General features: G+C 65.7%; 198 protein-coding genes, 8 pseudogenes and 1 riboswitch (1 of these 207 cut by a window edge). Of the genes and pseudogenes, 86 read left to right on the forward strand and 120 right to left on the reverse strand.

Annotated elements, in window-relative coordinates:
• Positions 1-472 precede the first annotated feature (472 nt).
• Entirely contained in the window at positions 473-892 is a 420-nt protein-coding gene (locus tag ACLMAJ_RS03620) for an Hsp20/alpha crystallin family protein (RefSeq protein ID WP_412012036.1), read from the reverse strand.
• A gap of 145 nt (positions 893-1037) precedes the next feature.
• Here ACLMAJ_RS03620 and ACLMAJ_RS03625 point away from each other — a divergent pair, with 145 nt between their 5' ends.
• Both ACLMAJ_RS03625 and ACLMAJ_RS03630 read left to right on the forward strand, forming a co-directional pair.
• Positions 1038-1376, forward strand: a complete 339-nt coding sequence (locus tag ACLMAJ_RS03625) for a MerR family transcriptional regulator (protein ID WP_412012037.1) — start codon at positions 1038-1040, stop codon at positions 1374-1376.
• 162 nt (positions 1377-1538) lie between these two features.
• Positions 1539-2315: a recombinase family protein gene (locus ACLMAJ_RS03630; protein WP_412012038.1), complete on the forward strand. Its 777-nt coding sequence runs from the start codon at positions 1539-1541 to the stop codon at positions 2313-2315.
• 73 nt (positions 2316-2388) lie between these two features.
• Here ACLMAJ_RS03630 and ACLMAJ_RS03635 read toward each other — a convergent pair whose 3' ends face one another.
• Entirely contained in the window at positions 2389-2880 is a 492-nt protein-coding gene (locus ACLMAJ_RS03635) for a hypothetical protein (RefSeq protein WP_412012039.1), read from the reverse strand.
• 438 nt (positions 2881-3318) lie between these two features.
• On the opposite strand from ACLMAJ_RS03635, the gene ACLMAJ_RS03640 reads away from it, so the two are divergent.
• Complete coding sequence (locus ACLMAJ_RS03640) at positions 3319-3942, forward strand: IS630 family transposase (protein ID WP_412012040.1); 624 nt, start codon at positions 3319-3321, stop codon at positions 3940-3942.
• Positions 3943-4075: 133 nt separating this feature from the next.
• On the opposite strand, the gene ACLMAJ_RS03645 is transcribed toward ACLMAJ_RS03640, so the two are convergent.
• The 3 genes from ACLMAJ_RS03645 to ACLMAJ_RS03655 are packed head-to-tail and all read right to left on the reverse strand — an operon-like array spanning position 4076 to position 5833.
• Complete coding sequence (locus ACLMAJ_RS03645; protein ID WP_412012041.1) at positions 4076-4489, reverse strand: GlcG/HbpS family heme-binding protein; 414 nt, start codon at positions 4487-4489, stop codon at positions 4076-4078.
• Positions 4486-4665 carry a DJ-1/PfpI family protein gene (locus tag ACLMAJ_RS03650; RefSeq protein WP_412012042.1) on the reverse strand — a complete coding sequence of 60 codons (180 nt, stop codon included), beginning with the start codon at positions 4663-4665 and terminating at the stop codon, positions 4486-4488. The genes ACLMAJ_RS03645 and ACLMAJ_RS03650 overlap by 4 nt, the downstream gene beginning before the upstream one ends.
• A 28-nt stretch (positions 4666-4693) precedes the next feature.
• Positions 4694-5833 carry a glutathione-independent formaldehyde dehydrogenase gene (locus ACLMAJ_RS03655; RefSeq protein ID WP_412012043.1) on the reverse strand — a complete coding sequence of 380 codons (1140 nt, stop codon included), beginning with the start codon at positions 5831-5833 and terminating at the stop codon, positions 4694-4696.
• A 358-nt stretch (positions 5834-6191) separates the two neighbouring features.
• Here ACLMAJ_RS03655 and ACLMAJ_RS03660 point away from each other — a divergent pair, with 358 nt between their 5' ends.
• Entirely contained in the window at positions 6192-6488 is a 297-nt protein-coding gene (locus ACLMAJ_RS03660; protein ID WP_412012044.1) for a putative quinol monooxygenase, read from the forward strand.
• Between the two features lie 191 nt (positions 6489-6679).
• On the opposite strand, the pseudogene ACLMAJ_RS38065 reads toward ACLMAJ_RS03660, so the two are convergent.
• Both ACLMAJ_RS38065 and ACLMAJ_RS03670 read right to left on the reverse strand, forming a co-directional pair.
• A pseudogene (locus ACLMAJ_RS38065) lies at positions 6680-6787 on the reverse strand (helix-turn-helix domain-containing protein); the annotation flags it as partial.
• Between the two features lie 622 nt (positions 6788-7409).
• A complete protein-coding gene (locus ACLMAJ_RS03670; RefSeq protein WP_412012045.1) occupies positions 7410-8024 on the reverse strand; it encodes a TetR/AcrR family transcriptional regulator in 615 nt (204 codons plus the stop codon).
• A 227-nt stretch (positions 8025-8251) separates the two neighbouring features.
• Here ACLMAJ_RS03670 and ACLMAJ_RS03675 point away from each other — a divergent pair.
• Positions 8252-8650 (forward strand): annotated as a pseudogene (locus tag ACLMAJ_RS03675) (MFS transporter); the annotation flags it as partial.
• Between the two features lie 420 nt (positions 8651-9070).
• Here the strand turns inward: ACLMAJ_RS03675 and ACLMAJ_RS03680 are convergent.
• Positions 9071-9463, reverse strand: a complete 393-nt coding sequence (locus ACLMAJ_RS03680; protein WP_412012491.1) for a PPOX class F420-dependent oxidoreductase — start codon at positions 9461-9463, stop codon at positions 9071-9073.
• A gap of 127 nt (positions 9464-9590) precedes the next feature.
• On the reverse strand, positions 9591-9794 hold the full coding sequence (locus ACLMAJ_RS03685; RefSeq protein WP_412012046.1) for a hypothetical protein: 204 nt from the start codon (positions 9792-9794) through the stop codon (positions 9591-9593).
• A 2-nt stretch (positions 9795-9796) separates the two neighbouring features.
• On the opposite strand from ACLMAJ_RS03685, the gene ACLMAJ_RS03690 reads away from it, so the two are divergent.
• Positions 9797-10072: an SDR family oxidoreductase gene (locus ACLMAJ_RS03690; protein WP_412012047.1), complete on the forward strand. Its 276-nt coding sequence runs from the start codon at positions 9797-9799 to the stop codon at positions 10070-10072.
• Between the two features lie 550 nt (positions 10073-10622).
• On the forward strand, positions 10623-11237 hold the full coding sequence (locus tag ACLMAJ_RS03700) for a TetR/AcrR family transcriptional regulator (protein ID WP_412012049.1): 615 nt from the start codon (positions 10623-10625) through the stop codon (positions 11235-11237).
• Here ACLMAJ_RS03700 and ACLMAJ_RS03705 read toward each other — a convergent pair.
• Both ACLMAJ_RS03705 and ACLMAJ_RS03710 read right to left on the reverse strand, forming a co-directional pair.
• Positions 11222-11539 (reverse strand): hypothetical protein, encoded by a 318-nt coding sequence (locus tag ACLMAJ_RS03705; protein ID WP_412012050.1) that lies wholly within the window; start codon positions 11537-11539, stop codon positions 11222-11224. The two genes, ACLMAJ_RS03700 and ACLMAJ_RS03705, sit on opposite strands and share 16 nt — an antisense overlap.
• A gap of 478 nt (positions 11540-12017) precedes the next feature.
• A complete protein-coding gene (locus ACLMAJ_RS03710) occupies positions 12018-12350 on the reverse strand; it encodes a hypothetical protein (protein ID WP_412012051.1) in 333 nt (110 codons plus the stop codon).
• A 238-nt stretch (positions 12351-12588) separates the two neighbouring features.
• On the opposite strand from ACLMAJ_RS03710, the gene ACLMAJ_RS03715 reads away from it, so the two are divergent.
• Positions 12589-12759, forward strand: coding sequence for a hypothetical protein (locus tag ACLMAJ_RS03715; RefSeq protein ID WP_412012052.1), 171 nt, complete (start codon positions 12589-12591; stop codon positions 12757-12759).
• A 7-nt stretch (positions 12760-12766) separates the two neighbouring features.
• Positions 12767-12963: pseudogene (locus ACLMAJ_RS03720) on the forward strand (helix-turn-helix domain-containing protein); the annotation flags it as partial.
• Positions 12964-12986: 23 nt separating this feature from the next.
• On the opposite strand, the gene ACLMAJ_RS03725 reads toward ACLMAJ_RS03720, so the two are convergent.
• The 4 genes and pseudogenes from ACLMAJ_RS03725 to ACLMAJ_RS03740 form a co-directional block, all read right to left on the reverse strand.
• Positions 12987-13394 carry a hypothetical protein gene (locus tag ACLMAJ_RS03725; protein WP_412012528.1) on the reverse strand — a complete coding sequence of 136 codons (408 nt, stop codon included), beginning with the start codon at positions 13392-13394 and terminating at the stop codon, positions 12987-12989.
• Between the two features lie 155 nt (positions 13395-13549).
• Entirely contained in the window at positions 13550-14014 is a 465-nt protein-coding gene (locus tag ACLMAJ_RS03730) for a nuclear transport factor 2 family protein (RefSeq protein WP_412012053.1), read from the reverse strand.
• A gap of 205 nt (positions 14015-14219) precedes the next feature.
• Complete coding sequence (gene mdlC, locus ACLMAJ_RS03735; protein WP_412012054.1) at positions 14220-15830, reverse strand: benzoylformate decarboxylase; 1611 nt, start codon at positions 15828-15830, stop codon at positions 14220-14222.
• Positions 15831-16108: 278 nt separating this feature from the next.
• Positions 16109-16242 (reverse strand): annotated as a pseudogene (locus tag ACLMAJ_RS03740) (IS5/IS1182 family transposase); the annotation flags it as partial.
• Positions 16243-16766: 524 nt separating this feature from the next.
• On the opposite strand from ACLMAJ_RS03740, the gene ACLMAJ_RS03745 reads away from it, so the two are divergent.
• Entirely contained in the window at positions 16767-17039 is a 273-nt protein-coding gene (locus tag ACLMAJ_RS03745) for a hypothetical protein (RefSeq protein WP_412012055.1), read from the forward strand.
• A gap of 657 nt (positions 17040-17696) precedes the next feature.
• On the opposite strand, the gene ACLMAJ_RS03750 is transcribed toward ACLMAJ_RS03745, so the two are convergent.
• From ACLMAJ_RS03750 to ACLMAJ_RS03780, 7 genes and pseudogenes are all read right to left on the reverse strand, one after another.
• Complete coding sequence (locus ACLMAJ_RS03750; protein ID WP_412012056.1) at positions 17697-18476, reverse strand: enoyl-CoA hydratase-related protein; 780 nt, start codon at positions 18474-18476, stop codon at positions 17697-17699.
• Between the two features lie 180 nt (positions 18477-18656).
• The gene (locus ACLMAJ_RS03755) at positions 18657-20063 is read right to left on the reverse strand and encodes a selenium-binding protein SBP56-related protein (protein ID WP_412012057.1); all 1407 of its coding nucleotides are present in this window, start codon (positions 20061-20063) and stop codon (positions 18657-18659) included.
• A 529-nt stretch (positions 20064-20592) separates the two neighbouring features.
• Positions 20593-21051: a VOC family protein gene (locus ACLMAJ_RS03760; protein WP_412012058.1), complete on the reverse strand. Its 459-nt coding sequence runs from the start codon at positions 21049-21051 to the stop codon at positions 20593-20595.
• A complete protein-coding gene (locus ACLMAJ_RS03765) occupies positions 21048-22028 on the reverse strand; it encodes a DUF5996 family protein (protein ID WP_412012059.1) in 981 nt (326 codons plus the stop codon). The genes ACLMAJ_RS03760 and ACLMAJ_RS03765 overlap by 4 nt, the downstream gene beginning before the upstream one ends.
• A 94-nt stretch (positions 22029-22122) precedes the next feature.
• Positions 22123-22290 (reverse strand): annotated as a pseudogene (locus ACLMAJ_RS03770) (alpha/beta fold hydrolase); the annotation flags it as partial.
• A gap of 366 nt (positions 22291-22656) precedes the next feature.
• Entirely contained in the window at positions 22657-23865 is a 1209-nt protein-coding gene (locus ACLMAJ_RS03775; RefSeq protein ID WP_412012060.1) for an FAD-dependent oxidoreductase, read from the reverse strand.
• 359 nt (positions 23866-24224) lie between these two features.
• Positions 24225-24650, reverse strand: a pseudogene (locus ACLMAJ_RS03780) (transposase); the annotation flags it as partial.
• Between ACLMAJ_RS03780 and ACLMAJ_RS03785 the strand changes: the two are divergent.
• Both ACLMAJ_RS03785 and ACLMAJ_RS03790 read left to right on the forward strand, forming a co-directional pair.
• Positions 24636-25553 carry a GntR family transcriptional regulator gene (locus ACLMAJ_RS03785; RefSeq protein ID WP_412012061.1) on the forward strand — a complete coding sequence of 306 codons (918 nt, stop codon included), beginning with the start codon at positions 24636-24638 and terminating at the stop codon, positions 25551-25553. The pseudogene ACLMAJ_RS03780 and the gene ACLMAJ_RS03785 sit on opposite strands and share 15 nt — an antisense overlap.
• The gene (locus tag ACLMAJ_RS03790; protein WP_412012062.1) at positions 25550-26020 is read left to right on the forward strand and encodes a RidA family protein; all 471 of its coding nucleotides are present in this window, start codon (positions 25550-25552) and stop codon (positions 26018-26020) included. Before ACLMAJ_RS03785 ends, ACLMAJ_RS03790 begins: the two co-directional genes overlap by 4 nt.
• Positions 26021-26061: 41 nt before the next feature.
• On the opposite strand, the gene ACLMAJ_RS03795 is transcribed toward ACLMAJ_RS03790, so the two are convergent.
• Positions 26062-26682, reverse strand: a complete 621-nt coding sequence (locus ACLMAJ_RS03795) for an SRPBCC family protein (protein ID WP_412012063.1) — start codon at positions 26680-26682, stop codon at positions 26062-26064.
• A gap of 119 nt (positions 26683-26801) precedes the next feature.
• On the opposite strand from ACLMAJ_RS03795, the gene ACLMAJ_RS03800 reads away from it, so the two are divergent.
• The 8 genes from ACLMAJ_RS03800 to ACLMAJ_RS03835 all read left to right on the forward strand — a co-directional run bounded on the left by ACLMAJ_RS03800 (position 26802) and on the right by ACLMAJ_RS03835 (position 35392).
• Entirely contained in the window at positions 26802-27794 is a 993-nt protein-coding gene (locus ACLMAJ_RS03800; protein WP_412012064.1) for an LLM class flavin-dependent oxidoreductase, read from the forward strand.
• 407 nt (positions 27795-28201) lie between these two features.
• A complete protein-coding gene (locus ACLMAJ_RS03805) occupies positions 28202-29185 on the forward strand; it encodes an ABC transporter substrate-binding protein (protein WP_412012065.1) in 984 nt (327 codons plus the stop codon).
• 48 nt (positions 29186-29233) lie between these two features.
• Positions 29234-30043: an ABC transporter ATP-binding protein gene (locus ACLMAJ_RS03810; RefSeq protein WP_412012066.1), complete on the forward strand. Its 810-nt coding sequence runs from the start codon at positions 29234-29236 to the stop codon at positions 30041-30043.
• Positions 30040-30885: an ABC transporter permease gene (locus ACLMAJ_RS03815; protein WP_412012068.1), complete on the forward strand. Its 846-nt coding sequence runs from the start codon at positions 30040-30042 to the stop codon at positions 30883-30885. The genes ACLMAJ_RS03810 and ACLMAJ_RS03815 overlap by 4 nt, the downstream gene beginning before the upstream one ends.
• Positions 30882-31682, forward strand: a complete 801-nt coding sequence (locus ACLMAJ_RS03820) for an ABC transporter permease (RefSeq protein WP_412012069.1) — start codon at positions 30882-30884, stop codon at positions 31680-31682. Before ACLMAJ_RS03815 ends, ACLMAJ_RS03820 begins: the two co-directional genes overlap by 4 nt.
• Positions 31658-34021, forward strand: a complete 2364-nt coding sequence (locus tag ACLMAJ_RS03825; RefSeq protein WP_412012070.1) for a xanthine dehydrogenase family protein molybdopterin-binding subunit — start codon at positions 31658-31660, stop codon at positions 34019-34021. The genes ACLMAJ_RS03820 and ACLMAJ_RS03825 overlap by 25 nt, the downstream gene beginning before the upstream one ends.
• Positions 34018-34896: an FAD binding domain-containing protein gene (locus ACLMAJ_RS03830; protein WP_412012071.1), complete on the forward strand. Its 879-nt coding sequence runs from the start codon at positions 34018-34020 to the stop codon at positions 34894-34896. Before ACLMAJ_RS03825 ends, ACLMAJ_RS03830 begins: the two co-directional genes overlap by 4 nt.
• Positions 34886-35392, forward strand: coding sequence for a (2Fe-2S)-binding protein (locus tag ACLMAJ_RS03835; protein ID WP_412012072.1), 507 nt, complete (start codon positions 34886-34888; stop codon positions 35390-35392). Before ACLMAJ_RS03830 ends, ACLMAJ_RS03835 begins: the two co-directional genes overlap by 11 nt.
• 87 nt (positions 35393-35479) lie before the next feature.
• On the opposite strand, the gene ACLMAJ_RS03840 is transcribed toward ACLMAJ_RS03835, so the two are convergent.
• Complete coding sequence (locus ACLMAJ_RS03840) at positions 35480-36220, reverse strand: GntR family transcriptional regulator (protein WP_412012073.1); 741 nt, start codon at positions 36218-36220, stop codon at positions 35480-35482.
• Between the two features lie 52 nt (positions 36221-36272).
• Between ACLMAJ_RS03840 and ACLMAJ_RS03845 the strand changes: the two genes are divergently transcribed.
• Positions 36273-39158, forward strand: coding sequence for an FAD-binding and (Fe-S)-binding domain-containing protein (locus ACLMAJ_RS03845; protein ID WP_412012074.1), 2886 nt, complete (start codon positions 36273-36275; stop codon positions 39156-39158).
• Positions 39159-39328: 170 nt separating this feature from the next.
• On the opposite strand, the gene hglS is transcribed toward ACLMAJ_RS03845, so the two are convergent.
• Positions 39329-40741, reverse strand: a complete 1413-nt coding sequence (gene hglS / locus ACLMAJ_RS03850; protein WP_412012075.1) for a 2-oxoadipate dioxygenase/decarboxylase — start codon at positions 40739-40741, stop codon at positions 39329-39331.
• 79 nt (positions 40742-40820) lie between these two features.
• Here hglS and ACLMAJ_RS03855 point away from each other — a divergent pair, with 79 nt between their 5' ends.
• The 5 genes and pseudogenes from ACLMAJ_RS03855 (at position 40821) to ACLMAJ_RS03875 (ending at position 46519) form a co-directional block, all read left to right on the forward strand.
• A complete protein-coding gene (locus tag ACLMAJ_RS03855) occupies positions 40821-42050 on the forward strand; it encodes an amidohydrolase family protein (RefSeq protein WP_412012076.1) in 1230 nt (409 codons plus the stop codon).
• Positions 42050-42253: pseudogene (locus tag ACLMAJ_RS03860) on the forward strand (glucose-6-phosphate dehydrogenase (coenzyme-F420)); the annotation flags it as partial. The gene ACLMAJ_RS03855 and the pseudogene ACLMAJ_RS03860, both read left to right, overlap by 1 nt.
• A 5-nt stretch (positions 42254-42258) precedes the next feature.
• Positions 42259-43401: an XdhC family protein gene (locus ACLMAJ_RS03865; RefSeq protein WP_412012077.1), complete on the forward strand. Its 1143-nt coding sequence runs from the start codon at positions 42259-42261 to the stop codon at positions 43399-43401.
• A gap of 580 nt (positions 43402-43981) precedes the next feature.
• A complete protein-coding gene (locus ACLMAJ_RS03870; RefSeq protein WP_412012078.1) occupies positions 43982-45502 on the forward strand; it encodes a catalase in 1521 nt (506 codons plus the stop codon).
• Positions 45503-45709: 207 nt separating this feature from the next.
• Positions 45710-46519 carry a hypothetical protein gene (locus ACLMAJ_RS03875; protein WP_412012492.1) on the forward strand — a complete coding sequence of 270 codons (810 nt, stop codon included), beginning with the start codon at positions 45710-45712 and terminating at the stop codon, positions 46517-46519.
• Between the two features lies 1 nt (position 46520).
• Here ACLMAJ_RS03875 and ACLMAJ_RS03880 read toward each other — a convergent pair whose 3' ends face one another.
• The 6 genes from ACLMAJ_RS03880 to ACLMAJ_RS03905 form a co-directional block, all read right to left on the reverse strand.
• Positions 46521-48092 (reverse strand): AMP-binding protein, encoded by a 1572-nt coding sequence (locus ACLMAJ_RS03880; RefSeq protein WP_412012079.1) that lies wholly within the window; start codon positions 48090-48092, stop codon positions 46521-46523.
• Complete coding sequence (locus tag ACLMAJ_RS03885) at positions 48085-48687, reverse strand: energy-coupling factor transporter transmembrane component T family protein (protein WP_412012080.1); 603 nt, start codon at positions 48685-48687, stop codon at positions 48085-48087. The genes ACLMAJ_RS03880 and ACLMAJ_RS03885 overlap by 8 nt, the downstream gene beginning before the upstream one ends.
• 112 nt (positions 48688-48799) lie before the next feature.
• Positions 48800-49480 (reverse strand): energy-coupling factor ABC transporter ATP-binding protein, encoded by a 681-nt coding sequence (locus tag ACLMAJ_RS03890; protein WP_412012081.1) that lies wholly within the window; start codon positions 49478-49480, stop codon positions 48800-48802.
• A complete protein-coding gene (locus tag ACLMAJ_RS03895) occupies positions 49477-50601 on the reverse strand; it encodes a thiolase family protein (protein WP_412012082.1) in 1125 nt (374 codons plus the stop codon). The genes ACLMAJ_RS03890 and ACLMAJ_RS03895 overlap by 4 nt, the downstream gene beginning before the upstream one ends.
• Positions 50598-51719: a class I adenylate-forming enzyme family protein gene (locus tag ACLMAJ_RS03900; RefSeq protein WP_412012083.1), complete on the reverse strand. Its 1122-nt coding sequence runs from the start codon at positions 51717-51719 to the stop codon at positions 50598-50600. Before ACLMAJ_RS03900 ends, ACLMAJ_RS03895 begins: the two co-directional genes overlap by 4 nt.
• Complete coding sequence (locus tag ACLMAJ_RS03905) at positions 51712-52296, reverse strand: biotin transporter BioY (RefSeq protein ID WP_412012084.1); 585 nt, start codon at positions 52294-52296, stop codon at positions 51712-51714. Before ACLMAJ_RS03905 ends, ACLMAJ_RS03900 begins: the two co-directional genes overlap by 8 nt.
• A gap of 448 nt (positions 52297-52744) precedes the next feature.
• Here ACLMAJ_RS03905 and ACLMAJ_RS03910 point away from each other — a divergent pair, with 448 nt between their 5' ends.
• Positions 52745-53800, forward strand: a complete 1056-nt coding sequence (locus ACLMAJ_RS03910) for a phage tail tip lysozyme (protein WP_412012085.1) — start codon at positions 52745-52747, stop codon at positions 53798-53800.
• 23 nt (positions 53801-53823) lie between these two features.
• Here the strand turns inward: ACLMAJ_RS03910 and ACLMAJ_RS03915 are convergent, their stop codons facing one another.
• On the reverse strand, positions 53824-54669 hold the full coding sequence (locus tag ACLMAJ_RS03915) for an SMP-30/gluconolactonase/LRE family protein (RefSeq protein WP_412012086.1): 846 nt from the start codon (positions 54667-54669) through the stop codon (positions 53824-53826).
• 229 nt (positions 54670-54898) lie between these two features.
• On the opposite strand from ACLMAJ_RS03915, the gene ACLMAJ_RS03920 reads away from it, so the two are divergent.
• The 4 genes from ACLMAJ_RS03920 (at position 54899) to ACLMAJ_RS03935 (ending at position 58530) form a co-directional block, all read left to right on the forward strand.
• A complete protein-coding gene (locus ACLMAJ_RS03920) occupies positions 54899-55381 on the forward strand; it encodes a cation:proton antiporter regulatory subunit (RefSeq protein ID WP_412012087.1) in 483 nt (160 codons plus the stop codon).
• A 3-nt stretch (positions 55382-55384) separates the two neighbouring features.
• Positions 55385-56587: a cation:proton antiporter gene (locus tag ACLMAJ_RS03925; RefSeq protein WP_412012088.1), complete on the forward strand. Its 1203-nt coding sequence runs from the start codon at positions 55385-55387 to the stop codon at positions 56585-56587.
• Between the two features lie 246 nt (positions 56588-56833).
• Positions 56834-57742: an STAS domain-containing protein gene (locus tag ACLMAJ_RS03930; RefSeq protein WP_412012089.1), complete on the forward strand. Its 909-nt coding sequence runs from the start codon at positions 56834-56836 to the stop codon at positions 57740-57742.
• Between the two features lie 5 nt (positions 57743-57747).
• Complete coding sequence (locus ACLMAJ_RS03935; RefSeq protein WP_412012090.1) at positions 57748-58530, forward strand: M15 family metallopeptidase; 783 nt, start codon at positions 57748-57750, stop codon at positions 58528-58530.
• An 18-nt stretch (positions 58531-58548) separates the two neighbouring features.
• Here the strand turns inward: ACLMAJ_RS03935 and ACLMAJ_RS03940 are convergent, their stop codons facing one another.
• Positions 58549-59058, reverse strand: coding sequence for a hypothetical protein (locus ACLMAJ_RS03940; protein ID WP_412012091.1), 510 nt, complete (start codon positions 59056-59058; stop codon positions 58549-58551).
• Between the two features lie 614 nt (positions 59059-59672).
• Here ACLMAJ_RS03940 and ACLMAJ_RS03945 point away from each other — a divergent pair.
• The 4 genes from ACLMAJ_RS03945 (at position 59673) to ACLMAJ_RS03960 (ending at position 63824) form a co-directional block, all read left to right on the forward strand.
• Positions 59673-60470: an SAM-dependent methyltransferase gene (locus ACLMAJ_RS03945; RefSeq protein ID WP_412012092.1), complete on the forward strand. Its 798-nt coding sequence runs from the start codon at positions 59673-59675 to the stop codon at positions 60468-60470.
• Between the two features lie 138 nt (positions 60471-60608).
• Positions 60609-61031, forward strand: coding sequence for a BlaI/MecI/CopY family transcriptional regulator (locus tag ACLMAJ_RS03950; protein ID WP_412012094.1), 423 nt, complete (start codon positions 60609-60611; stop codon positions 61029-61031).
• Positions 61032-61335: 304 nt separating this feature from the next.
• Positions 61336-62298 carry a M56 family metallopeptidase gene (locus ACLMAJ_RS03955; RefSeq protein ID WP_412012096.1) on the forward strand — a complete coding sequence of 321 codons (963 nt, stop codon included), beginning with the start codon at positions 61336-61338 and terminating at the stop codon, positions 62296-62298.
• Positions 62299-62381: 83 nt separating this feature from the next.
• On the forward strand, positions 62382-63824 hold the full coding sequence (locus ACLMAJ_RS03960) for an alpha/beta fold hydrolase (protein WP_412012097.1): 1443 nt from the start codon (positions 62382-62384) through the stop codon (positions 63822-63824).
• A gap of 8 nt (positions 63825-63832) precedes the next feature.
• On the opposite strand, the gene ACLMAJ_RS03965 is transcribed toward ACLMAJ_RS03960, so the two are convergent.
• The 6 genes from ACLMAJ_RS03965 to ACLMAJ_RS03990 all read right to left on the reverse strand — a co-directional run bounded on the left by ACLMAJ_RS03965 (position 63833) and on the right by ACLMAJ_RS03990 (position 69645).
• Positions 63833-64153, reverse strand: a complete 321-nt coding sequence (locus tag ACLMAJ_RS03965) for a ribbon-helix-helix domain-containing protein (RefSeq protein WP_412012098.1) — start codon at positions 64151-64153, stop codon at positions 63833-63835.
• Positions 64146-64424, reverse strand: a complete 279-nt coding sequence (locus tag ACLMAJ_RS03970) for a hypothetical protein (RefSeq protein ID WP_412012099.1) — start codon at positions 64422-64424, stop codon at positions 64146-64148. Before ACLMAJ_RS03970 ends, ACLMAJ_RS03965 begins: the two co-directional genes overlap by 8 nt.
• A 49-nt stretch (positions 64425-64473) precedes the next feature.
• The gene (locus tag ACLMAJ_RS03975) at positions 64474-66015 is read right to left on the reverse strand and encodes a DUF4153 domain-containing protein (protein WP_412012100.1); all 1542 of its coding nucleotides are present in this window, start codon (positions 66013-66015) and stop codon (positions 64474-64476) included.
• 724 nt (positions 66016-66739) lie between these two features.
• Positions 66740-67672 (reverse strand): HAMP domain-containing sensor histidine kinase, encoded by a 933-nt coding sequence (locus tag ACLMAJ_RS03980; RefSeq protein ID WP_412012493.1) that lies wholly within the window; start codon positions 67670-67672, stop codon positions 66740-66742.
• A gap of 173 nt (positions 67673-67845) precedes the next feature.
• Positions 67846-68550 carry a response regulator gene (locus ACLMAJ_RS03985; protein ID WP_412012101.1) on the reverse strand — a complete coding sequence of 235 codons (705 nt, stop codon included), beginning with the start codon at positions 68548-68550 and terminating at the stop codon, positions 67846-67848.
• 105 nt (positions 68551-68655) lie between these two features.
• Complete coding sequence (locus ACLMAJ_RS03990; protein WP_412012102.1) at positions 68656-69645, reverse strand: RNA polymerase subunit sigma-70; 990 nt, start codon at positions 69643-69645, stop codon at positions 68656-68658.
• A 109-nt stretch (positions 69646-69754) separates the two neighbouring features.
• Here ACLMAJ_RS03990 and ACLMAJ_RS03995 point away from each other — a divergent pair, with 109 nt between their 5' ends.
• Positions 69755-70126, forward strand: coding sequence for a nuclear transport factor 2 family protein (locus ACLMAJ_RS03995; RefSeq protein ID WP_412012103.1), 372 nt, complete (start codon positions 69755-69757; stop codon positions 70124-70126).
• A 101-nt stretch (positions 70127-70227) separates the two neighbouring features.
• Here ACLMAJ_RS03995 and ACLMAJ_RS04000 read toward each other — a convergent pair whose 3' ends face one another.
• Complete coding sequence (locus ACLMAJ_RS04000; protein WP_412012104.1) at positions 70228-71055, reverse strand: SAM-dependent methyltransferase; 828 nt, start codon at positions 71053-71055, stop codon at positions 70228-70230.
• A gap of 618 nt (positions 71056-71673) precedes the next feature.
• Between ACLMAJ_RS04000 and ACLMAJ_RS04005 the strand changes: the two genes are divergently transcribed.
• The 4 genes from ACLMAJ_RS04005 (at position 71674) to ACLMAJ_RS04020 (ending at position 74674) form a co-directional block, all read left to right on the forward strand.
• A complete protein-coding gene (locus ACLMAJ_RS04005; protein ID WP_412012105.1) occupies positions 71674-71871 on the forward strand; it encodes a hypothetical protein in 198 nt (65 codons plus the stop codon).
• 134 nt (positions 71872-72005) lie between these two features.
• Positions 72006-72533 carry a hypothetical protein gene (locus ACLMAJ_RS04010; RefSeq protein WP_412012106.1) on the forward strand — a complete coding sequence of 176 codons (528 nt, stop codon included), beginning with the start codon at positions 72006-72008 and terminating at the stop codon, positions 72531-72533.
• 370 nt (positions 72534-72903) lie between these two features.
• Entirely contained in the window at positions 72904-73470 is a 567-nt protein-coding gene (locus tag ACLMAJ_RS04015; RefSeq protein WP_412012107.1) for a copper chaperone PCu(A)C, read from the forward strand.
• Entirely contained in the window at positions 73463-74674 is a 1212-nt protein-coding gene (locus tag ACLMAJ_RS04020; protein WP_412012109.1) for a Dyp-type peroxidase, read from the forward strand. Before ACLMAJ_RS04015 ends, ACLMAJ_RS04020 begins: the two co-directional genes overlap by 8 nt.
• 124 nt (positions 74675-74798) lie before the next feature.
• Here the strand turns inward: ACLMAJ_RS04020 and ACLMAJ_RS04025 are convergent, their stop codons facing one another.
• Positions 74799-75380: an HdeD family acid-resistance protein gene (locus ACLMAJ_RS04025; RefSeq protein ID WP_412012110.1), complete on the reverse strand. Its 582-nt coding sequence runs from the start codon at positions 75378-75380 to the stop codon at positions 74799-74801.
• 82 nt (positions 75381-75462) lie between these two features.
• The gene (locus ACLMAJ_RS04030) at positions 75463-75879 is read right to left on the reverse strand and encodes a VOC family protein (protein ID WP_412012111.1); all 417 of its coding nucleotides are present in this window, start codon (positions 75877-75879) and stop codon (positions 75463-75465) included.
• A gap of 229 nt (positions 75880-76108) precedes the next feature.
• Between ACLMAJ_RS04030 and ACLMAJ_RS04035 the strand changes: the two genes are divergently transcribed.
• Entirely contained in the window at positions 76109-77095 is a 987-nt protein-coding gene (locus ACLMAJ_RS04035; protein WP_412012112.1) for a glycosyltransferase family 9 protein, read from the forward strand.
• 22 nt (positions 77096-77117) lie between these two features.
• On the opposite strand, the gene ACLMAJ_RS04040 is transcribed toward ACLMAJ_RS04035, so the two are convergent.
• Positions 77118-77441: an ArsR/SmtB family transcription factor gene (locus tag ACLMAJ_RS04040; protein ID WP_412012113.1), complete on the reverse strand. Its 324-nt coding sequence runs from the start codon at positions 77439-77441 to the stop codon at positions 77118-77120.
• 183 nt (positions 77442-77624) lie between these two features.
• Here ACLMAJ_RS04040 and ACLMAJ_RS04045 point away from each other — a divergent pair, with 183 nt between their 5' ends.
• The gene (locus ACLMAJ_RS04045) at positions 77625-78344 is read left to right on the forward strand and encodes a M23 family metallopeptidase (RefSeq protein WP_412012114.1); all 720 of its coding nucleotides are present in this window, start codon (positions 77625-77627) and stop codon (positions 78342-78344) included.
• 132 nt (positions 78345-78476) lie between these two features.
• Positions 78477-79589 (forward strand): hypothetical protein, encoded by a 1113-nt coding sequence (locus ACLMAJ_RS04050; RefSeq protein ID WP_412012115.1) that lies wholly within the window; start codon positions 78477-78479, stop codon positions 79587-79589.
• Between the two features lie 19 nt (positions 79590-79608).
• Here ACLMAJ_RS04050 and ACLMAJ_RS04055 read toward each other — a convergent pair whose 3' ends face one another.
• A complete protein-coding gene (locus ACLMAJ_RS04055; protein WP_412012116.1) occupies positions 79609-79932 on the reverse strand; it encodes a hypothetical protein in 324 nt (107 codons plus the stop codon).
• A gap of 236 nt (positions 79933-80168) precedes the next feature.
• Between ACLMAJ_RS04055 and ACLMAJ_RS04060 the strand changes: the two genes are divergently transcribed.
• Positions 80169-80504, forward strand: a complete 336-nt coding sequence (locus tag ACLMAJ_RS04060; RefSeq protein WP_412012117.1) for an RNA polymerase-binding protein RbpA — start codon at positions 80169-80171, stop codon at positions 80502-80504.
• Between the two features lie 68 nt (positions 80505-80572).
• Entirely contained in the window at positions 80573-80782 is a 210-nt protein-coding gene (locus tag ACLMAJ_RS04065) for a hypothetical protein (RefSeq protein ID WP_412012118.1), read from the forward strand.
• 59 nt (positions 80783-80841) lie between these two features.
• Here the strand turns inward: ACLMAJ_RS04065 and ACLMAJ_RS04070 are convergent, their stop codons facing one another.
• The 9 genes from ACLMAJ_RS04070 to ACLMAJ_RS04110 all read right to left on the reverse strand — a co-directional run bounded on the left by ACLMAJ_RS04070 (position 80842) and on the right by ACLMAJ_RS04110 (position 103009).
• Positions 80842-81648 carry an ABC transporter permease gene (locus ACLMAJ_RS04070; RefSeq protein WP_412012494.1) on the reverse strand — a complete coding sequence of 269 codons (807 nt, stop codon included), beginning with the start codon at positions 81646-81648 and terminating at the stop codon, positions 80842-80844.
• Between the two features lie 109 nt (positions 81649-81757).
• Positions 81758-82753, reverse strand: coding sequence for an ATP-binding cassette domain-containing protein (locus ACLMAJ_RS04075; protein WP_412012119.1), 996 nt, complete (start codon positions 82751-82753; stop codon positions 81758-81760).
• A gap of 64 nt (positions 82754-82817) precedes the next feature.
• The gene (locus ACLMAJ_RS04080; protein ID WP_412012120.1) at positions 82818-96518 is read right to left on the reverse strand and encodes an amino acid adenylation domain-containing protein; all 13701 of its coding nucleotides are present in this window, start codon (positions 96516-96518) and stop codon (positions 82818-82820) included.
• Between the two features lie 474 nt (positions 96519-96992).
• Entirely contained in the window at positions 96993-98618 is a 1626-nt protein-coding gene (gene lnt / locus ACLMAJ_RS04085) for an apolipoprotein N-acyltransferase (RefSeq protein WP_412012121.1), read from the reverse strand.
• On the reverse strand, positions 98608-100206 hold the full coding sequence (locus ACLMAJ_RS04090) for an amidohydrolase (RefSeq protein WP_412012122.1): 1599 nt from the start codon (positions 100204-100206) through the stop codon (positions 98608-98610). Before ACLMAJ_RS04090 ends, lnt begins: the two co-directional genes overlap by 11 nt.
• 28 nt (positions 100207-100234) lie before the next feature.
• Positions 100235-100477, reverse strand: coding sequence for a hypothetical protein (locus ACLMAJ_RS04095; protein WP_412012123.1), 243 nt, complete (start codon positions 100475-100477; stop codon positions 100235-100237).
• A gap of 83 nt (positions 100478-100560) precedes the next feature.
• Positions 100561-101085: an FxsA family protein gene (locus ACLMAJ_RS04100; RefSeq protein WP_412012124.1), complete on the reverse strand. Its 525-nt coding sequence runs from the start codon at positions 101083-101085 to the stop codon at positions 100561-100563.
• A gap of 59 nt (positions 101086-101144) precedes the next feature.
• Entirely contained in the window at positions 101145-101804 is a 660-nt protein-coding gene (locus ACLMAJ_RS04105) for a response regulator (RefSeq protein ID WP_412012125.1), read from the reverse strand.
• A 29-nt stretch (positions 101805-101833) separates the two neighbouring features.
• Positions 101834-103009 carry a sensor histidine kinase gene (locus ACLMAJ_RS04110; RefSeq protein WP_412012126.1) on the reverse strand — a complete coding sequence of 392 codons (1176 nt, stop codon included), beginning with the start codon at positions 103007-103009 and terminating at the stop codon, positions 101834-101836.
• 77 nt (positions 103010-103086) lie between these two features.
• On the opposite strand from ACLMAJ_RS04110, the gene ACLMAJ_RS04115 reads away from it, so the two are divergent.
• Positions 103087-103854 (forward strand): TSUP family transporter, encoded by a 768-nt coding sequence (locus ACLMAJ_RS04115; RefSeq protein WP_412012127.1) that lies wholly within the window; start codon positions 103087-103089, stop codon positions 103852-103854.
• A 5-nt stretch (positions 103855-103859) separates the two neighbouring features.
• On the opposite strand, the gene ACLMAJ_RS04120 is transcribed toward ACLMAJ_RS04115, so the two are convergent.
• Positions 103860-104516, reverse strand: coding sequence for a TetR/AcrR family transcriptional regulator (locus tag ACLMAJ_RS04120; protein WP_412012128.1), 657 nt, complete (start codon positions 104514-104516; stop codon positions 103860-103862).
• A gap of 363 nt (positions 104517-104879) precedes the next feature.
• Between ACLMAJ_RS04120 and ACLMAJ_RS04125 the strand changes: the two genes are divergently transcribed.
• Together ACLMAJ_RS04125 and ACLMAJ_RS04130 are read left to right on the forward strand one after the other, a co-directional pair.
• Positions 104880-106409 carry a TldD/PmbA family protein gene (locus tag ACLMAJ_RS04125; RefSeq protein WP_412012129.1) on the forward strand — a complete coding sequence of 510 codons (1530 nt, stop codon included), beginning with the start codon at positions 104880-104882 and terminating at the stop codon, positions 106407-106409.
• Positions 106410-106429: 20 nt separating this feature from the next.
• Positions 106430-107806, forward strand: coding sequence for a metallopeptidase TldD-related protein (locus tag ACLMAJ_RS04130; RefSeq protein ID WP_412012495.1), 1377 nt, complete (start codon positions 106430-106432; stop codon positions 107804-107806).
• 18 nt (positions 107807-107824) lie between these two features.
• Here ACLMAJ_RS04130 and ACLMAJ_RS04135 read toward each other — a convergent pair whose 3' ends face one another.
• Positions 107825-108208 carry a PPOX class F420-dependent oxidoreductase gene (locus tag ACLMAJ_RS04135; RefSeq protein ID WP_412012130.1) on the reverse strand — a complete coding sequence of 128 codons (384 nt, stop codon included), beginning with the start codon at positions 108206-108208 and terminating at the stop codon, positions 107825-107827.
• A complete protein-coding gene (locus tag ACLMAJ_RS04140) occupies positions 108205-108774 on the reverse strand; it encodes a PadR family transcriptional regulator (RefSeq protein WP_412012131.1) in 570 nt (189 codons plus the stop codon). The genes ACLMAJ_RS04135 and ACLMAJ_RS04140 overlap by 4 nt, the downstream gene beginning before the upstream one ends.
• Before the next feature lie 113 nt (positions 108775-108887).
• Here ACLMAJ_RS04140 and ACLMAJ_RS04145 point away from each other — a divergent pair, with 113 nt between their 5' ends.
• Positions 108888-109607 carry a VOC family protein gene (locus tag ACLMAJ_RS04145; protein ID WP_412012132.1) on the forward strand — a complete coding sequence of 240 codons (720 nt, stop codon included), beginning with the start codon at positions 108888-108890 and terminating at the stop codon, positions 109605-109607.
• Positions 109608-109616: 9 nt separating this feature from the next.
• On the opposite strand, the gene map is transcribed toward ACLMAJ_RS04145, so the two are convergent.
• A complete protein-coding gene (map, locus tag ACLMAJ_RS04150) occupies positions 109617-110384 on the reverse strand; it encodes a type I methionyl aminopeptidase (protein WP_412012133.1) in 768 nt (255 codons plus the stop codon).
• Positions 110385-110482: 98 nt separating this feature from the next.
• Between map and ACLMAJ_RS04155 the strand changes: the two genes are divergently transcribed.
• A complete protein-coding gene (locus ACLMAJ_RS04155; RefSeq protein ID WP_412012134.1) occupies positions 110483-110746 on the forward strand; it encodes a helix-turn-helix transcriptional regulator in 264 nt (87 codons plus the stop codon).
• A gap of 90 nt (positions 110747-110836) precedes the next feature.
• Here ACLMAJ_RS04155 and ACLMAJ_RS04160 read toward each other — a convergent pair whose 3' ends face one another.
• Positions 110837-113410, reverse strand: coding sequence for an MFS transporter (locus ACLMAJ_RS04160; protein WP_412012135.1), 2574 nt, complete (start codon positions 113408-113410; stop codon positions 110837-110839).
• A gap of 336 nt (positions 113411-113746) precedes the next feature.
• Entirely contained in the window at positions 113747-114892 is a 1146-nt protein-coding gene (locus tag ACLMAJ_RS04165) for a helix-turn-helix transcriptional regulator (RefSeq protein WP_412012136.1), read from the reverse strand.
• A 172-nt stretch (positions 114893-115064) separates the two neighbouring features.
• Here ACLMAJ_RS04165 and ACLMAJ_RS04170 point away from each other — a divergent pair, with 172 nt between their 5' ends.
• Together ACLMAJ_RS04170 and ACLMAJ_RS04175 are read left to right on the forward strand one after the other, a co-directional pair.
• Positions 115065-115775, forward strand: a complete 711-nt coding sequence (locus ACLMAJ_RS04170) for an FAD/NAD(P)-binding protein (protein ID WP_412012137.1) — start codon at positions 115065-115067, stop codon at positions 115773-115775.
• Complete coding sequence (locus ACLMAJ_RS04175; protein ID WP_412012138.1) at positions 115733-116527, forward strand: hypothetical protein; 795 nt, start codon at positions 115733-115735, stop codon at positions 116525-116527. The genes ACLMAJ_RS04170 and ACLMAJ_RS04175 overlap by 43 nt, the downstream gene beginning before the upstream one ends.
• 265 nt (positions 116528-116792) lie before the next feature.
• Here ACLMAJ_RS04175 and ACLMAJ_RS04180 read toward each other — a convergent pair whose 3' ends face one another.
• The 4 genes from ACLMAJ_RS04180 to ACLMAJ_RS04195 all read right to left on the reverse strand — a co-directional run bounded on the left by ACLMAJ_RS04180 (position 116793) and on the right by ACLMAJ_RS04195 (position 122399).
• Positions 116793-117332: a DUF8020 domain-containing protein gene (locus ACLMAJ_RS04180; RefSeq protein WP_412012139.1), complete on the reverse strand. Its 540-nt coding sequence runs from the start codon at positions 117330-117332 to the stop codon at positions 116793-116795.
• A 334-nt stretch (positions 117333-117666) separates the two neighbouring features.
• Positions 117667-121239, reverse strand: a complete 3573-nt coding sequence (cobN, locus tag ACLMAJ_RS04185) for a cobaltochelatase subunit CobN (RefSeq protein ID WP_412012140.1) — start codon at positions 121237-121239, stop codon at positions 117667-117669.
• A gap of 32 nt (positions 121240-121271) precedes the next feature.
• A riboswitch (cobalamin riboswitch) is annotated at positions 121272-121371 on the reverse strand.
• An 87-nt stretch (positions 121372-121458) separates the two neighbouring features.
• Positions 121459-121683, reverse strand: a complete 225-nt coding sequence (locus ACLMAJ_RS04190; protein ID WP_412012141.1) for a hypothetical protein — start codon at positions 121681-121683, stop codon at positions 121459-121461.
• Between the two features lie 65 nt (positions 121684-121748).
• A complete protein-coding gene (locus tag ACLMAJ_RS04195; RefSeq protein ID WP_412012142.1) occupies positions 121749-122399 on the reverse strand; it encodes a TetR/AcrR family transcriptional regulator in 651 nt (216 codons plus the stop codon).
• A gap of 103 nt (positions 122400-122502) precedes the next feature.
• Here ACLMAJ_RS04195 and ACLMAJ_RS04200 point away from each other — a divergent pair, with 103 nt between their 5' ends.
• Positions 122503-124074 (forward strand): MFS transporter, encoded by a 1572-nt coding sequence (locus tag ACLMAJ_RS04200; protein WP_412012143.1) that lies wholly within the window; start codon positions 122503-122505, stop codon positions 124072-124074.
• A 13-nt stretch (positions 124075-124087) separates the two neighbouring features.
• Positions 124088-124228, forward strand: a complete 141-nt coding sequence (locus tag ACLMAJ_RS04205) for a RidA family protein (RefSeq protein WP_412012144.1) — start codon at positions 124088-124090, stop codon at positions 124226-124228.
• Here the strand turns inward: ACLMAJ_RS04205 and ACLMAJ_RS04210 are convergent.
• Both ACLMAJ_RS04210 and ACLMAJ_RS04215 read right to left on the reverse strand, forming a co-directional pair.
• Entirely contained in the window at positions 124212-124391 is a 180-nt protein-coding gene (locus ACLMAJ_RS04210) for a hypothetical protein (protein ID WP_412012529.1), read from the reverse strand. The genes ACLMAJ_RS04205 and ACLMAJ_RS04210 overlap by 17 nt on opposite strands.
• Before the next feature lie 180 nt (positions 124392-124571).
• Positions 124572-125012 (reverse strand): nuclear transport factor 2 family protein, encoded by a 441-nt coding sequence (locus ACLMAJ_RS04215; RefSeq protein ID WP_412012145.1) that lies wholly within the window; start codon positions 125010-125012, stop codon positions 124572-124574.
• Between the two features lie 118 nt (positions 125013-125130).
• Between ACLMAJ_RS04215 and cobG the strand changes: the two genes are divergently transcribed.
• Positions 125131-126405 carry a precorrin-3B synthase gene (cobG, locus tag ACLMAJ_RS04220; protein ID WP_412012146.1) on the forward strand — a complete coding sequence of 425 codons (1275 nt, stop codon included), beginning with the start codon at positions 125131-125133 and terminating at the stop codon, positions 126403-126405.
• A gap of 7 nt (positions 126406-126412) precedes the next feature.
• On the opposite strand, the gene ddaH is transcribed toward cobG, so the two are convergent.
• Positions 126413-127315: a dimethylargininase gene (gene ddaH / locus ACLMAJ_RS04225; RefSeq protein WP_412012147.1), complete on the reverse strand. Its 903-nt coding sequence runs from the start codon at positions 127313-127315 to the stop codon at positions 126413-126415.
• Between the two features lie 109 nt (positions 127316-127424).
• Here ddaH and ACLMAJ_RS04230 point away from each other — a divergent pair, with 109 nt between their 5' ends.
• From ACLMAJ_RS04230 to ACLMAJ_RS04245, 4 genes are all read left to right on the forward strand, one after another.
• The gene (locus ACLMAJ_RS04230; protein WP_412012149.1) at positions 127425-127862 is read left to right on the forward strand and encodes an Lrp/AsnC family transcriptional regulator; all 438 of its coding nucleotides are present in this window, start codon (positions 127425-127427) and stop codon (positions 127860-127862) included.
• Between the two features lie 44 nt (positions 127863-127906).
• The gene (locus tag ACLMAJ_RS04235; RefSeq protein ID WP_412012150.1) at positions 127907-128542 is read left to right on the forward strand and encodes a precorrin-8X methylmutase; all 636 of its coding nucleotides are present in this window, start codon (positions 127907-127909) and stop codon (positions 128540-128542) included.
• Positions 128539-130149, forward strand: coding sequence for a precorrin-3B C(17)-methyltransferase (gene cobJ, locus ACLMAJ_RS04240; RefSeq protein ID WP_412012151.1), 1611 nt, complete (start codon positions 128539-128541; stop codon positions 130147-130149). Before ACLMAJ_RS04235 ends, cobJ begins: the two co-directional genes overlap by 4 nt.
• Before the next feature lie 101 nt (positions 130150-130250).
• Complete coding sequence (locus tag ACLMAJ_RS04245) at positions 130251-130781, forward strand: PadR family transcriptional regulator (RefSeq protein ID WP_412012152.1); 531 nt, start codon at positions 130251-130253, stop codon at positions 130779-130781.
• Positions 130782-130877: 96 nt separating this feature from the next.
• Here ACLMAJ_RS04245 and ACLMAJ_RS04250 read toward each other — a convergent pair whose 3' ends face one another.
• From ACLMAJ_RS04250 to dprE2, 4 genes are all read right to left on the reverse strand, one after another.
• Positions 130878-131627: a cobalt-precorrin-6A reductase gene (locus ACLMAJ_RS04250; RefSeq protein ID WP_412012496.1), complete on the reverse strand. Its 750-nt coding sequence runs from the start codon at positions 131625-131627 to the stop codon at positions 130878-130880.
• The gene (locus ACLMAJ_RS04255) at positions 131624-132217 is read right to left on the reverse strand and encodes a DUF8020 domain-containing protein (RefSeq protein ID WP_412012153.1); all 594 of its coding nucleotides are present in this window, start codon (positions 132215-132217) and stop codon (positions 131624-131626) included. Before ACLMAJ_RS04255 ends, ACLMAJ_RS04250 begins: the two co-directional genes overlap by 4 nt.
• A 111-nt stretch (positions 132218-132328) precedes the next feature.
• Positions 132329-133588, reverse strand: coding sequence for a precorrin-6y C5,15-methyltransferase (decarboxylating) subunit CbiE (gene cbiE, locus ACLMAJ_RS04260; RefSeq protein WP_412012497.1), 1260 nt, complete (start codon positions 133586-133588; stop codon positions 132329-132331).
• Between the two features lie 92 nt (positions 133589-133680).
• Positions 133681-134442: a decaprenylphospho-beta-D-erythro-pentofuranosid-2-ulose 2-reductase gene (gene dprE2, locus ACLMAJ_RS04265; RefSeq protein ID WP_412012154.1), complete on the reverse strand. Its 762-nt coding sequence runs from the start codon at positions 134440-134442 to the stop codon at positions 133681-133683.
• A gap of 105 nt (positions 134443-134547) precedes the next feature.
• Between dprE2 and ACLMAJ_RS04270 the strand changes: the two genes are divergently transcribed.
• Complete coding sequence (locus tag ACLMAJ_RS04270; RefSeq protein ID WP_412012155.1) at positions 134548-134955, forward strand: PPOX class F420-dependent oxidoreductase; 408 nt, start codon at positions 134548-134550, stop codon at positions 134953-134955.
• Between the two features lie 42 nt (positions 134956-134997).
• Here the strand turns inward: ACLMAJ_RS04270 and ACLMAJ_RS04275 are convergent, their stop codons facing one another.
• Positions 134998-136125, reverse strand: coding sequence for a M24 family metallopeptidase (locus ACLMAJ_RS04275; RefSeq protein WP_412012156.1), 1128 nt, complete (start codon positions 136123-136125; stop codon positions 134998-135000).
• A gap of 150 nt (positions 136126-136275) precedes the next feature.
• Here ACLMAJ_RS04275 and ACLMAJ_RS04280 point away from each other — a divergent pair, with 150 nt between their 5' ends.
• Positions 136276-137250: a 5'-3' exonuclease gene (locus tag ACLMAJ_RS04280; protein ID WP_412012157.1), complete on the forward strand. Its 975-nt coding sequence runs from the start codon at positions 136276-136278 to the stop codon at positions 137248-137250.
• A gap of 249 nt (positions 137251-137499) precedes the next feature.
• Here the strand turns inward: ACLMAJ_RS04280 and ACLMAJ_RS04285 are convergent, their stop codons facing one another.
• From ACLMAJ_RS04285 to dop, 12 genes are all read right to left on the reverse strand, one after another.
• On the reverse strand, positions 137500-138279 hold the full coding sequence (locus tag ACLMAJ_RS04285; RefSeq protein WP_412012158.1) for a DUF4333 domain-containing protein: 780 nt from the start codon (positions 138277-138279) through the stop codon (positions 137500-137502).
• A 150-nt stretch (positions 138280-138429) separates the two neighbouring features.
• On the reverse strand, positions 138430-141132 hold the full coding sequence (locus ACLMAJ_RS04290) for a DEAD/DEAH box helicase (protein ID WP_412012159.1): 2703 nt from the start codon (positions 141130-141132) through the stop codon (positions 138430-138432).
• A 2-nt stretch (positions 141133-141134) separates the two neighbouring features.
• On the reverse strand, positions 141135-142088 hold the full coding sequence (tatC, locus tag ACLMAJ_RS04295; RefSeq protein ID WP_412012160.1) for a twin-arginine translocase subunit TatC: 954 nt from the start codon (positions 142086-142088) through the stop codon (positions 141135-141137).
• 117 nt (positions 142089-142205) lie between these two features.
• The gene (gene tatA / locus ACLMAJ_RS04300; protein ID WP_412012161.1) at positions 142206-142487 is read right to left on the reverse strand and encodes a Sec-independent protein translocase subunit TatA; all 282 of its coding nucleotides are present in this window, start codon (positions 142485-142487) and stop codon (positions 142206-142208) included.
• A gap of 87 nt (positions 142488-142574) precedes the next feature.
• A complete protein-coding gene (locus ACLMAJ_RS04305) occupies positions 142575-143588 on the reverse strand; it encodes a 2-dehydropantoate 2-reductase (protein ID WP_412012498.1) in 1014 nt (337 codons plus the stop codon).
• A gap of 11 nt (positions 143589-143599) precedes the next feature.
• Entirely contained in the window at positions 143600-144589 is a 990-nt protein-coding gene (locus ACLMAJ_RS04310) for a helix-turn-helix transcriptional regulator (protein WP_412012162.1), read from the reverse strand.
• Entirely contained in the window at positions 144586-145581 is a 996-nt protein-coding gene (locus ACLMAJ_RS04315) for a helix-turn-helix transcriptional regulator (RefSeq protein ID WP_412012163.1), read from the reverse strand. Before ACLMAJ_RS04315 ends, ACLMAJ_RS04310 begins: the two co-directional genes overlap by 4 nt.
• Before the next feature lie 143 nt (positions 145582-145724).
• Entirely contained in the window at positions 145725-147083 is a 1359-nt protein-coding gene (gene pafA / locus ACLMAJ_RS04320; protein ID WP_412012165.1) for a Pup--protein ligase, read from the reverse strand.
• A gap of 183 nt (positions 147084-147266) precedes the next feature.
• The gene (prcA, locus tag ACLMAJ_RS04325) at positions 147267-148052 is read right to left on the reverse strand and encodes a proteasome subunit alpha (RefSeq protein ID WP_412012166.1); all 786 of its coding nucleotides are present in this window, start codon (positions 148050-148052) and stop codon (positions 147267-147269) included.
• The gene (gene prcB, locus ACLMAJ_RS04330) at positions 148049-148846 is read right to left on the reverse strand and encodes a proteasome subunit beta (protein ID WP_412012167.1); all 798 of its coding nucleotides are present in this window, start codon (positions 148844-148846) and stop codon (positions 148049-148051) included. The genes prcA and prcB overlap by 4 nt, the downstream gene beginning before the upstream one ends.
• A 65-nt stretch (positions 148847-148911) precedes the next feature.
• Complete coding sequence (locus tag ACLMAJ_RS04335; RefSeq protein WP_019047503.1) at positions 148912-149106, reverse strand: ubiquitin-like protein Pup; 195 nt, start codon at positions 149104-149106, stop codon at positions 148912-148914.
• A 161-nt stretch (positions 149107-149267) separates the two neighbouring features.
• A complete protein-coding gene (dop, locus tag ACLMAJ_RS04340) occupies positions 149268-150767 on the reverse strand; it encodes a depupylase/deamidase Dop (protein WP_412012168.1) in 1500 nt (499 codons plus the stop codon).
• Positions 150768-150980: 213 nt separating this feature from the next.
• On the opposite strand from dop, the gene ACLMAJ_RS04345 reads away from it, so the two are divergent.
• Together ACLMAJ_RS04345 and ACLMAJ_RS04350 are read left to right on the forward strand one after the other, a co-directional pair.
• Positions 150981-152210 (forward strand): DUF418 domain-containing protein, encoded by a 1230-nt coding sequence (locus ACLMAJ_RS04345; RefSeq protein ID WP_412012169.1) that lies wholly within the window; start codon positions 150981-150983, stop codon positions 152208-152210.
• A gap of 279 nt (positions 152211-152489) precedes the next feature.
• Positions 152490-153017 (forward strand): NUDIX domain-containing protein, encoded by a 528-nt coding sequence (locus tag ACLMAJ_RS04350; protein ID WP_412012170.1) that lies wholly within the window; start codon positions 152490-152492, stop codon positions 153015-153017.
• Between the two features lie 115 nt (positions 153018-153132).
• Here the strand turns inward: ACLMAJ_RS04350 and ACLMAJ_RS04355 are convergent, their stop codons facing one another.
• Positions 153133-154017, reverse strand: coding sequence for an SAM-dependent methyltransferase (locus ACLMAJ_RS04355; protein WP_412012171.1), 885 nt, complete (start codon positions 154015-154017; stop codon positions 153133-153135).
• 478 nt (positions 154018-154495) lie between these two features.
• Here ACLMAJ_RS04355 and ACLMAJ_RS04360 point away from each other — a divergent pair.
• The 3 genes and pseudogenes from ACLMAJ_RS04360 to ACLMAJ_RS04370 all read left to right on the forward strand — a co-directional run bounded on the left by ACLMAJ_RS04360 (position 154496) and on the right by ACLMAJ_RS04370 (position 158963).
• Positions 154496-156305 (forward strand): annotated as a pseudogene (locus ACLMAJ_RS04360) (AMP-dependent synthetase/ligase).
• Positions 156306-156353: 48 nt separating this feature from the next.
• Complete coding sequence (locus tag ACLMAJ_RS04365; RefSeq protein ID WP_412012172.1) at positions 156354-157571, forward strand: PucR family transcriptional regulator; 1218 nt, start codon at positions 156354-156356, stop codon at positions 157569-157571.
• A gap of 579 nt (positions 157572-158150) precedes the next feature.
• Entirely contained in the window at positions 158151-158963 is an 813-nt protein-coding gene (locus ACLMAJ_RS04370; protein ID WP_412012173.1) for a helix-turn-helix domain-containing protein, read from the forward strand.
• A gap of 9 nt (positions 158964-158972) precedes the next feature.
• Here ACLMAJ_RS04370 and ACLMAJ_RS04375 read toward each other — a convergent pair whose 3' ends face one another.
• Entirely contained in the window at positions 158973-159383 is a 411-nt protein-coding gene (locus tag ACLMAJ_RS04375; protein WP_412012174.1) for a hypothetical protein, read from the reverse strand.
• A gap of 197 nt (positions 159384-159580) precedes the next feature.
• Here ACLMAJ_RS04375 and ACLMAJ_RS04380 point away from each other — a divergent pair, with 197 nt between their 5' ends.
• Both ACLMAJ_RS04380 and yidC read left to right on the forward strand, forming a co-directional pair.
• Entirely contained in the window at positions 159581-159880 is a 300-nt protein-coding gene (locus ACLMAJ_RS04380) for a DUF6412 domain-containing protein (RefSeq protein ID WP_412012175.1), read from the forward strand.
• Between the two features lie 94 nt (positions 159881-159974).
• Positions 159975-160865: a membrane protein insertase YidC gene (yidC, locus tag ACLMAJ_RS04385; RefSeq protein WP_412012176.1), complete on the forward strand. Its 891-nt coding sequence runs from the start codon at positions 159975-159977 to the stop codon at positions 160863-160865.
• A gap of 78 nt (positions 160866-160943) precedes the next feature.
• On the opposite strand, the gene ACLMAJ_RS04390 is transcribed toward yidC, so the two are convergent.
• The 3 genes from ACLMAJ_RS04390 to ACLMAJ_RS04400 all read right to left on the reverse strand — a co-directional run bounded on the left by ACLMAJ_RS04390 (position 160944) and on the right by ACLMAJ_RS04400 (position 164219).
• Positions 160944-162587 carry an MFS transporter gene (locus tag ACLMAJ_RS04390; RefSeq protein WP_412012177.1) on the reverse strand — a complete coding sequence of 548 codons (1644 nt, stop codon included), beginning with the start codon at positions 162585-162587 and terminating at the stop codon, positions 160944-160946.
• Positions 162580-163083, reverse strand: a complete 504-nt coding sequence (locus tag ACLMAJ_RS04395; protein ID WP_412012178.1) for a MarR family winged helix-turn-helix transcriptional regulator — start codon at positions 163081-163083, stop codon at positions 162580-162582. The genes ACLMAJ_RS04390 and ACLMAJ_RS04395 overlap by 8 nt, the downstream gene beginning before the upstream one ends.
• 218 nt (positions 163084-163301) lie before the next feature.
• Entirely contained in the window at positions 163302-164219 is a 918-nt protein-coding gene (locus ACLMAJ_RS04400) for an alpha/beta fold hydrolase (protein ID WP_412012499.1), read from the reverse strand.
• Positions 164220-164375: 156 nt separating this feature from the next.
• Here ACLMAJ_RS04400 and ACLMAJ_RS04405 point away from each other — a divergent pair, with 156 nt between their 5' ends.
• On the forward strand, positions 164376-165521 hold the full coding sequence (locus tag ACLMAJ_RS04405; RefSeq protein ID WP_412012179.1) for a peptidogalycan biosysnthesis protein: 1146 nt from the start codon (positions 164376-164378) through the stop codon (positions 165519-165521).
• 23 nt (positions 165522-165544) lie between these two features.
• Positions 165545-166438, forward strand: a complete 894-nt coding sequence (locus ACLMAJ_RS04410; RefSeq protein ID WP_412012180.1) for a hypothetical protein — start codon at positions 165545-165547, stop codon at positions 166436-166438.
• Positions 166439-166492: 54 nt separating this feature from the next.
• On the opposite strand, the gene ACLMAJ_RS04415 is transcribed toward ACLMAJ_RS04410, so the two are convergent.
• On the reverse strand, positions 166493-175567 hold the full coding sequence (locus ACLMAJ_RS04415; RefSeq protein ID WP_412012181.1) for an MFS transporter: 9075 nt from the start codon (positions 175565-175567) through the stop codon (positions 166493-166495).
• An 824-nt stretch (positions 175568-176391) separates the two neighbouring features.
• On the opposite strand from ACLMAJ_RS04415, the gene ACLMAJ_RS04420 reads away from it, so the two are divergent.
• Together ACLMAJ_RS04420 and ACLMAJ_RS04425 are read left to right on the forward strand one after the other, a co-directional pair.
• Positions 176392-176895 carry an MFS transporter gene (locus ACLMAJ_RS04420; RefSeq protein WP_412012182.1) on the forward strand — a complete coding sequence of 168 codons (504 nt, stop codon included), beginning with the start codon at positions 176392-176394 and terminating at the stop codon, positions 176893-176895.
• Between the two features lie 380 nt (positions 176896-177275).
• Complete coding sequence (locus ACLMAJ_RS04425) at positions 177276-177959, forward strand: MspA family porin (protein WP_412012183.1); 684 nt, start codon at positions 177276-177278, stop codon at positions 177957-177959.
• Positions 177960-178195: 236 nt separating this feature from the next.
• On the opposite strand, the gene ACLMAJ_RS04430 is transcribed toward ACLMAJ_RS04425, so the two are convergent.
• Positions 178196-178939, reverse strand: coding sequence for a hypothetical protein (locus ACLMAJ_RS04430; RefSeq protein WP_412012184.1), 744 nt, complete (start codon positions 178937-178939; stop codon positions 178196-178198).
• Positions 178936-179403 (reverse strand): recombinase family protein, encoded by a 468-nt coding sequence (locus ACLMAJ_RS04435; protein WP_412012185.1) that lies wholly within the window; start codon positions 179401-179403, stop codon positions 178936-178938. The genes ACLMAJ_RS04430 and ACLMAJ_RS04435 overlap by 4 nt, the downstream gene beginning before the upstream one ends.
• 199 nt (positions 179404-179602) lie before the next feature.
• Here ACLMAJ_RS04435 and ACLMAJ_RS04440 point away from each other — a divergent pair, with 199 nt between their 5' ends.
• Positions 179603-180529: a LysR family transcriptional regulator gene (locus tag ACLMAJ_RS04440; protein ID WP_412012186.1), complete on the forward strand. Its 927-nt coding sequence runs from the start codon at positions 179603-179605 to the stop codon at positions 180527-180529.
• 149 nt (positions 180530-180678) lie between these two features.
• On the opposite strand, the gene ACLMAJ_RS04445 is transcribed toward ACLMAJ_RS04440, so the two are convergent.
• Complete coding sequence (locus tag ACLMAJ_RS04445) at positions 180679-182157, reverse strand: cytosine permease (protein WP_412012187.1); 1479 nt, start codon at positions 182155-182157, stop codon at positions 180679-180681.
• A gap of 109 nt (positions 182158-182266) precedes the next feature.
• On the opposite strand from ACLMAJ_RS04445, the gene ACLMAJ_RS04450 reads away from it, so the two are divergent.
• Positions 182267-183835, forward strand: a complete 1569-nt coding sequence (locus ACLMAJ_RS04450) for a PucR family transcriptional regulator (RefSeq protein WP_412012188.1) — start codon at positions 182267-182269, stop codon at positions 183833-183835.
• A 75-nt stretch (positions 183836-183910) separates the two neighbouring features.
• On the opposite strand, the gene ACLMAJ_RS04455 is transcribed toward ACLMAJ_RS04450, so the two are convergent.
• Genes ACLMAJ_RS04455 through ACLMAJ_RS04465 form a run of 3 tightly spaced genes read right to left on the reverse strand, consistent with a single transcriptional unit; the run spans position 183911 to position 186550 of the window.
• Complete coding sequence (locus tag ACLMAJ_RS04455) at positions 183911-184777, reverse strand: polysaccharide deacetylase family protein (protein WP_412012189.1); 867 nt, start codon at positions 184775-184777, stop codon at positions 183911-183913.
• 27 nt (positions 184778-184804) lie between these two features.
• Positions 184805-185920: an oxidoreductase gene (locus tag ACLMAJ_RS04460; protein ID WP_412012190.1), complete on the reverse strand. Its 1116-nt coding sequence runs from the start codon at positions 185918-185920 to the stop codon at positions 184805-184807.
• A gap of 12 nt (positions 185921-185932) precedes the next feature.
• A complete protein-coding gene (locus ACLMAJ_RS04465; protein WP_412012191.1) occupies positions 185933-186550 on the reverse strand; it encodes a DUF1989 domain-containing protein in 618 nt (205 codons plus the stop codon).
• A 230-nt stretch (positions 186551-186780) separates the two neighbouring features.
• Between ACLMAJ_RS04465 and ACLMAJ_RS04470 the strand changes: the two genes are divergently transcribed.
• Complete coding sequence (locus ACLMAJ_RS04470) at positions 186781-188160, forward strand: amidase family protein (RefSeq protein WP_412012192.1); 1380 nt, start codon at positions 186781-186783, stop codon at positions 188158-188160.
• A gap of 56 nt (positions 188161-188216) precedes the next feature.
• On the opposite strand, the gene ACLMAJ_RS04475 is transcribed toward ACLMAJ_RS04470, so the two are convergent.
• Entirely contained in the window at positions 188217-188534 is a 318-nt protein-coding gene (locus ACLMAJ_RS04475) for a nitroreductase family deazaflavin-dependent oxidoreductase (protein WP_412012193.1), read from the reverse strand.
• Between the two features lie 136 nt (positions 188535-188670).
• Here ACLMAJ_RS04475 and ACLMAJ_RS04480 point away from each other — a divergent pair, with 136 nt between their 5' ends.
• Positions 188671-189177, forward strand: a complete 507-nt coding sequence (locus ACLMAJ_RS04480; protein WP_412012500.1) for an NUDIX domain-containing protein — start codon at positions 188671-188673, stop codon at positions 189175-189177.
• 261 nt (positions 189178-189438) lie between these two features.
• On the opposite strand, the gene ACLMAJ_RS04485 is transcribed toward ACLMAJ_RS04480, so the two are convergent.
• From ACLMAJ_RS04485 to ACLMAJ_RS04530, 10 genes are all read right to left on the reverse strand, one after another.
• Positions 189439-190119 (reverse strand): TIGR00266 family protein, encoded by a 681-nt coding sequence (locus ACLMAJ_RS04485; protein WP_412012194.1) that lies wholly within the window; start codon positions 190117-190119, stop codon positions 189439-189441.
• Positions 190120-190242: 123 nt separating this feature from the next.
• Positions 190243-190611 carry an arsenate reductase family protein gene (locus ACLMAJ_RS04490; RefSeq protein ID WP_412012195.1) on the reverse strand — a complete coding sequence of 123 codons (369 nt, stop codon included), beginning with the start codon at positions 190609-190611 and terminating at the stop codon, positions 190243-190245.
• Between the two features lie 117 nt (positions 190612-190728).
• Positions 190729-192108, reverse strand: a complete 1380-nt coding sequence (locus tag ACLMAJ_RS04495; RefSeq protein ID WP_412012196.1) for an aspartate aminotransferase family protein — start codon at positions 192106-192108, stop codon at positions 190729-190731.
• Positions 192109-192113: 5 nt separating this feature from the next.
• Positions 192114-193256, reverse strand: coding sequence for an ABC transporter substrate-binding protein (locus tag ACLMAJ_RS04500; protein WP_412012197.1), 1143 nt, complete (start codon positions 193254-193256; stop codon positions 192114-192116).
• Positions 193253-194050 (reverse strand): ABC transporter permease, encoded by a 798-nt coding sequence (locus tag ACLMAJ_RS04505; RefSeq protein WP_412012198.1) that lies wholly within the window; start codon positions 194048-194050, stop codon positions 193253-193255. The genes ACLMAJ_RS04500 and ACLMAJ_RS04505 overlap by 4 nt, the downstream gene beginning before the upstream one ends.
• Positions 194047-194952 (reverse strand): ABC transporter ATP-binding protein, encoded by a 906-nt coding sequence (locus ACLMAJ_RS04510; protein WP_412012199.1) that lies wholly within the window; start codon positions 194950-194952, stop codon positions 194047-194049. The genes ACLMAJ_RS04505 and ACLMAJ_RS04510 overlap by 4 nt, the downstream gene beginning before the upstream one ends.
• Positions 194949-195839 (reverse strand): ABC transporter permease, encoded by an 891-nt coding sequence (locus ACLMAJ_RS04515; protein WP_412012200.1) that lies wholly within the window; start codon positions 195837-195839, stop codon positions 194949-194951. Before ACLMAJ_RS04515 ends, ACLMAJ_RS04510 begins: the two co-directional genes overlap by 4 nt.
• A 120-nt stretch (positions 195840-195959) precedes the next feature.
• Positions 195960-196997, reverse strand: a complete 1038-nt coding sequence (locus ACLMAJ_RS04520) for a TIGR03842 family LLM class F420-dependent oxidoreductase (RefSeq protein ID WP_412012201.1) — start codon at positions 196995-196997, stop codon at positions 195960-195962.
• Positions 196998-197012: 15 nt separating this feature from the next.
• On the reverse strand, positions 197013-198434 hold the full coding sequence (gene hydA / locus ACLMAJ_RS04525) for a dihydropyrimidinase (RefSeq protein WP_412012202.1): 1422 nt from the start codon (positions 198432-198434) through the stop codon (positions 197013-197015).
• Positions 198435-198450: 16 nt separating this feature from the next.
• Positions 198451-199290, reverse strand: a complete 840-nt coding sequence (locus ACLMAJ_RS04530; RefSeq protein ID WP_412012203.1) for a nitrilase-related carbon-nitrogen hydrolase — start codon at positions 199288-199290, stop codon at positions 198451-198453.
• 122 nt (positions 199291-199412) lie between these two features.
• Here ACLMAJ_RS04530 and ACLMAJ_RS04535 point away from each other — a divergent pair, with 122 nt between their 5' ends.
• A complete protein-coding gene (locus ACLMAJ_RS04535) occupies positions 199413-200858 on the forward strand; it encodes an aminotransferase-like domain-containing protein (RefSeq protein ID WP_412012204.1) in 1446 nt (481 codons plus the stop codon).
• Positions 200859-201048: 190 nt separating this feature from the next.
• The gene (locus ACLMAJ_RS04540) at positions 201049-201792 is read left to right on the forward strand and encodes a peptidylprolyl isomerase (protein ID WP_412012205.1); all 744 of its coding nucleotides are present in this window, start codon (positions 201049-201051) and stop codon (positions 201790-201792) included.
• A 76-nt stretch (positions 201793-201868) separates the two neighbouring features.
• Here ACLMAJ_RS04540 and ACLMAJ_RS04545 read toward each other — a convergent pair whose 3' ends face one another.
• Both ACLMAJ_RS04545 and ACLMAJ_RS04550 read right to left on the reverse strand, forming a co-directional pair.
• Positions 201869-203392 carry a glycosyltransferase family 39 protein gene (locus ACLMAJ_RS04545; RefSeq protein WP_412012206.1) on the reverse strand — a complete coding sequence of 508 codons (1524 nt, stop codon included), beginning with the start codon at positions 203390-203392 and terminating at the stop codon, positions 201869-201871.
• On the reverse strand, positions 203385-204020 hold the full coding sequence (locus tag ACLMAJ_RS04550; RefSeq protein ID WP_412012207.1) for a TetR/AcrR family transcriptional regulator: 636 nt from the start codon (positions 204018-204020) through the stop codon (positions 203385-203387). The genes ACLMAJ_RS04545 and ACLMAJ_RS04550 overlap by 8 nt, the downstream gene beginning before the upstream one ends.
• A gap of 118 nt (positions 204021-204138) precedes the next feature.
• On the opposite strand from ACLMAJ_RS04550, the gene ACLMAJ_RS04555 reads away from it, so the two are divergent.
• Positions 204139-205095: an Lrp/AsnC family transcriptional regulator gene (locus tag ACLMAJ_RS04555; protein ID WP_412012208.1), complete on the forward strand. Its 957-nt coding sequence runs from the start codon at positions 204139-204141 to the stop codon at positions 205093-205095.
• 363 nt (positions 205096-205458) lie between these two features.
• On the opposite strand, the gene arc is transcribed toward ACLMAJ_RS04555, so the two are convergent.
• Positions 205459-207219 (reverse strand): proteasome ATPase, encoded by a 1761-nt coding sequence (gene arc, locus ACLMAJ_RS04560; protein WP_412012209.1) that lies wholly within the window; start codon positions 207217-207219, stop codon positions 205459-205461.
• A gap of 212 nt (positions 207220-207431) precedes the next feature.
• Here arc and ACLMAJ_RS04565 point away from each other — a divergent pair, with 212 nt between their 5' ends.
• Complete coding sequence (locus tag ACLMAJ_RS04565) at positions 207432-207914, forward strand: WKL family lipoprotein (protein ID WP_412012210.1); 483 nt, start codon at positions 207432-207434, stop codon at positions 207912-207914.
• Positions 207915-207998: 84 nt separating this feature from the next.
• Here the strand turns inward: ACLMAJ_RS04565 and ACLMAJ_RS04570 are convergent, their stop codons facing one another.
• The gene (locus tag ACLMAJ_RS04570) at positions 207999-208832 is read right to left on the reverse strand and encodes a tRNA (adenine-N1)-methyltransferase (RefSeq protein ID WP_412012211.1); all 834 of its coding nucleotides are present in this window, start codon (positions 208830-208832) and stop codon (positions 207999-208001) included.
• Positions 208833-208903: 71 nt separating this feature from the next.
• Here ACLMAJ_RS04570 and ACLMAJ_RS04575 point away from each other — a divergent pair, with 71 nt between their 5' ends.
• Positions 208904-209815 carry a RecB family exonuclease gene (locus ACLMAJ_RS04575; protein WP_412012212.1) on the forward strand — a complete coding sequence of 304 codons (912 nt, stop codon included), beginning with the start codon at positions 208904-208906 and terminating at the stop codon, positions 209813-209815.
• Positions 209816-209879: 64 nt separating this feature from the next.
• Here the strand turns inward: ACLMAJ_RS04575 and ACLMAJ_RS04580 are convergent, their stop codons facing one another.
• The 10 genes from ACLMAJ_RS04580 to metH form a co-directional block, all read right to left on the reverse strand.
• Complete coding sequence (locus ACLMAJ_RS04580; protein WP_412012213.1) at positions 209880-211124, reverse strand: YeiH family protein; 1245 nt, start codon at positions 211122-211124, stop codon at positions 209880-209882.
• The gene (locus ACLMAJ_RS04585; protein WP_412012214.1) at positions 211124-211258 is read right to left on the reverse strand and encodes a hypothetical protein; all 135 of its coding nucleotides are present in this window, start codon (positions 211256-211258) and stop codon (positions 211124-211126) included. Before ACLMAJ_RS04585 ends, ACLMAJ_RS04580 begins: the two co-directional genes overlap by 1 nt.
• Before the next feature lie 227 nt (positions 211259-211485).
• Entirely contained in the window at positions 211486-212337 is an 852-nt protein-coding gene (gene hisG, locus ACLMAJ_RS04590; protein WP_412012215.1) for an ATP phosphoribosyltransferase, read from the reverse strand.
• A 48-nt stretch (positions 212338-212385) separates the two neighbouring features.
• On the reverse strand, positions 212386-212667 hold the full coding sequence (locus ACLMAJ_RS04595; protein ID WP_412012501.1) for a phosphoribosyl-ATP diphosphatase: 282 nt from the start codon (positions 212665-212667) through the stop codon (positions 212386-212388).
• An 86-nt stretch (positions 212668-212753) separates the two neighbouring features.
• Entirely contained in the window at positions 212754-214568 is a 1815-nt protein-coding gene (locus ACLMAJ_RS04600; RefSeq protein WP_412012216.1) for a choline/carnitine O-acyltransferase, read from the reverse strand.
• Complete coding sequence (locus ACLMAJ_RS04605; RefSeq protein WP_412012217.1) at positions 214565-215398, reverse strand: class I SAM-dependent methyltransferase; 834 nt, start codon at positions 215396-215398, stop codon at positions 214565-214567. Before ACLMAJ_RS04605 ends, ACLMAJ_RS04600 begins: the two co-directional genes overlap by 4 nt.
• A gap of 53 nt (positions 215399-215451) precedes the next feature.
• The gene (locus tag ACLMAJ_RS04610) at positions 215452-216315 is read right to left on the reverse strand and encodes a HalD/BesD family halogenase (protein ID WP_412012218.1); all 864 of its coding nucleotides are present in this window, start codon (positions 216313-216315) and stop codon (positions 215452-215454) included.
• Between the two features lie 227 nt (positions 216316-216542).
• On the reverse strand, positions 216543-217220 hold the full coding sequence (locus ACLMAJ_RS04615) for an HAD family hydrolase (RefSeq protein WP_412012219.1): 678 nt from the start codon (positions 217218-217220) through the stop codon (positions 216543-216545).
• A gap of 27 nt (positions 217221-217247) precedes the next feature.
• Positions 217248-218891: a serine/threonine-protein kinase gene (locus tag ACLMAJ_RS04620; protein WP_412012220.1), complete on the reverse strand. Its 1644-nt coding sequence runs from the start codon at positions 218889-218891 to the stop codon at positions 217248-217250.
• Between the two features lie 427 nt (positions 218892-219318).
• Complete coding sequence (gene metH / locus ACLMAJ_RS04625) at positions 219319-222915, reverse strand: methionine synthase (RefSeq protein ID WP_412012221.1); 3597 nt, start codon at positions 222913-222915, stop codon at positions 219319-219321.
• 244 nt (positions 222916-223159) lie between these two features.
• Here metH and ACLMAJ_RS04630 point away from each other — a divergent pair, with 244 nt between their 5' ends.
• The 5 genes from ACLMAJ_RS04630 to ACLMAJ_RS04650 all read left to right on the forward strand — a co-directional run.
• On the forward strand, positions 223160-224053 hold the full coding sequence (locus tag ACLMAJ_RS04630; protein ID WP_412012222.1) for a PAC2 family protein: 894 nt from the start codon (positions 223160-223162) through the stop codon (positions 224051-224053).
• A gap of 85 nt (positions 224054-224138) precedes the next feature.
• Complete coding sequence (locus ACLMAJ_RS04635; RefSeq protein ID WP_412012223.1) at positions 224139-226709, forward strand: AMP-binding protein; 2571 nt, start codon at positions 224139-224141, stop codon at positions 226707-226709.
• Positions 226710-227363: 654 nt separating this feature from the next.
• Positions 227364-228374: an NsdA family TPR-like regulatory protein gene (locus ACLMAJ_RS04640; protein ID WP_412012224.1), complete on the forward strand. Its 1011-nt coding sequence runs from the start codon at positions 227364-227366 to the stop codon at positions 228372-228374.
• 197 nt (positions 228375-228571) lie between these two features.
• Positions 228572-230128 carry a TIGR02677 family protein gene (locus ACLMAJ_RS04645; protein WP_412012502.1) on the forward strand — a complete coding sequence of 519 codons (1557 nt, stop codon included), beginning with the start codon at positions 228572-228574 and terminating at the stop codon, positions 230126-230128.
• Positions 230128-230686: the beginning of a TIGR02678 family protein gene (locus ACLMAJ_RS04650; RefSeq protein WP_412012503.1), read on the forward strand. The gene runs 854 nt beyond the window's last position; only the first 559 of its 1413 coding nucleotides appear in the window; it begins with the start codon at positions 230128-230130; its stop codon lies beyond the right edge, outside the window. The genes ACLMAJ_RS04645 and ACLMAJ_RS04650 overlap by 1 nt, the downstream gene beginning before the upstream one ends.

Raw genomic sequence — 230686 nt, forward strand, 5'->3', positions numbered from 1 at the left:
GGGTCCAACGCCCACAGGCCCCGGCGCATGTGCGCCGGGGCCTGGGATCTTACGAAGGGGGGATTGATATCAACTTTGCTCACCGGCCGAGCGGGCCGATGTACTACACCGCACCCGACACATCCCGGGACACGGAACTGATAAATGACGACTCAGTGAGCACCACCTCCTGGATTGCTGGTCCTATCCGCGCTACTTCTCGGTCTTGCTTCTTCGTCCCCTCCGACGGGCCGGCCGACTGCACCGGATTCTCGTCTCCGCCGGAGGGGACGGTGGAACCTCATGTTCCAGGCAGTTCACCTGCCTGGCCTCTGGACTTATCAATTCGAACGACAGTGACTGTATACCGACCGTCATGGAATGTCTACACCCGCCACAACAGATTTCTTCTTCCCTTGGCAGCGAGTTACTTCACAAGCATCTGCCGTAGTCATGACGCCGGCCTCCTGAAGAGAAGCGCCGGGCCAGTGGGTCAGGCGTTGATCGCCTCGCGTCGGTCGCTGTGTTCGATCTCGATCTTGCGAGGTTTGGCCTTCTCCGCGACCGGGATCGCCAGGCGCAGCACACCATCGGTGTAGTCGGCGCGAATGTGGTCGGTGTCGAGGCCCTCACCGAGAAATAGCTGGCGGCTGAACATCCCGCGAGAACGTTCCGCGGCGATCATCTCCCGGCCGGAGTCCAGCTCCGGGCGTGCGGCTCGCACGGTCACCACGTTGCGCTCGATGTCCAAGTCCAGAGACTTCGGGTCGATACCGGGCAGGTCGAACTCGACCAGGAACTCATCGCCCTCGCGCCAGGCATCCATCGGCATCACCGTGGGACGGGCTGCCGTGCCGAGCACCTGCTGCGTGAGACGGTCCAGATCACGGAAAGGATCGGTACGCATCAGCATGGTCGCCACCTCCAACACACTCCATTCTTCATCGTAGGACCAGATAACTTATGCCATCTGGCATAGATTTTTTTACCACTCTCGATAGAAGAGTGCAAGCATCTAGAATAGGAAATCTGTCAGGAGTTCAGAGGTAAGGAGAAGGATGCCGCAGGAGCCGCAGCCCGAATCACATCTGCCCGATCCGGGGCGGGCCGTGTATGGCATCTCGGTGACCGCCGATCTGGCCGGGATCGGGGTGCAAACGCTGCGCCTCTACGAACGCCACGGCCTACTCACCCCCGTCCGCAGCGACGGCGGAACCCGCCGCTACAGCAGCGACGACCTCGCCCGCCTGCACCGGATCGCCGCGCTCGCCGCGGCGGGAGTGAACCTGGTCGGCATCGCCCGCATCCTCGACCTCGAAGACGTCAACGCAGACCTGCACGCCGACAACGACCGGCTACGCCGCGACATCAGCACATCGTCGAAATCACCGGATTGACCGGGGTCGGGCGCGGACTGTTCGAGAATCGTTCGGTTCTCGAGCACCGGCCTCGTCGGGTGGAATCGCCAGGACGACCGCGCCAGCATGGTGTTCAACAAACGTGTCGAAAACGGTTGGTGTTCAACAAGTCCTGTCGGCCTTTCTCGTACAGTTCCGGGCGTGGCCAGCCGGACTCGCTCCCTCGACATCGCCGAACCGCTCGCCCTCGACGGAGACGCGCTCGACCCGATCGGCGGCGGCGCCCTCGTCGGCTACGGCCGGGTCTCGACCAAGGGCCAACTGCTCGACCGTCAGATCGCCGCGCTCACCGCGGCCGGATGCCAGCGGATCTTCAGCGACAAGAAGTCCGGCAAGAACGCCGAACGCGAGCAGCTGTGGGCGTGCCTGGACTACCTGCGCCCCGGCGGCAGACTCGTCTTCCACGTGTTCGCTGCGCTCGCCGAGTTCATCCGCGAGCTGATCGTCGACGGCACCAACGAGGGCCTGGCCGCCGCCCGAGCCCGCGGGCAACGCCTCGGCCGGCCACCGGCGATGACCGCCGAGCAGATCAGCTGGAATTACACCCCTTCGTGGGGAGCCTCGGCAGGGAGCAGCTGCTGGAATCCCGCTTCCGTCAAAGGTTGGGTCGCAGGCGGCGCGGACGGCCAATGCGTGCAAATGCGTTTCGACTGGTACCGGAACGGAAACTTGGTCGGTACCAAGTACTCGCCCCCGCCTGCGGCGCCGCCCGCCGCCCGCCGCCCGCCGCCCGCCGCCCGCGGCAGTAGCTGGACGCGCCCGACGGCAAGCGCCGCGTCAGCGAACTGGAACGACTGCGCAAGGGCGTGTTCCGGCCCAGCTCCAAAGGGATGGTCGCCGCGCTCGACCGACTGGCCGACCTCATCGCACTGGGTGGCCAGGCGCTGGATGTGTCGATGGTTCCTCAGCGTCGGGTGATCGGGCTAGCGACCTATGGGTTGTCGAGCAAGGCGCCGCAGCTGCGGGTATTCGGGGTGTACGGGATGGGGCGTTACGCCACGAGGATAAGCGCACTGGTAGCCATCGCCAGAATCGACAGAACCTGCATTGCCGCAGCACCCAGCAGCAGATGAGCCTTGAGGGAGGTGCCTGCCCGGAGCGACTCGACCGTCTCCAGGTTGCAGTACGCCGATATGTACCGGGCGTCCACTTCGCTGTCGGTCCAGTGGTCGACCAGCATCGCCCGCATCGAATCGGTGGACGTGACGCGATACCGCCAGCTGACCCCGGCGAGAACAGCCAGAACGGCGGATCCAAGCAAAGCGAGCATCGCGACGTACAAGGCGACGAGTGCACCACCGGTCAACGTGAAGTCCTTGCCCTTCAGCACCGCGACCACCGCCAACACGACTGTCACCAGCCCGGTCGCACTCGTGACGGCACCCGCCGCACGTGTGTTGATGGTGTCGCGACGGGAGTACTCACGGTTGAGTTGATCATGAATGAAGGCCGCCCACCCCGCGCCCTGCTCAGCCATTGCCACCGGCGGCTACTTCCTCCTGAACAGTTTCTTGAGAAGCCTCTTCAAGAACCCGGTCTCTTCCGGAGATGACGGGTAGGCGGATCGAAACTTGTCCTGGTCGCTGGTCCGCCGTCGCCTGTACCGGACCGTCGACTCTCCGGGCTGCGCAGGTCCGTAGACGTGTTGAAACCGGACCCAGTCTGTTGAAGGCGGATCTTCCTTCTGCGACTCGGCCGATTGTTCCTCGCCGGTGCCGTGCTGATCGTTCATCAATCTTGATTCTTGCAGCTCTCGGTCCGTGACATGTGCAGATCGTTGATCGCGTCGCCAACTGGCGGTTAGTAGCCATATCCGGCGCAACCGGCGCGCGATGCCCCGGTAACCGGGTGTCGGGTTGATCCTGGCCCTGTTGCCGGTGATGCTGCCTGTGGAGGTGGTGTCGGTGGCTCGGAAGTGTTTGTGCGAGTGGTGACCCCGGAGAAGGGTCGTCGGTTGCAGAAGATCACCAAGACGAGCAGACAACCGATCAGGACGCGACGAGCGATCGTGGTGATGGCCACGGCGCAACGGCAGCCTGTTCCGGCGATCGCGAGGTTGATGCAGGTCAGCGAAGCGTATGTGCGGCAAGTGATCGACGAGTTCAACGAACGGGGGTTCGAAGCGCTGGACCCGAAATGGAGCGCGGGCAGGCCGAAGAAGGTCGATCGGGCGACGCGTGAACATATCGCTTGTATCGCTCGGTGCTGCCCGCGGGATCTGGGGTGGCCCTACTCGACGTGGAGTCTGTCGAAACTACGAGAAGTGCTGGCCACCAACGAGATCGCTCTCATCAGCCGTGAGACGCTGCGTAAAATCTTGAAAGCCGAAGGTGTGTCGTGGCAGGCGATCAAGACCTGGAAAGTCGGCACTGATCCCGAGTTCGCTAGCAAGATGAACCGCATCCTCGACCTCTACGACCATCGACCTGCCGACGGGCGGGTGGTCTGTGTCGACGAGTTCGGGCCGTTGAACCTGCAACCCCGCACTGGTCGCGGCTGGTTTCCGCAGCGCAAGCCCAGACGGTTGCGCGCGACCTTTCGATAGTGGATTTTCCCGGTAGCCAGGCCAGAGCGCCGAGCAGGTGTGATCCGGCGACCGGATTACCTACCGAAGGCTTCTTGACGAGGCACTAGCGCAGGGTTATCCGCGACCTCGCGGTGTCGGCGTAGTTCACTGCTCAGATCGCCACCACGGCCGCCTCGGCGACGGTCTTGTCCTGCTCTCCGGTGCCACCGCTGACGCCGACCGCGCCGACGACCTGGCCGTTGCGCCGCAGCGGCACACCGCCGGCGAAGATCATGATGCGCCCCCCGTTGGAGGCGTGTATCCCGTAGAACTGCCCGCCCGGACCCGCGTCGGCCGCGAGGTCCTCGGTCGAGATGTCCAGCGCCCGCGCGGTGAACGCCTTGTTGATCGAGATGTCGATGCTGGCGATCCAGGCACCGTCCATCCGCACGTGGGCCACGAGGTTACCGCCGGCATCGACCACCGCAATGTTCGACGGCGACTCGATCTCGTCGGCTTTGGCCTGTCCGGCGGCGATCACCCGCTGCGCATCGTCGAGGGACACCGAGGTCTGGTTCACTGTCATGACCCGCTCCCTTGGGGCGTCGCGGACTGCTCGACGATGGCCCGACAGAACGCGGGGAGGTCGCCGGGCGAGCGGCTCGAGATCAGGTTCCCGTCGATCGCGACCTCGTCCTCGACGACGTCGGCCCCGGCGGCAACCAGTATCGCGATCCGCTTGCCCTGCAGTGTCGTTGCCATGGTTGCGCTCCTCTCGGTCCGGGACGCCTCACGGATGCATGACGACCTTGGTCCATCCGTCGTCCCGGGCATCGAAATGCTGATAGCCGGACTCGGCCTCGGCCAGCGGAAGCTCGTGAGAGACGATCCAGGACGGTGTCGCCCGGCCCTCGTGGATCAGGTCGCGCAGCTGCCGATTGTAGTGCTTCACGTTGGCCTGTCCGGTGCCGACCTTCTGCCCCTTGAACCAGAATTTGCCCATGTCGAAGGCGATCTTGCCGTGGCGTTCGAGTTCATCGGGGCCGTTTTGGTCCTGGGGCAGGAAGATGCCGACCACGCCGATGTGGCCGGTGAAGCGCACCGAGTCGACGAGCCGGTTCATCGTCATCGCGGCGTCTTCATGACCTTGCGGGTCGTGTGCCTGGTACCCGACACACTCGCAACCCTTGTCGGCGCCGCGCCCGTTGGTCTGATCGAGGACCTGCTCGACCGGGTCGCCGGTGGAGTCGTCGATGGGTATGGCCCCGATCTGCTCGGCGAGCCGCAGCCGGTCGGGGTGACGGTCGACGATCATCACCTTGCTCGCGCCCTGGATCATCGCCGAGTATGCCGCCATCAGACCGACCGGCCCGGCCCCGTAGATCACCATCGAATCGCCGGGCTGCATGTCGGCCAGGCGGGTGCAGTGCCATCCGGTGGGAAAGATGTCGGAGAGCATCACGTAGTCGGTTTCCTTGTCCTGCGCATCCTCGGGCAGCCGCAGACAGTTGAAGTCGCCGAACGGCACCCGCAGATACTCCGCCTGTCCGCCCCAGAACGGTCCCATCCCGGCGAAACCGAATGCGGCGCCGGCCATCTTCGGATCCGGGTGCACCGTCAGGCAGAACGCGGTCAGACCTTCCTCGCAGTTTCGGCAGAAACCGCAGCCGATGTTGAACGGCAGGCACACCCGATCCCCGGCCGAGACCTTGACCACCGCATTGCCCACCTCTGCGACGATCCCCAAATTTTCGTGACCGAGGACCATCCCGGGCTCCAGATCGGTGCGGCCCTCATACATGTGTAGATCCGATCCGCAAATATTGGTGCTGGTGATCTTTACCAGCACATCGGTCGGCTGCTCGATCCTCGCATCGGGCACATCCTTCACATGGACCTCACGTGGCCCGTCGTACACAAGCGCTTTCATCTCGACACTCCCTCACATGCGGCGTTTCCGGTTGATGCCCGGCCCGGCAGCCACAGGCGGCTACATGCGAGCGACCGGCCGAATGAATCGTGCTCCTGGGGCAGACGACGCAACAGCGCACGGAACCGACAACCACACCAAAACATTGGCACACCAGCATGTTTCGCGCCACGGCCGATGAGCAGTGGGTGCTTCCAGGCGTCGCATTCCCTCCACCATGAAGTCTCCTCTTATGGCTGCACGATCGCTAGGGGTTGAGATTGGTTTTGTTGATTCGAGGGCTCAGGCGGCTCCTTCCCATCACAGGTCAATGGTGTGATGCTGGACCATGTCCACCACCTCGAACAGGAGATCCGACATGACCACCAAGGCGCTGCTGGTCCGACTCGAAGCCAAACCCGGCAAGGAAAACGCAGTCGAGGAATTCCTCCGATCGGCGTTGCCACTCGTCGAGCAAGAGCCCGGCACGAAGCCCTGGTTCGCGGTACGGTTCGGCCCCTCGACGTTCGGCATCATCGACGCATTCCCAGATCAGGCCGCCCGTGAAACACATCTCGATGGGCCGGTCGCCAAGGCCCTCGGCGAACGCGCCGACGAGCTCTTCGCTACCCCGCCCGAAATCAGCAAGCTCGACGTGCTCGCCAATAAGCTCTGAAACTCGGCGATCTCGTTGACTCGCAACACTTCTACCAGCTTCGACAGACTCCACACACTGAACGGCCACCCCAGATCCCAGGGGCAGCACCGGGCGATCCGAGTGATCCGATCCCGCGTCGCTCGAGCGGTCTTCGCCGGCCTGCCCCCTTTCCATTTTGGGTCGAGCGCCTCGAATCCATGGGTATTGAAGTCGCGGATCATCTGCCGCGCAGAGGATTCCGAAACCTGCATCAGCTTGGCGATCAACCCGACCGTCTGATGCTGCGCCGACGCCATCACCACTACCGCCCTCCGCATCCGGACCGGCACCTTGCTGCGCCGGGCGATCTGCGCCAGCTTGCGGCCTTCCTGCGGGGTTACCACTCTGACGAACACATCCGGTTTCCGAGCCACCGGCACCACCCCCGTCAGGCAGCATCACCGGTCATGGATCAACCCGCCACCCCGGGCAGTTACCACATCAACCTTCCTGAACACGGCACTAGTACCAAATCGAGAAAACGCCTACTGCCAAGCCAACCGCGTGTCGGACTGCGACACGCCAATCGGATGCAACCATCAGCAACGCACCGGCTATCGCCGCTCTTGCACGCCTCGATGTCACTGGCTGGTATGCGCGAACGAACTTCGCCGCGAGTTCTTGCTCAGCGGGGGAATCGGGTGCCGGAGGTGGTCGTGCCCCCCTGGCGGCAGGTATCCAGGCCAAGTTGTGGCCGATGCGCTGTGGCGGTAGATCAGCATGGTCGTGAGGGCGCGTTCAGCGGTGTCAGCGGCAGATTGAGTGCGGCGAGGGTGTCTGTCCTGCTCGCCGCCGACGAAACGAGGTGCCTACCGACCGGCTCGTCAATGCGACCTGGGTTCTCCAAAGACGTGACAACCTGGCTACCGTGCCCCATTGACAAAAACAGTCGTAGCCGACCTATGACGCGCCGAACGCGCGCAGCAGTAGGTCGGTGAGGGAATCGAGGTAGCCGGGTTCGAGGTGGCCGCGACGGACGGACAGCCGCCAGTAGATGGGAGCGGCGATGACATCGAGCGCGAGTTCCAGGTCGAGGTCGGCGGGCAGTTCGCGGCGGGCGATGGCGCGCTGGAGGATTTCCACGCCGCGCGCCCGCCGCGGAATGCCGATCATGTGCTCGACGACCGCACCGAGCTCGGGGTTGCGCGCCATCTCGGCGGCCAGGTCGGGCAGTATGCGGGAAAAGCGGGGATGGTCGAGCCATTCCAGCAGCGCATCGAGGGTTTCCCGAAGGTCGCCGCGCAGTGATCCGGTGTCCGGGTCGACGGCTCGCGGCACGCTGAACTCGGAGACTACGGCGATCACCATGTCCTGCTTGGACGGCCAGCGTCGGTAGAGAGCGCTCTTGCCGACGCCCGCCCGCTTGGCGACAGCCTCCATCGACAGCCGGCCGTAGCCCTGTTCAGCGAGTTCGTCGAGGACGGCCTCGGTAATCGATTTGGTGGTCTCCGGCACGCCGAAAGAACTCGCCGCGCGATTGGTCGCGTACGGCATCCCCGCGGATTTCGCCGCCATACTCGCCGTTCTCGACGACGACATCCGCGCGGGCACGCAAGACCGTGTCACCGACACCGTGCTGCGTGTCACCGGCCGCGCGCCGCACAGCTTCGTTGATTTATCGGCAAGGAAATGTAATGCGGCAGTTGATGTTCCATGACAACGTCTAGTTCTGGTTCAAGACGCTGCGGCTGATGGCTCTGCGTTTGTTTGCCGACCGGTCGCGTTCGGGGTCCTATGCCACCATGCTCTTCCTCGGCGCCGGCATGTTCGCCACGTTCTACTTCCTCACCCTGTACATGCAGCAGATCCTCGGCTTCAGCCCTGTCAAAACCGGTTTCGCCTACCTCCCATTCAGCTTCGGGATGGGAGTCGCCGCGGCCGCCAGATCCAAACTCGTCGAACGCCTCGCGCCCCGCCAAGTCTCCGGACCCGGCCTACTGATCGGCGCGGTCGGCATGCTGTGGTTCAGCACCCTGCAGCCCGACTCCGACTATTTCACCCACCTGATGCCCGCCATGTTCATCACCGCAGTCGGACTCGGATTGAGTTTTGTCCCTATGACTCTCGGTGCGGTCAGCCACGTCCGAGATGAAGACACTGGAATCGCCTCGGCACTGCTGAACACCGCGCAACAAGTCGGCGGCGCCCTCGGCCTGGCCATCCTCAGTACGATCGCGACATCAGCGGCCGATAACCGACTGCCTGATGCTGCGGCCGCGCTGTACCGCGGATTCGCCACTCACAACGCAGAACTCATCCAGGCTGCGAGTAGTGCGCTGACACACGGCTACACCACCGCATTCCTTGTCGCAGGCGCATTCTTCGTCGCCGCTCTGATCATCACGGTGCTCGCCATCAACACTCGGCCTGATCACCGAGTCACCCGATCCCGAGGGTTGATCTGGTACTTGGGGCGAACCGCTCGGGTGGGCCTTCGCAGCGAAAGCAGGCGGACTTTTCGGGTGGACGTGAAGACAGTCACGACATCACCTTCGGGGAACGAGATCGAGGTTATGGCATTGCGCTGCGGGCCGGGCTTGCCTCTGCCGTTGTTGTGCTTTCTAACGGTGCACCGTTCGGAGTGGCGGAGCGGAGGGGCCATCATGGCTCAACGGTTGCCCGCTCAGATTCCAGCTCCACGAGGTCTCCGGCGTGACACGCAGGTACGGCCGTGCGCCTCCGGCCACCTCCCCCGTTCCGTACACGCGCAGGAATCGGGGTGTCCACGGTTGCGTCGAGACCAGGTCGTCGATGACCAGCGCGACTTTGCGGTTCCCGGCCAGCACGTTGTGGTGTCGTCTGGTCGTGGCGGGCGCGAATCCGCCGATGTTGATGTAGGTCCCGTCGAACTCGAACCCGACCGGAACGACGTCCGGCTGCCCGTCTGCGCCGACGGTCGCGATCCGAGCCAGTGGCTGGGACTGCATATAGGCGATCTCTTCGTCGGTGAACATGTCGAAAGCCTTTCTCGTTCGGAGCTGGTGGTGCCTTCGGATGTGCGGTGTTTTCATCTCACCGAGTCGGGGATCGCCACGGCTGTTAGAGGCGGTGGCGATCCCGTGCTCGATGGGAGGTCGGTACTCAGTCCGTGAGCGCGGGGTAGTCGGTGTAGCCGTGCTCGTCGCCGCCGTAGAACGTGGCGGAGTCGGGTGTGTTGAACGGTCCGCCCGCGGCGAGCCGGGCGGGCAGGTCCGGGTTGGCGAGGAACAGCGCGCCATAGGAGATCATGTCGGCCGTCACCGAGGACGTGAGCAGAATCCTGCCCCCGCAGCTCATCGCCGCCACTGGTGCTCAATCTGGCACCCGAGTTGGCCGAACGGGGAATCGCCATCAACGCCATCGCACCCGGCGGTACAGCCACCGATATGGCCGCTGAGCACACGGCGAGCTACACGCCGCCGGCGCTACGAGACGTACCGCCGGAGCCCGTCATCCAATCAATGAACGCGTTGGGCCGACTGGCCGAACCTGACGAAATCGCCACGGTAACTGCATTTTTGCTGTCATCGGACGCTTCCTATATCACCGGCGCCACCATCGACGCCGCAGGGGGATGGATTTGACGTACATCGATTTTCGATCGCCCGGAGCGGCTTGATGCGGAACAGCGATCCAGCACGACTAACCGAGGCGACCGCCGTTGCAGACTTCTCCCCCAGCCATTCGTCCGTTCGTCATACGCAAGCGATCCGTCCTAGGAAGGATGTCCTACCCATGTCGCCTCAACCGTTCGATCCGACCGAGTTGGGGCTGGTTTCTATAGACGAGGTGGGTCCTGGCTGTAGCCTCCAGTGATGACGGCGTCGCTCTGGCCCAGCGCTTGGGTGCCAATGCCGTCGTCGACGGCCGCAAGGACGACGTGCTGCTCGCAGCATCCAGGTTCGCGCCGAACGGACTTGACGCGGCTCTCATCACTGCAGGCGGCGACACGGCAGAACGCTCTCTACGCGCGATCAAGCGCGCATACCGAGTTGCATCGCCCGGGACGCATGCCGATGAATCGGCATGGTGTCGCCGTCGCATCGCCCCGCCACAACAGGGCGCACGATCGCATCACGCGCATCGTGTAGCACCGGCGTGGGCCGTTCCCGCCACTCGAGGCGCCCAGTACGAATGAACTGCAGCTCAAGCATTCTCGCGCTGCCCCTGCGCGAGGGCGGCCAACTCCTAGCCGGCGCGGCCGACATGATCCGGCGGCGCGGTCTCAACACCACCAGTGTGCGCGAATTGGCCAAGCACGCCCGCGCACCGCTGGGATCGACCTACCACTACTTCCCGGGCGGCAAGACACAGCTCGCCACCGAGGCCGTCACCTTCGCGGGCGATCTGACCGCGGCGCTGCTCGCCCGCGAGCTCGAGAACGGACCGGTCGAGGGGTTACGCGTCTTCCTGAGCATGTGGCGAAAGATAGTGGTGGACACGAACTTCCGGGCCGGCTGCCCGGTGCTGGCGGTCTCGATCGAAGACCTCCCTGAAGCCGAAGCAGCCCCACGCGAAGCGGCTGCCGCCGCTTTCTCCCGATGGACCGCCCTGCTGATCGCATCGCTACGCGAACACGGAGCCGACCAGGCCGACGCCGAACGTACCGCCACGCTGATCATCGCCGCCGTCGAGGGAAGCGTAGCCATGTGCCGCGCCGAGCGCAGCACTCGAGCGCTGGACCGCATCAGCGACCAGCTCGAGATGATCGTCCGGGACACGATCGCGCGGACTCACAACGGGAACTGATCGCTGCGGCGCGCCAGGTATGTGGCAGTGCGCAGGTCAGCCAGCCTGGAAGATCCCGTCACGGGCGAGCCATACCAGGGCCGGGGTGCCCATCTCGTCGAACCAGGCCGGGGTTGCCCGGAGGTGAAGGCCGCGGCCATCGCCTCGAACCAGGCCGCGAACGACGGGAAGTCGGGCACGGCGTCGGCCTGCTCTTCCCACGCACCGTCCGCGAGGTAGCGTGCCGACGGCTCATCTTGATGGTGGTAGTAGACCGGGTACTCGCCGTCTCCGCCCGACTGCGCGACATCGAAACACCACACCGCCTCGTAACCGGCTCCGGCGAACCCGACCAGGTGATTAGTCGACAGGTACCGCCCCGGCTCGCGACTGACCCCTCGGGCATGTGCACCAGCTCGGCGTTCAACCTGACGAGCTCCCCCTCGTCCACGAGAACGAACTCGCGCTCGCGATCGTCCTCCTCCCGATGGCAGCGCAGCCGATTGTGCTCCGCCAGCAGCGTCCGGTAGCTCGGCGGAACCGAACACGGACTACGACAAAATAGGCCAACCTCGATGGCATATCCCGCGAACCGCCTGCCATCGAAGATGGCCCGGCGCGGATCACCGACTCAACGGTGGGCCATCCTCACCGACATCGGACATCTGACGCTGTGATCTCGCCCCGAGGTCGCTTCAGGCTGCGTGCCCGGCGTGCTTCTTCGGGTACCGACAGCAGTGGTCCCGCCCACTCAGGGGCGGGACCGAGTAGTCCATTCAGCTGCGTGGTTGGTTGATGGGGCTAGGACTCTGCGAGACAGGATCGAATGATCTTTCCGGCGATCTGGTCGAGAAGCTCCGTGGAAACAGCGTCGGGGAGCGCTCGGAGCCAGTCATCGCTCGGATTTGACGGCATGACCTCGGCACCGTTCAACAGCGAATCCAGTTTGGTTTGTTCATCAGACGACAGGATCAGCGGCGCGGTCGGCAGCAAAGGGTCTACGACGTTCTTGATCTCCGCCCAGTGCGTCTTGGCGCACCGCAGCGTGCTGTCGCTCTGCCAGTCAACATCTTGCGCGGCAGCTGTCCCCCCGCCACACCACAGCCCCGCGCACACCATCACCGTTACCAACACCCCACCTAGTGCACGACCATGAACTCCCACTACGGGTTTCCTCCTATCGCGACGGCAACGACTACGAACTTTTGGCTGGTAGGCACACTATCCGCTCCACGTCCCTGCTCATGGCACCAACACCACTTGTCAACGCGGCAACCTCACTCGCCTACAAAGGCGGGTAGAGATCCTTTACGGCCAATTCCTCGCCGAAGACGAGCGATTAGGTGACTTCTACGGTCGCCAGGGCTTCATCGTGATGCCACCCGCGACGCCGATGAACTTCTCGCAGTGGCTGGGCGGATTCCCCGGCGGCCCGGCACCACTGGCCAATGAGACCTTCTTCTACCGCATTCCGACCACCGCCTGGTTCGCTGTCGAATCGGACGCCGGCTTGTCGGTCTGGGTGTGGAGGCGATGGGGATGACCACTCTGTGTTCTCCGTGCTGGGCAAGACGCGACTGATCCCGGATTGCGTTCGACAGCAACCACAGCGACCTGTCATTGACGGAACTCGCACGCCGTAAGCGAGGTTTAGACGGCTTCCGTGCACCGACTGGCGGGCGAACTGGTCCAGTGGGGTCTGCTCGAGCGGTCGGGCACGAAGTACCGACTCGGCCGGCGATTGTTCGGCTGTGCGGAATCGGGTGCGCACTACTGCACGGTGAACTTCTTTGCCTGTCCGGAGACCACGGTGCCGTTGCGGTCGACGAGCGCCACCCGCACTTGCGCCTCGGAACCTAAGGTCAGCGGTGGCTGGCTGGGGTCCACCGTCAGCGGGACGGTGGCGCTCCGCGGGGAACCGTTGCAGTCGACGGAGTTCTGGGCGCCCTGGGCGGCGGGACGGTCGGCGTTGGGGCCGCCCATCATCGCCTGAATGCTCACCACCCCGGCGGAGTCGTCGCAGCTGTAGTCGACATGGACCATGGTCGGTCCGGCACCGGTGATGTCGAGAGTCGCGGCGGCGAGCGCGGGAGCGGCAGCCACCACCGAGGCCGCGGCTATGGCGGTGAAGACAGCGGCGATGCTGGCAGGGCGCCGAGAGTTCGGGGTAGTCATCATGGATTTTCGTTCCTCCTGTGTGGCGGACATAGATCGCGGAACACAACGGGACGAGACGCGGTACGGATCGCACCGCCCGCATCTATGGTTCCAACCCTTTGCCCACTGCGGTGGGAAAACCGCTCGAATGGCGCATCGCGGCGGTGTGCAGGGAGCTACAAGCCGAGATCGCTCAGTGTGGGGTGATTGTCTGGGCGGCGTCCCAGCGGCCAGTGGTACTTACGCTCCGACTCCTTGATGGGAAGGTCGTTGATGCACGCGTGCCGCACCGTCATGAGGCCGTTGTCGTCGAACTCCCAGTTCTCGTTGCCGTAGGAACGGAACCAATTGCCCGAGTCGTCGTGCGACTCGTAGGCAAACCGAACCGCGATTCGGTTCCCGTCGAACGCCCAGAGCTCTTTGATAAGGCGGTAGTCGAGCTCTCGCCGCCATTTACGGGTGAGGAAGGAAACGATTTCATCGCGTCCGTTGATGAATTCGACTCGATTGCGCCAGCGAGAGTCCGGAGTGTAGGCCAGGGAGACCTTATCCGGGTTGCGAGAGTTCCATCCATCCTCTGCGGAACGGACCTTTTCTATGGCGCTCTCGTGAGTGAACGGAGGCACGGGAGGATGCGACATATTTTCTCCTTCGGGAATGACCGGGCCGTCGCGAATACTGATCTACCACATTGACTACTCCGAGATCGCCGGCAACCTCATGCAGCGTCCGATCGAATCCGTCGACAGCCACCCGCTGAGACTGACACAAGTTCGCAGTCGGCAGGCGCGGCCCTCATCCTTGGGTCGGGTGGCCCAGAGGTGAGATTCCCCTGGGCCACCAACCTCAGAGCATGGCCCTCTCAGGTTGGGTGGTCACCACGATGACCGTGGTGGTGCCGGATTCCAGCGCGAGCCTGAACTCCTTTTCGAGGTCTCCGGTGGATGTGACATCGACGGCGTGGCAGCCCAACCCCCGTGCGACGGAGGCAATGTCCAGGCCCGGTAGGTCGAGCCCGGGCACACCAGGTGTCTCTTCCAGCGCGGCGAAGGATTTGAGGATCGAGTATTCGTGATTGCGCATCACGACGTACACGATCGGCAAGTTCTGCTGCACGGCCGTCCACAAACCCTGGACCGAGTACTGGAACGACCCGTCCCCGATCAGGCCGATCACCGGACGCGTGATACCGCGGTCCCGGTCGCCGAGGGCGACACCGACGGCGGCCGGTGCGGCCCAGCCGATACCACCACTGGCGGTGGCGAAGAACGAGTCGGGCTCCACGGTGGGCAGCCACTCGGCATGTTGGGCCATGGTCGAGGTGGACTCGTTGACGAAGACGGCGTGCTCCGGACGGACCTCGCTGAGAGCCGCGTAGACCTCGGCCGGGGTCAGCGGACTCGTCGGGTTTTCCGGCAGGGTCCTGGGCCGGGGCATGGGCTTGGGCTGCACACGGCCGCTGCCGTCACCAACCAGCTCGGTGAGCAGTTCGATCGACAGCCGGGCATCGCCGAGGAGGCTGTCACCGACACGGGCCGCCGCGGCGACCGTTGGGTCGTGGGTGATCTGCAGCAGTTCGGTCCCGGCGGGGAGGATGTCGCCGGGCACGTACGGGTAGTAGCGGAAGACCTCGGCCCCGATGACCACTACGAGGTCATGTCCGGCGAGCCGCTCGCCGACAGCCTTGACCGACATGCCGACCGAACCTTGGTACAGAGGGTGGTCCTCAGGGAACGAGGCGCGGTCCGGAAGCGGAGGGGTGAAGACCGCGGCCTTCAATTTCTCGGCCAGCGCGATGCCTGCTTGCCATCCGCCGGCGCGGTCCACGTCGGGCCCCAGGATCAGCGCCGGCCGCTGACTCACGGTGATGCGCTCGGCGAAGCGCCGCAGGCGCTCGGGGTCGGGCGCAAAGGCCTTGCTGACAGTACGCAGCACGGCTGGCCCTTCCAAAGGGCGGTTCCAGTCGTCGAGCGGGATGGACAGGAACACCGGTCCCGCAGGCGGCTGCACGGCCATCGCGTAGGCACGCATGAACGCTTCGGGCACAGCCTCGGCGTGTGCGGGCTCGTAGGACCACTTCACCCACGGCCTTGGCATGTTTACCGCGTCGCGGTTGCTCAGGTACGGATCACCGATCAACAGCTCGCGGTGCTGCTGGCCGGCTGTGACGATAAGCGGAGTGTGCCCGTGGTATGCCGCGACCAGGTTGCCGATGCTGTTGCCGAGCCCTGCGGAAGAGTGCAGGTTCACCAGCGCCGGGCGCCGGACGGTCTGGGCGAAGGCGTCCGCCATGGCGACGACGGATGCTTCTTGAAGACCCAGCACATAGGTGAAGTCATCCGGGAAGTTCTTGAGGAAGGTCTCCTCGGTGGATCCCGGATTTCCGAACACGGTTGTCATGCCCAGCGACCTCAATAAATCGTATGTCACGCTGTGTACGGTCGATTTCGCGGTCATGGTGGTCAGTCAGCTCCCTTCGCCAGCAGGCGCCAGCAGACCGGGCGAGCTTCATCGTGTGCGCATAGGACTCGGCTGATGGCCTTTCGGCCATATGCCACACAGTCCAGTACAGGCTGCCGACGGCGGGTGTAAGCACAATGACGAAGAACGATGCTACCCGGAATCAAGATACTGAGGGATCGAAGTCAGAATCACGGTCGAGAGCCGCTCGCAGGCGAGACCACCGAACCGGTCGACGCTTTCGAGCCCGTCGCCGAGGCACTCGCTGGCCGGCGCAGCGCTTCGGCATCGTTGGTGTCGGCCGCCGAAATGCCTACGGACAAAGGGATTCCCGCGCGATCGGCCAACGCATGAAGCTTCGAACCGGCCAACCTCGATCGACCGGACTCGGCTTTGTCATGGTGCCCTTTTTCCGCCCACACCGACGCCGCGTTTCCGTCGCGAGTCGGCACAGAACAATTTCGGCAGGATCACCGATGCCTTGCCAGCAGCGGGCAGATGCTCGGCCAACCCGGCTTACAATGAACCTCTCGAAAAGCCTTCTGCCGGTACAACGAAGAGGAATGCGGCATGGAACGCGAACCTCAGCACCCGCTGTACACAACAGCCCGCGACCACCAAGTTATCGTGCTGCACAAGACTCCTATCGTCGCCTATCCGTTCGGGCGACTGGAGCCGGAAGCGTCGGCTTCCGACAATGCCGCTACGGATGAAACACCTGCCAAGAATCGTGCCTGGGTGGATGACCCCCGGGTTACGCACGGTCGAATCGGTGTGGCCGCGCCGGTGGTGGCCGTCGCTAGCCGTGAGCAGAACGAGCAGAATACACGGGCCGACTCGCTATCGGCACCCCTCCGAGATAGTGACACAGCGAACTCGACACAAGCTCCAGCCTCGGAAACGGAGCACGATCCAGACCTCGCTGTCGAGCCGATGCCGGAGTCGCTGGCAATTGCGCAGGTGCGCAAGCACATCAACAGCCACGATGCCGGGACGAGCAAAACCTCATCGGGAAGGTCGGCTGCCGAGCGGTTCAGCGTCGGCTGGATGGTGCACACACCCGCGACCGGGCGCCAGCGCGACAATGAGATCTACTTTGTCACCGACGATGGAGAGCTCGAAGAGACGTCGGCGGCGACCGATCCTGCCGCGTACATGAAATCTGTAGAACAGCGATTCTGGCAACGCCGGGCGCTGTTCGGGTAGGCCGCCCGACCGCAGTGTCGTTTGTGCGGGTCTTTGGCCGTGTTTGGGTTGGGTTGCACAATTCGACGCCCCAATCGGCGGCCGCGGCCGCGCGGGGATGGTGCGGTGGGTGCGTCCGGAGTTGATCGGGGACATCGAATATCGCGAGTACACCGGAGAGGCACCCGAGTTGGCGCGGGTTGCGCAACGACAAGGACCTCGACGACATCGACCTACCGGGTTGAGAGTTCGAAAAGCAACCGCCGTGGCGGCAGTGCCGCGGAACGCGCGCCCCCTCACCGTCGCTGCGGGACTTGGCGGCACCGCCGCGAACAACACGAGCTCGACCGCCCCAACACCATCCTGGAACACCGATGGCGACTACGAATACCGCTGCGGCAGAGAACGACCCCGTCCGCAAGCAAATCTTTGCCGCCATGGAATGGACCCTCGACGACAAGAATCGCGCTCCACCGGCCGACCGAGCGTCTCCCTGCTCGCCGTCGAGGCCGAACTCGACCGCTGGCGCCCAACTCACCAGCGCACTGACCTCGAGGAGCTGTTCCAGGCCTGCGCCGATGGCGATCGTCCCACCGGCACCGCCACCATCGCGACAAGCGGCGACAGGGCGCAGCAGCCAACCGGGCACCAGCGCACGAAGGTGCGGCCGTCGCGGCGCTAATCCCGCCAGACGGGTGGGCGCTTCTCCAGGAAAGCCGCCATTCCTTCCCGAGCGCCGGGCAGCTGAGCGGCGCCGGCCATGACTTCCAGGGCGATGGTGTAGGCGTCGGCTTCAGGGCGGTCGAGTTGCGCGTAGAGGGTGCGTTTGCCGAGGGCCTTGCTGGCCCGGCTGCCTCGAGTGGCGCGGGCGAGCAACTCGTCCACGGCGGTATCCAACTCGGCATCGGGCACCGCTCGGTTGATCAGGCCCCACTGTTCCGCGATGCGGGCATCGATCGGGTCGCCGGTCAGGGCCAGTTCCATCAGGCGTTTGCGGCCGACGGCTCGGGCCACCGGCACCGCCGGGGTATGGCAGAACCAGCCGCCCTTGCCGCCCGGGAGAGCGAAGTTGGCTGACTCGGCGGCAACGGCAAGGTCGCACGAGGCCACCAGCTGGCAGCCGGCGGCCGTCGCCAGACCCTGCACCCGCGCGATCACTACCTGCGGCACCGACTCGATGGTCGACATGAGCTCGGTGCACAGCGTGAGCAGTTCCCGCACGCCGAGTAGGTCACGCGCGGAGACGTCGGCGAAATCGTGTCCCGCGGAGAACACCGGCCCGCCCGCCCCGAGCACGATCCCCGTGGCGCCGGTCTCCCCCGCGGCCCGGAACGCGACGAGCAGCTCGGCCAGATGTTCGCCCGACAGCGCATTGCGCCGCTCCGGCCGATTCATGGTGATGCGCACGGTGTCGCCGTCTCGGGCGACCAGCAAATGCCGATACTCCAAGGTGGTCATAACCTCCACGGTAGATCTCCGCGCGCCGCGGGGGCCGCTGATCCTGCGATTGCGCTGTGGCAGCGACGCAACACCGATCACAGCCGATTCCCACTCGTCGCCCCGGGCGGCTGGGAAGCGTACGGCCGCACTATCAGGCGCGTTTCATCGCGGTGGTTGCACGGTTCGAGGGGTGGCTGACTACCGGTAGCAGTAGGAGTCGGAGGAGGCGTCGCCGCCCTGGAGGCGCACCTGGTGCACCCGCCGACCTCGAAAGTCCTCGTCGTGCGGGAAGAACGACTCGTCGATGGTCATTCCGCCAGCGGGATCGGTGTGCATCACGGCCATCCAGGCGCCAACGCCGTCCGGGTAGAACTGGTCGTCCCACGCGCCATAGAGCGAGTTGGTGACGTAGACCCGCCGACCGTTACGGCTGATCTCGACCATCTGGGGGCCGCCGGCAAGCGGCTGTTCCGGCGCGGCCGGGTGGGCGGTGCGGCCCACGATCCCGCCGAGCCGGACCGAACCGGTCTGTTTCGGGTTAGCCGGATCGCGAACCTCGAACTGCTCGAGCTTCCCGGTACCCCAGCACGAGACGTAGAGGTATGCGTCGTCGACCGACAGATCGATGTCGCTGACTAGCGGCGGCACCGCGCCGAACGGTTTCAGTGCCGGCGGCAGCAGGTCGGGATCAGCCGGCTCGGCCGGGATGGTGATCACCTTGTCGACTGCCCACACTCCACCATCGCGGTGCCAACGCCACACGGAGGCCGACAAATCCTCGGTCGAGATCACCACGCCGACGAACCCCCAGGTCGCGTCGGGATCGTGCGAAGGGCGCAGCTCGAGTGGCATCTGGTACTGCTCCCCGAGATCGATCCGCTGCTGGTGCCGACCGGTGGTGAGGTCCCAGAAGTGGATCGCGTGGCCGTACTTGTTGGCCAGCAGCAGCTCTGGCTTCAGCCCGTCCTCGATCATGGACGGGGTGCCCCACTCACTGCTGATCAGCGTGTTCTGGTTGAGATGCCACCAGGCGTCGTACGCGAGGTATTGCGGCCCACGATCGGTCTCCCATTGCCGCAGCACATCGAACGTGCCGTGATCGAGCAGCGCGATCCCGCCCGGCCCGTCCGATCCGTCTGCCCCGCCGAGGCAGGTCATAAACACACCGTCCGGCCCGCAGTGCAGCGTGTGTGGACGGGAGTAGCCGGCCTTGGCCGCGAGTTCGGAGCTGTCCACGATCTTGGACAGGGTGGGCTGGTATGGGTCGGGCTGGGTGTCGAATACGTACAGGCACGACGAGCGCAGACCAGGCACGATCAGGTACCGCCGAGCCAGCCCCCCAATGCGGTGGCCCTCATGCTTCAGTGCGCTGCTGCAGGCGTTCCAGCCGAAATGGTGCAGCTCGTTGCCCAGGTGGGGTACCTCGGTCCAGCCCACCACCCGGCCGTAGGTGTCTGAACCCGGATCCACATCGACTACTGACAGCGCATCTGGCTTCTGTGCCGCACGGTCGAACGCAACGACGTATGCGAGCCGCTCCGATGGCGCGGCAGCCGCCTCCGCTGCGCTCCGATAGAAGGTCGGGTCTATGTCTGAGTGATTCATTTCCAGCCTCCTTCATATCGATGGGCGCAGACCCACGCACTCCGCCCGATCCGGCGTGTTCCGGGGTGGGCGCGACCCGCGTAATCGCATGCCGTAATGGCGCGGGCAGGCAGTAACCAGTCTCGGCCTTTCGATGTAGATCCACCAGCCACCGCCCGCGCGGTGGCAGAGTGCACGGTAGGGCGCAGTCGTTCTCCGGGAAATCCGGAAGAGCGAGTAGGTGACGGGAGTCGAACAGCAAGAGAAGAACGACAAACCGAATTTTTCGGCCGCAGTTGTCCTGCACAACATTTGACTTCGCGACTCGTCGTAAATCGATCAGGTTCGGCAGCGTCCGCCGGCCCGACTACAGAGGGAGCATCAGATGACCGAATCCGACCCCGCTGATCTCGAGACGCGGCATCGCGCAATGTGGGCACTGGGCGACTACCCGGCCGTCGCCACCGAAGTCATCCCTGGGCTGGGCCGGCGTCTCGTCGAGGTCTGCCGCATCGGCCCGGGTCAGCGCGTGCTGGACATTGCGGAGCCTCTAACTTTCTCCGTTTTCAGCGCGCCCCGCAGGCCGGTCAGCGTATATGCCGGTGGCCTGGCCGATCTCGATGAGGTAGCCGTCCGGGTCTCGGAGATAGCACCGGACTTCGGCTTTGCGGTCGATTGGTTCGGTAAGGAATTGTGCCCCTTTGGATTTGGCGTCGGAGTAGAACGCGGCGATGTCGGCGACCCGCACGTTCAAGAATGACGAGATCGGATCACCTGGTTTATGGGGAGCCAGAATGATATCGGGCTTGTCCGGGGTCGGGCCGCCGCCCGGGTTCATGATGATCCAGCTGTTGGCGACCTTGACGATGGCCGGGTTCTCCTCCAGCACGACCCGGCCGCCGAAAATTTCGGCGTAGAAATCTCGAGAGCGAGCCACGTCGCGCACAGTTAAGAAATGTGTCAGGAGCAGTCCCTGTTCGGGAAAAGGTAGGTCGCTCTGATTGGTCACGATTCCCTCCATGGGTTCAGTGTTCGCTGTTTCTGGTCCCACCGGTGCGGATCGCATTCGAGTGCTGCTCGGTCCCACTTGCCGCGTTCGGCGGCCGCTTGATAGGTGGTGTGCAGGAATTCCAGAAGGGTTCGTTCCGGATCTGCGGCGGTGCGTACCGCTTCGTAGGGCAGCAGAAACTGGCCGTTGTCGACACTGTAGAAGGCGTGTCGAGGACCGACCGGATAGTCGGCGAAGCCGTCGGGTTCGGGATAGGCGTAGGCGTAGAAGGCGCCTTCCTCGCTGCCACCCGGCCAGAAACCGCAACTGCTCAACTCGCGGGAGTAGCCCTCCACCATCACCCAATCACCGCAGTTGGGTGCACCACCAGGATGCTTCGGGGCGGTGCGGCCGGAGAACCTGGTGCAGGCCAGATCCATGGCCCCCCAGAAGAAGTGCACCGGGCTCACCTTGCCGGTGAAATACGAGCGAAACTCGCTCATTACTCGATGGGCCGCGACGAGTTGGCGCCAGAACAGATGCACGGCGTCGCGATCATAGGAAGCATGCTCGTAGTCGTCGGCGAACGGGATCGCAGGATCGACCTCGTTGGGCTTCGCCTGAATTTGTACCGCAATGCCGAGCTCGTCGAGCGCACCCATCGTTTCGGCATAGAAATCTCCGACCGGCTTGGGTTCGAGCGCGACCTGACGGGCGTCGCCATCACTGGTTCGTATGTGCAATCGATGCTCGTTGAAGTCGAACTCGATGTCGAACACACCGGCCTCGTAGGGCATCGCGGAGGTGGTCAAACCCCGCGGGCTGACGTAGAGGGTGACCTGCCACCAGTGGTTGATCATCGGCGCTCGAGCGAGTCGAATCTTGCCGATGATCTGGGTCCACATGTGCACCGTGTCGCGGGTAGCGGTCCACTCCTCGACCAGCAACCGCGGCCAGCGTCGCGACGACGCGATCTCTTTTCGAATGGTCTCGGCCATGAGACTTCCTTGATCCGTCCGTCCGTCGGTTTCGGTGCCGGTCGCGTCGCGGATTCTGCAACCATGTCGTGGCTCCGCGAGCGTCGGCCCGGTGTCAGGCATTCAGGAAGGCGAGCAGGTCGGCGTCGACGGTCTCCGCCTGCATGGTTGGCATGCCGTGCGGGAAGCCCTTGTAGGTCTTCAGCGCGCCGTTCTCGAGAAGCTGCGCGGACAACGGGCCGGAGGCCTTGTACGGAACGATCTGGTCGTCCTCGCTATAGATCGGACCAATTGTAGATGTGCCGAGAGTTAGCGGCGGCGTTTTCGGGTGCGCGGCATTCCAGCCCCGTTGGTGCCAACGGCAGCTTGATTCGGCTCGCCGGTGGCCCGGGCAACAGTGCGGGGGGCAGTCACCACTCACCGATGACAGGTTGTTGCTGCCACCGCCTCTGCCACGAACATCCCCTCACCGTTTTCGGCCAAGTTCTTCGCCGCGCTGGCGACTACAGCCTCCTGCGCCCGAATCCTCCTTCGAAGTGGCATCACTGCAGCCGATCAGAATGTCGTCCGGCTGATGATTCCTCACTGCGGTGAAGTTAAGGAGGCGTGGGTTGGCTCTTGGTGGACAGCAAGATCCGCAACAAGGTCGCTAGGCGGTGTGGACGTCAGGAGTACGTACATGCTCAGGGCGGAAGCCCCGTCCGACGACGATCGATGGAACGAACTGCAGCGGGCCCCGACCGACGATCTTCGGGATGGGAATCGGGGACAGGTCACCATTCAAGTTGGGTGCGATCGCCTTGTTCTGAATGAACACCTGACCGGCCTGGATGATCCGGGTGGGCAGCTCTCGCCGACGCTGTACCTTGGCGAGGTCCGCGTTGGTGACTCGACCTTCGCGCAGCGGGGTGCAGAGGATGTTAGCGGCGGCCACCGCATCGGCAACAGCGAGGTTGATGCCGACCCCACCGATCGGTGACATGGCGTGCGCAGCATCGCCAATGCACAGCAGGCCTGTACGCCACCAGGTATTGAGCCGGTCCACCCGCACGTCGAGCTGGCTGGTGTCGTCCCAGGAGTGTAGGTCGTCGACGTGTTCACGCAGTTGCGGTTGCACGGAGACCAAGCGCTGCTTGAACGCCTCCAGCGAGGTGCCCCGGGGGTTCGACCCCTTAGGCACCAAATAGCCGATCTGCCAGTAGTCGCCGCGGTAGATCATGGCCATGAACAGACCCTTACGTGCTACCGCGAACAGCTCCTGAGGATCGCCAGGGCGCCATTTCAGCCGAAACCACAACACGTCCATCGGGGAGTGCGCGCTGGCCGTCTCCAGAACAGCCGCTGCCCGCACCGCGGAGTTGCGCCCGTCCGCACCTACGACCAACTCGGCATGCACCTCCAGTTCCGCCGTGCGCACCCCGGCCACCCGATCGCCATCGAAGATCAGGGCCATGACCTCGGCATTGCGAATCAGGGTGAATTCCTGGTAGCCGGACGCCTTTTCAGCGAGGAAGTCGAGGAAGTCCCATTGGGGTATCAAAGCAATATAGGGCTGCCTGAAGCCAAGCCATTTGAGCGCACTGAAGTTGCCGAAGGTGCGAATCGAGCCGTCGGTGTCGAAGGCGACGTGGTCGATCTTGGTGTGCGGTAGACGCAGGAACTCGTCGATAAACCCCAGCTCGTCCATGATCCGCAGGGTGCTCGGATGCACGGTGTCGCCACGGAAGTCGCGGAGGAAGTCATTGTGCTTCTCTAAGACAACAACCCGAACTCCAGCGCGGGCAAGCAAGACGGCATGAACTAAGCCTGCGGGACCGCCACCGGCAACACAAACCTGGGCGTGCAGAACTCGTGTCATGGCCTAAACGCTACTCCGCGGAATGGCGTGCTCACTGGGGAAATTGCTGCACTCGACCGAGCCCGCACAACCACGACCGCGTAAACCAACGTGGTGAGATACCACAGCTGGACTTTCGCCGAACCCGCCGCGAATTCGGGGGCCACGGATCGAAATGCCATGAGTTCCACATGAAATCGCTTCAGTCCGGCTGGACCCACGGGAACCCGGAATTCCGAAGCTGTCAGGAAGTGCAAAATAACTTCGGCCGCACCCGTGGCCGACGATGACAGGTCCGTTCCTTGCCCCGGTAGACCGCGAGATCAACGCACGTCAAGGAGCAGCATGGCGAAGCCCGCAGGGAATCTCCAATGTTGTTGTCAAGCGGCAGCTTTAGTGGTGCCGGGTGGCGCTTCGATGGTGTAGCAGCGTTGGTCGCGTAGCAGTGCCCACAGCACGTCGACTCGGCGGCGGGCCAGGGCGATGGTTGCTTGGGTATGGGTGCGGCCGTGTGCGCGTTTGGTGAGGTAGTAGTCGCGGTTGGGTCCTGCGCGCATGCTGCTGGTCTGGGCGGCCAGGTAGAACGCGTGGCGCAGTGGTCGGCTGTAGCGGCGAGGACGATGTAGGTTGCCGGTTCGTCGGCCGGAATCGTTGGGCACCGGGACTAGACCGGCCGCGGCGGCAAGGTGGCCGGCGCTGGGGAATGCGCTTAGATCCCCTGCCGTGGCCAGCAGCATCGCTCCGAGTATCGGACCGAAGCCTGGCATCGACTCTATGCTGGCGGCGTCGGGGTGGCGACGGAGTTGCGCGGCGGCGAAGAACACCGCCTCGCTGACCTTCCCGCGCGCATCCGCGGACGCCAGCAGGTCCATCGCCCACATCGCCTGATCCTGCCCACCGCCCCGAGACCTGAATTTCACATGGGACGTATAACGTATACGTATGTGGCCGCGTCAGCGGTCGTGTCGATGCGAGGGGTGAAATCGATGGCTGTTGCAGGACCGGAGGCAAGCCGGCGCCGCCGGAAACAGGCGCCTGTGCCCGCGGAGGACGCGGACTTCGTCCGTCCCAAAACCACTCAGCAGGCGGTTACCGATGCGCTGCGTCAAGAGATCGTGACCGGCGCGCGGCCTCCAGGAAGTCCGATCGTTCAGGAGGCCCTCGCCGAGCGATTCGGGATGAGCCGTATCCCCATCCGCGAAGCACTCAAGACATTGGAGGCCGAGGAGCACGTCACCTACGCGCCGCACGCCGGCTATCGGGTGACGAAATTGAGCATCGAAGAGCTCGAGGAGGTATTTCGCATTCGCGAAATCCTGGAAGAGGAACTGATCCGCGACGCCCTGCCGAGGGTCACCGAAGCGACGGTCGCTGAAATGCGCGAAGCGATGGCGAACATGGACGCAGCCGTCGCCGACAGCGATCTCGTTGCAGTGGGCATCACCAACCGCAAATTTCACAACGCGGTGTTCGAATGGAGCAAGCTCGCTCGCACCAAGCGAATCGTCAACCAGCTGTGGGACACCGCCGACGCCTACCGGCCGCTCTACACCGATCTGATGGATTTGTCGGCTGTGACGGCCGAGCACGAGCAGTTCATAGAAGCGGTCTCCGCCCGGGACGTCGAGCATCTGGTTCGGTTGAACTATGCCCACCGCCGTCATGCCGTCGCGCTCCTGGGCCGGGCGCTGGCCGAACCCACCGAATGAGCCCCTACGAAGCTCTCGCGCGCATCGGAATCAGCTTGCCGCGGCCGCCCGCACCAAAGGGCGCGTATCAATCCGCCCGCCTGGTCGGCAACCAACTGTGGGTCGCAGGACACACCGCGAGGAGCGCCGAGGCGCCCGCTCTGCGTGGCGTGGTCGGAGAGGATGTATCTGTCGACGTTGCGCGTGATCAGGCGCGCGCGGCAGCGATCAACCTTCTGGCCGCGATCGAGGCCGCCGTTGGCCTCGATGCGGTGGAGGCAGTCGCGCACCTGCGCGGATACGTGCGTGCGACCCGCGATTTCATGGATCACCCAGCCGTTATCGACGGAGCGTCGACCTTGCTCGCCCAGGTGTTCCCACCCGATATCGCTGCGCACGCCCGAACAGCGATCGGGGTGATGTCCTTGCCGGGGCAAGCCTGTGTCGAACTCGAACTGGTCGTCATGGTTGCCGAACGAGCATCGTGAGGGCCGCGCGGGCGGTGCCGCATGGAATGCCGGCAGAGCTCTCAGCGCACAGGTGAGTAGATCGCTCGTCCGATCGCCAGCCCCAGCACGATTCCACCTGCCATAGCTATCGCGGTATCGATACCGTCGGCTACTCGCCAGGTCGGCAGTGTCCGGTTCATGCTCGCGGGGATGGTCACCGGTTCGGCGGCCGTGGCGGTGGGGGTGGTGTGCGGATCGGTTCCGGCGATCATGGCGTCGAGTCGGCGTACGAACTGACCGATGATCCGTCGACTCACCTGATTGACGACACCGGCGCCGAACTGAGCGACTCGACCTCCCAGATCGAGTTCGGTGGTGACCGTGACGTCGGTGCGTTGGCCGGCTGCCGAGGCGGTGACAGTGATCAGTGCTTCGACCGAACCCTGCCCTTTGCGGTCCCGAGCGGATCCTCGTACCACCATCAGGTGTTGGTCGACGTCGCATCGCACCAGGTCTGCGGCTCCGTGCAGCGTAAGGCCCACCGCGCCCACCTTGACCGTGACATGCCCGGCGTACGTGTCGCCGTCCTGACCGTCGATGTGCGCACCTGGAATGCACTCGGCGAGGGCTGGAATATCGGTGAGAGCCCGCCATGCGCGGTCCAGATCCGCGGCGACGCTGAATTCGTTGCGTAGTTGCACAGGGATCTCCTCGATGGTTCGTCTTGACAGCCCCCACCCCGTCCCGGAGTGTATACGTTATACATCGTCGGCGCGGAGCGATGTTTTCGAGGAACGTCATCGAGAGGATTGAACAGACGATGTTGACCAAGGGCGTGGGATTGTTCCCGACTGAACCGGTGGGCGCAATGCGCGACTACGTACAGCTCGCCGAGTCTCTCGGATATGCCAACGTATGGTTCGGCGACTCTCAGAACATCTGGCGTGAATCGTCGACGGTGATGGGCGCTGCTGCGGTCGGGACCGAGAGGGTGGTGTTCGGCACTGGTGTGACGAATGCGGTAACCCGACACCCGTCCTTGCTTGCCTCGTCGTGGGCGACACTCGCGGAATACACCGGGGGACGTGTCGCGCTGGGGATCGGAACCGGCGATTCCTCCCTCCGCACCATGGGGCTGAAGCCTCTCAAGCTCGCCGAGCTCGAAGCGGCCATCGCCGATTTGCGTGCGCTTTTCCGCGGGGAAGCGGTGAAGGAGCCCAGCAGTGGTGCGGAGTACCACCTCAACTACCTCGACGGTCCCATCGACATCCCGATCTACATCGCGGCTTCGGCGCCGAAGATCCTGAAGATGTCCGGACGCATCGCCGACGGCGTGATCGTTCTGGTCGGAACCGCGCCGCACTTCATCGAGGCGGCGCTGGCCACCATCGACGAGGGCGCCCGTGAGAGTGGACGAACGCTTGCCGATCTCCACATCGTCCTGTGGACGCCGACCGCCATCGACGACGATCGAACCGAGGCGCGTGACCTCGTTCGCGCTCACGTCTCGCGCGTATGTATCCGCCCGCTTCCGGCAGCGGTCGATCCCCACCTCGAAGAAGCGATCGAGCGTATTCGCCAGAACTACGACTACTACCACCACATGGACACCGAGGCCTCGCACGCCGATCTCGTCCCCGACGAGTTGGTCGACCTGTTCGCACTTGCCGGTACACCCGCGGAATGCGCGAAGCGACTCGAACAAATTCGTGCGCTGGGGGTCGACCAGGTGTCGATCGTGCCGTTCGTCCGCCCCGGGAAAAGTAAGGCGGAGACTATTCGGACGTTCTCCCGTCTCGTCGACGAGCTCTGAGTCCGTGGAGTCATTACCGGACTTCCCAGCTCCTGGGTCGGCGGTCCCTGGAGCACCTCCTCAGCTGCGACGCCGGCTCAACTCGGAGGACGGTCGAATCTCACGAGGTGCGGTCGGCTCTGCTGAAACCGAGGTGCGGCGCGAGCCTCGCTCGCCAGTGGCCGGTCCTGGTCCGGAAAAGCGCATGGCGGTGACGGGGTTCGGATTCCGCTGCGCGAGTTTCGGAGTAGGCATCGCTCTCGGGTTGGAGACAGTACGCGCGCTACGACATCGCAGCGTCCACCATCGCTGATGACTGTCGGCTCCGTAGTCGCTCGCAAGTTGATGCAGCTGTAACGCAGAAACGGCCACAGACGTCACCTACTTTGCATATGCTGTATCCAATATCCAATCCAGAGGAGATGTGCATGGACAAGTGGAAACTCGCACTGACTGCCGGCGCCATGAGCGCCGCGCTTCTCGTCGGCGCCACAGCGTGCGCCGACGAGAATGCCGGCTCCTCTGGGGGTAGTACGCGTTTGAGCATCTCGGCCACCGGCGCCGACAGCTTGCCGTTCATGGCGATCTTGCAGGCAGGCATCGACAAGGGCTGGTTCCAGGAAGCCGGGGTCGACGTGAACCTGTATTCGGGTGGCGGCGGTGGTAACACCCTGCGCGTCGTTACCAGCGGCGACGCCGACATGGCCATTGCCGGCAACACTTCCGTTATACTCGCTGCCCGACAGCCGAACTCCAAGCTGAAGATCGTCGCGCCGTGGTTCCAACTCAACGATTTCTCCTGGATCGCCCCGGCCGCAGCTACTCTCGACGGAGCTACCCTGGGCTTCAGCTCGGCGGGATCATCGACCGAATTGATCGTCAAAGGCCTGGAAGCACGACTCGGTGTCCGGTCCCAGGCGGTCGGCACTATGGGTGACAACTGGACCGCTGCGCGCGCCGGCCGGATCACCGCCGGCTGGGCCATGCAACCGTTCATCGCATCCAAGGTGGCGAACGAGGGTGCGAAAGTTCTCGTCGACTCCCGCAAAATTCTCGGCGACATGCCAGCCGACCTCGTTGCCGTCAATACGACGTATGCCGAGCAGAATCCCGAGAACATCACCAAGTTCTTCAAGGTCGTCACTCGCCTTAACGACTGGGTTGTCGGTGACCCGAAGGCTGCTGCGGAAACCCTCGCACCGCTGGTCGGCGTCAGTGTGGCGGACATGCAGAAGGCATTCGCCGATACTCCGGATCTCGCGAAGGGGTATTCGCTCAAAATCGATCCCAAAAATCTCGACAATCTGTCGTCCCTCATGGTCGGTGCGGGCCAGATCAGCGAACCCGTCGACTGGTCCACCACACTTGATCAGCGCTACCTGCCCGAGGACGACCGCGCGGGCTTCAAATGAACCTACGGCGCCCGATCGAATCCCCCTGAATTGCACGGAGCCTCACCAATGACACATGCGACCCGACCTGGCATCGAACTCGATGACGTCACCGTCTCGTTCACTGCTCCGCACGGCACCGTCACCGCGGTCCAAGGCGTCACCGAACGCGTTCCCGACGCAAGTTTCGTGTCGATCGTCGGCCCGAGCGGCTGCGGCAAGTCCACGCTCCTGGCTGTGATCTCGGGACTGCAGCGAGCCACGCGCGGCGTCGTGTCCGTCGGCGGTAAGCAGGTCGACGGGCCCGACCCCAGTATCGGCGTCGTATTCCAGGAGGATTCGACTCTGCCGTGGCGGGATGTGCTGGAAAATGTCCGGTTCGCGATGCAGATGACCGGCGTGCCGAAGTCGGAGCAGACCGAGCGAGCCCAGCAGGCGATCGATCTGGTCGGGCTCAGTGGATTCGAGAAGAGCTATCCGTCGCAACTGTCCGGCGGGATGCGTCAACGCGTCGCGCTCGCTCGCACCCTCGCGATGCAACCGAAAGTGGTTCTGATGGACGAACCATTCGCCGCCCTCGACCAGCAGACTCGCCTGTTCCTCGGAGCCGAGGTCCGCAGGATCTGGGAGGCCACGAAGCAGACGATCGTCTTTGTCACCCATGACATTTCCGAGGCGATCCTGCTCTCCCAGCAGGTATGGGTCATGTCGTACCGACCCGGCCGAATCATCGACGTGGTCGATGTGGACCTGCCGGGCGAGCGTGACGCGAGCGTGGTGTCCACATCCCGTTTCAACGAACTGCACAACCGGATCTGGGAATCGCTGCAGGCCGAGTCGATGCGCGGTTTCCAGCAGCAGGAAGCGGCGAAGAAGTGACCACCGAGATATTCACCTCCCGAACACCGGAGGCGGCGTCGGCGACCGCACCTCCACCGGGCCCGTCCGCCCCCCGTCGTACGCCCCGGCCCGGACTGTTCAGCGCCCTCAGTACCGTTGTTCTCTTCGTCGCCGGTGTCGCCGTACTCGAGATCGGAGTCCGTGCAGGAGTGTGGAGTTCGGCGGTATTACCCGCGCCGAGTACCATCCTCGCCGCGCTCGGTGATGCGGTCGCGACCGAGCAGTTCTGGTCCGACACTGCGCGCACATCGGTCGAAGTCGTATTGGCAATCGTCTTCGGCTCGCTGATCGGACTGGGCGCGGGTGTCATGTTCTGGAAATTGCCCATTCTCGGGCGGGTATTCGAGCCCTATCTGGTGTCATTTTACGCAGTTCCGCTGGTGCTCTTTTACCCGGTAATGATCGTGCTCGTCGGTATCAACGCCACCTCGGTGGTGATCCTGGCGACGATCATGGCCGCCATTCCGATGGCGCTGAACACCACGGTGGGGCTGGCCGGCATGCGGCCGGTCTATCTGAAATTGGCTCGCTCGCTGCGGGTCTCACCACGGCAATTCCTGATATACGTTGCCATCCCGGCTGCCGGGCCGTTGATCGTAGCGGGGCTTCGCTTGGCCGTGGTGTATGCCCTGATCGGCAGCATCGCCATGGAGTTCACCACCGCGCAGGCCGGCCTGGGCTACCGGATCCGATACCTGTACGAAATCTTCGCTAATGAACAAATGTTCGCGCACATCCTCGCAGTTCTGATCTTCTCCGCGATCCTTACCACACTGCTGACCGTTGTCGAGAAAGCAATTCTTCGTGGGAGGAAGGCATGACCGCTGCGCAACCAAGGACAGGGGCGCCGGACACGTCCGCCGCCCCGCTGCGACCGCGGCGCGCACGTGCGATAGTGCGGAGTCAGGCCTTCGGCTCGGTCGTGCTGCTCGCCGTCGTCATCCTGCTCTGGCAGCTGGTGTCGACGCTGACGTTCGTGATTCCGTCACCGGTGGCTACCCTCACGGCTCTCGGTAAGCAACTCACCAGCCCCGCGTACATCTTCGATGCCCGTGTCACGGCACAAGCCGTCATCGAAGCGTTCGTGATCGGAACGTTGATCGGTGGACTCATCGGACTCGGGCTGGGTCTGTCCGAGCGAGCTCGACTGATGTTCGAGCCGCTTCTGATCATTCTCAACGGTATTCCCAAGATAGTCCTGTACCCAGTTCTGCTGCCCATCTTCTCGTTGTCCGGGTCGAAGGTCGTCATGGGCGTGTTGTTCGCTCTCTTCCCTGTCCTGATCAACGTCTCGACCGGAGTGCAAGAAATCCCGAAGGTGTACTGGAAACTGGCCGCGACGGTGCAGGCCAACCCATGGCAGAAGTTCGCGCACATCATCCTCCCCGCAATTCGGCGGCCCCTGCTGACCGGTATCCGTCTGGCGATCAGCCTGTCGGTCGTCGGTGTCGTGCTGTCGGAGTTCTTCGCGACTCGACGCGGTCTGGGACGAGTGGTCCTTCAGGCCTACAGCCACGGCGACTACCCGGACATGGTCGCCACGATCGTTCTGCTGATCACCGTGTCCTTTGTCATCTCGATCGCACTGTGGCAATGGGAACGGAGACTGCACCAGTGAAGCCGACCTCGTCGTCTGCGTTCGACGCGTCCATACCCACAGTCGGCACATCCGTAGGCCGTCGGGAAGATGCACGACTACTCGAAGGCCGAGGCAGCTTCCTGGCAGATCGTGCCGTAGGAGCTCGGCATGCAGTGTTCGTTCGCTCGACCGAGCCCCACGCCCGGGTGACGCGGATCGAGACGGCGGCCGCCTTGGAGCTTCCCGGTGTAGTCGGGGTGTTCACTGCGGCAGACCTCGGCCTGAGCGGAACGTTCATCGCACCGTTGACCGTGCCCGATGCGCGCTTTGCCGAACGCACCGCTTTTGAGATCGCAGAGCAGCGGCTTCCGGTGCTGGGGTATGAGACCGCGATGTATGTGGGTCAGCCCCTCGCCGTCGTAGTGGCAGATACCCGATACCACGCGGAGGATGCCGCCGAGGCCGTCGCCGTACTCTACGAGCCATTGACGCCGATCGCGTCCGCGGACATTGCGCTCGCCGACGACACCACACCGCTATTCGATCACCTGCCGGACAACGTCGCCGCTTGCATCGCGTACGACTTCGGTAACCCCGACAGTGCCTTCGCCGGCGCCGCACACATCGTCGAAGGTACGTACACGATGGGGCGGCATGGCGCCGTGCCGCTCGAATGCCGCGGCGTCCGAGTCGATCCCGACATCCGCACCGGATGCATCAGAATGACCAGCTCCACCCAGATTCCGCATCTGGTGCGCAAGGCCGTCACCCGCGCGCTCGGGTGGGACGAACTCGACCTCGTCGTGATCGTGCCGGATGTGGGTGGCGGCTTCGGAACCAAGGCCAACGTTTACAGCGAGGAAGTAGTGCTCGCTGCGCTCGCGCGCCACACCGGATGGTCGGTGATCTGGGTCGAGGACAGACAGGAACACCTTGCCTCCGCCGCGCAGGGACGCGATCAGGTGCACCGCACGAAGCTCGGCGTCGACGAGCGAGGACGGATCGTGGCATGGCAGTCGGTGTTCGTCGTCGACATCGGAGCCGGCAGCCTGTGGGTCGCCGGCATCGTCGCCAACACCGCAGTACACCTGATGGGCCCGTACCGAATTCCCCATGGGCGGATCCGGGGAACCGCCGCTTTGACGAACAAAACGATCGTGGCGCAGTATCGGGGTGCCGGACGCCCCGAGGCCTCGTTCGCGCTCGAACGCGCGCTCGACGCCGCCGCACGCGAACTGCACATGGACCCCGTCGAGATCCGGCGGCGTAACCTCCTCGACGCGATGGACCTGCCGTATCCGAGGCCGATCCCATACCGCGATGGCGTTCCCATCGTCTACGACGGCGGCGACTACCGCGCATGCCTGGAACGCGTCATCGATCTGCTTCCCCGCTCCGCTACGGCCGTGTACGAAGAGCGGCATCCGGAGATGCAGATCGGCTACAGCGTGGCCGCATACCTCGAGGCCACTGGTCGTGGCCCGTACGAGGTGGCACGTGTCGTCCTGCTACCCGGCGGGACCTTCGAAGTGACAGCCGGCTCGGCGGCCGCCGGCCAAGGCCACGAGACGACGTTCGCCCAAGTCGCCGCCGATGCGTTGGAAGTGCCGTTCGATCTGGTCCGATACACCGTTTCCGACACCGAGAGGCTGGTCGACGGCACCGGAACCTACGCCAGCCGGTCTGCCGTTGTCGCGGGCTCGGCGATCCATCGAGCGTGCAGGAAGCTGATCGAACTGACCTGTCAGCGGCTGGCGGAGGAACACGGCGGCCAGCCCACCTATCGAGCGGGAATGTTCACCCTCGCCGACTCCCATCTCGAGTGGTCCGAGATCGCGGCGGCGACACGTGCCGGAGGCGCTTTCGAAGAGCACGCCGCAACCGACGTCACGGCGACGTTCCGACCCGAAACGGTCACCTGGACGATGGGGGTTCACGCAGCGGTCGTCGGAGTCGACCGGCGTACCGGTGTCGTCACCGTGCTGCGATATGCGGTCGCCCACGAAGGGGGCATCGAGATCAACCCGCAGATCGTACATGGTCAAATCGTCGGAGGAGTGGCACAGGGAATCGGTGGTGCCCTGTTCGAGAAATGGGGCTACTCCCCGGCGGGCGAACCGATGTCGACGACGTTCGCCGGGTACCACCTCCCTCTAACAACGGACATACCCGACATCGCGGTAGCTCACCTGCACGTCGACACCCCGGCCAACCCGATCGGAGTACGCGGGGCAGGTGAGAGCGGCACCATCGCCGTGTACGCGGCCCTGGCAGGCGCGGTCGACGACGCGCTCGGCGAAAGAGTGCATGTCGACACCACCCCGATCGATCCGGCGACCCTGTGGCGCATGCAGCACGGCGAGGTGATTCACGCGTGAAACCAGCAGTTCTGCACTACATCCGGCCGGAGTCCGTAGCCGAGGCACTCCATGCCATCGCTACCCATGAGAACGCGAAGTTCCTCGCCGGCGGACAGTCACTGGTCACCTTGATGAACCTGAGGCTGTCGCGTCCCGATGTCGTCATCGACATCGGTCACCTGCGCGAACTGGAGCGATTGTTCGACGACGACGGCCAGATGATCATCGGCGCACTGGTCCGCCACCGCACGCTCGAGACCGACCCGCTGATCTCGGCACGCCTGCCGCTGCTATCCGAGGCTGCCCGGCACATCGGGCACATCGGCATCCGCAACCGGGGCACCATCGGAGGATCGCTCGCCCATGCCGATCCCGCTGCCGAACTGCCGCTGGCCGTGACGGTGCTCGATGCGACCGTGCACGTCGAGTCCGCAGCCCGCGGCGCGCGCACGGTACCTGGGGCGGAGCTGTTCGAATCCTTCTACACCAACTCACTCGAGCCCGACGAGATGATCACCTGGATCAGTATGCCGACGCTCGGGGAGGGGCAGAACTGGGGTTTCGTCGAGTACACCCGCCAGCACGGCGACTACGCCCTGTCCGGCGCCGGCGCCGTGGTCACGCTCGACGGCGATGGCCGCGTCGCGTGCGCACGAGTGGCAGTGATGAATGCCGGTGACAAGCCCCGATTGTTCAACGGTGACGACATCGTCGGTGCTGAACCGAGCGACGCGATGTGGTGGCGCTGCGCGACCGACTGGGCTGCATCACTCGAGCCACCCGCGGACGACCCCGAGTACATCCGCCACCTCGCGGCGCACGCCATGGCGGAAGCGCTGTCGGCAGCATCCGATCGAACAACGAAGGAGGAGAAGGATCGACGTGCCCGATGACGACAAGACGAGCGAACCCGCCGTGGTCCTGGACCTGATGGTCAACGACGTTCGATTCATTCGTACGGTACCCGCGCGCACCACGCTGGCGGACCTGGTGCGTGATCACCTAGACCTGACGGGTACGCATCTCGGATGTGAGCACGGGGTCTGCGGGGCCTGCACGGTACTGATCGACGGGCGTAGCGCCAGATCGTGTCTGGTGCTTGCCGCGTCGGTCTCCGGGCACAGCATTACCACCGTCGAGGGACTCGCCGACAATGAAACGGCCGACAACCTACGGCGGACCTTTTCGGAGTCTCACGGCCTGCAATGTGGTTTTTGCACGCCGGGATTCATGATGTCGTCGGTCGAGTTACTGGAGGACCCTGATACCGAGAAGCCGCTGACCGAACAAACGGTTTGTGAAGCGCTGTCGGGCAACATCTGTCGCTGTACGGGATATCGAGGGATCGTGCAGGCGGTCATCGACGCGGCGGCTTCGTCCGCTCGCTGACCTGGCCATCGGTGCGCGACGCCGACGACGGGAGCTCTGGCCACGGAACACCAAGAAGACCACCTACGCGGCCCGATATCTCCGAGGTCATCCCAGCAAGTGAGCGGTTGCGCAGAACCAAATGGAATCGGGATCGGCATCCGCCTGCTGATCGCGGACTGCCTGCGCCACGAGCAACCGCCCGGTCGACACCAGATGATCACGTAGCGCCGCCTCCGCTCGCGGAGCGTCGCGGTCGACGATCGCCGAGACAATCGGTCGGTGTTCGGCGTCGATGTCGAACAGGGACCGGGTTCGGTCGGCGGTGGAGGCTCCCAACAGGCGGGTCGTCTCACGCAATGACGAGATGATGGCGCGCGCACGCGCATTGTCGGCCGCCTCAAGAACTGCGTCGTGCAGAAGTTGGTCGTGATGCGCGAACAGCGATTCGTCACCGCTGTGAGCGGCGGCTCGCAGCGCGGCCATCTCGTCGTCGAGTCGTTTACACAGCCCCGGAGTGGGCTGGGCCGCAACCCGGCGAACCGCCGGAATCTCCAGCGACAGCCGGACAGCGAAGATGTCGGCGATCTCCTTCGGATCGGGCAGCAGGATCCGAAAGCCCTGTCGCTGTTCGAACCGGATCAATCCCACCTGTTCGAGCTGCAGCAGAGCCTCGCGCACGGGCGTTCGGGAGATCCCGAGGGCCTCGGCGAGTTGGTAGACCGAGTACTTGACGCCGGGCGTCATACGACCATCATCGACGGCCGATCGGACGGCCGCGATCGTCTGCTCCATGCGTCGGCCCGCCGCAGGCTCGAGCGGCGGCAAGTCGAGTACTCCATCGGTCACGTCAGCGACTGTACCAAGCTCCCACCTTTGTAGCATGCTACGAGCGTGTAACATGCTACGGGTGATCTCTGGTGCAGACTTGGCCGCGCTCCTCCGTAACGCCGGAATCTCCGACGTCTTCGACGACACGATGACGCGAGCGGCGTATTCGTCCGACGCATCGCTCTACCGGGTGACACCGACGTTGGTAGTGCGTCCCCGCGACATCGACGAGGTATCCGCCGTCCTCGCGGCCAGCCGTGAACACGGGGTCCCGATCACGGCGAGAGGCGGCGGCACCTCGGTCGCCGGCAACGCCGTCGGTACCGGGGTCGTGCTCGACTTCAGCCGCCATATGAACAACGTGCTGTCGATCGATCCGGACGCGCACACAGCGGTCGTCCAGCCGGGTGTCGTCCAGGTGCATCTTCAGGAAGCCGCCGCTGCACACGGGCTGCGATTCGGGCCCGACCCGTCCACCTTCACCCGCTGCACCATCGGTGGCATGATCGGGAACAACGCCTGCGGGTCACGCACGCTGGGCTACGGCCGGACCTCGGACAACGTCCTCGGGTTGCAGGTGCTGACCGGATCCGGTGAGTTCCTACGCCTGACCGCACCGACCGCGCACGGTCACCGGGTTGCCGATCGACAGGATTCTCCGACCCTGACCGCCCTCGCCGACCTGACCCGGGGCGCACTTGCCACGATCCGTACCGAGTTCGCCACTTTCGGCCGGCAGGTATCCGGCTACGCGCTCGAACATCTACTGCCCGAGAACAGGTTCGACGTGGCTCGTTTTCTGGTCGGCAGCGAAGGCACGCTCGGCCTCGTCACCGAGGCAACCGTGCGCCTGGTCACCGACCCAGCCCATCGTGTTCTCGTTGCGCTCGGCTATCCGGACATCGCGGCGGCCGGAGATGCGGCACCGACCGTCCTGCGCTTCGATCCCACCGCGTGCGAGGGAATAGATTCCCGCATCGTCGACGTCGTCCGCGAGCGTCGCGGTGCGCAAGCGGTACCCGCACTTCCCGCCGGCGCTGCGTGGCTGTTCGTCGAGGTGGCCGGCGACGACCTGGATCATGTCCTTGCCATCGCAGGGGACATCTGTCGCGAGTGCGGAGCTGTCGACAGCCTCGTCGTGACCGACCCCGGCCATGCGGCCGAACTCTGGCGTATCCGGGCCGACGGCGCCGGGCTCGCGGGACGCAGCCCTGCCGGGTTGCCCGCCCACGCCGGATGGGAGGATGCCGCAGTGCCGCCGGCGCGTCTCGGTAACTATCTGCGCGACTTCGACGCGCTCATGGACGAGTTCGGCGTCACGGGACTGCCTTACGGGCATTTCGGTGACGGATGTATGCACGTCCGTATCGACCTACCGCTCGACAAACCTGGCGGAGACGGCGTCTTCCGCCAGTTCATCGAAGCCGCGAGCGACCTCGTCGTCAGGTACGGAGGTTCCTTCTCCGGCGAGCACGGTGACGGGCGCGCCCGCAGCGAGCTCCTGCCCCGCATGTACTCGTCGGCGGCTATCCAACTATTCGCCGAGGTCAAGCAGGTCTTCGACCCCGACAACGTGCTCAACCGCGGCGTCCTCGTCGATGCACGTCCGATCGATGCCGACCTGCGCGTCCCCGCGGCTCCCCTGGTACGGCGGAAGCTCGCCCTGGCCTATCACCAGGATGACGGTAACTTCACGCAGGCAGTCCATCGCTGCACCGGGGTCGGGAAGTGCCGCGCCGACAACACCGCCACCGGCGGCGTCATGTGTCCGTCTTACCAAGCCACCCGGGAAGAAAAGGACTCCACCCGGGGCCGGGCACGAGTGCTGCAGGAAATGATCAACGGCACCGAGGTGTCCGGTGGCTGGCGGTCACCCGAGGTTCACGACGCACTGGACCTGTGCCTGTCGTGCAAAGGATGCGCAACCGACTGCCCTACCGGTGTCGACATGGCGGCATACAAGTCCGAAGTACTTCATCAGAGTTACAAGGGTCGGTTACGCCCCGCCGCACACTATTCACTCGGCTGGCTGCCACGCTGGTCCAAGATCGCCAGTAAAGCGCCGCGGCTCGTCAACGGCGCCACCAGAATTCCGGGTGTCGGACAGATGGCGCTCTCCATCGCCGGGGTCGACCGGCGCCGCACCATACCTCCCTACGCCAACGAGACGTTCCGGTCGTGGTTCCGCCGCACCCGAGCCGACCGCACCGCGGCCGGCGATCCCGTCGTGATGTTCGTCGACTCGTTCACGAACTACTTCACACCCGAGGTCGGGATCGCCATGGTCCAGGTCCTCGAGGCTGCCGGATACCGTCCGGAGCTCACCGCGAAGCAGCAATGCTGTGGCCTGACATGGATTTCGACCGGCCAACTCGACGCCGCCAGGAAGATCCTCACCAGAACGGCTTCCGCACTGTCGCCTGCTGCGGCGTCGGGGGTGCCGATCGTGGGCATCGAACCGTCGTGTACCGGCGTGCTCCGATCGGACAGCGTAGAACTGGTCGACAATGTCGACGACGCCGCCGCGGTCGCCTCGGCCACGCGGACGCTCGCCGAGTTGCTCACCGAACGCGGGTGGGAGCCGCCCTCGCTGGCCGGCCGCTCGATCGTCGCTCAACCACACTGTCACCACCACGCCGTGATGGGCTGGAGTCCTGACGCGCAGCTGCTCCAGCGCTCGGGTGCGAATGTGCAGCGGCTCGGGGGATGCTGTGGCCTGGCCGGCAATTTCGGCGTCGAGAAGGGGCACTACGAAGTATCGGTCGCGGTTGCCGGGCAGCAACTTCTCCCGGCGGTGACCTCGGCTCACCCGGACACAGTGGTGTTGGCGGACGGATACTCCTGCCGCACCCAGCTATCCGACCTCACGGAACGGAAGGGGCAACACCTCGCTCAACTGTTCGCCTCCGCGCTATCCAACGCAAACAGCGAGGAGCCGACCGATCATGGAATGTAATCCATTTGTTTGCAGAGCTTTTGCGGCTGCTGATCGCTGATCCCGTGCCTCGGGAGGAACAGGTTGCGAAAATCGGCGGACGCGTCGGTCGCATCCGCGATCTCGGTCCCGATATTCGCGCTGGTGGTGGACAGTTCGGCGCCAGGTCGTTGTGCACCAGGGTGGCACCCTCAACCAGGGGTGGACAATTGTTCCTGGCTCGTCTCGATACCGGAAACGCCGAGTTCTCTGGCGACGGCTGCGAGGGACTGTGCTCGTTGCTGGTGGTAGATCTGGTTGGGGTCCAGAACTTCTCGGCCGAGTACGCCGCTCATCCACTCACGTGAGCGAACCGCCCCTTGGAGCGAATCGTCCTTGGATCCGTCGGCGGTCAGGTTCGACTGGAAAATGCCCGCGGCCGATCGAGGAAGAAAGTCCTCGTAAACTATGGGCCGCGCAGTGATCCAGCCGCCCTTCAGAAGTTCGGCGGCGGTAAGCGCCTCCGGAGTCCCTGATGGGCGGTCCGCGGCAACGGTGAATTCGAAGAATGCCAGGTCTGCCAACGCGAGGCCGCGCTCGTCGGCCGGCCACATCTCGCGCCAGATCGCCGCGGCATCGACTGGCGACCCGGACTGCCGGGTCGCGTGGTCGATACGGATCATGGTCGTGTCATAGAGATAGCGTCCGCGGGGGGTCAGGGCGATGCCGCGAGCTTCGACCTCGCCGAAGCGTACGCGCAGCGAGTCTTGGTAGGTATTGCCGTCAGAGTCCAGAAACCGTCTCGGCTCGGCGAGAGCACGGAAGGAGGTCTGGCGCAGCAAGACATCCGGGCCTTCCCAGCGCGGTGGTCCTTGGATGGCGTCGATCATCGTGATTCCCCGCGACTGCATGCGACGGTAGAGCTCGTCGATGTCCAGCACACGAGGCGTCAGGTGGTTGATGTGGGTCGACCGAACGCCGCCGATGTCCGCCGCGACGGACGAGATGGCTTCGAGGCGGTCGTACCACGCGCGATCGACTGGTTCGGCAGACAACTCCAACGTTGCCGTGGCCAGTTCGATCAGCCGATCCGCCTCAGCGGAGGGGAGAAAGCCTTCGGCTGCCGCGCGGTCTGCGAGGTCGAGCGCCTCCGGCGGGAACAGCGTCCTGGAAGACAAGAAGCTGTCCAATTCGCCCTGCAGATCCGGGTCGAAGAACCGACGATCGTCGGTTACCAGTGAGGAGGTGAATACCCGGAACGGGTTGCGTGCTAGTTCGTTGGTGTCGATGGGCCGGAAGGCTGTGGCCACTACCGGGACAGCGCTGGCGGACGCATCACGTAAATCATAGAATCCGACGGGCAACATACCGAACCCTGCGAACAACCGTGCCACGTCTCGGAGCTCTGCCTCCGTGCCCACGCGAATGGCTCCGTGCCGTTCGGCGCTCACACGATCTACCGAACCGAGGCGCTCGGCGTCGTGACCGTCGCGTGCGAGGACGTGCTGGTTGACCTCCTCAGTCACTTCGACCAGCGTGTTGTATGCCGGAACCTCACGTCCATACATGGTTGCCAACGCCTTCGCGAAACGTGCACGCATCTGCCAGCAGTTCGTGACCGACATCGCATCTCCTCTGGTTGGTTGGGGCTCCCCGAGCGCGTGATTAGTGTATACAGTAGCCAATCATGGAGAAAGGTTCTGGATGACTTCCCTTCTCATCGAAGACATCGGCGTTCTGGTCACCGGTGACGGGGCTCAGACGCCCCTTCGCAATACCACGATGACCATCGAAGACGGGATCGTCACCGGCATCGGCAGCGATCTGACGAGCCCCGATCGCGTTCTGAACGCAGGCGGGCTCACCGTGATCCCCGGCCTGGTGGACGGTCACGTGCATCCCACGTTCGGAGAATGGACGCCCGCTCAGAATGCGAGTGGATGGATCCACAACTACCTGCACGGTGGCACGACTTCGATGGTCTCGGCAGGGGAACTGCACATTCCGGGACTCGCGTTCGACGCGCTGACACCGGAACTCGTGCTGTCGATTGCCATCACGTCCAAACACACCACCGGACGCATGCGACCCTCCGGAGTCAAGGTCGACGCCGGAACGGTCCTGCTCGTACCGGGAATGAGCAGAGAACATTTCGATCGTGCGGCCGCCGAGGGCATTGATCAGCTCAAGTTCATCTTCTACGACTGGAACCGATTGGGCGACGGCGAAGCTCAGCAGTATATGACCTGGGCGCATGAGCGAGGCATGACGGTCAAGATGCACTCCGGCGGCGTCTCGCGCTCGGGCTCGAGTCGCGTGGCCGGCGCGGACGTGGTCGTTGCTGTCAAGCCCGATGTGGTCGGGCACATCTCGGGTGGTCCGATTCCCGCTCCGGACGAGGACATTCGTCGCATCTTGCGAGAACTGCCCGACACCGCAGTGGAGGTCTGCAGTTCGATGAACTACCGCGCGACCATCATCGTCGTCGACGAATTGACCGCGGCCGGGCAGCTCGACCGGCTGACGCTCGGCACCGATACCCCCGGCGGCACCGGCGTCATTCCGCGGGGAATGCTCAGGAACATCTGTTTCCTCGCATCGGTGGCCGGACTCGATCCGGCACGCGCCGTCGCGGCTGCCACGGGCCAGACTGCCCGAGCACACGGTCTCGATACCGGCGTATTGCGCGTCGGCGCACCCGCAGACGCCGTGATCCTCGGTCCGATCACCGGATCCACCGCCTCGAACGCACTCGAGTGCTTCGCCCTCGGCGACCTCCCCGGCATCGCCACGGTTCTCGTCGACGGGGAACCCAGGGTGGCGACTCGCAGTGAACAAACTCCGCCCCCCTCCCGATCTGTCTGCTGGACCGGGACGCCACCGGGATCGACGGTGTCGGCCGTAGCCGAGCCTCGCCGTTCGGGATGTTGCTGATGTCGAAATTTGGATCCAGGGGGTCGGCAGCGCAGTTCGGGCCGCGTGAGCTGGTCGAACTCGCCATGCCAGCGGGTTTGTTGGGCATGGACTCGGCGATGGTGAGCGATCACTTCCAGCCGTGGCGCCACGGCGGTCACGCACTGTTCGCACTGAGGTGGATGACGGCCCCCGGTCGGCGCGCGGACCTCCTACTGAACGGCTGATCGTGACCGAACCTCTCGATGCCCTGCTCCGTGCATGGCAAGACGATGCACATGCCGGTGTGGCGACAGTCGTTCGCACTTTCAGTTCATCGCCGCGGCTGCCGGGTGCCTTCATGGTCGTCGACGAAGCCGGTGCGGTGACCGGGTCGATATCTGGGGGTTGCGTCGAGGGCAGTGTCTACGAGACTGCCCTCGAGGTGCGTGACGGGATATCGGCGCCCGCATTGCAACGCTACGGTGTCTCCGATGACGATGCCTTCGCCGTCGGGCTGACGTGCGGTGGAACGATCGACATCTTCATCCAGTCATTCTGTCGAAGTACGCATCCGGACTTCGAGCAGGTCGTCTACGACGTGAGAGCGCAAAGGCGTGTCGCTGTTGCGACCATTGTCGACCACAGCGACAAGCACTGGGTCGGGCACCATGTAGTGGTCCGGGACCGCCCCGACTGCCCGGACAGCGCACTCACCCGCGCGCACCCGGGTCTCGTCCCCGACGTTCGGGACGCGCTCGAGACGGGCGAGTGTGCGACCGTGCCCGTGACCGGGCCGACTGGATCCGGAACGGCGTTCGTCTTCGTTCACACGCCACCGCCACTGATGCTCATCTGTGGCGCAGTGGACTTCGCGAGGGCGCTGTCGGTCCAGGGCGCTCAGCTCGGCTACCGAGTCGTCGTGTGTGACGCCCGGCCGATCTTTGCAACGCCACAGCGGTTTCCGGCCGCTGACGAGGTCGTCGTACAGTGGCCGCACCGCTACCTGCAGCGCCTCGCCGAGGGCGGGCGAATCGACGGTCGCACGGTTGTCTGCGTCTTGTCCCACGATCCCAAGTTCGACGACGCTGTGCTCGACGCAGTGCTGCGCTTGCCGTCGGTGGGTTACGTCGGTGCGATGGGATCCCGCCGCACCCACGAGCTTCGACTCCAACGCCTGCGTGAGAGGGGCTGGGGCGCAGCCGACCTGCGCCGCCTTCGCGGCCCGATCGGTCTCGATCTGGGTGCCCGCACTCCGGAGGAAACCGCCGTTGCGATCGCCGCCCAGATACTGGCCGACCGGTACGGCAGGACCGCGGCACCACTCGCGGACACCACCGGCCCAATCCACGCCGAACGTACCCTCCGCACGCCGGAAGAAGGTGCTCGATGACCATCCTGCCGCATCCAACGGTGGCGCCGATGCGCCAGGGACACAGGCTGACCCGCTGCAGCGCCTTGAAAAGTGGTTTTGAGCAACGAGTTGACTCTGTTGGGGTTCGCTGCCAGACGACCATTGAGGGTGGCGGTCGCTCGCAAGATCGACCGAGGATCGCAACACCGACGACCGCATAGTGACATGGCCACGCTGCGGCGGATCCGGAGCGGGTCGAGAATCGGGCGCTCTGCCGGGATTCGTCGCTCACGCTGTCGATGCGGTGTCGAACCCAAGGATCAGGGTGCTTCGCAGCCTGTTACGGTTTCGCCGTCGCGGACGAGGTCGACCGCGGCTTGTGCGATGGCGGACCTGCGGCGTCCTGGTGTTTCGGCCCATGAATGCCACTACTTCGCGCTACGTTTGATGGCGCGACACCTGGGAAAGCCGGTCGGTAGAAGCTACGGCAGGGTTTCGCCCTATTGATGGTCGAGGGCTCGTGCAATCGTTGCAGACCTCGTCGGTAGACGACTCGACCATATCTCGACTGCCCGCACCATCAGGCCGTGGCCTGACTGCCACGTAGAAGAGGAGCGCGATGTCAGAGCAGAACTACACCACCGACGACGCCGGTATCCCGCAACCGAGCGACGAACACTCCCTGACGGTCGGCGCGGATGGTCCGATCCTGCTGAACGACGCCTATCTGATCGAGAAGATGGCCGCGTTCAACCGCGAACGTGTGCCCGAGCGTCAGCCACACGCCAAAGGCGGCGGGGCTTTCGGCACGTTCGAAGTCACCCACGATGTCAGCGCCTACACCAAGGCCGACATGTTCCAGCCGGGCAAGAAGACGGAGATGCTCGCCAGGTTCTCCACCGTCGCCGGCGAGCGCGGCAGCCCCGATACCTGGCGTGACCCGCGCGGGTTCGCACTGAAGTTCTATACCGAGCAGGGCAATTTCGACATGGTCGGCAATAACACGCCTGTCTTCTTCGTGCGCGACCCGATGAAGTTCCAGGATTTCATCCGCTCGCAGAAGCGCCGCGCCGACAACAACCTGCGCGATCACGATATGCAGTGGGACTTCTGGACGCTGTCCCCCGAATCCGCGCACCAGGTGACCTGGCTGATGGGCGACCGTGGCATCCCGCGCAGCTGGCGGCATATGAACGGCTACTCCAGCCATACCTATCTGTGGGCCAACGCCGCAGGGGAACGGTTCTGGGTCAAATACCACTTCAAGACCGACCAGGGCATCGAGTTCTTCACCCAGGACGAGGGCGATCAGATGGCCGCGATGGACACCGATTACCACACCCGTGACCTGTTCGAAGCGATCGCAGACGGCAACTATCCGCACTGGACGCTGCACATGCAGATCATGCCGTTCGAGGACGCGAAGACCTACCGGTTCAACCCCTTCGACCTCACCAAGGTCTGGCCGCACGCCGACTATCCGCTCATCGAGGTCGGCAAGATGACCTTGAATCGCAACCCGACGGATTACCACACCGAGATCGAGCAGGCCGCGTTCGAGCCGAGCAACTCGGTGCCGGGCACCGGACCCAGCCCCGACAAGATGCTGCTGGGCCGCTGGTTCTCCTACCCGGACGCCCACCGCCACCGCATCGGCGCCAACTACAAACTGCTGCCCGTCAATTCGCCACACGCGACCACCGTGCGTTCGTATTCGAAGGACGGGGCGATGCGGTATACCAACGTGAGCGACCCCGTCTACGTGCCCAACTCCAAGGGTGGCCCGCACGCCGATCCCGCCGTCTCCGGCCCCTCCATCGGATGGCACAGCGACGGCGAAATGGTGCGCAGCGCTTACGCATTGCGCAAGGACGACGACGATTGGGGCCAGGCGGGCACCATGGTCCGCGACGTCCTCGACGACGCCGCGCGCGCACGGCTGGTCGACAATATCGTCGGGCATCTACTCAACGGGGTCACCGCACCGGTGCTGTCAAGGGCGTTCGAATACTGGCGCAACGTCGACAAGAATCTCGGCGACCGCATCGAGGCGGGCGTGCAAGCCAAACAGGACGAGCTCGACCCGAAGGCCGCGAAACAGGCCAACCCGGCCCGCTCCTCGGCGCAGCAGAAGGCGTAGTACGAGTCCGGCTCCCTGCGCGGGCGGTGCCCGCGTTGGGACCGTTCGTACGCACCGATACCGGGCGGGCAGCGATCATCGCCATCGGTGCCCGCCCTGTTCGAGTCGGCGAGATCACAGCGTGACGGCCGGGACGATCCGCCCAACAGGCGTGTCGTTGCCACAGTGCATCCGCGAGATCCAGCGGATCGAAGGAAAGGGCGTGTGATGTTCAAGGGCATGGTGCGGAAATCAGTCGTTTCACTGCTAGATACCGGATCGCGACTACAAGCGCCGATCGCGGCGAACTATGTCGAGTTCCTGCGGCGCAGGCACCCCGCTCATTCGCCCGACCAGATCGCCGGCCGGCTCGAACAGCAATACCTGATCACCGTGCTCGGCAGCGGTGTCGCGGTCGGGCTCAGCGCCGCGGTCCCCGGCGTCGGCACCCTCATCGGGTTGGCCGCGACCGCCGCCGAGTCCGCGTTCTTCCTCGAGGTCTCCACCGTCTACACCCTGGCCACCACCGCTGCTCACGGCATCGACCCCGCGCAGACTCCGCGTCGCCGTGACCTGGTGCTGGAGGTCGTTCTCGGCGAGGACGGCATGCAGATCATCGAGAAGAATGCCGCACACTCCGCCAAGAACTGGGAAACCGCGCTGGCCGACAAGATTCCCGGCCTGCGCAACATGAAGGATTCCCCGCCAAAGCGTTTCCTGGTGCACTTCATCGCCAAACGCGGTGTGCTCATGTTCGGCAGGGTGCTGCCCGCAGGCATCGGCGCGGTCATCGGCGGGGCCGGAAACCTCGCGCTCGGCAAGGCCGTGATCAGCAATGCCCAGCGCGCGCTTGGTCCCGCGCCACAGACCTGGCCGACCTCGGAATCCCCTGCCGCAGAGAATGCCTCGATGGCTCCCAGCATCGGAGGTCAAGGCGACAAAGGAAGGCAACTTCCCGAGCCGAGCTCGACGCCGATGCACGCCGTTGATCGAACCGTCCAGCCCTTCGGTAAGCCGACCGGCCCTGCACAACGATGAGTCAGTTCCGGCCCTGACGATGAGTGGCGAGCCAGGCAGCGAGGGCGTGACGGTCGAGCTTTCCGCGCGGTGTGCGCGGCAGGCTCTCGACCGTCAGGAGCTGGATCGGCATGCTCGGGCTCGGCAGGTTCGCGCGCAGGTGCCGCCAGATCTCGTCGTTGCTCGGGACGTCGCCGTGCACCACGATCGCCGCCGCGGGCGCCTCGCCCATACGGGCGTCGGGCACTGCGACGCAGGCGGCCTCCGCGATGCCCGGTAGCGCGGTGAGTGCGGCTTCGATGGCGGCGGGTTCTACATTGAGTCCGCCGCGGATCAGGGTGTCGCTGTCGCGGCCGAACAGCTGTAGGTGATTGCCGACGACCTGACCTCGGTCACCCACCGACATCCAACCGTCGACCGGGCCGTCGGTAACACCGGCTGCGGTGAGGTAGCCGTCGAACAGCATGTCGCTGCGCACGAACACCAGGCCGTCCCGAATCTGCGCCTCGACACCGTCGAACAGCTCACCCGCCGAGTTCTCGTCCATGGACCCGAGCCCTCCATCGAAGGACACGAAGCTCAATTCGGAGGCACCGTAGAAGTGCACCAGCGACGCATTCGGCAACACCTCCCGCAACGCTTCCCGTCCCGTGCGCGGCCACCGCGCCGCCGAGGAAAGCACTTCCCGGACGCTCTGCACCGGACCGATCCCCGCCCGCACCACATCCCAAGCGATCGTGGGGACCGAGTACAGGTGTGTCGCTCCGTTGGTCAACGACTGGGCGACCGGCCGAACATCCACCGTCGCACCTCGGGTAAGAGCGTGCAGCGCACCGTAGAGGAAATGAGTGTGGTCCAAGACGCCGGGTATCGAGACGCGATCGCGGCTGCCGATGTCGAAGGTGCTGTCGGAGCGATCGAGGGTGGTGGCCCAAGATCGTTGATTGCGCACGAACAGCTTCGGTTCACCCGTCGTGCCGGAGGTGACGCCGACCAGCAGTTCGGAATCCGGGTGCACACGACCTGCCGGTCCCCCGGATTCCCGTGCGGCGGAGGTCCACTCGACCCCCGCCGACCCGAGGACGGCAACGGTCGGCATGCCCCCGTCAGACCCGAACGCGACACCGGTCCGGACAACCCCTTCGGACCCGAGCACGGCAACGGTCGGCACGTTCCCTTCAGACCCGAGCACGACACCTGTCGGCTCAACCTCCTCGGATTCCAGCGTGACAGCGGTGTGGACGGCCCCCTCGAATCCCAGTCGTCGCAGTCGCCGGTGTTGGGACGGTACGGCGACGACCGCCCCCGGCTTTGCGAGCTCGAGCACTCGAGCCAGCTGATCGGGCAGCAGGTGTCGGTGCAGGAGAACGACACTCACACCGGCGCGCATGGCCGCGACCACGACAACGAGCGATTCGATATCCGAGGTGGGCAACACCGCAATCCGGCGCATACCGTGCAGTCCGGCGGCAGTGCGGCCGACCCGCGACCAGAATTCGCCATAGTCGACGCTTCCGGTTCTATCGACGACAGCGATCGACTCCGGGTGCTGTCCCACCCGTCGGGCAATCCGCTCGGCGAGCAGCTCAGTCATCGTCGACTCCCCTCGCAGCGAGCGCATCGCCCATCGCGTCCGCGGTGCGCAGCGCCCGCACCAATACCGGCGTAACCAGCGCCGTCATCGACCACTGCAAGCCGCGCGCCCGGCGCGCCTCGGCAACGTCGTGCACAATCCCGGTCAGCAGCGGAACGCACCGGATCGCCAGCGCCAGCAGCAGACCGACCCGCTCGGGATCGACCCCCACCCTGCGCAGCGGCCCGAGTGCGCGCGTCACGGCGTCGAGCATGTCGGTGACGCGAGTGGTGAGCGTGACAAGCGCCGCGAGCGCCACCGAGATCAGCAGCACACCGCACACGACGACAGCCCGCGCGGGCGAGGTGATCCACACCTGAAACGCCGCGATGATCAGCAGCATCCACACCATCGGGCGCAGTTGTGCCACAACAACCTTCCACGGAATACCGGCCACCGCGAACAATCCGGCGGCCGCCAGACCGACAATCCCGACCGAGAGCGGAGTGCGCGCGAATACCGTGGCCGCCACGATCGACACGATCAGTAGCGACAGTTTCAACCCGGCGGGCATTCGATGCAGCAGCGAGTCGCCGGGGCGATATACGCCGATCATTCGTCCAACTCCCCGGACGCGGGGACCGCAGCGCCCAGAACACCCTCGAACGCCACACTCTCGTCGAAGTGGACGACGCGCTCCCGCGGCGACATCTGGTGCACAACGCCGATCATTCGACCGAATTCCGGTACGCGGGAACAGCATCGGCTGGGGTCCCGTCGAACGCAACGGCACCGTCGTCGATGACGATGACGCGGTCGAAGCCCTCCAGCAGCGACAGTTGATGAGTCACCACGATCACCTGCTGGTCCACGGAGTCGAGTGCGTCGGCGACCACGCGGGCATTGCGCAGATCCAGCAGGGTGGTCGGCTCGTCGGCAATGATCACCTCCGGCCTGCGGATGAGGACCGCACCAATGGCGAGCAGCTGCTTCTGACCGCCGGAGAGCAGGTGCGCGGGATGATCGGCGTGCTCGGTGAGCCCGAACCGGACCAGCATCTGCTGCACACGCGCACCGACCTCCGGCTTACTCAGACCGGTCCGGCGCAGCGAGAAGGCGAGATCCTCCGAGACCGTCGGCATGACGATCTGGGTGTCGGGGTCGGTGAAGACGAACCCGACTTTGCGGCGCACCTGCGCGCCCTTTCGCGCCGCGTCGACTCCGTCGACCGTGACGATGCCGGAGGTCGGCTTCAGCAACCCGTTGATCATGCGCGCCACCGTCGACTTGCCGGAGCCGTTGGATCCGATGATCCCGACGCGGCGCTCGGTGATGCGTAAGTCGATATCGCGCACCACTTTTCGGTCGCCGAAGTGGTGGCTCACCGAGTCGAAGACGATCTCGCTCACGACACCCGCTCCACAAGCATTGCGATGCCCTGCCCGCCGCCGATGGCACATGCCGCGAGCCCCAGGGCGGGGCCGCCCTCGCGCAGCATCTGGCTTGCCAACCGCACCAGCAAGATAGCTCCGGACGCTCCCCACGGATGGCCCATTGCGATGGCGCCGCCTTCGGGGCAGATGGTGGACTCGTCCAATCCCAATTCGTCCGACACCGCGAGAACTACCGACGCGAAGGCCTCGGTGATCTCGATGATGCCGAGGTCGGCGACATCGACTCCGTTGCGCTGCAACAGTTTACGTATTGCGGGGACCGGGCCGAGGCCGGGGAACGCCGGATCGGTTCCGGCGACCGCTGACCCGAGTATCCGCAGCGCGGGCATCCCCGCGGCCAGCGACTCGGTGGTGACGGCCAGCGCGGCGGCGCCGTCGGAGATGCCACAGCAATTACCGGCGGTAGCGGTTCCGTCGACGCCGAAGCTCGGTCGCAGCCGCGCGAGCCTGGCCTCGGTCATACCCGAGCGGATGCGTTCGTCGCGGTGTACCTCGCCGATCGCGACGATCTCCGAGGAGAAGTCGGCTGCCGCGGCGAGAGTGTGTGAGCGCGCCGCGTACGCATCCTGTCGCTGCCTGCTGATACCGCGAACGCGCGCGAGGTCGTCGGCGGCCACACCCATATCAGGATCCGGAAAGCCGGGCGGCGCAAAAGGAGCACGGGTGTATCGCACGGGATCCGCCGCGGAGACCGGTGGCCAGAATCGCCACGGCGCCGTGCTCGCCGATTCGACGCCGCCGGCCACAATGAGCTCGTCCGCGCCGCCGCGCACCCGCAACGCCGCCTGCATGACCGCATCCAGGCCGGAGCCACACTGACGGTCGACGGTGACACCGGGAACGTGCACACCCAATCCGGCCTGTAATGCCGCGACCCGCGCTGGGTCTCCGCCCGGACCGAGACAGTTACCGAGCACGACATCGTCCACCTCGGCGTCGATACCCAGCTCGCGCAAGCAGGACAACACCTCCCGCAGCACGGGTGCGGCCAGGTCGGTGGTGGTCAGATCGGCGAATCCGTGCCCGGCGTTGCCGATCGGTGTCCGACGCGGCGCGACCAGTACCGGGACATTCATGTCAGCAAGTCTTTCAGCCGACCTCGGGCAAGCTTGCCGCTGGCGGTCCTCGGCAGTGCGGGCAGCGGGACCCAGCGGCGCGGCATGGCTTCCTTTGTCAGAACTCGGCGCGCTCGCGACCGAATCTCATCGATACCAGCGCCGTCGAGTTGCACTGCGGCCGTGACAGTTTCACCGAATACCTCGTGCGGCGATCCGATGACGGCGGCGGCAGTGACACCGTCGAGCATCTCGAGGATGCGCTCCACATCCTCGGCGACCACGGTGGTGCCGCCGACGTTGATAGCGGACTCGCCCCTGCCGAGGACGGTGAGCTCACGGTCCTCGCCCAACTGCGCGAGATCACCGACGCCGAACCAGTCGGGCGCACCGATGACACGGTAGGGGGATCGGACGTAGAGCAGTCCGCCGCGCACCTCGGCCTCGACGTCGTCGAGCAGTCGAAGCGGCGCGGGAACCCGCCGTGCCGCGATAAGGGAGACCTCGGCGGACCCGTAATACTCGATGATCTCGAGGCCCCGCGCCGCCGCGGTCGCGCCGTCATCGAGGGCGATGCCAGCGACGATCGCTGTGCGCAGCTTCGGAGCAGTGCCTATCACCGCACGCAGTACGGCGGGCACCGCGTGCACCACTGTCGCCCGCGACGGATCGTCGGTGACACACGCGCCGCGCCACAGCGCGTGCAGTGCACCGAACAGGTGCATGGTCGCGTGCAGTGGGCCGGTGAGCAGTACGCGGTCGGTCGCGTCGATGCCGGTGATCGTGGTGAACGCGGGGAAGCTGTCGTACCAGGACGCCGCGGTCCTGGCCAGCGACCGTGGGCGGCCGGTCGAGCCCGAGGTTGTGACCAGGAGAAACGCCGACGGCGGAAAACTCGAGCGATCCGGGCGCGCGTCGGGGTTCTCGACAATCACCGGGACCCCGTGACGCGCCGCAGCACAGACACAGATCAACGCGTCCACAACCGCGAGTCTCGACGCGTCGTAGACCGGCGCGTGCGGCCCCTGCTGCTCGATCCACTGCTCGATCGCCGCGTCGAACTGCCCATAGGTGAACGTGCGGCCCTCGACGTCGATAGCGGGCTGATCCTGCGCGCCGCCGAGTTCGGGGCTACGCACCGATCAAACCGGGGTACGCGCGGTGCACTCCCTTGGCGACCACGGTCGCGACGACGACTTTCAGCAGGTCACCCGGAATGAAAGCAAAATTCGTGGTGATCGCGTGCCGCACCCCGAGGTCCGTCCGCAGCAGCAACCCCAAGGTGCCGAAGAGGTAGATGATCCCGATCCCGCCGATCGCGTTGACGAGCAGACCGAGCACTGTCGGGTACTTCGGCAGAATCCGGGCGGTCAGCAGGCCGATGAACAGGGCCGCGGGAATCCAGCCGACGAGATAGCCGGCACTCGGTCCCGCCAGCGCCGTCAAGCCGGTGCGCCCGCCGGAGAGCAGCGGGAGCCCGATCATCGTCAGCGCGAGGAAGACCAGCACCGCGGCCGTGCCTTTGCGCGCGCCGAGTACCGCGCCGGCCAGAATGACACCGAGGGTCTGCACCGTGATGGGCACACCGCTGAATCCGACTGTGATGGCACCCGGCAGGCCCAACGCCGCGATCAGCGCCGCGAACACGGCGATCTGCGCCATGTCCCGCGCGGACATACCGACCCTCGACGCTCGAGGGTTCTCGACACCAGCCACGACGACATCCTCCACTACTTGAACGACGTTCAAGATAGCAGGTGAGCGCAGTACGGGATCGAACGCGGCGAGGTGGACGTTCGGACACGATTCGCCCGCCACGCCGCTGTGGTCGTTGCTATCGCACTGGTCGTTACCCACCCTTAGCGCCTATGTCCGCCGCCTGCCCCTCCTGCTCCTGGTCCTCGCCGATGCACATCTCCTCACACCGCTCCGTCCAGTACCTACGTTGCGTGTGCGGCAAATGGCTTGTCGCACATCGCGGTGGCGTGAACCTCATCGCGGGTACCGGCAAGAAACCGGCGGCCTCCGAACACCTCGAACTGATTCCGCTGCCCGAGGACTGATCATCGGCGCCGCCGCGTTCCCAGGAACGGGAAGGCGGATGGCAATCCACTCACGGAATTCCGGCTACGCTGCCGAACAGGTAGTGGCGGACGGAAGGTGAATGATGGCTCCCCCTGTCCCGATAGACTTGCCACGGCGTACCGACGCCCCCATCCTGAACACATTCGTCGGCCACATCGAAACAGTGTTGCGAAAGTTTCGGGACGATCTCGTCGGCGACGGCACCGCCGAGCAGATGACGCTGCCCGAGATCGAAAAAATGGGGGATCCGCCGCTCAGCGAGGGCGACATGGTATCGAAATACAGCGCCGATAAAGACCAGGTCAACCTCTATAAAACAGATTTGAATTCGTTCGATGTCAACGTAGCCGATATCGCAAAGAATTCGGCCGGAATAGCCAAAGATGTGAACGATAAACTCACAAAACTCGTGAGCGACATCGACGGAATTTTCAATGGCATTCCACAAAAGCCGAGCATACTCGAGCAGTTCAATGCCATTGGCAAGATCGACACGCTCGTTGACGATATGACGAAGGAAGTTTCCGACGCGAATAAGAAATTGCACGAAAACGCCGGAAATGTGAACGACCCCATTCCTCGGCCTAGCTATGGCAATGCAGCACACCCCGGAGGTGGCCACAATTACGCTCCGGGTAGCGGAACTCCCTCGATGGGCAATCTCACAAATGCCGAGGCCATTACCACCGGCCAGAAAGCAGAAGCAAGCAAGATTTACGAGTACCTGATACAAAAAGGGTTCACACCGGCGCAGGCCGCGGGCATCTTGGGCAACATGCAGGTCGAGTCGGGCTTCGACACCGGCGCTTACAACCCCCGTGAAGGCGCCATCGGCCTGTGCCAATGGGAAGGCGGACGCCGAACGGAACTCGAGGCGTTTGCCGCCGGACGAGATCCAGCACTTCCCGGCGGACGAGATATCGGCGACTGGCACACCCAGGTTGATTTCATGATGAGCGAATTGAGCGGCAGCGAATCCGGCGCATTAGGTCATATCAAGTCCGCGCAAACACCTGGCGATGCAGCAGCGGCCTTCGATCAGTTCTATGAACGGAGCTCCGGCGAAGCCAGAGGGCAACGCGTCGCCAACGCGAACAACATTGCCCAGACCCTGGGTGCCAACATCGCCGTGTAGCACCGTCGGCATTCACGTCGGCGCTACGGCCGTCCGGCACGTGGGACGGCGACCTCGACGGTGAGTACACGGCCGGTACGGGTGGAGAACATCTCGCCCATATTCTCGACGCCTCGCCAGTCCGCGAGCATCAGGAACAGTGTTGTGCCATCCGCGCCGCCGAGCATGCAGGCGAAGCAGGCTCCGTCGAGTTCGATCCGGTCGAGTACCTCGCCACCTTCGCGGACGCGCTGGACGATGGGTTGGTCCCCGGCGACATCGGAGGTCCAGATCGCACCGTCCGCGTCCATGGTGATGCCGTCGCCATTCACCTGGGCCCAGATCCTGCGATGGGTCAGACTGCCGTCCGGTTCGATATCGAAGGCGGTGAGCTGCCGCGCCCAGCTCTCCGCGACGATCAGTGTCGAGTTGTCCGGCGTGACAACCATGCCGTTGGGGAACCAGATGTCCTCGGCGACTCGGCGGATGCTGCCGTCGGGGGTGATCATCGCGATCGATCCCGGGCGGAATTCCTCTTCGCCGAAACGGAATCCGACGCTGTTGACGTAGATAGTGCCGCGGCCGTCCACGACAACCTCGTTCAACGCGCTGCCGACTCCGCGCAGGTCCGCGTGGGTGACCAACGCGCCATCGGACTCGAGGCGCAGCAGTTGATCGTCACCGGTCACGAGCATCCGGCCGTCGGGCAGCCAGTCGAGGCAGAACCCGGCAGGCTTGGGGCCGCGCGCGATCACTTCGGTTTTGCCTTCGAGGTCGGCCGCGACGATCTCCTGGGCGCCACCCCAGTTGCCGAACCAGAGCCTGTTGTCGTGCCAGCGCGGTGATTCCCCCACATAAAGGTCGCTGATCAGTGTTTTCGGCGTGAACATGGTTGCTCCTCGTGCGATCGGATTGCTGAAACCAGGGACTGTCTTCGGTAACTACACGAACGGCGCTTCCCCAAATCGACACACGATCGGTCACCGCACGTATATCCGGATCGCCGGGGTCGCAATCGAAACGACGTTTCGCCTGCTACAACCCCGATTCGAGAGAAGGCAAACGGACAAAACGCCCACCCAGTGCATGCGGCGGTGCGGGCGAAGCTAGGCTCGTGGGGTGAATGTTGAGGTGACACCGTTACCAGGAATCGGTGTACGTAAGGACTTTCCGATCAAAAGCGCGCATCGAAGGATCGGTGTCATCGACCGTCGAGACGGCACGATCGACCTGATCCTCAGCAAGGCCGACAACCCGGATGTCACCGATCAACTACATCTGTCGGCCACCGAGGCCGCGGCGCTGGCGAACCTGCTCGGAGCACCACAGTTGGTGGCGCGGCTGCGCGAAGAACATCGGGAACTCGAAGGAGTCAACACGCGACAGTTCCCGATCCTGCGCGGCTCCCCCTTCGACGGACGCATGCTCGGCGAAACCGAGATGCGAACACGGACAACGGCATCCATCGTCGCGGTGATGCGCGCCGGGCAGGTCATCGCTTCGCCGGGCCCCGATTTCACCTTCGCCTCTGGCGATCTACTCGTCATCGTCGGTACCGCGGACGGCCTCGACGCCGCCGCCGATCTCCTAAGCCACGGCTGATCAATGGTGTTCGAAGGAACCGCGCTCTCGCTGATCCAGCTGGGCGCGGTATTTTTTGGCCTCGGCCTGCTCGGCCGCCTCGCCGCCCGCATCGGAATGTCGCCGATCCCCCTCTATCTCATCGGCGGGCTCGTCTTCGGCAACGGCGGATTCATCGCCTTGAGCAATGTCGACGAGTTCATCCACCTCGCCAGCGAGATCGGTGTGGTGTTGCTGTTGCTGCTGCTCGGCCTGGAATACAGTGCGCCGGAGCTGGTTACCGGGATGCGAAGATCCTGGCAGGCCGGACTGCTCGACATCGCACTCAATGCGACGCCCGGCGTCCTGGTCGCCCTCGCTCTGGATTGGGGTCTCACGGGCGCGATCGCGATGGCGGGCGTCACCTATATCTCTTCCTCCGGGATCGTCGCGAAAGTACTCAACGACCTCGGCCGACTCGGAAACCGGGAAACACCGGTGATCCTGTCGATCCTGGTGTTCGAGGATCTCGTGATGGCCGGCTATCTGCCGGTATTGACCGCGGTGCTCGCCGGTGTCGGATTCCTTGCCGGATTGAAGACCCTGGCCATCGCATTGATCGCGGTCACCGTGGTGCTCGTGGTCGCCTTGCGCTACGGCAAATACGTCTCGGCGGTCGTCGCCAGCGAGGATCGTGAGATATTCCTGCTCAAACTGCTCGGCGCCGCGCTGCTGGTCGCCGGATTCGCCTCAGCGGTCCAGGTTTCCGCGGCGGTGGGCGCGTTCCTGCTCGGTATCGCAATCTCCGATTCGACCGCACACAACGCGACGAAGATCCTCGAACCGCTGCGCGACCTGTTCGCGGCGATGTTCTTCGTACTGTTCGGTCTGACCACCGATCCGGCGAGCATCCCACCGGTATTGGGGTGGGCCTGCCTCCTGGCGGTGGTCACCACCGCCACCAAATTGGCCACCGGCTGGTGGGCCGCCCGGCAGGCCGGGGCATCTCGCTACGGTCGGGCCCGTGCCGGCACCGCACTCGTTGCACACGGCGAGTTCTCCATCGTGATCGCGGGTCTGGCCGTCGCGGCGGGCGCGGTCCCCAACGAGTTCGCCGCGATGGCCACGACCTATGTACTGATCATGGCGGTCATCGGCCCGATCGCCGCCCGCGTGGTCGAGCCCATCCTCAATGTGTCGACTCGCCTGCGGTCCACACCCAAACCCGCATCCGAACCACGGGAATGATCGTGGCGGTGTCGGCCGGCCGACGCCATCGGCCCTGTACCGCAACGGCTCAGTGCGGCCCCGCGCTCGGATACGGACGCTCCGCCGGACCTCGACTCAGCGAAATGTGCGGGGGACACAAGCGCACGGTGTTCGACCAGGACTCGGTATAAGATTCCGCGTACCAGTCGGCATTGGTCCACGGACGCCGTGGGCGGGTCGGTTGCTGTCGGGTGTAAGTCACCCGGGTCGGGATCGGAGACAGTGGTGCCCAAGGTGTCGCACGAAGTCGGTAACGCGACGATTCCTACCGGATCGAACGAGGGACTGCTCTCCGAGCTGGTGGAGCACCTGCGCCAGAACCGCACGATACTGCGGGAGGAATGGGCTCGGCGGATCACCGAGGCGCAGCTGCTGACCGCGATGACTCCGGATGAGATGTTCTCCGAGGCGACGTCGGTGTACGACAACTACGTCGCGGTGCTGGAGACCGGTTCGGTGGAGGCGCTGCAGGACTACGCCCGCGACCTGTCCGAACGCATCATTCCGCGTGGCGTGGAAACAGATGAGGTCCTCGGTATCGTGCTGCTGCTGCGTGATGTGCTCGCGCGTTCGCTGTTCGAGAAGTATCAGGGCGACTTCGAACTGCTAAACCAGGTCCTCGACGTCTACGAACCGGCAGCGAACCGCATCGCCAGCACCGTGGCCATCTCGTTCGTGCAGGAGCGCGAACGCATCATCCGCCAACAGCAGGAAGCGATCCGGGAGCTCTCGACGCCCGTGCTCCAGGTGCGCGAGCAGCTGCTGATCCTGCCTATCATCGGCGTGCTCGACGGGCAACGCGCCCGCCAGCTCACCGAACAGCTACTCGGCGCCATTCGCAACAATCGCGCCAAGGTCGTCGTCATCGACATCACCGGTGTGCCGACGATCGACTCCACCGTCGCCAACCATCTCGTGCAGACGGTCGAAGCGTCCGGGTTGATGGGTGCGAGCGTGATCATCACCGGCCTTTCCTCGGAGATCGCCCTGACACTGGTCACGATCGGGTTGGACCTGTCGAAGATGAACGCGGTCGGTGACCTACAGGGCGGCATCGAGGAAGCCGAACGACTACTCGGATACGACGTCACCCGCAGCGGTACCGGCGAATTTCTACACGCAGGCGAGCGTTGAGTCCCATGCCGTTGTCGCGGCGTCTCGGCTCACTGATACTGGCTGGTGTGGTGGCCGTGGCGCTCGCCGCGTGCGACGGCAGCCGTGTCGACGCACCACCGCCGCCGGGTACGGAGTCCTTCGTTTCCATTACCGACGTGGATCCGACGATCATCGTCGAGGCTCGCTATTTCGGGCAGCACAACTTCCTCGGCACGCGGGTCACCGGGTACGAAGCGCCCAAATGCCTGCTGACCGAACAGGCGGCAGCGGCCCTGGCCCAGGTCCAGCAGGAGTTGCGGCCGATGAATCTCGCGCTGAAGACCTACGACTGTTACCGCCCACAGCGTGCGGTCGACCATTTCGTCGCGTGGGCGCGAGATCTCGGTGATGTGAAGATGAAGGCCGAGTTCTACCCCGCAGTGGACAAGGCGAACCTGTTCCGGGACGGCTACATCGCCGAGAAGTCAGGCCACAGTCGGGGCAGCACGCTCGACCTCGCCATCGTCGCGCTGCCCGCGGCCGAACCCGAGCAGTATCGCGAGGGCGATCCGCTGCGCGAGTGCGCCCTGCCCACCGATCAGCGCTTCCACGACAACATCCTCGATTTCGGTACCGGCTACGACTGCTTCGATCCCGCTGCCCACACCGCGAGTCCAGCCGTCGGCGGCACCCAGCGGGCGATGCGCACGCTCTTGGCGAATCTGATGGACGAACACGGGTTCAAGAATCTGCCCGAGGAATGGTGGCACTTCACTTTGAGGGACGAACCCTTCCCGCAGACCTACTTCGACTTCCCCATCCGCTGACTCCGAGACACCCGCGGTCTATCGCAGCGGCGCTGTGGTCGCGTTCGTCCGCTCCACGTATTCATCGTTGATCAAGTGGTAGGCCTGCCCGAGATCGTCGAGTGCCTGTTGCCATCGGGATTCGGCGTCACCGTCGCCAGGGTTGCGGCTCAACGACAGCAGTGCCTCGGTGGCATCGGCCGACCTGGCCGCCGCATCGAGCAGGATCGGCGCGGGGTCGACCGTCGTCTCGGCGGCCAACGCCTCGATTCGGTCACGCAGCCAGCGGGCGTCGAAACCCGCCTGCTCGCTGGCATTCTCGCCATCGATCTGCCGGGTGCTCGGCGCGGCGGAGTGTGCGCCGCCGCCCTCGGTCATGGTGAGTACTCGCCGCAGTTCGCCACTGGCCGCGCGATAGAGCAATCCGACCAGCAGTGAGCGCTCCGAGACCGGCCCGCGAAATCCCGCACCGTGGTCCTGCCCGCCGATCTCCGCGGGATCGATCCGCAGAATCGCCAACACCGCCCGCAACTGCGCGATGGTTACCATCCTGTACCTTCCCTGTCCGTCGCGGCGGCACTGGGCCGCACCGAGGAAGCTGTTGCCACACAACACGGTCAAGACCACATCATCGAACCATTAACCCGCCAGTAGCCATCACGACGGTCTCTCGATACAGGAACTCCGACTCGCAAATCGGCGGTCGACGCGATGACATCGGTTGCCATGCCTTCGCTGAACCCAGGAAACCCTATACAGACTCGCGCACACTGTCTATCAATCAGACACGTTCGGAGCCGATTTTACCCGCGAGTGCACCATAGCCCGATCCCGGCGTGATCTACCACGACTGCAAGTGGCGCGCGAGGGTCGCGGCCATCGGCTGGCCCGTCGCGTCCTCGTACACGATGTGCCGGGCTCGGATTGACTTCGAAACAGAGAATCCGTCCGTCGGGGAAACGTAGGTCGATCCCGGGCAGCTCCGGCCCGAGACCGGCGGCGGCCAGCTCGTGCGGATGCCCCAGCAGCAGTGAGATCGACTGTGGCGCTCGGGACTTCATCGTCAACACCGAATGGCCCGATTGGCCGGCACGAACGAAGTCGCCGTGGTTAGGTTCATCTGAGTTCGATAGCTGTGGCAATGCGGTACAGGAGGATCAACGATGACAGGTTCGAAGTCGGCGGGCGTTGACACGACCAAACCGAGCATCGCGCGCGTTTACGACGCGCTACTCGGCGGGACGGACAACTTCGCCGCCGACAACGCCGTCGTCGAGCATCTCGCCGAGACGCTGCCGGAGATCAGTGAGGTCGCCAGGATCAATCGGGCGATACTCGGGCGCGGCGTCCGCTACCTCGCCGGTACCGCGGGCATCACGCAGTTTCTCGACCTCGGGGCCGGGTTACCGACGATGGAGAACACCCACCAGGTCGCGCGGTCACTACAGCCGGAGGCGAAGGTCGCCTACGTCGACTTCGATCCGATCGCACTGGCCCATGGACGAGCACTGGTAGAGCACAGCGAAGGCACCGTCGTCGTCGCCGCGGACCTGCGTTCCCCCGCCGAGGTGCTGGCGGACCCCGCGGTTGCGCAGACCATCGACTTCTCCCAGCCGGTCGCGGTCATGCTCGTCGGCATCCTGCACCACCTGCACGACGACGAAGACCCCGCGGCCATCGTCGACAGCTACCTCAGCGCCGTCCCCTCGGGCAGCCACCTGTTCATCACCCACTTCTGCGATTCGGGCCCCGAGGCCCGCGCGCTGGAGAAGTCGTTCCTGGAATTCCTTGGTACAGGGCGTTTTCGGACGCACGAGGAAGTGCTCGGTTTGTTCCGAGGTCTCGAACTGGTCGAGCCCGGTCTGGCATACCTGCCCGAATGGCGACCGACCGACGGAGCACCCGGCGAACTGACCATCACCCAACGGTTGATGATCGGCGGGATCGCCCGCAAACCGTGAACGCCCGACAGGGTGCGGCCCATACCGCTGCTTCGTCTCGGCGCGCGAACCGACGCGACTGAAAGTACTATGTACGTACGCAGAAAGTAGTGTGCGACGGGATGCCGGTCCCGCCACCGCCGCTACTGGAGGTGAAGTATGCGCATACCCAGATTCGGTGAGCTCGAAGCGGTCATTATGGACCGGGTATGGGATCGTGACGAACCAACAACTGTCCGTGGGATTCTCGACGAAATTGTCGCCCAACGCGAGATCGCTTACACCACAGTGATGTCCACGATGGACAATTTGCATCGCAAAGGCTGTCTCGAGCGGGAACGCGTCGGTAAGGCCTACGTGTATCAACCCACATTGACGCGCGAGCAGTACAGCGCCGCGCTGATGCGCGAGGCACTGCACGGCGGTGGTCGATCGGACCTCGTGCTGGCGTATTTCGTCGAGCAGATCGACGCAGATGAGTCCGCGGGCCTGCGTGCCGCGCTGCGGCTTCGGCGAAATCAGGCGCACGCGAAGTCTGCCGAGGGCGCGGCCGCGCAGCAGCGAACGCAGCCGACCACGTAGCACTCGCGTCACACCTGGGCACGGCACGTCACAGCGATACCGAGCCCCGCCGCCATACGCACCGCGAATCCACAAGTTCAGCATGGGGATTCGCGGACATCGCGCACTCTATGGACAAGCAGATATTACGTATGTAGATAGTAGGTGTCCGCTAGATTGAGTGCATTCACGGTTTGCCGCCGCGGCCCGACGCCGATCGATAGGAGGAACGCTTGACGCGTTTTCACGCACTAGAGACTTCGAAGCAACGCGGCACCGAGCTATCGGCACCAATCCGGCCGCCGACCACGCTTCGGGCCGCCGGATGAGCGAGGCGGTTTGCCTGCTTCTCTATAGCTTCGCCGTCGCCGTACTCGCGCCGCGCCCGCTCGCGCGACTGACGCACCGTGGTGCCGCAGCCAAGTTCGAGTTGGTCGCGTGGCTCAGCGCGATCGGTTCCGTGGTCGTCTCATGGGTAGCGGTTCCGGTGATCGTCATCGCCTACGTGATCATCGATGTGGCCGAGCCGGGCCGTCCGGTGCTCGACAGCTGCTACACGCAACTGCACGACGCCGCTACCGGCCACTACGGAGTCCTGGCGCAGGGCGGATTTCTCGCACTGACGGGCTTCGCCACCTGCGCGGGTGTAGTGCTGCTCGTGCGGGTCGGCCGATGGTTCCTGTTGGCTCGCAGCACAACTCACGAACACGCGCGGATGGTGCGGATCGCGGGCCGTCATGATGCCGGACTGGACGCCATCGTGCTCGATGTCGCCGAACTCGCCGCATACAGCGTCGCGGGCAAGCAACACACGATCGTCGTCACCAGGGGCGCGATCGCCGCTCTCGACGACGGCCAGTTGCGTGCCGTATTGGAGCACGAACGAGCGCACCTGGCCGGTCGGCACCATCTGTGGCTCGCACTGACTCGCGGACTCGCGGCCAATCTCGCCAGGATCGAACTGTTCACCCTGGGTGCGACCGAGGTCGCGCGGCTACTGGAGATGTGCGCCGACGATGCCGCGGCTCGGGTGCACGGCCGAGCCGCTGTCTTGCGCGCCCTGCTCACCCTCTCCGGCATCCCCGAATCCGCCTCCCCCGCACTCGGCATGAACGGCGTCGACCTCCCCGCACGGGTCGAGCGGCTCATCCCGCCGATCGAGCCGAGACCGGGCGTTCGCGCTCACCTACTACTTGGGGCCGTTGTCGCGATGGTGATCATCGGCCCGCTGACATCGGCGACGTTGGCCGCCATCGGCATCGCTGTCAGCGCGCAATTCCCGGACTGATCGCCCTCCGGATCCCTTTGCCCGGCAAACCTTTCCGATCCCGCAATCTTGCGTATCACGCAACTTTCGGTACCGTAGGTGGCGTGGCATTCGTACTCGGATTGCGCGAACGCAAGAAAATGGCGACACGCGAAGCGCTGGGATTCGCGGCGCTGCGGCTCGCGGTGGAGCTCGGGCTCGAGGACGTGCTGGTCGAGGACATCGCCACGGCGGCAGGCGTTTCCACGCGCACTTTCAACAACTACTTCGCCAGTAAGTACGAGGCCATCTGCGCGATCGCGGTGGATCGGGCACGACGGATCGCCGACGGGCTGCGCGAGCGGCCGAGCACCGAGTCGCTGTGGCCCGCGATCATCCACGCGGTGCTCACCGAGTTCCGCGACGCCGAAACTCCCGACCCCGCCTGGACGAAGGGCGTGCGGCTGATTACCGGCGCACCCGCGCTGCAAGGCGAATACCTCAAGGCGCAGAACGTGATCCAAGAGGCGCTCGCCGAAGCCATCGCCGAGCGGACCGACCGCGATCTCGACGCCGATATGTTCCCGCGGATCATGGCGGGCGCCATCTCGGCGGCGCTGCACGTGGCCATCACCCGCTGGGTCGACGCCGACCCACCGGTCGCGGCCCTACCCGTCATCCGAGAAGCGTTGCAGCAACTGTCACTACTCCCAGGAGCCTTCCCGATGGACATTCCGACCAACCACACTCTCGCCGTTCCCGGCGCGAACCTCTACTACGAAATCCGTGGCGCAGGCCCGCTTTTGCTGCTGATCCCCGGCGGCAACGGGGACGCGAGCATCTTCGACGCGCTCGCCGAGCGGATGGCCGACCGCTACACGGTGGTCTCCTACGATCGACGCGGCTTCTCCCGCAGTCCGATCGACGGGTCACCGGCGAGCCGGGTGGCCAACGACGGCGCCGATGCCGCGGCACTTCTGCGCCATCTGACCGATCGGCCCGCCTACGTCCTCGGTAGCAGCTCAGGGGCGATCGTCGCGCTGGAACTGCTCAGCACCCACCCTGAGCTCACCGACACGGTGATCGCACACGAACCGCCGCTGGCCACCGTGCTACCCGACGGCGACAAGTGGCTCGCCTTCCTCGACGACATCCACGAAAAGAGCAACAGCGAAGGCACTCTCGCCGCGATGGGCGCGTTCGCCGCGGGTGTCGGCCTGCGGATGCCCGAGCGTCCACCGGTCGAAGACCTGCCGCCCGACGCGGCCGCGATGACGGCTCGGATTCAGCAGAATCTGCAATTCTGGATGGAACACGAACTGCGCCAATACCCCCGCTACACACCGGACCTCATGGCATTGCGGGCGGCATCGGCCAAGCTCGTGCTCGCCGTCGGACACGATTCGAAAGACAGCTTCCCTGCGCAGCCGAATGCCGTTCTCGCCCAGCAGCTCGAGCTCGATGTCGTGGAGTTCGCGGGCAACCATGTCGGCTACCTCATCGCTGCCGACGAGTTCGCCGCGCAACTAGCCGCCATGTTGCCCCGTCGTACCGAGGCGACTGCGTGACCGGTCGGCTATGCCGACTGGCGCAGGGGGTGTAAAGCGGCCAGAGCACGCAGTGCGTCGGCGCGCGAGATCGGCTGGTCGTTCTCCAGGGCGGCGAGTTCGAGTTCGATCCAGTCGCGGATCAGTGCCGACATGGTGACGTTGCGGGTCTCCGCGGCCTTCTTCACTCGCTGATGCAGTTCGAACGGGATGCGCAGCGAGGTGGTGACGGTGACCGCATCGTCGCGCAACACGGGCGGCGCTTCGGCCGGACCCACGGGATCGTCACCGAATTCGAGGCCCGCCAGGAAATCCTGGATGTCCCCCGGGTTCGTCGGATAGTCAGTCATCGGCGTGCTCCCAACGCTCGAACTCCGCGACCTGCGTGTCTGTCATAGCGACAGCACCCAGGATGTCCCACTGCCAGTCCTCGGTCCGGCGGAGGGCGACGATCAGCGGCCTGCCCGCGTCGGTTCGGCCCCATACTGTCAGGACCGCCAGCCCGCCTGGACCGCGCGCCCGCCGAGGCCATCGGCGAACACCGGTGAGCACTTGCTGCACCTCGCGGGGGTCGATCCCGATCAGTGATAGCAAAGCCCACTCAGGCCAGTTATAACCCACAAGCAGGGATAATACAAGTGTATTGCCTTCGGGGACGAGCGGGCCTCCTTCAGCGTGCGCGGGCACGCGACAGATTCCAGCCCTGCCAGCTGTCGCCGTCGAGGTCCGCGCGAATCGGATCGAGCACCTCGGCGCGCAGCGGCTCGGGTAACCGCCGCATGACAGGGAAGATATCGGGCGAGAGCGTGCTCAGGTACTCGGTGTCGAGTTCCTTGCCGTGCTGCCAGCGGTCGATGTTCTTGTCGGCGACAAGGGCTTCCGGGTTCAATACCGCGAGAGCCAGCAATGTCGCCATGGCGGTACCGATCGCGGCGCGTGGCAGCCAGGCACGTTCCAGCCGCAGCACCGCGGCGATCACCAGGAGATAGACAAGACCGAGCCACAGTTCGCAGACCTCGACCAGCACTCGAAGCACCGTGAATCCATATGCCTGCTGATACGTCCACATGCGACCGAGCGCGGACGCGACGATGACCAACGACAGCAGACTGATCGCGCACAACAACGTCCGCAGCCATATGCGATCAGACACCGAGTCCTTCGACGCCCCTCGCAAGACGACGAGGATGACAGCAAGGGTCAACATGGTGACGATCGAGAGCTGCCAGAAACCACTGCGGGCATATTCGGCATAGGTGAGCCCGCCGGTGCGCTGGACATAGCTGTCGCCACCGAACAGCGCGACGAATTGGGCGCCGACGAACACGGCGAACAATGCGGTCAGCGCGCCGACAGGCAATGCCCACTCCAGCCGGTGCAGCGACCGGCCGATCTCGGGTCCTCCCCCGGTGGCCGCCTCGGCAGGAGGCCCGGCCAGCAGGTACATCGCACCGAGGGAACCGAGCCCGACGACGACGAACAGCACAATCCACCGCACTACCGAATCCGCGGCGATCTCCGGTGTCACGCTGGCCAGCATTTTCGCGAACGTCGCATCCGCCCCGCTGAGCAATGGCACGAAGACCGCCAGCAACGCGACTGTCACGGCCACCGATCCCGCGACCCGCCAGGACCGAGTCCCGCCGCTCCCGCGAACCCGGCTCAGCGCCGCATACACCCAGGGCAAGGCAGCGAACGATTCGATCGGCACCGCGATCACGTCGTACCAGACGCCATTGGCCGAACGCCGCCCAACCGCGGCAAGCGATCCAGCCACACACGCGGCAAGCACGCACAGCACGAACAACCACCCGGCGGCACGAAATGTACCGACCGCCAGCAACATCAACGCCGCGGCCGACCACCAGAGTCGGCCCCGATTCCGTACAGTCCCGACATCTCTCGCCCCTGCCACATCCTCGGCGGCTGCTTCGCGGTTGGGCACCGAAGTCTTAGACGGCTGCTGACCGGAGCCCACGGCTGCACTACCGGCACCCACCATTCGCCGATCATCGGCCCCGCGCCGGGCCGACGGCCTATCGCCATCGGCCGAAGCCTCTTCGGCTCCCGCGGCCGCACGCCGAGCACGGTGATCCACCACGAACACCGCACTCGCGGCCACCACTGCGGCCAGCACCCACCCGATCCCGGGGCGGTCCAAGGGGATCAGAGCCGCACCCGAGACTCCGGCGATGCCTACGGCGGGCAACACCCCCCGCGGAACCGCGACTCGTCGCCACCTCGGCGGTACCCATGGTTTCGGCGTGGAGAGCCCCTGAACTCCAGACGGAATAGGCATATCCTTCGACGTCGCCCGCGACTGCCGCCTTGCAGGCGAGACGGGTCGTGCGGGACTCGTCGGCGTCGACGAGTTCACTTGCCGGGCATTCGACGGCTTGGTGACAGGATCCGAATCCGCGCCGTCTCGCGGCACCGTCGGTGTCGGTCCGGGCGCTGCCGACGCGGGAGTCACAGGCGTCGATGCCGGTACTTCCGTGAACGGACGGTCCTGGGATGCCGACATTGCGGGCGGCATCGCCTCCGCTGCACGCTCTGCCGAGATTGCAGCGGCTGCCGAGCTGCCCGGACTGTCGGCGTCTTCCGATGCCGCGCCTACTGCGGCAGGCGCACTGGTCACAGTGCCCCCGGCCACCGATGGTTGTCGGCTCGGTGCCACCGTCGGTGCGGCGGATTCCGCGGCGGCCGGGGTTGTGTCCGGGGCCGGGCTGTCCGACGGGGTCGAGTGTGCCTCGGCGGACGCATTGTCCGATGATGGCGCGCTTCCTGTCGGTCGGGGCGCCTCAGGCGGTTCGCTTTGGGCTAAAGGTTGTTCGGGCATGAGTGTGTTCCCCTCCTGTGGGTGCGGGATCGCCCCGGGTCCTCTCGGACGGCCCGGGTGCGGTGCGGTGGTTCGGGCTGGAAGCGGTTCGGGTGGGTCAGCGGTCCGGCAGGACTACGCGGATGCGGGAGCCGGGGTCGGCAACAGCGATGGTGCCGCCGTGTAGGTCGACAATCCAGCGGGAGATGGCGAGGCCGAGGCCGGTGCCGCCGTCATCGGTGCGGCCGCCGCGGGTAAAGCGGTCGAACACGAGGGCGCGTTCGGCGAGCGGGATGCCTGGACCTTCGTCGTGGACGTCGATGACCAGTCGGCCGTGGTCGGAGTGGGCTGTGATCCGGACTTCGCCGCCGGCCGGGCCATGGCGTGCGGCGTTGTCGAGCAGGTTCAGCAGCACCTGATGCAGACGTGCGGGGTCTGCCGAGATGCTCGCGGTGCTTGGTTGCACGTCGGTGCAAAACCGCACACCTCGTCCGAGTGCTGCCGCCATCACCTCGGCCTCGGCGACAACCTGGGCCAATAGCGGTGCAATGTCCAAACGTTCGCGATCGAGCGGGAAAGCGCCTGCCTCGATGCTGGAAAGATCGAGCAGTTCGGAGACCAGCAGGCCCAACCGCTCGGTCTGCGCGAGCGCGGTGCGCAACGTCTTCGGATCGGGCTCGGACACTCCGTCCACGAGATTCTCCAGTACCGCATGCAGTGCGGTGATCGGCGTGCGCAGCTCGTGCGAGACGTTGGCGATGAGATCGCGGCGCTGCTGATCGGCGGCGGCCAGGTCGGCGGCCATCTGATTGAACGCTTCCGCAAGCTGCCCCACCTCGTCGCGGGAACTCGCGCGCACCCGCCGGGTGTAATCGCCATGAGCCATCCGCTTGGCCGCGGCGGTCATCTCACGCAACGGCCTCGTGATGCCGTGCGCAAGGACCTGCGAAGTCACCAACGCGATAACGACGGCAGCGATCGTGGTCCGCGGCGGCAGCCAGCCGATCTTGAAGCGAAAGAACCCGAAGGCCACCCCACCCGAGACCAGCATCAGAATCGCCAACTTGAGTTTGATCGACCGCACCGGATCGAGCGGGCGCGGCAACACCTCCGCGACGAAATCGCTCACCTTCCGGAGCCCGCGCGAACCCTCCGCGGATATTCCGGATTCCACACCGGCGCATCCGATGTTTTCGGCGGAGGTCACGGCCGACTCATCACGGTTCATCGTGCCTCCAATGCGTAACCGACGCCGTGGACGGTGCGGATGAGGTCGGGCCCGAGTTTGCGGCGCAGGGCTTTGATGTGGCTGTCGACGGCGCGAGTGCCCGCGGCGTCGGCCCAGTCCCAGACCTCCTCGAGTAGTCGTTCGCGGGCCAGCACCACGCGGGGGCGGCGGGCGAGGCGGGCCAGCAGCTCGAATTCGAGTGGGGTCAGCTGGGCTTCGACATCACTGCGCCACACCCGACGCTGGTCGAGGTCGATGCGCAGGTCGCCGACAATGATGATGGCGTCGTCCCGCTCGGCCGCGCGGTCCATGCGACGAAGCAGCGCGTGCACCCGGGCGGCGAGCACCCGCATCGAAAACGGCTTGGTGAGATAGTCGTCGGCGCCGACCCCGAGCCCGATGAGTTGATCGGTTTCATCGGTGCGAGCGGTGAGCATCAATACCGGCACACCTCGCCCGGCCTGGATACGCCGACACACTTCCAGCCCATCGAACCCGGGCAGCATCACATCGAGCACCACCAGATCGGGCGCCCCGGCCTCGACGGCAGCCACCGCGGCAGGCCCGTCATGCGCCATATCGACGGTAAAGCCCTCCGCCCGAAGCCGTGCCGCGACGGATTCGGCGATGGTCACCTCATCGTCGACGACAAGGATCCGCCGCGCTACCTGCTGCCCGGCGACCACTGCGCGCTGCTCCATGATCCGAAACCCTAACCACCCGCTGTGGAGAGAAGCAGCGTCAAGTGTGGAGATTCCGTGGACATGAGGATGTAGCGATCGCGAATCTGCGCTTACGTCAGGTGCTTACGGCCCGATCACGGTCGCGAATTTCGACACCACCAGCGGCAGCTGGAGGCGTGGGAAGCATTCGGCGGGTGGAAAGTGGGTGAGTGACCCGATTCGGTTGCCTTCCGCGGCGAGCACCAGCAACCCGGTGGCGCGGAACTCCGATTCGCCCGCGTGTCGCGCATAGACCCCGAATGCGGGCCCGCCGTTGGCGCGAGTTGCCTCGAGTCGCAACGGATTCCGATCGCGAAAGGCCGGTACGCAGTGCAGGAATGCGGCGATCGCGGTGTGTCCCTGGTACTCGTGGGGCCAGGGCGGCATTGTGAGCCACGCGTCGTCGGTGAGCAGCGCGACGACACCGTCGACATCGCGGGCGGTGTACGCGGCAGCGAAGCGCCGAGTCAGCTCACGCTCGATATCCGAACCGGGATCGGCCCGATCGGTGCGGGCGCGATCGACATCCAGGGTTTCGCGGGCGCGCTGCAGCGCGGACTTCACGGCGGTGGTGCTGGTGCCGAGCATCTCGGCGACCTCGGATCGGCTGAAGTCCAAGACATCCCGCAGCACCAGCACCGCGGTCTGGCGCGGCGGCAACTGCTGCAGGGCCGTGATGAACGCCAGCTCGACCGATTCCCGTAACTGATATCGGTGTTCGGGATCCAGCAGGGCGTCCGGGTACGGCTCGAGCCAACTGACCTCGCCCGCACGGGTGGGATCGGGCACCTCGAAGGGTAGCGGCTGCACCGGTCGGCGATGCGCGTCGCGCTGTGCGTTGAGGCAGCGGTTGGTGGCGATCCGGTACAGCCAGGTGCGGACCGAGGAACGCTGCTGGAAGTCGGCCAGGCCGCGCCAAGCGGCCACCAACGTCTCCTGCAACACGTCCTCGGCGTCGTGGAACGAGCCGAGCATTCGATAACAGTGCAGCTGCAACTCACGACGATACGGCTCGGTGAGCTCACCGAACGCCCGCTCGTCACCGCCGAGGGCTGCCGCCAATGCCTCCGTCATGCCGCCATCGTGGCACCCGGGACCGACATCCGCGGCAGCTCCGGTCCGTTCGTGTGGGTGTCGGTGTCTGTATCAATGAACCCTTTCCATCGACCGAATCGAGGCCGACATGATCAGCAACGACAGCCCCGCCGTCCGGGTGGCCCTGGAATACTTCCACGCCTGGTCCGGCAAAGACATGGACAAGGCCATGACATACGTGTCCGATGACATTGTCTGCGACGCCCCCGCGGGCCGCATCGAGGGCGCCGCCGCCTACCGCGCCTTTCTGGAACCGTTCAGCCAAATCCTCACCAGCGCCTCGATGCTGGCGGCGTTCGGGGATGAGCGCACCGCCCTCGTCATGTACGACACGTCCACCGTCCCGGTCGCCGATGCCCCCGGCGCGGAACTGGTCACCATCCTCGACGGCCGAATCACACAGAGCCGCTTCCTCTTCGACCGGGCGCCGTTCGACGCTGCGCGAGCGTCCGCCGACTGACGGCTCGCCCCTGGCTCATGGGCCGAGCCCGCGAAAGATACAACATGAAAGGCTTTGACCAAGCGCACCGTCCCACGCTGGTCAAAGCCTTTCACCAACAACTACTTGCGGGCTATCCCGCCGACCATCAGCCGCTCGGCAAGGGTGAGCTTGTCGCGCACGATCCGGTCCGGCCGCCATTCCGGCAAGTACACCAGGCCGGGCTCCACCAACTCCAGACCTCGGAACAGCCGCAGGATTTCTTCGCGCGTCCGGAACCGCCCGGTGCCGAGGAATTCCAGGAACGACTTCTCCACCGGCCCCGCCTCGGGCCCCTCGTTGAGGAAGTGTGTGATGAACACATGGCTGCCCGGCGGCACCGCGTCCAGGTATCCGTCGACCACAGCCTCCGGGTTTTCGTCATCGTGCAGGTGGTGCAGCATGCCGACGAGCAACACCGCCACAGGCTCGGAGAAATCGATCAACTTTTGCACATCGGGATGCCCGAGAACCTTGTCCGGCTGACGCAGGTCGGCCGTCACGACCCGGGTGCTCTTGTCCTGCTCCAGCAGAGCCCGCCCGTGCGCTAAGACAATTGGGTCGTTGTCGACGTATACGACCCGCGCATCCGGATGGAACGACTGGGCGACCTGATGGGTGTTCTCCATGGTCGGCAGCCCGGCACCGAGGTCGAGATACTGCTTCAACCCGGCCTCGCCCGCCAGGTATCGCACGCCGCGACCCAGGATTGCCCGATTGATTTTCGCAAGTACATCGACCTGCGGCATTGTCTCGATCAGGTGGTCGACCACTCGCTGGTCGCTGTCGTAAAAGTCTTTGCCGCCCAATAGTGCGTCATAGACTCGCGAAATGCTCGGCTTGGTGGGGTCGATGCCCACCGGTACCGACTCCGAACCCATCATCGTCACCCTCCCATGCGCGATTCGCATGTCTGGATTGTTGAGAGCTACCTAACCATGAAGGCCTGCTCTTACGTGGCCCAATACGTCATTCTGTCGCGTTGGGGCGCGCAATGGAAATCCGGAGCGCCGCAACGGATCTTGGTCCGCGACGCCGTGGTTGCAGCGCACCGCCGACACCGCTGCGAGCAGCACCGGACCGGCCCCTGCGCTGGACGATTGCCTGTCGATGTCCGCGGACATCGACGGTGCCACCGAGCCGACCCAGCTACACCAAACCGTGTCCGACCTGCAACGGAAGGGATGACACAAGATCCGGCACAAGCCGACCGACCCGGAGCACAGTTAGCGGCATGTTTGCCACGGGACGGATCGGGATTCGCGTGCTCGTTGCCGCGGCGGTCGCAGTCTTCGCCACCCTCGAATTCCCCGGGTCGGCGACGGCGGCAGACCGACGTGCGGCGCTCGGCGGCGGATCGGGCATCGTGCTCGGCGGGCAATCGGCCTGCACTGCGCGCCGCCGCGCGAGGGTGAGTCGTCTGCAAGAACGGGCGCACGTCCGGGTTCAACTGCGGGGTCGTATGGGACACGCATCGGTGGTGGTTCCAGAATCAAATCTGCTCACGCCCAGGCGATTCGGGTGGTCCGGTGACCATCGGCGACCGCCTCGTGGGAATGAACGTCGGACACATCGGCGTCAAGGTGCTCGGGGTGACCGTCTTCGACATCGTGTGCCAGAACATGGGAGCACCGGTCCACGACCCGGCCGTGGCCAGTCAGATCGGCATGGTGCTCGACGACATCGACCGGACCGGCGGGATCGGGACCGGCTTCCTGCCCCTGTGACCGCGCCACCGATGGCTCGAATTCCTGATGAACGACACCATCCGGCCGCGCTTCGACATAGCTACTCCCGGTACCGGCCCGACCGTCGCGCAATCCGGTGCGGTATGTCCTACGACCGGAAGTAGTATGAGCCGGTGCGAACACCGACGAAGGCAGCGGCGCGATTGCGCGGCGCATTCGTCGGATCCACGTCCGGTGCGGTGAGTATCGCCGCCCACGCTCTCGGTGGCGGCACCGTCTCTTCCGACCAGCCCTCGCTCGCCCTGCTGCTCGCAGCCTGCGCGCTGGTGGGTGCCGTGGTCGCCTCGATGCGCGTCCGGCACGCCGTCGTCGAGGTGATGACGATGCTCGCGATCGGCCAGACCATCGGCCATCTCGCGTTGTCGTTGTCGCCAGGGCACCACCACAACACACCGACCGGCGCGACGATGCTCATCACGCACCTCATCGCGATTCCGGTTGGGGCGCTGCTCATCCATGGCGCGGAGCGGGCCATCTCGGTTGCGGCATCGAGTGCGCAGCGGGCCGTCGACGTCCTCGGCGCCGGTCCGCTCACACCGCACGCCCCTGCCTTCACAGCGTCTCCCGGCCCGGTGCCGACGCCGAAGCGGCTGCTTTTCAGCTCGGGCATCGGCACCAGGGGACCACCGGCAGCGCGCTAGCCTGCCGCGTGGGCAGTCGATGCTTCAGCGCATCAAGTGCCATCACGCATATGTGCTCGATATCCCTTGTCAGCACAGTGAAATCGTTCGCGTGACCGAGTGCGTCGTCGCGCCGGATTCGAGCGACATCGGATTTTCGGCGACCCGCACCCCAGGCGACTCGGGCCGTTCTCTCGCGGAAACAACGCTGGCACATCACTACTCGACCGGAGTTTTCCGTCGGCGCAGACCTGCACTCGGCGCATATACCGCGCCGCAGTGAGTCGCACGCGACCACTCACCCGACACGGATCGTCGATCGCCCGTCTCGGCGATAGCACTCGCGTGCCTGCCCACCGGGAAACCCCTCACACCCGATCGGAGCCCCCACATGACAACCCGAACATTCGCCCCCCGCACCTCCCGGCTGCTGCGTGGTGCGGCCGCACTCACGGCGGTCCCACTCCTGCTGGTCAGCTGCTCATCCAACGACGCGAACACCGCGCCCACCAAGGCAGCGGATTCGATCACTGTCGCGGATCAGTGGATCAAAGCCGCCGACAGCGAGATGTCCGCCGCGTTCGGCGATCTGAACAACTCCAGCGGCAAACCGGTAACCGTGGTCTCCGCCACCAGCCCCGCATCCGCACGCGTCGAACTGCACGAGATCGTCGCGGCCGCGGACGGAACAAAGAAGATGCAGCCGAAGAAGGGCGGCTTCGTAATTGCGGCGCACGGCACCGTCGCGCTGCGCCCCGGTGGCGACCACATCATGTTCATGGGCCTGACAGCGCCGCTGCGCACCGGTGCGGAAACGCCGGTCACGCTCACCTTCGACGACGGGACCAGCACCACTTTCACCGCTCAGGTGCGCGACTTCCCCGGCAACCAGGAGAACTACGCACCTGACGGCGATCACATGGGTGGCGCCGCACCGGCCCCCGCGCACGGTGGCTGAGTCCTCGGGCACCGGACGCCTCAATCGCCGCAGCCTTTTCGGTGGCGCCGCCGCGGCGGCCGGTGCCGCCGGAATCGGCTGGGGCGCGGTCACGCTCGGTGATCGACAGACCGGTGATTCCAATGATCCGACAGCGGCCGCGACGGAGCCGTTCTACGGCGAACATCAGGCAGGCATCGAGACCGCGCCGCCCACGCATGCGGCATTCATCGGGTTCGATCTGCGCCCGGGCACCGACCGTGACGACATCATCGGGATCCTGAAAATCTGGACCGACGATGCCGCACGGCTCACCCAGGGCCGTCCCGCACTTGCCGATACCGAACCCGAACTGGCACAACGGCCCGCACGGCTCACGGTCACCGTCGGATTGGGGCCGCGGGTGTTCACCGTGGCGGGCCTCCCACAGCACAGGCCGTCGTGGTTGCGTCCGTTGCCGCCATTCGACATCGATCGCCTCGAACCGGCGTGGAACGACGGCGATCTGATGTTGCAGGTCTGTGCCGACGAGGCGACGACGGTCTCGCACGCGGTGCGGGTGCTCGGTAAGAACGTGGCCTCGCTGGTCTCGGTGCGCTGGGTGCAGCGCGGTTTCCGCAATGTCGCACCAGGGCAGACCCCACGCAACCTGATGGGCCAGGTCGACGGAACCGTCAATATCGCACCGGGCACACCGGACTTCGCCGAACTGGTGTGGGACGACGGTCGCGCACACCCCTGGCTGACAGGCGGCACCTCACTGGTGCTGCGGCGCATCGCGATGACACTCGACACCTGGGACGAAATCGACAGGGAGGGAAGGGAACTCACCGTCGGTCGCACACTCGCCGACGGTGCGCCACTGACCGGAAGCAGGGAACTCGACGAGCCGGACTTCACGGCCGTCGACGCGCACGGCATTGCGGTCATCCCGCAGTCCTCACATATCGCACGCGCGCACCACACCAGCGATCGCGAACGTTTCCTGCGGCGCGGCTACAACTACGACGACGCACCGCCGCCGGGCCAGACCTCCAACTCCGGGCTCCTGTTCGCCGCGTTCCAGCGCGACGTGGACGCCCAATATCTGCCGGTACAGCAGCGTCTCGCCGCGTTCGACGCCCTCAACGTCTGGACGACGCCGATCGGGTCGGCGGTGTTCGTCATCCCACCGGGAGTCCGATCACCGGGCCGATACCTCGGACAAACACTGTTCGAGTCGTGACTCTCCTCGCTCGGTTCCAGAGTGCGGCGACCAGCACTCCGCGTCGTGGAACTTCGAGACCCACCCCTCCGATAAACGGACTCCGGCCCGCGCCTTAGTGCGGGCCGGAGTCCGTTTTACGAGGTCAGAGCGCTTCGTGCAGCTTCTTGGAGTCCTTGCGGATACCGAACGAAGTAATCATCTCCATGATGCCGAGGACAACCAACCAGATACCGGCGACCCATGCCAGGGTCGCCACCGACTCGACCGGCCAGACGATCAGCACGACACCCGCGATCGCGGTGATCACACCGAAGAATGCGATCCAGCCACGCCCTGGCAACGCGGGTTCGGAAATCGCGGCCATCGTCGAGGCCACGCCACGGAACAGCCACGCGATACCAATCCAAATACCGAGCAAGAGAATCGAAGCAAGCTCATCACGGAAGCAGAAGACGCCGATCACGATCGACAGGACACCGGTAATGAAGGAGAGCACCCGCATACCGGCGCTCGCCGGTGCACCGAAGGCGGCCAGCAACTGCAACACGCCGGTCACCACCAGATAGATACCGAAGATGATGCCGGCCACCAGCAATGTCTTGCCCGGCCACACCAGAATCAGAACACCGAGGATCACCGAGAGTAAGCCAGTGACCAGAACCGATTGCCACGCACTGCGGGCAAGCGCTTGCAGCGGTCCCTCTACCACGCTGTTTGTCGTCATAGCGTGATATTAGGCCGTGTGGCAGATGTTGTCTGGCCATTTGCTATACAACGCGCCGAGTCGCACCGGCCCCCTGATCGCCCTACTGAGCGGCGGCGGGAGTTATGTTAACCAACCAGGCAACACCGAACTTGTCGGTGCACATGCCGAATTCGTCGCCCCACATCTGCTTCTCCAACGGCACACTGATGGCGCCGCCCGTCACCAACTGGTCCCAGTAACCGCGCAGCTCGACGCTGTCGTCACCGCTGAGACTGACCGAAATACTGCTTCCCGGTGTGTATTCCATACCGGGCGGAGTGTCGGAGGCCATCAGCGTGAACCCGCTCGGCGTCTCCAACATGCCGTGCATGACCAGTTCCGCGCCCGGTGCGTCCTTGTCGCCGAAATTACCGAACGTGTCGATGGACAGCGTGCCGCCGAAGACCTCTCGATAGAACTCGAGAGCCGCCCGCGCGCTGTCTCCGAAACTTATATAGGGGTTGAGCCTGGAGACCATTGGGAACGCTCCTCAGGAGTAGTTGCCACCGCCCCACTGAAGGCTAGTTCCCCGGCCGAGGCCGTGGGAGGGTTACCGCGCTTGTGGGATAGATAACGTCCGAGTCGTCCACGTTTATCGCCAGAGATGGTCGGGTAGTCATCCCTAAGTGACTCTCGGCGCGTACATCCATCGATGTACGCGATCGGGTCGGGTTTCGTAAGTCTCTCGGGTGGCTTAGGAGAAGAGGGTGGCGGTTGTACTCGTGCTGCAGGCACGCGGGCTGGGTGATCTACTCACCGCTGTCCCCGCGCTGCGTGCCCTGCGCAGAGCCAGGCCCAACGACCACATCATCCTTGCCACGCCGCAGCGGCTGAAGCCGATCGTCGACCTGACCGCCTCGGTCGACACGATAATGCCGACCGGTGAGCTCGGCGCCTTGCGCTGGGATGCCCCGCGGCCCGAACTGGCCGTCAATCTGCACGGTGCCAGCGCCGAGAGCATCGTCACGCTGACCAAGGCCGAGCCCGGCCGCATCCTCACCTATCGCAATACCGCCTTTCCCGACCTGGAAGGCCCGCAGTGGCAGTCGGACATGCATGACGTCGAGCGTTGGTGTCATCTACTCGAGTCCGACGGCATCACCGCCGATCGACGCAATCTCGGACTGGTACCGCCGGTCTCGACCGCCAGCCACCGAGACTGTGTCGTCGTCCATATCGGCGCGGGCGCCCCGGCCCGCCGGTGGCCGCCGGACCGATTCGCCGCCGTCGTGCGCCACCTACTGGTGCTCGGCCGTGATGTCGTACTCACCGGCGACGAAACCGAACGCGATATCGCGCTGAATATCGCCGCGCTCGCGAGCCTGCCCACCAGGCGGGTGCTCGCGGGCGAGCAGAACCTGATCGAACTGTCCGCCACCGTCGCCGAGGCCGGGCTCGTCATTTCCGGCGACACCGGTGTCGGTCACCTGGCCACCGCTTTCGGCACGCGGACCGTGCAGCTGTTCGGACCCACCCCGCCGCGCTGGGGTGGACCGCCACCGCATCTCCTCGGCAGGCACGCGGTGCTGTGGGCGGGTCAGGTCGGCGACCCCGATGCCGGCACTCCTGACCCCGGTCTGTTGCGGATCGGGGTCACCGATGTCATCAACGCCGTCAACCAGCAGCTCACCACGCTCAACTGGCAGGCCAACGGCACCGACCGCCGCCGGAGCAGCTACCGCCGCGTGGGCTGAGCGCTCGAAACCCCACCCGCGGTCAGAGTCCCTCTTCGGCCCGTGCGGTACTCAGCGCGGCCGCGTATGCGGCCAGCGCGCTCGGCCAGAACTGCTCCAGGTAGTCGCGCGCGTCGCCGAGTCCGCGTGGGTCGAGGGAACACAGCCGTCGATTCCCGTCTTTGCGCATCATCACCAGCCTGGCTTCATGCAGCACCCGCAGATGCTGGGAGACCGCGGAGCTGCTCACCCCGACGATCGTCGCCAGCTGACCAACCGACAGCGGCGCCGTCGGCAGTGATTCGAAGATGGCCCGGCGAGTCGGGTCGGCGAGCGCCTCTAGCGCACGAGCTCCATTAGTGACCACTTAAGTAGTGTGATCGACTAGCATCTGGTCAGTCAATTCGGCCCACTGACAAATTTCCCCAGGTCAGATCGATCTCCGGGCAGTATCGTTACCTATCCGTGATACCCCACCAGGGCTTTTGCCACACTGTGACGGTAACCACAAGATTGCAGAACATGCATGACACTCCCGTAGGTTCAATTCATGCCCGTGACCGTTTCGTTACCTATCCGCCGTAGCGGCGCCACCACCCATTCCCGCCGCTACCGTGCCGCCACCCGCGCGGTTGCCGTCACCGCCGTCGTGAGCGCCGCACTCGGCGTGCTGGCCGCCGCTGATCAGCATCAGGCCGATTCGTCCACTTCGGCCCGCCTCGTGGCAGGCGAGTCCCCTACCCCGATGACCGACGCCGAGGCACGCGACGCCGTCCAGTTCACACCCCCCGAAGCCCAGATACCGCAATTCGTGCCCGAGGCCGCCCTCTGGGAGCAGAACCAGGTGGCCGTCGAGGCCGCGCGTCCGCGCACCGTCCGCCCCATCGAGGGCATCCTGACCTCCAACTTCGGCACCCGCTGGGGCACACTGCACGCGGGCCTCGACTTCGCCGACCCGATCGGCACCCCGATCGGCGCGGTCACCGACGGCACCGTCATCGAGGCCGGGCCCGCCTCCGGCTTCGGCCTGTGGGTACGCGTCCAGCAGGACGACGGCAGCATCGGCGTCTACGGCCACGTGAACGACCTCCTTGCCACCGTCGGCCAGGAGGTCCTTGCGGGCGACACCATCGCCACCGTCGGCAACCGAGGCTTCTCCACCGGCCCGCACTTGCACTATGAGGTGCACCTGCCCGACGCCGGCCCCGTCGATCCGATGCCATGGCTGGCCGCCCGAGGCATCGACGTCGGACACGCTGCCGACGACTGAGATCTCCGTGGCGTTCGCGAGTCGACGAGGGCTCACGAACGCCTCAGGTCCCACCCCTAGCACCCCGGTATCAGCCGCGAATGGCGCTGTAGCGGGACGTGTTCGGACGTTGCCGATTCCTACCGTCGACACATGCCGACGATCGATATCGACTCCACTGCCCGGGAATCCGCGCCGCGACACCGCCTTGCCGACGCGATTCCCGAAGGCCGACTGCACCGCCCGCTGCTGTGGATGGCGGCCGCGATGGCCGCGCTCATGCTGATCTCGATCAGCGGCATGGTCATCGACGACCGCATGCTGCTCGGCGAGTCGGTATGGCTCAAACCGCTCAAATTCGCGTTCGCCTTCTTGCTCTACAGCTTCACACTGGCATGGCTGCTGTCGTTGCCGCACAAAGGAAGTCGAGCAACATGGTGGCTCGGCACCGTGTTCGCCATCACCGGGTTCGCCGACGTCGCGTTCATCGCGGTGCAGGCCGCGCGCGGCACCTTCAGCCACTTCAACAACGACAGTGGCGACACCGCGACCTCGATCGGCCAGCAGGTGTTCCAATTCGGCGTGCCCGGCCTGTTTCTCGCGAATCTGACTATCGCGGTGATCCTTTCGTGGCAGCGCATCGTCGACCGACCGACCGGCCGCGCCATCCACGCCGGCCTCGCTCTGGCGGTCGCCGGGATGGTGATCGCCTATCAAATGGGTTACACCGGCAAGCAGCGCGTCCGCGACACGGACGGCAACATCGTGGAACTCATGTCCGGGCACACCGTGGTCGAGGACGGCGCGCGGTCCGCGGACGTGGCGCGCGACGATATGGGTGGCATGCCGATCACGCACTGGAGCACAATCGGCGGTGACCTGCGTGTCCCGCACTTCGTCGGGTTGCACGGTATTCAGGTGTTGCTGCTCACGGCCTTCGCCTCGGCGTGGCTGGCACCGCGGTTTCCTTGGCTGCGCACCGAACGCGCACGAGCCTCTGTCATGTCCGTATCGGCGCTCGGCTACGCGGGAATGCTGTCGATCGTGACCTGGCAGGCGTTGCGGGCACAGTCGCTCATCCATCCGGACGGCGCCACGCTGGCCGCGGGCGGCGGGCTCGCGGCAACGATGGTGCTGCTGCTCACCGTCATCTACATGCGCAACCGGTCGACCAGCTCGGACCTGGCGGCCGAGGACTATTTCACCCGCCCCTCGCCGCCGTCGCCGAGCCCTGACCGCATACCAGGTGCTCAGCCACTCGGATAACGCATCCGACGGCGGCGGATCACCGCAAGCGTTCGGCGTCGCGGGTCAGTTCGAGCAGCGTGGCGCTCAAGCTTTTCAGTTCCTCGGCATTCGCGCCCTCACCGATCGCCGTGGCGACATCCTCCGCGGCACACCTCGCGGCGAACCAGCGGTCGGCGAGGTCCGTCGCCTCCTGCGCGCTGAGCACAACGGAGTCGTCGGGAATTCCGGTTCCCTTCAAGCTGTTGCGATGCTCGTAGGCGCGTTGGCGACACGATTGGCGGCAGTACCGGCGACGGCGTCCGGCCTCGGATTCGATGAGCTCTCTTCCGCACCACAAGCAGGACAGCAAGCGTCGCGACATGACGCAGAACATTAGTGGTCCGGCTCACTCGATGGATCCCGAGGTCCCCAGCAATGGCGACACCGCAGGCGTGGCGTAGCCGACGCGGCACAGCGACTACAATGGAACGGTTCACCGTCGCCGTGTCGGGAACTATCAGCGCAGGCCTGTTCGTTGCACATACGTCATACGAGCGTGAGCTCGGTCGGACACGGTCGCAGCGAAACAAGACTCGAGCACCTAGGGAGAGGCACACCATGGCAGATCGCGTACTCCGGGGCAGTCGACTCGGAGCGGTGAGCTACGAGACCGATCGCGACCACGACCTGGCTCCGCGGCGGATCGCTCGGTACAAGACGGACAACGGCGAGGAATTCGACGTGCCGTTCGCCGACGACGCCGAGATCCCCCCGACCTGGCTGTGCCGCAACGGCCAGGAGGGCGCCCTCATGGAGGGCACCACCCAGGAAGCCAAGAAGGTCAAGCCGCCGCGCACCCACTGGGACATGCTGCTGGAGCGTCGCAGCAAGGACGAACTCGAGGAGCTCCTCAAGGAGCGCCTCGACCTCCTGAAGACCCGTCGGCGCGCCTGACAAATACTGTGGGGCGTAAGCCCGATGGCCGCTTGCCTCGATTCCGTTCGAGGTAGGCGGCCTTTCACATGTCGACGCTACGTGCCAAGAGTCTGCAGGTCACGCAGGTAGATCTCGCCGACCGGTTCGACTTCTCCGACGCCATCGCGGACATCAATCCGAGGATTCCACCGGAGGGCACCATCCCGTTTCGGGAGACGTACGCGGACAAATCATCGATATTTCAGTTCACTCTGCAATCGAGGATGTTGCGAACGATCGCAGTGCACCAGAACTGAGCTGCGGTCCTGCCGACAGACAGGACCGCAGGCCAGATTCCTTGCCGATCAAGATCTCTTCAGTGGCTGGCGACCTTTCGGTAGCGCAGCAGGGAAAGTGGAACGGCGATCGCCAGGATCAGCAGCGAGCAGCCGATGGCATATTCGATGCAGTGTTCGGCAGCCCAGCCCGTGGCGGGGACGAAAGACGGTGGGGCACTGTTGTCGAACAACCGCCTGCCCGCCGCCGAGACCGCCGTGATCGGATTCCATTCCGCGACGGCGCGCAGCGGGCCGGGCAGTGTCTCCGCGGAGATAAAAGCCGAAGAGATGAAGGAGAGCGGGAAAAGCCAGATCAGTCCGGCGCTTTGGGCTACCTCGACCGTCGGCGAGAGTAGGCCGGTGAGTGCGCCGACCCACGACATGGCGAAGGCGAACAGCAGGATCAGCCCGAACGCCAGTGCGGCGTCGAGGAAGCCGCCGTTGATCCGCCAGCCGACCGCATAGCCGCAGCCGACCATGACGGCAAGGCTCAGGACATTCACCACGAGGTCGGACAGGGTGCGTCCCATCAGCACCGCGAGCCGCGACATCGGCAGCGTGCGCATCCGGTCGATGATGCCCGTGTGCAGATCGCCCGCGAGCCCGACGGTCGTGAAGGCCGCGTTGAAAGCGACTGTCTGGGTGAAGATTCCGGCAAGCAGGAATTCACGGTACTGTCCACCGCCGAGCGAGGCGCCGAAGATATACGCGAACAGGAACACGAACATCAGCGGCTGGATCGTCGCGGTAACCAATAGGGTCGGCACCCGCAGGATGGTCAGCAGGTTGCGGTGGGCGACAATCGCACTGTCCCGAATGATCCTCGCCCTCGGTTCATGCGCGATCCCGTGGGTCGCTTCTTCTTTCGCCGGGGTCGGCGCCTCGTCGCGCGCCAGCGTCGGGGTAGCACTCACGAGTGCACCTCGCGAGTACTCGGCACGGCGGTTCGGTCACTCAAGACAGGATCTCCTCTTGTGCGTCGTCGGTTTCCGGCTCGAGGCTTACGGCCTTGCGAGCCTCGGAGCCGGTGAGGGACAGGAATACGTCGTCGAGACTTGGCCGGTGCACCGTCGCGTCCACGACGCATACGCCGGCGTCGTCGAGTCGCCGCAGCGCCTCGACCATGGTTCGTGAGCCGTCGCCGACCACCACCGTCACCTCGTCGAGGCCGCCATTACAGCTCGGCTCGCCGATGCCGACCTGGGCGAGCACCGACAGCGCGGGCTTCGCGTCCTGACCTGCGGCAAGTGTGACGGTCAGCCGGTCGCCACCGATAGAGGTCTTCAGTTCGTCGGCGGAGCCGCGGGCGATGACCCGGCCGCGGTCGATAACGGTGATCCGATCGGCAAGTAAATCGGCCTCCTCCAGATACTGCGTGGTGAGCAGCACCGTTGTGCCGTCGTCGACGAGATCGCCGATGACGCGCCACATGTCGAGCCTGCCGCGCGGATCCAGGCCGGTGGTCGGCTCGTCGAGCACCACGACAGCGGGCCGGGCAACCAGGGCACCCGCGAGGTCGAGGCGGCGCGCCATACCTCCGGAGTAGGTGCCCGCCCTGCGGTGCGCCGCGTGGTTCAGACCGAAAGCATCGAGCAGTTCGTCCGCGCGAACAGTGGCCTGGCGCTGCGTCATTCCGTACAACCTGGCCACCATGCGCAGGTTCTCGTAGCCGGACAGGTTGGCGTCGACCGCCGCGTATTGACCGGATAGGCCGATACGCCGACGCGCCGACGCGGGATCGCGCAGCACATCGACGCCCGCAACCCGCACCGACCCGGCATCCGGACTCAGCAGGGTGGTAACGATACGGACAGTCGTCGTTTTGCCAGCACCATTGGGGCCGAGCAGCCCCATCACCGTGCCTGCCGGGATCTGCATGTCGATATCGTCGAGTACCCGCACCCGGCCGTAACTCTTGACAAGGCCGAGTACCTCCACCGCCAAACTCACGACCTCGCCTCGCCGTCTCCGAATTCCGACGCGGTCGAAGGTGTTGCGCTTACGGTTCGCTCGCTCACCTGTGTGCCTCCTTGGGTGTGCTGCCGCCGTCCTGGTGCCGCGCGTCCAGGTACCGGTCCAGTACCGGCCCGATCACGGCGAGCGACTCCGGTGTCGTCATGGCCGAGTGTCGGCACGGCAGGTGATGGTCATGAATTTCCCCGGTGACGAACGGCTCCCATGCCGACGCGCAACGGGCGGGGTCGGTGCGGTTGTTCTCGTCGTCGGCGGCGGTGAAGAACAGCAGATCGCCGTCGAAGGTGCGCGGCCGGAAGCCGTGCGCCTGCACCGTGCCGTCGGTGTATCCGGTGTAGAGGCGCTCCAGATCGTCGACGGTGAGCGCCGCGAAAGGACCGGGCTGCGAACGCAGCAGTTCCGCCGCGTCGCTCAGGTTCATCGTCTGGTCGAGCTCCGCGCCGTCAGCGACCAGGTCAGCGCCGAATTCGCCGATGATCTCCGCGACACCGGGGATGGCGTGTTCGAGCCACTCATCGGAGAGTTGGTAGCTGTCCATCATCGACAGCAGCGCGACCTCTTCACCGGCCTCCTGCAGCTGGACGGCCATCTCGTGCGCGATCAATCCGCCGAGCGACCAGCCGAGCAGATGGTAGGGACCCTCCGGCTGGATCGACTTCATATGCGACACATAGTGTCCGGCGGCCTCGGCGATCGAAGCGAACCCTTCTTCCCCAGCGACGTGCGGCGCTTGCAGGCCGTATAGCGGTCGGTCCGGAGCCAGGTGCGCGAGCAGGCCCGAGTAGCACCAGGCCAACCCGATCGCGGGATGGACGCAGAACAGCGGCGAGCGCGTCGACGTCGTGCTCGGGCGGATCGGCAATACCGGCTCCAGCGACGCGGCGATGGCCATGGCGGCGGAGCCTGGCCCGTCCAGTCGGGCCGCGATGGCGGCCGGGCTCGACTCGCCGAACATGAGCTGCATCGGCAGCTCGATCCCGGCCGCCCGCAGCAGCGCAACGACTTTCGTTGCCAGCAGCGAGTTGCCGCCGAGTTCGAAGAACCCGTCGTCGGCACCCACCGATTCGACACCGAGCACCTCGGCGAAGGCGGTGCACAGCGCCGCCTCGGTCGGAGTGCCCGGCGCGCGGTAGCCGTCGGTCCCGCGGAACACCGGCTCTGGAAGCGCTTTACGGTCCAGCTTGCCGACCGGGGTCAGCGGCAGCTCATCGATCAGCATGATCGATTGGGGCACCATGTAATTCGGCACCAGTTCGGACACGTGCTCGATCAGCTCGGCGACGGTGGCCGCGGTTCCGGTGCGCGGCTTCACATACGCCACCAACGCCGTGACGCCCGCGGGTGTGCGATGCCCGATGGTGGTGGCGAATTCGACGTCGGGGTGCCGCGCCAGCGCGGTGTCGATCTCGCCGAGCTCGATACGGAAGCCGCGGATCTTGACCTGATAGTCGGTGCGGCCGACGTATTCGATATCCCGCGCCGTCTCGGACTGCCCGTGCCAGCGCACCAGGTCGCCGGTGCGGTACATCCGGTCACCCGGTTTGCCGTACGGGTCGGCGACGAACCGCTGTGCGGTCAGCCCCGGCCGGTTCAGGTAGCCGCGGGCCAGCGCAGTGCCTGCCAGGTGCAGCTCACCGGTGACGCCGATGGGCGCCGGGTGCAGGCGGGCGTCCAGGATCGTCGCGCTGACACCGCGGATCGGCCCGCCGATGGTTATCGGGCCCCGTGGCACCAGCGGCTGCGAAATCACCGTGACGATCGTGGTCTCGGTCGGGCCGTACACGTTGTATAGGTTGCGACCCGGCGCCCAGCGGGTGACCAGGTCCGGCGGCAATGCCTCACCGCCGACCAGCACGTGTGTCAGCTCCGTGACCCCGGTCGGGTCGACCGTGCCGAGCGCCGAGGTGGTGATGAACGCGTGTGTGATGCGCTCCTCGATGAACACCTGCGCCAGGTCGGCCCCGCCGACCACGCCGACGGGCGTGATCACCAGTGTCGCCGCGCCACCGAGGGCCAGCAGCAGGTCGAGCATGGCGGCGTCGAAGCTCGGCGTCGCGAAATGCAGGACACGGCAACCGGGTTGGACGTCGAAACGCTGCGCGGTCTCCGCGGCGAAGTTGGAAAGGCCGCCGTGGGTGACGACCACGCCCTTGGGTGTGCCTGTCGAGCCGGAGGTGTAGATCACGTAGGCCGGATTGTCCATGCGCAGCGGTGCGGTGCGCTCCCCCGCCGCGATCGGCGCGTCCGAGGTATCGAGCACCTCGGCACGGAAGTCCTCATCGTCGAGAACGATCCACTCGGCACCGTCGGGCAACTGGTCCCGATACTGCTCAAGTGTAATGCCCAGTGCCGCACCGGAATCCGACAGCATGTGGCTGATGCGATGCTCGGGATAGAGCGGGTCGACGGGCACGAACGCCGCACCGGCTTTTGTCACCGCGAGCATGGTCGCTACCGATTCGACCGAACGTGAAACCCCCAGTGCCACAAGCATTTCCGGGCCGACGCCGCGACCGATGAGCACGCGGGCCAGCCGGTTGGTCCACCGGTCGAGGGCATCGTAGGTCACCTGAGTGTCGTCCGCGCGCAACGCGACCGCCTTGCGATCGATATCGACCGCCTGAGCGAACAACTCCGGGAAGGTCACCGGGCGCTGCGCCTGGCTGCCGCGCACCGGAGCGAGCCCGGACCACTCGGCCGGATCGAGCAACTCCAGATCGCCGACGACGGTGGTCGGATTCGCGGCAATGGCGGCAAGCAGCCGCGCCATCCGCCTACCGAGCCGCGCCGCGGTCGCCTCGTCGAACAAATCGCTCGCGTAGGTCACCGACAGCGTGATGCCGTCGGGTTCCCGCAGCGGTGTCCTGGATTCGGTGAGAGTGAACTGGAGATCGAACTTCGCCACCCCGGTGTCCACATCGGCGGCCTCGATCCGCAGCTCCGGCAGCTCGAGCACCCGAACAGGGTGGTTCTGCACCGAGAGCATCACCTGGAACATCGGGTGATGCGCCTGCGAGCGAGCCGGGTTGAGCACCTCGACGAGGCGTTCGAAGGGCAGATCGGCGTTCGCGAACGCGTCCAGGTCGGTGTCGCGGACGTGGTGCAGCAGGTCGGTGAACCTGTCATCGAGATCAATACGGGTCCGCAGCACCAACGTGTTGACGAACATGCCGATCATCCGGTCCAGCGCGGGATGTCCGCGCCCGGCAACCGGGGTGCCGATGGCGATATCGGCGGCCGCGGTCATCCGGTGCAGCAGTACCGCGAGCGCGGCATGCAGCACCATGAACATGCTGACGTTGTTGCTCGTGGCAACCGTCTGCAGCTCCCGATGGGTGAGCGCATCGATGGTGCACTCCACGACGCCGCCACGATAGGACGGCACCGGCGGACGCGAACGGTCGGTGGGCACGGCAAGCAGTTCGGGGCAGCCATCGAGAGCGCCGCGCCAGTAGTCGAGCTGGCGGCTCACCACAGAGGCGGGATCGGCCTCGGTGCCGAGCGTGTCCCGTTGCCAGAGTGTGTAGTCCGCGTATTGGATCTCGGGTTCCGGCCACTGCGCGGCCTGCTCGTCGCAGGCCGCCCGGTAGGCCATCGCCACATCGGCGGCGAGCGGCTCCAGCGACCATCCGTCCATGGCGATGTGATGCACCACTAGGACCAGGACGTTCTCGACGGACGCGGCAGGTTGCACCGAATCGTCGGCGCCCGCGGAATCGACCGTGATCAGCGCGGCACGCATCGGCACCGCCGCGGCCAGGTCGAAGCCCGGTGCGGCGAAACGCCGTACCGCTTCCGTCACATCGTCGGGTCGCGCGGTCGCGATGAACAGGGTGATCGCGGCCGTCACCGGATCGAGGACCAGCTGCGACGGTTCGCCATCGATCTCGGGGAACACGGTGCGCAGGGTCTCGTGCCTCCGCTGCACCGCGTGCAGCGCCCGCACCAGCGCGTCGACATCGAGCGCGCCGTGTAGACGCAGCACGACCGGAACGTTGTAAGCGCCCGTAGCGTGGCCCGACTCCGCGCCCTGTGCGCCGACCTGGTTGAAGCGGTTGAGGAACCACAGCCGATGCTGCGCGGCCGACAACGGAATCCGCTCCGGGCGCTCGCGCCGAACCAGCTCGGGTCCGCCGGTCTGACCCGCGGGACCGGAGTCGAGCAGTGCCGCGAGCTCGGCGACCGTCGGTGACCCGAAGACGGTGCGCACCTCGAGCCTGATATTCGTCACCGCGGCCAACCGCGCCACGAGTTGGGTTGCCAGTAGCGAGTTTCCGCCGATATCGAAGAAACTGTCGTCGGCGCCGACCGTGTCGATGCCGACCAGTTCACCCATCACGGCCGCGACGAGACGTTCGGACTCGGTCTCCGGCGCACGATCGACGGTGTCCGCCATGAGTTGTGGTTCGGGCAGCGCGGCGATGTCCAGCTTGCCGGTCGGGGTCAGCGGGATCCGATCGAGCACCGTGATGCTCGCCGGAACCATATGCACGGGCAGCTGTTCGGCGAGCCGGGCACGGACCTTGTGGATATCCACGCCCACCGCGTCGTCGGCGGCCTGCACGAACGAGACGATCCGATCCGCACCCGCAATTTGCCGAACCTCGGTGTGCGCGAACCGCACGTGCTCGTGTTCGGCCAGCGCCGCGGTGACTTCGCCGAGTTCGATGCGGAACCCGCGCAGCTTCACCTGGTGGTCGCTGCGACCCAAATACACCAGCTCGCCCGAACCCGTCCAGCGCACCAGGTCGCCACTGCGGTACATCCGTGAGCCCGCGGGGCCGTAGGGGTCGGCGATGAACCGGGACGCGGTCAGCCCGAAGCGCTCGAAATACCCTCGCGTCACACCGAATCCACCGAGGTAGAGGTCACCCGGCACACCGACAGGCACCGGACGCATGCGCTCGTCGAGCACCAGCGCACGCGCTCCACGCACCGGCGTGCCGATGGTGATCGGTCCGTCGACGACCAGGTCCGAGATCGTCACGACGACGGTGGTCTCGGTGGGCCCATACCCGTTGAACAGCTGCCGTCCCGGCGCCCACCGGGTCACCAGATCGTGGCCGTATGCCTCGCCACCGACCATCAACGCGCGCAGGTTCGGCAGGGGCCAGCGGTCCCGATCGATAGTCGCCAGCGCGGCGGGGGTCATGAAGGCGTGCGTGACGCGCTCGCGTTCCAGCAGCGCGGCGAGTTCGTCGCCGCCGTAGATATCGGTCGGGCAGATCACCATTGCCGCACCGGATCCCAGCGCGAGCAAAAGGTCGAGGATCGCGGCGTCGAAACTTGGTGAGGAGAAGTGCAGGGTGCGCGAATCTCGATCGACCTGCATACGTTCGCGAATCTCGTCGGCGAAGTTCGACAGCCCGCTGTGCGTGACGGCGACGCCCTTGGGCTTGCCGGTGGAACCGGAGGTGTAGATCAGATAGGCGAGATCGCTGATCCGCACTGTGCGCAACCGGTCGAGGTCGTCGACCAGGCTGTCGTCGAGCTCATCCAATTCGGCGACCAGTTCGGGATCGTCGAGCAGCAGCCAGTCGGTGGTGGGTGTGGAGCTCGCCGTCGACACCGCATCCTGCGCGCCGCGGGCCCGAAGGCGTTCGGCGTGCTCGACGACGGTCAGCCCGACCCAGCAGCCGGAGTCCACCAGCATGTGCCTGATCCGGTCGGCCGGATACTTCGGATCGATAGGAACGAATGCCGCGCCGGACTTGGTGACGGCCAGCATCGCGATGACCGATTCGATGGAGCGGGTCAGCCCGAGTGCGACACGATCACCGGCCCCGATGCCGCGCCCGATCAGTGCGCGAGCCCATTGATTCGACCGCCGGTCGAGCTCGGCGTAGGTGAGTGAATTGGTGCCGTACCGCACGGCGGTACGGTGCGCATGCATGTGCGCGGTCGCCGTGAAATAAGCGGCCAGGGTGCACTGTGGGGTGGTCGGGCCACCATTGGCCGGTGCGAGTGTGCGCCGTTCGCCCTCGGTCCTCGCGTCGATGTCGCGCACCAATACCCGAGGATTCGCCGTGACGGCGGCCAGCACCCTGAGGAAGCGGTCGGCGAGTGTCTCGATGGTCGAGGCATCGAAAAGTTCGGTGGCGAAGACGAATTCGAAGGCACGACCCGGTTCGCTGGAACCGGCGTCGCCACCGATCTGCGCGACCCGAAGCTCCAGATCGAACTTCGCGAGCGCGATGTCCAGCTCCTCGGCTCGCAGCTCGAGGCCGGGCAGTTCCAGGGTCGGAACCGGACCGTCCTGCACCGTCAACGCCACCTGGAACAGCGGGGGGCGGCTGCTCGCACGTGCCTCACGACCCAGCTCTTCCACGACGCGGTCGAACGGAATGTCCGCATGCGCCATGGCGGCCAGCTCGGTATCCCGATCCGCGCGCAGCAGTGCCGCGAAGGGGCTGTCGGGATCCACCTCCGATCGCAACACCAGGGTGTTGACGAACATACCGACGAGCTCGTCGAGTTTGGTGTCGGTACGGCCTGCGATCGGGGTGCCGATCACCACGTCGCGGCCGCCGGTCACGAAGCGCAGCAACACCGCGAGCGAGGAGCGCAGCACCATGAACAGGCTCACGCCCTGCTCACGGGCCAACTGCCCGAGCGCGTGCTGCATCGGTTCCGGCACCGTGAACCGCACGGTGCCGGACCGCAGCGTCGGGTCGGCGGGCCGCGGCCGATCGTAGGGCAGCGGCAGCTCGTCGGGCAGGTTCCGCAGCGCGGTACGCCAGTACTCCAGTTGGATGCCCGCGATGCTCTGCGGGTCGGATTCCTCGCCGAGGCAGGCGCGTTGCCACAGCCCGAAGTCGGCGTACTGCACGGGAAGCGGTGCCAACGCGGGCGCACTGCCCTGGTGCCGCGCGATATAGGCGGTGGCCAGATCCCTGGTCAACGGACCGAGCGACCAGCCGTCCGCGGCGATGTGGTGCATCACGATGCCGAGCAGGTGGTGATCGGAACCGGTGCGCAACAACATGGTTCGAAGTGGAGTGGTCCTGGTCAGATCGAAACCGTCGCGCGCGAGTGTGTGCAGTGCGAGATCGGCGCCCACCTCGTCGACCGCGATCGGCTCGAGGACCGGCATGGCACGCGAGATCGGCAGCACCACCTGATGAGCGCCGATATTGTCCTGCGGGAACACCGTCCGCAGCACCTCGTGCCGGTCCACCAGGTCGATGAGGGCCGCACGCAGTGCCGTGACATCCAGATCGCCGTCGATTCGAATGACGAATGCGATGTTGTAGGCACTGGATTCGGGAGAGAATCGGTTGAGGAACCAGAGTCGCTGCTGGGGCAGCGACAATGGAATGCGTCCCGGACGTGGGGTGTGCACAGCCAGCGCCGCCCGTTGCGTCCGGGGCGCTTCCGTAATGCGCTCGGCGATACCCGCGACCGTCGGCAGTTCGAAGATCACCCGCACCGGCAGATCGACACCGAACTCCGCGTGCAGCGCGGCGGCGAGCCTGGTGGCGAGCAGCGAGTTGCCGCCGACATCGAAGAAGCTGTCCTCCGCACCGGTCACCGGCCGCCCGAGGATATGGCCGAACACTCCCGCGACACGGGTCTCCAACTCGGTGTTCGGTGCACGCGAGGCCCCGAGCGCGGCGAAGACCGGTTCCGGCAACGCCTTTCGATCGAGCTTGCCCGCAGGGCTGACCGGCATTTCGTCGAGCACGACGACCGACGCGGGCACCATGTATCCCGGAAGTCGCTGGCGCGCGGTCTCGCTGACGGCAGCGGCGTCGACCGGCTCATCGGCGGTCAGGTAGGCCGCGAGCCTGGGCTGCCCCTGCTCGTCGATATGTACGACGGTGAGCGCGGAGCTCACACCCGGATGCGTGCGCAGCACGTGATCGATCTCGCTGAGCTCGATGCGGAAGCCACGAATTTTGATCTGGTCGTCGGCGCGGCCGAGGAAGCGCAGCTGTCCGGTCGAATCGGCGACCACCAGGTCACCGGTCCGGTACATCCGCTCGCCACGCCGTCCGTGCGGGTTCGCGGGAAAGCGTTGCGCGGTAAGGCTGTAGCGACCGTGATAACCGCGAGCCAGGCCGGGACCGGACAGGTACAGCTCGCCGGGCGTCCCCGGCGGGACCGGATGCAGCCGTCCGTCCAACACGAACAGTCGCATGCCGCGGATGGGAAGGCCGAGCGGCACCGGCACACCCGCCACCATCGGTCCGCTCGCGGTGGCGGCGACGGTGGCCTCGGACGGGCCGTACATATTGTGGATGCGGTGTTCGGCCGACCAGGTCGCGACCAATCCCGCGGCACACGCCTCACCGCCGACGATAACCGCATCGAGTTCGGGCAGGCCCTCGGGCGGCACCGTAGCCAACGCCGCCGGGGTGATGAAGGCATGGGTGATCCGTTCATCGCGCAACAGCGCGGCGAGTTCGGTGCCGCCGTACATCCCCGCGGGTGCCACCACGATCGTCGCGCCCGCGGCGAAGCCGAGCAGCATTTCCAAGACCGACGCGTCGAAGCTCGGCGAGGAGAAGTGCAGTGTCCGCGCCGAATCCGTCACGCCGAACAGATACTTCTGCTCCTGCGCCAACGACGCGAGTCCGGCGTGGGTAACGATGACGGCCTTCGGTTGCCCGGTGGAACCGGATGTATAGATGAAATAGGCCGGATTGCTCGTGCGCATCGGGTGGTGGCGATCGGCGTCGGTGATAGGCCCCGTGGAGTAGTCCGCGCATTCGGTTTCCAGCTCGTCGGAGCCGAACACCAACCAGTCGACGTGGTCCTTGCGGTGCTTGCCACGCACAGCGGGCCACGCGGGCATAGCGGCCTGGCAATCCGGGACGGTCAGCCCCAGGATCGCGCCCGAATCGGAGATCATGTGCCCGATCCGCTCGGCCGGGTAACTCGGATCGATCGGCACGTAGGCGGCGCCGGTCTTGGCGACGGCCCAGACCGCGGCGATCGAGTGGAGGCTGCGCGGCAGCGCGATCGCGACAACGACCTCCGGACCCGCACCGTGTTCGATCAGCACTCGTGCCAGGCGATTCGACATCTCGTCGAGCTCGCGATAAGTGGTGTCGACGCCGAGGTATCGCACCGCGACCGCGTCGGGCAGCCGCTCGGCGATGTCGGTGAGCAGCCGGGCAAGGCTGGTCGGGGGCTCGGCGGGCGGTCCGGCGATCGGCACCAGGTTCGCGGACTCGCGACGGTCGAGAATCTCCAGGTCACCGATCGGCATGCTCGGCGCGGCGACCACCGCGTTCAGCACTGCGACGAATCGGCGCGCAAAACCCTCGATCGTACGCTTATCGAAAACATCTGTGGCATAACCGAATTCGGCTGACAGTGGTCCGTCACCGATGCTGTCGTGCACCTCGAGCTGCAAATCGAACTTGGCGACGTCGGAGTTGACCGGCAGAATTTCGGCCAGCACGCCCGGCAGATCGATGCGCATTTCCGGTGCGCGGTCGTAGGACAGCATCACCTGGAACAGCGGGTGGCGCGCCGCCGAACGCTCCGGGTTGACGACCTCGACAAGGCGCTCGAACGGAACGTCAGCATTGGCGAAGGCGTTGAGGTCGGTCTCGCGCGCCACATCCAGCATCTGGTCGAAGCCGGCGGCGAGATCTACTTCGGTGCGCAGCACGAGGGTGTTGACGAACATGCCGACCAGCTCGTCGAGCGCCGGGTCCGAACGACCCGCGATCGGCGTGCCGATGGCGACATCCGTTGTCGCGCACAGCCTGGCGAGCAATGTCGCCAGCGCGGCGTGCAGCACCATGAACATGCTGACGCCCCTTGCCGCTGCCAATTCGGCCGCGGCGCGGCGAGTCGCGGGCGCGATCGTGAACTCCACCCGGTCACCAGTGGTCGATCTACGCATCGGACGCGGGCGGTCCAGCGGCAAATCGAGCTGATCGGGCAGGCCCGTCAGCGCCGAACGCCAGTGGATCAGTTGGTGGCTCAGCGCGCTGGCCGGATCGGCCTCCTCGCCGAGCAGTTCGCGTTGCCACAGTGCGAAATCGGCGTACTGCACCGGCAGCGGCGCCCACTGCGGCGCTGTCCCGCTCGCCCGTGCGGCGACGGCCGTCATCAGGTCACGCGCCAGCGGCGCGATCGACCAGCCGTCCCCGCAGATGTGGTGCAGCACAAGGAGGAACACATGTTCATCGGGACCGGTGCGCCAGAGCGCGACCCGGATCGGGGCCTGGCTGCGCAGATCGAAACCGTACCCGGCGAATTCGGCGACAAGCACAGCCACATCCGCACCGACCGCGTCGATCGGATCGAGAGTGAGCGGAATTTCGCCCGCGGGATGCACGACCTGGCACGGTCCCTCCGCAGCATCGGGGAAGGTGGTGCGGAGGCTCTCGTGGCGTTCGATCACATCGACGAGTCCGGCCCGCAACGCCTCGGCATCCAGCGGGCCGCTGATACGGACCGCGAGTGGCATGTTGTAGGCGGCGGCATGTTCAGCGAATCGGTTCAGGATCCACAGCCGCTGCTGTGCCAGCGAGAGCGGAATCCGAGCCGGGCGGACGACCGGGACCAGTTTCGGCGAGGAGATGTCGGGTTCGTGGGCGGCGAATCGTTCGGTGAGCGCGGCGATCGTCGAGGCCTCGAACAGGTCGCGAATGGTGAGCCCGGTACCCAGGGTGGCGTTCACGCGGGCCACCGCACGGGCGGCGATCAGCGAATTGCCGCCGAGATCGAAGAAGCTGTCCTCGACGCCGATGCCGTCGGTGCCGAGAACCTCCGTGAAGATGCCCACGAGCGCCCGCTCCACTTCGGTGCGTGGCTCGGCGATGATCCCGCCTGCCGGGCGCACGCTATGGGTCGGTGCGGGCAGGGCCTTGCGGTCGATCTTGCCGTTCGGGCTCAGCGGTAGTTCATCGAGCGCCATCAGCGCCGACGGGACCATGTAGCCGGGCAGAGCGCGGCGCAGGGTCGCGAGCAGCGCGGCGGTGTCCAGGCCCGCTGCGTCGGTGTTCGCCGAGGGGGCAGCGACCACATAACCGATGAGCTCGTCACCGGTTCGTCCTGCCAGCGCCACACACACCGCACGGGCGACTCGCTCGTCCGCGAGCAGCGCCGCCTCGATCTCGCCGAGTTCGATGCGCAGGCCACGGATCTTGACCTGGAAGTCGCTGCGGCCCAGGTACTCGAGCACACCGAGGGAGTCGTCGGCCTGCCAGCGCGCGAGGTCACCGGTGCGGTACATCCTGGCGCCCGGCGTGAACGGATTGGCCACAAAGCGATCCGAGGTCAGCCGAGGCTGACCGAGGTAGCCGCGGGCCAGCTGGACACCGGCCAGGTACAGCTCGCCCGCCACTCCGGGCGGTACCGGTTGCAGGCGCGAATCCAGCACGTAGGTCTGGGTGTTCCATACCGGTGACCCGATGGGCACGCTCGGCGCGTCGGCTGTGCACGGCCAGTAGGTGACGTCGACCGCGGCTTCGGTGGGGCCGTACAGATTGTGCAGCCGCGATCCGTGCAACGCGGCGTAGAAGTCACGGACCGTAGCCGCGGGCAACGCCTCGCCACTGCAGAAGACTCGACGCAGCCCGGTGCAGGCGCGCACGTCGGTGTCGGTGACGAAAACCGACAGCATCGAAGGCACGAAATGGGCTGTGGTGATGCCCTTTTCGGCGATGGTTCGGGCGAGGTAGGCGGGATCGCGGTGCCCGTCCGGTGCCGCGATCACGAGCCTGGCACCGATCTGCAAGGGCCAGAAGAACTCCCACACCGATACGTCGAAGGTGGCGGGGGTCTTCTGCAATACCGCGTCGGTCCCGTCGAGCGGATATTCATGCTGCATCCAGCGCAACCGGTTGACGATCGCCGCGTGGGTTACCCCGACGCCCTTGGGCTTTCCGGTCGAACCCGAAGTGAAGATGACGTAAGCGAGATGGTCGGAGCGCAAGGGCGCGCGGCGGTCGGTGTCGGCGATCGAGCGCGGGTCGTAGTCCGACAGCTCGACGGTATCGATGGCCACCGGCGTGGCGTCCGCGGGCAGCGTCAGCTCCTCACGCGCCGCGGTGAGCACGCAGACCGGCGCGGCCTGGTGCAGGATCTCCTGGAGCCGGTCGACCGGGTGATCGGGGTCCAGCGGCAGGTAGGCGGCGCCGGTCTTGACGATCGCGTACATGCCGACGACGAGTTCGATACTGCGTTGCATGCACAGCGCGACCACTGTGTCGGGCCCCGCGCCGCGGGCGATGAGCAGCCGCGCCAGCCGGTTGGCCCGCTCGTCGAGCTCGCGATAGGTCAACGTCTCGTCACCGAACTCGAGCGCGATCGCGCCCGGCCGCACCACGACACGATCGGCGAAGAGCTCGCTCAGCGTCCCCTGCTGCGCAACCACCGCATTCGAGTTCCACTCGTGCAGCACGCGTTCGCGTTCGGCATCGGTGATCGCCGTCAATGACAACGCCGGGGTGCTCGGTTCGGCGGCGAGGAATCGGGCCAGGAAATCGAGGAAGCGCGTGTGGTGCACCGCCAGTTCGGCGTCACCGTAGAGCCGGGGGTTGGCCTCGAAATCGACGTGGATGCGGTTGCCCTCACCGTTGTACAGGTTGATCGACAGGTCCTCGACGGGGCCGGTCGCCAGCACGTGCAGGGAGCCGAGCAGACTGCCGAACTTCAGCTCGGTGTGGAACAGCATGATGTTGACCATCGGCCCGAAGAAGCCGCGCGCGTCACGGGAGTAGCCGCAGTCGCGTCGGATGTCGTCGTGCTGGTAGCGCTGATGGCGCAGTGCGCCGGTGATCTGCAGTTCGGCGGCACGCACGGCGTCGCGCACGGTGGTTTCCGGCCCGAACTTCAGCCGGATAGGCACCACATTCGACACCACGCCGGCCGAGCGGCGCAGTGCGACGGTGGTGCGCGCCGACACCGGCAGGCTCAGTACTACATCGGGGTTTCCTGTCACCGAGCGCACATAGCTGGCCAGCGCCGCGACGAACAGCGTCGAGTTGTGCGTCTCGCACGCGGCCATCGCCGAGACCATCGCCGCCTCGGTCGCTTCGTCGAGGACGGCGGCCGCACGCCGCCTGCCCACCTCGAGTGCGGAGGTGGTGTCACTGACGTTCGACAGCGTCATCGGTTCGCCCGCGCCGGCCAGCTGCTCCAACCAGTAGTCGCGGTCGGTGCGGAACCGGCTGGAGTCGCGGTAGGTGGAGGCGTCGGCGTAGATCGCGTCCAGCGGCGTCGCGCGGGAGACCGAGGGCTCGATGCGGCTCTCGACCGCGGTGTAGATCTCGGCGGTGCGGGTCAGCGCGTTCATCGCGCCGTAGCCATCGATGACGATGTGATGGGCGCGTGCGTACCAAATGTAGTCCGAATCGCCGGTCCTCAGCACCACATTGGTAGTGAGGGGATCGCGTTCCAGATCGATCGGCGAGCTCGCGTGCGCGTTCATCCAGTGCAGCGCGGCGGCGTGCGGGTCGGCCTGCTCACGCAGGTCGATCCTCGCCCAGCCCGGGCGGCGCGCCGGGTCGATCACCTGGTGCGGCACGCCGTCGATCTCGACAAGGCGCACCTGGCCGACCTGGCTCTCCGCGCCGAAGCGTTCGACCGAGTAGAGCAGTCGGCCGACATCGAGGTCACCGTGGAGCTCAACGTACTGAGCGATGGTGAGCGGCACATCCGGACGGATCCGCTGGGCGTACCACAGGGCCGTCTGCGCGGGCGACAGTGCAAAGGGTGGCGCCGAGAATTCACCGGAAGAACATTGGGCTACACGGTCTGTGGCCAATGAACTCATCAATCACTCCATTTCTGCCGCTGTTGACGCGCTCCCCAAAGCACCACCACAGTCAGCGCGCACGCGCCAGCCGTAGGACGTGATCCACGCCCTATGATTCGGAGCATCACATCGACCGGATGGCCAGCGTTTTGGATTTGTTTCACATCCAACGCTGGTGGCAGCAACCCACTCGCTATGGCTACATCTCCGCAAACTCAGTGATTATGCAGCAAAATGGGCACAAATGTCAGGATATGGCGGCATATATGGCGACGAGTCGTAGCCTTGGTTACGAGCTGGCGAATAGCACACAAGGCGCGAGACAGACATCTTTGGGCCACACCAACCCCAAAACATACCGAATGTTTGGTTGTTTTGTAGGCGCGTCGCCGCGCTCGGCGGCTCTTGCTGTGCCGGGCAGTTCGGTTGCCCACGCCGGTAGTCCGGTCACCGCGTGAACCCACCGGCAGCCACGCGGGTCGATCGGCCGGCTCAGCCGACCGTCTGATCGACGGTGGCGGACTCGTCTGCCGCCTTTTTACCTCGGGCATTTCGCCGCCGGACAGCCGCGACCAGTACGGCGGCAGCGGTCAGAATAACGGAGAGCAGTTCCGGCGCGGGTCCGATTCGGGTCGCGAGAGTGCTGGAGCTACGCAGCGGAAGCTCGGCAACCAGCGCGGCGGGCACGAACTTCGCCGTCTCCTGCTGCACGGCGCCATCCGCACCGATGATCGCGCTGACCCCTGAGGTCGCGGCGACGACCAGAGCGCGGCCATGCTCGACCGCACGCACGCGCGACATGGCCAGCTGCTGGTAGGTCATCTCGCTGTCGCCGAAGGTCGCGTTGTTCGTCGGCACGGTCAGCAGTTGGGCGCCCGCGTCCATCGAATCACGGAAGGCCCGATCGAAGGCGACCTCGTAGCAGGTGGCCACGCCGATCTCGACACCGTCGGCGCTCACCGCGCCGTCGCCGTGGCCCGGCACGAAGTATCCGGCACGATCGGCGTATTCGGAGAACAGGCGGAAGAAGCCGCGCATCGGCAGATATTCGCCGAACGGTTGGATGATCTTCTTGTCGTGCCGCTCCCCCGGGCCCGCCGCGCCGTTCCATACGATCACCGAGTTGGTTGTCGTGCGATCGGCGTTCACCAGCACCGCGCCGACCAGGATGGGCGCACCGATCAGCTCGGACGCCTCGGTGATCAGTGCGGACGCGTCGGAGTTCCGCAGTGGGTCGATGTCCGAGGAGTTCTCGGGCCAGATCACGATATCGGGCTTGCGTGCCTGCCCGGCCGCGACTGCTTTTGCCAATTCCTCAGTGCGCCGGACGTGGTTGTCCAGCACTGCGCGCCGCTGCGCGTTGAAGTCCAAACCGAGCCGTGGCACGCTGCCCTGGATCGCGGCGACCGTGATCATCCGGTCGCCATCCACTGGGGCGGGCAGTGCGAACCGAAGGAGCAATCCGGCGAAAGGCGTGATAGCCAGAGTTACTGCCACGGCGAGAATTCCGAGGCGAGATGCCGTGTTCCGGGAGGCATCGACGTCCTTGCGCGACCACACCAGGAGCACGAGTGCCGCCGCCGCGGCACCGGTCAGCGCGACCGCGAATCCGATCAGTGGCGCGCCGCCGAGCATGGCCAGCGGTAGATACCAGCCATCGGCCTGGCCGAATGCCAAACGGCCCCAAGGAAAGCCGCCGAACGGGAAACTGGAGCGGACCCACTCCGTCGTCGTCCATGCCAACGCCACCCACAGCGGCCACGCAGGCAGCACGCACAGCAAGCGGGCCAGCACCCCGAAGAGTCCGATGTACACCGCGCACACCGTCGAGAGCGCGAGCCACGGCACCGGGCCGACGTAAATCCCGGTCCACGGCAGCAGCGGAAGAAAAAACCCGAGCCCGGCCAGGAACCCGTAGCCGAACCCGCCGCGTAGCTTGCCGGTGCCGCGCACGGTCAGGGTAAGCACGGCGATGCCGAGCGGCGCGAGGAACCACCACGGGCGCGGCGGGAAGCTGCCGAACAATAACAGCCCCGCGAGCACCGCCGACACCGACCTCGAGAGCACACGATGCCGTCCGATCGCCGTCCTGATGACGCCGCTCGAGTCACGCCTCATGAATCGTGACTCCACGGTGCACGGTGCGCAGACAGGTCGGCAAGGTCGAATTCGGGTCCAGCGGAGGCAGTCCCGGGACTCGGGAGCGTGGGTCGGTGGACCAGCGCTGCACCGTGGCGGCCGCCGTGGCCACGACGAGTTCGTCGGCATCCCACACCGCGTAGGAAGCGGGAGCGCCGGGGACGAGGGTGCCCGCGATGCCGTCGCGGACCCCGCCCGCACGCCACGCTCCCCTTGTCGCGGCCGCGAAGGCGGCACGCGGGGACAGGCCGTGTCCGGAAGTGCGGTGATGCACCGCGGCGCGGACAGCCGACCATGGGTCCATGGCGGTAACCGGAGCGTCCGATCCGACCGCGAGCGCAATGCCGGCGGCGGCCATAGCCGCGAAGGGATTCAAGGTCGCGGCCCGCTCGGCTCCGAGGCGGGCAGCATACATGCCGTCAGCACCACCCCAGGCAGCGTCGAAAACAGGCTGTACGCTGGCGATTACGCCCCAGGCACCGAGTTTGCCGATCTGCTCGGCATCAATCATTTCGGCGTGCTCGACACGGTGTCCGCACGTCGCGACGGCCGGTCCGCCCAGTGTCGTGACCACCCGCTCGAATCCGGCGACGACCGCGTCCATCGCGGCGTCGCCGATGACGTGGAATCCCGCCTGGATTCCGGCCTCGGTGCAGGCCTGCACGTGTGCGGCGATCGCGTCGGTGTCGATGTAGGCGATGCCGGACCCGGCGTCGTCGGCATACGGTTCGCGCAACCAAGCGGTATGCGAGCCGAGGGAGCCGTCGACGAACAGATCGCCGCCGAGCGCGTGCACGCCGAGTTCCTCGACAAGCGCCCGTGCCTCGTCCGCGGTGCGCACCAGCTCACCCCAGTACGCGCGAACCTCGACGCCGTGTTCGAACTCGAGCAGTTCGCGCACGTCGGCGCGGCCCGCGATTTCCGGTCCGGCGCACTCGTGCACGGCGACGATCCCGCGTGCGGCCGCGGCATCCAGTGCCGCGCGGCGGGCCCGATCACGTTGTGCCCGATCCAATCCCGAGAGCACAGTCGTGCGGACCAGGTGGTGGGCGGCGGCGCGCAACGGTTCCCCCAGGGTGAATCCGCTTGCTCCGAGCACAGTGGGCACGGCATCCAATAGCGCCGAGGACACCGCCGCCGAATGCGCGTCGACCCGCGACAGATACACCTGGCGTCCGGCGCCCGCGGCGGCGTCGATCTCCTGGACCGTCGGCGGCCTGCCCTCGGCCCAACGGGTCTCGTCCCAGCCGTCACCGAGGATCGCGCCATCGGGCTGCGTGGTCGCATAGTCGCGCAGCAACTCCAAGCAATGCCCGAGCGAACGGGCCGACGATAGGTCGAGGCCCGTCAGTTTCAAGCCGAGGGCCGTTACGTGCACGTGCGGATCGACGAACGCCGGTGCCACGAACGCGCCGCCGAGGTCGATGATCTCCGCATCGGGATGCAGTGCGCGCCCAGGTCGCTCGGCACCCAGCCACACCACGGTCCCGTCGCTCACCGCCATCGCCGTCGCGTCCGGTGAACTGGAACTGTAGAAGCGACCGCCGATCAACAACTGGGTACTCACGGAGGACCAGTCTGCCGTATGCGGCTTATCAGCCCTTCAGCACCGCATGCCGTGACTCGTCCGGCGGCAATGCCAACAGCGCCATGACTTCGACATACGCAGGCGCCTCGGCACCTGACCCGCACCGCATGCCCGCCTCGACGGCGATGAGTTCGAGCCGCAACGCCGTGGCCGTAAACCCGGAAATAGATTGTCCCGCAGCCGCCGCTGCCCGTCGTACGGCCGCGGCTAGCTCCTCGCTCACTGTGACAGTGAGCTGCTCGGTGCTCATCACGGCACGATAGCCCTTCCAACGGCTGGTTGGAATAGGCGCCCGCGCCGCACCGGATGCGCTGGGCCCGATCCGAACTCGAATCACGGCCCGATCGCGGGGCGAGTCACCGGCTTTCCGTCGTCGTACCACTCGGTCTCGACGACACCGTCGACGATATCGTCGCGCTTGATGACCTCTTCGCCATCGATGACCACGCCGCGGTACGGCATCGCGGCGGCCAGGCGGCCGAGGCGGCGAGCGCCGAAGGCGGCGACAAGGGGCCTTATCACGAAGCGGGTCGGCGGCAGCAACAGAAGCACGCCGACCACCGAGGTGACCAGGCCGGGTATGGAGATCAGGAGTGTGGCCACGGCAACGAGAAGGCCGTCGGTGACGGCGGCGCCGGGGGCGACCTCACCGCGCCCCGCGCGACCGAGCTGTTCGAATACGCGCTTGCCCTGAGATCTGATCAGCATCGCGCCGGCGGCCGATACTCCGATCAGCACAAGGATGGCAGGAAAGGTGCCGATCAGCTGGCTTAAACCGAAGAGCGCGGCGAACTCGACGATCAGATAGAGCACGAACAACACGGCAGGCATGGCGCCCCTTTCGGACGGTCTACTCATTGCAACGCACGATGAGCCTGCTTTTCTCCCGAACGAGCCTGATATCTCGCTGAGACCGCCTATCCACCCGGACGAACCAAGCCGGTTTCGTACGCGAGCACCACCGCCTGAACCCGGTCGCGCAGGCCGAGTTTCGTCAGCACCCGGCCCACATGCGTCTTGACGGTCGCCTCGGAAAGGTACAACTGCTCGGCGATTTCCGCATTGGAGCGCCCCGCGGCGATCTGTTCGAGCACCTCGCGCTCCCTGGCGGTCAGCACGTCGAGGATGCGGGGGTCGCGCATGTCGCCGGGGTCCTCGGCGATGAGCCGATCGAGCAGTCGTTTGGTCACCTTCGGCGAGACCACGGCGTCGCCCGCCGCGACACTGCGAATGGCGGAGATCAGGTCCTCGGGCGGGGTGTCCTTGAGCAGGAAACCGCTTGCCCCCGCGCGCAGCGCGCCCAGCGCGTGTTCGTCGAGATCGAACGTCGTCATCACCAGCACCCGGCAGCCATCGCCCGCATCGACGATCCGCCCGGTCGCGGTGACACCGTCGACGACGGGCATCCGGACGTCCATCAACACCACATCCGGGCGCAGCTCCTTGGCGCGCGACACCGCTGTCGCGCCGTTCTCGGCCTCTCCGACCACCTCGATGTCGGGATGCGCGCCCAACACCATCTTCAGTCCCATGCGCATGAGTTCCTGGTCATCGACGACAAGCACGGTGATCGGCACATCACCAATCTATCGCCCGCCCACTCTCCTCAACTCTCGTCGGCGGTATCGAGCGGAATGGTCGCGTATACCCGCCAGGCACCGTCGGGCGCGCGGCCGGTTTCGATGGTGCCGCCGAGCACGGCGATGCGTTCGCGCATCCCCGCAAGCCCCATCCCACCTCCCTTGATCGCGTTCCCGGTCGGGTCATGGACCGGGATGCCGCCGGAATCGGTCACCTCGATCACGATGTCGGTGGCACCGCGCAGCACCCGAACCCAAGCCTTCGGGTGCGCACCCGCGTGGCGCAGGGTGTTGGTCAGCGATTCCTGGACGACGCGGTGCACGCCGAGGCTGACCTCGGGTGGGACGCTGTCGAGCTCACCCGTCAGCTCGAGTTCGACGGCGAGTCCGATGCTGCGCATCACTTCGACGAGTTTGGCGATGCCTGCCGTCCCGTGCTGCGGTACCTGCTCGAGCGTTGGTTCGATGCGCAGCAACGAGACGGTGCGGCGTAGCTCGCGCAGTGCCTCGCGGCCGGTACCCGCGATGGTGGTGAGTGCTTGTTCGGCGATGTCGGGGTCACGGCGCAGTGCGTACCTCGCGCCGTCGGCCTGCACGATGATCACGCTCACCGCGTGCGCGACGACGTCGTGCAGTTCACGGGCGATGCGGGTGCGTTCGAAGGAAACCGCGTCGTGCGCGCGACGCTCCCGGTCATAGTCGGCGACCGCGAGCCGCGCGGCCACCTCGGTGTCGTAGGCGTGGCGTGCACCGATGAACTCCGCGAGCGTCCAGCACAGCAAGTAGAACATCGCGGTGAACAGGGCGTCGGTGCCCGAGGGTTTGTCCAGCAGCAGGAAGGAAAAAGCACTGTCGGCCACGAGGCCCCCGGCGTACCACAGCCCCTCGCGGCGGCCGACATACGCGACGAGCGTGTAGAGCATGATGCCGAGCCCGAGTAGGGCGATGTGGTCGGCATTGTCTTCGGTCAGATATCCGATCACAGCGGAGGTGATCGACAGCACCAGCATCGCCGCCGCCATCACACGCGGATACAGCCGGCGGAACGCCACCGGCACCGGCAGCAGTACCCCGATCCCGAGGTAGGTCAGCTTGTGATCGGAGTTGGCGACGCCGAGAACTTCGAGCAGCAGCAGCGCCGCGGCCAGCACCGAATCCGAGACGAGGGGCCTATCACGAAGCCACAGACTGAATCGGCGCACGAATATCAGCCTATGTCGGGGGTGGCAGCGTATGGGCGCCGGGAATCGGGCACATGCTCATCTGGTTGGCTGGCTGCGTGGATTTTGCAGACTGGGCGGCCCTATTGGTCGCCGCGACGGCCGCTGGCTGGGTGGATGCCGTGGTCGGCGGAGGCGGGCTGATCATCTTGCCGACCTTGTTTCTGGTCGCACCCGGAATCACACCGCAAACCGCACTCGGCACAAACAAATTCGCGGCGGTCGCAGGGACCGGAGCCTCGGTGGCGACCTTCGCACGGCGAGTTCCGATTCGCTGGCGAGTGCTGTTGCCAGCGGCGGGCATCGCCGCGGTGACCGCCGCCGCGGGCGCGGCCGCGGTGTCGCTCATCGACCGCGACCTGTTCATTCCGATCGTGATGGTGGTGTTGGTCGGGGTCGCGGTCTTCGTCACGCTGCGTCCGGCCATCGGCATCACAATCGCAACGCACGCACCGACGCGGCGCAAGTTCATCCTGGTGGTGGCGCTGGCCGCCGGACTGGTCGGGTTCTACGACGGCCTGCTCGGTCCCGGCACCGGCACCTTCCTGATCATCACCTTCGCCACCCTGCTCGGCACCGAGTTCGTCCGCGCGGCGGCGATGGCGAAGGTCATCAACTGCGGGTCGAACCTCGGCGCGCTGATCTTCTTCGCCGCGACCGGTCACATCATGTTCGGACTCGGCGCGGCCATGGCGGTGTGCAATGTGGCAGGCGCGATCGCGGGCTCACGCATGGCTTTACGCAAGGGCGCCGAGTTCGTACGGATCGTGCTGCTGGTGGTGGTGATCGTGATGGTGATCCGGTTGGGCTGGCAACAATTCGGCTGACCGGCTCAGCCGACCGGTTCGGCGTGCATCGTGGAATTCGAGGCGAGCCATGGTTGCAGCACGCGCGAGGTCGTCTCGTGGATGCGGCGATGTAGCCGCTCACCGTCCTCGGAAGCGGCGTGCGGGCTCTGGAACAGCACCGTGAGCGCACCGGAAACCGCGCCGACGACCGCGCCGACCAGTGCCGCGGCCCCGACCTCGTCCAGTTCGGACGGGAAGGCCATATGCAATTGCCTGGCGATCTCCCGCTGCGCGACCAACTGCGCGTGGGCCGCGCGCCCGCTCACCGCGGGCACGATCCGCGACACCTGCGCGCGCAGTGCGGCGATCCTGGCGCTGAGATCATCGACGAGATGCTCACCCGGGTTGTCACCTGCCGCGCGCAGCGCGCGCAGCAACACCTCCACCGGACGTTCGCCGGGGCGACGGCTGCCGATCGCAACGACCGCGGCGCGCACCCGCTCATCCTGCTCCGGGAACAGCAACTCTTCCTTGCTGGCGAAGTAGTTGAAGAACGTGCGGGTGCCGACCTCCGCGGCGGCGGCGATGTCGGCCACCGTCGTTTCCTCGTAACCTCTCTCTTCGAAAAGTTCGACGGACGCCTCGAGCAGGGCGCGGCGGGTACGTTCTCGTTTGCGATCGCGGAGGGCGGATGGCGGCACGCGCGGCACAGTACGGCATTTGGCGACGTGGGTACGGCATGCGCGGGTTTCGCGCGTGCCGTTACCCATTCGCGATGGTCGTCCACCGATTCGCCCAGGTAAGCGGTAGCGATCGAACCTTCGCCAACCCTCGATTTCCGACGAACTCGAGACTTGAATCGGGTGGCGTAGCGTGACGTGGCCGGTCCGTGGCAGCCGAACATCCACCCGGTCAAGCATTTTGGCGGTGGCTGAATACGCTCTGCACCAAGGATCGTGTGCGACTTTGCGGTTCATGCGTGTTTTGCGGTGTGCGCGTACTCGCGCGGCGTGTACGCGCGAGTATCGCGCGACTTGCCGGTGGGACCGACTACGTTGGTGCGGGTGAGTATCGCGACTTCCAAGGACGTGGACGCCGAGTTCCTTTCGCTACCGCTGACCGCGCTCGCCGACGCCGCCTTGTCCGCGGCGAAAGCGGCGGGTGCCGAGCACGCCGATCTGCGAGTGCACCGGTTGGTCACCCAGTCGATCCGGCTGCGTGACGGCCGGGTGGAGGCGATCACCAACGCGACCGATCTCGGTTTCGCTGTCCGCGTGGTCGTCGACGGCACGTGGGGTTTCGCCTCGCACGCCGCACTCACCACGCAGGCGGCGGCCGAGGTGGCCCGCCGCGCGGTGACGGTGGCGACCACGCTGCGCGCACTCAACCGCGAGCGCGTCGAGCTCGCCGCGGAGCCCCGCTACGACAACGCGCACTGGGTGTCCTCCTACGACCTCGACCCCTTCAGCGTGCCGACCACCGAGAAGGTCGCTCTGCTACAGGACTATTCGGGCCGCCTGTCCGCCGCCGACGGCGTCGACCACGTCTCCGCGTCGGTGCTACAGGTCAAGGAACAGACCTTCTACGCCGACACCGCAGGCTCGACAATCACCCAGCAGCGGGTGCGCCTGTTTCCGCAATTCGAGGCGACCACAGTCGATTCCGCGGCAGGTGTCTTCGAAACCATGCGCACCCTCGCGCCGCCGGCCGGACGGGGCTGGGAGTACCTCACCGGGACGGACGACAGCTGGGACTGGATCGGTGAGCTCGCGCAGATCCCGGCGTGGCTGGCCGAGAAGGTGAAAGCCCCCACCGTGCGGCCGGGCCCCACCGACCTGGTCATCGACCCGACCAACCTGTGGCTGACCATCCACGAGTCCATCGGCCATGCTACCGAATACGACCGCGCAATCGGTTACGAATCCGCGTATGCGGGGACCTCGTTCGCGACGCCGGACAAGCTCGGAACTCTGCGATACGGCACCCCGATCATGCATGTCACCGGCGACCGCACCCAGGAGCACGGCCTTGCCACCGTCGGCTACGACGATGAGGGCGTCGCGGGGCAGCGCTGGGATCTGGTGCGCGATGGCGTGCTCGTCGGCTATCAGCTCGATCGCGTCTTCGCCCCGCGTCTCGGGCTCGACCGCTCCAACGGCTGCTCCTACGCCGACTCTCCGCACCATGTCCCGATCCAGCGGATGGCCAACGTGTCGCTGCAACCGGACACCACTCGCGACACCACCACCGAAGAACTCATCTCGCGCGTCGAAGACGGCATCTACATCGTCGGCGACAAGTCGTGGTCGATCGACATGCAGCGCTACAACTTCCAGTTCACCGGCCAGCGGTTCTTCCGAATCCGCGACGGCAAGCTGGACGGCCAGCTCCGTGACGTCGCGTATCAGGCGACCACCACGGACTTCTGGGGCTCGATGGAGGCGGTGGGCGGGCCGTCGACCTGGCGGCTCGGTGGCGCCTTCAACTGCGGCAAGGCCCAACCGGGTCAGGTCGCCGCGGTCAGTCACGGCTGCCCGTCGATCCTGGTGCGCGGCATCAATATTCTCAACACCCGGACGGAGGCGGGCCAGTGAACGCGATCGGTACCGGCCTGATGCCCGCGGGCGCTGTGGTCGAACAGGCGCTCGCACTCTCGCGCGCGGACGAGGCGATGGTGATCGTCACCGACGCCGGCGAGGCATCGCTGCGCTGGGCGGGCAACTCGATGACCACCAACGGTTCCTCGATTTCCCGCGACTGGGCAGTGATCTCGGTCTTCCGCGACGGCCCGAACTCCGCACGGGTCGGCAGCGTCAGCTCGACCAGCGTGGACCCCGACGATATCGAGGCGCTCGTGCGCGCCAGCGAGGAAGCCGCCCGCAGCGCCGAGCCCGCCAAGGACGCGATGCCGCTGCTGACGCCCGACACCGACGATGCGCAGGATTGGGCCGCGGCACCCGGCAGCACCGGCATCGAGGTCTTCACCGACCTCGCCCGCGACCTGTCCACGGGTTTCGATGCGACCGATCAGCTCTACGGTTTCGCCCACCACCAGATCCACACCACCTGGCTGGGAACCTCGACCGGTATCCGCCGCCGATTCGTCCAGCCCACCGGTTCGGTAGAAATCAATGGAAAGCGCGGCCAAGGCGCCGACCTGGCCAGCGCCTGGGTCGGCGTCGGCACCGCCGATTTCACCGATGTCGATATCCCCGGCCTGCTCACCGAGCTCTCCCGCCGCCTCGACTGGTCCAAGCGTCGCGTCGACCTGCCCGCCGGTCGCTACGAAACCCTGCTGCCGCCCTCGGCGGTCGCCGACCTGATGATCTACATGGCCTGGGAAATGCAGGGCCGCGGCGCCCAGGAGGGCCACACCGCCTTCGCCCGCGCAGGCGGTACCCGAATCGGCGAGCGGCTCACCGACATTCCGCTGACCCTGTACTCCGACCCGAACGCGGATGGCCTGGAATACCGACCGTTCGTCGCGACCTCTGCGTCCTCGGAGACGCTCTCGGTCTTCGACAACGGTCTGCGGGCGCAGCGGGTCGACTGGTTGCGCGACGGTGTCATCGAATCCCTCGTCTATCCGCGCGCCATGGCCGCCGAATTCGACGCGCCGACCACGCTGCCCGCCGAAAACCTACTTCTCACCGGTGGATCCGGCGCGAACCTCGACGAGATGATCGCCGGGACCGAGCGCGGCCTGCTGCTCACCACCCTCTGGTACATCCGCGAGGTCGACCCGGCCACACTGCTGCTGACCGGTCTCACCCGCGATGGCGTCTACCTCGTCGAAAACGGGGAAGTCACCGCTGCCGTCAACAACTTCCGCTTCAATGAAAGCCCCATCGACCTGCTCCGCCGTGCCAGCGAAGCCGGTGCGACCGAGACCACGCTCCCCCGCGAATGGAAGGACTGGTTCACCCGAACGGCCATGCCGCCGTTGCGGATTCCCGACTTCCACATGTCCTCGGTCAGCCAAGCGACCTGATTTCCGGCACCGGAACGATCAGGCGGCAGGCGTGATCTCGAGGCCGATGGTGCCGGCCTTGCCGCGGCGCAAGATGCTTCCGAAGATGACGATCGGGCCGAGTAGCCAGTATTTCCTCCTGAGCAGCTTGCGAACCTGCTCGGTGCCCTCCGCGTCGAGCACCCGCCCGGTGCCCTCGATCACCTCGCCGTGCGGCTTGCCCGACGGGTTGCACGGCTGCAGCGTCACGGCTGGATTGCGGCGCAACCGCTTCACCTTCCAGCTGTCGGTCGGCGTCCATGCGTACAGCTTGCCTTGGTCGGCCACCGCCCACACCGCGGTGGCGACCGGTGTGCCGTCCTTCCGGAACGTCGTCAGCAGAACGTAATCGGCCTCGCCGACGGCTCCGAGCGTGTTCGTCATGATGGCAGCGTATTCGGTTTGTCGGACATGCGGTATTCCCCGGCCTCCATGCGTTCGAGCAGGCCGGCGGTCCAGCCCGCCAGATGCCCGAAGACCCCGCTCCACAGTTCGAGCAGGTCGGCGGAGTGCGGCGGTTCGTGTCGGCCGGGGAAGGTGGGGATCATCGCGAGCAGGTCGGCGCGGACCGCCTCGCTGCGGCGACGCTGTTCGCGCAGCTTCTCGATGACGTGTGCGCGCGGCAACGCGTCCATGAAGGCGATAGCGGCGCCGAGCTCTTCCATGTCGACACTCACCAGCGCCTCGTCCATCAACATGCGGAACTCGGACTCACCCGCCTCGGTCACCGCAAACAGCGTGCGGCCCGGCCCCTGATCACTGCCTTCGGTCCCGTGGGTGCTGAGCTTGCCTTCCTGTGTCAGCTGTTTGAGCGCGTGATAGATCGATCCCGGTTTGACGTTCGTCCAGGTCTCCGCACGCCAGGACAACAGTTCGCGACGCACGGCATAGCCGTAGGTCGGCTGACGCAACCGCATCACGCCGAGGACGAGCAGCCGCACGGCCGACATGGACGAGCTCCCTTCAGAGCCGGAAAACACCTATGGTACTCAAACTTGACTTCCGACCGAACAGCACCCTAACCTCTGGTAGTCAAATTTGATTAGTACATACGGAGGCAACAATGGGCGACACGGCGGTTCCGATTCTCTGGAGCGGCACATTGACCGACACCCTGGACTTCTATCGAGCCATCGGCTACACCGTCACCTACGAACAGTCCCGCCCCTACCCGTACGGCGCGGTCGAGGCACACGGATGCGCCCTCCACTTCGCCTCCGAGCCCAAGGGCACCGAACTCCCCGCCGAACAGGTCAGCTGCCTGGTCATGCTCGACAATGTCGCCGAGCGCCATCGCGCCTTCACCGAGGCGCTGCGCACCCGCTACGGCAAGGTCCCCGCGAAGGGCTGTCCGCGAATCACCCGATTCCGGCCGGGTCAGAGCAGATTCACCGTGGTGGACCCGGTCGGCAATTCGGTGATCTACATCCAGCGTGACGAACCCGAAGACGTCGACTACGGCGGCTCGCGTGAACTCGAGGGCCTGGCGAGGGTTTTGGACAACGCGCGGATTCTGCGCGACTTCAAGAACGACGACAAGACCGCGGTCCGCGTCATCGAGGTCGGATTGGGCCGATTCGGCGACGAAGCGCCGCGAACCGACAAGGCAAGGGCACTGGCCGCACTGATCGAATTGGCGGTCGCCTTGGACAAACCCGCTCGCCGCGAAGAATTGCGCGCCGAATTGAAGGCGATGGAACTGTCCGAGGATGAGCGCGAGTCGGTCGCGGGCGAACTCCACGCGGCCACCGACCTGGCCGACTGGCTAGCCGAAGAAGGCTGAGCGTCGGGCTCACCCGACCCGAGTCAAAACCTCGGGCCCCTCGGCGGTGATCGCCACCGTGTGCTCGGAATGCGCGGTCCGTGAACCATCCGCGGAACGAATTGTCCAGCCGTCGGGATCGGTGAAGATCTGATCGGTGGTGCGCGCGAACCACGGCTCGATGGCGATCGCCAACCCAGGCCGCAACTTGTAGCCGCGCCCCGCGCGCCCCACATTCGCCACGTGCGGGTCTTCGTGCATTGTTCGCCCGATCCCATGCCCACCGAATTCGGTATTCACCGGATACCCGTAGCCGTGTGCCACTTCCGCAATCGCGGCCGAGATATCGCCGATCCGATTACCGGGCAGCGCCACCGCGATCGCGGCCTCCAAAGCCTCCTCGGTCGCCCGCACCAACTGCACATCCGCCGCCGCGGCCCGGCCGACGATCACGGTTACCGCCGAATCCGCCACCCACCCATCGACGCCGATCGCCAGGTCCATGCTGAGCACATCACCATCGCGCAGCACATAGTCGAACGGAAGACCATGCAGCACAGCATCATTCACCGACAAGCAGACAGTATTGCGAAACGGCCCACGCCCGAACGACGGCGAATAGTCCCAGTAGCACGACTGCGCACCCCGCTGCCGGATCCGTTCCCGCACAATGGCTTCCAAATCGAGCAGGTTCACCCCGACCTGCGCCCGCTGCCGCAACTCGGCCAGAATCCCCCCGACGAACTCCCCCGCAACCCGCATCCGCGCGATCTCGTCCCGACTCTTCAGCTCCACCATGCAACCCACTCCGTTCGGTATTTTAATACCACCCTAACTCACTCGGTATTTTAATACCAACGCTTGCGGTATTTAAATACCGCTCATACTCTGGTGCCATGGTTCGCCTCCCACTGACCCCCGCACAGATCGAGGCCGGTCGCCGCCTCGGCACCCGGCTGCGCGCCGCACGCGCAGACCGCGACCTGACCGACACCGCGACCGCGGCGGGCATCTCGCCGGAAACCCTTCGCAAGATCGAAACCGGCCGTCTCCCCACCCCGGCCTTCGGCACGATCGTGTCCATCGCCGCCGTCTTGGACCTTCCACTGGAAGAACTCGCCGACACCTGGCGCTCGGCCCGCCTCGCCGAATCCGCCTGAAAGCGCAGAGCAGCCCGCGGTAAAGCGTGGTGGGCGCCACGACCTGCCCGACAGACTTGGCTACTTTGGAGAACGCCCGATCAGAATCACTCAGCGATGGTTCGCCGGATCATCCGCCCCATAGCCGAGTTTCACGTCGTGAACGACTTCGCCGCCCACCACCGTGACACGGCTGGAGACCGGCGGGTAGCCGCGGGCCACGACCGTGTACTGCCCCTCGGGCAGATCGCTGACGACGTAGCGACCGTGCTCATCGGTGCGCGCGGTCGCGGTCAGATCGCCTTCGGCATCCAGGACGGTGATCTGGACGTCGGGAACGTGCCGGTCGCCCTCGGACCATGCTGATCCGGCCAGCACCGCCATCGGGTCCAAGTCGATGTCCTTGCGCAGCAGACCGCCCTCGGACACGGTGAGCGTCGTGGCGTTCGGGCGCATATGGTCGGCGACGGCAACCAGGGTGTAGGTGCCGGAGACAACACCGTGGCAGACATAGACGCCGTCACCTGAGGTAATCGCCGCGCCGACGACCTCGCCCCGCATATCGGTCAGGGTGACGGTCGCGCCGACCAGCGGTTCACCGCGTCGTGCCGATCGGACAACGCCCGACAGCTCACCGGAGCCCATGAGCGTCAGATCCATTTGCAGGGTGCGGTGCCCGACTGCCACGCTGACCGCCTCCGGCTGATGCCCGGACGCGGATGCGATCAAGACGAAATTGCCGCCCGCCGGCACGCCGATGATGTAGCCGCCGTGCGGATCGCCTGTCGCCCTGGCAACCTGGTGTCCGCGCTGGTCGATCAACGTCAGCGCAGCACCGGGCACCGGGCGTCCGTCCCCGTGCCGAATCCGGCCACGGATCGATCGGCGCTCCGGTTCGGGGAACCCCTCCACCAAATCCTGCTCCGCCACCGCAGTTCCCACCACCGCGACCTGATATACACCGTTGCCCTGATGATCGACCGAAAGGTGTCCACTGCCGGCGAGCACCGGGGCGGGCTCGGACAGTGCCTGCGCGGCGCCCTCCCAGACCTGCGATTCCTCCCAGGTCGATTCCTCTCCGACCAGTTCGGCAACCTTCGCCACCGGAGCCGGATCATCTTGCAGCGGAATCTCTTTCATGAACATCAGCACGACCGCACCAAGCAGCGCTACCGCGGCGGCCACGTAGAACACCCCCGACATCGAACTGGTGAACCCGGTCAGGATCGGAACCCGCAGTTCCTCCGGCAGATCCGCGATCCCACTCGTGTTGCTCTGTATGCCGCCGAGCTGGGCGGCATCGAACCCGTCGGGCAGTTGCCCACCGAATGCATCGATGATCTTGTGCGGCAACAGGTTGAACAGGATCGTCAGGAAGACCGCGACCCCCAGCGTCCCGCCCATCTGCCGGAAGAAGGTCGCCGCCGCGGTGGACACGCCCATATCCGAGCGCGGACCGGCGTTCTGCGCCGCGATGATCAGCGTCTGCATACACCCGCCGAGGCCGAGGCCGATGATCCCGGCATACACCAGCGGCTGCCACAGCGGGCTGTCGTAGAGCACGCGCGCGTGCAATGCCGCACCGACCGCCATCACGAACGACCCGAGCACGGGCAGCGCCTTGTAATGGCCGGTGGCCTTGGTGATCCGTCCGGCCGTCTGCGAGCCGATCATGATGCCGAGCACCAGCGGCAGCATCATCAGACCCGAGTTCGTCGGCGAGTAGCCGCGCACCACCTGGTAGTACTGCGGCACCATCACGATGGCGCCGAACATCGCGACACCGACGATGAAGCCGCCGACGATCGACACGCTGAAGGTCGAATTCCTGAACAACCGCAGCGGGATCAGCGCCGCGTCCTTCATCAGGAACTCGATGAACAGGAACAGCACCAGCCCGGCCGCGCCGATGCCGTAGCAGATCAGCGCCCGATCGGAACTCCAGCCCCAGTTGCGGCCCTGTTCGGCGACGATCAGCAGCGGCACAACGCAAATCGTCAACGCCAGCGCACCGAACCAGTCGATCCGGTGCTTCTGGCGCTGATGGGGCACATTGAGCACCTTGGCGACAACACCGAGCGCGAGTACGCCGATCGGCACGTTCACCAGGAACACCCAGCGCCAGCCCTCGAGCCCCCACAGATGGTCGTAGTTGGAAAAGAAGCCGCCGAGCACCGGGCCGAGCACCGTGGCCGAGCCGAAGACCATCATGAAATAGCCCTGGTAGCGCACTCGTTCGCGGGCGGGCACGATATCGCCGATGATAGTGAAAGCCAGTGACATCAACCCGCCGGCGCCGAGCCCCTGGAAGGCACGGAATCCCGCGAGTTCGTACATCGAGGTCGCGAAGGTGCAGGCAATCGATCCGAGGATGAACAGGCCGATCGCCGTGAGATAGAACGGCTTTCGCCCATAGATGTCGGCCAGCTTGCCGTACAGCGGCGTGGTGATCGTCGCGGTGATCAGGTATGCCGTTGTCGCCCACGCCTGCTGGTCGAACCCGTGCAGGCTGTTCGAGATCTTTACGATCGCCACGCTCACGATGTTCTGGTCGAGGGCGGCCAGAAAGATGCCGAGCAGCAGACCGGACAGGATGGTCAGGATCTGCCGGTGCGACAGTGCCGCGCCCTCGCCCGCGTCCAGGCCCGGCGGCATTGCCGGTGCCTTGGTCGTGGAATTCGTCATTTATGCGCCCTAATTCTGATCGGCTAGCTGCGGTGAAGTTTCTGGAAAACCTGTACACGCGGGCGCGGCCATGAAGCGGTCGACCCGACACTCGACGAGGCCATGCGCCTGGAGATCTCGGCTGCAGTAGCTCGGCGAGCTTTACCGGTGCACTGCGGCCCGTCATCGACGAGGCAGCGCAGCACGGTAAGGCCGGCAGTCGATCCAGCCGGCCAAACATCATTAGCACCTGAAACTAGTTGCGACCGCCCACTATACAGACGCCCGAACAGCACCCCAACGCCCCTCACCCAACCCAATCCACCTGGGCGAACAGGGAACGGCGCAGCACTGTTTCTAGCTCGCGTCCAGTACGCGGATCGTGTTGCGGGCGGTGACGGGTTCGTAGTGATCGGTGAAGAGTTTCGCGACCAGCTCGCCACGGCTGGTGACGCCGACCTTGTCGAAAATCGCCTTGACGTGATCGCGCACCGTATGCGGGGAAAGGAAGAGCCGGGTGGCGATTTCGCCGGTGGACAGGCCACGAGCGATGAGTTCGGTGACCTCGAGCTCGCGAGAGGTGAGTTCGTAGGCCGCCACCAACAGTGCCGCGACTTCGGAGGCTTTGGCGGGCTCGACTACCAACACAGTTGGGCCGCTGCGGCTGTCGGCGTCGCGGAGGCAGGAAGCGTGGCAGACCAGCCAGCCCGTGCTGGTTCGGATGCGGATGCGAGCACCGGCGCCGGCCAGCCGAGCCCGGCCTGCGGTGCTGAGAATCCATGCGGGAAGCGATATTTGGATACCACATGGCGTCACCGTGGACGGGCCGGGCGGCAGCAGTGCCAGCAGGTGGCGGGCCTCGTCGTTGATCGAGATCAGGCTGCCGGCGGGGTCGAAGAGCAGCATTCCGGGGGTGTCGATGAGCGCGGACGCTGATGTGGCCGTGGGTTGCGCGAAGCCGCGCAGCCGCCGCGCCATCGGTGTGCAGAGTGTGTCGACGAGTGCGATGTCGGTGGCATCGAAGGAGTCCCGGCCCCGCGCGCGAAACAGACTCAGCTGACCCCATGGCCTGCCGCCGACCCGGAACACCGCCCGCAGTTCATCCTCGAAACCGCGGGGCCGCATGAAGCTTCCGTACAGCGGGCTCAGCGAAGGCCTGTCACCGGTCATCGCACGCAGCCCGGCGACCGGGGTCTCGGCGCGCGCCAGATCCCGGAAGAGGTTCACATGCTCGGCGAAAAGCTCCGACTCCCAGTAGGTTCCGCAGCCACCCTCGTGCAGGTTCTCGATCCGCACCGGTGCGGTGGTCAGCCCGTTGATGGGATCGGTCGCGACCCAGACGGCGGCGTCGAACGGCGCGATCCGGCGCAGGCGGGTAGAGGTCTCCGCGAAGAGCGCGTGCGCGTCGGGAGCGGCCGCGATCCCGGCAAGCAGCGCAGCCACCAGGCACCGGTCGGCATAGTCATACCCACCATCTTGCGGTGCCCCCGAAGCGCGCGCCATCCCACACATGAGGGGTAATGCCCAGGCGATCGGCGAAATTCCCATGCCAGGTGACGCGGTGGGCACCGATGCGCAAACCCCTCGATCGAGGGATATCCGGCAGCTAGGCCTACGGGCGACTCTGGTCGAGGTCGAACCACTGGAGACCAGGGCGAATTTCGAAGGAGATCTCATGCACATCGGAGTCATCGGCGCGGGCACGGCGGTGGTCGGCCTGCTCGACGCACTGGCCGCGCTGGAGGAAAAGCCGAACCGAATAACGGTCTTCGAAGGTTCGCCGACATTGTGGCGGGGCCGGCCATACCAGCCGGACCTGGCGGCCGTGCGGGTCAATGTGCCGCCGATCAGGATGTCGATGCGTGTCGGTGATCCGATGCACTATCAGAGCTGGCAGGCCGACCGCGACGTGACGGCGTATCTCGACGAGGGGCTGGGTCAGCCGCTGGTGCCGCGCAGCGTGTACGGCGAGTACCTGGAGTACACCGCCGCGGCCGCCATCGGCCGGTTGCGCGACAGCGGCTGCTCGGTCCGTATTGTCCGCGCAAACGTCATCGGATTCTCCCGCGAGAGGCACGATGTGCTGCACACCGACAACGGCGACCATGTTCCGGTGGACCGCGCGGTGTTGTGCGTGGGCAGCGGCCGCCCGCGCGACCACTACGGGCTCACCGGCGCACCCGGATACGTCAATGAGCCCTACCCCCTTGCCGATTCGCTGTCGGAGATCCCTGCGGATCACCATGTCGCGGTATCGGCAGCGGGCTGTGCGCCGTCGATGTCGCCGTCGGCCTGTCCTCGAACGGGCACACCGGCCCGATCAGTCTGCTGTCGCGCAGCGGCGTGCTGCCCGACGTACAACAACGCCCCGTCCGGCTGGAGCTGAAACACCTCACCCAGGACAATGTGCTGCGCTCGGCCACCGAACACAAGTCACTCACCTTCGCCCAACTGGTTTCGTTGATGCGCGCCGAACTCGCGGACCTGAGCGAGGATTTCGATTCCTTCGCCGCCGAGATCTCGAACACCGAATCCGAGAACCCGATGGATCGTCTCCGCCGCCAACTGGCCGCGGTCCATGGGCCGCACCACGGACGGCGACTCTTGGTCATGGCCATTCGCGTCGTCGGCCCGATCGTGTGGTCACTGCTCGCGGAGCCGGACCGGGACATGCTGCGCACCCACTATTTCCGCACCATCAACAGCCTCAGCTCGCCCATGGTGCCGCACAACGCGAAGATCGTGCTCCGACTGCTCGACTCGGGACAGCTCCGACTGCACCCCGGTGTCACCAAGGTCGCGGCCCGCTCCGGCGGCGGTTTCACCATCACCGACGATTCCGAGTGGACCGCCGACACCGTCCGCAACGCGGTCAACCCGCCCGCCTACACGACCCCATCGGAAACCGAGTCTCTGGTCGGCGCCCTGCTCACCGCGGGCGCGGCCGAACTCCACCCGGCAGGCGGCCTGATCGCGCAACCCCGCACCCGACGTCTGCTCATCGCCGACCGACCTGACCCTACTTGGCACGTGCTCGGCAATCTGGCCGCTGACTCCATGTTTATTGCCACCAACCCGCCGGGCCTGGCCGCCGAGGCCGTGGTCCTCGCTCAAAACCTCTTCGGCCGATCAGCGTGATCGGCGCACCTGTTCGACGTCGACTTCGACGTACTGGACGCCCCGGAACTATCCGTGCACCTTCTTGCCACCGCCGAGCGATTCCGAAAGGCGGCGGGCGATATATGAAAGGAGGAATTGGAATACGGCCGATCCACCGCCAGCCATCAATCGTCGGCTCCGATCGATTTCCCCCGGATGCGCAATGGCGACATGGCAATCCGGCCGCACCGGCAACACTCCGATCGCGGCCGAACCACCGTTCATGTTTCCCTTCTGTCGCCGCTTACTGGTTCGCGCCGATGATGCCGCCGATGATGCCCCCGACGACACAGCCGACGACAGCGCCGACAAGGATGAACCAGACACCGATCAGGATGCCGATCGCGCAGCCGATCAGCACGCCCGCCACCGTTGTTCCCGCATCACCGATGGCTTGCAGGGCAATGGATTCCGGCGAGTTGGTAGCCGCGGCGACCGGCCCGCCGACCGGCGTGAGAGTCAGCTCGGTACCTGTGCTGTTCAGTGCGGGAGTGACTGCGAGCTCTTGACCGGTCTGCATCTGTAGCGTCGTCGGAATGACGCCGACCACCGCACCGTCGGGCGCCGTCACGGTGACCGCGTCCGGTGCGAGCGTGAACGTTCCGGACGCCAGTGCGACCGTAGCGCTCGAATGGTCGGGTGCCAGTGTGGTCGTGTACGCGACCGCGCCGTCCACCCCGCTGATAGTTGTGCCCGGCAGCCCTGCTTCACCATGTGCGGTGACAGTGGCGATGCCGGTGGCAGCGATCGCCATGATCGCGATCACCACCAATTTTTTGATCATCATAAGACTTTCCCAATCAACCTGCCGATTCGATTGGCGTTTCCCCGTAAACGGCCATTGGACATCAACAATCATGCGCCCTTGACGTGGCAGCTGTCGAGAGAATCGGAGAGTCGAATTACGTTGCAAGATCATATAATTCGATTACCCAGTAATTGGGGGGTTGATTTCCCTTGGCATTTCGAACACAATTCGATCTCCAGGGCGAGTCGACGTATCGGATCACGGGCCACCACTCGACCTCCACTCGGGGAGTTCCCAGCGACATGCAGCGCGACCCACCGAAGTCGTACTTCGGCGGGTCGCGAACTCCGAAACGTCAGTGCCCCAAGAGCTACTCGAGTTCACCCTCGGTCTCCAGGTAGACCTGTCGCAGCCGGTCGAGGGTGGCCTGTTCCGGCTTCTCCCACAGGTCGCGCTCGGCGGCTTCCAGCAGCCGCTCGGCAATGCCGTGCAGCGCCCACGGGTTGGACTGCTCCATGAACTTCCGGTTCACATCGTCGAAAACGTAACTCTCCGCGAGCTTTTCGTACATCCAGTCGGCCACAACATTAGTGGTCGCGTCGTAGCCGAAGAGGTAGTCGACGGTGGCCGCCATTTCGAAGGCGCCCTTGTAACCGTGGCGGCGCATCGCCTCCAGCCAGCGTGGGTTCACCACGCGGGCACGGAAGACACGGGAAGTCTCCTCTGAGAGGGTTCGGGTGCGCACCGCATCGGGCCGGGTGCTGTCGCCGATGTAGGCCTCGGGGTTCTTGCCGGTCAGTGCGCGTACGGTGGCGACCATGCCGCCGTGGTACTGGAAGTAGTCGTCGGAGTCGGCGATGTCGTGTTCGCGGGTATCGGTGTTCTTGGCCGCCACCGTGATCCGCCGGTAGGCGGTACGCATATCGTCGGCAGCGGGCGCGCCGTCGAGGTCACGGCCGTAGGCGAAGCCGCCCCACGCGGTGTACACCTGCGCGAGGTCGTCGTCGTTGCGCCAGCTCTTCGAATCGATCAGTTGCAGGATGCCCGCGCCGTAGGTGCCCGGCTTGGAACCGAAGATGCGGGTGGTGGCGCGGCGCTGGTCGCCGTGCTCGGCGAGGTCGGCCTGTGCGTGCGCGCGTACGTAATTGGATTCCAGCGGCTCGTCCAGCTCGGCGACCAGCCGGACGGCGTCATCCAGCAGCGCGAGCACGTGTGGGAATGCGTCGCGGAAGAATCCGCTGATGCGCACTGTGACGTCGATGCGGGGGCGGGCGAGCTCCTCCAGGGCGATGATTTCCAGGGAGGTAACGCGGCGGCTGGCCTCGTCCCACACCGGCCGGACCCCGAGCAGCGCCAGGACTTCGGCGATATCGTCGCCGGAGGTACGCATCGCCGAGGTGCCCCAGACCGAAAGGCCCACCGAACGTGGGTATTCGCCATGGTCGGCCCGGTATCGGTCCAGCAGCGAATCCGCCATGGCCTGACCGGTTTCCCAGGCCAGTCGCGACGGCACCGCCTTCGGGTCGACCGAGTAGAAGTTGCGCCCGGTGGGCAGCACGTTGATCAATCCACGCAGCGGCGACCCGCTCGGGCCCGCCGGGATGAAGCCGCCGTTGAGCGCGTGCAGAATCCGGTCGATCTCGATGCCGGTCTGGCGCAGTCGCGGCACCACCTCGGTGGCGGCGAACCGCAGCACCTGCGCGACCGCGGGGTTGTCGGTAATGGTGTCCACCGCATCGGCGGACCAATCCGTTGCCTGTAGCGCGGAGACCAGTTCACGCGCTTGGGCTTCGACCCGGTCGACACGTTCGCGCGCCTCGCTGCCGGATTCGTCGAGTCCGAGCGCCTCACGCAGGCCGGGCACGTTACGCTCGCCGCCCCACAGTTGACGGGCGCGCAGCATGGCGAGCACCAGGTCGAGCTCGCTGTCGCCTACCGGCGCCTGGCCGAGAATGTGCAGGCCGTCGCGGATCTGCACGTCTTTGATCTCACAGAGCCAGCCGTCGACGTGCAGCAGCATGTCATCGAAGACGTCCTCTTCCGGACGTTCGGCCAAGCCCAGATCGTGGTCCATTTTCGCCGCCCGCATCAGCGTCCAGATCTGCTGGCGGATCGCGGGCAGTTTGGCCGGGTCCAGCGTGGAGATATTGGCGTGCTCGTCGAGCAGCTGCTCCAAACGCGAGATGTCGCCGTAGCTTTCGGCGCGTGCCATCGGTGGGATCAGGTGATCGACGAGGGTGGCGTGCGCGCGGCGCTTGGCCTGCGTGCCCTCACCGGGATCGTTGACCAGGAATGGGTAGATCAGCGGCAGCTCGCCGAGTGCGGCATCGGTGCCGCAGGAAGCGGACATACCGAGGGTCTTACCCGGCAACCACTCCAGGTTGCCGTGCTTACCCAGGTGCACCATCGCGTCGGCGGCGAAACCGTCCGGCGCGGAAATCCAGCGGTATGCCGCAAGATAGTGGTGGCTCGGCGGCAGATCCGGGTCGTGGTAGATGGCGACCGGGTTCTCGCCGAAACCGCGAGGCGGCTGCACCATCAGCACCACATTGCCGAAGCGCAGTGCGGCGATGACGATTTCCCCGTTGGGGTCGGCGGAGCGATCGACGTACAGTTCGCCGGGCGGCGGGCCCCACGCCTCGATCACGGCCGCGCGCAGGTCGTCGGGCAGGGTGTCGAACCATGCCGAATACCGTGCCGCGCTGATCCGGATCGGGTTGCCTTCGAGCTGTTCGGCGGTCAGCCAATCGGGGTCCTGGCCGCCCGCGGCGATGAGCGCGTGAATCAGTGCGTCGCCATCACGCTCCGCGAGCCCGGGTACCTCCCCTTCGGGGCCCAGATCGTAACCGGCCGAACGCATTTCGCTGAGCAGCCGGATCGCGCTCGCCGGGGTGTCCAGGCCGACCGCGTTGCCGATGCGGGCGTGCTTGGTCGGGTAGGCCGACATCATGAGGGCGACCCGACGTCGCTCGGTCGGTATATGTCGCAGTCGAGCGTGGCGCACCGCGATACCGGCCACCCGTGCCGCGCGCTCCGCGTCGGGCACATAGGTGGACAGACCGTCGGCGTCGAACTCCTTGAACGAGAACGGCACGGTGATGATCCGGCCGTCGAACTCCGGCACCGCGACCTGGGTGGCGACATCGAGCGGCGAAAGGCCGTCGTCGTTGGCCTGCCATTGCGCGCGACCACTGGTCAGGCACAAGCCTTGCAGGATAGGCACATCCAGCTCGGCCAATGCCGCGACATCCCACGCCTCGTCGTCACCGCCTGCCGAGGCGGTCGCGGGCTTGGACCCGCCCGCCGCGAGCACGGTGACCACAAGCGCGTCGGCCTGGCGGAGAGTATCGAGCAGTTCGGGTTCGGCGGTGCGCAGTGAGGCGCAGTAGAGCGGCAACGGCCGCGCACCCGCGTTTTCGATTGCGGCGCACAATGCTTCGATGTAGGTGGTGTTCCCGGCCAGGTGCTGTGCACGGTAGTAGATGACCGCGACGGTCGGGCCATCGACCGGTGCCGCGAGGCGATCCAGCCGACCCCAGCTCGGCAACTGCACCGGCGGTTCGAAGCCGTGTCCGGTGAGCAGCACCGTGTCCGACAGGAAGTTGTGCAACTGACGGAGGTTGCCCGCACCCCCGGCCGCGAGGTAGTTGTGCGCGTCGGCGGCGACACCGCCCGGCACCGTCGAGCACTCCATCAGCTCGGCGTCCGGCGCCAGCTCACCACCGAGCGCCACCACCGGTACCCCGCTGGCGCGCACGGCTTCCAAGCCCGCCTCCCAGGCCCGCTTGCCGCCGAGGATCCGCACGATCACCAGATCGGCGCCGTCGAGCAGCGCGGGCAGATCCTCGACCAGCAACCGAGCGGGATTGCCCCACCGATAGGCCGCGCCACTCGCGCGCGCGCTCAACAGATCGGTATCGGACGTGGACAGCAGCAAAATCACAGGTGACGGCCTTCCTCGGGTGACGCGCCCATCGGGTTCGTTGCTCGCCGGAGAGGGTCTGGCTTATGACAGTGGCGCGACCGCACCGGATTTTCACCGGTTTCCTCATCGCCCGCCGAGCATCCAGATGCTACCTGCCACGCGGACTCGCTCCTGCCACGTGTCCAACGGCCCTTCGCGGCCGGACTCGCCGAGGGTTCGACCGACGCGGACGACTATCTACAGCCGCGGGTCGAAGACCAGCCGGAAATCGGTCAGGGATTTCCGGTCTCCGGTAGCGCTGAATTCTCGCCCGGGCAGCTCATTGATCGGCAACCCGGCTTGTTCGGCGATCAGCGCCGCCGGCACCCACATCGGGTCCCGGTGCGAATGCCACGGTGTGTCCAGCTGCGCACGATCCCCGAACACAAGAATCACGCGAACCTGAATGCGTTCGGACTCCATAGGTCCATCATGAACGTCCTAGAACGCCAGCGGATAACGATGGCGGCTCATCCGCGGTAACGCGGTCAGCCGGTGGTGGCACGGGCGGCGAGGAAGTCGTCGACGATGCGGACACAGTCGGCATGGGTGGTGTGGCGCAGGCCGGTCAGTCTGCCGAAAATGAGCGGGCCGATGAGCTGGGCCTGTGCGAGGCCGAGGTCGAATCGGCCCAGCTGCGCACGGACTTCCGCACTGTCGAGCAGTTCGTCGAACGGCTGGCGGTAGATATCGATGAGGCGCTGCCGTAGCGAGGCGACGGCGGGCCCCGCGCCGGTGCCGGGACGATCGGATCCCATCGCCAGCCACGCGAGCGTGGTCAGGTGCAGGGGCGCGTCGTTGATGATGGCGGCCTGTCTGTCGAGCAACTCGATCAGGCGATCGCGCAGCGATCCGGTGGCCGGCGGCGCGACGACCTGCGGGATGAGGCGCTCGAAGGTGGCGGCGCGCAGGTCCATGGCGTTGTCGAAGTGACGGTAGAGCGTGGTCTTGGCGACCTTGGAGACCCGGGTGACCGCCTCGATGGTGACGGCATCGACGCCGCCGGTCTTCAGTAGTGCGGTCGCGGCGTCCAGGAGCCGGGTACGCGAGCGCAGTTTGCGGGGATCGGTCGCGTCGGTGTCGGTGTCGCGAGAGTGGTTGCGCGGCAACGACTCGTCGGCCGATCCGGTCGATGGCATGGTCCAAGCATTCCTTGTTCGCCGGAGCCTATCGCTGCGCACCCTACTTATGCTACTCATAGTAGCGTAGCGATACCCTTCGTACTGTTCTACCGGAGGCTCGATGGATTCCACCGACCGCACCACCACGCGGCTCTCGCCGATGCAGCGGTGGACGTTGCTGATGTCGTGCCTGGCGGTGGCCTTGGTGATCGCGTCTATGGCCGCGCTCTACACCGCGCTGCCGCAGATCGCGGGCCGCACCGGCGCCACCCAGCAGCAGCTCACCTGGATCGTCGACGGATATACCCTTGCGCTGGCCTGCCTTGTGCTGCCCGCGGGCGCACTCGGAGATCGGTACGGACGCCGCGCCGTCCTGATCGTCGGACTCCTGGTGTTCTCCATCGCCTCGGCGGTGCCATTGCTGCTCGACGGGCCCGTATGGTTGATCGCCGCCCGGGCCGCGGCTGGGGCGGGCGCCGCATTCGTGATGCCCTCGACGCTATCGCTGCTCACCGCAGGATTCCCACCCGACAGAAGGGGAAACGCGGTGGGAATCTGGGCGGGTGTAGCCGGTGCCGGAGCGGTGCTCGGAATCATAGGCTCCGGGCTGCTGCTGGAGCGCTGGTCGTGGTTGTCGGTGTTCGTCGCCATGACCGTGGCCGGTACCGCACTGCTCATCGCTGGGTTCACCATCCCCGAATCCGTCGACGATCAACGGCCCCCGATGGATCCGTTGGGCGCGATCAGTGTGGTCGCCGCGGTCGGTCTGATCGTGGTCGGTGCGATCGAAGCACCGGTGCGTGGGTGGCTCGACCCGACGGTGGTCGGCCTTTTCACCTGCGGTGTGGTTGCCGCGGTGGCCTTTGTTGTCATCGAATTGCGAGTTGCGCGGCCCTTGTTGGATATGCGGCTGTTCGCCGGACGCGGCTTCGGCAGCGGCACCGCATCGGTGACCATTCAGTTCCTGGTGACCTTCGGCATCTTTATGTTGCTCGTGCAAACCCTGCAACTGATTCTCGGCTACCGACCGCTGACCTCGGCGCTGGCCATGGCGCCGATGGTCGCTCCGCTGATGACGATTTCGATGGTCGCACCGTGGCTCGCCGAACGATTCGGGCTGCGGATACCGACCTTCGTCGGACTGCTGGTGCTCAGCATCGGGCTGTTCGCCATGGCCGGGCTGGACCTCGGCAGCACCTATCTCGATCTGCTGTGGCCGCTGCTTGTGATGAGCGCCGGTCTCGGATTGTGCACCGCACCCGCGACCGCGGCGATCATCGCGGGCACCCCCGTCGAAAAGCACGGTGTCGCAGCAGCGGTCAACGACGCGGCCCGCGAAATCGGCGCCGCCATCGGCATCGCGATCGCGGGCAGCATCTTGGCCGCCGGTTACAGCAATCGCATCGCACCCGCCCTCCCACAACTTCCCGAACAAGCCCGCGGCCCCGTATCGGATTCTCTGGCCGCCGCCCTCCAGTTCACCGAACGAGCAGGCCCCCCAGCCGCACCACTGGCCGATTTCGCCAAGACCGCCTTCATCCACGGCGCCCAACAAGCCTCGCTCGCACTGGGATTCATCGCGTTGGCCGCCGCCGTGCTGATCGCCGCGTGGGCGCCGGGCAAGCAACGACAACCCACCGGGCCCGACACCGAGGCGGTGCGTGCGGCTCCAGCGGATTCGCGGGTCGGGTAGACAAACGCGCTGGTTGTCATGCTGGCTGGCCGAGGTCAACACCTCGGTTCGGCGAGAGGTCCTCGGCGACCACAAACCGGCGTTGACCGTCGTGCTGGCTGGAATCTTCGATCCACGCTGGCTACTCGAGATCGAGGTCATCGCTGCCGAATGACGACGAGCCCGAACCGTCGGCGCAGGGTCAGCGAGAAGTAGACCAAGCCGACGAGTACGGGGACTTCGATGAGCGGGCCGACGACTCCGGCCAGGGCTTGGCCGGAGGTCGCGCCGTAGGTGGCGATCGCGACGGCGATGGCGAGTTCGAAGTTGTTGTGCACTCTTTCGGTCCAGACGCACAGCGGCGGCCGACCCGAGATCGGGTCGGCCGCCGCGGACTTTTGCAGCCACTGCGGTTACCTCGTCTCTTGAAACGGGGATAACACCTGGTCAGTGGACAGACTAAGCCGCGCAAGCTCGGTAGTGCCGTCGAACACGCCAGGCCTCCGAACGACGACGGTCTAGGTGAGGTCGGCGTTTCCTTCGATGGCCTTGAGGTGATACTGGAAACGGTTCACGCGCCAACCGGAATCGGTGCGTTCGGCGCCCAGGGTGTAGCTGCCGATGAAGGTGCGGGTCGTGCCGTTCTCGGCGTCGTTCTTCAGGTGAACGGCGATAGCGTCAGCGTGCACCGCGGCATGGTCGGACTCCAGCTCGATCAGGTAGTTGCCCGCTTGGTGGTGCACCGCGTCGAGATCGGAGAGGCCGGTGCGCCAGTCGCCGACGATGTCCGAGGCATCGCGAACGCCGACCGGACCGCCGAAGCCGCCGTCGAAATCGACCTTCTCGGTGAACACCACATCGAGCAGATCGTCCCAGCGCTTCTGGTCGGTGTAAACGAACATCCTGGTCAGAACCTCGACAATCGCGAAACGGTCGGCGAGGGATGAAGATTCGGTCATGGCAGCAGACTAACGAGCGGGGCAGAGCGCCGCCACGCGATAACCGCACCGCCGCAGGTCATGCGCGTCGGGGTGACCTCGGGCCGGATATTCGACCAGGTCGTACGCTGGACAGGTCATGACGCGTACAACTCCCGATTCCTGCCCCGGCGTGCTGCGGCTGCACCAGGCCGCCGACGGGCCACTGGCCCGCGTCCGGGTGCCCGGCGGACGGCTGGAACCCGCGCAGCTGCACACGCTGGCCGAAGCCGCACACGACCTCGGCGACGGAAGTATCGAACTGACCTCGCGCGGCAACGTGCAGCTGCGTCGGGTGCGCGACGCAGCCGAGCTCACCACGCGACTCGAAGCCGCCGGGCTACTGCCGAGTCACACCCACGAGCGGGTGCGCAATATCGTCGCCTCGCCGCTGGCGGGCCGTCTCGGCGGCCGGGCCGAGGTCCACGTACTCGTTTCCGCACTCGACACGGGCCTGCGCGCCGCGCCTCGGCTGGCAGAGCTGCCCGGCCGGGTGCTGTTCACCCTCGACGACGGTCGCGGCGACGTCAGCGGTCTCGGCGGCGATATCGGCGTGCACGCCGTCGAGGCCGACGCATTCACGGTGCTGCTGGCCGGGCGTGACACCGGAATCCGGGTATCGGCCAATGAAGCTGTCGACGTGATGATCGCCGCCGCACACGGCTTCCTCGACCTCAGCTCCGGCCAGTGGCGGCTGCACGAAATCGAAGACGGCGCCGAACGCGTTGCCGAAGCACTCGGCCTGACACCGGGCACGGATCGGCTGGAACTCGGTGCAACCCACGACATTCCGATCGGCTGGCTGACCCAGGACAACGGTCTGGTCAGCCTCGGCGCCGGAGTGCGGCTCGGGTCGCTGCCCGCCAACACCGCCGAATTCATCGCCGCCATCGAACGACCGGTCTTCCTGACCCCGTGGCGCAGCCTGGTCATCGCCGACCTGGAGGAGTGGCCTGCCGAGCAAGTGGTGCGAGTGCTGGCCCCGATGGGCTTGATCTTCGACGCCGAGTCCCCCTGGCTGCTGGTCAGCGCCTGCGCGGGACAGCCGGGGTGCGCGAAATCCATCACCGACGTTCGAGCCGACGTGGATGCGGCGGTGGACTCGGGCCGGGTTCGGATTCCTCGCCAGAACACCGAGGCGGAGACCATATCCGGCGGCAACGCGACTGTCGACAGCCGCGTCGAAACCCACGAACCAGCCGAACGCGCACTGCCGCATCATGTTCCGGTGGCGACCATCAACTCCGTCGTCGCGGCCGATCAGGTGGTGGTCAGCGGACGTCAGCATTGGTCGGGCTGCGACCGTCGCTGCGGCAGGCCGCGCGGTGCGGTGACCGATGTGGTCGCCACACCGCACGGCTATCGCGTCGGCTGATCGGCGATCAGGCCGCGTTCTCCGCGATCCTCGGATCGTCGTGGATTTCCAGGGTGCAGCACTTGACCCCGCCGCCCGCCTTCAGTAGTTCCGATAGGTCGAGGCCGACCGGGTTGTATCCGTGCCCTCGCAACGTCTCGATCAGATCGACCGCACGGTCGCTGACGAAAACGTTCAGGCCGTCGCAAACGCCGTTCAGACCGAGCACCACCGCGTCGGCGTCGGTGGCGACGATCGCGTTCGGATACAGCTCGGCGAGGGCCGTGCGGCTTGCCGCGCTGAAGGCGGGCGGGAAGTACGCGATGTTCTCATCGTCGAGCGCCATCATTGCCGTATCGAGGTGATAGAACCGTGGATCGACCAATTCCAGGGACACCACCGGCAGGTCGAAGAAACGCTCCACTTCCCGGTGTGCCGCAACCGAACTGCGGAACCCGGTCGCGGCGAGGATCCGCTCTCCCACGAGCAGGAAATCGCCCTCGCCCTCGTTCACTTCCTGCGCGCCGACGAGTTCGGTCAGTCCGCGCTCGGCGAACCAACGGTGATAGGCGGGGCCTTCGGCCGCGCGTTCCGGATGGGTGAAGCGGGCCGACAGTGCCCGGTCGCCCACGATGAGCCCGCTGTTCGCGGCGAACACCATGTCGGGCAGTCCCGGCTCGCCGGGCACGAGGTCGACCTGGTGGCCGTACCGCTCGAAGGTCGAGCGCAGGGTTTCCCACTGGTCGAGGGCGCGAGCCCGGTCGACCGGGTCGGTCGGATCCATCCATGGATTGATCGAATAGAAGACGTCGAAGTGATCAGGACGGCACATCACGAACCGACGTGGCGATGGCTGCCGAGGAATGGCGGGCTCATTGTGGAGCGTGGCGACGGAGGTCAACGTGTCTCCCGACGGGTAGGCGCGAATCATTCAACTCACACGAAGGTAAGTCGCCTACTATTGCGTCAGAAACAACGAATCGTTGCGCATTTATGCAGTGTACCGGCGAATCGTTGCGCGACGACCGAACGGGTGTGGTGTGGACGATATCGACCGGCGGATTCTGGCCCACTTGCTGCGCGAAGCGCGCGCGTCGTTTCAGGAAATCGGTGCGAAGGTTGGCCTTTCGGCGCCCGCGGTCAAGCGCAGGGTCGACAAGATGGTCGCCAGCCGGCAGATCACCGGATTCACCGCGATGGTCAATCCCGCGGCGCTCGGCTGGAAGACCGAGGCCTACGTCGAGGTGTATTACCGCGACAACATCTCCCCCGCCGACCTGCGGCGCAGCCTCGAACGTATCCCCCAGGTCGTCGGTGTCTGGACGATCGCGGGCGAGGCCGACGCGCTGGTGCACGTAATAGCCACCGACATGGCCGAGATCGAGTCGACCGTCGAACGCATTCGCGAGAACACCCGGGTCGGCCGCACCCGCAGCTCCATCGTCATGTCGCGCATCCTCGAACGGCCGAGGACCTGACCCGCGCAGACAGCACACGACAGACACCTCATAGGGTGGTCCGCATGTCCGACGTACGTGCCAGCTACCTCACCGACGGGGCCGAGATCTATCGGCGCTCGTTCGCGACGATCCGCGCCGAAGCGGATCTGAGCGCGTTCCCGCCGGATGTGGCCCAGGTAGTGGTGCGGATGATCCATGGCTGCGGCCAGGTGGATCTCGCGCAGGACGTGGCCTTTTCGACCGGCGTGGTGGCCGTGGCCCGTGCCGCGCTACGCGCCGGTGCGCCGATCCTGTGTGATGCCACCATGGTCGCGTCGGGTGTGACGCGCAAGCGGTTGCCCGCCGATAACGACGTGCTCTGCATGCTCACCGATCCACGTGTGCCGGAACTGGCCGCCGCGCTTGGCAATACCCGCTCGGCGGCGGCGCTGGAGCTGTGGCGCGATCGGCTCGACGGCGCGGTGGTCGCCATCGGCAACGCACCCACCGCGCTGTTCCATCTGCTGGACATGATCGAGGCGGGCGCCCCACGCCCCGCCGCGATTCTCGGCATCCCCGTCGGCTTCATCGGCGCCGCCGAATCCAAGGACGCGTTGGTCGAATTCGACGGGATCGAATTCTTGACTGTGCGCGGCAGGCGAGGCGGCAGCGCCATCACCGCGTCGGCGCTGAATGCGATTGCGAGCGAAGCCGAATGACGAACACGGTCCATGGCAAGTTGTGGGGTGTCGGGCTAGGGCCCGGCGATCCGGAACTGGTGACGGTCAAGGCGGCCAGGATCATCGCCACGGCCGATGTGATCGCCTTCCACAGCGCCAAGCACGGCCGCAGTATCTCGCGCGCGATCGCCGCACCGTACATGCGCGAAGCGCAGCTCGAAGAACACCTCGTCTACCCGGTGACCACCGAGACCACCAACCATCCCGGTGGATACCAGGGCGCCATCGACGAGTTCTACGAGCAGGCAGCCGAGCGCCTCGCAACGCATCTGGCCGCGGGTCGATCGGTGGCGCTGCTCGCGGCGGGCGATCCCCTGTTCTATAGCTCGTACATGCACATGCACCGTCGGCTCGCCGACCGATTCGAGGCCGAAATCATCCCCGGCATCACCTCGGTCAGCGCCGCCTCCGCAGCCCTCGGCACCCCGCTGGTGGAGGGCGAACAGGTGCTCACCGTACTGCCGGGCACCCTGCCCACCGAAGAGCTCACCCGCCGACTGCGCGACACCGATGCGGCCGCCATCATGAAACTCGGCCGCACCTACCCCGGTGTGCGCCGAGCACTCTCGGACTCCGGGCGGCTCGACGACGCCTACTACGTCGAACGCGCGAGCTCGAATCGACAGCGCGTACTGCGCGCCGCCGACGTCGCCGACGCGGATGTCCCGTACTTCTCGATCACCCTGGTGCCGGGCCCGCAACCGACAACCCCACTGCGCCTTGCGAACAGCACGCAAACCCAGCGACAGACAGCGACAGAACCGGCAGCGTCGGTATTTCCCGGCTCGACCGCGGCCGAATCAACTGCGGAAGGAGCCGTTGCGGCAACTTCGTTCGGCACGCCGGGGGAAGTTGTCGTGGTCGGGCTCGGCCCCGGTTCGGCCGACTGGACAACGCCGGAGGTGAACCAGGCCCTCGCCGAGGCGACCGATCTCGTCGGCTACACCACCTACATCGATCGTGTCCCGGTACGCCCCGGGCAGCACCGGCATGCCAGCGACAACCGCGTCGAATCCGAACGGGCCGCTATGGCACTGGATTTGGCCAAGCAGGGCGCGAAGGTTGTGGTTGTCTCCTCGGGTGATCCCGGGGTATTCGCGATGGCCGCAGCGGTCCTGGAGGAATCCGCGGACCAGCAGTGGGCGGGTGTGCGGGTACGGGTACTGCCCGGCATGACCGCCGCCAACGCCGTCGCGAGCCGGGTCGGCGCACCGCTCGGCCACGACTACGCGATGATCTCGCTGTCGGACCGCCTCAAGCCGTGGGAGGTTGTCGCACAACGCCTCTCGGCTGTGGCTGCCGCCGACATGGCGATCGCCATCTACAACCCCGCCTCCTCACAACGCACCTGGCAGGTCGGCGCGATGCGGGATCTACTGCTCGAACACCGCAAGCCCGACACTCCCGTGGTGATCGGCCGCGATGTCGGCGGCCCCACCGAGTCCGTCCGCGTCATCTGCCTCGCCGAACTGGACCCTGACGAAGTCGATATGCGCACGCTGCTCATCATCGGCGCATCCACCACGGCATCGATGGACACCGACCACGGCCCACGCGTCTACACTTCGCGGCGCTACCAACGCTGACCGATCTCGGACACAAGTCGCGCACAGGAGGCCGTTCGCCAACCCGTAGCCAGTCGTATAACATTCCACTATGGAACGTTGAGAGCGAAGGGAGCTGTCCGTTGACGAATACCGCGACACAACGCAAGCCGCTCAATTCCACGGCCGCGTCACTGCTCGGGTTTCTGCACGAGGGTCCGATGTCGGGGTGGGACCTGGTTTCCACCGCGCAGGACCGTATCGGCGACTTCTGGACGATCACCCAGAGCCAGGTGTACCGGGAGTTGGCCTCGATGGACGCGACCGGGTTGGTCCAGAAGGGCGAGCCAGGAGCGCGTGAGCGGACGCCCTACCTGATCACCGATGCCGGGCGCGAGGCGTTCATGGAATGGATCGCGCGCGACCCGGGTGGCGAGACCATTCGAGTGCCCTTGCTACTGACGATGTCCTTCGGCGAGCGCCTCGATGCCGCTCGCCTCGATCAGATCATCGCCGCGAACCGGGAGATCCATCAGCAACGGCTCACGCAGTATCTTTCTCAGGACTGCCATGAAATGCCGCCGCATCAGCGCGCGACGCTGGAGTTCGGAATCGGTTACGAGCGAGCGGTACTCGCGTGGTTCGACAGGCTGCCGACGCTGCTCGGCCGCTGACAGTACGTACAAAGCACTCTCCCGCATACCCGTTGCCGCATACGGTCGGGAACATGGTTCGCGGGAAGTCACACCGTGCCGGCTGACGTGTATGGCTCAGGGTCGGGATGCGGCCTGCGCACGCAACCACTCCCGGGCGTCCCGGACGTTCTGTGCGACGATCGCCTCGGCCGGGAGCGCGGGGCGATCGATCATGACGACCGGGATACCCGCGGCGTGGGCCGCCACGAGTTTAGCGGCGGTCTGATCTCCCCCGCTGTCCTTGGTGACCAGCACGTTGATGCGATGCGAAGCCATCAGCCGCGATTCGTCGTCGACGGCGAAAGGGCCACGCGCCAAAAGTAATTCGTGATGCGGTGGCAGGTCGCCATCCGGCGGGTCGATCGCGCGGATCAGAAACCATGGCTCGGTCAACCCGGCGAAAGCGCCGACACCCTGCCGACCGATCGTCAAGAACACTCGATCGCCCAGTCCCGCAACGGTTGCCGCGGCAGCATCGAGATCGGGTACGCGCAGCCATGCGTCTTCCGGCCCCTCGGACCAGCCGGGCCGCCGTAGGTGCAGCAGCGGCAGATCCACGCTCGCGGCGGCGGCGGCAGCGTTCGCACTGATCGTGCCCGCGAACGGATGTGTCGCATCGATCACTACCTCGATCGCGTTGGCTACCAGCCATTCTCGCAGACCGTCCACACCACCGAAACCACCGATCCGCACCGCACCCTCGGGCAGTAGCGGGTCGCGAACGCGTCCGGCGAGCGAGGAAACGACATCGTTTCCTCGCTCGCCGGATGCGATGTGGGCAAGTTCCCTGGCTTCCCGGGTTCCACCCAGAATCAGGATCCTCAGGGCTGGCCGCTGAAGTAGGCGATGCCCGCGTTGATCAGGTTCGGTCCGCCCGCGATGAGCAGGCCGATGAGCGCACCCACCGGCAGACCGATACCGAAGAAGAAGAACCCGATGACGCCACCGATGATGGCGCCGAGCGACGCGCGCTGCAGTTCGGAGAAGAACCAGTCCTGCGTCGCACCGATCTCGGCCGCGGACGGGGCGGCCGCGGTCGGCTTGACCTCGGGGGTCAGCGTCAGCCGCTGGGCCACCGGATCGATGGTGGCGGCGATCGGGATGATCTCCCCATCGCCCACCTTGGCCGCGAGCGGGATCGAGGTGACGACCGCGCCCGCCTCGTTCTTCACCGTGACGTTCTTCTGGTCGGCGTCGAGGCTGAACGCGCCACCGGTCAAGGTGGTCACGATCGACTTGTCGACGATCTGCACCGCGTATTTCACGGCCTGGTCCTCGCCCGTGACGGTCGGCGAGGTGGCCTGGTTCTGCACCGCGGGTGCGGGTGCGGACGGCGCAGCATAGGACGTACCGGCCGCGATACCCGTGGCAGCGATGGCCATCAGCGAGGTAGCGGCGAACTTCTTGTACTTCATCAATCTCCCAATCAGGAACCGGAATTCCGATCACAATCGGATATCCGGCCCGACCCTACCTGTTCACCTCAGCTTGTCTCACCCTCTGATCGAGGCTTTCAGTACGAGTCCTCACGCTTTGCGCACCGACCACTGCGCGACCGGCAGCTGTGGTCGCCATGCCGTGAATGTCCCCAATGGTTCCGCGCGATAGATCTGAAACTTTCTAAGTTCACCGCCGTGCGCTTTTGCCCAGGTCAGCAGCAGGGCTTCCGATTCCGCGGTCACCGCGTTCGCCACCAGTCTGCCGCCATGGCGCAGTTGCGACCAACATGTCTCGAGCAGGCCATCCTGGGTTACCCCACCACCGACGAAAATGGCATCGGGAGGCGTTGATTCGGCCGACTCGACCTCGAGGCGCACCTCCCCTCGCACGACGACTTGCGGAACACCGAGAGCGGCGGCATTGTCGGCGATCTGCCGACGCCTGTGCTCGACCCGCTCGAAGCTGACCGCCCGGCAACCCGGGTGCGTACGACACCACTCGATCGCGATGCTGCCCGAGCCTCCGCCGACATCCCACAGCAGCTCCCCCGGCGCGGGTGCCAGCGCCGCGAGGGTCAGTGCCCGCACTTCTGATTTGGTGAGTTGCCCGTCACCACCGAACAACTCGTCCGGTAGGCCCGGGATCCTGGTAGCACGCGGAACCTCGGCATCCTCGACGCATTCGATCGCGACTATATTCAGCGGATCGCCCGCAGGCAGGTCCCAACTGCGCGCTGCTGCCGCCCTGATCTGCTCGTCCGGACCACCGAGCTGCGCAAGCACCGTCACCGTCGACGCACCGAACCCATTGCCGCACAACAGCTCCACGATCCGACCTGGCGTGTGCTCATCCGCACTGAGCACCAATACCCGCCGCCGATCCACCAGCTCCGGCAGCACCGCGCGTACCGGCCGCCCGACCGCACTGACAACCGGCACCTCGGCGAGTGCCCACCCCAACCGCGCACACGCCAGCGAAGCCGACGACGGCTGCGGCAGCACCCATAACGCCTGCGCACCGAACAACCGCGCCAACGTCACCCCGATCCCGTAGAACATCGGATCACCACTGGCCAGCACACCGACCCTGGCCCCTGAGTACCGATCGAACAGCCCCGGCAACGCGGGCACCAACGGCGACGGCCATGTCACCCGCTCGACCACCGAATCCACTGGCACCAAATCCAACTGACGCTGCGCCCCGAACAACACCGTGCACCCGGCGATCGCCTCCCGCGCTGCCCGCCCGAGCCCGTCCCATCCATCCGCCCCGATCCCGACGACCACGATCGGCGGACCCGACCACGAGGCGGCAGCGGTCGCTGCGGGTGTGAGGGCTTGCTCGATCCCCGTTGTGGCGGAACCGGTTCCTGTCGCATCGTCGCGCTGGTTGCTCCCCGACGATGGTGGAGCCGATCCCCCGGCAGGCGTCGGTGCGGTCACCGAGGCATCCGCCGCCACACTGCTTGCGGCAGTAGGCGCATGACGAAGAACGCCGGTTGCAGCACCCGCGGCCGCCACACCAGCCGGGCGCGACGCACCAGCCCGTTGACCACGGCCTCGGCGACCTGGTCCGGTGTGCTCGAAAACGGGGCCGGGTCCATGCCTTCGGTCATCCGCCCGATCACGAAGCCGGAACGCACGAGCAGTAGGTGAACACCGCTGCCGTGCAACGCATCCGAGAGCCCACTCGCGAAACCGTCGAGACCGGCCTTCGCCGAGCCGTACACGTAATTGGCGCGCCGCACCCGCACCCCGGCGACCGAACTGAAGACCACGATCTGCCCGCTGCCCTGCGCCCGCAACAGATTCGCCAGTGTGGTGAGCACACTGATCTGCGCGAGGTAGTCGGTATGCACCACCGCGAGCGCGTGCGCCGGATCCTGCTCCGCCCGCGCCTGATCACCGAGCACACCGAACGCGAGCACCGTCACCCCGAGCCCGCCGTACTCGGCCGCGAGCTTCGCAACCAACGCGGGATGACTCGCCGTGTCATCGGCATCGAACTCCACGCAGTGCACCGATGTCGCCCCAGCGGCAAGCACAGCCGCACTCTCCTCGGCCAACTCATTGCTGCGCCGCGCCGCGAGAATCACCACCCGCCCCTGCGCCAATCGCCGCGCCACCTCGAGCCCGATCTCACTGCGCCCACCGAGCAACAACACCGGTCCGTCGGCAATCCCGCCGCCTCGCAATCCCATGGGGCCAGTCTGCTCCCCCTTACCTGCGCGCCCCTCGCCGACCGTCGTGAGAGTGGAGAGTGAGCCGCTATCGGCGCGGGTGTCGATCACGGCTACCGTCGTGGGATGCCGACCAGCACAACGCAGCTGTCCCCGACCGCGCTCGAGTTCGTCTCCGAGCGGCACCTCGCGACGTTGACAACGTTGCGCGCCGATAGCACGCCCCACGTCGTTGCGGTGGGGTTCACCTGGGATCCCGAAGCGGGCATCGCGCGGGTGATCACCAATGACGGGTCGGTGAAGGTGCGCAATGTGCGCCGGTCCGGATACGCGGCCGTCAGTCAGGTCGACGGTATTCGCTGGCTCACCCTCGAAGGGCCCGCGACCGTCCTCGACGATCCCGAAAGCGTCGCCGACGCGGTGGATCGCTACGCGGGCCGCTACCGGGTGCCCCGCGAGAACCCGACACGTGTCGTGATCGCGATTCAGGTGCGACGTGTGCTGTCGAGCAGCACACTCGTGACACCCGGCTAGGTACGAGCGCTACTACTGCGGACCGACGGCCCACGGACGGACTTACAGCACCGTCAGTCCGTGGGGGCGGTTGTTCATCGACTCGCAACCGTCTTCGGTGACTACGACGATGTCCTCGATACGGGCGCCCCAGTCACCGCGGAAGTAGATGCCGGGTTCGATGCTGAATGCCATGCCGGGCTGCAGGATCAGGTCGTTGCCCTCGACGATGTAGGGCTCCTCATGGACGGACAAGCCGATGCCGTGGCCGGTGCGATGCACGAAGGCGGGGCCGAAACCAGCGGCGGTCAACGGGTTTCGCGCCGCGGCGTCGACCGATTCGGCGCTCACGCCGGGGCGCACGGAGGCGACAGAAGCGGCCTGCGCCGCTTCCAGCTCAGCGAATTGTGCGGCAACCACCGGGGTCGGGTCGCCGAGCACGTAGGTGCGGGTCGAGTCGGAGTAGTAGCCGGGCTCCACCGGGCCGCCGATGTCGATGACGACCACGTCACCGTTCTCGATCACCCGCTGCGATACCTCGTGGTGTGGGTCCGCGCCGTGCGGGCCGCTGCCGACGATGACGAACGCGGCGGCGGTGTGGCCTTCCTCGACGATCGCATCCGCGATATCGGCGCGCACCTGCGCCTCGGTCCGCCCCACGCGCAACCACTCGCCCATCCGCGCGTGCACCCTGTCGATCGCGGCGCCGGCCGTCCGCAGCGCATCGATCTCTGCGGCGTCTTTGATCATGCGCATTTCGCGCAGCACGGGGGTGGCCGAAACCGGCAGGCCGCTAATGGATTCCGCCAACGGCAGCAGATGCAGCGCGGGCATCGCATCGGTGACCGCGACACGCGAACCGACGTGCAGCGCCGACTTCACCATCTGATACGGATCGGTGCCGTCGACCCAGTCCAACACCGGCAGACCGAGGTCGCCGGCCGCCGAGCCCTCCAGCGCCGCCAGCTCCAGCTTCGGGATCACGACCGAGGGAGTCGCCCCGTCGGCGGGGATCACCAGACACGTGAGCCGCTCGAAGGACTCCGCCGCCGACCCGATGAGATACCGCAAATCCGGCCCGGGCGTGATCAGCAGAGCGTCCAAATGAGCGGCCCGCATCAGCTCCACCACCCGCTCGAGCCGATTACCGTAGACATCCGCCGCGAATCGTGACTCCGTGTGCGAGCTCATACCGCTCGACGTTACCCGCCACCGCTACCCGACAGGCCGCATACCCTGCTTCGGCAGCAACGGCCTCTGGATGCGGGCCTGCCTGACCCGCGGCGGCGCAACACCGGCAATCACCGTAGCTTGTCGGGACGGGCAGGTAGCCTCACCAGCGTGACCTCAGCTGCGACTTCCGGTGCACCCCTGCTGTTACTCGACGGTGCGAGCCTATGGTTCCGGGCCTTCCATGCGATCCCCGAGAAGATCACGGCTCCCGACGGCCGTTCGGTGAATGCGGTGCGTGGTTTCACCGATATGGTCGCATCGCTCATCACCAAGCATTCGCCGAGCAGGCTTGTCGTCTGTCTCGATTTGAATTGGCGGCCGACGTTCCGAGTGGATTTGGTGCCGTCCTACAAGGCGCACCGGCTCGACAGTTCGGCAACGGCCGCCCCTGGCGCCGAAGAGGTTCCCGATCGGCTCACACCGCAGGTCGAGATGATTCTCGAGGTGCTCGCTGCGGCGGGAATCGCCACCGGCGGCGCGGATGGGCTCGAGGCCGACGATGTGCTCGGGACGCTGGCCACCCGGGAGCGCACCGACTCGGTAGTGGTCGTCAGTGGTGATCGCGACCTTTTGCAGTTGGTGCGCGATGAGCCGACGCCACCGGTGCGGGTGCTCTACGCGGGTCGCGGACTGGCCAGGGCCGAACTGTTCGGCCCAGCCGAGGTGTCCGCGAAATACGGTGTGCCCGTGGCGAATGCGGGCCGGGCCTACGCGGATATGGCGACGCTGCGTGGTGACGCGTCGGACGGGCTGCCCGGGGTCGCCGGTATCGGCGACAAGTCCGCAGCGCTGTTGATCTCCCGATTCGGTTCACTCGAAGCGCTGCAATCCGCCCTCGACGATCCGGCCGCCGATCTTTCGCAGGGTGTGCGCGCCAAGCTTCGTGCGGCCGAAACCTATCTGAAGGCCGCCGCACCCGTAGTGCGCGTGGTCTGCGACGCGGACGTCGAACTGTCCCGCCCGGACACGCTCCCCGCGACTCCGGCCGACCCGGGTCGTTTACTCGAGCTCGCCACCGAATTCAACGCCGAAAGCCCGATCGCACGCCTGGTCAAAGCCATGACCGCGGCGCACTCTTCCTGACCAGGGCACCCGACCGACCGTAGGTATGCCCGCGGCTGTGACAACTGACGCCCCGGTCCGGCGCGACAGCAACAAGTCAGCCCGGAGCCCAGCGGAACAGCGACGACGAGTACAGGAGTGGACGCTCGGCCCACCGACGCCAGGTTGTGGCCGCGCGTTGCACCCAACCGGCCGCCGTCGAACAGCGACGCCGGGCAGTCGCGGCCCTCCGGGCGCCCGCGCTATAGCGCGGGCGTTCCGGTAGATCAGTTAGTTGGGACGGCCGACTTCGTAGGTGCCGTCGTCCTTCGTGATCTTGACGGTGACCTTCTTCTCTTCACCGCTGACCTTCAGACTGCAGGTAAAGGTCGCATCGACCTCGACCTTCTGGCCGGAGGGGCAGGACACGTCGGCGACGTCCTGGATGCCGTAGGAGTCCGAGAGCACCTTCTTGACGCCGTCCTGCACCGCGGAGTTGTCCAGCTCATCCTTGCTGGTCAGCACCAGTATCAGCGCAACGATGGCGCCGATCACGAGCAACGCGCCAACGCCGAGGCCGATGAACAGGCCCTTGCCCTTGCCGCCGCCTTGCGCGGGGGTCTGCTGAGCACCCCATTGCGGCTGCTGAGCACCCCACTGTGGCTGCTGACCCTGCTGGGCCCAATCCTGTTGCGGCGGCTGCTGACCTTGCTGACCCCAGTCCTGCTGCGGCGGTTGACCGGGCTGCTGACCCCACTGCGGCTGATTCGGCTGACTCGCAGGCTGCTGGCCCCACTGCGGCTGGCTCGGCTGACTCGCAGGCTGCTGGCCCCACTGCGGCTGATTCGGCTGACTGGGCGGCTGCTGGCCCCACTGTGGCTGATTCGGCTGACTCGGAGGCTGCTCGCCCCACTGCTGGGTGGGCGGCGCAGTCTGCGGCGGCTGTTGCTGACCACCCCACGGCGACGGCGACGCGCCACCGGGCGCCTGCTGTCCGCCCCACTGCTGGGTGGGATCGTTGCGTCCCTCCCCGGGACCAGGGGCGTCGTTCGGTCCGTACGGGCCGCTCATCTGCTTGCCTCCACTCGCATCGTTGTACATACGGTAGCCCCCCGCGTGAGACTCGTCGCATTACAGGACCAATCCCATTTCCGAACCGATCCTGTCCGACTCCTCCGCCACGGTCGGTACGCGAAAGAAATCAAATCACAATCGAATCGCCTACGCCGCGTCCACCGCAACGACACCCCGTCGGATTGCCCGCACCGCCTTGGCGGCGGTCCCCGCGATCTCCGGGTCGTCGGCGGTGCCGTGAATCTGATCGAGCAGGTCGATCACCTGCCTGCACCAGCGCACGAAATCGCCCGCCGACAGCGGGGTGCCCCGATCGCCGCTGGCCAGCAACGACTCGGCCAACCCATCGCCTCGCGCCCATTTGTACACGCCGGTAACGAACCCGGCATCCGGTTCCCGGGTTGGCTGCAGCTTGTGCCGCGCCTCGTCCGTACGCAGTCGCGTCCACACCTCGATGGTGCTCCCGACAGCCCGTCGAATCGGCTCCGTCGGTCCGCTCGCGCCGAGATATCCACCCTCCTGGCGTGATTCGAAGACCAAGATGGACACCACCGCGGCAAGCTCGGCCGGACCGAGGCCGCGCCACAATCCCTCGCGCAGGCATTCGGCGACGAGCAGGTCGCTTTCGGCGTAGATGCGCGCCAGCCTGCGGCCCTCCGCTGTCACCTCGCCCTCGGCGACGAAGCCGCGCTCCTGCAGCAACGCGAGGATCCGGTCGAAGGTGCGGGCCAGCGAGTTCGTCGTCGCGGCAACCTTCTGGCGCATTGTCTCGGTCTCCCGCGCCAACCGGTTGTAGCGTTCACCGACCCGATTCATCTGCTCGCGATCGGTCCTGGTGTGCGCCGGATGCGAACGCAGACTGCGCCGCAGCGTATCCAGTTCCCGATCGTCGGCGGCGTTGGAGCGTGCGCCGCGCCGCGGCCGACCCGGCGCCGAGATTCCGGTGCTGCGCAGCGCCGAGGCGAGATCGCGACGCGTGCTCGCCGTGCGGTGGTCGACCCGCCGCGGCAACCGCATGTGGCCGAGTGCCTTCGCGGGCACCGGGAAATCGGCGACCGATACCCGCCCAGCCCATTTGTCCTCGGTGAGTACCAGTGGGCGCGGGTCCCCCGGCGTGGCATCCGGCTCCAAGATGACCGCGAGCCCAGCACGCCGCCCGATCGGAATAGCCACCACATCGCCGCGGCGCAGGGACGTCAGCGAGCTCACCGACGCGCCGCGGCGGTCCGAGCGGCTCTGCTGTTCGAGCAGCCGTTCCCGCTGCTTGATCCGCTCGCGTAGCGAAATGTATTCGAGGAACTCGCCATCCACGCCGCCGAGCTGAGTGCGCAGCTTGCGCAATTGATCTTCGTTACGTTCGATGCCGCGGACAAGCCCCACCACCGAGCGGTCGGCCTGGAACTGCGCGAACGAACGCTCGAGCAAAGCACGTGCCTCGTCGGCGCCCATCCGGTCGATCAGATTGATCGACATGTTGTAGCCGGGGCGAAACGAGCTGCGCAGCGGATAGGTCCGCGTCGAGGCCAGACCCGCCACCGCACTCGCGTCGACCTCGGGCTGCCACAGCACCACCGCGTGACCCTCGACATCGATGCCGCGGCGGCCCGCACGGCCGGTCAGCTGGGTGTATTCGCCGGGGGTGAGCTCCGCGTGTGTTTCACCGTTGTACTTGACCAGACGCTCGAGCACCACCGTGCGCGCGGGCATATTGATGCCCAATGCCAATGTCTCCGTGGCGAATACGGCCCGAACCAGCCCGCGCACGAACAGTTCCTCGACGGTGTGCCTGAAGGCGGGAAGCATGCCGGCGTGATGCGCGGCAAGCCCACGGTGCAGCGCTTCGCGCCACTCCCAGTAACCGAGCACCTCGAGATCGTCCTTCGGCAGATCTCCGGTGTGCTTCTCGATAATGGCGTCGATCGCCTCGGTTTCGTCGGCCCGGCTCAGGTCCAGCCGTGACCGCAGGCATTGCGCGAGCGCGCCGTCGCAGCCTGCCCTGCTGAAGATGAAGGTGATCGCGGGCAACAGCCCTTCCGCGTCGAGATTGGCGAGCACTTCTGGACGTGGCAGCGGGCGGAAGTCCCGGCGCGGGCCGCCACGGCCGTTGCGCGGCCCACCCCAGCCGTTTGCCCGGTCCGCTGTCTCGCGCTGGCGGATATAGCGGACCAGGTCCTCGTCGACAAGGATCTTCTGGTCGCTGGATTCGGTGTCGAACAGGTCGAACATCCGCCGCCCGACCATCACGTGCTGCCACAGCGGTACCGGGCGCGTCTCGTCGACGACGACCGCGGTATCCCCGCGCACGGTCTCCATCCAGGCGCCGAACTCCTCGGCGTTGCTCACCGTCGCGGACAGGCTGACCAGCCGCACATCGGGCGGCAGGTGCAGGATGACCTCTTCCCACACCGCGCCACGGAATCGGTCCGCGAGGTAGTGCACCTCGTCCATCACCACGAAGGCGAGCCCACGCAGCGCGTCAGAGGAGGCATAGAGCATGTTGCGCAATACCTCGGTGGTCATCACCACCACCGGCGCATCCGGATTGATCGACTGGTCACCGGTGAGCAAACCCACCTTGCCGCGGCCATGTCGTTCGGTGAGATCGGCGAACTTCTGGTTGGACAACGCCTTGATCGGCGTGGTGTAGAAGCATTTCCCGCCCGCGGCCAGCGCCAGATGCACGGCGAACTCACCGACGACGGTTTTACCCGCACCGGTCGGCGCACACACCAAAACCCCGTGCCCGCCCTCGAGGGCCGCGCAGGCGTTGCGCTGGAATGGATCCAGCGTGAAACTCAGCTCGGCGGAAAACTCTGCCAGCTCGCCTACCTGCGACCGGTGATATGACACCGTCAGAGGGTATCGGAGTAGTCCGACATCGGTCGCCCAGATTTCTCCGGCGGTTCGACGATCGACTCCGAGGGCCGGATCGGCTCGGGACCGCTCAGCGAGGACGCTTCCTCATCCGAGAGCGCTGCAAGACTTTCGCTTTCCTTGCGCGCGCGGCGCCGATCGTTGATCCGCGCGAACTGCACGGCCACCTCGAACAGGACGGTCAGCGCGAGGGCAAGGGCAAGCATGGAGAACGGGTCCTGCGGAGTCACGATGGCCGCGAACACGAAAAGTCCGAAGATCAGACCGCGTCGCCAGGCCTTGAGCCGCGCGTAGGTCAGCACCCCGACGAGGTTCAGTCCGACTATCAGCAGCGGTGTTTCGAAGCTGATGCCGAAGATGATCAGCAGCTGGATGATGAAACCGAAGTACTGCGAACCGCTCAACGCCGTGATCTGCGCGTTGTTGCCGATACTCAGCAGGAAGCTCAACGCATGGGCGACTACGACGTAGGCCAGGACCGCGCCCGTCGCGAAAAGCACCGTGCCCGACGCGACGAACCCGACCGCGTACTTGCGCTCCTTGGCGTACAGACCCGGGGTGATGAACGACCACAACTGGTACAGCCAGACCGGCGCGGCGAGCACGACACCGGCGGTCATACCGACCTTCATGCGCAGCATGAACTGCTCGAACGGAGCGGTCGCCAGCAACCGGCACGAGCCGTCCGGCGTCAGCGCGGCGCGCGCGGACGAGGGCAGTGAACAGTACGGCCCGATCAGCACGTCGCCGAGGCTCTCGATGCCGAAGATCGTGTGCGCGTACCAGAAGAAGCCGAACAGTGTGGTCACCAGGACCGCGGCGATCGAAATCAGTAGTCGGCTGCGCAGCTCTTGCAGATGCTCGACCAACGACATAGTGCCGTCGGGATTCGTCCTGCGCTTGCTGTGCCGAGGATCGAACGGGATTCGCATGGTGGTGTGTTGGCCCCTGGGTTGGGTGTGCCCGTATCGGCGGCGGCGCCGGCGATACGACGGGCAACAGCGCTATGCCCGGAGTGAGTTCGACTCACCCCGGCACTGAAGCTCGACTCAGAGCGACTTCGGCTGGGCGTGGGGCTCGGCGACCGTCGCCTGCGCGATGGTGGCCTGTGGCTGTACGACAGCCGTTGGCGGCAGCTCCTGGACCGGTTGCTGAGCCGGTGCGGGGCTCTCCGGGGTGGTGCTGTCGCTCTGCATCTGGCTGACTTCGCTCTTGAATATCCGCAACGACCTGCCCAGGCTGCGGGCGGCGTCGGGCATCCGCTTCGCGCCGAAGAACATCACGAAGAGCCCGGCGATAATCAGCCAGTGCCAGATGCTCAGACTGCCCATGGTTAACCTCCCAAGAATGTGGTAGCTCCGATGCTACCGGACCATGACGTGGGCGAACGCCCCCGTCGATACTCGTTTGCCGGGCGTTCAGCCCCGGCCCGTCGCGGCCGCCGTCCGCAGCTGTTCCAGCAGTTCCTGCCCCGTCCAGATGCGTCGGTCGCCGTGTTCGGCGGCCACGATCAGTTCGATCAGGCGTTGATTCACCGGTGTCGGCACCCCGACCATGGCGCCGAGGCTCAGAATTTCGCCACACAGCCAGGACATTTCGGTCTTGCGGCCGAGCGCGAGATCGTCGGCCATCGACGAGCGCGCGACCGGGTCGATCGCCAGCACCTGACCGGCCACCCGGTGGAAGACACTGTCCGGGACGGTCAGTAGCCGCGCCATCAGCCGGGGCGGCAGCGGCGTCAGCCTGGCCGGGCGAATTCGCGCTCTGTTCATCGCGTCGAGCGCCTCGTGCTGAGTCAGCGCCAGGCAGCGACGGTAGTTCCGGTCGGCAAGTTCCTCGCGCAGCGGCCTGCCCGACAGTGCGTTGATCGGATTGTTGAGATTGAGCAGCAACTTGGCCCACTGAACGGGGAGCAGGTCGGGATGCCGCCGCAGCGGCAGACCGGCCTGCGCGAAAAGCTCGACGAACGGCTTCAGCGCCGGATCGTCCTGCACCGCGAGCCCGCCGTCGGTACCGCGATGGAGGTGACCGTCCCCGTGCTGGACGACGTTGAACATCACCATGCCCGCCAGCACCGCGCAGGTGGGCAGGACACCCCGGATCACCGCGTCGTTGCCGATCCCGTTCTGCAGGCTCAACACCACGGTTCCCGGGCGGATCTTGCCCGCCAACGCGCGCACGGCCTCGGCGGTCGCCGCCGATTTCACCGTGATGAGCACTAGATCCGCCGACCCGACGTCCTCAGGTTCGGTGGCTACGTCGAAGCCGTCCCCGGCGACCACGTCCTCGCCGCCCTGGAGGTCGGTCAGGCGCAACCCGGACGCGGTGATCTCCTCCAGCATGCGAGGCCTGCCGACGAACGTCACCTGAGCGCCCGCCGCCGCCAGCTTGCCGCCGACGAAGGTGCCGATACTTCCGGCGCCCAGCACCATCACCTGACCGGTCACGCCGATCCGACTTCCGCAGGTCCGGCCGCTTCATACGCGGCAAGCGCGGCATTAGAGCGCTCCCGCACCGCGGCGACCAACTCCGGCGGACCGAGCACGGTGACGCCGGAGCCGAAGCCGAGCAGCAGCCGCGCCATCCAATCGAGGGTGGCGAACCGCATGCTGGCCTCCAGGCTGCCGTCGGGGTGCACGGCCAGGCGGTGCATCGGGTACTGATCGAGCACCCAGCCATAGTCGCCGCGAATCCGTAAGCGGGCCAAGGGAACCGCGGGATCGTCCTGGAACAGGTCGAGCGCGGCGGACTCCTCGGTCGCGTGGCTCGGTGGGCGGGCATGCTCGTCGAGTTCGGTGGCGGCCTCGATCCGGTCGAAGCGGAACAGCCGCACGCCTTCGGCCTGCCTGCACCACGCCTGCAGGTAACTGTTGTTGTCCACCAAGACGATCCGAATGGGATCGACGATCCGTTCGGAGACCACGTCGCGACTTGCCGAGTAGTAGACCAGCCGCAGCGCACGCTGGCGGGCCAGCGCCGAGCGCACCGTCGCCACCGCGGGCGCCTCGACCGGCGCGGTCTGTGGCTCCCCTCGCCCCACGCTGTCGGCGGATCCACCGTTCGAGATGGCCGATTCGATCTTGGCGATCGCCGCGTGCGCCGCCGTCGGATCGACCATGCCCGGCATATCCACGATCGAGCGCAATGCCACCAGCAACGCCGTCGCCTCGGTGGAGGTCAGCCGCAACGGCCGGTCGATGCCCGCGGAGAAGGTGACCTCGATGCTCTCCTCGGAGAACGACAGGTCGATCAGGTCGCCGGGACCGTAGCCGGGCAGCCCGCACATCCACAGCTGATTCAGGTCACCCATCAGCTGTTTGGTGGTGACGCCCAGATCGACGGCCGCCTCGGCGGCGCTGATGCCGGGATGGGCGATGAAATACGGGATCATGTTCAGCAATCGCGAAAGCCGAACGGACAAACGCGAACTCACGCGGTAACCTCCGTGCGATCGAAGACCGAGCGTAGTCTCGCGACGACATCGGCGCGCAGCTCCTCCGGTGCCAGCACCACCGCGTCCGGACCGAGCCCGGTGATCAACCGCGCCAGCCAGTCGCGCGAGCGAATGGGCAGCTCGACCACAACACCATGGCGGGCGCCGATCGTCTGTTCGCCGGTAATCAGGCCGAGCCTGCGGATCTCACGGCCACGGTCGTCGGCCACCCACACGGTGGCCGAACCGGTCACCGGTGCGCTGCCGGTGACGGTGTCGACGATCGCGCGCAGATCGACACCGTCCGGCTTATCGACCGCGTTCGGCGGACCGTAGGCGGTCACATCGTCGCCGATCCGCGACAGCCGGAAGCTGCGCACCGCGTCCCTGTCCCGATCGTGGCCGACGAGGTACCAGCGGCCGTGATGGGTCACCACGCCCCACGGCTCCACCTCACGCATGAGATACGGCGCGTTGACGGCGCCACGGTGCTCGAACCGCACCGCCTGACCCGCGTCGATGGCCGTCAGTAGTTTGCCGAGGACCGGCTCCGAGCCTCGGGTCCGCGCGGGCACCGCCGGCACCGACGCCACGGCCGCATCGGTCTCGACATGAATGCCCGCCGCACGCAGCTTGAGCAGCGCGCCCTCCGCGGCCGCGGCGAGTTCCGGCGATTCCCACATCTGCACAGCGACCGCGACGGCGGCGGCCTCCTCGCTGCTCAGGTCGATCTCGGGTAGTTCGTAGGCATCGCGGTTGATCCGGTAGCCCTCCATCGTGGAGAACCGGCCCACCGGACCCACTTCCAGGGGAATGCCCAGGTCACGTAGCTCGTTCTTGTCCCGCTCGAACATCCGGCTGAACGCTTCGTCGCTGATCGACTCCTCGTAGCCGGCGACGCTGTCCCGAATCCGCTCCGCGGTCAAGAACTGCCGGGTCGACAGCAGCGCGATGACCAGATTCATCAGCCGCTCGACCTTGGATATCGCCACCCGAACAGGGTAATGGGCCAGGCTCCCGAGCGGCGCGGCGGCGCACTATTCGTGCGCGCCGGCCATGTCACATCTACCGCGGATATGATCGTGGGCCCTGGTTCGTCGCGACGAACCAGGGCCCACGATCAGGAGCCTGCTTGCTACATCGAGGCGATGAGCCGATCGACGCGTTCGTCGACCGAACGGAACGGGTCCTTACACAACACGGTGCGCTGGGCCTGGTCGTTCAGCTTGAGGTGCACCCAGTCGACGGTGAAGTCGCGACCGGCCTCCTGCGCGGCGGTGATGAAATCGCCGCGCAGCTTGGCCCGTGTGGTCTGCGGCGGGGTGTCGACCGCGGCATCCACGGCCTCGTCCTCGGTGACCCGTTTGGCAAGGCCCTTGCGTTGCAGCAGGTCGAAGACACCGCGGCCGCGCTTGATGTCGTGGTAGGCCAGATCCAGCTGAGCGATCTTCGGATCCGACAGCTCCATGCCGTAGCGGTCCTGATAGCGCTGGAACAGCTTGCGCTTGATCACCCAGTCGATCTCGGTGTCGACCTTCGCGAAGTCCTGCGCCTCGACCGCGTCCAGGGTCCGGCCCCACAGCTCGACGACCTGGTCGACGTGCGGATCGCGGTCACGGTTGCGCAGGTGCTCGACCGCGCGGGCGTGATATTCGCGCTGGATGTCCAGTGCGCTGGCCTGCCTGCCGCCCGCGAGCCGCACCGGCCGCTTGCCGGTCAGATCGTGGCTCACCTCGCGGATGGCGCGGATCGGGTTGTCCAGGGCGAAGTCGCGGAACGAGACGCCCGCCTCGATCATTTCCAGCACCAGCGAGGCCGTGCCCACCTTGAGCATGGTGGAGGTCTCGGACATGTTCGAGTCGCCGACGATCACATGCAGGCGGCGGTATTTCTCGGCGTCCGCGTGCGGCTCGTCGCGGGTGTTGATGATCGGTCGCGAACGGGTAGTCGCCGAGGACACCCCCTCCCAGATGTGCTCCGCGCGCTGCGACAGGCAGAACGTGGCCGCCTTCGGCGTCTGCAGGATCTTGCCCGCGCCGCAGATGAGCTGGCGGGTGACAAGGAACGGCAGCAGCACATCGGAGATCCTGGAGAACTCACCGGCACGCACCACGAGGAAGTTCTCATGGCAGCCATATGAATTGCCCGCCGAGTCGGTGTTGTTCTTGAACAGATAGATATCGCCGCCGATACCCTCCTCCGCGAGGCGCTGTTCGGCGTCGATCAACAGCTCCTCCAGCACTCGCTCGCCCGCCCTGTCATGGGTGACAAGCTGCGCAAGGTTGTCGCATTCGGCCGTGGCATACTCCGGATGCGACCCTACATCGAGGTAGAGCCGAGCACCGTTGCGGAGGAACACGTTCGAGCTACGGCCCCAGGAAACTACCCGGCGGAACAAATACCGGGCTACCTCGTCGGGGCTGAGCCTGCGGTGTCCGTGGAAGGTGCACGTCACACCGAATTCGGTCTCGATCCCCATGATTCGTCGCTGCACACCATCGACATTACAGCCATGTCATGCACTCGCGTGGAGCTGCGGACAACCCGGATGCATACGTCTTCACAACGATTTCGCATGTCAGTGCAACATTAGCCGGAAAAGTACCGGCAACGAGCAAGGCCCCGGCGCTCCGTAGTACGGAACACCAGGGGCCTCGACGAGACTATGCGGCGACGATTACTCCGGCTTCGGAGCGTCCTCCGCCTCCGCGGCGGCGGTAGCTGCCGCAGCCTTGCTCTTATTACCCGACTTACTGCCGGCAAGCAACCCTTCCAGGGCGGTAGCCGAGATCCGCCGGAACGCCCGCCGTGGCCGCGCCTGCTCCAGCGTGGCGACCTCGAGCGAGCTCACCCCGAGTACGCGCTTTTCCTTGTCCGCGCCCTCGGGAACCCCCGCCGTCAGCGCCTTGACGGCCACTCCGATGGCGGAGGAAAGGTCGAGCCCGGACTGATAGGACTCCTTCAACGCGGTGAGGATCGGCTCGGTCGTGCCGCCCATCACCACGTATTCGCGCTCGTCCACGATCGAACCGTCGAAGGTGATCCGGTAGAGCACCGAGGTCGGCGACTGCTCCGGATACCCCACTTCGGCCACACAGATCTCCACCTCGTACGGTTTGAGCTGGTCGGTGAAGATGGACCCGAGGGCCTGTGCGTAGGCATTGGCCAGGCCACGACCGGTGACATCGCGCCGGTCGTACTGATAACCCTTCAGATCGGCCTGCAGGATGCCGCCGCGGCGCAGCGCCTCGAACTCGTTGTACTTACCCACCGCGGCGAATCCGACGCGGTCGTACAGTTCGCTCACCTTGTGCAGCGTCGCCGACGGGTTCTCGGCGACGAACAGCACACCCTTGTCGTACACCAAAACGATGACACTGCGACCACGACCGATGCCCTTGCGCGCGAGTTCGGTCTTGTCGCGCATGATCTGTTCGGCCGACGCGTAATACGGCAGTGTCATGCGCGAGCACTCCCCTCTTCCGCGGCCGCACGGTCCGCGGCGATCCCGCGAGCGATCTCCGCCAAGCGGTCCTCTGTCACCAGATCGGCACCCTCTTCGTTGACGACGATCGCCGTCGGATAGATGCCGCGCACAATATCTGGACCGCCGGTGGCAGTGTCGTCGTCGGCCGCGTCGAAGAGCGACTCGACAGCGATGCGCAGCGCGCGGTCCTCGTCGATTCCCTTGGCGTACAGCTTCTTCAGCGACGACTTGGCGAAGTTGGAACCGGAACCGACCGCGGCGTAGCCGAAGCGTTCCTCGCTGCGACCTCCGACCACATCGTAGGAAACGATGCGGCCCGCTTTGTCCGGGTCGGTGGCGTACTCGTCGTAACCGACAAGTACCGGTACCACCGCAAGCCCCTGCAGCGCCGCGGGCAGATTGTCCCGCACCATCTTCGAGAGCTTGTTCGCCTTACCGTCGAAGGTCAGCGAAACGCCTTCGATCTTCTCGTAGTACTCGAGCTCCACCGCGAAAAGCCGCACCATCTCGATGGCCATACCCGCGGTACCCGCGATGCCCGCCGCCGAGTAGGTGTCGGTGATGTACACCTTCTCCATGTCCCTGCTGGCCAACAGGTTTCCCATGGTGGCCCGCCGGTCACCGGCGATCAGTACGCCACCTCGATAGGAGACCGCGACGATGGTGGTTCCGTGCGGAGCCAGGTCCTTCGCGGCGGTGCCACCGGAGATTCCGGTGACCCCCTCTATCGCGGCGAATCTGTTGCCGGGCAACAGTTCCGGTGCATGCATGCGTAGGTGTTCGGTGAATGACGAGAGCGCGTGTCCCGGGTGGAGACGCAACGGGTCACCTGCTGTCACTGGCCGCCCTTCTGCACGTACGCACGAACGAAGTCTTCCGCGTTCTCCTCGAGCACATCATCGATCTCGTCGAGCAGGTCGTCGGTCTCCTCCGCCAGCTTCTCGCGGCGCTCCTGTCCGGCGGCGTCTACGCCCTCCGGGCCCTCATCCTCGTCGCCGCCCCCGGCGCGCTTGGTCTGCTCTTGTGCCATCGCAGCCGACCTCCTCTGTCCTCATCATGACCAGGGCTCATGGTCCGAGCACGGCCCTGATCATGAGCAATGTCCGTGCTCGTCCTTCAACACTACCCAGCGACACCGACACGGTGTCGTATTCCGTGCCGATGTGCGGCCGAGTCGACACCCGAATGGGCTCAGGTTGTCAGCTGTTCGACAAGTTCGGCGGCGGTGCTCACACCGTCGAGCAGCTTACCCACGTGCGCCTTTGTCCCGCGGCGCGGCTCGAGCGTCGGGATGCGCACCAGCGAATCACCGCCGAGATCGAAGATCACCGAATCCCAGCTCGCGGCAGCGATATCGGCGCCGAAACGACGCAGGCATTCGCCGCGGAAGTAGGCGCGAGTGTCGGTGGGCGGCATGGTCATCGCGTCCAGGATCTGCTGCTCGGTGACCAGTCGCTTCATCGAGCCGCGAGCGACGAGGCGGTTGTAGAGGCCCTTGTCGAGCCGCACATCGGAGTACTGCAGGTCCATCAGGTGCAGCTTGGGCGCGGCCCACGTCAGGCCCTCACGCTTGCGCATGCCCTCGAGCAGGCGCAGCTTGGCGGGCCAATCGAGCAGGTCGGCGCACTCCATAGGATCGCGTTCGAGCAGGTCGAGCACCATCGCCCAGTTCTCGATGATGTCGCGAACCCTCGGGTCATCGTCGGCGGTGCGTGCCACGTACTTCTCCACCCGGTCCAGGTAGATGCGCTGCAACGCCAGGCCGGTGAGCTCGCGGCCGTCGGCGAGCGCCACCGTGGCGCGCAGCGTCGGGTCGTGCGAGATCTGATGCACCGCAGTGACAGGGCGGGCCAGCTGCAGGTCCGACAGATCCTCGCCCGCCTCGATCAGATCGAGCACCAGCGCGGTGGTGCCGACCTTGAGGTAGGTGGACATCTCGGCCAGGTTGGCGTCGCCGATGATCACGTGCAGCCTGCGGTACTTGTCGGCGTCGGCGTGCGGCTCGTCACGGGTATTGATGATGCCGCGCTTGAGGGTGGTCTCCAGGCCGACCTCGACCTCGATGTAGTCGGAGCGCTGGGACAGCTGGAAACCGGCATGGTCACCGGACTGGCCGATGCCGACGCGACCGGAACCCGTGATCACCTGACGCGACACGAAGAACGGGGTGAGCCCGACGATGATCTGGTTGAACGGGGTGTCGCGGCTCATCAAGTAGTTCTCGTGGGTGCCGTAGGAGGCGCCCTTACCGTCGACATTGTTCTTGTACAGCTGCAGCCGAGGGGCGCCCGGCACGCTCGACGCGTGCCGTGCCGCGGCCTCCATCACTCGCTCGCCCGCTTTGTCCCAGATCACCGCGTCCATCGGGTCGACGACCTCGGGTGCCGAGTACTCGGGGTGGGCGTGGTCGACGTACAGCCGCGCGCCGTTGGTGAGGATCATGTTCGCCGCACCGACCTCGTCGGCGTCGATCACCGGAGCGGGACCGTTCATCCGGCTCAGATCGAAGCCACGCGCGTCACGGAGCGGCGACTCCACCTCGTAGTCCCATCGGGTCCGCTTGGCGCGCGGCACACCTTCGGCCGCCGCATAGGCGAGAACCGCCTGGGTGGAGGTGAGGATCGGGTTGGCGGACGGCTCGGTGGGGGTGGAGATGCCGTATTCGACCTCGATGCCGATGATGCGCTGCATAGCACCGAGCCTAGTGTGCGGTCATGCGAGGCCGTCGACAGTCCCGCAGTTGGCCGAACGCGGCGCGGCCGTCGCCCGTGCCCACTCGAGGAGGTTCGTTCGCGGCACCTGCGACCGATCGCAGGCGTCGACCATCCGGAGGACCTCAATCTCATACTGTGGGTGGTACTTACGGAGGATCCGCGCAGGACGCGGCGGACGGATATTCGGACCATGACCGAATCGATCGCCGACCCCCAGCCGGATATCGCGGGGCGACACCAGAAACCGGACGCGATCGGCACTCCCGCGCCGACTCCGGCCACGCCGTCGCGACTCGTCGCGCTGGACGTGCTGCGCGGCATCGCAATCCTCGGCACCCTCGGCACGAATATTTGGATCCTCACCGATGCCGAGGGTCTGCTCGGCTACATCGGTGAGCTGAGCGAGCCGGCGACGGGCTGGATGTGGGCCGAACGGGTCATGCAGCAGGTGGCCCAGGGCAAGTTCCTCGGACTGCTGACCATCATGTTCGGCATCGGACTCGCCATCCAGCAGGGTTCGGCCGCGCGGGCGGGCCGCCGCTTTCCGGGTACCTACCCGTGGCGGGCCGGGCTGCTTTTCCTCGACGGCCTGCTGAACTTCCTTTTCATCGCCGAGTTCGACGTGCTCACGGGGTACGCGGTCACCGGGCTGGTCGTCGCCTATATCCTCGCGACAAGCCAACGGGCGCAACGTCGTTGGCTGATTGTCAGCGCGAGTGTCCACATCATGATGTTGACGCTGATCGCGGTCGGCATGGCGTTCGCTGCTGGGCAGGACTCGACGCCACGGGAGGCGCTGGATCCCAATCCCTATGCCGACGGATCATTCTGGGATCTGGTGCTTTTCCGGTTGCAGAACGTCGGCGCGTTCCGCCTCGAGACGATCTTCGTGTTCCCCATGTCGATCGCATTGTTCCTGGCCGGTGCGCGACTGTTCCATGCCGGGGTATTCCGGACCGAGGGCGCGCGAATCCGAAAGCGGCTCATGGTCGCCGGGTTTGCGGTTGCCGCGCCGCTGGATCTGATCGTCGGTGTACTCGGTGGCGGGGACATGCTGCTGTTCACTCGGTACGGCACGGCACCGTTCGTCGCCTTCGGCATCCTGGCCTCGGTCGCGGAGCTCTATCTGCGCCGACCACGCGTCGGATTCATCGGCCGCCGTCTCACCGAGGTCGGCCGCGCTGCGCTCAGCTGCTACATCTTGCAGAACCTGGTGGCGTCGATCCTGTGCTACGGCTGGGGTTTCGGGCTCGCGACACGGTTCTCTCCCGAGAGTCGCATTCCGTTCACCGTCGGTATCTACCTGATGGTCGCGCTGATCATCGTCGCCTTTGCGCACCTGTGGCTGCGCCGCTTCGAGCGCGGGCCGGTGGAGTGGTTGTGGAACACCAGCTACCGCGCCATCACTCGCGAACGCTGAAGTCACTCGCAAAGGCCGAGCTCGCGACGAATCGGCGACGTACACCGCACCGGTCCAATCCAGCGCGAGCGTCTATGACTTCATTGCCACCGAATGGCAGGACACCTCCGACGGCGCGGACCCTGCGGGTGTCGCCACCATCGGCGAGGGCAGCTTCATCATGCACCCCGACCACCCCGCGTCCCACCCATTGCCCGCCAAGAAAGGCCGCGAGGCGCACTTCAATCACATCCATATGCAAATCGGCAAAACCGGCACCGAATAGCTACCGTCGTAGGTGTGACGCTCGCCGACCGATATCCCTTGCTGCACACCCCTACTCGCTGGGAATGGGGCGGTTTGGACGTCTTGTTCGCCACCGACCCGCCACCTGACGAACTCGTCACCAACATCCACGCCATCTGTTTCGTCGGCGACGAGATCGTGCTGTGCCGCGACGACCGTGACGTGTGGCTCGTCCCCGGCGGCACCCGCGAGTCGGGCGAGAGCATCGAGGACTGCCTGCGACGCGAGCTGCGCGAAGAGGCCGGTGCCACCCCGGTGGGTCCGGTCCGATGGCTCGGCGCCCACTACGCGACCACCGATCATCCCGCGCCCTACCGCGATTGGCAGCCGCACCCGCACAAGGCGTGGCTGTGGTGTGCCGCCGACGTCGTGCTGGATTCGGCTCCGAGCAATCCTGATGACGCCGAGAACATCCTCGAGGTGCGCGCGTTCCCGATCCCCGAGGCGATCGCGCTCTCGCGCACCGATGGCGATTACCTGGCCGAATTACTCGCGCTCGCCGTGGAACTGCACCGCCCGTAGTTCCTCCGGCGCGCGGGCCGAGGGTTTCCTGCCGGGCCGGCAGATCGCCGACGAGGGTGTCACGGTCGAGCGGAACACCGAGGCTGCGCGCGTTTCCTGACCGCCGGGGTGCGCCCTACCGTTGCGCTGTGATGAACAGGGTCGAGCGCATCGGTCCCTCATCCAAGGGCCGCTGGTACTGCTGCCCCACGTCGGTGGCGAGCGCCGTCGAGACAGTCCAGCCGTGCTCGGTCAACCAACGGTCGGCATGGTAGTTCTCTTGGTCGGGCCACAATTCGGTCACGTCGAGGCCCATCCGCCGGCCCATCCGACTCCAGATTTCCTCGAAATTCGGATCCCGGCGTAGCGCCGCCATGTCCTCGATGGATTCGATCGAGATGCTGCTACCGGGCGCCGTCAGATCGTGCACCGTGGACAACAGCAGATCTTTCGCCACGTTCGGCAGAAACGGCAACAACCCCTCCGCCAGCCACGCAGAACGCCGCGAGGGATCGAACCCAGCGTCCAGCAGCGCCGGTGCCCACTGTTCACGCAGATCCACAGCGACCGTCCGACGCTGGGCGCGGGCTGTCGCATGCTCGGCTGCCAGCACCCGGTCCTTGAAGGCCAACACCTTCGGCGCGTCGATCTCATAGACCACGGTCCCCGCCGGCCAGCCCAAACGGTGGGCGCGGGTATCCAAACCGGCGGCAAGGAGCACCATCTGATCCACCCCCGTCGCAGCCGCAGTAGCGAAGTACTCGTCGAAAAAGCGCGTCCGCACCCCCATGTACGTCGCCATCGACGCCCACGGGATCTCGGGATCATCGACATCCACCGCATCCAACCGGGTAGGCATCGGCACCGGCGGGTTCGCGGCCTGCACAAAAGCCTCCGCATACGGATCGCATATCAGGCTGTCGTCGCGGTGCGTCTCCATCGCCCGCCCTGCAGCCACCCCCAGTGCGGTCAGCCCCACGCCCGTGACGATATCCCACTCCGCTGAACCCGAGTCCGTCATGGTTGCCGACGATATTGCAGCGCGCACCACGCTCGCCGTACAACACGCCGACCGCCGGTACCAGAGTGGTACCCGAGCGAAGCGCCTGTGGATGGCGTCGCACGCCTGGCGAGAATGTCCAGCCAGACGCTGTTAGCAGCGGTTTTACACGAAGCAGAGCTGTTTACGCCGGTCTCGTGCGCGACCTCGACAGTGGTCGAGAGGCGATCGGCCGTAAGCCGAGGACCCGCCCGCGGGGTGCCATATCACCCCCGGCCGCGCCGGATTTGAGCAATTCGATCGAAGATGAAGTGTCAGCGCGAATTCCAGCCATCGAGCCGATGAATTTGGTCAAGTGCACAGCCGCGCGGGCAACAGTCTTGGCGTTTGCCGCTACCGCCGCAGCTCGTTCATGCGGTGAGGTAAGTGGTGACAATGAGGTCAACCGCGTCGCCACGACGACGGTTCGGCCCGCCCGTTGTGAGCAAAAGGTTGGGTCTTGGTTTCATCGACAGTCCCGGCGGGCGCGGCCCGGCCGGACACACTGTGTGCCGCGTTCCAGGCGAATGCCGCGAAATATCCGGACGCGGTCGCATTGCGCACCATTGGCGGCGGGGTCGCCATCACCTGGCGCGAATACGCGAAGCGAGTGCGCACCATCGCGGCAGGGCTGGCCGGGCTCGGTGTGCGCCCCGGCGACACTGTCGCGCTGATGATGACCAACCGCCCCGAGTTCCATCTGTGCGACACCGCCGTTCTGCACACCGGCGGCACCCCGTTCTCGGTGTACAACACCAACCCCGTCGACCTGCTCGCCTATCAATTCGGCAACGCGGGCAACAAGGTGGTGATCTGCGAGCGTCAGTTCGCACCGCAGATTCTCCAGGCCGTGGCCAAGGCTGCGGAGCAGGGCAACGTGGTCGAGCACGTGATCTGCGTCGACGAAGCGCCCGACGGCACCGTGGCGCTCTCGACCGTGGAGGCGGCCCCACTGGATGGCTTCGAATTCGAAACCACCTGGCGTGCGGTGAAATCCGACGATCTGCTCACCATCGTCTACACCTCGGGTACCACCGGCCCACCCAAGGGCGTCGAGCTCACCCACACCAACTTTATCGAAAACGCGCGCATCATCGAACAATTCGGCGGCAGCGGACCCGACGACCGGGTCATCTCCTACCTACCCGACGCGCACGCCGCGAACCGGTGGTTCGCGCACTACCTGACCATGCTCGAGGGCGGCGAGATCACCACTGTCGCCGACCTGAAGACGGTGGTGCAGGCACTGGCCGAAGTGCATCCGACCGTCTTTCTCGGCGTACCGCGTGTCTGGGTGAAAGTCAAAGGCGCACTGGAGGATCAGTTTGCCGCCGAGAGCCCGATCAAGCGCCGGCTCGTGCGGTGGGCGATCGGCATCGGCCGCGCGAGGGCCCGCGCGACCTCGGACGGCCGCGCCCTCGGCCCGCTCGATCGACTCCAGCACCAGCTCGCCGAACGGCTCGTGCTCGCCGCCATTCGCGAACGCCTCGGCCTGGATCGGGTGCGTGTCGCGGTCACCGGATCGGTGGCCATCCCGCCGGAGGTGCACGAGTTCTTCCTCGGTCTCGGTCTGCCGTTGTGCGAGGGGTACGGCATGACCGAATGCACCGCGGGAGCCACGTTGAACGGGCCGGAGCGGGTCAAGATCGGCACCGTCGGCACGCCGCTGCCCGGCGCGGAGGTGACGCTCGGGACGGACGGCGAGGTGCTGATCCGCGGCAAGATGGTGATGCGCGGCTACCGCAACGACCCGGAGAAAACCGCGGAGACCGTGGACGCCGATCGCTGGCTGCACACCGGCGACATCGGCACCATCGACGCCGATGGCTACCTCTCGATCGTCGATCGCAAGAAGGAACTGATCATCAACGCGGCGGGCAAGAACATGTCGCCGTCCAATATCGAGAACACCATCACCGAGAACTGCCCGCTGGCGGGCACCGTCGTGGTGATCGGCGAACAGCGCCCGTACAACACCGCGCTGATCTGCCTGGACCCCGATCTGGCGGCCGCCTTCGCGCAACGCAACCAGCTGCCCGAAACCACCATCGCCGAGCTGGCAAAGAATCCGGAGGTTCTCGCCGCGATCGAACAGGGCATCGCGGCAGCCAACGCCGAGCTCTCCCGCGTGGAGCAGATCAAAAAGTATCTGGTGCTGACCGAGGTGTGGGAGCCAGGCGGCGACCTACTGACCGCCACCGGCAAAACTCAGGCGAACCCCGATCGCGACCCGCTACACCGATACCATCGAGTCGCTGTACTCGAAGTAGTCCAGGACGGAGGACAGCAATGATGCGAGCGCGGACACGGAGATTCGGATGAGCGATGCTGGCGAAGCCCCGCTCATCGGAGCCGACCGGGCGCGGGTGTCGCGCACATCGCGGGTGTTCGACGATTTGCACCGCAGGGCCGCGTCGATGATCGAGGGGTTCTACACGGCGCTGCCGCCGTATCAGCGGCTACCGAAATCGCTTGTCGAGACCGACTTCGCCCGAGGGACGAAGCTCAACGTCGACCTGTTCTTCGAGTACCTGCGCCGCGACGCGGAGCCATCGGAGGAGGACACCAGGGAACTCGTCGAGCTGGCGATGGAGCGGATGCGCGACGGCACCTCGCTGCCGGAGGTGCTCGATCGCTACCGGCTCGGCGCGTCGTTCATCTGGGAGCGGCTGCGTGAGTCGGCCTCGCCGACCGAGCGCGAATTGCTACTGGACGCGTCGCTGGTGCTGCTGAAATACGTCACGCTGGTGACGGGGCGCATCGCCACCGCAGCCACCCAGCGTTCGCACGATCCCCGCTGGGAGCTGCTCGAGCGCAGGCGCGGCATCGCCGATGCCCTGCTCACCGGTCGCGACCCGATCGAATGGGCCAATGACCCGGTGATCCCGGTGGCCGACGCTTTCCTCGTCGCGGTATTCCGCCTGTGCGGCACCCGCGGCGGGCCCGCCGCGGCGCTGCGGCACCGGGTCGAGGCGATCCCCGGTGTGTTCCTGCGCCTGGACGCGGGCGGCTGGACCGCGCTGATCCCGCTGCCGCCGGGCGACGACGGCACGGCCACGCTGACTGGGCTCACCGCACGGATGCCCGCGCAGCTTCCCGGCCGGCCGCCGCCGTACTGGGTGGGAGCCGGCGCCGCACACTCACGTACCGAGATTCCCACGATGTTCGCCGAGTCGCGGGTGCTCGCGGAGCTCGGCCGCTGCTTGGCTCGGCGTGAAATCCTCTGCCGCAGAATGAATTTGCAGTTCGAATACACCGTCGCGGTGAGCGACGCGGCCCGGCCCGGCCTCGCCGCGGTGCTCGCACCGCTCGACGCGCAACCGATACTTGCCGAGACGCTCGAGGTCTTCGTAGACAGCGGCTTCAACCAACTCGCCACCGCACGCGCACTCAGCGTGCACCGCAACACCGTCACCTACCGACTCTCGCGCGTGCACGAACTCACGGGCCTCGACCCACACCGGCCCGCGGACGCGATGACCCTCTCGGCGGCCCACCTCGCGCGCCGCCTCGAGTCCGCCCACTTCGCTCCCTGAACATCGACTGTTCAGTCGGTGCGCAAGGGATCGACACCGATGTTGGTCACGAGCCGACGCGACACCTCGTACCGAGTCGACTCGGGGTGCCCCGCAACACATTCGGCCCCATTTCTGCTACTGGAGCCGTAAAGCTTCCGCAAACCTGGGATGAATTCCACGTGGCTCGAACTTCCGATCGCAGCACACTTCCAGTTACCTGAAATGTGGTTCCCGACACCGATATCCGCCTCGTCGCACGGCCCGCGGTGCGAGCAGGCCCTCGAGAGGAGCTGCGCGGCCTGCTCCGAACCACACTCGACAATGCCTGCACCCCATACAGTTTCGCGCCGCACTTCCTCGCTGCCATCAGTCGTGCCGAAACATCCACCGTGGTCGTATGATTCGACCACGGGATCTGCGAGCTATGGTTCACCCGCGACGACGACGGTCTCGCACTGCACACCCGAGACCCCCACGGCTCGGCCGTTGATCGCCGAGTTCCTCGATCGGGTCGCCGATACCCTGACAACCGCCGCGCGGCCGGGATAGTCTCGGCGGGGATCCGAACCGGGATTCGTAGTCTGCCGGGAGCATCCGATGATGAAGGCTCTGGTTACCTCGACCTCACCCCGCGCCGCGGGCACTGCCACCGGGCAGGCGCGCGAAGCACGCCGAGACAGCACCGCACTGTTGCGGGCAGGCGTGCTGGCCTTCGGCGGTCCGATCGGTCCGACCACGTTGCACGCCCATCACGCGGTGCAGATCGTCACCACCAGCACCCCGGTGATCATGGTGGACGCCAGCGGTATTCGTCACCAGGGCACCTACGTGATCGTGCCCGCCGATGCGCCGCACCGGATCACCACGGGCGCGGAGTGCGGCACCGCGATCTATCTCGATCCCGAGACCATCGCGGGCGCGGCCGCCGACCTCAGGGCGCACACCTACGGGTGGGCCGACAACGCGCACTCGCTGCCGGTCGATCCCGTGGCGGCGGCGCTCGCCGACGTGGTGGCCGACGTCGTCCGCGATCTCCAGCACGATGGGCGGTGCGGCATCGAGACCGAACGGCACGCCGCGGTGACCGAAGCTTTGGGGTTGCTACCGGCTCTGGTCCGCAATGGCCCGGTCCGCGGTGCCGACGTCGCACGCAAGCTGGGTATATCGGCGACCCGGCTGACCCATCTGTTCACCGAACAGATGGGAATCCCCTTGCGCCCCTATATCCTCTGGCTGCGTTTGCACGTCGCGGTGACCCGGGTCCGATCCGGCGACGACCTCACCGCCGCCGCGCATGCCGCCGGCTTCGCCGACAGCGCCCAACTGGCCCGTACCTGTCGCCGCACCTTCGGGCTGCCCGAGTCCGCGCTGAGCCGCCAGGCCGAGTGGGATCTCGGCGACGAGTCCTGACCTGATCGATCAGCGGGTCCGGGTGAACCAGGCGCTGGAGTCGCCCTTGCACAGCAGTACGACGACAACCATCGATAGGCCGAGGCCGAGGAAACCCGTCAGTGGTCCGATGGCGACGAGCCCGAGGCAGACGAAGGCTTCGAGCGCGGCGAGGGCGACCCCGATCACCTGGGCCGATCGACCGACGATGCCGAACGCGCAGGCGACGACGGCAAGCACCCATGCGAAGAAATATCCGAATACCATGGCGCCGGCCAATTCGAAGTTCTCGGCTCGCCAAGCGATGATTGTCAGCGTTGCGCCGAATGCGGCGAGAGACCAGGCGGCCAATCGGGCCGAATGCACGGTTCCCGGCATGCGCATTGCGGGTCGTGAAATTTCCTGGTGCGTCGAGTCGTCGGGGACAGATTCGTAACTCACCGCGCACTCCTCCATTCACCGGTCAAAACGAATGACACCTGTGTGGAGCTTCCGGCGAACCATAACGTCGGCGCTTGTTTTCACCGACCCGACGCGCTCGAAAAGTGGTCACCCAGCGAGAGGATGTGGCGCCGACCGGATACCCCCAGGACGAAGTCCGCGCATGGCCGGAGCGAAGGCGCAGGTACGCTCGGGGAATGTTCGCGCGGGTTCAGCTCTCCACGGTTGCGGTTTTCGCACTCGTGCTGCCTGCGCTCGCCCTGATCGTGGCTCCTACGAACGAGCACGGCTCGCTTGCCTTGTTCGGCGTGGTCGCTGCCTCGGTGGTCTTCGCGCTCATCACGTTGCAGACCACACGCAGGCTGCCGCTACTGGTAGCCAGGTCCGGCCCGCCGCCCTCCGCGCAACGCAGACGGCGTGGCTCCTTTCTGCGCCAGAGCAATCCTGATACCGAGGGTCGGCCGCGCCCTCGAGCGCCCGGTCTCGTCATCGCCTGACGGCTACCTCGCACTCGCGGCGGGGTGTCGTCGGCGTTCCGGCTGACCATTCCCGTTCCCGTGCGCTCGCACGTCTCGCAGTCAGGTATTCATCATGCTCGACTTCATCTATTACCCGGTTTCGGCCATTCTCTGGATATGGCATACCGCATTCGGTGCGGTACTCGGCCACGACAGCGGACTGGCGTGGGTCCTTGCCGTGGTATTCCTCGTCGTCACCCTCAGGGCAGCGCTATTTCTGCCATTCCTGAAACAGGCACGCACCCAAGCCGCGATCAAGCGGCTGCAACCGCAAATCACGGCGTTGAAAAAGAAATATGCCGACGATAGGCAACGTCAGACCACCGAGATCCAGAAGCTGCACAAGGAACACGGCGTCAGCCTGCTGGCCGGCTGCCTGCCGATACTCGGGCAGGGCTTGGTGTTCTTCGGTCTGTTCCACGTGCTGCGGTCCTTCGATCGCACCGGCACGGCCGGGCACCTGCCGTTCCTCGCCCCCACCGCGCCGATGACGGCCGCCCAGAATGCCGTCACCCCCAACTACCTATTCGGCGCCGCGGACGTGCAATCGTTCATGCACTCCGAACTGTTCGGCGCGCCCTTGTCGGCAACCTTGGCCAACGCCGGCGGACTCACCCTCGCTATCGCGCTGATCGCGGTCCCGTTGATGCTGATCGCCGCTGTCGCAACACATTTCACCGCTCGCGCCTCGATCGCACGGCAAGACCCCACCGCGAGCCAGCTACCGCTGATGAACACGCTGTCGCTGTGGATGTTCCCTGCGGGCGCGATCGTCGGTGGCGCACTGCTGCCGGTGGCAATCCTGCTGTACTGGGTGTCGAACAATGCGTGGACCCTCGCCCAACAACACCTCGTCTACCGAAGGCTCGACGCCGAATCGGCCGCCGAGGCGCGACGTGTCGCCACGATACGCGCGAACACCGCTCCGAAACCGGGTGTGAAGCCGGACCGACGTAGGCGCTGATCGGCAATACCGGACGCAGAACTCACCGCCGCGGGTCATCGAATACCGCTGGGGCGAAGCGATATTCGATGACTCGATTCACCTGTGCAAAGCAGGTTCGTGCTCATCGGCCGGATGGGCGAGAGCCGCAGAACTCGGGTCCCGAGCGGGTGCCGCGGCTTCGGGGTGCATCGGGTCGAGCGCGGGATCAATGTCGATGGTGCGACGTAGGGGCCGGTTCGGCAGCAGTGTGGTCGCGATGACGGCGACGATGGTCGCGAATGCGGCGATGAGGAAGATTCGCCCGGTCGCGTCGCCGTACGCGGCGCGCACGATGGTGAGAATCGGTCCGGGCAGGTGGGCGATATCCAGATTGCTCCCACCGGAGGAGGTGGTCTGAATACCCTGCTCGGCGAACGCTTTCGCGGACAACTCCCCCACTCGAGTCGCCAGGACCGAGCCGAGTACCGAGACCCCGATCGCACCGCCGAGGGTGCGGAAGAAGGCGACGCTGCTCGACGCGGCACCGACATCGTGCACACTGACGGTGTTCTGCACCGCCAGCACGAGGTTCTGCAGCATCATGCCGACACCGAGGCCGACGACCGCGATGTACAAACCGACCCGCCACACACTGGTCGCGTGGTCGATCGTCGATAGCAAACCGAATCCGACCATCAGCAGCGCGCCACCGGCGACGACGAATCGCTTCCATTTGCCGAGACGGGTGATCAGTTGGCCGGAGCCGACCGACCCGGTCAGCATGCCGATAACCAGCGGGATGGTCAGGATCCCCGCCACAGTCGGCGAGTATCCGCGCGCGGTCTGGAAATATTGCCCAAGGAAGGTTGTCGCGCCGAACATGCCTACACCGACGGCGATCGAGGCGATGATCGCCAACCCGGTAGTGCGTTCGGTGACGATCCGCAGCGGAATGATGGGCGACTTCGCTCGAGACTCCACCCACACGGTCGCGACCAACAGCAGAACTCCACCGCCGACGTAGAGCGCCGACTCGCGGGAGAACCAGGCGTAGTAACCGGCCTTCCCGGCGAACGAGACCCAGATCAGCAGCACCGAGACTCCGCCGGTCAGCAGCGTGGCACCGAGCCAGTCGATCGACACGCCCGTTTTGCGCTCGGTAGGCAGTCGCAAGGTGCGCTGCAACAGTAAGAGCGCGATCACCGCGAGCGGCACGCAGACGAAAAAGCACCAGCGCCAACCGAGTGGGCTGTCGACGATCACACCACCGAGGATGGGGCCGCCCGACATCGACACCGCCATCACCGCACCCATATAGCCGGAGTATCGCCCGCGTTCACGCGGCGCCACGATGGAGCCGATGATCGCCACGACGAGCGCGGTCAACCCACCCATGCCGATGCCTTGGATTACGCGTGCGGCCAGCAGCATCGGCACATTGCCCGCGACACCGGCGATGATCGAGCCGATCACGAAAATGATGATCGCCGACTGAACCAACAGCTTCTTGTTGAACAGATCGGCGAATTTGCCCCAGATCGGGGTGGATGCGGCGTTCGCGAGCAGCGCGGTGGTGATGACCCAGGCATACGCGGTCTGCGATCCGTGTAGATCGGCGATGATCGTCGGCAATGCGGTCGCGATGATCGTGGTGCTGAGCAGCGCCGTGAACAACGCTGCCAGCAGTCCCGTCATCGCTTCCAGGATTTGGCGGTGCGTCATCGCTTTCGGATCGTGCGGCGCCGCTACTGAGCTAGACATTTACTTCCTGATTCTCTTCGGGTATTTCGGTCACCCGGTGCGCAACCGCCGGAGCGGGGTGCGCGTGGGCGACCAGGGCGTTCCTGAGTTTCTGCACCGCGACGTGCGCCTGTTCGGCTTCGTCTTCACTCCAGTCCGCGAGCACCCGCTGCAACCCCCGCGCCCGCGACTCCCGAACCAGCTTCAGCAGGTCGCGCCCTTCATCGGTGACCTGAATGAGCGTGACCCGGCCGTCGTGAGGGTCGGCGCGGCGACTGATCAAGCCGGAACCGACCAACTCGGCGACGTGCCTGCTCAAGGCCGATGGCCCGATGCACAGGTCGACCGCCAGATCCCCTTGTCGGCATGAACCTTTGGATTCGAGTGCTCCGAGGACACCGATGCCGCCCGGCAGCAAGTGCCCTTCCTCTGGGTGCAGGAGGGTGGCGCGGATCGCCCGGCCGATCAGATACAGCTCCCTGATCAGGTCTTCAGCCGTATCGGTTGACACTGCCATGTCCACTCCCCGCATATATAGTTACTTGCAGAATGCAACTATATACTCATTGCTTGTGCTAAGCAAATGAAAATCGGGGCTGTCGGAAGAGCACCCGGCGCTGTCGCCGCTACACACCCCGCAGGTCGCGTCGATGTCGAGCACTCAGGTCATCTTGGATCCGCGATCACAACTGACAACGACCGCTGATCCCCTTGTGCCCGCCAGGATTACGTCATTCAGGCGAAGCCACTGTCGTTCGCGCTCGTGTCTGTCTCAGATCCTCGGCCAGCCTCCGGCTCAGCCGGAGACCTCGCGCCGATGTCGATCATGTGTTGCCCGGTCGGCTCGTGCTTCTGGATGAAGTCGTCGATCAGCGTGTTCACGCTGCCCGGTACCTCCAGTGCGACAAGGTGTGCGGCGTCCTCGATGAGTACGAACTCCGAGTTCGGTATAACCGCCGCCATCCGCTGCACCTCCGCAGGAGGGAAGGTGGCGTCTTCCCGTCCCGCGATGATCAACGTCGGAGTACGGATCGTCGCCAGCAGCTCACGTTGATCCGGCCGCTGCGGTACCACGCTGCGCACCGCCTGCACTATTGACGCCGCGTCTTGACCGCGGGCGATATCCACGATCAGCGGACCGAGCGCTGGACGCGTCTTCCGCGACGTCGGACCGAGAAACGCACTGACAACGGACCTGGTCAGCGGCGGCCGGATTCCTCGCATCATCCGGATGATCGTCACGAGTACGCCGTACTCGACCTTCTGCCGCGCCGGAGCGGGAGAAGCGGTGCCGTTCATCAGGATGCTGCATCTCACCCGCTCGGGATGCCGCGCGATAAAAGTCGCGCCGACCATCGCACCCCAGGAGTTCCCCAGCAAATGTGTTCGCTCGAAACCGAGGGCGTCGAGAATTTCGCCGATGCACGTAGCGCATTCGTCGAAGGTGAATGTCCTGGTGAGCCGACTGCTCTTGCCATGACCGGGCGGATCGAGCGCGATCGTTGTGAACCGCGTCGAGAGATGCTCGACCTGAGCATCCCAGAGGGAGTGGTCCATCAACAGGCTCGGCCACATCAGGATGGGATCCCCCGCTCCGCTCAGCCGAACCCTGACCGTGCCCAACCGAGTGGGAATGTACCGATCCTCGACCACCACGGACTACCACCTTCCACCACTACACCGACGCCCCTTCTATACCACGCCCACCGCAAGCACGCATTCATGTTGCCGGACAGTCGCTCCGAGTCGCCGTTAGCGGCGGGATTGCTTATGATCTCGTTGCTCATTGGTAACTATTTGGAAGCACTCATGCTGCGAACGTCATCCGAAACGCACGGCATCGAATCTCTCGACACGATCGCAGCCGCCGAGTGGGACAGCCTCGTCCAGCCCGGCGATCTGTTCTGCAGTTACGCGTGGCTGCGTCATCTGGACGAAGCCACGACACCGCATCGTGTGGTGACGATGCGCGTCGATGGGCGACTCACCGGGGCGATGCCGATGTGGGACGGTGAGCAGGAGCCGGGGTTGTTCTGGTTACCCGATTTCTTTGCGGGACTGGCCGGTCCGTGGGAGGAGCCATTCGTCTGGCTCGGCGCTCGCAGAGCCGTGCGCAATGGGCTGATCTGCGTGGACGGTCCGCAGCGGTCGACGACGCTGCGCAGGCTGCTTGCCGAAAGTGTCGAATACGCCAAGGTATCGGGCCGGGCGGGCGCGATCATGCCGTATCTGCCGGTTGCTGCCGCTACCGAACTGGCGCGAGCTGCCCCCGACGCTGTCTGCCTGCTACATTCCGCCGAGGCGACAGTAGGTGTGCCGCCGCAGGGGATGGACGACATACTCGCGAACGCCAACGGGCACAACCGCAAGCGACGGCGTCGGGAATTACGCGAGTTCACCGGTACCGGCCACACCCTCGAATGGACCGACATCACAACCGAAGTCGCCGATTCGATAGCGCCGTTGATTGCCAATACTCGCCGCAAATACGGCACCACCGACGACGCGGAATGGATGCGGCGGGTCTTCGCCGCCCAGCGACGAGTGGGTCTACTCGATGTGGCACAAGCCGTGCTGTGCAGGCGAAATGGGCGCTTGATTGCCGCCGCGGTGTGCTATCGGCATGCCGACAGCCTGCACGGCCGGTATTTCGGTGCTGCCGAAGATGCCATCCGTGACGGATATCCGTACTTCGTCACCACGTGCTACGCGCCGATAGACTACGCGGCACGCAACGGCCTGCGCCAGGTTTTCCTGTCGACATCCTCGCTCGAGGCGAAACTCCGGCGGGGCGCGACCGCGGAACCACTGGCGGCGGTCGTAATACCTGTCCACGGCGCACCGAAGACAGCCGACGTGCGGTCGCACAATCAACGGGTGGCGCTCGACTATCGCAGCCGGTTCGCCGCTTACTCCTCCTCGATGAGCCCCCGCTGGCTCGATTTTCTGTCCTGACCGAGTTCGAATGGGAGACCCCGATGCTGCATCTTGTCTACCGATTCCGGCCCACCGCAAAGGCTCGCGGCGATATGGCCACGTTCTGGCGTTGGATTGCCGATCGCCAGCTGTGGTTCTATGCCGACTTGGACATGGTGCTCGATACCAAGTGGTACACGGTGACCGTCGGAGATGACGTGCATTGTCTCGAACATCACGTGACATTCACCGACGAGGCTGGATGGGGCACCTACCGCCGTGAAATCAGCCGACGCTCAACCGATCCCGAATGGGAGCAGCGGCGCACCGGACAGGACGAATGGTACGAGATTTTGGATGCCCGATTGCTGACCGATCCACCGATTCCTATTCCGCTTCCGGTGCCCGAACAGCCGCGACGGGAGTCCAATACGGCAGATATCGCCGCCCTGGTCCAACGAAGCGACCTGATTCTCGACCGGGCCCGCTTTGTCACACTCGCCACCGGTGGACCGGGCGGACCGTGGGCCAGCACCGTCAACTATGTCGCGCTGCGACGGCCACTGCGGCTGATGTGGTACTCCCTACGTTCGGCCAAGCACTCGGTAAACCTCGCCGCTCAGCCCGGCGTCTCCGGTTCGCTGTTCCTTACCGGCCTCACGGGCGCCGATGCCCCCGCGGGCATCCCGATCGACGGCGCTCAGTTCACCGGCGAATGCCGCGAAGTCACCGTGGACGAACTGCCGGAATACCACCGCCACTACTACCACTCGAATTTTCCCGACCCGGCCGTTCGCGAACAGTGGATGCTCCCCCTCGACGAGTTTCGCGGCGACGGCCCGCGACGGTTCTATCGCCTCGATATCGATCGCTGGTGGCTTTACGATGCGCAGCGTTGGACTGTGGACAAACACGACAGCAGGGTCGAAGTCCCCGTCGCCGCCATCGATCGGTAATCGGGTTGGTCGGCGAATCCGATGAGTTCGGTAGGTTCCCGTCATCCGGCGCGGTTACCACGGACCCCGGCCGAATACGATCTCGTACGGGCGTCCCCACCCGAGGTCTACAAAAGCCTGCGACAATCTATCGATAGTCGTTATCTGAACCGCATCCGTTACTGCGGAAAAACCAGTTTTCGGGTCGTGCACAAAGTCGTTCTTTGGCGGAATCCAAAACGAAAATACTTCGGGAGATCCATCCGACCCGGTACGCCCTGTGGCCATCGCGACGTGGGAGGCTATCTCGATCTCGTCCTCGATCTTCCGGCTCCACGAAACGATATCGCCACGTTGCGGACGTCGGTCGCCCGAATCCTGTGCATAAATATTCCTCTCCCCAGGAATCAGACGACTCTCCACTGCGGCGGTCCAATCCCCTTTGGCTCTGTCATCAGGATCTCTCGGCGGTTCGAGCAACTCACGAAGCGCGGGTTTCGCGAGAAGCCCTACCCTGGCGGCGGCATAACAGATCATTTCCCAACAATTCAGGCCGAAATGGGGGTCCAGCGGACCGAGCGGCCCCTCTGTTTTGAGCCACATCTCGAGCTTCCGCACACCATATCGATATGTTGCAGGCCCAAGGCCCGCCCACCTCGCCGTTTCACCCTCTCGCCACATTCTCTCGAGTTCATCCGCGATCAGCAGCGGGGCATTCTCCCGTGTTGAAACCTCCGTCGGCGGCCGCCCTGCGCTTGCCCCACTCCCTGTCGGCCCGCCGGGCGGTCCGGGGTTCGGCCGTGGGTGGGCAGTGCCGCCAGGGGCGTCACCGTCAGCGTCGCGGTGAAGTAGCGTCAGCGTTTGTTCGAATGCGTCGTCCGTGTCGTGGGGTATTGCGCTCGTATCTGGTCCTGCGGTATGGGAGGGGGTTATTGCTGCCGGTGGGATGTGGTCAGGTGAGTCGATCGGGTCGGGTCTCCGATTTTCCACTGGCACGGTATTGCTGTCGGCAGCCCACGAAGCGCCCGACTGAACCAGCCAGGATGTCAGTCTGTCGTGCAGCATCCGCACCGCCGCGGCGGCTCGCATATGATCTCGCCCCAGGTCGACGTGACTGTACCGAGCAGTGACCGTGTCACCGTCTTGGTGCACCGTCACGGTCACTCGTGCGGGATCGCTGCGCACCGGATTGACGATCACCGTGAACAAGACACCGTCGGCCGACGATTCCACGTTGGCGAGATCCACCCAGAAGACCACGCGATTGCCGGTGCTCTGTGGGGTGACACCGTATCCCGGCAAGATCCGGTCGAGCCCGTTTTGCCGGATCGCCTCATCGATGCGCGGCGGCGTTGCGTCCTCGCGCCACAACGTTCCCTGGTGATCGGCGCCGAACTCGTCGAACTCGCATCGGCTGAGGTCGGCGCCGCGGTCGAGCAGCGCGGCCAGGATTTGCGCGGGAATCATCGGATTCCCGTTCGCCTCCACCGATCCCGGCCAGTATGCGTCGATCTTCTTGACCCGACCACTGATTCGCCAGGTTCCGAACCCGCTCACTTCGACAAAGCCGTGTTGATCGTCGAGCATGTTTTGATCAGCGAGTACGTCTTGAAGGGCGAGTGTGTACGGCAGATCGTCGTGTGACGCGTGCTGCGCCGTGACGAACTCGCCGTTCGCGAGCAACAGGAAGGGTTCGCCCAAGCGATGTTCCGTGTGGTGGGGCTCGTCATCCGGCCCGCGGAACCACCCGCGTGCGCCCACTGCGGGCCGAATGAGATCGACCTCCATCGGGTCCTCGTCGAAGGCGATCGGCAGAGCCACCGTCGCGTACTCGGTCCGGCTCGGTTGCATCCCAGGGCTGTCCGGGGTGTGATCGGCGGTGGGTGGTCCGGTGATGTCGCGAACCGCCTGGTCCTGCCCCACCAGAACTCGCGCCTCGCGAGACATCGCATCCGCGAGGTGCCCCGAAAGCGCATCAGCGGCCAGCTCGCCACGCTGGGGCGTCGACGGCGCGGGATCGACTGAATCCGTCTGCGGCGCAACATGTTCCGACTGCCGATTCGGGCCATTGCCGGTCGGATCATGATGGAAGACGACAGCACCGGGATGGAGTCCGGCGAAGCCGGGCCCGCCGACGACCTGCCGAGGACGCTTCCCCGCAGGGAGGTCGAGGGCAGCACGGAAATCGAAGCCAGGGGCGAAGTTCGCCGGTCCAACAGACGGTCCGGCGGTTCCTGGCGCTTTCGGGTGGTCACTACCTTCGGAGTTGTCGCGAGTCTCAGGTGCATCGTCACGGAGCGGACGCGCCTGCGATCCCGAGGTGGCCGTGCGATCACCCGATTCGGGCGACGACACTGCGGCACTATCGCTGGTGACCGTCGGCGTCGATTCTGTGATGAGCTCGGCTTCCAGTGTGCGGACGCCATTTTCCACCCGGGGTTCGGTGAGAATCCGCAGTGTCGACCCCCTCGGGATCAGGATCTCCCGTTCAGCGTCGCTCTTCGGCACCCCCTCGTCGAATAACGACGAGAGGCAGAGCAGCGTGGCACCCGCGTCCGCGTAGATGATGATCTGGATGGGTGAGCCGACGTGGCGGCCGGGCTCGGCCGAGGTGGACATGTATCCGGTGTCGGTGAGCTCGGTATCGGCCAGGTCGCGGTCGCGGCCGAACACTTGCTCGAGGCTGTCCACTCTCCGGTACAGCTTGACCGGCCCGGTGGAAGCGCGCGCATGCTCGAACGCCCAGTCCATCCGGTTGATTTCCGCCGCCGAGGTCGATGCCCTTGCCCGGTCCCGCGGCGTGTCCTTCGCCCCCTTGCTGCGGCTGGCGTCAAACACCTCCTCAGCCGTCACCTCACGCAGAGAAAGCTCGGTCCGCTGCTGCGGTGTCAGCTGCCGTCCCATCGCACGCAGCATCGAGTTTGCGGAGGCGGAACCGGTGTATGACCGCAGGGCATCGATGATTTCGTCCGCCTGCCCGGCGGTCGGGTCATGCCACAAGTGCACCCAGCCCACACCGTTACGAACGCGAGCTACCGCCTCGTCGCCGTCGACCGCGGTTCTGCGCAACCAGTCGAGCCGCGACTCACCGGCCAGCGCGACCTGCGCTACATCGTCATCCGCCGGTATCGGAGACACTGACGGTTCATTCGTGGTGAGAGCTCCGACTTCGGTCGTGGATGCATCCAGCTCCGGAGCGAGCTTCGGCTGTGGACGGAACCCCGGTATCCGCCGAAGAATGCCGGATAAGCGGGGGCGTCGCCCGGCTGTGTCGGGCGCGACGTATTCGGTCGAACCGTCACCGGCTGGTCCCGGTCCGGTCCGGCGTTCGGTTCTGGTGGTGGCGTAGGCGAATCCTGCCGCCACGGCCGTCATGGCACCGAAGCCGCCTGCGTTCATCCACGCAACCGGGATCGCGCCGAATTCCGAGATCGCGAGGCCACCGAACCAGCCACCGATCGCTGCGCCGATGCCGTTCACGATTCCCACGGTGGACAGTGCTCCGCCGAGAGCCTCTTTGGGAACCCGCTTTTGCCGTTCCTCGGCGAGTTTCTTGCCGGTGAGCATTACGGCTGAGCCCATGAGCAGCGAGGTCGGACCGATGATCCACGGTTCGCTCGTGGTCGCGTACATAACCCCGAGAGCCGTCAACGAGGCCGCGCTCGTCGGATACATCCACTTCAGGGTGATACGTTCGTTAACGACTTTCTTCGGCACCGCCAAGGCGGCCAGTACGACTCCAGCGCTACTCGCGCCCAGTACCGCTCCCTTCTCCAGCGCCGAATAGTTCGCAGCGTTCATGAGGCCGGCCAACTGCACGATAGAGGATGTTCCCGCGAGGCCCCAAACAAAATCCAGTCCGGTGTAGAGGCGCAGCGAAGAGTCCCGCACAGTGGCGCGGGCGCCGTCGAGCAGGCGGGACCGCTGTTCCGGCGGTGGCGCGGGCGGAAGCTTGCTGAGCATCTTCAGGTTCAGGGCATTGAAGACTCCATCGGTCAAGAAAGGGAACGCTGCCGAGAAATCTCCGAGTGCAGGGATGAAAGACCTTCCGACTGTGCCGGCGGTTGCCGTCGTCGCCATTGACAGCGTGATCGCATCCTTTTTCTGTTCCTCTGTTTTCGCCAGGCTGCGCATGTACGTCGCGTGGCTGGTCATGCTGATCGTGCGAGTTGCCGCGATGACGCCCACCGATCCGACGACGACCTCCAGTGCACCGGGTAGCCCGGCGAGCAACCAGCCGCCTGCGGAGCCTGTTACGGCGATTGTGGTTGCCGAGGTGAAAAGTAACGTTTTGCGGTTCTCGACGTGGTCGGCGATGTATCCCGCCGGAAGATGCGCGATCAATGTCATTACTGCGGGCGCCGACATCGCGATGCCGGTCCACTGTGCGGAGTCACTGTAATCTGAGACCCACACCGGGATGAAGGCGCTCAGGCCGAAGCTGGCGGCGGTGGTGAGAAAGGCGCTGGTGTTGAGGCCCGCGATGTCTTTGTTTTCGGGTTGGGTTTTGAGACGGATCGGGGTCCAGATCCGGTTCAGGAACCAGGATCTCGAAGATTCCGTCGGTGTCTCGGCGGGCGGCTGAGGCTGCGCGGAGGCCGCCCTGGCTCGCGGCTCGCGTTCACCATTCCCCTCGGTTTCGGAGTTTTCGGTCGACTCCGGGGCGCCATAGGCGGTGCTGCCATCTCCGATGTCGGGTTCGGTGGGGTTGTGTTGTGCTGGGTCGTCGGTGTTCCGGTATGGCCGACCATCCTCGTCGTCGGTGTGATGATGGTTAACGGTGCCGCCGATTTCGTTGCCGTGCAGTCCTGTTCCGGTTCGGAGCGGTCGGTGGTTCTTGCGCAGTGGCGGGAGGCCGCGTGCCGCGCGGTCGATGTCGAAGTCGTAAACCTGTGTGACCGGGCCTGCGGGCGAGTCGTCGGTTGCGGATCCACCTCGGGCGCGGGGGGTTTCAGCGGTGGCAGGTCCTTTGTCGGTCTCTGTGGCGGGTCCTGCCGCAGACTCCGTGGTGGTGTCATCGTCGGCGATACCTACACCCGACGCGGCCAGCAACGGCGCGGTCAGTGATGTGTGGACCTCACGTTGGGCCAGGGCAGTACGCGACGCGTGCTGGCCCAGCTCGATATTCGTGTACCGGGCAGTGGTCACTCCGTCCGCTTCGGTGAATACGAGCGTAAAAGACGCCGGATCGCCGCTGAGCAGGTTGATCGTGTAGCTGATCGACGTTCTGCCGGGGACCGATTCCACAGCCGCGACATTCACCCAGAAGCCCACGCCGCAACTGTTGAAGAGCGTATCGGCGCTCATGTGGGGATAGGTGAACAGTTGTTCGACCGATGTCACCGACGGCGACCACGGCCGCCAAATCGTGCCATCGACGAGGCCGTCGACCCCGACCTTCGCCAGATTCACCCGATGCTCGACCAGCCAGTCCCGAAGCTGGGCAGCGAATTTCATCCGATCTTCGCTGAACGTCCCAGTGACGAATTCCAACATCCTGAGCTCGCCGTTTCGAATCAGCCAGACCCCGAAGCCGATCGGCCCATCATCAGGATCGCCATATGTGCTGTAGAGCACCTCGTGCGGAGCCATATCGCGCGGCGCGTCGGCGCCGATTTCGTCCGCATTGATCGACCGGACATCCGCCGGGTCGACACCGACCAGGAAGTACTCTTTGCGGGAACTGTTGTAAAGCTCATCATCCGGTCCGTAGAAGAGCCCGTCCTTTTTCAATTTCGGGCGGCGGACTCGCACGCCTTGAACCGCCTGCGGCCGATACGAATCGGGCCCGTTCGGCGCAGCGACATCATATTCGGGCGAGGTAGTGGTGCGGGCCGGTGACGCGCCGAGCTCGGCAGCCTCCGCTGGCTCGAACGTCGCGGCCCAGGGGGTCGGGCGACCGGACCGGCGATCATCCCGCGCTGGCGGCCGCGCGAAACGGGCATCCTCCTGGCTCTCGCCAGGTGCACCAGTCTCCGACGCAGCCCCTGTCATTGAGAACTGATTGCCGCTCCATGGCGTCGGCCCGGATTCAACCGGATCGTCACCGAGCCGAGGCGGCCGAACGGCACTGCTGTCGACGTCGCCCCGCGACTCAGCAGAGCGGGCATCCGCCGACGCGGCCGACTCGGGCCGGCCCTGCGACGATGCTCGCGGCTTCTGAGCTTTCCCCGGCCCGTGGCCGATGCCTACCGACGCCTGGTCATTCGTTTCATACTGAGACGGCGGCTGCGGCGGAAGAGTTTTCGGCTCGAGTGTGGATTCTTCCGGCTGGACCGGCATTCGCCGCTTCTTGCCTGTGCCTTTGCCGTTTTCGTCTGCCGACGCCTGGGCCGTCGGGACCGGGCGGGCCGACTCCACCTGACGCTGCGGTGCCTGCGCCAGTTGCGAGGGTGGCGGCCCGGCCACTTGCGGGATGCCAGTGTTATCGCGGTTGTACTCGAGGCTGTTCGGATCGAACAGGGGGTTGTTCGTCGGATCTTGTGGTGCGCCAGGGGCGGTCGGGTCCGGGCGAACGTCGTAGCGGACGGATGAGGGTGACTCGTCTGCACCTGTCACGGGTGTGGCGGGCAGGTGAGTTACGGGCGCGGCCGGGTGGCGTGGAGTGGGTGCGATATCCGGCGGCGGCGAGGTCTTCCGATTGTCTTGGTCGTCGGTGTCGTCCGAGCCGGGGATCAGTACCGGCGGCCGGTACGCCGGCGGCGTGGCAGGTAACTCTGCCGGTACCGAGGACGGCAGGCGCGGCACGGCAGGTATGCCGTTGGGAGGGGGGCCGTCGGGTGCGATCGGGACGCCGGGTATCACGTAGTCCTGCGGCGTTTTCGACGGGTACGCCTCAGGCTTTTCCATCGGAAGCTCCGGCACGGGCAGTCGGGTCGGGTCGGGAACGTAGGCGGGCACGACAGTTGGCGCCTCGGGCGGCAGCACGTCGGGAACCATCTCGGGGTCACTCTGGAGTTCGTCGGTGTCGCCGCCGTGTCGGCCGCTCAGTGCGCCGATCGACTCGGTCGCGGACCGCGATGCCTCAGCGGCGGCCGGAGCGACTGCCGTAGCCCCCCTTAGAGGTGCGACGTCCTGCGCCGACGATGCTTCGTGCAGCGGCCTGGGCATGGCTGCCCGTACGACAGAGCTATTCGTATCCGGAAGTCGCTGAGGTGCCGCGGTTGATGTGGCTTGCTGGAACGCGTCCGGTCCAGGACGATGCGGTACATCCCCCGGCGGGTTGATCTGGACGTCGGGCCTCTCGACGGTTGCGCTCGGTGCCGTCGCCACATCTGCATCACTGTCGTTACGCACTTCCGAATCATGTTGTGCGACTTCTTTTTCAGCCGCGCGCGCCGGGTCACCCGTGGAAGTCGTGACCTTGCTCCGCGCTGGCGGCGCCAGCTCCGGGGCCTGCCCGGTGTTGCCGTGGCCGGAGGAACCGGTACCCCAAGGCGACATCGAGGGCGGCGACCAGGAACTCGGCGATGATGGCGAAATAGGGTGCCCGCCAACCTCTTTCTGATGGACCGACACCCCGCCTCCCAGACCCAGGTCCGCGAGCATCCGCCGGTGCTCCGCGTCGGCCATGTGCTGAAGTTCAGCTACGTCCGGCTTCCGTAGCTGGGCGATATCGGGACTCTCGACGGGAGTGCTCCGCGCGATCGCGACATCTACGTCACTGCCGGCACGCGTCTCCGAATCATGTTGTGCATCCCGGGATTCAGCTATCCGCACTGGCTCACTCGTGGAGGTCCCGACCGCGCTCCGCACCGGCGGTGCCAGCTCCGGCGCACGTCCGGTGTTGCCGTGGCCGGAGGTACCGGTACCCCATGGCGACATCGAGGTCGGCGACCAGGAGTTCGGCGGTGACACCGGCGAACCGGGCGGTCCGCCATACCCTTTCGGATTGGGAGGCGCCTCGCCCCCCAGACCGAGGTCTGCGAGCATCCGCCGGTGCTCGGCGTCGGCCATGTTCTGAAGTTCGGCTACGTCCGGGTTCCGTAGCTCGGCGATGTCAGGCTGCCGAAACCTAGTGGCCGCACCAGCCGCCGGGCCGGAATCGGTGGCGAGCTTGCGCGGTGCCCCGGCTTCGACGTCGGTGCGCTTGCCGGTCCAGGCGAGGTTCGGGAAGACCTCATCCACTGCCGCCCTGATAGCGCGTGGCCGCGGCGCGTGCCCGTCCCCGGCCGCGTCCACCAGTTGCCGTGCAGGAGCCGGGGTCCCGTCGGCACCTGGTCCCTCCGGCACGGTCACCGGGCCGCGACCATTCCCAACGGCTGATGCTCCCCCGGTCCGTATGCTCCGGAAACCGGCGCCGACGCCACCGAGCAGGCCGCCACCGAATCCCATAAGCACCATCTCGGCCAGATTCTCGGTCTCGAACTTTCCCGTGGTCAGATACCCCGCGGTTAAGCCGGCCGCCAAACCACCGGCCGCACCACCGGCCGTCCCGGCCGCCATCACCCCCGCCACCCGCCAACTCAGCTGCGCCGCCTTCGGCACGGCGTCCGCCCCCAAGCGACTCACCGCGGGCGCGACGACAGAACCGAGCGCCCCGCCGGCCGCCCCGCCGACCCCGCCGGCCGCGGCCGCGATTCCGACCGCTTTCCAATCCACTGCCACCCGGTCCCCATGCGCGATCTGGACGCCTTCGGCAATCGCGCGGACCCCGCCCATGGTCGCCGCACCGATAGTCGCACCCCGAGTGGCCATGGCGAGCACAGGACGCTCCGCCGCGGACCTCAAAGTCAGTTGGCGCAACCTCATCACCAGCTCGCGCCACGCAAGTTTCATCGCCGCTTCGGCCGCGGTCCGATCGGCGACAGCCTTCGAGAGGCCCGGCGGGCCCAACAGCAAATCCAACGCGAGCTGCGCCCCGAGCACCATGGCAATGCCACACACGGTATAGATCTCGAGCTCGAGCGCCGTGGCACCCTCATACAACTGCTTCGCCATGCTGTTGTTGTAGTCGATAAGCCGCCGCGTTTCGTCTGCGAGCGCCCGGAGCTGCTTCCGTACCGCATCAGCGGTTACTCCGCCGGACGCCGCCTTCAACGCTTTCACTTCCGATGTTGCGATTCCCTGTAGGACCAGCACAAGCCCATCGGCCGAGTCCGACCAGGCGTCCGCGGCCCGCCGCATGCCTTCGACCTTCGCTTCGGGCATATGCCCGAACACCATGTCCTGCAAACCCGGGGGGATTCCGGGGAGTAGCGGCCCTGTCACGCGCTGTCCGAACACACTCGCGCGTTCTCGACTACCAAGCGGCGCAAGATGTCCGCGGGCCCGTGGGACGTCTCACCGAGGACCCTGCCGGGCCATTCATTGCCCCGACACTCGAGCCCGCCTTTCACAGTTTTCGGATGTTTCCGTGTCACATCGGCCAGGACGGCGAGTTCCGGTGCCAGCGTCCGTAGCAGGCCGGTATCGACGCGCAACGGTTGAACCATGCTCGGCAGCCCCTTCGAATTTGCCCTGCGGAGGGGTGCTCCAACGGCACCTGAAGCAGCCAACCACGGTGTTGGATGTTGTTGCGGCCGAGTTGGTTTCGCTGCGGCGACAACCGTCATGCTTCATAGGGCAGGTTTCGGAGGTATAGGTTTCCAGTCCACGCCATCGCAGATCAACACCGAATGCCACAACACTCCATGACATATCAGTCATGTTTGAGCGAGTCGATGACGTCAGGCGGCAAACAGCCATGACAGCCCAACGAGATTCGACACCCGACCCCCAGGTACACCTGGTGGCGTCCTGCAAGTCGTTGTGCTGGTGTGTAATGGTTGGTCGGGGTGAGTACCGTCCGGCCGGGTTGTGTCTATCGAAAGAACTCTCCTGACGACTCCCGTGCCCCGCACTGATCGAAGACCTCCCGCACTCCCGAGAGCAGCGCCGCATTCTCATCGTCTTGCCGCTCGAGGTCTCAGCGGCGCCGGACTTGCGGCCGGTGTGACCGTCGGAGCCCCTGCTCGCGCAGCACCCGACTGGTCATGGTCGCGATCATGACGATGACAGCCGTCCACATGCACGATCACGATCACAACGCCGCGGCAGCCGGCCTCGTGATCGCTATTCACATCGGCGCGATGTCTTACCCTCGCCCTGACCGGCTGGCTCGTCGACCGCTACCGCCGCCTCACGATCGCCGCTACCTCGGGGCTGGCTGCTGGCCGCCGGCCGCCGGCATCGCCGCCACCAACGCCCCCGACGATTCCGTCGCCGCATTCGCAGTGGCCCTCACGCTGCTGGGTCTCGGCTGGAACTTCGGCCTCGTCACCGGCACCGCGATCATCACCGACGCCATTCCGCTGGCCACCCGTGCCAAAAACCCCGGGCCTGGTCGATGTCTCCATCAGCGGCGGTCCTGGCACCGGCTATCGTGCCTGCGGTCGTCGTCTCCGCCCGCCGCCATCGAGCTCTTACCTGCGGCGGCAAGGCCCACGTCCCTCATCCCGGTCAGCAGCTCTGACCTCAGGAGCCCGACACTCGGATGAGCAGGCCGAACCCGCACACCATAACGAGAATCCCCAAGCTACTCAGCCCGTCTACTTGCGCCGTCGGCAGGCTTGGGCAGGGAGCGAACGGGCTCTTCACGACGCCGACGCAGGGTATATAAACAGCACCCTGACCGGGGCAGGAGGCGAATACCGCGATTTCCCGCACAGCCGAGCTCGGCAGCGACCGAATCGGCGGGATACCGACGGGCATCGCTCGCCGGTTGCGACGGCAACTCGCGATGGCCGCCACATACCACAACTGAGCTGCACCGACCGGTAATATCCGGCCCGCACATGCCGAACAGAATCCGCGACGATCGCCGGTGCATGAGTCCGTTTGTGAAGTTCCGTTTCGACGACTACTCGACTGGAGCGTGATGAACCGCAAGCATTCGCATACCCTTGCCACGATCACCGCGGTAATACTGACTACCACCGGCGCAGTTGCCGCTGTCGATACCGCTGCCAACGCGGCCCCCGGCGAGGTCAGCTCCGCCGGACTACACCTGATCGCGTCGGCGGATGCCAGCAATGTCGTAGGCAGTGATGTCGCATTAGATGTGCCGTTCGCGCACGGGGCCAGGGTGTCCGGGAACTTTTCGATGGTCTCCGACGGACCCTCGTCGATGCGTCGCGGGAAGATCGCCGCCGGATATCTGATCGGCTGCGCGGTGGACGTTTCCGATGGAATCTCGGTATCCATGGGCGCGCTCGAAGGCGCCAGCACCGGTGTTACACCCGGAATCGCCGTGACACTCGTCCCAGAAGACGGGGTGGGCGCAGTCGTTGTCGGTGTGGACGCCAGCCTAAGTGGCACCGGGGGACTCACCCAGGAGATCACCACATTTCTGGCACCGGGCAGTGTGACCGCGGTAGTGATCGCCGAGGCAGAGCTGGACCAGGAGTCGACGTTCCCCTTCACCTTCGCGCACACCAATACCCCTCTGAATGTCAATGGATGCCTCTCCCCGGCATCGGCCATGTCATTCATCACCGTCCGAGCCGACGCCACCAACGGAATTGCGCAAACGACCGGCTACGGCGCTAAATTCGTGTTCTGACGGCCGGTTGACCGAATTGCCCTCCAGGTCACCTACAAACAAGTCCGGCGCCACCATCGTGCTGGCGGATCGCTCGTTCCTATCGAGTCGGTCTGTTCCCGCTGCGACACCCGCAATCGTGAACTCACTTTGGCTGACCGGGTTTCCCATGCGGATACGTGGCGAGTCCCTACCAAATCAGCTGAATATCTACGACCACCCTGCCCGTGCCAATTTTACAACGCCGTCCATCGATGTCAGTTCGGCGCTATTGTGCGAACTATCGATGGGTCGACCTCCACGCCTTGATCGCGCAGATGATCTACGACTTGCTGAGTATATTCTTGTCGTGGCTCGTAATGACCACTCTTATCTGAGAACATTCGAAGTTCACCGTCGACCGCCCGGAGTTCACCCGCGCCTGAGACGGGCTGCCCGCCGAAGAAACTCGAGTGATAGAGACTCCCATCGAATGCCTCCCAATCCTCGTCATCCCAGTCTCTCCAGTTCTTCCCCTCCTCTTCGGAGGCAGCGTACATCGTTCCTTTTTCATCTGTTACCCAGATTGCCTTGCCATTCTTGGAACGTGTTGTGTCGAATCTTCCATTGGCGTCGTATATCTTTCCATCACGGATGGTCAGCATATAGGATTTCCGTTCCTCATCGGTAAGATATTTGGCAAGCTTGGGCGGAAATAAGTCGTTATCCGGAAGATGTTCGCCGCGGTAGTATTCAAGCATTTCGGTAGTCTTGAATTTCCTTTCAGACGATCTCAGCGACGGGTCGAGTGACCCAGGCGCGCCTGCCGGTGGCCCTCCGAAACCGGACTGCTCGATCTGATGCCGGCCCTCCAGGTCACGATCGGGCACTGTCTTCCCCACGAACTCCGTCAGGGTTTCGGCGGTCTGCCGAATTGGCTTCTCCGTCGCACGGGCGGCGGCGGGGATGACATCCTCGGCCAGCTTCTTGGCCGCATTCCTACGGAACCACTTGCCGATCACCGCGCGACTACACCGGAACGCAACACTGTTGCACGATGAAATCCGTTGTATCGCGCAATATCCCACCTACCGTGATCGCGGCCTTCGTCGTCCCGATTCGGCAGCCGCCGACCCACGCCACACTGCCCGAGGCCGGTGACGATGTCGATGAGGTCGCGCAGGTTGCGGCCGAGCCGGTCAATCTCCCAGACGATGATGGTGTCGCAGGGGCGCAGGTCGGCCACCATGGCCGAGATCGCCGAATCCTGCGGCGTCACACCCGTGACCGTCGACCAAAACATCCGCATCGACGCTCTTGGGCCGGATTCGCTATAGCGACCACTACCGTCATCACCGCCAGAGTCCTCGGCATCCGGCATCCAGCTACCGGCGAACGAAAGCCCGGCGACGCCAAGCCCCTCCAGTCTGATCAGATCTTCGATGCCCGTGCCTTCTGCGAGATCCCTCGGCCCACGCCACGGCATCGGCGGCCACCCAAAGCCAGGTGTCCGAGCGCCACTTGTCTCTCCCATGCTTCGTAGGTACCTTTTCAGACCGATCCACCTTCCCAGCCCACATCACCGCAGATCAATGCCCAATTCCGCAACGCTCCATGACACATCAGTCATGATTGAGCGAGTCGATAACATAGGCGGCAAAAGCGCCATGACAGCAGGGACATCAATGGAGTTGCGGGACATCGAGATCTTCTTGACCCTTGCCGAGGAGTTGCACTTCGGCAGGACCGCACAACGGCTGCACGTGACCCAGTCCCGGGTCAGCCACGCCATCAAGAAGCAGGAACGCCATATCGGCGCACCGCTGTTCATCCGCACCAGCCGCAGCGTCACACTCACCCCGATCGGGCAACGACTACGCGATGACCTGCAGCGCGGCTACCAGATGATCCTGTCGGCGGTCGCCCGCGCACGGGCATCCGGGCACAGCATGGGCGATCGGTTGACTCTCGGCCTCATGGGTGCGCTCAGCCATATACTGCAGCCGGTCTTCGACGCGTTCCTCGCTTCTTACCCCGAGGTGGAACTCGACGTCCGCGAGGTGTACCCCACCGACCCGTTCGGGCCGATGCGCGCCGGCGAAGTCGACGTCCAACTGCTGTGGAAGCCGGTCGAGGAGCCCGACCTGACGGTCGGGCCCTCGGTCTTCAGCGAACCGCTCTACCTCGCGGTCGCCTCGAGTCATCCACTGGCCGAGCGAGCGACGGTGTCGGTGGAAGACCTCGGTGACAACGTCGTATTCGACCTCGGCGCACGCGTCCCCGCCTATTGGGAGGAGGCGATGGTCCCTTTCCGGACACCGTCGGGTCGGCAGATCCGACGCGGTCCCGCTGTACAGACCTTCCAGGAAATGCTCGCGTTGACCGGGGCGGGCCGCGCAGTCACGCCTGCGCAGGAACATTGCCGGTACTACTACGCCAGGCCCGGTATCACATACGTGCCGATGCCCGACGCTACGCCGTGCACATGGGGTTTCGTGTGGCGCTCTGCCGCCGAGACCGACCTGATTCGCGCGTTCGCCGCGAGTAGCGGCGCCGCGGACGCACCCGAACTCGCCCGAATCGCCCACGGACCCCACATCCTGCGGCGATGACGAACTGGCTTGCGTCTGCACCGAACCTCCGACGCATGGCTGTCCTCGCGTGACCGGTGGTCTGTCGTCGAGGCCGGGCGGCGGTTCGGCACGCCGCCCGGCTCCGTCGCCGAGCCGAAGCCCCTCATAGTTCCGGCTCGGAGGTCGGCTCAGCGCGATCCGATGACCTGCTGTTCGGCTTCGGCCGAGACAGAAGCGCGGCGCAGGCGCTCCGAAATGTAATAACTCATCGCGGCGACAAGGGCCCCGGCCAGCCACGACAGGTCGGTGTTCTCGAAAGCGCGTGCCAGCGGGCCTTGCATGGCAGGCACGGTTCCGTACTGCCATGACCACGCCGCGAGAATGCCGATCGAAAGGCTGAACAATGCCCCGATCCGAACGGTGCCCTGGTTCGTCCCCTCGCCACTTGCGTAGAGCTCGGGGACCCACAGCACACGGCGGCGCACAAGGTAGTAGTCGGTCAGCACGATCGCCGCCCACGGGCTGATCCAGACCAGAATCGACACCATCCAGCTGTCGAACGCGTGCGCGAAACTGGTCGCGTTGACGAACACGGCCAGGACCGCGGAAGCGACCACACCGGCGAAAAGGGTGAGCTTCCAGCGCGGAACTCGAATACCGATGCTCAGCGCCGCAAGCGAGCAGGAGTACAGGTTGAGGATATTGGTGGCGATCGGGCCGTGCATGATGAGCAGCAGCACCGGAATCGCGAGAACTCCGAATGTTTCGACTACCAATGCCGACGGGTCGGCGTTACCACTGACACTGGCGAGGCAGGCACCGAGCGCGGCGAGCCAGACAGTCGGCAGGAACATGCCACCGGCCGATGACCAGAACACGCGCGCCGCAGATATATTCGGACGTACGAATCGACTGTAATCGGCGGCATAGGGAATCCAGGTGAGGCCCCAACCAATTCCGATAGCGGTCGCGAGTTGGGTGATCGCAGTGATCTTGTCACTAGAGGACAGCGACGAATGGCTCGCCCAGTTGATTTCGGAATGCGTGAGTGCGATCACCGTCATCACGATCATGACGAGAACGGTCACGGGGACGGTGTACTTCTCGAAGGAACGAATCGCGTAGAACCCGTACAGCGCAAGGACCAACTGGCCGATCATGATCGTCGCCGCGACGATGATCTGTAGTCCCATTCCCCCGTGGATACCGATCTGGCCGAGGACCGCCAGCACCAGATCGAGGACAACCCACGTGTTGACGCCTACCCAGGCCATCGTCATGAGACCTTGAATAATTGCCGGTAGCGCCGCGCCTCTGATGCCGAATGCCGCGCGTCCGAGGACCATTTGGTTCACCGCGGTGCGATGACCGATGACGTTGAACAGCCCGAATATGGCGCAACCGAAGAAGTTTCCCACCACCACGACGATGAGGGTTTCGGTCAGGCTGAGTCCGAGCACGATGCCGAGGGCCCCGAGTACCCAATTGATCGGAGCGATGTTGGCCCCGGTCCAGATCCAGAACAATTCCCAGGACGAGCAGTCACGTTCGTTGTCGAGGATGGGCGCGATCCCGTGCTCGTCGAATCGGACGCCTGCCTCCTCCTGAAATCGGCCAGGGTTCGGGGCGGTCACGAGCGGCGCGCCGTCGGGTTGCGGGGAAATCATGGTAGGCCCTCCTTCTTAGTGATCTGCCTCATAGGATCGCCTCCCGCACGGGCACTCACAGATATGTGTACGTACATACTTTCCGCCCCGACGATGTATGTTCTGACAGATGCTCACGATTCGCCGCCTGGTGGCCGAGCCTTCGCTCGGTTTGCGCGTCCTGACGCCCGAACTCGGCGATTCGCTAGAGAACGAGATCGTCTGGCTGCATACGACGGAACTTCCCGACCCTTCCCGCTACGTGCGGTCGAACGAGTTGGTGTTGACCAATGGCCTGTGGCAACCGCAGGTATCGGCAGAGCGTTTCGTCGACGCGGTCGCGGGTGCGCGTGCTGCCGGTCTGGTGTTCGGATTGACAGCGCAGACGCCCTCGATTCCGCCCAGCCTCGCCGAATCGTGTCGAACCCGCGGACTGCCCCTGATCGAACTGTGTATCGGGGTGCCATTCGCGGCGGTGACCGAGGCCGCCGCACACCTGCGAAACGAGGATCTGCAGGCGGAGTTGACCGCTACCGTGCACCGCAGCAACGCGCTGGCGGCCTCACTGTCGCGAGGTGGCGGCGCAGCCGGAGTCCTCACGGTACTGCGCCGCGACAGCGATCTACCGCTGATGGTCGTCGACCGCGCGGGTCGATGTCTCGCCAGCATCGAGTGTCAACCGACCGACACACAGGTCCGCGACGCGGCCGCGGCGTTGCATCGAACGCCGCCGCCACTCGAGGTCGTCCTCGACGACAGTGGACCCGCGGTGTTGTACCTGGTGCAAGGGGTGCTGGGAGACATCAACGCGGGCCTGTTCTGTTTGCGCCCGGCCGCCGACCTCACGGCGACCGACAAGGAAGCATTGGCCCAGGCAGCCCGCTTTCTCAGCGTGGAAGTGACCAAACAGCAGGCGCTGCACGCGATCGAAGCACGGTTCGCCGGTGAGCTGCTGGAGATGATCCTGTCCGGTCCCGGCCGATCCGCCGAGGTGGCACATCGCTTGCGCTCCTACGGGGTTCCCGCGGATCGGACGCTTGCGGTGTTCGCCTTCGCCGCCGCTGATCCGGCCGACCAGGACACCGCGGTACCCGACGGCATCATCGACGTTATCGCCGCGGTCTTGTCAGCGCACGGGATCTCTGCGTTCACGGGCGCCGCGAGCCGCGACGTCGTGGCCATCTTCCCTTGGGAACTGGGTACCGACGAACTGACGCACGTGGCTCGGGATATGTCGGCCGAGGTCGCAAGGCGAGCGAATCAGGCGCGGATCATCATCGGTGTCGGCGACCTCGCCGCCGGCGCGGGGGCACTGCGTGAACCATTGGTGCGCGCACGCGAGGTCTGCCAGGTTTTGCGCGTGACCGAGGGCAAAGACACCGCGACCTTCGCCGATATCGCGACCTTCCGCATGCTCTTCGGCCTGCTCGACGACCAGGTACGGCGTCGATTCGCACAGCAAGTCCTCAGCGTCATCCGCGAGCACGACCTCAGGGCGAACACAGAACTCGAGCAGACATTGCGGGTGTTCCTCGCCAATGACGGCCGTTGGGCCGTCACGGCCGCCGAGCTACACCTGCACGTCAATACACTGCGCAATCGCATTGCACGGATCACCGAACTGACCGGTCGAGACGTCAATCGCCTGGAGAGCAAGATCGATCTGTTCCTCGCGCTATATCTCGTGCCCGACGAGTAAACCGCAGCAGCTGCGATGCGCCGACACAAACCACGATGCGCCGCCCCGATTTTCTCCGGCGCATGCGACCCGAACTCAATCCGGGTATACCTGCGGGTCCAGCTCGTAGCGAGGCAGCGGGTGGTGCATCAACTCAGTGTCTTCCATAGCCCACTTCGCGATGTCCCCACACTGCGCGAAAGTCACATCGCCGCACTCGAGTGCGTAGGTGATGAGGCGACGCAGCGCCATCATCCGACCGGGACGGCCGGACAGAAATGGATGCATACACAGGTTGAACAGACAGCGATAGTGACGCATACCGTCGAGCTCCGCGCGCCACATTTGTTCGACCTTGATCGGTGATTCGATCCCAGGACCGATATTCGGGTCCGGCAGGAACGCGTACTGCTCCCAGTCGTCGAGCGACCAATGCACAGGCAGCTCGACGATATTCGTCGCCGACGCTTCCACCAGATACGGGCGGTCATCGCCCATCAACGACGAGTCGTAACGCAGCTTGTACTCGGCTATGAGATCGAAGGTGGTCGTGCTGGCCTCCCACATAGCCGCCCGATGCCCGATGATTTCGATCTTCTGGGCCGCGAAAACATCCAGCGCCCGTTCGAAGTCGGCACGTTCCTCGGCGGCGGTCATCGTCGTCGGCGACCGATGACTGTAAGAGTGGTGCGCGACCTCGTGCCCGCGATCCACAATCGAGGAAGCAAGGCCGGGACGTTGCTCCGCCACCCAGCCAGGGACGAAAAACGTTGCGGACACATCCATCTCGTCCAGGAGGTCGAGAATTCGCGGAACACCGACATCTGGACCGTAGGACTGGTGCGACATCACCATGGGCCGATCAGCGAACCGACCTCCGTGTGCAAGTATCGGCGTTTCCGCATCCACATCGAAGGTCAACGCCGCCACCGCCGCCGCGCCATGGCTCCAACCGTGGTTCATCACCGCTCACCTCCGCCGATTCGTATCTCACTGGTTCGCAGACCAAGACCGGGCGTTGCCCAGTGTCGCCTCGGGTTGGAGCATCTCATGATCGAACGAAGCCAGCTTCCGCGCGGTAGCGACCCGTTCGGGCAGATCGGGATTCGCCAGCGCACCACGCCCGAGTGCGAGGAGGTCGGCGTGGCCGTCCGTGAGCACCTCCGCGGCCTGCGAAAGGTCGTGCATCCCACCGTTTGCGATGACGGGGCGGCCGGACAGCTCGCGGGCGAGTCGAGTGATCGTCGAGCCGCTGGGAAACCGTGCGGTCTCGATGAAATCGCGTCCCTCGCTGGCGATGTGGAGGTATGACGCGTCGGCAAGTGCGGGAAATATCACCTGTGCCGCGGCATCGGCATCCGCCCACCGATGGGTGAAGTCGTTGACCTTCGTCTGAGACAGACGCACACCGATCGGGAACCGACCGACCGCTTCGCGGATTTCCCGAACGACCCGCACAATCAGCCGGAGTCGATTCGCCAGCGATCCGCCGTACTCGTCGGTGCGGTCGTTGGTGTAATCGGTGAGGAATTGATCGAGCAGATAGCCGTTCGCGGCATGGATCTCGACACCGTCGAAACCGGCCGACCTGGCATGCTCGGCCGCTTCGACGAAACCGCCGACGACATTGTCGATATCACGCGGTTCCATCGCGCGCGGGACCTCCCATGCGCCGCCCGCACCGCCGTACTCCTTCATCATCTGTCCACGCGGACGAACCGCGGACGGCGCGACTGTTTCGACACCGTAGGCGTTGCCCTGGGAGAGCGCCCCGGCATGCATCAGCTGAGCGACGATCGGCGCGTGCCCGGTGTGGACGGCGTCGACGACTGCTCGCCATCCCGCGATGTGCTGCGGGGTGACCAGTCCGGGCTGGTTGAAGTAGCCCTGGCTGTGGGCGGCATCGGTGTAGATGCCCTCGGTGATGATCAGCCCGAAGCCACCGGCGGCGTATGCGCGGTAGTACTCGGCCATCTCCTCGGTGGGGGTGCCGTCGGGCCGCGCGGACACGCGCGTCATCGGCGCGACAACGAAGCGGTTGCGCAAGTTCAGTCCGTCGAGCTCTACGGGCTCGAGGGCGGGATGGGTGGTCTCGGTCATCGACATGTGTGGTTGCTCCTAAAGGGAAGGAAGGACCTGCAACGACAGCGGTGTGGGACCGGGGCCGTTGATGACGTTGTGATCTTGCGGACAGGCCGAGACGACGATGACGCAGTCCATCTCGGCGCGCAGCACGACCGAATCGCCGGGTACGGTCGGCGCACCGAGCCAGGACAGGGTGCCGTCCTCCGTTGCGACGGGGATTTGCATGAAGACGTTGATCGGCTGCGGAATGAACGACAGCGGTGGGTGGCCGAGCTCGGCCATCGCGCGACGCAGATTGTCCGCGCACGAGGCGTGTACCGGATCCCCTAGTGCCGCATAGCGTTCCGGATCGCACGCGGCGATCAGCATGTCGTGCACACCGGGTGAGGTGTCCGCGAGGTAGGTGAGGATCGGACGTCGTCGGTTGGTCACGAAATACTGGCCGAGGCTCGGAAACAGCCGACTGTTGTGCGTGCGAGTGTGCGAGGCACTGTGATGCTCGGCGATGTCGTAGGCGTTGTAGACGAAAATGTCGCCGACCTGCCCGCCGAGCACGTCGGTTATCTGCACTCGATTCCCTGCGCGCACAGTCACCGACCGTGCCTGTCTGGCCGGAATGTGCACGGGATCGGCGTTGCCAATTTGGGTCACGTCGGTTAGTCAACAGCCAGATATCCCGTCCGGCAATGGATATTCGGACGACAATTGGCCCCGTTGCATGGATGTTCAGACATCCCGCGCCGGGTCATCGCCACGATACGGTGGGCGCACCGAATCTCGAGAAAGCTGCTGCCGATGACAGGTTTGCCTTGCATGGAGTGCGCCGCACACGCCGTCGCGCGCAGCGGCATCGACGCTGTCGTCAGCGCGCGAGTGCGCAGATGAGGGCCGTCGACATGTCCGCCGCGCTGAGAGCGGGCCGTGTCACGGCGACCCAGGTGGCGGCAACCGCGGCCGAACTCGCCCGCGCCCCTCGGTCGAAAACGGGCCTTATCACCGCCACCGACGAACTCGCCCGCGAACAAGCCGAGCACAGCCAACGCCGCCACAACGACGGCAGCCGTCGCAGCGCACTCGACGGCGTCCCGATCGTGTGGAAAGACCTCTTCGACATTCGCGGCACGATCACCACATGCGGTTCGGCCACGCGTGCCGAAAGCAGGCCGGCCGAGCACGACAGCCATCTGGTACGACAAGCCCACGGCAGCGGCTTGATCACCATCGGAAAGACCAATCTCAGCGAGTTCGCATTCTCCGGCCTCGGCATCAACAGTCATTTCGGAACACCGATCAACCCACTCGACCCTCGGCGGGTGCCGGGGGGCTCATCCGCTGGTTCCGCGGTCGCGGTCGCGGCAGGCGTGGTGCCGCTCGCCGTCGGCACCGACACTTCGGGCTCGGTGCGCGTACCGGCCGCGTACTGCGGAATAGTCGGCTATCGGGCCACCCGCGGCCGTTATGGACCGCACGATTTCGCACCACTGTCGCCCACCCTCGATAGCATCGGCACCTTCGCGACCACTGTCGAGGACGTCATCGCGTTCGACGAAGTCATCACCGGTCGACACACGCCCCGCCCCTGTCGAGCGCCGGTGTTCATCGTTCCCCTCGGTGAATGGTCAGAAGACACCACACCCGACATCGACGACCAATTCGCTTCCGTGGTAGCCGAATTGAGATCAGCGGGCGCGCAGATAGTCGGCAGGCGCCTACCGTCACTCTCGGCGGCCCAGGCTCTGCTCGACACCCACGGCACCATCGTCGGCGCCGAAGCCTTTCTCCTGCATCACCGCCACCTCGACCACCCTCTTGTCGAGGCCGCGACCAGACGCCGCCTCACCGCCAACGCGAGCACCGCGACCACCATCGAGCACGGCTACGCCGCGATGAGCACCCTGCGCCAGAGCTTCGCCGCCGAACTCGACGGCGCCGCACTGTTGTGCCCCACCGTCCGGCACCCGCCGCCCATGCTCGCACCGCTCGAGCACGATGCCGGTCGCTACGACCGAGCCAACACCTCGACCCTCCGCACGACCATGCTGCTCAGTTATCTCGGCACCTGCGGCATTACCATCCCGGCGCCGATTACCGCACCGGGCACCCGGGCCGGAATTCTGCTGTCCCGGCCGGGCAACGACGACAACCTGCTGCTCTCGGAAGCTCGGTGGACGGAATCGGTGATCGAAGTGGCAAAACACCGTCACCGAGAAGAGGCAGCCGACCCAACTCGGCGAAAAGATTCGCACTACGACAGAACATGACAGAACGAATTGGTTTGCAGCACAACGAAAAACAACTGTCGTGCCATTGGCCTGATCTATGCGGGACTAGCCTGCACATAGTCAGTGGCCGAGATCGTGCTCAATACCTGCCGCAGGCCGACCGGCGCCCACGTCGCCGACGGATCGTGTTCGACTACCGGGCCGACGAGCGAGACCACTTTGCCCTTGATCTCCATGTCGAATGTGCCTGCGGCGCAAATATTTCTGACCCAGTCGACATCGCGGCCGTAGGTCAATGCGATGCGGTAGACACCGTCGCCCTCGAAGACCCACACGGGAGTTCGGTAGGCGCGCCCGGATTTCCGGCCCTTGTGGATAACGATGCCGAAGGGCGGAACCTTACCGGCAAGCATATTAGCCACAGGATTTGTCACATGCCGGTTGAAATTCGCCAGTACGCGTGGAAGCACCATCGGGACGGTCCTCTCTCCAGGTGGCGTGCGACCCCCACGTTACTCTCGGGTGGTGTCAGCTCAACCGAACTCCGAGATGATCGCGGTCTATGACCGGGCAGGTCGCGAGGTAGGGGTGGCCGATCGCGCCACGGTTTACCGCGACGGACTCTGGCACGCCAGTGCCGGTGTGCTGGTTCGCTCCGCGGACGGCGCGCGCATCTACGTGCACCGCCGTACCGACACCAAAATGGTGTTCGCGGGTATGCACGACTGCCTGGCCGGTGGCGTCGTCGAGCCGGGCGAGACGCCCGCGCAGACCGCCCTCCGCGAGCTCGCGGAGGAATTGGGCATAACGCTGCCCGAGGGCGCGGCCCTGCCGCTGCTGGTCAGCGACTCTTGGGACGGCGAGTGGGCTGGCAGGCCGATGCGCTGCCACCTGTACGCGTATGAATTGCGCTACGACGGCCCACTGCGGCACCAGCCGGAAGAGATCGCCGACGGTTGGTGGTGGACCGACGCCGAGCTCGCCGCCCACCTGGCCGACCCCACCTGGCCCTTCGTTCCCGACACCCGCGTCCTCATCGAAAGGCTCGCCGGCTGACTCCCCTGTCGTCCCGACAGCCGCAGGAACCCACGTCCATAGCGAGCGTCGCGGTGCCGCCGGGATAACGTCGGGGAGACACTATTGCCGCAGTGGTCAGGCAGCGCTGCCGCTGAGGACACCCAACAGCGAGCTGACGATCGTGGCGGCAACTTCGAGCAGTTCCATGTTTTTCCCAGCTTCGTACGGTTCAGGGTCGACGAAGCTGGAAGTCTCGACGATGGAGATGCCCGAGAGGTTACCCGACCGTGAAGAGCCTGCTCAGCCCGAGGAGGCGACCGATCCAGCCCAAGCGGCAAACGCGCCGGGGTTGCGGGTCTGTAGCAGCACCCGGCCGGGTCCGACGAAATCGAAGACGAAGCCCTCGCCGGATTTCAGTGACTGAATGGACCTCCCGGAGACCGCGCGGCGCATAGTGAAATTCATGGCCAGGTCATAGGCCACCACGTGACCGGTGTCGATGGTGATCGGTTCACCAGGCTGCAGATCGATGACGTCGATTGCCCCGAAAACGCCGACTACGATTTCACCGTCACCGTGCGCGCGCAGTCCGAAGCCGCCCTCGCCGCCGAACAGGTTCGCGAAACCGCCCCACTTGCTTTCCACCTGCACGCCATGGGAATTCGCGATCCAGCCGCCGCGGCTGATGAAGAACGGTCGGTCCGGCGTGATCTGCAGATTCAGCATGTCGCCCGGCAGCGCGGGCGCTACATCCACCCAACCACCCTGCTGCGGCGCGGTGAAGGTGGAGACGAAGAACGATTCACCCGCGAGCACCGAGCGCTTCAGTCCGGCAAGGATGCCGCCTTCGGCCTTGGCCTGCAACGTGACTCCCGCCGAATGCGCGACCATGGCGCCACTTTCGACCCGCATGGGCTCGCCGCCCGCGAGGAAGCACCGCGCAATGGTGGACGCGGGGTTATGGCGCAGTTGTACCTTCATAATCGCCGACCCTACCGCCTCATGGCAGTCGCCGAGAGCCCGCGATCGCAGGGGCATCCGGGGCCCTCCCGCACTCACAGCACCAGGTGCCACCGCAAGACGGTGCCGCACACCAAGGGCGGGTCAGGCCAGCGTGTGCAGCGTGGCGTCGTCCCGTGCGACTATGCCGCCACCGTCCGCGGTGAGCACGATGGGGCGCTGGATCAACTGCGGATTCGCGGCGAGCGCTTCGATCCAGCGATCCCGGTCGGCCGCCTCGCGACCCCAGCCGGACATGCCGAGATCCTTGGCAATCTGTTCGCCGGTGCGGGTGATATCCCACGGCTGCGCGTCCAACCGCTCCAGCACCGCGCGCAGTTCATCGGCCGTCGGCGGATCGTCGAGATAACGCCGGACGGTGTAGTCGATGCCCGCCTCGTCGAGGAACGCGGTGGCATTGCGGCTCTTGGTGCATCGCGGGTTGTGCCAGATCTCGGTCTGCCCAGAAGTCATACGTGCACACTATCGCCTTCACAGGTGCATCCAGATCGGCCGCACCTGCGACAATGGGTGGCGCATCGATTTCGCCGCCGACGGCTCTCGGTTGGGTGCCGATATCTATCAGACCTGTCAGGCCGCACCGACGTATTCGTCGGCGACCTCCAGCACTTCGTCGACGATCTCGAGCCCCGTGCGGATTTCGTCCGCCGAGGTGGTGAGCGGTGGTGCGATCTGAAAACGGTTGCCCGCGTTGAACGGCCACAGTCCGCGTTCCTTCGCGGCGGCGGTCACCCTTGCCATCGGTGCCGCGGCCTCGCCCGCGGCGGCAAAGGGGATCAGCGGCTGCCGGGTGTGCGGATCGCGCACCAACTCGAGAGCCCAGAAGAAGCCGAGACCGCGTACCTCGCCGACGCTCGGATGGCGAGTGGCCAACTCGGCCAAGCCTTTTCCGAGGACGTCCGCACCGACCGAGCGGACGTGGTCGAGAATGCCGTCGCGCTCGAAGATGCCGATCGAGGCGACCCCGGTCGCACAGGCCAGCGGATGGCCCGCATAGGTGAGGCCGCCCGGATACACCCGGTCGTCGTAACGCTGGGCGATCCGTTCGGCGATCAGCACACCGCCGAGTGGAACGTAACCGGAATTCACGCCCTTGGCGAAGGTGATGAGGTCGGGCTCGACGCCGAACGCCTGTACCGCGAACCACTCACCGACCCGGCCGAAGCCGACCATCACCTCGTCGGCGATGTAGACGATGCCGAATTCGTCGCACAGCGCGCGCACTCCGGCCAGATAGCCGGGCGGCGGCACCAGCACGCCGTTGGTGCCGACCACCGTCTCCAGGATCAGGCCCGCGATGTTCTGCGGACCTTCGAGCTCGATCACCTGACGCAGATGATTCAGCGCCGCAACGGTCTCTTCCTCGGGAGTGCTTGTGTTCCATGGCGATCGGTAGGGGTAAGGCCCGAAGAATCGCACCACGTCGACATTGGTCGGCTCCGCGCCCCAGCGGCGCGGTTCGCCGGTCAGGCCGATCGCGACGCCGGTGCCGCCGTGATAGGAGCGGTAGGCGGCGAGCATTTTGGTGCGCCCGGTGAAGCTGCGGGCCAGCCGCACCGCATGCTCGACCGCCTCCGCGCCGCCGGTGGTGAAGAGCACCCGGTTGAGGTCACCGGGTGCGCGTTCGACGATCAGCCCGGCCAGTTCGCTGCGCGCATCGTTGCCGACCGTCGGTGAGATGGTGGCCAGCTTCTGCGCTTGGGCGATGATCGCGGCGACCATATCCGGATGCTGGTGGCCGATATTCACGTTCACCAACTGAGAGGAGAAGTCGAGATATCGCTTACCGGAGTCGTCCCAGAACCATGAACCCGACGCACCGACAATCGGCGTCGGATTCGCTCCGCCCTGCGCCATCCACGGGTAGAAGACGTGATCAGTGGTCATCTCCGGTTGCTCCGCTCTTGCCCTTCGGCATCCATCGTTCGATCGCTCGGCTCCGGCCGACACCGCACCTACTTACCACCCTCGGTCAATGTCACCTGGCTCGGCGCGAAACTCGTTCCGGTGATATCGGTTCCGCCGGATTTCAGCAAATCCAGTGCCTTGGTGACGTACTCGTTGGTGTACGCCTCGGCGTCGGGATCCTTCTTCAGTACTGTCGCGCCTTCTTGATTGCGGGTTTCCTTGCCGATCTTCACCGTTCGATCCCACGCGGCTCGATCGATGAGCCCGACTCCGGCGGGTGAGGGCCAGATCAGCTTGTTCACCTCGTTGACCTGCCACTGCTGATGCGTCGCACCCAGCGTGCTGCCCGCGGCGACGGTGATGTCGCGGCACTTGTCGACGTTGTCACGGCAGAACGCCCAGCCTTTGAGCGAGGCCGCGATGAATTTCACCGTCTGGTCCTGGTACTCGGCATCTTTCAGCTTTTCGGTATTCGCCCAGATCGCGTCCTGGAGCATGGCCACACCCTCGTCGTTCCAGTCGATGGTGGCGAAATCCGCTGCCGTGTACAACTTTCCGGTTGCCGGATTCTTCGTCTCGAGCAGCTGCGCGTACTCGTTGTAGGACATCGCCTGTGCGGCATTGATGTCCTTGGAAAGGAAGGCGTTCATATCGAACTGCTGCTGGACCAGTTTGACGTCCTTGGCCGGGTCGATGCCCGCCTTGGTCATCCCCGCGAACAGCTCGAATTCATTGCCGTAGCCCCAGTTTCCGACGGTCTTGCCCCGCAACGCGGATGGTCCCGCGATATTGTCGGACTTGAAGGAGACCTGTTTGGTACCCGAACGCTGGAAGACCTGCGCGACATCGGTGATGCCCGCCCCTGCCTCGCGCGAAGCCAGCGCCTTCGGCACCCAGGCGATGGCATAGTCGGCCTGGCCCTGGGCCAGCACGGTCTGCGGCACGATATCGGTTCCGCCGTCGAGGATATCGACCGACAGGCCCTGCTCCTTGTAGTAGCCCTGATCGACCGCAGCGAGGTAGCCCGCGAACTGGCCCTGCTTGAACCACTGCAATTGCAGGCGAACCTTCGTCAGTCCGTCGGAGGTCGTCGTCGAACCGTTCTCGGTGGTGCTACAGCCGGTCAGCGTCGCGGCGGCCAACGCGGCCAGCGCCAGACAGGCGCGCAATCGCTTGGGGGTGCTTGTCATTTCGATCTCCAAAAGGTGTTGCGGGGTCGTCGGGTGAGTTGTTCGAGGAGCAGGACCGCGGCCAGGAAGAGCAGGCCGACGAGCATGGCGCCGACCACGTAGGCCCAGGCCCTCGGATATGCGGTATTGGCCGCGGCGGAGGTGATCCGGCTGCCGAGTCCGTTCTGTAGACCGCCGAAGTATTCGGCGATGATCGCGGCGATCACCGCGCCGGGCGCGGCGATCCGCAGTCCGGTGAACAGATACGGCAGTGCCGCGGGCAGCCGGACGGTGCGGGTGATCTGCCAGCCGCCTGCCGCGTAGGAGGCCATCAGGTCCGAGTGGACCTGCGGGACCTGGCGCAGTCCGCGCGCGGTGCTGACGAACATCGGGAAGAACACCACGATGGTGACCACGATGCGGCGCGGGGTGTCGGTGGTGGTCGAGTACATCGAGTTGAGCAAGGGCGCCAGCGCGACGATCGGCACCGCGGCTGCCGCGGCGGCCAGGGGCGTCAGCAGCCCCTCGACCAGCCGGAAGCGCACCGCCAGCGTCGCGGCGGTAATGCCGAGCACAGCACCGAGCAGCAAGCCGATGAGCGCGTTCATCCCGGTCGCGCTCGCGGCGTCGACGATTCGCCCGAAGTTGTCGGTGAACTCCTGTGCGATCGCGGTCGGGGCGGGCAGCAGGAACGACGGCACACCCGCCGCGACGGTCAACAGCTGCCAGAGCGCGAGCCCGCCGACACCGAACACCAAGGGCGGCAGCACCACTCGCAGCGGTAGCGCGCTACGCGCCGACAGCGCCGCTTTCATCGCACGTCCCGTCCGGCCAACGTGGCGTCGGCGCCGTGACCCTCGCGCAGCGCCGCACGCACCGCGGCGACAGCGTCGAAGAACGCGGGGCTGGAACGCACATCGTCGCCGTCGACGGCCGCGTCGCGGCCCCAGCCATCGGTCGCGACGATGTCGGTGATGCGGCCCGGTCGCGGCGACATGACCACAACCCGATCCGAGAGGAACACCGCCTCGGGAATCGAGTGCGTCACGAAAACGACAGCAGCACCGGTCTCCCCCGCAATCCGCAGCAGCTCACCCTGCATCCGCTCGCGGGTCATCTCGTCGAGCGCGCCGAAGGGTTCGTCCATCAGCAGCAGCGACGGCTTCCGCGCCAGCGCCCGCGCGATCGCCACCCGCTGCTGCATGCCGCCGGAAAGTTCCGCGGGATAGCGGCGGGCGAAATCGGTCAGCCCTGCCATGTCCAGTAGTTCCGCACTGCGGGCCCTGCGCTCGGCCTTCGCCACCTTGCGCAACTCCATCGGCAGCTCGACATTCGCCTGCACCGTGCGCCAATCCAGCAGCCCCGCCTGCTGGAAGGCGATGCCGTAATCCTGGTCGATCCTCGCCTGCCGCGCGGTCTTGCCGTGCACCGCGACGGCTCCGCTGCTCGGCTGCTCGAGGTCCGCGATGATTCGCAGCAACGTCGACTTGCCGCAGCCGGAGGGGCCGATCAGCGAGACGAATTCGCCGGGGCCGACGGTCAGCGACACATCCGTCAGCGCGGTGACCGCGCCGCCGGCGAAGATCTTGCCTACATGGGCGAGCGAAACGGCCGCCACCGACGCGGCGGTAGCTCGGTTCTCCGGCAGGGCACCCTCCGGCGCTGCTGCTGACGAGATCGCGCCGTCCGCGGCTTGCCGGTCTGCCTTGGCGATCAACGGGTACCTCCTGAAGAGCTGCGCGCCCCGACCGGGCGGCTGTAGCGACGTAGCACGAACTCGGCGAGGCCGACGACGGCGGTGACCGCGACTCCGAGCAGGGCGGCGGCGAGGACGGCGGCATAGAGCCTGGAGGCATCGCCGGTGGCCTGTTGGGCGAAGACAATGATTTGGCGTCCGATGCCGCCTGCGGTTCCGGTGGAGATCTCCGCGACGACCGCGCCGATGACCGATGCCGCCGCGGCAAGCCGGAGCGCGGGCAGGAAGTGCGGCACCGCGGCCGGGAAACGCAAGTGCACCAGTGTCTTCCACCAGCTCGCCGAGTAGCTGTGCAGCAACTCCACCGACGCCTTCGACGGCGCTTGCAGACCACGCAGCATGCCGATCGCGACCGGGAAGAAGGCGAGATATGCCGCGATGACCGCGATGCTCATCCACGGCCGCCACGGCTCGCCCGCGATAACGATCTTGCCACCCCACCCTGCGACGAGCGGAGCGAGGGCGATCAGCGGAACCGTTTGCGAGACAATGATGTACGGCAGCAGCCCGCGCTCGACAAATGCGAAACGCTGCATCACAACAGCCAACGCCACCCCGACCACGGTGCCGATCAACAGTGCCAGCAGAGCCAGTTCGAAGGTGAATCCCGCTGTGCGCAGGAGTGTTCCACCAACGGTGCCACTACCGTCCTTTTGCCCGAGTACGGTGATCACCGACCACACATGCGGCAAAGCGGTGTCGCTGGTACGCGGCAGTATCCGCTGATCGCCGATGCTGACCCCGCGTTCGGGCACCACGAGTTTCACCAGCTCCCACAGCACGACCACCAGCACGAGCGCCCCCACGGCATACCCGATCTGCCGAGCCCGCCGCGTTCCCGCGATCATCGGACACCCACTGACGCCCCGCGCAGCACGCGGGCCGTGGGTTCACCCGGGCTGTCATACAGCCGCCTCGTCTTCATTGCTCACCTGCCGCAAGTGCCGCCGCGGCGGCGACCTGCGCGATCACTCGGCCGCCTCCGTGGCGGTGACCGGGTGCGCGATACGCGGAATGACCGACTCGCCGTAGGCCTCCAGCGTCGCGGTCTTCGCGTCGTGTTGGAGATACACCGCGAACTGGTCTACCCCGAGCTTCTCGAGTTCGTGCAATCGAGTGATCTGATCGTCCGCTGTACCGATCAAGCAGAAGCGGTCGACGATGGTGTCCGGAACGAAATCGGCGTGGGTGTTGCCCGCCTTTCCATGCTGGTTGTAGTCGTATCCCTTTCTGCCCGCGATGTATTCGGTCAGCGCGACCGGAATATCGCTGCCGGTCCCGTATTTCGTGACGATGTCGGCGACGTGGTTGCCGACCATGCCGCCGAACCAGCGGCACTGATCGCGCGCGTGCGCTGTCGCGGTGTCGGAGCCGTCGGTGACGTAAGCCGGCGCGGCCACACAGATTTTCACCGCGCCGGGATCACGGCCGGCCCGCTCCGCGGCCGCCCGCACCCGCCCGATGGTCCATGCGGTGATGTCCGGATCGGCCAGCTGCAAGATGAAGCCGTCGGCGACCTCACCGGTCAGGTCCAGTGCGCGCGGACCGTAGCCCGCGACCCAGACCTCGAGCTGCGAGGCGCCCGCCCACGGAAAACGCACGACCGTGTCGCCGACGCGGGCACTGCGGCCGTTGCCGAGTTCCCTTATCACCGCTATGGATTCACGCAGGGTGGCCAAGGTGGTCGGCTTGCCGCCCAGCGTCCGCACCGCCGAATCGCCGCGACCGATACCGCAGACGGTTCGGTTGCCGAACATGTCGTTGAGCGTCGCGAAGGTGGACGCCGTCACCGTCCAGTCCCTGGTGGCCGGATTGGTCACCATCGGACCGACGACAACTTTACGAGTGGCGGCGAGGATCTGGCTGTAGATGACGTAGGGCTCCTGCCACAGCAGGTGCGAGTCGAACGTCCACACGTGCGAGAAGCCGTGCGTCTCGGCCTGCCTCGCAAGCTCGACCACCCGCGAGGCAGGGGGCGTGCATTGCAGCACAACGCCGATGTCCATGCGGCACTCTCCGTTTCAGATCAGGTTTTGCGATAGCTCGCGAGTGATGAACCGGCCATGGCCCTTGCTACCCAGATATTCGCCGCGGTCGATGACCACCCGACCGCGCGAGAGCACCGTGTCGACGTGGCCGTCGATCTCGAATCCCTCCCATGCCGAGTGGTCCATGTTCATGTGATGGGTCTTGCCCAGGCCGATGCTGGTGTGGCCGTGCGGGTCGTAGATGACGACGTCGGCGTCGGCGCCCGGGCTGATGACACCCTTGCGCGGATACATCCCGAACATGCGGGCCGGGGTGGTGCAGCAGACCTCCACCCAGCGCTCCAGCGAGATCAAGCCGTTCTTCACGCCCTGGAACATCAGATCCATCCGGTGTTCCACGCCGCCGATCCCATTGGGGATCTTGCTGAAATCTCCGACGCCGAGTTCTTTCTGGTCCTTCATGCAGAACGGGCAGTGGTCGGTGCCGACGGAGGTGACAGCGCCGGTGCGCAGATACCGCCACAGCTCATCCTGGTGGCCTTCGGCCCGTGACCGCAGCGGTGTCGAGCACACCCATTTGGCACCCTCGAAACCCGGCGCGCCCAACTGCTCTTCGAGCGAGAGATACAAGTACTGCGGACACGTTTCGCCGAAGACGTTCTGCCCGTTGCCTCGTGCGGCGACAATCTGTTCCATCGCCTGCTTGGCCGATACATGCACGACATACAGCGGCGCACCGGTCAGCTGCGCCAGCATGATCGCGCGATGGGTGGCCTCTTCTTCCATCTGCCACGGCCGCGTGACACCGTGGAAGTAGGGCGAGGTCTCGCCGCGGGCGAGCGCCTGCTCCACAAGGACGTCGATGGCGATCCCGTTCTCGGCGTGCATCATCAGCAACGCGCCGAGGTCCCCCGCCGTCTGCATGGCGCGCAGGATCTGGCCGTCGGTGGAGTAGAAGACGCCGGGATAGGCCATGAACAGTTTGAAGCTGGTGACTCCCTCGGCCACCAATTCGCTCATAGCCTTGAGGGATTCCTCGTTCACCTCTCCGATGATCTGGTGGAATCCGTAGTCGACGGCACATTCCCCCGCGGCCTTTTCGTGCCAGGCACCGAGGGTGTCCTGCACTCGCTGCCCCGGCTTCTGCACCGCGAAGTCGACGATGGTGGTTGTCCCGCCCCAGGCCGCGGCCCTGGTGCCGGTCTCGAAGGTGTCCGATGCCTCGGTGCCGCCGAAGGGCAGTTGCATGTGGGTATGCCCGTCGACGCCACCGGGAATCACGTACTTGCCCGTGGCATCGATGGCGACGTCCGCGGATCGGGTGAGGTCGGAGCCGAGTGCGGTGGCGCCGGGCGCCAGGACTGCGACGATGGTTTCGCCGTCCACGAGCACGTCGAGCAATTGCGAGCCGGTGGCCGAGACGACCGTGCCGCCGTGAATGAAGGTCTTCGTCATATCAATGTCACCTGCCTCAAGGGGCTACCAATGGCCCGTAGGCGTCGGGACGGCGGTCGCGGTAGAAGGCCCACCGGTCGCGCACCGTCTTGATCAGCTCCATGTCCAGATCGCGGATAACAAGTTCGGGGGCGGTGTCGGAGGCGACCTCACCGACGAATTTGCCCTCGGGATCCACGAAGTAGCTGGTCCCGTAGAAGTCGTCCGCGCCGTATTCGGCCTCGATACCCACCCGATTGATGGCACCGATGTAGTACTCGTTGGCGACCGCGGAGGCGGGCTGCTCCAATTTCCACAGATAGCCCGACAGGCCACGCGAGGTGGCCGACGGATTGAATACGATCTCCGCCCCCGCGAGCCCCAGAGCCCGCCAGCCCTCCGGGAAATGCCGGTCATAGCAGATATAGACGCCGACCTTGCCGACCGCGGTATCGAACACCGGCCAGCCGAGATTTCCAGGACGGAAGTAGAACTTCTCCCAGAAGCCGTTGACGTGCGGGATATGATGCTTGCGGTATTTGCCGAGGTAGCTGCCGTCGGCATCGATCACCGCCGCGGTGTTGTAAAGCAGGCCCGGCTGTTCCTGCTCGTACACCGGTAGCACCATGACGAGGCCCAATTCCTTTGCCAGGGCGGCGAAGCGCTCCGTGGTCGGACCCGGCACCGATTCCGCGTAGTCATAGAACTTCGCGTCCTGTAACTGGCAGAAGTACGGGCCGTAGAACAACTCCTGGAAGCAGATCACCTTCGCGCCTTGCGCGGCGGCCTGACGTGCATAGTCCTCGTGCACTTTGATCATGGACTCTTTGTCGCCGGTCCAGTTCGTCTGGACCAACGCCGCTCGAACGATTCCCATGCTTTGTTATACTTCACTCCGATCCAATTCGGTTGTGTTACAAGATTGCGGAAACAGTTTCGTAGCCGTAAACCTTGGTGCCGATGATGGTGAGGCCACTGTGCCCGAAGCAGAATGAGCATGTGACAATCGAGCCCGCGACGATCTACGGCACACCGGACAGCGCGGCCTCCACCGCGGCTGTTGTGTCACCTGCCGAATTCATCGCGGATCTCGACGATCGCACCCCGGCGGGCATCGCCGCCGCCGTAAGCCGTCGGATCCGTTCCGGCGCACTGCAACCCGGCTCTCGACTGCCCACCGTCCGTGAGGTCGCCAGGCAGTTGCGAGTGTCACCGTCCACCGTGAACCAGGCTTGGCGTGCGCTGGCCGCCACCGGGGCGATCATCGCCCGTGGGCGGGCCGGGACGTTCGTCGGCCAACCGGAGGCCGCGCGACCCACCGCCCCGACCGGCCGCTACCAGCGCCTGCACCCGCCTTCGGACAGCGCGTTCCGTATCGATCTCTCGCGCGGCACCCCCGACCCGCACCTGCTCCCCGATCTCGCGGCCGCGCTGCACGACATCGCCCGCAACGGCGGCGGCGACCTTGCCGCCGACTACCTGGGTGAGGCGGTATTGCCGAACCTCGCCGCGCGGGTTCGCACCGACTGGCCCTTCCGCGCCGAGCGCCTCGCGGTCCTCGACGGCGCCCTCGATGCCGTCGACCGGCTACTGACCGCGCATATCCGGCTCGGTGACGCCGTCGCGGTCGAAGATCCTTGCTTCCCGCCGTTTCTCGACCTCTTGGCCAGGCTCGGTGCGCGCCCGGTGCCGGTCGGCATGGACGAATCCGGTCTACTGCCCGCCGACCTGACCCGCGCGGTCGCCCAGTGCACGGTCACCGCACTCGTCCTGCAACCCCGCGCGCAGAATCCGACCGGTGTTTCGCTCACGGCGGGTCGTGTCCGCGAACTGTCGGACATTCTGCTCAGCACCGCCACCCTGGTGATCGAGGACGACCACTCGGCCGGAATCGCCGCCGCCCCGCTGCGTTCGCTCGGCAGCCGACTCCCCCGGCGCACCGTGCACATCCGCTCGTTTTCGAAATCCCACGGGGCCGATCTGCGCCTCGCGGTGGCTGGCGGCCCTGCCGAGTTGCTCGATCCCGTTATCGAACGCCGCATGCTCGGCCCCGGCTGGACCAGTCGCCTGTTGCAACGCGTCCTGCTCAGCATGCTCGACGACGAAGACGCCGGCCACGCCGTCACCGCCGCACGTGCCGAATATCGAAGACGCTCGGCCGAGCTCCGGCGCGCGCTATCCAGAAAAGGCGTCACCATCGCGCGCGGCGACGGCATCAATCTCTGGCTCCCGGTCGCCGACGAAAACGCCGCGATGATCTCGCTGGCCGCCGCAGGCATCAAGGTCGCCCCCGGCGGACCCTTCGAGGTCGGCGACCACCCCCGTTCGGACCACCTGCGCATCACCATCGCCGCGATCACCGACGCCGATCTCGACTGGCTGGCCACCGAATTGGCCGCCGCCACGACAGCGGCACCGACATACCGACGCGTACGCCGGGCCTGACGACGCGGACGCAACCCACTGCGCAGGCTCGGGGCCGTCCGTAGCGCTACCGGATCACCGGCCAGACCATCGATGTCGCGGGAGGTAAAGTCACGGGCTGACACCAACCTCCCACGCGCGACGGGGCGAGATGGAATGATCGCCCGCAGCATCGCCCGGTGCGCCATTCGATAGAAGGAGACTCCAACCGGTGAGCAGCGAACTGCAGCGAGAACTCGGCCATGATCGACGCAACCGGCAGCAGCATCGCCGAATCGGAGTCCCGTTGCGGGCACTACGCATTCTCGGCATCCTGGCCGCCGGGGCGACTGTGGCGGTTCTTGCCGCGGGCGGCGTCTCGGCTGACACCGGGGTCCGACTCGAAAAGGGACCGGGCGCAGGATGTTCCGACCCGGCCGCCGGTCAGCCCAACGGCAAGCAGTGGCAGGCCGAACCCGGTATGACCGTCGATACCAGCGCCGGGTACACCGCGACACTCGAAACCACCTGCGGCACGGTGACAATCGCACTGGACCCCGCGCGAGCACCGCGCACCGTCAACTCCTTCGCATTCCTGTCCGGCGAAAAGTATTTCGATCACACCAAGTGCCACCGCCTCACCACCCAGGGCATCTTCGTCCTCCAGTGCGGTGACCCGACCGCTTCCGGCACGGGCGGTCCCGGCTACAAGTTCCCCGATGAGAACCTCGCGGGCGCAACCTATCCTGCGGGCACGGTCGCGATGGCGAACGCCGGCCCCGGCACCAACGGCAGCCAGTTCTTTCTCGTCTACCAGGACACCAGGCTGCCCGCGAACTACACCCCGTTCGGCCGGATCACCAGCGGCCTTGACGTTCTCGGCAATATCGCCTCGGCGGGGGTCATCGACGGCTCCGGCGACGGCGCCCCAACCACCGACGTGATTCTCGATTCGGTGACGACCGAACGTAACTGATCCGTTCCCGATACGCCGACAGCCCACCAGACCTTCTCGGTCCGGCGGGCTGTCGGCGTTGTTACCGCGTGCGGCGTCAGTCCAGGCGGAGCAGGTCCGGCCACGCCCGCGACCACGCCTGCCGCGGCCGATCACAACGCCAGATAGTGACGTCGCGGGTGAGGTCCGGGAAGCCGAGACGAGCATCCGAGCGACCGACCGCGGTCACAGTCTCGAACATCGAACGCAACTCCGCCTCGTCGCCGCCGACCCACAGCACCGTCGTCGCCGAGTCCGGTGGCGTACCGAAGTAGCCGAAACCACGGTTCGGGCTGTACACGGAAGGCAGCCCATCGCGCTGGCGGTCCATATCCAATGCACCTGCCTGCCAATAGGAGTCGGTGATCACCACGGTCTCGGCGCGGTCGGTTTCCGGTAGCGCCCGATAGGCTTCGACGGTCGCCTGGCGCAATTCCGGCCAGCCGAACCTGCCGTATATCGTGATCTGTAGGCTGGCCGCGGCCTTATCGTTTGCCGGATCGATCGACGACTCCGATTGCAGGGGCAGCGAAATCAACACCAGTGCCACCGAAAGCGCGACAAGCGGGACTCCGACGAAGGTACGCCAGCGCACGGCGCCCTGCGTCCACCACACCGCACCGGCCGCCATAATGGCCGCGTAGCAGCCCGCGGCGTAGTACGAGCGCCCATTGGTGACAATGAAGACCAGGGCGAGCAGCAGCGGCAGCATGGCGAGGAATCGGTACGGGCGCAACGACTCCGAGCGAAACAGTGCCCAGATACCCGTCAACAGCAGCACCCCGCCGAGCACCCCGGCTGCGCCGATCGCAAGCGGCAGCCACGTAAGGCGGCCACCGACCATCCCCTGTTCCGCGCCTACGACCGCGCCGAGTCGCAACTGCGGCCAGCCGTGACTCGCCTGCCAGATCAGGCTCGGAATCGTCGCCACCACCACGATCGCCGCACCCAGCCACAACGCAGGGCGCCGCAACAGCTCCCGCGGACCATAAATCAACACGCCGATCGCGACCGCGATCCAGAAGAACGGGATCAACCACTTCACCTGCATGTCGATCGCGGTCACCACCGCCGCCCACACCAGCAGAGCATCCTGGCGGGTGCGCACCCATCGGATCAGCAGCCAACTGATCAGCACCCACAACGCGGTATCCACCGTGTTGGTGGCCAACTGATTTCCCTGCACCAGCAGAAACGGCGAGGTCGCATACGCGGTCGCCGTCAGCAGTTGCGCGCCGCGAGATCCACCGAGTTCCCGCGCGATCTGCGCACTGATCATGATGGCCGCGACGGTGACCACAGCCGCCGGAATACGAAGCGCTATCAGCGATCCCGGCGCGATCAGGTCCATCAGTCGCGCGATCGCGGGCACCAACGGACCTTGATCGGCGTACCCGAAAGCGAGCCTGCGCCCAGCGGACACGAAATAGAGTTCGTCACCGAAGAACCCGTAGCGCCCCAGCGTCGCAAGCAGCGCGATCGCTGATACCAGGGCGATCGCCCCGACACCGACCACCGCATAGGGCGGCAGGAGGTCGGGTCTATCCCGTTCCCGCACATCGGTTTCTTGCACGCTAGTCATCGCTGGTCGCCTTCCGGGTCGCCACATCGAACAGTCGGCGTAGATGCGCCGAGTACTTGCCCATATCGAAATCCGGCTCTCGAATCGAACGCCCCGCCGCGCTGTCGATCGAATCGCGAATCGACTTGGCCATCATCACCGTGTCGAACTCGCCGAAAACCCCTGCGTCCTGCCCCTCGCGCAGCATCGTCACCAGCGGCTCGAATACCTCGCGCTCTCCGTCCTGGTTCGCGAAAACCAACTTTCCTTCCGCATCACGAAGATTCACCGCTACGTCGGTCACCGCCGCGACGTAGTTCTTGTTCGCCTCGATGAAGGCGAGATTCGAATCCACATACGTCAGCAACCGATTTCGCGGGCCCTCGGCCGCGGTGATCACCGGCACCATGTACTCCGCACCCCACACGTACAGCTGAATCACCAACTGCGTCATCAGATCGTCTTTGCCCTGAAAGTGATATGAGATCACTCCCTTCGAGATGCCCGCATGCTCGGCAATCCGCGCCAACGAGGCGTTCCCGTATCCCACCTCCGAGATCACCTCCACCGCCGAGGCGATGATCTGCCGCCGCCGCGCCTCCTCGATGAACGACCTATGCTGACCGCTCGGACTATTTTCTGGCCGCATGGCCAAATATTAGCACGAACAGTCACCGAATCCATCGAGATACGTCGCGGAACACCACCCGCGTTCGTCTCGACGATCATCGCCGCGCCGCTATCGGACAGGGGCCTACGCTGGGCTGGTGGAATCGGACACGCCGCCGCTGGACACCCTCGACCTGCAGCTGCTGCACGCACTCGAGATCGACGGGCGCGCGTCGTTCAGCAGGATCGCCGAAGCGCTCGGCGTCTCCGACCGCACCGTGGCCCGTCGCTACGAGCGGCTGTGCGCCGCGGGCAAGCTCCGGGTGATCGGTGCGGCCGACAGCAGCCGATCGGGCGCGGCGGAGTGGCTGGTGCGCCTGCGCGTACTCCCACACGGCACCGAGGCCCTCGCCCACGCATTGGCCCGCCGCCCCGATACCGCCTGGGTGACCACGATCTCGAGCGGCACGGAGATCACCTGTATTTTTCGCGTGCCCGCCGGTGGATCGGTACCGCTGGCCGCGCTCGCGCGCCACCCACAGGTCCGCGACGTTTCGGCGCAACAACTGCTGATCCACCTCATGAACGGCCGTTGGCGTGGCCGCACCTCGGCGCTCACCGGCGACCAGATCGCTGCGCTGCGGCCCCCGTATCCGAACGAGGCAGCACCGGTTTCCCTGATCGATCTCGATCGCGCACTTGTTCCCGCACTCGCGGCGGACGGCCGCGCTACCTATCCCGACCTCGCACGGCGCCTCGGCTGGTCGGAATCCGCGGTCCGACGCCGGCTGGAAGAACTACGGCGTGCTCAGGTGCTGCGGCTCGAGGTCGAGGTCGACCCGGCACAGTTCGGCTATTCGGCTCAGTGCGTGCTCTGGCTGACCATCGCCCCTGCCCAGCTCATCGGTGTCGCCAAGGCGCTCGGCACCGATGACGAAGTCGCGTTCGTCGGCGTGACGACCGGCGCGCACAACCTGATCGTCGTCACGGTCCTGCGGGATTCTGCCGCACTGGCCACCTACCTGACCGAGCGCATCGGCGCGCTCGACGGCATCGAACGCATGGAAGCGACACCGATCACCTCGTACACCAAACGCACTGCGCCCCGGAGCTGACCGCTACACACCCGAAAAAGCCGCGCTCCCAACAGAAACGCGGCCCCTCGATGACAAACCCCCTACAGATACTGCCCGTATTCGACTCGGTGTCGATCGCTCGACTCGCCGAGGCGTTCTTGCCGGTGAATCAGACCCTGCCGGATGTAGACCATTCACTCGCCCGAAAAAGCCGCGCTCCCAACGGAAACGCGGCCCTTCGATAACGAACCTTACAGATACTGACCCGTATTCGACTCGGTGTCGATCGCCCGACTCGCCGAGGCGTTCTTGCCGGTGAATCAGACCCTGCCGGATGCAGACCATCCACTCGCCCGAAAAAGCCGCGCTCCCAACGGAAACGCGGCCTTTCGATAACGAACCTTACAGATACTGACCCGTATTCGACTCGGTGTCGATCGCCCGACTCGCCGAGGCGTTCTTGCCGGTGACCAGCGTGCGGATGTAGACGATCCGTTCGCCCTTCTTGCCCGAAATGCGTGCCCAGTCATCGGGATTCGTGGTGTTGGGCAGGTCCTCGTTCTCGGAGAACTCGTCCTGAATCGAATCGTAGAGGTGCTGGATGCGCAGACCAGGGTTGCCGGTGTCGAGCACTGCCTTGATGGCGTACTTCTTGGAGCGGTCCACGATGTTCTGGATCATGGCGCCGGAGTTGAAGTCCTTGAAGTACAGAACCTCCTTGTCACCATTGGCGTAGGTGACCTCGAGGAAGCGGTTGTCATCGCTCTCGGCATACATCCGGTCGACGACCCGTTCGATCATCGCGCGGATGCACTTGGCCTTGTCGCCGTCGAACTCGGTGAGGTCGTCGGCGTGCAACGGCAGGAATTCGGTCAGGTACTTCGAGAAGATGTCCTGTGCCGATTCCGCGTCCGGCCGCTCGATCTTGATCTTCACATCGAGTCGACCGGGTCGCAGGATCGCGGGGTCGATCATGTCCTCACGGTTGGACGCGCCGATCACGATGACATTTTCGAGGCCCTCGACGCCGTCGATCTCCGAAAGCAGCTGCGGCACGACCGTGGTCTCCACATCGGAGGACACGCCCGATCCACGGGTACGGAAGATCGAGTCCATCTCGTCGAAGAACACGATCACCGGCGTACCTTCGGACGCCTTCTCGCGTGCCCGCTGGAAGATGATCCTGATGTGGCGCTCGGTCTCGCCCACGAACTTGTTCAGCAGCTCCGGGCCCTTGATGTTGAGGAAGAACGACTTGGCTTCCTTGGCATCCTCACCACGGGATTCGGCGATCTTCTTGGCGAGTGAGTTGGCCACCGCCTTCGCGATCAGCGTCTTACCGCAGCCGGGCGGACCGTAGAGCAGCACACCCTTGGGCGGGCGCAGCGCGTACTCGCGGAACAGTTCCTTGTGCAGGAAGGGCAGTTCCACCGCGTCGCGGATCTGCTCGATCTGGCGACCGAGTCCACCGATATCGGTGTAGTCGACATCGGGCACTTCCTCGAGTACGAGGTCTTCGACCTCGGCCTTGGGTACGCGCTCGAAAGCGAAGCCCGCCTTTGTATCCACCAATAGCGAGTCGCCAGGCCGCAGCTTGCGGATGGGCGAATCGGGGTCGTCCATATCGTCGAACTCCGCGAGCTTGGCCAGCGGGCCCGCCAGCCACACCACGCGCTCCTCGTCGGCATGGCCGACGACCAGCGCCCGGCGTCCGTCGTCGAGGATCTCGCGTAACGTGCCGATCTCGCCGATCTTGTCGAAGAGATTCGCCTCGACAACCGTCAGCGCCTCGTTGAGGCGGACGGTCTGGCCGTATTCGAGGATCGTGGTGTCGATGTTCGGTGAGCACGTCAGCCGCATCTTGCGGCCCGAAGTGAACACGTCGACCGTTTGATCCTCGTGTACGCCGATCAGAATGCCGTATCCGCTCGGTGGCTGACCCAGCCGATCGACTTCCTCACGCAACGCGACGAGTTGCTGTCGCGCTTCCTTGAGTGTGTCCATCAGCTTGCCGTTGCGAATCGTCAGCGAATCGATGCGGGCTTCCAATTCCCGCGCTTGATCCGGCGAATCGGCGAGTTGCCTTCGGAGTGCAGCCGCTTCGGCGCGTACCGCCTCGAGCTCTCTCCAGGCCGCCGAATCCGAATTCTCGATGGGGCTCATGTGCTGCTCCTCCCGTTCCCGGTCTATCAACGCTACCGGGCGCGAACCGTTCTCGCTTTCCGACATGGTTTCGTCGTGATCACATCTAGGCTGCGGTCAGCGGCCGGACGAACCATGTTAGCCTGCCCTAACCTGCTTCCGGCGACTATCTCGCCGACTGAACCGAAAGGTTGCTGACGATGCTCCTCCCCGCCAGGACACTGCGCGTTTCCGTGGCTACCGCTGTGGCGGCCGTCGCCGTTACCGTCGGGCTCACAGCCTGCGGCTCCGACGATAAAGCCGATACCGCCGAGGCGAGTACCACCACCAGCGCGGCGGCCACCAGCGCCGACCACGGCGCGCACGGCACCGAGACGGCGCCGACGGCGGACGACCTGAAGGCCACCCTGGTGCTGGTCGCGGACCCTACCAAGTCGACCGCCGAGAAGACCGCGGTCATCGTCAACGGTGACAAGCGCACCGCCAATATCGATCAGATGAATCAGGCGCTCGGCGCATACGGCACGCTGATCTTCGCTGTGACCGACGTCAAGGTCGAAGGCACCACCGCGACCGCGCAGGTCGTCATCACCTCCCCGCACGGCAGCGCCCCTGCCATGCCGATGACGTGGGAGCACGTCGATGGCAAGTGGAAGCTCTCCGACGCCGCCGCCTGCACGATGCTCGGCTTCGCCCAGGCGGCCTGCACGCCGTAGCACGCACGGACCGAAGGCCGCCCTCGCCCGATACAACGGGACGAGGACGGCTTTTGTTCGATCGGTCATGTCGCGCTCGCTGCCTCAGCCCTTGGACGGCCGGCGCTGCGGCTTCGGCGTGACGGTGCCCTCGGCCAGTCGCCGCGCACTCACCAGGAATGCGGTGTGGCCCTGCATCCGATGTTCCGGGCGCACCGCGAGTCCGACCACATGCCAGCCACGCACCATCGATTCCCACGAGCGCGGCTCGGTCCAGCACTCCTGTTCACGCAGGGCCTCCACAACCCTCGACAGCTGAGTGACGGTTGCCACATAGACGACAAGCACGCCGCCGGGCACCAGGGCCTTGCCCACCGCGGGCAGCGCATCCCAAGGGGAAAGCATGTCGAGCACGACACGATCGACCGGTTGGCCGTCGTAGGCAGCGACATCGGCGACGGTCAGCGACCAGTTAGCTGGACGTTCGCCGAAGAAGGTCTCGACGTTGCGCACGGCGTGCTCGGCGTGGTCGTCGCGGATCTCGTAGGAGATAACCTCGCCCTGCGGGCCGACCGCGCGCAACAGCGAGCAAGTCAGTGCGCCGGAACCGGCTCCGGCCTCCAGCACCCGCGCACCGGGGAACATGTCACCCTCGTGCACGATCTGCGCGGCGTCCTTGGGGTAGATGACCGCAGCACCGCGTGGCATCGAAAGCACGTAATCGACGAGCAACGGACGCAGGGCGAGATAGGGCGTGCCGTTGGTCGAGTTCACCACGGTGCCTTCGTCGGCTCCGATCAGGCTGTCGTGCTTGATCCCGCCGCGATGCGTGTGGAACTCCTTACCGGGTTCCAGCACCACCGTGTAGAGGCGCCCTTTGGCATCGGTCAGCTGTACCCGGTCACCTGTGGTGAATGGACCGGTCCGTCTGGCCGTCATGAATCTCCGTTTCGCTGGGTTCCTGGAGTGATGGCACCGGCGTGTCGGTACCGCCGGATAGCCTGCCAGGTATGCCAGTGCCCGTAACGACGCCCCCCGCCGACGCCGACAAGTCGCTCGAGCCCGCAGCCGCGACACGTCGCTCCCGCCCGGCGTTGTCTCCTTCGCGGGCAATGGATTTCAAGCAGTGCCCACTGAAATATCGATTCCGCGCCATCGATCGAATTCCCGAACCGCCCTCGCGCAACGCGGTCCGCGGCACGGTGGTGCATGCGGTGCTGGAGGACCTCTACGGACTACCCGCCCCAGAGCGCGCACCCGAGCGCGCTGCGGCCCTCGCCGAACCGGCGTGGGCCCGAGTGCTCGCCGAGCAACCCGAGATCGCCGAACTCGTGGCCGAGGGCGGACTCGACGAATTCCTCGGGGAGGTGCGCACGCTCGTCGAGACGTACTACCGGCTCGAGGATCCGACGAGGTTCGAACCGGAATCCTGTGAGTCCCGGGTCGAGGTCGAACTCGACGACGGTGTGCTGCTGCGTGGTTTCGTCGATCGCATCGATGTGGCGCCGACCGGTCAACTCCGGGTGGTCGACTACAAGACCGGCCGGGCACCTGGAGTCGCGCACGAGGCCAAGGCGCTGTTCCAGCTGAAGTTCTACGCGCTGGTCGTGTTGCGCACCCGCGGCATTCTGCCCACCCAACTACGACTTATCTACCTAGCCGATGCGCAACTGCTCACCTACGCCCCAGACGAAGAGGAACTGCTGCGCTTCGAACGCACTCTCTCCGCGCTGTGGCAGGCCATTCTCGAAGCGGGTCGCACCGGCGACTTCCGACCGAGCCAGAGCTGGCTGTGCGGCTTCTGCGCCTATAAGGACCTGTGCCCCGAATTCGGCGGCACACCGCCGCCGTACCCTGGGTGGCCCGATGGCGGAACCCGCGAGACACCGGATGAGACGCTGGCCGACGCGGTATCCGATTGAGCGCCGATCGACGCTCGAGAGCGAGCCCCGAACGCGCCGCACCCGCGGCGGGGCGCGGGGGGGCTCAGATCGTGAAGTTGCGGAAAAGCAGCACCGAAAGCCCCAGGCCGACAAGCAGGTTCACCACGACCGCCGAACCGAAAACGACAATGGGGCGCCAACCCGCCGCACGCAGGCCGCGCAGCGAGAACTCGAGCCCGATAGAGACGAACGCGAGGATCAGGAACCAGGTGCGCAGGTCGTTGATGATCGCGATGTGCGCGGCACCGGTCTTCTTGTCCACCGACTGTAGGTAGAGGGTGCCGATCACCGACGCGGCGACGAATCCGATCACGAACTTCGGAAACCGCGCCCAGAACTGCCGAAACGACGGGCGCGCCGCGCTCGTGTTCCGCTCGACGCGGAGGGTGAAGTAGGCGGTCAGCGCGATCGCGACAATCCCGATCAGCGCGTTCTGGGTGGTCTTCACAATGGTGGCGATCTGTAGCGCCTGCTCCCCCGCGAGCGCTCCGGAAGCAGCGACTGCCGCGGTGGTGTCGATGTTGCCGCCGATCCACGCACCGGCCACCGCGTCCGACAGCCCGAAGACATCGGCGAGCCATGGCAGCACGAAGATCGATGGCAGCGCGAAAATAATCACCAACGACGCCGCGTACGCGATCTGCTCCCGCCGGGCCTGCACCGCGCCCGCGGCCGCGATCGCCGCGCTCACACCGCAGATCGAGACCGCTGAGGACAGCAGAGCACGCAGCTTGTCGTCGAGCCCGAGCCGCCCGCCCAGCCACCAGGTGAAGGCGAACACCGAGGTGATCAGCAGCAACGCCTGTAGGATCGACGGGCCCGCCGCGGTAACCAAGATCTTCAGGTTGATCGACGCACCGAGCAGCACCACACCGGTCTTGATGAAGAACTCGGTGCGAAAACCAGCCGAAAGCCGTTCGCGCAGATCGAACTCGGCGAGCACCACATTGCCGAGCAGACCGATCACAATGGCGTAAACCGGGAACTCGATCGATTTGGCGACCCGCTGGAGCGGAGTGTCGATCGCCCAGTGCGGCACATGGGTGTCGAAGTAGCGGGTCAGCGCGCCGAGCAGGATCACGACAGCGACGCCTGCCACGACCTCGGCGATGCTGGGGCGCGATATCGCTTGCAGTGCAGCAGTTTCGGATCGCACCGGGGCGACCTCGGCATCGGCATCGGCATCTACGGCAACCGCAGTCGTATCGCCCGTCTCGGGAGCCGCGTCTTCGACTGCCCCGGTCCCGGCGCTCACCTCGATTTGGGTGTCCGATTCGGTATCCGACATCACGGCACCAGCCAATCCGGGATAACGCCGACGAGAACCAGCGCAACGAGGACAAGGCCGACGATTGTCGCCAGCCAGTCCTCACTCCATGCGAATGTGCTGCCCGAAGGTTTGTCGGCCGAGGTCTGTGACACGGTGCGCTCCTTGCATTTCCTCATCGAGAGGCCGCACGGTAGCAACGTTCTACGAGGCAGCACACTGGTTGCGCGCGGCCTGAATTAATCACTCATACAAGACAAACCGACCACTCGGGCCACATGCGCGTACGCGAAGCGCGACAACTCGGACACGCCGAATGGCCGATGCCATGGCGACGGACCTCGCGAGCATCGGCCATTCGGCGGCAGCCCCCGACAGGGAATCAGAAGGCGCGGCAGGACCGGATATCGAAGGCCAGGATGGCCTTTGCGCCGAGCTCCGCGAGCTGGTCCATGACCTCGTTGCCCTGATTGCGCGGCACCATGGCGCGGATCGCGACCCAGCCTTCGTCGGCGAGCGGGGACACGGTCGGTGACTCGAGGCCGGGAGTGATCTCGACTGCCTGGTCGAGCAGCTCCTTCGGGCAGTCGTAGTCCAGCATGATGTATTGCTGACCGAACACGACCCCCTGGACGCGGGCGATGAGCTGGTTGCGTGCGCGGTCCTGCTGGTCGGAGCCCGCTCGTTCGATCAGCACGCCCTCCGAATCGCACAGCGTCTCGCCGAAGGCGACCAGGTTGTGCTGGCGCAGCGTGCGTCCGGAGCCGACCACATCGGCGATGGCATCGGCGACGCCGAGCTGGATGGAGATCTCGACCGCGCCGTCGAGCCGGATCACCTCGGCCTCGATTCCGCGCGCAGCGAGATCGCTGAGCACCAGGTTCGGGTACGAGGTGGCGATGCGCTTGTCGTAGAGGTCCTCGACCTTCCACTCGCGTCCCGCGGGGGCGGCGTAGCGGAAGGTGGACCGGCCGAAGCCGAGCGAGAGCCGTTCCTGGACGGTGGCACCGGAATCCAGTGCGAGGTCACGACCGGTGATGCCGAGGTCGAGTTCGCCGGACCCGACGTAGATGGCGATGTCCTTGGGCCGCAGGAAGAAGAACTCGACCTGGTTGGCCGGATCGAGGACGGTCAGATCACGAGAATCGGTGCGCCTGCGGTAGCCGGCCTCGGACAGGATCGAGGTGGCGGACTCGGACAGGGCGCCTTTGTTGGGGACTGCGACGCGCAGCATGGGGATGGTGTCCTTTCGGAAGGGAGAAACTACGGAATCCGGCGACCGTCACAGATGTCGGTACACGTCTTCGAGCTTCAATCCGCGGCCGACCATCATCACCTGGACCCAATAGAGCAGTTGCGAGATCTCCTCCGCGAGCGCCTCGTCGCTCTCGTGCTCCGCGGCCAGCCAGACTTCACCGGCCTCCTCGAGCACCTTCTTACCCTGGCTATGCACGCCCGCGTCCAGCGCGGCGACCGTCCCCGACCCCGCGGGGCGGGTGACTGCACGATCCTGGAGCTCGGCGAACAGGGTTTCGAAGTTCTTCACGAGGTGACATTCTTTCAGACCCGGATGCGGGCCTGTTGCCGCGGTACGCCGATGGGTTCCGGTCGCCGCGTCACGACAGCGACCGGAACTTCGACATCGCCGATTCAGGCGCCCGCGAGTAGTGCCTCCAGATCGGCGACGGCCGTGCGCAGATGATCGGCGAAGGCATGCATCTCCGACGCGACCGACCTCGGTGTCGCGAGGTAGAGATTCCACCGATCCGGCAGCAGCACGTACGCGATCCCGATGCACTTGGGGCTGGTGGATCCGAACCCGAAGTAGCGAATGTTGACCGAGGGGGCCGAGCTGGTGCTCAGGTAGTCATCGCGCATGATCGTCCAGCCCGGGCTTTCGTAGAGCGCGATCGGCGCTTCGACGCCGAGTTCGACACCACGGCGGCGCTGGATCCACTCCAGTTCCCAGAGATGCTGTTCGGGCGCGTCACCGGCCTGGCACTGCTTGGCCCGCACGACGTGCGCGGTCGCCGCCCTCTGTGCCGCGGCGACGCGGCTACCCGCATCCACCGCCGGATCCTGCATCGCGTCGACGAAGGCCACCATCTCCGGGGTCACCACCCGCATTGCCTCGGTGCGGCCGTTGCGGTACTGGCGGGTCGCGATGGATTCGTAGGTGGCGCCGGTCAGGCCCTTGCTGCGCCGATGGGCCAGCTGATAACTCAACTGCGCGAACGCATCGGGCGAGACCCCCAGTTGCTTTGCCCGTGCGGTGCCGAAGTTTTCGAACGTGACGGTGGTGGTGGCATTCTCGGCGACGTAGCGAGCGAAGTCCGCGCCCGCGGCCGCGATGTCGCCGCGCTGGGCGGCATCGAGGACGAACTCGATCGGCTCGACCGAGGGCAATCCCTGCGCCTTGGCGCCGGAACTCGCGGCGTGCTCTGCTGCCGAGCGCTCCAGCAAGCTGTCGACGAAGGACAGGATGGTGGTGCCGTCCAACCCGCAGTGCTCGATATTGATCCCGGCCTGCCCGTCGCCGAGGACGATGAACGACACCGCCTTGTCGAACCACCGGTTGGCGCTGTCACCGTGCAGCAGCTGGTCGCAGGCTTGCAGTTCGTCGCGCGGAGCGAAGTCCTCGAGGCACAGGCAGAACAGCGCCGTCTCGATGGTGTCCAGCGCCGCGACGTTGGCCGGTTCGGCGCGCAGTGCCTGCCTACTCTCGGCCCATTCAGCGCGCGCCTTGGTGGTGAGGTGCCCGACGGCGGAGTCGGTGCGAGCGGAGCGCGCGCCGGCCTTCAGCACCGCACTCAGCCCGTCGGCGAGGTCGTCGAGGGAGTACGGTGCGCCGTCGGTCCCGATGACGTCCAAGCGGAACATGCTGCCACGGAAGAACACCACGATGTGCCGGGCCTGCGACGGACCGGGCCACTCCGCACTGTAGGGCACCCGCACGGAATCCTGTTCCGCGCCAGGGATCCGCGTCTCGGAGAACAGATACTTGTTCTGCCACATCGTCAGTAGTTGGCCGCGCTGGGTTGCGGGCGGTACTTCCTCGGCGTCGAGAGCCGCCTTGTAAGCGACGGCGGCCGCGATGATCCCCGCCGCGCGCTGCACCTGTCCCGCCGCGGTCGAGGTGGCCAACGGGGTGTCGTCACGGAAGAGGAAAAAGAAGTTCGCGTTCAACGCGATTCGGTCACGCCTGCCGAGGTAGCGCGATGGCCAGAACAGGTCCAGCCAGCTTCCGACGCCCGGGGTAGCGTCGTATTCCGCCAGCGCGGCGTGCAGTGTCCGGCCGGGGCCGCCGGCACGCAGCAGGTCGGCGACGGCCGCCTCGGTGGTGGCGATTTCGTCGGCGGTCAACAGCGGTGCGCACCATTCCAGGAGTCGGGCGCAGCTGTCCTCCAGCGTCGGCAGCGGCACCCTTGGCAGGTGTTCGTCGGCGGCGAAGGTGCGTTGGCTCAATGCGGTTCCTCGGGGTCGGCGTGTTTGGGAAGTGGACGGGAGAGGTACAGGTTGGCGTAAAGCCAGCCGTCTGTTTCGTGACCGGTGGTATCGATGCCTTTGTCGGACAGAGTATTCAGCACCTGTGCGCGTTCGGTGTCGGAGGCGAACCTTCGTTGTTCGAAGCAGCCGGGCGCCTGCTCGGTGCGGTAGCCGAGTCCGGCTAGTTCCTCGGCGATCGGCTCGAAGCTGAACATACGCAAGACGAAGTGTGCCATCCACGGCCGCCTGCGTGGGTGCGCGAGCGCAACCCGAGACAGGGTCTTTTCCGTCACGTAACCGACGCATCCGGTGGAGACGACGATGTCCGCTGTCGCCAGCGTGGCACGCTGCTCGTCGGTCGGGTCCTCCGCTTCCAGGTCGGCGTGCACCGTGTCGTGCAGGAACCCGGCGGCGTGCGCGTAGGACAGGGCGGGGCGAGCGGCGTCCATGCCGACGAAGCGGACGTCGGGAAGTTTGTCCTGCGCGTCCAGCCTGGCGCGATCGCGGGCGATGAGTCCGGCCTGGTCGCCTTCGGCCGTTCGGTAGTGCTCGGCGAGCTCGCCGATGGTCGTGTCGAAACGCAGCAGTGCCGCGTTGACACCATAGGAGCAACCGATGTCGAGCACGGTCGGGGTTGCCACCCGCGCGGAGGCGCGATACTCCCGAATCTGTTGCTGCAGGAATGGTTTCGCCAGTTCCGGAATCCGATAGTCGAGTTCGGCCATCCTGGCGTAGTACTCGCGGGGATCGGGCCGGTTGTAGATATCGTCGAAGGAGGCTTTTCCGGTCGTATGCAACGGCACTGGCACTAGTTCGTTCCTCTCGGGTCGAGCTTTGTGCTGCCCAGGCAGCGTCGTTCTGCTCAGTCGAGCAGTCGGTCACCTCGGACGGCGGCGGCCGCGGCGGCCAGGTGTTCGGGCAGCACGCGCCCGAACAGCTGGCGGGTGCGTTCCACGGTGCCGATGACACCGGGACGATCGGTATAGGCGAAGATCGCCGAGTGTCGTTGCGTGGCACCCCGCACCGGGGATACTCGGTGCAGTGAGAAACGCCCCCGGAACAATTGCAGGTCGCCGGGTCGCAGGTCGAGCCGTCGGATCAGCCGGTCGCCCGCGCCGGTGAGCACCTCGCGTACGTCGTCGAGGTTCTCGGCGCCGGTCGAGCGGATATTGGGGCAGTACTCGAAAACACCACCCACCTCGGCGGGCTTGGTCAGCATGCTGACGGTGAATTCATTGGTGTCGAAATGCCACGGATGCGACATTCCCGGAGCCACCACGTTGAGACACAGTCCGGCAAGGGGATCGGCGAATTCGTGCAATTGGGCAAGTCCGAAACAATCCGCGACGAACCGCTGGAACTCGTCACTGATGTAGAGGCGGTGGATCAGCGCGTCGGCCGGAATCCGATCGCGGGGCACGAACGCATTCCCTCGCTCCATCACGATCCGACCCGGATGATCTTCCCGCAGTTCGGTATCCAGCGGAATGTTGTATGCGTTCACCCGCTCGACCTCGTAATACGCCTCGGGCGCTATCGCGTCCCCTTGCGCGCACAGCGTCTCGATCAGCTCCGGCCTGATGAATTCCCGCAGCACCGTGCAGCCGACCTCGCCCAGCTCCGCCCGCGCGTGCGCCACCGCGTCCCGCCAGTTCGATCCCCCCGGATCCTCGAGCGAATATCGTGTCGTATCGACGATCTCGTCCAGCACACCGGTCGCTGCCATGGCGTTATTTTGGTGCAGTATCCGAAGACATGCCCGGGATTCGGAAAAATTGCCCGTGACTACCGTCACACCTACGAGCAGCGGTCATTTACATTGCCGCACAGTAACTCTCACTGTTGAGCGACCGGGAATACATACACGGAGGCTATCGATCACAATCGCTTCGTTCGAATTGTCATGGCGCAGAACAAGATCAACACCGACACTCGGTACAATCGAAAGCCGTCTCAGTCCCGCACGCGCAATGCGTCTTTCAGATCGGCGAGTGTCAGTCCGATCAGAGAATCACGGAAGACACGTCCCGGCAGCGGCGGTACCGCGATCTCACACGGGATCACGATCACCGCGCAACCCGCGGCCTGGGCCGCACGGGCACCAGTCGGCGAGTCCTCGACGGCCACACAGTTTCGCGGGTCGAGGCCGAGCAGCTCAGCGGCGCGCAGGTAGATGTCGGGCTCGGGCTTGCCGTTGGCCACCTCGTCGCCGCAGACCGACACGTCGAAGTAGTCGCGGCCGAGAGTATCGAGCCCGAACTCGGTGAGCGACCGCTTGGTATTGGTGACGAGCGCCGTGCCGAGGCCGGAGGTCCGCACCAGGGCCAGCGCGTCTTTCGCGCCGGGACGCCACGGGATCGGGCCGCTCATCAGTGCGGTCACCCTCGCCTCGAGGAGCTCGCCCGCGGCAGCAACGGCAGCGACCGTCGGTTCGATGCCGAGGCCCTCGAACATGAGACGCAGCGCGTCGGGCCCCGAGGCACCGATCAACGCATGCCGCAGCTCGTCGGTCATCTCATGACCATGCGCGCGCGCCAGCTCACGGACACCGATGTCCCACAGCTTCTCCGAATCGAGCAGCGTGCCGTCCATGTCCCACAGCACACCTGCCAGTTCTGATCGCGCCGTCACCGCGCTGAGTCTCCTTCGTCTCGCCGACTACGTGCCAGAGGCCGCGATCAGCAGTCGCCCATTGTCCGACGCGACCTGGAACCACCGGTTCTCCGATGAGGTCGAGCCATCCTTCAGGCTATAGGTCAGCGAAGCGACCGCGCGGTTCTCACCGTTCGGTGTGACGGCACCCACGCGCACCGAGCGGACCGAACCCCAGAACCTGGCGTAGGCGTCGTAACCGCCGGTCTGGGCCTGATATGAGGGCGAGAGCTGGCCCCATGCGCCGCCGACGTTGCCGGGCAGCGTCCCGTAATAGCCCTGGATGAATTGCGCGATCCGGTCGGCGGTGGGCGGACCGAGGGGGGCGGTGGTGGTCGGCGGGACAGATGGACTCGGCGTGACCGACGCCGAGGACGGGGCGGGCGTCGTGCTCGGCTGTGGTGCGCTCGTCGCCGCGGGCGGCTCCTGCTGGGCGGGTCCGGCCGCGTCCGTCGAAGGGGAGACCGGGTTGTCCACGGCGGTGGAGGTGGCGGTTCCGGGCGGCGCGGCGGTCCGGCCGTCTTTGCCGTCGCCGTTCATGGAGGACACGATCAGGACAACCACGATCAATACCGCCACGGCAGCTACGGCCGCGAGGACAAGCAGCCGTCCCCGCGACTGGCCGTCGCCGGTACCGCCGGGCAGGGTGCCACCCGATCGGGTCGGCGGCGTGCCGGCGACTGCCGTGGGCACGCCGGCCATCGCGGACGCGGAAATCATCTCGGTGGCACCGTCCGCACCGTTGGGGCCGGGGGGCATCACCGTCGTGGCGTCCGCACCGGGGGTGGGCAGCGTCTTCGTCAATGCCGCAACAGGCGCCAATGCCGGAGTACGGCCCGCGGCGACGGCTTCCATGGCCGCCTGCGCCTCGCGCATGGTCGGGCGGGCATCGATCGTCGGGGCGAGCAGCCGCAGCAATACCGGTCCGAGCGCGCCTGCCTGCCTCGGTGGCGGTATCTCGCCGCGCGCCACCGCGTGCAGGACAGCCAGCGGGTTATCGCCCTCACCGAACGGTGGCGAACCCTCGACCGCCGCATACAGCGTGGACCCGAGCGCGAACACATCGGAGGCGGGCTCCGGGTTCTCCCCGCGCGCCACCTCCGGTGCGAGGTAGGCGGGTGTGCCCGCCAGGAAACCGGTCGCGGTGACCGTCACATCGCCGACCGCGCGGGAAATGCCGAAGTCGGTGATCTTCACCGTGCCGTCGTCGCCGACGAGAATATTCGCCGGTTTCACGTCCCGGTGCATGATGCCCGCGTCGTGCGCCGCGGCAAGCGCTCCCGCTGCCTGCGCACCGATCTTGGCCACCTCCGTCGGGGCGAGAGTGCGCTTGCCCGACAGCTTCGCCGCCAGGCTCGGGGCGTTCATGTACTCCATGACCAGCCACGGCTGGCCGTCCTCTTCGGCGACGTCGAAGACGGTGATCGCATTCGGGTGATGCAGTCGGGCCGCGATCCTGCCCTCCCGCATCGCGCGCAGCCGCGCCTCGATGGCGGCCGAGCGCGACAGGCCCGGCGCCAGCAGCAACTGCTTCACCGCGACCGTACGGCGCAATCGAACATCGGTTCCGCGCCACACAACCCCCATCGCGCCGGAGCCGATCGGATCCGTGATCCGATACCGTCCCGCGATCAACCGATCCGAGGTCATGGTGTTGTGCCCTCCTGCTTGCCCGCCGAGTAATTCGCACTCCGCGCGTAAGCGGAAATCATCGAAAATCCTACGCGCTGAAGTACATTGCACCCGAATACGGCAGGACGAAGGCATCCGCCGACTGCTCCGGATGCAGTTGCAACGCTTCCGACAATGTCATACCCAACTGACATACATCCACCACCGAGCCGAATCTCCCGTGATTGCCCAGGTCACTCAGGCCCTGTCACCGAAACATCCCGGCGCGCCCTCGCATCGGAATTTCCCGCGACAAGCCAAGACCTGCACCGCGATCACCTATTTCGAGGCAATCACGGTAAAAAGTCGAGCGAACGGCACTGCGACCCACCGGGATCCGATGCGTCGAGAATCACATCATCCCATTCGGTCCGATCATCGAGCAGCGCTGAGGCGTTGAAGTACCTCAGGCGTTGAAGTACTTGGCCTCCGGATGCAGCAGCACGAACGCGTCGGTCGACTGCTCCGGATGCAGCTGTAGCTCCTCGGAAAGGACGACGCCGATCCGCTCGGCCTCGAGCAGGTCGACCAGCTTGGCGCGATCCTCCAATTCGGGGCAGGCGCCGTAGCCGAAGGAGTAGCGGGCGCCACGGTAACCGAGCTTGAAGTAGTCCTGTACGTCCGCAGGGTCGGAGTCGGCGACCGAATGTCCTTCGAGGACCAGCTCTTCACGAACGCGGCGGTGCCAGTATTCGGCGAGCGCCTCGGTGAGCTGCACGCCGATGCCGTGTACCTCGAGGTAGTCGCGGTAGTTGTCGGCGGCGAACAGTTCGTTGGCGAAGTCCGCGATCGGCTGCCCCATGGTGACCAGCTGGAACGGCAGCACATCCACCTGGCCGGTCTGCCTCGCCTGCTCGCGAGAGCGGATGAAGTCGGCGATGCACAGGAAGCGGTCGCGCTGCTGACGCGGGAAGGTGAACCGATGCCGTTGCGGCGCATCCGGACTCGGCTCGCTCAGCACGATGACATCGTCTCCCTCGGACACGGCGGGGAAGTATCCGTACACCAGCGCGGCGTGCTGCAATACGCCCTCGGTGCTGAGCCGGTCGAGCCAGTACCGCAGCCGCGGCCTGCCCTCGGTCTCCACCAGTTCCTCGTAGCTCGGGCCCTCGCCACCGCGCTGCCCGCGCAGACCCCACTGGCCGAGGAACAGGGCGCGCTCGTCGAGCAGCCCCGAATATTCCTGCAGCGAAAGCCCTTTCACCACCCGGGTGCCCCAGTAGGGCGGCACCGGCACCGGCAGATCCGCGGCCACATCGGAGCGAGCGGGCACCTCGACCGGCACCTCGACCGCCTTGCGCTCCTCCGCGATGCGCTTGGACCGCTCGTGGCGAGCCTTGCGTTCGGCGGTCTTCTCGCGTTGCGCGATCGCCTCGGGGCTGTCGGGGTCGGTGCCACCGCCCCGCTTGCGGGTCATGATGTCATCCATCAACCGCAAGCCCTCGAACGCGTCGCGAGCGTAGTGCACGTCGCCCTCGTAGACCTCGGTCAGATCGTTCTCGACATAACCGCGGGTCAGCGCGGCGCCGCCGAGTAGCACCGGGAACTGTTCCGCCACCCCCTTGAGGTTGAGCTCCTGCAGGTTCTCCTTCATCACCACCGTCGACTTCACCAGCAGCCCGGACATGCCGATCACGTCCGCTTTCTTGTCGACTGCCGCGTCGAGGATGGTCGCGATGGGCTGCTTGATGCCGAGGTTCACCACCTCGTAGCCATTGTTCGACAGGATGATGTCGACCAGGTTCTTGCCGATGTCGTGCACATCGCCCTTCACCGTGGCCAGCACGATACGGCCCTTGCCGCTGTCGTCGGTGGCGTCCATATGCGGCTCGAGGTGCGCGACGGCCGCTTTCATCACTTCGGCCGATTGCAGCACGAACGGCAGCTGCATCTGACCGGAGCCGAAGAGCTCACCGACGGTCTTCATGCCCGACAGCAGCGTTTCGTTGATGATCTGCAATGGCGGCACTTGCTGCATCGCCTCGTTCAGATCGTCTTCCATGCCGTTGCGCTCGCCGTCCACAATGCGTCGAGCCAGCCGCTCGAACAGCGGAAGCGCGGCCATTTCCTCGGCACGCGACGCGCGGGATGAGGAGGTCGAGACCCCCTCGAACAGCCCCATCAGCTTCTGCAGCGGATCGTAATCCTCGCCGCGACGGTCGTAGATCAGATCGAGCGCCGTTTCCCGGTGCTCGTCGGGGATGCGTGCCATCGGCAGGATCTTCGAGGCGTGCACGATCGCGGAATCCAGTCCGGCCTGGACGCATTCGTGCATGAACACCGAGTTCAGCACCTGACGGGCCGCAGGGTTCAGGCCGAAGGAGATGTTCGACAAGCCGAGGGTGGTCTGCACGGCAGGGTGTTTGCTCTTGAGCAGCCGGATGGCCTCGATGGTTTCGATGCCGTCGCGGCGCGACTCTTCCTGGCCGGTGCCGAGGGTGAAGGTCAGCGTGTCGATGATGATGTCGCTCTCGAGCACGCCCCAGTTGCCGGTGATGTCGGCGATGAGCCGCTCGGCGATGGCCACCTTCGTCGCGGCGGTGCGGGCTTGGCCCTCCTCATCGATGGTCAGCGCCACAACGGCCGCGCCGTGCTCGGCGACCAGCTGCATCGTCTGCTGGAAGCGCGATTCGGGGCCGTCACCGTCCTCATAGTTCACCGAGTTGACCGCGCAGCGGCCACCGAGGTGCTCCAGACCGGCCTGCAGCACCGGGGTTTCGGTGGAATCGAGCATGATCGGCAGCGTCGATGCGGTAGCCAGCCTGCTTGCGAGGGCCTCCATGTCCTTGGCACCGTCGCGCCCGACGTAGTCGACGCACAGGTCGAGCATGTGCGCGCCGTCGCGGGTCTGGTCCTTGGCGATGTCCAGGCACTTCTGCCAGTCCTCGGCGAGCATCGCGTCGCGGAAGGCCTTGGAGCCGTTGGCATTCGTGCGCTCGCCGATCATCATGATGCTGGCGTCCTGATCGAACGGCACCGCGGTGTACATGCTCGACACACTCGGCTCGTGCTCGGGCGTGCGGCGCGCACCGATCTGCGGCAGCGTCGTCTCGACCTCGCGCACAGCCGCGGCGACCTGGCGAATGTGCTCGGGCGTCGTGCCGCAGCAACCACCGACCAGCGCGAGCCCGAACTCCGAGACGAAGCCGCGCAACGCGATTGCCAGCTCTTCTGGCGTCAGCGGGTACTCCGCGCCGTTCACACCGAGGATCGGAAGGCCCGCGTTCGGCATCACCGACACCGGCACCTGGGCATGGCGGGACAGGTGGCGCAGGTGCTCGCTCATCTCGGCGGGGCCGGTCGCGCAGTTCAACCCGATCACGTCGATGCCGAGCGGTTCCAGTGCGGTCAGCGCCGCGCCGATCTCGCTGCCGACCAGCATGGTGCCGGTGGTTTCCACGGTGACGTGGGTGATGATCGGGATCCGCCTGCCGAGCTTGGCCATCGCGTGCTGGCTGCCGATCACCGCGGCCTTCACCTGCAGCAGGTCCTGGCAGGTCTCGATCAGAATGGCGTCGGCACCGGCCTCGAGCATGCCGAGCGCGGCCTCGCCGTAGGCGTCGCGCAGCACGGCATAGGGTGCGTGGCCAAGGGTGGGCAGCTTGGTGCCGGGTCCCATCGAGCCGAGTACGTAGCGCGGGGTGCCGTCGGCGCTCGGCCCCATCTCATCGGCAACCTCGCGGGCCAGCCGGGTGCCGCGTTCGGACAGATCTCGAATCCGATCCGCGATGTCGTAGTCGGCGAGGTTCGGCAGGTTGCAGCCGAAGGTATTGGTCTCGACCGCGTCGGCGCCCGCCTCGAAGTAGGCGCGGTGAATACTGCGCAGCACGTCCGGTCGGGTGTCGTTGAGGATTTCGTTGCAGCCCTCGAGGCCGAGGAAGTCGTCGAGCGTGAGATCCGCCGCCTGCAACATGGTGCCCATCGCGCCGTCGCCGATGACGACACGCCGATTGAGCGTGTCGAGAAGCGTGGTATCGAACTCGGCCGGAATGGACGCAGACATGTGATCAAGCGTAATGGGCAGGTGCGACAAACCAACCAGCAGCTACAACGAGCGCTCAGCGGCGTGTGCCACACCACACAACTCAACCCTGGTTCGGCCCACGTGCCGAACACTGTCGTAAGCATCACCGCCGACGCGCCCACTCGCCACGACCCCGTATTCCGAGCGAAGCGAGACCAAGGGGGCCGCGAACACGCAGCGCCGAAGGCGCTGTCAAAACAAACACTGCCGTAGGCTGACCGGGGTGAACTCCAGTGAATCTTCGGTGTCACCCGAGCCGGAACTGCCCACTTTGCGGGATCCGGTGCTCGTCGCTGCCTTCGAAGGCTGGAACGACGCGGGTGACGCTGCCAGCGGTGCCGTCGAACATCTGGAACTGATCTGGGATGCCGAGCCGCTGGCCGAACTCGATTCCGAGGACTACTACGACTATCAGGTCAACCGGCCGACTGTGCGTCAGGTCGACGGTGTGACCAGGGAAATCCAGTGGCCCTCGACCATGCTTTCGGTCTGTTCGCCGCCCGGCTGCGAGCGCGACATCGTGCTGCTACGCGGCATCGAGCCGAATATGCGCTGGCGCAGTTTCTGCGAGGACCTGCTCGAGTTCATCGAACAATTGGGAGTACAGACCGTCGTCATTCTCGGCGCACTGCTCGCCGATACCCCGCACACCCGCCCGGTCCCGGTCACCGGTTCCGCGTATAGCAAGGAAGCCGCCGAGCGGTTCAACCTCGAACAGACCCGTTACGAGGGCCCGACCGGAATCACCGGGGTGCTGCAGGATCAGTGTGTGAAGGCGGGTGTGCCCGCGGTGTCGTTCTGGGCCGCTGTCCCGCACTACGTCTCGCAGCCGCCGAACCCGAAGGCGACCATCGCGCTGCTGCACCGCGTCGAGGATGTGCTCGATATCGAGGTGCCCCTCGGCGAACTGCCCACGCAGGCCGAGGAGTGGGAGGTCGCGGTCAACGAGATGACCCTCGGCGACGACGAGATCAGCGAGTATGTTCGTTCGCTGGAGGAACGCGGCGACGCGGCAGTCGATTTGAACGACACGATGGCCAAGATCGATGGCGACGCCATCGCGGCCGAATTCGAAAAATACCTGCGCAGGCGCGGTCCTGGCAGCTTCGGGCTGTAATCGCCGCGGCGGTAGCACAGTTCACCGGATGTTCGCCGGAGGGCCACGTGTCGGCGAGGAAAGACTTGCCACCTAGACTTTTGCGGTGACTATTTCCCCGATCGTCGCGCATCTTCGCAGTTTCGACGACCGGATCGCCGTCCTCTGCCCTCGGCCTCCTTCGGCGGGTGTCACAGCGCCGAACTCGGTTGCGGATGATGTGCGGCGAGTCACCTATGCGCAGTTGGCGACGCTCGTCGAGGAATACGCGGCTCGACTGGGATCGCACCGGCGGCTCGTCGCCCTCGCGGCGCGCAACGACATCGGTTCGCTCGTCGCCTATCTCGGCGCGCTGAGCGCGGGCTGCGTCGTCCTGCTCGCTGCCGAGATCACCGAGGAATTGCTGGGCGCCTACGATCCGGATGTCGTCGACGCGGGTGAGCCGATCGCGCGCCGTGTGCACTCGGCTCACGATCTGCACCCGGATCTCGCCCTGCTGCTGAGCACTTCGGGGTCGACCGGTTCGCCGAAGCTGGTGCGGCTGTCTGCGGCGAACCTGTTGTCGAACGCGTCCGCGATCGCCGAGTACCTGTCCATCGGCCGGGACGACCGCGCCGCCACCACGCTGCCATTGTTCTACTGCTATGGACTCTCGGTCGTGCACAGTCATCTGCTGCGCGGTGCGAGCCTGCTGCTCACCGAACGGTCGGTGCTCGACGACGAATTCTGGGATCAGGTACGCGTACACCGGATCACGTCCTTCGCTACCGTCCCGTACACGATCGATCTGCTCGATCGCGTCGGCTTCGGCCGGATGCGGCTGCCGGATCTGCGCTATATCACGCAGGCCGGCGGGCGCCTTGCCCCGCAACGCGTGCGCGACTACGCGGAATTGGGAGCACGCTCGGGCTGGGACTTCTTCGTCATGTACGGCCAGACCGAGGCGACCGCCCGAATGGCCTACCTACCGCCGCATCTGGCGGCGGCGCATCCCGATTGCATTGGTGTGCCCATCCCCGGCGGGCGATTCACGTTGGAAAAGGTGGACGACGACTCCGCCGAGGAGCTCGTCTATCACGGCCCCAACGTGATGATGGGCTACGCGCAGTCCTCCGCCGATCTCGCACTCGGGCATACCGTCGAGGCGCTGCGCACCGGTGACCTGGCGCGGCGCACCTCCGATGGCCTGTATCAGGTGGTCGGCAGGCGCAGCCGGTTCGCGAAGATCTTCGGCCTGCGCATCGACCTACAGCGGCTCGAATCTCGTATGGCCGCCGCAGGGTTCACAACCAGCTGCACCGAGAGCGGCGACCACCTCGTTGTCGCGGCCGAACGCTCTGCGATTGTCGGCGCGGGCTCCGAGGTCACCGCCGCCGCGGCGAGGCTGTCCGGGCTGCCCGCCGCGGCCATCCGCTCCTGCCTTGTGGACGAGCTGCCCCGCCTTGCCAATGGCAAGCCGGACTATCCGACCATCCGCAACCTTCCCACCGCCGCACCACCGGCCACCACCCGAAACATCCGCGCCCTCTACGCCGACGCGCTCGGCCTCGAGCACGCGCTGATCCGACCCGACAGTACCTTCGTAGACCTCGGCGGCAACTCGCTCACCTACATCACGACCTCGGCCCGCCTCGAGCGCGCACTCGGCAGACTACCCACCGACTGGCCCGCACTCACCGTCGCCGAGCTCGAACGAATCCCACGCGGCACCAGCACTTTCGGACGCGCCCTCGACACCTCGACGCTGCTGCGCGCGGTCGGCATCGTACTGATCCTTGGCTCGCACATCGGCATTTACCGGCTGTGGGGCGGCGCTCATGTGCTACTCGGCGCCGCGGGGTTCAACTTCGCCCGCTTCGCGATGAGCGCGGCGCCACGCGCCGAACGGTTGCGTCACGGGCTGCGCACCGCCGCGCTCATCGCGATACCTACCGCGTGCTGGGTGGCGTTGACACTGACGTTCTCCGACTACTACAGCTGGCAGAACGTGTTGCTGCTCAACAAGATTCTCGGGCCGCAGGACAGCGACACCGCAGGACACCTGTGGTTCATCGAGGTGCTGGTGCTGTTCATCGTCGCGGCGGCGTTACTGGTTCGCATGCCGTTGTTCGATGCGCTCGAGCGGCGCGATCCGTTTTGGTTCGCCATGGCGCTTGTCGTGGTCACGCTGCTGTTCCGGGTGCAGCCGTTCGGCCTCTATTCCGCGCACGACGTGCCCTTCTCGCCACTGGCCTGCTGGTTCTTCGCGCTGGGCTGGGCAGCCGCGAAGGCACGCACGATCTGGCAACGACTGTTGGTGAGCGCCATCATGTTGGCTTCGGTGCCTGGCTATTTCGACGGCCCCGATCGCGAGCGCCTCGTCATGGCGGGACTGCTGCTGCTGTTCTGGTTGCCCGCGGTGCGAGTACCGGCGATCGCCGCCGCTGTGGCCGCCGTGCTCGCCGACAGCTCACTGTTCGTCTACCTACTGCATTGGCAGGTTTACCCACTCTTCGGGCAACACCACGGCGCCGCGTTGCTCGCATCGCTCGGCGCGGGCGTGCTCGCTACGAGCATGGTGACAGGTCTGCGACGACGGTCAGGTCTCGAGAGTCAGGACTTCCGCCGCCGCCTCCTGCGACAATCTCGCGATCAGTATGTCTCGCGGAATCGTTTGGCCGGCAAAGTGATCGAGTGACGGCACCACCACATGGTGGGCGTCGGCTCGCTTGAGCTCCTGTGTCAGCTCGGCCAAGGCCGTGCCGTCACCTGAGGTCGATTCATGGAACGTTGCGGCGAAGCAGAGGCCTTCCGCGACCGCGAGGGTGCGTAGTGCATCCTCGAGCTCTTCGCTGTGGCCGTCGGCCAAATCGTCACGCAAGTATCCATAGATCAACGCTTCCACCCGAACCTCCGTTGGATTGGGTATCGCTGTTCTCTGATGTGGATCTCCCCAGGGTGGGGGTACTGCGTTCCTGCAAGAGCAGATGTTCTTGCATTCGGAGCCGGCAAACTCTCCGCGCTCGTATCCAGCATGTAGGACGACATACTGCGAATGCAGCTGTCAACCCAGTGACATCTAAATGCCCTATCCGGGCCACCGAGCGTTAACTGGTGCGATACTACAGATGTGGCCGCTGGAGACGATCGACCCGTCTGGGCTGTCCGGATGCGCTCCGAACGCGACGCACGGGGGTGGTCACAAGCAGATTCCGTACGAGTGATGCGCCTCAAGTCATCCCACAACTTGCCGACAGACAGTACACTCCTGCGGAACTGGCGTCGCTGGGAATCGGGCGAGTCGCGCCCAGACGATTTCTATGCCCCTATCATCGCCGCGGCCTTCGACACTGTGACCGCCGCATTCTTCCCCAAGGCCAGGCCGAACAGAGACGACGAACTGCTCGCCGCGACGGGCATGGACACCCTGGAATTCATTGGCAGACTGCGCATGTCCGATGTCTCCACCTCCACCCTCGATGCCATCCGGATCACCGCGGAGCGGCTGTGCTGCGAGTACCCCTACGCCGACCCAAAAGGCCTGCACACCGAGGGAACCGCATGGTTGCGGCGCATCACCTCGTTGCTCGATGGTCGCCTTACTTTGTTGCAACACCGGGAAATACTCGTGCTCGCCGGGTGGGTCGCGCTGCTGGTCGGTTGCGTGGACTACGACATCGGCCGACGCACCGCCGCGGAGGCGACCCGCCGCGCCGCGTACTCGCTCGGCCAGGAGGCCGAGAACGCCGAAATCATCGGCTGGAGTGCGGAAATGGCGGCCTGGTTCGCCCTCACCCAGGGCAATTACCGTGGCGCCATCGATGCCGTCGACGCGGCGCTGGAGACCAGCAAGAACCTCGGCGTCGGCGTTCAACTGGCCGCACAACGTGCGAAGGCCTGGGCACGTCTCGGCGAATGTCGCGAAGTCCAAGCCTCTCTCGATGAGGGCCGAGCAATTTTGGAGCGACTCGACCACCCGTCCAATCTGGATAACCATTTCGTAGTGGACCCCAACAAGTTCGACTTCTACGCCATGGACTGCTGCCGGGTCGCCGGCGAAGACCCCAGTGCCGAGTCCTACGCACGAGAGGTAATCCGCAACTCCACCCGCGCCGACGGCAGCATCCGCAACCCGATGCGAGTGTCCGAGGCTCACCTGACCCTCGCGGTGGTCGCCGTGCGCGACCGCGACCTCGAGTTGGCGGTGAACGAAGGCATGCGCGCCTTCGCGGGCAAGCGCCGTTCGCTGCCTTCGCTGATGTGGATCGCGGGCGAGACGGCCCGCGAAATCATCGAGCGTTTCCCCGGTGACCCACGCACGCTGGTGTATCTCGACCAGTTGCGATCGCTTGCCACCAACTGATTCTCGCGCACGCGTGCGCTCGACCGCGAGACCCGCCACCTCGCACAGACCCGCGGCGAACGCTCGCAAACCGGACGCAGCCACGCCGAATGGGGGTCGTTCTTGTAGGCGGCGACCGCCCCGCTACTACCCTGTTCCCGGTGACCGACTCCGTCGACGGCTTGCCGAGTGCCGCGCCCGCGCTATGGGATGAGCGGCTGCGGCTGTTTTCCTTCGCCACCGCGGAGAAGCGGACCGACTATCTGTGGGTGCTGCGGGCGTTCGACAGTGCTCGGGCGGCGTATGTGGTGCTCTTGCATGCCGACGATGTGGCCGAGTGGATCAACCGAAACGGTGGACGTCCGCAGGCGGCGCGGGTCGAGAGCGACGGACAGTCGGAGGTAGCGCGGCTGACGGGGACCGAGATCGGTCCGCTGCTGGACCAGCTGCATCAGTGGGGTGTGCTCGAGCGCAGTTATGACGGGACGCGCGCCGCCACGCTGGCCGAGTATCGCAATCGGCACTATGTCTATCAGTTGACCCAAGCCGGTTTTCAGGCCTACCGCGCGGTCGCCGGTGTGCTGGAGTCCCGGCTCGACGAGGCGTCGTTGTCGCGGCTGGTGCTGCCGGAACTGCTGGCCGATCTGCACGCCCTTGCCGAGGCCAATCGAGCCGCCGACGCGGAGCGCGTCTACCGGACACTGCGACGACTCGACGCCACCTTGACGGATATGGCCGCGCGGGCCGCGCACTTCTATCTCTCGCTCGGCGACATGGTGCGCACCACCGAGATCACACCGGAGTCGTTTCTCGCGCACAAGGACGCACTGCTCGCGCACATGCGGGACTTCAGCATGGACCTCGCACGCTTCGCGCCACGGCTGGCCGCCGCCATCGAGGAGATCGAGGAGACCGGCGCGGAGGATCTCGTCGAGCGGGCCGCCAAATGCGATGAGCGGGTGTTGTTGAGTCTTGCCGAACGGCAAGCCGATTGGCGGATACGGTGGCACGGGCTGCGGACCTGGTTCGTCGCGGTGGCCGCCGAATCCGGCGAGTCGTCCTCGACCGAGACCGACCGGCTGCGCGAGGCGACCATGAGCGCCATCGCCGCGGTGTTGTCGCTGTTGCGGCGGGTGACCGAGACACGCCGAGGTGGCGTGAGCCGGGAGTCGGCATTGCGGCATCTGGCGGGCTGGTTCACCGCCGCGCCGACGACCGACAGCGCGCACGCGCTCTACGACGCCGTCTTCGGTTTGGGCAAGCCTCGACATTTGGCCTTGGAACATCCCGATGCGGAGTTGATTCCCTCGGCCCGATCCTGGTGGGAGGCACCGCCGCTCGAGATTTCGCGAACCTTGGCCGAGACCGGCAGGCCGCCGGCGGCGGGCGCTCCCGCTCGAATTCAGCGCAATGACGCGGGGATTCGCCGGTTGCGGGAAGCGCAGTTGGACGCACAACGGGCGCGCGCGGAGGCCGCGAAGTCCCTCGCCGCCGCGGATGTGCACCAGCGAGTGCTCGACGAACGGGAGACCGAGGTGTTGTTGCGGTTGCTCGACGCCGCCTCCACCGCATGGGTGCCGGTCAGCGGGCGGGTCGACGGGACAACAGGTTCCGACAGCGGGGTCACGCTCACGGTGTCGCAACATTCCGGCTCCACGGTGGTGCGCACCGCACGCGGCCTGCTGCATCTGAACAATCGCAAGCTCGACGTCCGGCAGACGACCCGCTCACGCGCGACCGCGGGCAAGCCCGAAGCACGCGGGGGCCGAGCATGATCCACGCACGTCGCGTCGACTCCCTCGCATTGGACAATTACCAGCGCGCGGCCAGGGTCATCCTGGCCAATCACCTGGTGACCAGGACCTACCCGGACCGGATCGCACTGCCGCTCATCCGACGCTGGGCCACCGAGTTGCGCGAAGACCTCGCCGAGCTGTTCGGCTATCGGCTGGAGGTCACCGAGACTACGGCGCGGGTCTTCCCGGTGATCGACCAGCTCGACGCGGGCAAGCCCGCCCGCACCGTCACCGACCGCATTTTCGATCGCCGCCGCTACGCCTACCTCGCGCTGGCGCTTGCCGCACTCGGGCGCGCGGGTGATCAGATCACATTGTCGGAGTTGGCCGATCAGGTCGCCGCTTACACCGGCAGGGTCGACGGGCTCGAACTCGCACCCGACCGTGCCGCGGACCGCGACGCCTTCGTCGACGCGGTCGGCTGGCTGGCCGCGCGCGGCGCGCTCACCCTCGCCGACGGTGACGCGGGCGGTTGGGCCGCCGACCCGGAGGCAGGTGAGGCGCTCTACGATATCGACCGCCCGGTGGTGTTCGCGC

It is taken from the genome of Nocardia arseniciresistens (assembly GCF_046764875.1).
Taxonomy (GTDB): Bacteria; Actinomycetota; Actinomycetes; order Mycobacteriales; family Mycobacteriaceae; genus Nocardia; species Nocardia arseniciresistens.

What these genes read in the sequence shown, in the direction of transcription:
- ACLMAJ_RS03825 (WP_412012070.1), top strand. Translation starts at nt 31,658, where the DNA reads ATGGGAACGGAGACTGCACCAGTGAAGCCGACCTCGTCGTCTGCGTTC.
- ACLMAJ_RS04100 (WP_412012124.1), bottom strand. Translation starts at nt 101,085, where the DNA reads ATGAGTAGACCGTCCGAAAGGGGCGCCATGCCTGCCGTGTTGTTCGTG.
- ACLMAJ_RS04195 (WP_412012142.1), bottom strand. Translation starts at nt 122,399, where the DNA reads ATGCCATCGACCGGATCGGCCGACGAGTCGTTGCCGCGCAACCACTCT.
- ACLMAJ_RS03985 (WP_412012101.1), bottom strand. Translation starts at nt 68,550, where the DNA reads ATGGAGCAGCGCGCAGTGGTCGCCGGGCAGCAGGTAGCGCGGCGGATC.
- ACLMAJ_RS04440 (WP_412012186.1), top strand. Translation starts at nt 179,603, where the DNA reads ATGGAGTTGCGGGACATCGAGATCTTCTTGACCCTTGCCGAGGAGTTG.
- ACLMAJ_RS04235 (WP_412012150.1), top strand. Translation starts at nt 127,907, where the DNA reads ATGTCCGACGTACGTGCCAGCTACCTCACCGACGGGGCCGAGATCTAT.
- ACLMAJ_RS03925 (WP_412012088.1), top strand. Translation starts at nt 55,385, where the DNA reads ATGGTGTTCGAAGGAACCGCGCTCTCGCTGATCCAGCTGGGCGCGGTA.
- tatA (WP_412012161.1), bottom strand. Translation starts at nt 142,487, where the DNA reads ATGGGCAGTCTGAGCATCTGGCACTGGCTGATTATCGCCGGGCTCTTC.
- lnt (WP_412012121.1), bottom strand. Translation starts at nt 98,618, where the DNA reads ATGAGGCGTGACTCGAGCGGCGTCATCAGGACGGCGATCGGACGGCAT.
- ACLMAJ_RS04275 (WP_412012156.1), bottom strand. Translation starts at nt 136,125, where the DNA reads ATGAGCTCGCACACGGAGTCACGATTCGCGGCGGATGTCTACGGTAAT.
- ACLMAJ_RS03725 (WP_412012528.1), bottom strand. Translation starts at nt 13,394, where the DNA reads ATGATGACTACCCCGAACTCTCGGCGCCCTGCCAGCATCGCCGCTGTC.
- ACLMAJ_RS03670 (WP_412012045.1), bottom strand. Translation starts at nt 8,024, where the DNA reads ATGGCGGCGAAATCCGCGGGGATGCCGTACGCGACCAATCGCGCGGCG.
- ACLMAJ_RS03680 (WP_412012491.1), bottom strand. Translation starts at nt 9,463, where the DNA reads ATGTTCACCGACGAAGAGATCGCCTATATGCAGTCCCAGCCACTGGCT.
- ACLMAJ_RS04155 (WP_412012134.1), top strand. Translation starts at nt 110,483, where the DNA reads ATGGTTCGCCTCCCACTGACCCCCGCACAGATCGAGGCCGGTCGCCGC.
- ACLMAJ_RS03950 (WP_412012094.1), top strand. Translation starts at nt 60,609, where the DNA reads ATGCGCATACCCAGATTCGGTGAGCTCGAAGCGGTCATTATGGACCGG.
- ACLMAJ_RS04450 (WP_412012188.1), top strand. Translation starts at nt 182,267, where the DNA reads ATGCTCACGATTCGCCGCCTGGTGGCCGAGCCTTCGCTCGGTTTGCGC.
- ACLMAJ_RS04580 (WP_412012213.1), bottom strand. Translation starts at nt 211,124, where the DNA reads ATGTCGGATACCGAATCGGACACCCAAATCGAGGTGAGCGCCGGGACC.
- ACLMAJ_RS03755 (WP_412012057.1), bottom strand. Translation starts at nt 20,063, where the DNA reads ATGAATCACTCAGACATAGACCCGACCTTCTATCGGAGCGCAGCGGAG.
- ACLMAJ_RS03620 (WP_412012036.1), bottom strand. Translation starts at nt 892, where the DNA reads ATGCTGATGCGTACCGATCCTTTCCGTGATCTGGACCGTCTCACGCAG.
- ACLMAJ_RS03895 (WP_412012082.1), bottom strand. Translation starts at nt 50,601, where the DNA reads ATGAATGTCCCGGTACTGGTCGCGCCGCGTCGGACACCGATCGGCAAC.
- ACLMAJ_RS04480 (WP_412012500.1), top strand. Translation starts at nt 188,671, where the DNA reads ATGATCGCGGTCTATGACCGGGCAGGTCGCGAGGTAGGGGTGGCCGAT.
- ACLMAJ_RS03730 (WP_412012053.1), bottom strand. Translation starts at nt 14,014, where the DNA reads ATGTCGCATCCTCCCGTGCCTCCGTTCACTCACGAGAGCGCCATAGAA.
- ACLMAJ_RS03910 (WP_412012085.1), top strand. Translation starts at nt 52,745, where the DNA reads ATGATGGCTCCCCCTGTCCCGATAGACTTGCCACGGCGTACCGACGCC.
- ACLMAJ_RS04190 (WP_412012141.1), bottom strand. Translation starts at nt 121,683, where the DNA reads ATGGAGTCCGAACGCATTCAGGTTCGCGTGATTCTTGTGTTCGGGGAT.
- ACLMAJ_RS04435 (WP_412012185.1), bottom strand. Translation starts at nt 179,403, where the DNA reads ATGCCGTGGCGTGGGCCGAGGGATCTCGCAGAAGGCACGGGCATCGAA.
- ACLMAJ_RS04050 (WP_412012115.1), top strand. Translation starts at nt 78,477, where the DNA reads ATGCCGACGATCGATATCGACTCCACTGCCCGGGAATCCGCGCCGCGA.
- ACLMAJ_RS04160 (WP_412012135.1), bottom strand. Translation starts at nt 113,410, where the DNA reads ATGACGAATTCCACGACCAAGGCACCGGCAATGCCGCCGGGCCTGGAC.
- ACLMAJ_RS04515 (WP_412012200.1), bottom strand. Translation starts at nt 195,839, where the DNA reads ATGATCGCGGGAACGCGGCGGGCTCGGCAGATCGGGTATGCCGTGGGG.
- ACLMAJ_RS04255 (WP_412012153.1), bottom strand. Translation starts at nt 132,217, where the DNA reads ATGAAGTACAAGAAGTTCGCCGCTACCTCGCTGATGGCCATCGCTGCC.
- ACLMAJ_RS03765 (WP_412012059.1), bottom strand. Translation starts at nt 22,028, where the DNA reads ATGGCCGAGACCATTCGAAAAGAGATCGCGTCGTCGCGACGCTGGCCG.
- ACLMAJ_RS03915 (WP_412012086.1), bottom strand. Translation starts at nt 54,669, where the DNA reads ATGTTCACGCCGAAAACACTGATCAGCGACCTTTATGTGGGGGAATCA.
- ACLMAJ_RS04455 (WP_412012189.1), bottom strand. Translation starts at nt 184,777, where the DNA reads ATGAACCACGGTTGGAGCCATGGCGCGGCGGCGGTGGCGGCGTTGACC.
- ACLMAJ_RS04410 (WP_412012180.1), top strand. Translation starts at nt 165,545, where the DNA reads ATGCTGCATCTTGTCTACCGATTCCGGCCCACCGCAAAGGCTCGCGGC.
- ACLMAJ_RS04460 (WP_412012190.1), bottom strand. Translation starts at nt 185,920, where the DNA reads ATGTCGATGACCGAGACCACCCATCCCGCCCTCGAGCCCGTAGAGCTC.
- cobG (WP_412012146.1), top strand. Translation starts at nt 125,131, where the DNA reads ATGACGCGTACAACTCCCGATTCCTGCCCCGGCGTGCTGCGGCTGCAC.
- ACLMAJ_RS03885 (WP_412012080.1), bottom strand. Translation starts at nt 48,687, where the DNA reads ATGATCGGCGTATATCGCCCCGGCGACTCGCTGCTGCATCGAATGCCC.
- ACLMAJ_RS04395 (WP_412012178.1), bottom strand. Translation starts at nt 163,083, where the DNA reads ATGGCAGTGTCAACCGATACGGCTGAAGACCTGATCAGGGAGCTGTAT.
- ACLMAJ_RS04490 (WP_412012195.1), bottom strand. Translation starts at nt 190,611, where the DNA reads ATGACTTCTGGGCAGACCGAGATCTGGCACAACCCGCGATGCACCAAG.
- ACLMAJ_RS03750 (WP_412012056.1), bottom strand. Translation starts at nt 18,476, where the DNA reads ATGACCACCTTGGAGTATCGGCATTTGCTGGTCGCCCGAGACGGCGAC.
- ACLMAJ_RS04215 (WP_412012145.1), bottom strand. Translation starts at nt 125,012, where the DNA reads ATGACCGAATCTTCATCCCTCGCCGACCGTTTCGCGATTGTCGAGGTT.
- ACLMAJ_RS04015 (WP_412012107.1), top strand. Translation starts at nt 72,904, where the DNA reads ATGACAACCCGAACATTCGCCCCCCGCACCTCCCGGCTGCTGCGTGGT.
- ACLMAJ_RS04060 (WP_412012117.1), top strand. Translation starts at nt 80,169, where the DNA reads ATGGCAGATCGCGTACTCCGGGGCAGTCGACTCGGAGCGGTGAGCTAC.
- ACLMAJ_RS04550 (WP_412012207.1), bottom strand. Translation starts at nt 204,020, where the DNA reads ATGCGGCCAGAAAATAGTCCGAGCGGTCAGCATAGGTCGTTCATCGAG.
- ddaH (WP_412012147.1), bottom strand. Translation starts at nt 127,315, where the DNA reads ATGATTCGCGCCTACCCGTCGGGAGACACGTTGACCTCCGTCGCCACG.
- ACLMAJ_RS04505 (WP_412012198.1), bottom strand. Translation starts at nt 194,050, where the DNA reads ATGAAAGCGGCGCTGTCGGCGCGTAGCGCGCTACCGCTGCGAGTGGTG.
- ACLMAJ_RS03810 (WP_412012066.1), top strand. Translation starts at nt 29,234, where the DNA reads ATGACACATGCGACCCGACCTGGCATCGAACTCGATGACGTCACCGTC.
- ACLMAJ_RS04545 (WP_412012206.1), bottom strand. Translation starts at nt 203,392, where the DNA reads ATGACTAGCGTGCAAGAAACCGATGTGCGGGAACGGGATAGACCCGAC.
- ACLMAJ_RS03875 (WP_412012492.1), top strand. Translation starts at nt 45,710, where the DNA reads ATGTTCAAGGGCATGGTGCGGAAATCAGTCGTTTCACTGCTAGATACC.
- dop (WP_412012168.1), bottom strand. Translation starts at nt 150,767, where the DNA reads ATGCAGCGCATCATCGGCATCGAGGTCGAATACGGCATCTCCACCCCC.
- ACLMAJ_RS03940 (WP_412012091.1), bottom strand. Translation starts at nt 59,058, where the DNA reads ATGGTAACCATCGCGCAGTTGCGGGCGGTGTTGGCGATTCTGCGGATC.
- ACLMAJ_RS04180 (WP_412012139.1), bottom strand. Translation starts at nt 117,332, where the DNA reads ATGATCAAAAAATTGGTGGTGATCGCGATCATGGCGATCGCTGCCACC.
- ACLMAJ_RS04030 (WP_412012111.1), bottom strand. Translation starts at nt 75,879, where the DNA reads ATGGTCTCCAGGCTCAACCCCTATATAAGTTTCGGAGACAGCGCGCGG.
- hydA (WP_412012202.1), bottom strand. Translation starts at nt 198,434, where the DNA reads ATGACGAAGACCTTCATTCACGGCGGCACGGTCGTCTCGGCCACCGGC.
- ACLMAJ_RS03935 (WP_412012090.1), top strand. Translation starts at nt 57,748, where the DNA reads ATGCCGTTGTCGCGGCGTCTCGGCTCACTGATACTGGCTGGTGTGGTG.
- ACLMAJ_RS04415 (WP_412012181.1), bottom strand. Translation starts at nt 175,567, where the DNA reads ATGCCCGAAGCGAAGGTCGAAGGCATGCGGCGGGCCGCGGACGCCTGG.
- map (WP_412012133.1), bottom strand. Translation starts at nt 110,384, where the DNA reads ATGGTGGAGCTGAAGAGTCGGGACGAGATCGCGCGGATGCGGGTTGCG.
- ACLMAJ_RS03625 (WP_412012037.1), top strand. Translation starts at nt 1,038, where the DNA reads ATGCCGCAGGAGCCGCAGCCCGAATCACATCTGCCCGATCCGGGGCGG.
- ACLMAJ_RS03660 (WP_412012044.1), top strand. Translation starts at nt 6,192, where the DNA reads ATGACCACCAAGGCGCTGCTGGTCCGACTCGAAGCCAAACCCGGCAAG.
- ACLMAJ_RS04000 (WP_412012104.1), bottom strand. Translation starts at nt 71,055, where the DNA reads ATGCGAATCGCGCATGGGAGGGTGACGATGATGGGTTCGGAGTCGGTA.
- ACLMAJ_RS04520 (WP_412012201.1), bottom strand. Translation starts at nt 196,997, where the DNA reads ATGGACATCGGCGTTGTGCTGCAATGCACGCCCCCTGCCTCGCGGGTG.
- ACLMAJ_RS04025 (WP_412012110.1), bottom strand. Translation starts at nt 75,380, where the DNA reads ATGACGACAAACAGCGTGGTAGAGGGACCGCTGCAAGCGCTTGCCCGC.
- ACLMAJ_RS03790 (WP_412012062.1), top strand. Translation starts at nt 25,550, where the DNA reads ATGAGCCCCTACGAAGCTCTCGCGCGCATCGGAATCAGCTTGCCGCGG.
- ACLMAJ_RS03955 (WP_412012096.1), top strand. Translation starts at nt 61,336, where the DNA reads ATGAGCGAGGCGGTTTGCCTGCTTCTCTATAGCTTCGCCGTCGCCGTA.
- ACLMAJ_RS04170 (WP_412012137.1), top strand. Translation starts at nt 115,065, where the DNA reads ATGCACATCGGAGTCATCGGCGCGGGCACGGCGGTGGTCGGCCTGCTC.
- ACLMAJ_RS04355 (WP_412012171.1), bottom strand. Translation starts at nt 154,017, where the DNA reads ATGACGGACTCGGGTTCAGCGGAGTGGGATATCGTCACGGGCGTGGGG.
- ACLMAJ_RS03820 (WP_412012069.1), top strand. Translation starts at nt 30,882, where the DNA reads ATGACCGCTGCGCAACCAAGGACAGGGGCGCCGGACACGTCCGCCGCC.
- ACLMAJ_RS04140 (WP_412012131.1), bottom strand. Translation starts at nt 108,774, where the DNA reads ATGTCGGCCGTGCGGCTGCTCGTCCTCGGCGTGATGCGGTTGCGTCAG.
- ACLMAJ_RS04165 (WP_412012136.1), bottom strand. Translation starts at nt 114,892, where the DNA reads ATGGCGCGCGCTTCGGGGGCACCGCAAGATGGTGGGTATGACTATGCC.
- ACLMAJ_RS04135 (WP_412012130.1), bottom strand. Translation starts at nt 108,208, where the DNA reads ATGACGAACACGCTCGGAGCCGTCGGCGAGGCCGATTACGTTCTGCTG.
- ACLMAJ_RS04610 (WP_412012218.1), bottom strand. Translation starts at nt 216,315, where the DNA reads ATGGCAGCGACCGGTGTGCTGGACGAGATCGTCGATACGACACGATAT.
- ACLMAJ_RS04485 (WP_412012194.1), bottom strand. Translation starts at nt 190,119, where the DNA reads ATGAAGGTACAACTGCGCCATAACCCCGCGTCCACCATTGCGCGGTGC.
- ACLMAJ_RS03655 (WP_412012043.1), bottom strand. Translation starts at nt 5,833, where the DNA reads ATGAAAGCGCTTGTGTACGACGGGCCACGTGAGGTCCATGTGAAGGAT.
- ACLMAJ_RS03855 (WP_412012076.1), top strand. Translation starts at nt 40,821, where the DNA reads ATGACTTCCCTTCTCATCGAAGACATCGGCGTTCTGGTCACCGGTGAC.
- ACLMAJ_RS03805 (WP_412012065.1), top strand. Translation starts at nt 28,202, where the DNA reads ATGGACAAGTGGAAACTCGCACTGACTGCCGGCGCCATGAGCGCCGCG.
- ACLMAJ_RS04065 (WP_412012118.1), top strand. Translation starts at nt 80,573, where the DNA reads ATGTCGACGCTACGTGCCAAGAGTCTGCAGGTCACGCAGGTAGATCTC.
- ACLMAJ_RS04500 (WP_412012197.1), bottom strand. Translation starts at nt 193,256, where the DNA reads ATGACAAGCACCCCCAAGCGATTGCGCGCCTGTCTGGCGCTGGCCGCG.
- ACLMAJ_RS04305 (WP_412012498.1), bottom strand. Translation starts at nt 143,588, where the DNA reads ATGGTGCTGGGCGCCGGAAGTATCGGCACCTTCGTCGGCGGCAAGCTG.
- ACLMAJ_RS04080 (WP_412012120.1), bottom strand. Translation starts at nt 96,518, where the DNA reads ATGAGTTCATTGGCCACAGACCGTGTAGCCCAATGTTCTTCCGGTGAA.
- ACLMAJ_RS04620 (WP_412012220.1), bottom strand. Translation starts at nt 218,891, where the DNA reads ATGACCTCGGATCGGTTGATCGCGGGACGGTATCGGATCACGGATCCG.
- hglS (WP_412012075.1), bottom strand. Translation starts at nt 40,741, where the DNA reads ATGTCGGTCACGAACTGCTGGCAGATGCGTGCACGTTTCGCGAAGGCG.
- dprE2 (WP_412012154.1), bottom strand. Translation starts at nt 134,442, where the DNA reads ATGGGATTGCGAGGCGGCGGGATTGCCGACGGACCGGTGTTGTTGCTC.
- prcA (WP_412012166.1), bottom strand. Translation starts at nt 148,052, where the DNA reads ATGACACTGCCGTATTACGCGTCGGCCGAACAGATCATGCGCGACAAG.
- mdlC (WP_412012054.1), bottom strand. Translation starts at nt 15,830, where the DNA reads ATGACCGCGAAATCGACCGTACACAGCGTGACATACGATTTATTGAGG.
- ACLMAJ_RS04420 (WP_412012182.1), top strand. Translation starts at nt 176,392, where the DNA reads ATGGTCGCGATCATGACGATGACAGCCGTCCACATGCACGATCACGAT.
- ACLMAJ_RS04475 (WP_412012193.1), bottom strand. Translation starts at nt 188,534, where the DNA reads ATGCTTGCCGGTAAGGTTCCGCCCTTCGGCATCGTTATCCACAAGGGC.
- ACLMAJ_RS04045 (WP_412012114.1), top strand. Translation starts at nt 77,625, where the DNA reads ATGCCCGTGACCGTTTCGTTACCTATCCGCCGTAGCGGCGCCACCACC.
- ACLMAJ_RS04445 (WP_412012187.1), bottom strand. Translation starts at nt 182,157, where the DNA reads ATGATTTCCCCGCAACCCGACGGCGCGCCGCTCGTGACCGCCCCGAAC.
- ACLMAJ_RS03980 (WP_412012493.1), bottom strand. Translation starts at nt 67,672, where the DNA reads ATGCTGGTCTCGGGTGGGGTGGCCTTCGGGTTCTTTCGCTTCAAGATC.
- cobJ (WP_412012151.1), top strand. Translation starts at nt 128,539, where the DNA reads ATGACGAACACGGTCCATGGCAAGTTGTGGGGTGTCGGGCTAGGGCCC.
- ACLMAJ_RS04055 (WP_412012116.1), bottom strand. Translation starts at nt 79,932, where the DNA reads ATGTCGCGACGCTTGCTGTCCTGCTTGTGGTGCGGAAGAGAGCTCATC.
- ACLMAJ_RS03745 (WP_412012055.1), top strand. Translation starts at nt 16,767, where the DNA reads ATGCCGGAGTCGCTGGCAATTGCGCAGGTGCGCAAGCACATCAACAGC.
- prcB (WP_412012167.1), bottom strand. Translation starts at nt 148,846, where the DNA reads ATGCATGCACCGGAACTGTTGCCCGGCAACAGATTCGCCGCGATAGAG.
- ACLMAJ_RS04370 (WP_412012173.1), top strand. Translation starts at nt 158,151, where the DNA reads ATGATGAAGGCTCTGGTTACCTCGACCTCACCCCGCGCCGCGGGCACT.
- ACLMAJ_RS03645 (WP_412012041.1), bottom strand. Translation starts at nt 4,489, where the DNA reads ATGACAGTGAACCAGACCTCGGTGTCCCTCGACGATGCGCAGCGGGTG.
- ACLMAJ_RS04405 (WP_412012179.1), top strand. Translation starts at nt 164,376, where the DNA reads ATGCTGCGAACGTCATCCGAAACGCACGGCATCGAATCTCTCGACACG.
- ACLMAJ_RS04570 (WP_412012211.1), bottom strand. Translation starts at nt 208,832, where the DNA reads ATGACGGCCAGACGGACCGGTCCATTCACCACAGGTGACCGGGTACAG.
- hisG (WP_412012215.1), bottom strand. Translation starts at nt 212,337, where the DNA reads ATGCTGCGCGTCGCAGTCCCCAACAAAGGCGCCCTGTCCGAGTCCGCC.
- ACLMAJ_RS03965 (WP_412012098.1), bottom strand. Translation starts at nt 64,153, where the DNA reads ATGACTGACTATCCGACGAACCCGGGGGACATCCAGGATTTCCTGGCG.
- ACLMAJ_RS04200 (WP_412012143.1), top strand. Translation starts at nt 122,503, where the DNA reads ATGGATTCCACCGACCGCACCACCACGCGGCTCTCGCCGATGCAGCGG.
- ACLMAJ_RS03870 (WP_412012078.1), top strand. Translation starts at nt 43,982, where the DNA reads ATGTCAGAGCAGAACTACACCACCGACGACGCCGGTATCCCGCAACCG.
- ACLMAJ_RS04365 (WP_412012172.1), top strand. Translation starts at nt 156,354, where the DNA reads ATGAGCGATGCTGGCGAAGCCCCGCTCATCGGAGCCGACCGGGCGCGG.
- ACLMAJ_RS03775 (WP_412012060.1), bottom strand. Translation starts at nt 23,865, where the DNA reads ATGACACGAGTTCTGCACGCCCAGGTTTGTGTTGCCGGTGGCGGTCCC.
- arc (WP_412012209.1), bottom strand. Translation starts at nt 207,219, where the DNA reads ATGAGCCCCATCGAGAATTCGGATTCGGCGGCCTGGAGAGAGCTCGAG.
- ACLMAJ_RS03650 (WP_412012042.1), bottom strand. Translation starts at nt 4,665, where the DNA reads ATGGCAACGACACTGCAGGGCAAGCGGATCGCGATACTGGTTGCCGCC.
- ACLMAJ_RS03800 (WP_412012064.1), top strand. Translation starts at nt 26,802, where the DNA reads ATGTTGACCAAGGGCGTGGGATTGTTCCCGACTGAACCGGTGGGCGCA.
- ACLMAJ_RS03700 (WP_412012049.1), top strand. Translation starts at nt 10,623, where the DNA reads ATGAACTGCAGCTCAAGCATTCTCGCGCTGCCCCTGCGCGAGGGCGGC.
- ACLMAJ_RS04285 (WP_412012158.1), bottom strand. Translation starts at nt 138,279, where the DNA reads ATGAGCGGCCCGTACGGACCGAACGACGCCCCTGGTCCCGGGGAGGGA.
- ACLMAJ_RS04345 (WP_412012169.1), top strand. Translation starts at nt 150,981, where the DNA reads ATGACCGAATCGATCGCCGACCCCCAGCCGGATATCGCGGGGCGACAC.
- ACLMAJ_RS04270 (WP_412012155.1), top strand. Translation starts at nt 134,548, where the DNA reads ATGCCGACCAGCACAACGCAGCTGTCCCCGACCGCGCTCGAGTTCGTC.
- metH (WP_412012221.1), bottom strand. Translation starts at nt 222,915, where the DNA reads ATGTCTGCGTCCATTCCGGCCGAGTTCGATACCACGCTTCTCGACACG.
- ACLMAJ_RS04425 (WP_412012183.1), top strand. Translation starts at nt 177,276, where the DNA reads ATGAACCGCAAGCATTCGCATACCCTTGCCACGATCACCGCGGTAATA.
- ACLMAJ_RS04335 (WP_019047503.1), bottom strand. Translation starts at nt 149,106, where the DNA reads ATGGCACAAGAGCAGACCAAGCGCGCCGGGGGCGGCGACGAGGATGAG.
- ACLMAJ_RS04145 (WP_412012132.1), top strand. Translation starts at nt 108,888, where the DNA reads ATGGGCGACACGGCGGTTCCGATTCTCTGGAGCGGCACATTGACCGAC.
- ACLMAJ_RS03845 (WP_412012074.1), top strand. Translation starts at nt 36,273, where the DNA reads ATGCTACGGGTGATCTCTGGTGCAGACTTGGCCGCGCTCCTCCGTAAC.
- ACLMAJ_RS04130 (WP_412012495.1), top strand. Translation starts at nt 106,430, where the DNA reads ATGCCCGCGGGCGCTGTGGTCGAACAGGCGCTCGCACTCTCGCGCGCG.
- ACLMAJ_RS04575 (WP_412012212.1), top strand. Translation starts at nt 208,904, where the DNA reads ATGCCAGTGCCCGTAACGACGCCCCCCGCCGACGCCGACAAGTCGCTC.
- ACLMAJ_RS03880 (WP_412012079.1), bottom strand. Translation starts at nt 48,092, where the DNA reads ATGACTGAGCTGCTCGCCGAGCGGATTGCCCGACGGGTGGGACAGCAC.
- ACLMAJ_RS03995 (WP_412012103.1), top strand. Translation starts at nt 69,755, where the DNA reads ATGATCAGCAACGACAGCCCCGCCGTCCGGGTGGCCCTGGAATACTTC.
- yidC (WP_412012176.1), top strand. Translation starts at nt 159,975, where the DNA reads ATGCTCGACTTCATCTATTACCCGGTTTCGGCCATTCTCTGGATATGG.
- ACLMAJ_RS04530 (WP_412012203.1), bottom strand. Translation starts at nt 199,290, where the DNA reads ATGGGAATCGTTCGAGCGGCGTTGGTCCAGACGAACTGGACCGGCGAC.
- ACLMAJ_RS03990 (WP_412012102.1), bottom strand. Translation starts at nt 69,645, where the DNA reads ATGACGGAGGCATTGGCGGCAGCCCTCGGCGGTGACGAGCGGGCGTTC.
- ACLMAJ_RS03945 (WP_412012092.1), top strand. Translation starts at nt 59,673, where the DNA reads ATGACAGGTTCGAAGTCGGCGGGCGTTGACACGACCAAACCGAGCATC.
- ACLMAJ_RS04095 (WP_412012123.1), bottom strand. Translation starts at nt 100,477, where the DNA reads ATGAGCACCGAGCAGCTCACTGTCACAGTGAGCGAGGAGCTAGCCGCG.
- tatC (WP_412012160.1), bottom strand. Translation starts at nt 142,088, where the DNA reads ATGCGAATCCCGTTCGATCCTCGGCACAGCAAGCGCAGGACGAATCCC.
- ACLMAJ_RS04380 (WP_412012175.1), top strand. Translation starts at nt 159,581, where the DNA reads ATGTTCGCGCGGGTTCAGCTCTCCACGGTTGCGGTTTTCGCACTCGTG.
- ACLMAJ_RS04470 (WP_412012192.1), top strand. Translation starts at nt 186,781, where the DNA reads ATGAGGGCCGTCGACATGTCCGCCGCGCTGAGAGCGGGCCGTGTCACG.
- ACLMAJ_RS04390 (WP_412012177.1), bottom strand. Translation starts at nt 162,587, where the DNA reads ATGTCTAGCTCAGTAGCGGCGCCGCACGATCCGAAAGCGATGACGCAC.